This window comes from Streptomyces sp. NPDC043853, from assembly GCF_056436025.1.
Genome location: NZ_JBWKDJ010000014.1, coordinates 10,509 through 210,824, shown reverse-complemented (window position 1 = coordinate 210,824; position 200,316 = coordinate 10,509). Strand labels below are relative to the sequence as shown.

General features: G+C 71.4%; 174 protein-coding genes and 1 pseudogene. 89 read left to right on the top strand and 86 right to left on the bottom strand.

Annotated elements, in window-relative coordinates; genetic code table 11:
* Positions 1-230: 230 nt before the first annotated feature.
* A complete protein-coding gene (locus tag AC067U_RS30400) occupies positions 231-905 on the bottom strand; it encodes a L,D-transpeptidase family protein (RefSeq protein ID WP_478833025.1) in 675 nt (224 codons plus the stop codon).
* Between the two features lie 197 nt (positions 906-1,102).
* Between AC067U_RS30400 and AC067U_RS30395 the strand changes: the two genes are divergently transcribed.
* Positions 1,103-2,068, top strand: a complete 966-nt coding sequence (locus AC067U_RS30395; protein ID WP_478833019.1) for a hypothetical protein — start codon at positions 1,103-1,105, stop codon at positions 2,066-2,068.
* 62 nt (positions 2,069-2,130) lie between these two features.
* On the opposite strand, the gene AC067U_RS30390 is transcribed toward AC067U_RS30395, so the two are convergent.
* Positions 2,131-3,396, bottom strand: coding sequence for an MFS transporter (locus AC067U_RS30390; RefSeq protein ID WP_478833018.1), 1,266 nt, complete (start codon positions 3,394-3,396; stop codon positions 2,131-2,133).
* A 98-nt stretch (positions 3,397-3,494) separates the two neighbouring features.
* On the opposite strand from AC067U_RS30390, the gene AC067U_RS30385 reads away from it, so the two are divergent.
* On the top strand, positions 3,495-4,421 hold the full coding sequence (locus AC067U_RS30385) for a LysR family transcriptional regulator (protein WP_478833017.1): 927 nt from the start codon (positions 3,495-3,497) through the stop codon (positions 4,419-4,421).
* Here AC067U_RS30385 and AC067U_RS30380 read toward each other — a convergent pair.
* The 3 genes from AC067U_RS30380 to AC067U_RS30370 form a co-directional block, all read right to left on the bottom strand.
* Positions 4,372-5,439 carry a LuxR C-terminal-related transcriptional regulator gene (locus tag AC067U_RS30380; protein WP_478833016.1) on the bottom strand — a complete coding sequence of 356 codons (1,068 nt, stop codon included), beginning with the start codon at positions 5,437-5,439 and terminating at the stop codon, positions 4,372-4,374. The genes AC067U_RS30385 and AC067U_RS30380 overlap by 50 nt on opposite strands.
* A gap of 336 nt (positions 5,440-5,775) precedes the next feature.
* Complete coding sequence (locus AC067U_RS30375) at positions 5,776-6,141, bottom strand: cupin domain-containing protein (protein ID WP_478833015.1); 366 nt, start codon at positions 6,139-6,141, stop codon at positions 5,776-5,778.
* Positions 6,142-6,215: 74 nt separating this feature from the next.
* Positions 6,216-6,932: an alpha/beta hydrolase gene (locus AC067U_RS30370; protein ID WP_478833014.1), complete on the bottom strand. Its 717-nt coding sequence runs from the start codon at positions 6,930-6,932 to the stop codon at positions 6,216-6,218.
* A 114-nt stretch (positions 6,933-7,046) separates the two neighbouring features.
* Here AC067U_RS30370 and AC067U_RS30365 point away from each other — a divergent pair, with 114 nt between their 5' ends.
* The 3 genes from AC067U_RS30365 (at position 7,047) to AC067U_RS30355 (ending at position 9,477) form a co-directional block, all read left to right on the top strand.
* Positions 7,047-8,195, top strand: a complete 1,149-nt coding sequence (locus tag AC067U_RS30365; RefSeq protein WP_478833013.1) for an adenosine deaminase — start codon at positions 7,047-7,049, stop codon at positions 8,193-8,195.
* A 140-nt stretch (positions 8,196-8,335) separates the two neighbouring features.
* The gene (locus tag AC067U_RS30360; protein WP_478833012.1) at positions 8,336-8,596 is read left to right on the top strand and encodes a hypothetical protein; all 261 of its coding nucleotides are present in this window, start codon (positions 8,336-8,338) and stop codon (positions 8,594-8,596) included.
* A gap of 128 nt (positions 8,597-8,724) precedes the next feature.
* A complete protein-coding gene (locus AC067U_RS30355) occupies positions 8,725-9,477 on the top strand; it encodes a hypothetical protein (protein ID WP_478833011.1) in 753 nt (250 codons plus the stop codon).
* Between the two features lie 61 nt (positions 9,478-9,538).
* Here AC067U_RS30355 and AC067U_RS30350 read toward each other — a convergent pair whose 3' ends face one another.
* The 4 genes from AC067U_RS30350 to AC067U_RS30335 form a co-directional block, all read right to left on the bottom strand.
* Positions 9,539-9,745 (bottom strand): PspC domain-containing protein, encoded by a 207-nt coding sequence (locus tag AC067U_RS30350; RefSeq protein ID WP_478833010.1) that lies wholly within the window; start codon positions 9,743-9,745, stop codon positions 9,539-9,541.
* A gap of 35 nt (positions 9,746-9,780) precedes the next feature.
* Positions 9,781-10,389 (bottom strand): VanZ family protein, encoded by a 609-nt coding sequence (locus AC067U_RS30345; protein WP_478833009.1) that lies wholly within the window; start codon positions 10,387-10,389, stop codon positions 9,781-9,783.
* 44 nt (positions 10,390-10,433) lie between these two features.
* On the bottom strand, positions 10,434-11,063 hold the full coding sequence (locus AC067U_RS30340) for a PH domain-containing protein (protein WP_478833008.1): 630 nt from the start codon (positions 11,061-11,063) through the stop codon (positions 10,434-10,436).
* 218 nt (positions 11,064-11,281) lie between these two features.
* Positions 11,282-12,016, bottom strand: a complete 735-nt coding sequence (locus tag AC067U_RS30335) for a hypothetical protein (RefSeq protein WP_478833007.1) — start codon at positions 12,014-12,016, stop codon at positions 11,282-11,284.
* Between the two features lie 269 nt (positions 12,017-12,285).
* Here AC067U_RS30335 and deoC point away from each other — a divergent pair, with 269 nt between their 5' ends.
* Genes deoC through AC067U_RS30320 form a run of 3 tightly spaced genes read left to right on the top strand, consistent with a single transcriptional unit; the run spans position 12,286 to position 15,606 of the window.
* On the top strand, positions 12,286-13,248 hold the full coding sequence (deoC, locus tag AC067U_RS30330) for a deoxyribose-phosphate aldolase (protein WP_478833024.1): 963 nt from the start codon (positions 12,286-12,288) through the stop codon (positions 13,246-13,248).
* Positions 13,249-13,253: 5 nt separating this feature from the next.
* A complete protein-coding gene (locus tag AC067U_RS30325; RefSeq protein WP_478833006.1) occupies positions 13,254-14,717 on the top strand; it encodes an aldehyde dehydrogenase family protein in 1,464 nt (487 codons plus the stop codon).
* Positions 14,710-15,606: an aldehyde dehydrogenase family protein gene (locus AC067U_RS30320; RefSeq protein WP_478833005.1), complete on the top strand. Its 897-nt coding sequence runs from the start codon at positions 14,710-14,712 to the stop codon at positions 15,604-15,606. Before AC067U_RS30325 ends, AC067U_RS30320 begins: the two co-directional genes overlap by 8 nt.
* 79 nt (positions 15,607-15,685) lie before the next feature.
* Here the strand turns inward: AC067U_RS30320 and AC067U_RS30315 are convergent, their stop codons facing one another.
* Positions 15,686-16,033: a hypothetical protein gene (locus AC067U_RS30315; protein WP_478833004.1), complete on the bottom strand. Its 348-nt coding sequence runs from the start codon at positions 16,031-16,033 to the stop codon at positions 15,686-15,688.
* Between the two features lie 23 nt (positions 16,034-16,056).
* On the opposite strand from AC067U_RS30315, the gene AC067U_RS30310 reads away from it, so the two are divergent.
* Positions 16,057-16,767: a uridine kinase family protein gene (locus AC067U_RS30310; protein WP_478833003.1), complete on the top strand. Its 711-nt coding sequence runs from the start codon at positions 16,057-16,059 to the stop codon at positions 16,765-16,767.
* A gap of 188 nt (positions 16,768-16,955) precedes the next feature.
* On the opposite strand, the gene AC067U_RS30305 is transcribed toward AC067U_RS30310, so the two are convergent.
* Positions 16,956-17,672: a SigE family RNA polymerase sigma factor gene (locus AC067U_RS30305; RefSeq protein ID WP_478833002.1), complete on the bottom strand. Its 717-nt coding sequence runs from the start codon at positions 17,670-17,672 to the stop codon at positions 16,956-16,958.
* A gap of 174 nt (positions 17,673-17,846) precedes the next feature.
* Between AC067U_RS30305 and afsQ1 the strand changes: the two genes are divergently transcribed.
* The 4 genes from afsQ1 to AC067U_RS30285 all read left to right on the top strand — a co-directional run bounded on the left by afsQ1 (position 17,847) and on the right by AC067U_RS30285 (position 21,132).
* Entirely contained in the window at positions 17,847-18,524 is a 678-nt protein-coding gene (gene afsQ1, locus AC067U_RS30300) for a two-component system response regulator AfsQ1 (protein ID WP_478833001.1), read from the top strand.
* Positions 18,521-20,035: a sensor histidine kinase gene (locus tag AC067U_RS30295; RefSeq protein ID WP_478833000.1), complete on the top strand. Its 1,515-nt coding sequence runs from the start codon at positions 18,521-18,523 to the stop codon at positions 20,033-20,035. Before afsQ1 ends, AC067U_RS30295 begins: the two co-directional genes overlap by 4 nt.
* The gene (locus AC067U_RS30290; protein WP_478832999.1) at positions 20,022-20,657 is read left to right on the top strand and encodes a hypothetical protein; all 636 of its coding nucleotides are present in this window, start codon (positions 20,022-20,024) and stop codon (positions 20,655-20,657) included. Before AC067U_RS30295 ends, AC067U_RS30290 begins: the two co-directional genes overlap by 14 nt.
* A gap of 88 nt (positions 20,658-20,745) precedes the next feature.
* Entirely contained in the window at positions 20,746-21,132 is a 387-nt protein-coding gene (locus AC067U_RS30285; RefSeq protein WP_478832998.1) for an antibiotic biosynthesis monooxygenase family protein, read from the top strand.
* 78 nt (positions 21,133-21,210) lie between these two features.
* Here the strand turns inward: AC067U_RS30285 and AC067U_RS30280 are convergent, their stop codons facing one another.
* The 4 genes from AC067U_RS30280 to AC067U_RS30265 all read right to left on the bottom strand — a co-directional run bounded on the left by AC067U_RS30280 (position 21,211) and on the right by AC067U_RS30265 (position 25,033).
* A complete protein-coding gene (locus AC067U_RS30280) occupies positions 21,211-21,645 on the bottom strand; it encodes a CBS domain-containing protein (protein ID WP_478832997.1) in 435 nt (144 codons plus the stop codon).
* A gap of 242 nt (positions 21,646-21,887) precedes the next feature.
* A complete protein-coding gene (locus AC067U_RS30275) occupies positions 21,888-23,546 on the bottom strand; it encodes a phospho-sugar mutase (RefSeq protein ID WP_478832996.1) in 1,659 nt (552 codons plus the stop codon).
* A gap of 95 nt (positions 23,547-23,641) precedes the next feature.
* On the bottom strand, positions 23,642-24,448 hold the full coding sequence (locus tag AC067U_RS30270) for a purine-nucleoside phosphorylase (RefSeq protein WP_478832995.1): 807 nt from the start codon (positions 24,446-24,448) through the stop codon (positions 23,642-23,644).
* A 147-nt stretch (positions 24,449-24,595) separates the two neighbouring features.
* Entirely contained in the window at positions 24,596-25,033 is a 438-nt protein-coding gene (locus AC067U_RS30265) for a gamma-glutamylcyclotransferase family protein (protein WP_365104371.1), read from the bottom strand.
* Between the two features lie 280 nt (positions 25,034-25,313).
* Here AC067U_RS30265 and AC067U_RS30260 point away from each other — a divergent pair, with 280 nt between their 5' ends.
* Both AC067U_RS30260 and AC067U_RS30255 read left to right on the top strand, forming a co-directional pair.
* Entirely contained in the window at positions 25,314-26,753 is a 1,440-nt protein-coding gene (locus AC067U_RS30260; protein ID WP_478832994.1) for an NAD(P)H-quinone dehydrogenase, read from the top strand.
* Positions 26,754-26,939: 186 nt separating this feature from the next.
* Positions 26,940-27,881 (top strand): DeoR/GlpR family DNA-binding transcription regulator, encoded by a 942-nt coding sequence (locus tag AC067U_RS30255; RefSeq protein WP_478832993.1) that lies wholly within the window; start codon positions 26,940-26,942, stop codon positions 27,879-27,881.
* Between the two features lie 168 nt (positions 27,882-28,049).
* On the opposite strand, the gene AC067U_RS30250 is transcribed toward AC067U_RS30255, so the two are convergent.
* On the bottom strand, positions 28,050-28,595 hold the full coding sequence (locus AC067U_RS30250) for a hypothetical protein (RefSeq protein WP_478832992.1): 546 nt from the start codon (positions 28,593-28,595) through the stop codon (positions 28,050-28,052).
* A 9-nt stretch (positions 28,596-28,604) separates the two neighbouring features.
* The gene (locus AC067U_RS30245; protein ID WP_478832991.1) at positions 28,605-35,789 is read right to left on the bottom strand and encodes an RHS repeat-associated core domain-containing protein; all 7,185 of its coding nucleotides are present in this window, start codon (positions 35,787-35,789) and stop codon (positions 28,605-28,607) included.
* Between the two features lie 467 nt (positions 35,790-36,256).
* Between AC067U_RS30245 and AC067U_RS30240 the strand changes: the two genes are divergently transcribed.
* Positions 36,257-41,227 (top strand): FG-GAP-like repeat-containing protein, encoded by a 4,971-nt coding sequence (locus AC067U_RS30240; protein ID WP_478832990.1) that lies wholly within the window; start codon positions 36,257-36,259, stop codon positions 41,225-41,227.
* 122 nt (positions 41,228-41,349) lie between these two features.
* Here AC067U_RS30240 and AC067U_RS30235 read toward each other — a convergent pair whose 3' ends face one another.
* Positions 41,350-41,979 (bottom strand): hypothetical protein, encoded by a 630-nt coding sequence (locus tag AC067U_RS30235; RefSeq protein ID WP_478832989.1) that lies wholly within the window; start codon positions 41,977-41,979, stop codon positions 41,350-41,352.
* Between the two features lie 72 nt (positions 41,980-42,051).
* Complete coding sequence (locus AC067U_RS30230) at positions 42,052-49,278, bottom strand: polymorphic toxin-type HINT domain-containing protein (protein ID WP_478832988.1); 7,227 nt, start codon at positions 49,276-49,278, stop codon at positions 42,052-42,054.
* 405 nt (positions 49,279-49,683) lie between these two features.
* Between AC067U_RS30230 and AC067U_RS30225 the strand changes: the two genes are divergently transcribed.
* Positions 49,684-54,702: an FG-GAP-like repeat-containing protein gene (locus AC067U_RS30225; protein ID WP_478832987.1), complete on the top strand. Its 5,019-nt coding sequence runs from the start codon at positions 49,684-49,686 to the stop codon at positions 54,700-54,702.
* An 89-nt stretch (positions 54,703-54,791) separates the two neighbouring features.
* Here the strand turns inward: AC067U_RS30225 and AC067U_RS30220 are convergent, their stop codons facing one another.
* On the bottom strand, positions 54,792-56,555 hold the full coding sequence (locus tag AC067U_RS30220; protein ID WP_478832986.1) for an acetyl/propionyl/methylcrotonyl-CoA carboxylase subunit alpha: 1,764 nt from the start codon (positions 56,553-56,555) through the stop codon (positions 54,792-54,794).
* Positions 56,556-56,862: 307 nt separating this feature from the next.
* Between AC067U_RS30220 and AC067U_RS30215 the strand changes: the two genes are divergently transcribed.
* Positions 56,863-57,324, top strand: a complete 462-nt coding sequence (locus AC067U_RS30215) for a hypothetical protein (protein ID WP_478832985.1) — start codon at positions 56,863-56,865, stop codon at positions 57,322-57,324.
* Here the strand turns inward: AC067U_RS30215 and AC067U_RS30210 are convergent.
* The 4 genes from AC067U_RS30210 to AC067U_RS30195 form a co-directional block, all read right to left on the bottom strand.
* Positions 57,305-57,913, bottom strand: coding sequence for a nucleoside triphosphate pyrophosphatase (locus AC067U_RS30210; RefSeq protein WP_478832984.1), 609 nt, complete (start codon positions 57,911-57,913; stop codon positions 57,305-57,307). The two genes, AC067U_RS30215 and AC067U_RS30210, sit on opposite strands and share 20 nt — an antisense overlap.
* A gap of 83 nt (positions 57,914-57,996) precedes the next feature.
* A complete protein-coding gene (gene mmpB / locus AC067U_RS30205; protein ID WP_365104402.1) occupies positions 57,997-58,131 on the bottom strand; it encodes a morphogenic membrane protein MmpB in 135 nt (44 codons plus the stop codon).
* 90 nt (positions 58,132-58,221) lie between these two features.
* Positions 58,222-58,428 (bottom strand): acyl-CoA carboxylase epsilon subunit, encoded by a 207-nt coding sequence (locus AC067U_RS30200; protein ID WP_478832983.1) that lies wholly within the window; start codon positions 58,426-58,428, stop codon positions 58,222-58,224.
* A gap of 8 nt (positions 58,429-58,436) precedes the next feature.
* On the bottom strand, positions 58,437-60,032 hold the full coding sequence (locus tag AC067U_RS30195; protein WP_478832982.1) for an acyl-CoA carboxylase subunit beta: 1,596 nt from the start codon (positions 60,030-60,032) through the stop codon (positions 58,437-58,439).
* 144 nt (positions 60,033-60,176) lie between these two features.
* On the opposite strand from AC067U_RS30195, the gene AC067U_RS30190 reads away from it, so the two are divergent.
* From AC067U_RS30190 to AC067U_RS30170, 5 genes are all read left to right on the top strand, one after another.
* Positions 60,177-61,028 carry a biotin--[acetyl-CoA-carboxylase] ligase gene (locus AC067U_RS30190; RefSeq protein ID WP_478832981.1) on the top strand — a complete coding sequence of 284 codons (852 nt, stop codon included), beginning with the start codon at positions 60,177-60,179 and terminating at the stop codon, positions 61,026-61,028.
* Between the two features lie 203 nt (positions 61,029-61,231).
* The gene (locus tag AC067U_RS30185; protein ID WP_478832980.1) at positions 61,232-62,407 is read left to right on the top strand and encodes an adenylate/guanylate cyclase domain-containing protein; all 1,176 of its coding nucleotides are present in this window, start codon (positions 61,232-61,234) and stop codon (positions 62,405-62,407) included.
* 34 nt (positions 62,408-62,441) lie between these two features.
* A complete protein-coding gene (locus AC067U_RS30180; protein WP_478832979.1) occupies positions 62,442-63,302 on the top strand; it encodes an enoyl-CoA hydratase/isomerase family protein in 861 nt (286 codons plus the stop codon).
* A gap of 98 nt (positions 63,303-63,400) precedes the next feature.
* Positions 63,401-64,513 carry a GGDEF domain-containing protein gene (locus AC067U_RS30175; protein WP_478832978.1) on the top strand — a complete coding sequence of 371 codons (1,113 nt, stop codon included), beginning with the start codon at positions 63,401-63,403 and terminating at the stop codon, positions 64,511-64,513.
* A 111-nt stretch (positions 64,514-64,624) separates the two neighbouring features.
* On the top strand, positions 64,625-65,224 hold the full coding sequence (locus tag AC067U_RS30170) for a dihydrofolate reductase family protein (RefSeq protein WP_478832977.1): 600 nt from the start codon (positions 64,625-64,627) through the stop codon (positions 65,222-65,224).
* 33 nt (positions 65,225-65,257) lie between these two features.
* Here the strand turns inward: AC067U_RS30170 and AC067U_RS30165 are convergent, their stop codons facing one another.
* The gene (locus AC067U_RS30165) at positions 65,258-65,908 is read right to left on the bottom strand and encodes a TetR/AcrR family transcriptional regulator (RefSeq protein ID WP_478832976.1); all 651 of its coding nucleotides are present in this window, start codon (positions 65,906-65,908) and stop codon (positions 65,258-65,260) included.
* Positions 65,909-66,026: 118 nt separating this feature from the next.
* On the opposite strand from AC067U_RS30165, the gene AC067U_RS30160 reads away from it, so the two are divergent.
* Positions 66,027-66,836 carry an alpha/beta fold hydrolase gene (locus tag AC067U_RS30160; protein WP_478832975.1) on the top strand — a complete coding sequence of 270 codons (810 nt, stop codon included), beginning with the start codon at positions 66,027-66,029 and terminating at the stop codon, positions 66,834-66,836.
* A gap of 231 nt (positions 66,837-67,067) precedes the next feature.
* Positions 67,068-68,609, top strand: coding sequence for a histidine ammonia-lyase (gene hutH / locus AC067U_RS30155; RefSeq protein WP_478833023.1), 1,542 nt, complete (start codon positions 67,068-67,070; stop codon positions 68,607-68,609).
* A 101-nt stretch (positions 68,610-68,710) separates the two neighbouring features.
* Here hutH and AC067U_RS30150 read toward each other — a convergent pair whose 3' ends face one another.
* Positions 68,711-69,013, bottom strand: coding sequence for a hypothetical protein (locus tag AC067U_RS30150; RefSeq protein WP_478832974.1), 303 nt, complete (start codon positions 69,011-69,013; stop codon positions 68,711-68,713).
* Positions 69,014-69,121: 108 nt separating this feature from the next.
* On the opposite strand from AC067U_RS30150, the gene AC067U_RS30145 reads away from it, so the two are divergent.
* The 3 genes from AC067U_RS30145 to AC067U_RS30135 all read left to right on the top strand — a co-directional run bounded on the left by AC067U_RS30145 (position 69,122) and on the right by AC067U_RS30135 (position 71,617).
* Positions 69,122-69,463 (top strand): hypothetical protein, encoded by a 342-nt coding sequence (locus AC067U_RS30145; protein ID WP_478832973.1) that lies wholly within the window; start codon positions 69,122-69,124, stop codon positions 69,461-69,463.
* A 144-nt stretch (positions 69,464-69,607) separates the two neighbouring features.
* Positions 69,608-70,867 (top strand): L,D-transpeptidase, encoded by a 1,260-nt coding sequence (locus tag AC067U_RS30140; protein ID WP_478832972.1) that lies wholly within the window; start codon positions 69,608-69,610, stop codon positions 70,865-70,867.
* A 330-nt stretch (positions 70,868-71,197) separates the two neighbouring features.
* Complete coding sequence (locus AC067U_RS30135) at positions 71,198-71,617, top strand: Ig domain-containing protein (protein ID WP_478832971.1); 420 nt, start codon at positions 71,198-71,200, stop codon at positions 71,615-71,617.
* A 27-nt stretch (positions 71,618-71,644) separates the two neighbouring features.
* Here AC067U_RS30135 and AC067U_RS30130 read toward each other — a convergent pair whose 3' ends face one another.
* Entirely contained in the window at positions 71,645-72,604 is a 960-nt protein-coding gene (locus AC067U_RS30130; protein ID WP_478832970.1) for a helix-turn-helix domain-containing protein, read from the bottom strand.
* Positions 72,605-72,783: 179 nt separating this feature from the next.
* Here AC067U_RS30130 and AC067U_RS30125 point away from each other — a divergent pair, with 179 nt between their 5' ends.
* From AC067U_RS30125 to AC067U_RS30110, 4 genes are all read left to right on the top strand, one after another.
* Complete coding sequence (locus AC067U_RS30125) at positions 72,784-73,839, top strand: NAD(P)-dependent alcohol dehydrogenase (RefSeq protein ID WP_478832969.1); 1,056 nt, start codon at positions 72,784-72,786, stop codon at positions 73,837-73,839.
* 107 nt (positions 73,840-73,946) lie between these two features.
* Positions 73,947-76,184 (top strand): MMPL family transporter, encoded by a 2,238-nt coding sequence (locus tag AC067U_RS30120; RefSeq protein ID WP_478832968.1) that lies wholly within the window; start codon positions 73,947-73,949, stop codon positions 76,182-76,184.
* A 32-nt stretch (positions 76,185-76,216) separates the two neighbouring features.
* The gene (locus AC067U_RS30115; RefSeq protein WP_478832967.1) at positions 76,217-77,353 is read left to right on the top strand and encodes a sensor histidine kinase; all 1,137 of its coding nucleotides are present in this window, start codon (positions 76,217-76,219) and stop codon (positions 77,351-77,353) included.
* Position 77,354: 1 nt separating this feature from the next.
* The gene (locus tag AC067U_RS30110) at positions 77,355-78,011 is read left to right on the top strand and encodes a response regulator (RefSeq protein WP_478832966.1); all 657 of its coding nucleotides are present in this window, start codon (positions 77,355-77,357) and stop codon (positions 78,009-78,011) included.
* A 49-nt stretch (positions 78,012-78,060) separates the two neighbouring features.
* Here AC067U_RS30110 and msrA read toward each other — a convergent pair whose 3' ends face one another.
* From msrA to AC067U_RS30090, 4 genes are all read right to left on the bottom strand, one after another.
* Positions 78,061-78,723, bottom strand: coding sequence for a peptide-methionine (S)-S-oxide reductase MsrA (msrA, locus tag AC067U_RS30105; protein ID WP_478832965.1), 663 nt, complete (start codon positions 78,721-78,723; stop codon positions 78,061-78,063).
* Positions 78,724-78,820: 97 nt separating this feature from the next.
* On the bottom strand, positions 78,821-79,948 hold the full coding sequence (locus AC067U_RS30100) for a hypothetical protein (protein ID WP_478832964.1): 1,128 nt from the start codon (positions 79,946-79,948) through the stop codon (positions 78,821-78,823).
* The gene (locus AC067U_RS30095) at positions 79,945-81,549 is read right to left on the bottom strand and encodes a M48 family metallopeptidase (protein WP_478832963.1); all 1,605 of its coding nucleotides are present in this window, start codon (positions 81,547-81,549) and stop codon (positions 79,945-79,947) included. The genes AC067U_RS30100 and AC067U_RS30095 overlap by 4 nt, the downstream gene beginning before the upstream one ends.
* Positions 81,550-81,726: 177 nt before the next feature.
* The gene (locus AC067U_RS30090; RefSeq protein WP_478832962.1) at positions 81,727-82,839 is read right to left on the bottom strand and encodes a hypothetical protein; all 1,113 of its coding nucleotides are present in this window, start codon (positions 82,837-82,839) and stop codon (positions 81,727-81,729) included.
* A gap of 51 nt (positions 82,840-82,890) precedes the next feature.
* Here AC067U_RS30090 and AC067U_RS30085 point away from each other — a divergent pair, with 51 nt between their 5' ends.
* Together AC067U_RS30085 and AC067U_RS30080 are read left to right on the top strand one after the other, a co-directional pair.
* Positions 82,891-84,048, top strand: coding sequence for a cystathionine gamma-synthase (locus AC067U_RS30085; protein ID WP_478832961.1), 1,158 nt, complete (start codon positions 82,891-82,893; stop codon positions 84,046-84,048).
* Between the two features lie 197 nt (positions 84,049-84,245).
* On the top strand, positions 84,246-85,316 hold the full coding sequence (locus tag AC067U_RS30080; RefSeq protein WP_478832960.1) for a S1C family serine protease: 1,071 nt from the start codon (positions 84,246-84,248) through the stop codon (positions 85,314-85,316).
* A 24-nt stretch (positions 85,317-85,340) separates the two neighbouring features.
* Here AC067U_RS30080 and AC067U_RS30075 read toward each other — a convergent pair whose 3' ends face one another.
* From AC067U_RS30075 to AC067U_RS30065, 3 genes are all read right to left on the bottom strand, one after another.
* Positions 85,341-85,589 carry a hypothetical protein gene (locus tag AC067U_RS30075; RefSeq protein WP_478832959.1) on the bottom strand — a complete coding sequence of 83 codons (249 nt, stop codon included), beginning with the start codon at positions 85,587-85,589 and terminating at the stop codon, positions 85,341-85,343.
* Positions 85,586-86,062, bottom strand: a complete 477-nt coding sequence (locus AC067U_RS30070) for a sigma factor-like helix-turn-helix DNA-binding protein (RefSeq protein ID WP_478832958.1) — start codon at positions 86,060-86,062, stop codon at positions 85,586-85,588. The genes AC067U_RS30075 and AC067U_RS30070 overlap by 4 nt, the downstream gene beginning before the upstream one ends.
* A 77-nt stretch (positions 86,063-86,139) precedes the next feature.
* Positions 86,140-86,670 carry a MarR family winged helix-turn-helix transcriptional regulator gene (locus tag AC067U_RS30065; RefSeq protein ID WP_478832957.1) on the bottom strand — a complete coding sequence of 177 codons (531 nt, stop codon included), beginning with the start codon at positions 86,668-86,670 and terminating at the stop codon, positions 86,140-86,142.
* A 265-nt stretch (positions 86,671-86,935) separates the two neighbouring features.
* On the opposite strand from AC067U_RS30065, the gene ilvA reads away from it, so the two are divergent.
* The 3 genes from ilvA to AC067U_RS30050 all read left to right on the top strand — a co-directional run bounded on the left by ilvA (position 86,936) and on the right by AC067U_RS30050 (position 90,237).
* Positions 86,936-88,168 (top strand): threonine ammonia-lyase, encoded by a 1,233-nt coding sequence (ilvA, locus tag AC067U_RS30060; RefSeq protein WP_478832956.1) that lies wholly within the window; start codon positions 86,936-86,938, stop codon positions 88,166-88,168.
* A gap of 246 nt (positions 88,169-88,414) precedes the next feature.
* Positions 88,415-89,446: an ATP-binding cassette domain-containing protein gene (locus AC067U_RS30055; RefSeq protein WP_478832955.1), complete on the top strand. Its 1,032-nt coding sequence runs from the start codon at positions 88,415-88,417 to the stop codon at positions 89,444-89,446.
* A 5-nt stretch (positions 89,447-89,451) separates the two neighbouring features.
* Positions 89,452-90,237 carry an ABC transporter permease gene (locus AC067U_RS30050; RefSeq protein WP_478833022.1) on the top strand — a complete coding sequence of 262 codons (786 nt, stop codon included), beginning with the start codon at positions 89,452-89,454 and terminating at the stop codon, positions 90,235-90,237.
* A 135-nt stretch (positions 90,238-90,372) separates the two neighbouring features.
* Here AC067U_RS30050 and greA read toward each other — a convergent pair whose 3' ends face one another.
* Positions 90,373-90,870, bottom strand: a complete 498-nt coding sequence (gene greA, locus AC067U_RS30045; protein WP_478832954.1) for a transcription elongation factor GreA — start codon at positions 90,868-90,870, stop codon at positions 90,373-90,375.
* A gap of 236 nt (positions 90,871-91,106) precedes the next feature.
* Positions 91,107-91,532 (bottom strand): DUF4307 domain-containing protein, encoded by a 426-nt coding sequence (locus AC067U_RS30040; protein ID WP_478832953.1) that lies wholly within the window; start codon positions 91,530-91,532, stop codon positions 91,107-91,109.
* A gap of 120 nt (positions 91,533-91,652) precedes the next feature.
* Here AC067U_RS30040 and mca point away from each other — a divergent pair, with 120 nt between their 5' ends.
* Positions 91,653-92,534, top strand: coding sequence for a mycothiol conjugate amidase Mca (mca, locus tag AC067U_RS30035; protein WP_478832952.1), 882 nt, complete (start codon positions 91,653-91,655; stop codon positions 92,532-92,534).
* Between the two features lie 2 nt (positions 92,535-92,536).
* Positions 92,537-92,794, top strand: coding sequence for a hypothetical protein (locus AC067U_RS30030; RefSeq protein ID WP_478832951.1), 258 nt, complete (start codon positions 92,537-92,539; stop codon positions 92,792-92,794).
* 614 nt (positions 92,795-93,408) lie between these two features.
* Here AC067U_RS30030 and AC067U_RS30025 read toward each other — a convergent pair.
* Positions 93,409-96,819, bottom strand: a complete 3,411-nt coding sequence (locus AC067U_RS30025; RefSeq protein ID WP_478832950.1) for a tetratricopeptide repeat protein — start codon at positions 96,817-96,819, stop codon at positions 93,409-93,411.
* Between the two features lie 116 nt (positions 96,820-96,935).
* On the opposite strand from AC067U_RS30025, the gene AC067U_RS30020 reads away from it, so the two are divergent.
* From AC067U_RS30020 to AC067U_RS29990, 7 genes are all read left to right on the top strand, one after another.
* Entirely contained in the window at positions 96,936-97,625 is a 690-nt protein-coding gene (locus AC067U_RS30020) for a hypothetical protein (RefSeq protein WP_478832949.1), read from the top strand.
* An 83-nt stretch (positions 97,626-97,708) separates the two neighbouring features.
* On the top strand, positions 97,709-98,188 hold the full coding sequence (locus AC067U_RS30015) for a recombinase family protein (protein ID WP_478832948.1): 480 nt from the start codon (positions 97,709-97,711) through the stop codon (positions 98,186-98,188).
* A gap of 51 nt (positions 98,189-98,239) precedes the next feature.
* Entirely contained in the window at positions 98,240-100,303 is a 2,064-nt protein-coding gene (locus AC067U_RS30010) for a thioredoxin domain-containing protein (RefSeq protein WP_478832947.1), read from the top strand.
* Positions 100,304-100,514: 211 nt separating this feature from the next.
* A complete protein-coding gene (locus tag AC067U_RS30005) occupies positions 100,515-101,771 on the top strand; it encodes a glycosyltransferase (RefSeq protein WP_478832946.1) in 1,257 nt (418 codons plus the stop codon).
* Positions 101,768-103,450 carry an ArnT family glycosyltransferase gene (locus AC067U_RS30000; RefSeq protein WP_478832945.1) on the top strand — a complete coding sequence of 561 codons (1,683 nt, stop codon included), beginning with the start codon at positions 101,768-101,770 and terminating at the stop codon, positions 103,448-103,450. The genes AC067U_RS30005 and AC067U_RS30000 overlap by 4 nt, the downstream gene beginning before the upstream one ends.
* Before the next feature lie 8 nt (positions 103,451-103,458).
* On the top strand, positions 103,459-104,640 hold the full coding sequence (locus AC067U_RS29995; RefSeq protein WP_478832944.1) for a glycosyltransferase: 1,182 nt from the start codon (positions 103,459-103,461) through the stop codon (positions 104,638-104,640).
* Positions 104,641-104,712: 72 nt separating this feature from the next.
* Complete coding sequence (locus AC067U_RS29990) at positions 104,713-107,148, top strand: galactose oxidase-like domain-containing protein (RefSeq protein WP_478832943.1); 2,436 nt, start codon at positions 104,713-104,715, stop codon at positions 107,146-107,148.
* On the opposite strand, the gene trhA is transcribed toward AC067U_RS29990, so the two are convergent.
* Positions 107,136-107,795, bottom strand: coding sequence for a PAQR family membrane homeostasis protein TrhA (trhA, locus tag AC067U_RS29985; protein WP_478832942.1), 660 nt, complete (start codon positions 107,793-107,795; stop codon positions 107,136-107,138). The two genes, AC067U_RS29990 and trhA, sit on opposite strands and share 13 nt — an antisense overlap.
* 250 nt (positions 107,796-108,045) lie before the next feature.
* On the opposite strand from trhA, the gene AC067U_RS29980 reads away from it, so the two are divergent.
* Positions 108,046-109,875 (top strand): phosphoenolpyruvate carboxykinase (GTP), encoded by a 1,830-nt coding sequence (locus AC067U_RS29980; protein WP_478832941.1) that lies wholly within the window; start codon positions 108,046-108,048, stop codon positions 109,873-109,875.
* A 138-nt stretch (positions 109,876-110,013) separates the two neighbouring features.
* Here AC067U_RS29980 and AC067U_RS29975 read toward each other — a convergent pair whose 3' ends face one another.
* The 4 genes from AC067U_RS29975 to AC067U_RS29960 are packed head-to-tail and all read right to left on the bottom strand — an operon-like array spanning position 110,014 to position 114,500.
* Positions 110,014-110,640 carry a hypothetical protein gene (locus AC067U_RS29975; RefSeq protein WP_478832940.1) on the bottom strand — a complete coding sequence of 209 codons (627 nt, stop codon included), beginning with the start codon at positions 110,638-110,640 and terminating at the stop codon, positions 110,014-110,016.
* A complete protein-coding gene (locus tag AC067U_RS29970; RefSeq protein WP_478832939.1) occupies positions 110,627-112,228 on the bottom strand; it encodes a substrate-binding domain-containing protein in 1,602 nt (533 codons plus the stop codon). Before AC067U_RS29970 ends, AC067U_RS29975 begins: the two co-directional genes overlap by 14 nt.
* Positions 112,225-113,406, bottom strand: a complete 1,182-nt coding sequence (locus AC067U_RS29965) for a toxic anion resistance protein (protein WP_478832938.1) — start codon at positions 113,404-113,406, stop codon at positions 112,225-112,227. Before AC067U_RS29965 ends, AC067U_RS29970 begins: the two co-directional genes overlap by 4 nt.
* Positions 113,407-113,420: 14 nt before the next feature.
* On the bottom strand, positions 113,421-114,500 hold the full coding sequence (locus AC067U_RS29960; RefSeq protein WP_478832937.1) for a substrate-binding domain-containing protein: 1,080 nt from the start codon (positions 114,498-114,500) through the stop codon (positions 113,421-113,423).
* A 96-nt stretch (positions 114,501-114,596) separates the two neighbouring features.
* On the opposite strand from AC067U_RS29960, the gene AC067U_RS29955 reads away from it, so the two are divergent.
* Positions 114,597-115,076, top strand: coding sequence for a hypothetical protein (locus tag AC067U_RS29955; RefSeq protein WP_478832936.1), 480 nt, complete (start codon positions 114,597-114,599; stop codon positions 115,074-115,076).
* A 114-nt stretch (positions 115,077-115,190) separates the two neighbouring features.
* Here the strand turns inward: AC067U_RS29955 and AC067U_RS29950 are convergent, their stop codons facing one another.
* From AC067U_RS29950 to AC067U_RS29935, 4 genes are all read right to left on the bottom strand, one after another.
* Positions 115,191-115,586, bottom strand: coding sequence for an SCO4983 family protein (locus AC067U_RS29950; protein WP_478832935.1), 396 nt, complete (start codon positions 115,584-115,586; stop codon positions 115,191-115,193).
* Between the two features lie 155 nt (positions 115,587-115,741).
* On the bottom strand, positions 115,742-116,953 hold the full coding sequence (locus AC067U_RS29945; RefSeq protein ID WP_478832934.1) for a pyridoxal phosphate-dependent aminotransferase: 1,212 nt from the start codon (positions 116,951-116,953) through the stop codon (positions 115,742-115,744).
* A 295-nt stretch (positions 116,954-117,248) separates the two neighbouring features.
* Positions 117,249-117,836 carry a dihydrofolate reductase family protein gene (locus AC067U_RS29940; RefSeq protein WP_478832933.1) on the bottom strand — a complete coding sequence of 196 codons (588 nt, stop codon included), beginning with the start codon at positions 117,834-117,836 and terminating at the stop codon, positions 117,249-117,251.
* Positions 117,833-118,435 carry a TetR/AcrR family transcriptional regulator gene (locus tag AC067U_RS29935; RefSeq protein WP_478832932.1) on the bottom strand — a complete coding sequence of 201 codons (603 nt, stop codon included), beginning with the start codon at positions 118,433-118,435 and terminating at the stop codon, positions 117,833-117,835. Before AC067U_RS29935 ends, AC067U_RS29940 begins: the two co-directional genes overlap by 4 nt.
* Before the next feature lie 168 nt (positions 118,436-118,603).
* On the opposite strand from AC067U_RS29935, the gene AC067U_RS29930 reads away from it, so the two are divergent.
* Positions 118,604-119,080 (top strand): macro domain-containing protein, encoded by a 477-nt coding sequence (locus AC067U_RS29930; RefSeq protein ID WP_478832931.1) that lies wholly within the window; start codon positions 118,604-118,606, stop codon positions 119,078-119,080.
* Positions 119,081-119,137: 57 nt separating this feature from the next.
* Here AC067U_RS29930 and AC067U_RS29925 read toward each other — a convergent pair whose 3' ends face one another.
* Together AC067U_RS29925 and AC067U_RS29920 are read right to left on the bottom strand one after the other, a co-directional pair.
* Positions 119,138-119,587, bottom strand: a complete 450-nt coding sequence (locus AC067U_RS29925; RefSeq protein WP_478832930.1) for a nitroreductase family deazaflavin-dependent oxidoreductase — start codon at positions 119,585-119,587, stop codon at positions 119,138-119,140.
* A gap of 132 nt (positions 119,588-119,719) precedes the next feature.
* On the bottom strand, positions 119,720-120,703 hold the full coding sequence (locus AC067U_RS29920; RefSeq protein ID WP_478832929.1) for an NADP-dependent oxidoreductase: 984 nt from the start codon (positions 120,701-120,703) through the stop codon (positions 119,720-119,722).
* A gap of 94 nt (positions 120,704-120,797) precedes the next feature.
* On the opposite strand from AC067U_RS29920, the gene AC067U_RS29915 reads away from it, so the two are divergent.
* Complete coding sequence (locus AC067U_RS29915) at positions 120,798-121,769, top strand: GlxA family transcriptional regulator (protein ID WP_478833021.1); 972 nt, start codon at positions 120,798-120,800, stop codon at positions 121,767-121,769.
* Positions 121,770-122,263: 494 nt separating this feature from the next.
* Here AC067U_RS29915 and AC067U_RS29910 read toward each other — a convergent pair whose 3' ends face one another.
* The 4 genes from AC067U_RS29910 to AC067U_RS29895 all read right to left on the bottom strand — a co-directional run bounded on the left by AC067U_RS29910 (position 122,264) and on the right by AC067U_RS29895 (position 126,554).
* Positions 122,264-122,464, bottom strand: a complete 201-nt coding sequence (locus tag AC067U_RS29910) for a hypothetical protein (RefSeq protein ID WP_478832928.1) — start codon at positions 122,462-122,464, stop codon at positions 122,264-122,266.
* Positions 122,465-122,572: 108 nt separating this feature from the next.
* Positions 122,573-123,580 carry a YdcF family protein gene (locus tag AC067U_RS29905; protein ID WP_478832927.1) on the bottom strand — a complete coding sequence of 336 codons (1,008 nt, stop codon included), beginning with the start codon at positions 123,578-123,580 and terminating at the stop codon, positions 122,573-122,575.
* Positions 123,581-123,602: 22 nt separating this feature from the next.
* Positions 123,603-125,228, bottom strand: coding sequence for an N-acyl-D-amino-acid deacylase family protein (locus AC067U_RS29900; RefSeq protein ID WP_478832926.1), 1,626 nt, complete (start codon positions 125,226-125,228; stop codon positions 123,603-123,605).
* A 42-nt stretch (positions 125,229-125,270) separates the two neighbouring features.
* Positions 125,271-126,554, bottom strand: coding sequence for an alanine racemase (locus AC067U_RS29895; protein WP_478832925.1), 1,284 nt, complete (start codon positions 126,552-126,554; stop codon positions 125,271-125,273).
* A gap of 237 nt (positions 126,555-126,791) precedes the next feature.
* Between AC067U_RS29895 and AC067U_RS29890 the strand changes: the two genes are divergently transcribed.
* Positions 126,792-127,208 (top strand): RidA family protein, encoded by a 417-nt coding sequence (locus AC067U_RS29890; protein ID WP_478832924.1) that lies wholly within the window; start codon positions 126,792-126,794, stop codon positions 127,206-127,208.
* Positions 127,209-127,361: 153 nt separating this feature from the next.
* Here the strand turns inward: AC067U_RS29890 and AC067U_RS29885 are convergent, their stop codons facing one another.
* Both AC067U_RS29885 and AC067U_RS29880 read right to left on the bottom strand, forming a co-directional pair.
* Positions 127,362-128,693 carry a M14 family metallopeptidase gene (locus AC067U_RS29885; RefSeq protein WP_478832923.1) on the bottom strand — a complete coding sequence of 444 codons (1,332 nt, stop codon included), beginning with the start codon at positions 128,691-128,693 and terminating at the stop codon, positions 127,362-127,364.
* 354 nt (positions 128,694-129,047) lie between these two features.
* Positions 129,048-130,745 (bottom strand): chitinase, encoded by a 1,698-nt coding sequence (locus tag AC067U_RS29880; protein WP_478832922.1) that lies wholly within the window; start codon positions 130,743-130,745, stop codon positions 129,048-129,050.
* Between the two features lie 442 nt (positions 130,746-131,187).
* Between AC067U_RS29880 and AC067U_RS29875 the strand changes: the two are divergent.
* The 13 genes and pseudogenes from AC067U_RS29875 to AC067U_RS29815 form a co-directional block, all read left to right on the top strand.
* A pseudogene (locus AC067U_RS29875) lies at positions 131,188-132,027 on the top strand (hypothetical protein); the annotation flags it as partial.
* A 76-nt stretch (positions 132,028-132,103) separates the two neighbouring features.
* Positions 132,104-132,811: a Flp pilus assembly protein CpaB gene (cpaB, locus tag AC067U_RS29870; RefSeq protein ID WP_478832921.1), complete on the top strand. Its 708-nt coding sequence runs from the start codon at positions 132,104-132,106 to the stop codon at positions 132,809-132,811.
* 7 nt (positions 132,812-132,818) lie between these two features.
* The gene (locus AC067U_RS29865) at positions 132,819-134,117 is read left to right on the top strand and encodes a CpaE/TadZ family protein (protein WP_478832920.1); all 1,299 of its coding nucleotides are present in this window, start codon (positions 132,819-132,821) and stop codon (positions 134,115-134,117) included.
* Between the two features lie 3 nt (positions 134,118-134,120).
* Complete coding sequence (locus AC067U_RS29860) at positions 134,121-134,483, top strand: TadE/TadG family type IV pilus assembly protein (protein WP_478832919.1); 363 nt, start codon at positions 134,121-134,123, stop codon at positions 134,481-134,483.
* Positions 134,484-134,827: 344 nt separating this feature from the next.
* A complete protein-coding gene (locus AC067U_RS29855) occupies positions 134,828-135,181 on the top strand; it encodes a TadE/TadG family type IV pilus assembly protein (RefSeq protein ID WP_478832918.1) in 354 nt (117 codons plus the stop codon).
* A gap of 104 nt (positions 135,182-135,285) precedes the next feature.
* Positions 135,286-136,629 carry a CpaF family protein gene (locus AC067U_RS29850; protein ID WP_478832917.1) on the top strand — a complete coding sequence of 448 codons (1,344 nt, stop codon included), beginning with the start codon at positions 135,286-135,288 and terminating at the stop codon, positions 136,627-136,629.
* Positions 136,626-137,564 carry a type II secretion system F family protein gene (locus AC067U_RS29845; RefSeq protein WP_478832916.1) on the top strand — a complete coding sequence of 313 codons (939 nt, stop codon included), beginning with the start codon at positions 136,626-136,628 and terminating at the stop codon, positions 137,562-137,564. Before AC067U_RS29850 ends, AC067U_RS29845 begins: the two co-directional genes overlap by 4 nt.
* Positions 137,565-137,568: 4 nt before the next feature.
* Positions 137,569-138,462 carry a DUF5936 domain-containing protein gene (locus tag AC067U_RS29840; protein ID WP_478832915.1) on the top strand — a complete coding sequence of 298 codons (894 nt, stop codon included), beginning with the start codon at positions 137,569-137,571 and terminating at the stop codon, positions 138,460-138,462.
* Positions 138,462-139,148 carry a response regulator gene (locus tag AC067U_RS29835; RefSeq protein WP_478832914.1) on the top strand — a complete coding sequence of 229 codons (687 nt, stop codon included), beginning with the start codon at positions 138,462-138,464 and terminating at the stop codon, positions 139,146-139,148. Before AC067U_RS29840 ends, AC067U_RS29835 begins: the two co-directional genes overlap by 1 nt.
* A gap of 110 nt (positions 139,149-139,258) precedes the next feature.
* Complete coding sequence (locus AC067U_RS29830) at positions 139,259-139,435, top strand: hypothetical protein (protein WP_478832913.1); 177 nt, start codon at positions 139,259-139,261, stop codon at positions 139,433-139,435.
* 35 nt (positions 139,436-139,470) lie between these two features.
* The gene (locus AC067U_RS29825; RefSeq protein WP_478832912.1) at positions 139,471-140,061 is read left to right on the top strand and encodes a pilus assembly protein TadG-related protein; all 591 of its coding nucleotides are present in this window, start codon (positions 139,471-139,473) and stop codon (positions 140,059-140,061) included.
* Positions 140,062-140,068: 7 nt separating this feature from the next.
* A complete protein-coding gene (locus tag AC067U_RS29820) occupies positions 140,069-140,683 on the top strand; it encodes a hypothetical protein (protein ID WP_478832911.1) in 615 nt (204 codons plus the stop codon).
* Between the two features lie 4 nt (positions 140,684-140,687).
* A complete protein-coding gene (locus AC067U_RS29815; RefSeq protein ID WP_478832910.1) occupies positions 140,688-141,326 on the top strand; it encodes an OmpA family protein in 639 nt (212 codons plus the stop codon).
* A gap of 109 nt (positions 141,327-141,435) precedes the next feature.
* Here the strand turns inward: AC067U_RS29815 and AC067U_RS29810 are convergent, their stop codons facing one another.
* The 4 genes from AC067U_RS29810 to AC067U_RS29795 form a co-directional block, all read right to left on the bottom strand.
* Positions 141,436-141,984 (bottom strand): EF-hand domain-containing protein, encoded by a 549-nt coding sequence (locus AC067U_RS29810; RefSeq protein WP_478832909.1) that lies wholly within the window; start codon positions 141,982-141,984, stop codon positions 141,436-141,438.
* A gap of 162 nt (positions 141,985-142,146) precedes the next feature.
* A complete protein-coding gene (locus AC067U_RS29805) occupies positions 142,147-143,190 on the bottom strand; it encodes a hypothetical protein (protein ID WP_478832908.1) in 1,044 nt (347 codons plus the stop codon).
* A 111-nt stretch (positions 143,191-143,301) separates the two neighbouring features.
* Positions 143,302-143,493: a hypothetical protein gene (locus AC067U_RS29800; protein ID WP_478832907.1), complete on the bottom strand. Its 192-nt coding sequence runs from the start codon at positions 143,491-143,493 to the stop codon at positions 143,302-143,304.
* Positions 143,494-143,503: 10 nt separating this feature from the next.
* Complete coding sequence (locus AC067U_RS29795; protein ID WP_478832906.1) at positions 143,504-144,355, bottom strand: helix-turn-helix domain-containing protein; 852 nt, start codon at positions 144,353-144,355, stop codon at positions 143,504-143,506.
* 307 nt (positions 144,356-144,662) lie between these two features.
* Here AC067U_RS29795 and AC067U_RS29790 point away from each other — a divergent pair, with 307 nt between their 5' ends.
* On the top strand, positions 144,663-145,145 hold the full coding sequence (locus AC067U_RS29790; protein WP_478832905.1) for an ATP-binding protein: 483 nt from the start codon (positions 144,663-144,665) through the stop codon (positions 145,143-145,145).
* A gap of 108 nt (positions 145,146-145,253) precedes the next feature.
* Here the strand turns inward: AC067U_RS29790 and AC067U_RS29785 are convergent, their stop codons facing one another.
* Positions 145,254-145,628 carry a hypothetical protein gene (locus tag AC067U_RS29785; protein ID WP_478832904.1) on the bottom strand — a complete coding sequence of 125 codons (375 nt, stop codon included), beginning with the start codon at positions 145,626-145,628 and terminating at the stop codon, positions 145,254-145,256.
* Between the two features lie 166 nt (positions 145,629-145,794).
* On the opposite strand from AC067U_RS29785, the gene AC067U_RS29780 reads away from it, so the two are divergent.
* Positions 145,795-147,081 (top strand): MFS transporter, encoded by a 1,287-nt coding sequence (locus AC067U_RS29780; protein ID WP_478832903.1) that lies wholly within the window; start codon positions 145,795-145,797, stop codon positions 147,079-147,081.
* A gap of 270 nt (positions 147,082-147,351) precedes the next feature.
* Entirely contained in the window at positions 147,352-148,269 is a 918-nt protein-coding gene (locus AC067U_RS29775) for a S1 family peptidase (protein WP_478832902.1), read from the top strand.
* Positions 148,270-148,446: 177 nt separating this feature from the next.
* On the opposite strand, the gene AC067U_RS29770 is transcribed toward AC067U_RS29775, so the two are convergent.
* A complete protein-coding gene (locus AC067U_RS29770; RefSeq protein ID WP_478832901.1) occupies positions 148,447-149,151 on the bottom strand; it encodes a LamG domain-containing protein in 705 nt (234 codons plus the stop codon).
* Between the two features lie 262 nt (positions 149,152-149,413).
* On the opposite strand from AC067U_RS29770, the gene AC067U_RS29765 reads away from it, so the two are divergent.
* Entirely contained in the window at positions 149,414-152,770 is a 3,357-nt protein-coding gene (locus AC067U_RS29765) for an Ig-like domain-containing protein (protein ID WP_478832900.1), read from the top strand.
* Positions 152,771-152,833: 63 nt separating this feature from the next.
* On the opposite strand, the gene AC067U_RS29760 is transcribed toward AC067U_RS29765, so the two are convergent.
* On the bottom strand, positions 152,834-153,373 hold the full coding sequence (locus AC067U_RS29760) for a TetR/AcrR family transcriptional regulator (protein WP_478832899.1): 540 nt from the start codon (positions 153,371-153,373) through the stop codon (positions 152,834-152,836).
* 126 nt (positions 153,374-153,499) lie between these two features.
* On the opposite strand from AC067U_RS29760, the gene AC067U_RS29755 reads away from it, so the two are divergent.
* A complete protein-coding gene (locus AC067U_RS29755) occupies positions 153,500-153,922 on the top strand; it encodes a nuclear transport factor 2 family protein (RefSeq protein WP_478832898.1) in 423 nt (140 codons plus the stop codon).
* Between the two features lie 79 nt (positions 153,923-154,001).
* On the opposite strand, the gene AC067U_RS29750 is transcribed toward AC067U_RS29755, so the two are convergent.
* Both AC067U_RS29750 and AC067U_RS29745 read right to left on the bottom strand, forming a co-directional pair.
* The gene (locus AC067U_RS29750) at positions 154,002-154,712 is read right to left on the bottom strand and encodes a hypothetical protein (protein ID WP_478832897.1); all 711 of its coding nucleotides are present in this window, start codon (positions 154,710-154,712) and stop codon (positions 154,002-154,004) included.
* A gap of 65 nt (positions 154,713-154,777) precedes the next feature.
* The gene (locus AC067U_RS29745; RefSeq protein ID WP_478832896.1) at positions 154,778-155,161 is read right to left on the bottom strand and encodes an ArsR/SmtB family transcription factor; all 384 of its coding nucleotides are present in this window, start codon (positions 155,159-155,161) and stop codon (positions 154,778-154,780) included.
* A 101-nt stretch (positions 155,162-155,262) separates the two neighbouring features.
* On the opposite strand from AC067U_RS29745, the gene AC067U_RS29740 reads away from it, so the two are divergent.
* Entirely contained in the window at positions 155,263-155,604 is a 342-nt protein-coding gene (locus AC067U_RS29740; RefSeq protein ID WP_478832895.1) for a putative quinol monooxygenase, read from the top strand.
* On the opposite strand, the gene AC067U_RS29735 is transcribed toward AC067U_RS29740, so the two are convergent.
* Positions 155,552-156,145, bottom strand: a complete 594-nt coding sequence (locus tag AC067U_RS29735) for a TetR/AcrR family transcriptional regulator (protein WP_478832894.1) — start codon at positions 156,143-156,145, stop codon at positions 155,552-155,554. The two genes, AC067U_RS29740 and AC067U_RS29735, sit on opposite strands and share 53 nt — an antisense overlap.
* Before the next feature lie 124 nt (positions 156,146-156,269).
* Between AC067U_RS29735 and AC067U_RS29730 the strand changes: the two genes are divergently transcribed.
* The 3 genes from AC067U_RS29730 to AC067U_RS29720 all read left to right on the top strand — a co-directional run bounded on the left by AC067U_RS29730 (position 156,270) and on the right by AC067U_RS29720 (position 159,140).
* Positions 156,270-157,865 (top strand): MDR family MFS transporter, encoded by a 1,596-nt coding sequence (locus AC067U_RS29730; protein WP_478832893.1) that lies wholly within the window; start codon positions 156,270-156,272, stop codon positions 157,863-157,865.
* A 179-nt stretch (positions 157,866-158,044) separates the two neighbouring features.
* The gene (locus AC067U_RS29725; protein ID WP_478832892.1) at positions 158,045-158,374 is read left to right on the top strand and encodes a nuclear transport factor 2 family protein; all 330 of its coding nucleotides are present in this window, start codon (positions 158,045-158,047) and stop codon (positions 158,372-158,374) included.
* Between the two features lie 136 nt (positions 158,375-158,510).
* The gene (locus AC067U_RS29720; RefSeq protein ID WP_478832891.1) at positions 158,511-159,140 is read left to right on the top strand and encodes a hypothetical protein; all 630 of its coding nucleotides are present in this window, start codon (positions 158,511-158,513) and stop codon (positions 159,138-159,140) included.
* Positions 159,141-159,394: 254 nt separating this feature from the next.
* On the opposite strand, the gene AC067U_RS29715 is transcribed toward AC067U_RS29720, so the two are convergent.
* The 3 genes from AC067U_RS29715 to AC067U_RS29705 form a co-directional block, all read right to left on the bottom strand.
* Complete coding sequence (locus AC067U_RS29715) at positions 159,395-160,684, bottom strand: extracellular solute-binding protein (protein ID WP_478832890.1); 1,290 nt, start codon at positions 160,682-160,684, stop codon at positions 159,395-159,397.
* Between the two features lie 266 nt (positions 160,685-160,950).
* Complete coding sequence (locus AC067U_RS29710) at positions 160,951-161,571, bottom strand: SMI1/KNR4 family protein (protein WP_478832889.1); 621 nt, start codon at positions 161,569-161,571, stop codon at positions 160,951-160,953.
* Positions 161,572-161,707: 136 nt separating this feature from the next.
* Entirely contained in the window at positions 161,708-162,070 is a 363-nt protein-coding gene (locus AC067U_RS29705) for a DUF192 domain-containing protein (RefSeq protein ID WP_478832888.1), read from the bottom strand.
* A gap of 407 nt (positions 162,071-162,477) precedes the next feature.
* On the opposite strand from AC067U_RS29705, the gene AC067U_RS29700 reads away from it, so the two are divergent.
* A complete protein-coding gene (locus AC067U_RS29700; RefSeq protein WP_478832887.1) occupies positions 162,478-162,990 on the top strand; it encodes a prepilin peptidase in 513 nt (170 codons plus the stop codon).
* Positions 162,991-163,175: 185 nt separating this feature from the next.
* Here the strand turns inward: AC067U_RS29700 and mgrA are convergent, their stop codons facing one another.
* Positions 163,176-164,216: an L-glyceraldehyde 3-phosphate reductase gene (mgrA, locus tag AC067U_RS29695; RefSeq protein WP_478832886.1), complete on the bottom strand. Its 1,041-nt coding sequence runs from the start codon at positions 164,214-164,216 to the stop codon at positions 163,176-163,178.
* A gap of 132 nt (positions 164,217-164,348) precedes the next feature.
* Between mgrA and AC067U_RS29690 the strand changes: the two genes are divergently transcribed.
* The 6 genes from AC067U_RS29690 (at position 164,349) to AC067U_RS29665 (ending at position 170,395) form a co-directional block, all read left to right on the top strand.
* Positions 164,349-165,110 carry an isoprenyl transferase gene (locus AC067U_RS29690; protein ID WP_478832885.1) on the top strand — a complete coding sequence of 254 codons (762 nt, stop codon included), beginning with the start codon at positions 164,349-164,351 and terminating at the stop codon, positions 165,108-165,110.
* Between the two features lie 417 nt (positions 165,111-165,527).
* Entirely contained in the window at positions 165,528-166,844 is a 1,317-nt protein-coding gene (locus tag AC067U_RS29685; RefSeq protein WP_478832884.1) for a PhoH family protein, read from the top strand.
* Positions 166,845-167,230: 386 nt separating this feature from the next.
* Positions 167,231-167,929 (top strand): aggregation-promoting factor C-terminal-like domain-containing protein, encoded by a 699-nt coding sequence (locus AC067U_RS29680; protein WP_478832883.1) that lies wholly within the window; start codon positions 167,231-167,233, stop codon positions 167,927-167,929.
* A 133-nt stretch (positions 167,930-168,062) separates the two neighbouring features.
* Positions 168,063-169,490, top strand: a complete 1,428-nt coding sequence (locus tag AC067U_RS29675; protein ID WP_478832882.1) for an AI-2E family transporter — start codon at positions 168,063-168,065, stop codon at positions 169,488-169,490.
* A complete protein-coding gene (locus tag AC067U_RS29670; RefSeq protein ID WP_478832881.1) occupies positions 169,487-170,209 on the top strand; it encodes a hypothetical protein in 723 nt (240 codons plus the stop codon). Before AC067U_RS29675 ends, AC067U_RS29670 begins: the two co-directional genes overlap by 4 nt.
* 12 nt (positions 170,210-170,221) lie before the next feature.
* A complete protein-coding gene (locus AC067U_RS29665; RefSeq protein WP_478832880.1) occupies positions 170,222-170,395 on the top strand; it encodes a hypothetical protein in 174 nt (57 codons plus the stop codon).
* Positions 170,396-170,510: 115 nt separating this feature from the next.
* On the opposite strand, the gene AC067U_RS29660 is transcribed toward AC067U_RS29665, so the two are convergent.
* Positions 170,511-171,050, bottom strand: coding sequence for an alkyl hydroperoxide reductase (locus AC067U_RS29660; RefSeq protein WP_478832879.1), 540 nt, complete (start codon positions 171,048-171,050; stop codon positions 170,511-170,513).
* A gap of 3 nt (positions 171,051-171,053) precedes the next feature.
* Positions 171,054-171,608, bottom strand: coding sequence for a peroxiredoxin (locus tag AC067U_RS29655; protein ID WP_478832878.1), 555 nt, complete (start codon positions 171,606-171,608; stop codon positions 171,054-171,056).
* A gap of 137 nt (positions 171,609-171,745) precedes the next feature.
* Between AC067U_RS29655 and AC067U_RS29650 the strand changes: the two genes are divergently transcribed.
* Positions 171,746-172,702, top strand: coding sequence for a hydrogen peroxide-inducible genes activator (locus tag AC067U_RS29650; RefSeq protein ID WP_478832877.1), 957 nt, complete (start codon positions 171,746-171,748; stop codon positions 172,700-172,702).
* An 87-nt stretch (positions 172,703-172,789) separates the two neighbouring features.
* Here the strand turns inward: AC067U_RS29650 and AC067U_RS29645 are convergent, their stop codons facing one another.
* From AC067U_RS29645 to AC067U_RS29625, 5 genes are all read right to left on the bottom strand, one after another.
* Entirely contained in the window at positions 172,790-175,120 is a 2,331-nt protein-coding gene (locus AC067U_RS29645; protein ID WP_478832876.1) for an FtsX-like permease family protein, read from the bottom strand.
* On the bottom strand, positions 175,117-175,803 hold the full coding sequence (locus AC067U_RS29640; RefSeq protein ID WP_478832875.1) for an ABC transporter ATP-binding protein: 687 nt from the start codon (positions 175,801-175,803) through the stop codon (positions 175,117-175,119). Before AC067U_RS29640 ends, AC067U_RS29645 begins: the two co-directional genes overlap by 4 nt.
* On the bottom strand, positions 175,800-176,324 hold the full coding sequence (locus AC067U_RS29635; RefSeq protein WP_478832874.1) for a PadR family transcriptional regulator: 525 nt from the start codon (positions 176,322-176,324) through the stop codon (positions 175,800-175,802). The genes AC067U_RS29640 and AC067U_RS29635 overlap by 4 nt, the downstream gene beginning before the upstream one ends.
* Positions 176,325-176,415: 91 nt before the next feature.
* Positions 176,416-176,643 (bottom strand): type II toxin-antitoxin system antitoxin, encoded by a 228-nt coding sequence (locus AC067U_RS29630; protein WP_478832873.1) that lies wholly within the window; start codon positions 176,641-176,643, stop codon positions 176,416-176,418.
* Positions 176,640-177,575, bottom strand: coding sequence for an SPFH domain-containing protein (locus tag AC067U_RS29625; RefSeq protein WP_478832872.1), 936 nt, complete (start codon positions 177,573-177,575; stop codon positions 176,640-176,642). Before AC067U_RS29625 ends, AC067U_RS29630 begins: the two co-directional genes overlap by 4 nt.
* 232 nt (positions 177,576-177,807) lie before the next feature.
* Here AC067U_RS29625 and AC067U_RS29620 point away from each other — a divergent pair, with 232 nt between their 5' ends.
* Entirely contained in the window at positions 177,808-180,084 is a 2,277-nt protein-coding gene (locus tag AC067U_RS29620) for a transglycosylase domain-containing protein (RefSeq protein WP_478832871.1), read from the top strand.
* 92 nt (positions 180,085-180,176) lie between these two features.
* On the opposite strand, the gene AC067U_RS29615 is transcribed toward AC067U_RS29620, so the two are convergent.
* The 3 genes from AC067U_RS29615 to AC067U_RS29605 form a co-directional block, all read right to left on the bottom strand.
* Complete coding sequence (locus AC067U_RS29615; RefSeq protein WP_478832870.1) at positions 180,177-182,723, bottom strand: SpoIIE family protein phosphatase; 2,547 nt, start codon at positions 182,721-182,723, stop codon at positions 180,177-180,179.
* A gap of 199 nt (positions 182,724-182,922) precedes the next feature.
* Positions 182,923-183,621, bottom strand: a complete 699-nt coding sequence (gene fomD / locus AC067U_RS29610) for a cytidylyl-2-hydroxypropylphosphonate hydrolase (RefSeq protein WP_478832869.1) — start codon at positions 183,619-183,621, stop codon at positions 182,923-182,925.
* Positions 183,622-183,788: 167 nt separating this feature from the next.
* Complete coding sequence (locus AC067U_RS29605) at positions 183,789-185,180, bottom strand: class II fumarate hydratase (protein WP_478832868.1); 1,392 nt, start codon at positions 185,178-185,180, stop codon at positions 183,789-183,791.
* A gap of 106 nt (positions 185,181-185,286) precedes the next feature.
* On the opposite strand from AC067U_RS29605, the gene AC067U_RS29600 reads away from it, so the two are divergent.
* Positions 185,287-186,840: a ricin-type beta-trefoil lectin domain protein gene (locus tag AC067U_RS29600; protein WP_478832867.1), complete on the top strand. Its 1,554-nt coding sequence runs from the start codon at positions 185,287-185,289 to the stop codon at positions 186,838-186,840.
* Positions 186,841-186,924: 84 nt separating this feature from the next.
* On the opposite strand, the gene AC067U_RS29595 is transcribed toward AC067U_RS29600, so the two are convergent.
* A complete protein-coding gene (locus AC067U_RS29595; protein ID WP_478832866.1) occupies positions 186,925-187,524 on the bottom strand; it encodes a hypothetical protein in 600 nt (199 codons plus the stop codon).
* A 135-nt stretch (positions 187,525-187,659) separates the two neighbouring features.
* Entirely contained in the window at positions 187,660-188,457 is a 798-nt protein-coding gene (locus AC067U_RS29590; RefSeq protein WP_478832865.1) for a glycerophosphodiester phosphodiesterase, read from the bottom strand.
* A gap of 53 nt (positions 188,458-188,510) precedes the next feature.
* Between AC067U_RS29590 and AC067U_RS29585 the strand changes: the two genes are divergently transcribed.
* Positions 188,511-188,870: a hypothetical protein gene (locus AC067U_RS29585; RefSeq protein ID WP_478832864.1), complete on the top strand. Its 360-nt coding sequence runs from the start codon at positions 188,511-188,513 to the stop codon at positions 188,868-188,870.
* Between the two features lie 47 nt (positions 188,871-188,917).
* Here AC067U_RS29585 and AC067U_RS29580 read toward each other — a convergent pair whose 3' ends face one another.
* Positions 188,918-190,585: a fumarate hydratase gene (locus AC067U_RS29580; protein ID WP_478832863.1), complete on the bottom strand. Its 1,668-nt coding sequence runs from the start codon at positions 190,583-190,585 to the stop codon at positions 188,918-188,920.
* Between the two features lie 170 nt (positions 190,586-190,755).
* On the opposite strand from AC067U_RS29580, the gene AC067U_RS29575 reads away from it, so the two are divergent.
* Entirely contained in the window at positions 190,756-191,439 is a 684-nt protein-coding gene (locus AC067U_RS29575) for a DUF1707 SHOCT-like domain-containing protein (protein WP_478832862.1), read from the top strand.
* 156 nt (positions 191,440-191,595) lie between these two features.
* Entirely contained in the window at positions 191,596-191,973 is a 378-nt protein-coding gene (locus tag AC067U_RS29570) for a WhiB family transcriptional regulator (protein WP_478832861.1), read from the top strand.
* 165 nt (positions 191,974-192,138) lie between these two features.
* Here the strand turns inward: AC067U_RS29570 and glpX are convergent, their stop codons facing one another.
* A complete protein-coding gene (gene glpX, locus AC067U_RS29565; RefSeq protein WP_478832860.1) occupies positions 192,139-193,173 on the bottom strand; it encodes a class II fructose-bisphosphatase in 1,035 nt (344 codons plus the stop codon).
* Positions 193,174-193,446: 273 nt separating this feature from the next.
* Between glpX and AC067U_RS29560 the strand changes: the two genes are divergently transcribed.
* Complete coding sequence (locus tag AC067U_RS29560; protein ID WP_478833020.1) at positions 193,447-193,962, top strand: DUF4245 domain-containing protein; 516 nt, start codon at positions 193,447-193,449, stop codon at positions 193,960-193,962.
* A 151-nt stretch (positions 193,963-194,113) separates the two neighbouring features.
* On the opposite strand, the gene AC067U_RS29555 is transcribed toward AC067U_RS29560, so the two are convergent.
* The 4 genes from AC067U_RS29555 to AC067U_RS29540 all read right to left on the bottom strand — a co-directional run bounded on the left by AC067U_RS29555 (position 194,114) and on the right by AC067U_RS29540 (position 197,898).
* Positions 194,114-194,707: a malonic semialdehyde reductase gene (locus AC067U_RS29555; RefSeq protein WP_478832859.1), complete on the bottom strand. Its 594-nt coding sequence runs from the start codon at positions 194,705-194,707 to the stop codon at positions 194,114-194,116.
* A gap of 135 nt (positions 194,708-194,842) precedes the next feature.
* The gene (locus AC067U_RS29550) at positions 194,843-195,070 is read right to left on the bottom strand and encodes an exodeoxyribonuclease VII small subunit (RefSeq protein WP_478832858.1); all 228 of its coding nucleotides are present in this window, start codon (positions 195,068-195,070) and stop codon (positions 194,843-194,845) included.
* Between the two features lie 51 nt (positions 195,071-195,121).
* Positions 195,122-196,342 carry an exodeoxyribonuclease VII large subunit gene (xseA, locus tag AC067U_RS29545; RefSeq protein WP_478832857.1) on the bottom strand — a complete coding sequence of 407 codons (1,221 nt, stop codon included), beginning with the start codon at positions 196,340-196,342 and terminating at the stop codon, positions 195,122-195,124.
* A gap of 161 nt (positions 196,343-196,503) precedes the next feature.
* Positions 196,504-197,898, bottom strand: coding sequence for an APC family permease (locus AC067U_RS29540; RefSeq protein WP_478832856.1), 1,395 nt, complete (start codon positions 197,896-197,898; stop codon positions 196,504-196,506).
* Between the two features lie 86 nt (positions 197,899-197,984).
* On the opposite strand from AC067U_RS29540, the gene AC067U_RS29535 reads away from it, so the two are divergent.
* A complete protein-coding gene (locus tag AC067U_RS29535) occupies positions 197,985-198,989 on the top strand; it encodes a 4-hydroxy-3-methylbut-2-enyl diphosphate reductase (protein ID WP_478832855.1) in 1,005 nt (334 codons plus the stop codon).
* A 21-nt stretch (positions 198,990-199,010) separates the two neighbouring features.
* The gene (gene ppgK, locus AC067U_RS29530; protein WP_478832854.1) at positions 199,011-199,763 is read left to right on the top strand and encodes a polyphosphate--glucose phosphotransferase; all 753 of its coding nucleotides are present in this window, start codon (positions 199,011-199,013) and stop codon (positions 199,761-199,763) included.
* The last annotated feature ends 553 nt before the right edge of the window (positions 199,764-200,316 follow it).

The window sequence follows — 200,316 nt, the reverse complement described above, 5'->3', positions numbered from 1 at the left end:
CACCGGCGAGAACACCATCTCCTGGCGCGACCCGAAGAAGGCCACCAAACAACCCATCCCGGGATGAAACATCGGACGAAAACGACCTCTAAGGCCGTGGCTGAAGGCATCAGATGGGGCGTACCCGCTGTGTGCTCGTGCCGCAACCGATGGCGACCCCGCTTCGCGATGGGTGCACCCCGGCGGATCGAGGTCGCGTCCCTTCGGTCGCGGTCAGGTGGACCGGCCCGTCACGTGCCCGGCTTGCGGCCCCAGACGTAGACGTCTTCGCCCTTGGTGAGGAGGTTCCAGTAGGCCTTGGCGTCCGTTGAGGTCATGTTGACGCAGCCGCCGGAGCCCGGGGGGTTCCACATGCTCTTCGTGGTGGAGTGGAAGGCTATGCCGCCGTCGAAGAACTGGGAGTACGGCATGGAGACGTTGTAGATCGTCGACCAGTGGTTGATGCTGCGGTAGTAGATCTTCTTCAGGCCGGTGCGGGTCTCCGTGCCGTCCTTGCCGGTGCGGACCGGGACGGGGCCGTAGACCAGCTTGCTGCCGTCCTGGATCCAGCTCAGCTGGCGGGTCAGGTCCACGCAGGCGATCCGGCCCCGGTTGACCGGGCAGGTGCCCGCCTTGTTCGGGGTCTTTCCCGCCGCCCGCTGGGCCAGCATCGTGTTCATCGTCTGCCAGGTCAGCGGGCCGGCGTAGCCCATGGTGGGCGTGATGCCGTGCTTGGCCTGGAAGGCCTTGATGGCCTGGCAGTCCGCGGCGGACTGCTTGCCGTCCACCGGGCGGCCGAGGAACTGTTCCACCTGTCGCTGGTACGGCCCGGTGCTCAGATTGCACGAGGCGGCGGAGGCCGTGCCCGCCGTCCCGACGACCACCACCGGCGCGGCCAGCGCCGCCAGTCCGGCCGTCACCGCCATCCGCCTGCCGATTCCGCCCGCCCAGCCGGTCCCGCGCCTCGCGTTCATTGCGGACCTCCCCGCCTCGCCGTCTGCTTCGGCGGGAAGACGCGTCCCGGGCGTGCGGGGTTGCGGGCCGGGCTGCGTAAATCGGCTCGTGCGACCGTCGTACGGCACCCGGTGCGATGGCGTAGACATGACCCGCCTAGCCTGCACGGATGAGCACACCGACCGTTTCCGAACTGCTCGCCGAGTTCCCCGCTTTCGCCCCGTACGCGCGCACCGCGACCCTGCTCCGGCCCTCCGCCGGGACGCCCGGCCCGTACGAGAGCTCGGTCGGCGGGCCGCTGCTCTGGCCCGCGGACGAGCCCTGGCCGCGCTGCCGGCAACCGCACCTGGTGTACGTGCGGGAGAAACTGACCGACGTCGAGCGGGAGTTGTGGCAGCGCATCGAGCGCGATGTGCGGGAGCGGCGGCGGCCGGGTCAGGCGTACGTGCTGACGGCGGAGGAGGCGGAGGCGCAGTCGCGGATCATGGCCGGCGCGTCTTCGCTGGACCTGGTGAGGTGGGAACGGGTCCGGCTGGTGCCGGAGCCGGTGGCAGGGGAGGGGCCGCCGATGGTTCCCGTGCTCCAGCTCCGCGCCGAGGACGTGCCCGCCCTGGAGTGGCCGCCCGGAGCCGATCTGCTCCAGCTGCTCTGGTGCCCGCAGGACCACGAGGAACCGGAAGGGCAACCCCGTTACTGGGGTCCGGTGGTGGAGCTGCGCTACCGGGCCGCGGCGGAGATCGGCGCCCCGGCCGAGGTGCCGCCCCCGCCCGGCGGCGCCAAGGACGTGTACCTGGCCGCGCCGTGCAGGCTCGACCCCGTCGAGGTGATCGATCTGCCGGAGCAGGACGAGTTGCCCGAGGAGCTGTACGAGGCCGTCGAGGAATGGGCCGAGGAGCGGGGGCTGGAGTACAACCGGGTGTTCGGCTGCCTGCCCGGCTGGAAGGCCGACGGCTGGCCCAGCTGGCACCTCACCGACTTCACGGCGATCGACTGCCGGTGCGGGGCCCGGATGCGGCTGCTGCTCACCCTGGACAGCGGCGGGGACCCGGGGCTCAACGTGGGACGGTACGGCGAACTCCGGGTGTTCCGCTGCCCCGAGGACCCGGACCACCCCGTGCGCCTCAACATCCAGTAGGTGCAGGGAGAGAAGCGGGCCGGGGCGCGACCGCTGCCCCGGCCCGCACCCCGGCCCCCGGTCTACGCGGTCACGCCCAGCCGCCGCTCCGCCCGAGCCACCCGCGACCCGTACACGGTGATCGACACGACCCCGAGCACCGCCGCCAGGGCCAGCGCGGCCGTCGCCGGCCAGCCGCCGGAGTGGTACGCCAGCGCGCCGAGGGTGCCGCCCGCGCTGGAGCCCAGGTAGTACGCGGACTGGTAGAGCGCCGAGGCCTGCGCGCGGCCCGTCCTCGCGGTGCGGCTCACCGAGGAGGAGGCCACCGCGTGCCCCGCGAAGAATCCGGCGGTGATCAGGACCAGGCCGAGCAGGATCAGCCCCAGGGACTCGGAGAGCGAGGCGAGCAGGCCCAGCGCGGTGGTGGTGACCGCCAGGTAGAGGGCGCCGCGCCGGCCCAGCCGGGCCACCAGCTGCCCGGCCGCCGCCGAGGCCGCCGTACCCACCAGGTAGATCAGGAACACCGAGCCGACCAGGCCCTGGCCGAGCGAGAACGGCTCCTCGGTCAGCCGGTAGCCGATCACCGTGTAGACCGCGCCGAAGACAGTCATGAACAGCGCGCCGATCCCGTACAGCCGCAGCAGCAGCGGGTCCCGCAGGTGCCCGCCGACCGTACGGCCCACCGCCCGCGGGTCCAGGGAGGCGGAGCGGAAGAACCGGGCCCGGGGCAGCAGGGCGGCGAACACCGCCGCGCAGCCCAGTGCCAGCAGGCCGACGGTCAGCAGCGCCGCGCGCCAGCCCCACAGCTGGGCCGCCCACCCGGTGACCAGCCGCCCGCTCATCCCGCCGATGGAGTTGCCCGCCACGAACAGCCCGATCGCCGCGACCAGTGCCTTGGGCCGGACCTCCTCCGCCAGGTACGCCATCGCGGACGCCGGGACACCGGCGATCGCCGCGCCCTGCACCGCGCGCAGCGCGACCATCCACTCCAGGTTCGGCGCGAACGGCACCAGCAGGCCGACCGCCACGGCCACCGCCATCGAGCAGAGCATCATCCGGGTGCGTCCGAACCGCTCGGACAGGGCGCTCAGCGGGAGCACGCACAGGGCGAGCGCGCCGGTCGCGGCCGACACCGTCCAGCTGGCCTGGCCGGCCGTCACGCCGAAGTCGGCGGAGATGGCGGGCAGCAGCGCCTGGGTGGAGTAGAGGAGGACGAAGACGGCGAGTCCGGCGGCGAAGAGCGCGAGGCTCATGCGGCGGTAGCCGCGGGTGCCGGGGGTGAGGGGCTCAGGGGACGACGGGGTGGAGGCGGCCACGGTGGTGGCCGCCCCGGTATGAGCGGGAGACATACCTCGACGGTAGGACCCCTTTATTCATGCGTCCAATGCGTAGAATCGCGGAAATCAATCCACTGCTGCATCACCACAGCTCACAGGGGTGCGTGTCGATGAGCCGTTACGAAGAAGACATCACGATGACAAGCCTGCTGGCCCCCAGGCTGACGTACTTCGTCACCGTCGCCCGCCACGAGCACGTCACCCGCGCCGCCCATGAGCTGGGGATTCCGCAGTCCACCCTGTCCCGGGCCGTCGTGCGGCTCGAACAGGACCTGGGCGTCGCGCTGTTCGCCCGTACCGGCCGCACCGTCTCGCTCACCACGGCCGGCCGCGCCTTCCTCGCCTCCGCCGAGCGCGCGCTCGCCGAGATCGGCCGGGCCGCCGAATCCGTCCAGCGGGACGCCGATCCGCACGCCGGCAAGGTGGCGTTCGGCTTCCTGCACACCCTCGGCCCCGAGACGGTCCCCGGGCTGATCCGCGCCTTCCGGGCCGACCACCCGGGGGTCCGCTTCTCCCTGGTCCAGAACTACGGCGAGGCCATGCTGGAGCGGCTCCGGGCCGGCGAGCTCGACCTGTGCCTGACCTCCCCGGTGCCGGACGCCCCCGACCTGGCGACCCGCCGCCTCGACGAGCAGCGGCTCCGGCTGGTGGTCCCCGACGACCACCGGCTCGCCTCCCGCAAGCGGGTCCGGCTGGCCGAGGCGGCCGACGAAACCTTCGTCACCCTCGAACCCGGCTACGGGCTCCGCCGGATCACCGACGACCTGTGCGCCGAGGCCGGGTTCATCCCCAGGGTGGCCTTCGAGGGAGAGGAGGCCGAGACCCTGCGCGGTCTGGTCGCCGCCGGACTGGGCGTGGCCCTGCTGCCGCCGCCCGCGGTGCCGCGCCCCGGTGTGGTCGAGCTGACCGTGACCGCGCCGCGCGCCGTCCGCGAGATCGGGGTCGCCTGGCTGGAGGGCCACCCCGACACCCCGCCGGTGGCCGCCTTCAAGCGGTTCCTGCTGTCCCGCCGGGGCCGGCTGATCCCTGAGTCGTGAGCGGCCCACCGGCCCCGCTCCGGGCCACCGCGTACCCCGCCTGGAAACGGGACTTGGCGCCCACCGCGCGCATGATCTCCGCGATGTGCCGCTGACAGGTCCGCTCCGACATGCCCAGTCTGCGGGCGATGACCTTGTCCTCCAGGCCCTCCGCGAGCATCCGTACGATCGCCCGCCGCAGCTCGTCGGAGAGCGAGCGGGCCTGCTCCGGGCTGACGGTCGTGGGGAACGGCTCCGCCGCCAGCCAGGACCGTTCGAAGACCTCCACCATGAAGTGCACGACGTTCGGCTCGCGCACCACCAGCGCGGCACCGGGCAGGTCGTGCACCGCCATCAGGCCGGTGCTCCGGTCGTAGACGAGCATCCGCGGCAGGCCGTCCCCGAGCGTGCGGACCTGCGCGCCCAGGGCGGTCACCCGTTCCACGTAGGCCGCGGTCGGGCGCGAGTACCGGCCGGTGTGCTGGTAGATCGTCCGCATCCGGATCCCGCGCGCCAGCATCGACTCGTCGCGTCCGATCGCGTCCTCCAGCACGTCCTGGGGGCGGCCCCCGCCCGGCTGGCAGATCAGCAGCTCCTCCTCGCAGCCCGCCGACAGCTGCGCGATCAGCGCCCGGACCGAACCCAGGTCGGTCACCACCTCCAGCCCGCCCGAACCGGTCCGGTCCCGCTGCGCGGCGCCCGCCTCGTAGGCCGGGACCAGGGCCTCCAGCCGCTCCCGGAGCCGGTCCATCTCGTCGTGGGTCTCCCGGACCCGCAGGGCCAGCGGCGCCAGCGCCCGGGCGGCGGCCGCGCGCGGGGGTACCGCGGTCCAACGGTCCGGGCCGCCGTCCGGGGCGCGCTGGAGGAGGTGCGCGGCGGCCAGCTCGGTGATCGCGGCGGCGGCCCGGGCGCCGAGGGCGCGGGTCGCCTCGCAGGCGGCGAAGGAGTGCCGCTCGACGGCAAACGCGTACAGCCGCAGGGCGGCGGGGCTGAGATCGGCGGCGCCGCCGTCGCCGTTCACGTGATCCTCGGCCGGCATGTGCCTATTCGTCCCTTGATGGGGTGCTTGGTAAACCCCTCGGGTTCCCGCAAGGCGGCAATACGAGCCCCGTGGCCGGGCCGGCGGCGCCCCCGGGACCGGCACAGTGGACGGACGGCGTCACGCGGGGGGCATGCCGGCCCGCCGGTGCCGTCCGACCGTGAGGGGGCGGTACGGGCGGCCCGGCGGAGGCGCCGCGGGCGAGGCCGGGGACGCCGGAGACGAGGCCGGAGACGAGACCGGGGACGCCGGGGATGCAGGGGACGAGGCCGGGGCGCCGGGGATGACGCCGGGGGCCACGCGCCCGGGGGAAGGGCGGCCCCGTCCGGACCGGCCTCAGGCGGGCTTGGCGTAGTCGCCGTAGCCGGTCCAGTCCAGGGCCACGCACGGCTCGTCGCCGAGGACCCACGCGTCGTGTCCGGGGGCGATCTCGATGAAGTCGCCCGGGCCCATCTCGGCGGTCTCGCCGTCGTCCATCACGATCTTCATCCGGCCGCTGACCACGTAGCCGGTGTGGGCCGCCTGGCAGCTGTCGGTGCCCGCGATCGGCTTCACGTGCTCCGACCAGCGCCAGCCCGGTTCGAAGACGCCGCGGCCGACGGGGCCGCCGTCCGTCTGGAACAGGTCCAGCCGCCCCTTGCCGCCCTCGAACGGGCGGGTCTCGTCCGGCTTGTCGAAGTTTCTGAGCTGGATTCCGGCCATCCGGACCGCCTCCCAGGCAGATCCCCGAGCAGACCCCGAGTCCGTTTCCACTGTACGTGTCCGGCCGGTGCCCGTCAGCCGCGCAGCGACCGGCCGAAACCCGAGGCCAGCGGCATGCGCAGGCCGAGCGGCGGGGGAGCCGCCAGGGCGTCGGTGACCGGGCGGGACCAGCGGCCGCCCATCACCGCGCCGAGGACGAAATCCACGGCGAGCGCGACCACTTCGGCGCGGTGCTCGCGCAGCCGGTGCCCGTCGGAATGGACCTCGAACCGGCAGGTCGAACGATTCGCCTTCTTCGCCCGCGCGGCCAGCCGGAACGACGACTCCGGGTCGGCACTGAGGTCGTTGGTGCCGTGCACGATCAACACCTGCCGTCCGGCCAGGTGCTTCACCGGTTCCGGGTGGGTGTCGGCGGACTCGTCGGTCAGGCAAGGGGCGAGGGCCAGCACCGAGTTGACCGCGGAGTGGCCGCCGCCCCGCAGGGCCGCCAGGCCGCCGGTCCCGTACCCGGCGAGGCAGACGGGGACGTCGCCGTAGCGCCGTACCACCTCGTCCGCCGCCTGTTCGGGGCGGCCGTCCGGGCCGTGCACGACATGGACGGCCAGTCCGTCCGGGCCACCGGCCCGGGCCAGTTCCCGCACCAGCGCCCGCACCGGACCGGGGGACAGGAAGGGCGAGCCGGGGCGTCCCGGTAAGAGGATCACCGCTCCGCCGACCGCTGTGCCGGATCCGTCCGCGCCGCAGGCCCGCCCCAGGCGGGCCCCGCGCTCCGGCGTCTCATGCTGAGTCACCCGGGAACACTGTCAGAGCGCCGCCCCGCACGCCACCCGTCTGCACGGTCACTGTTACGTATCGACCCCTCTGAGCGGTCGGGAACTCTACGCGCGTAGGAGTAGAGTGCGCAGATGACGAGCGAGACCCCCACCCTGCCGACCCCGGACCAGATCCGCCGCTCCCCGAAGGTGCTGCTGCACGACCACCTCGACGGCGGCCTGCGTCCCGGGACCATTCTCGACCTGGCCCGCCAGGTCGGCTACGACAAGCTTCCCGAGTCCGACGCCGACAAGCTGGGCGTCTGGTTCCGCGACGCCGCCGACTCGGGCTCCCTCCCGCGCTACCTGGAGACGTTCGCGCACACCTGCGCCGTCATGCAGACCAAGGAGGCCCTGTTCCGGGTCGCCGCCGAGTGTGCCGAGGACCTGGCCGAGGACGGCGTGGTCTACGCCGAGATCCGCTACGCCCCCGAGCAGCACCTCGAAGCCGGCCTGACCCTCGAAGAGGTCGTCGAGGCGGTCAACGAGGGCTTCCGCGAGGGCGAGCGCCGCGCCAGGGCCAACGGCCACCGCATCCGCGTCGGCGCCCTGCTGACCGCCATGCGGCACGCGGCCCGCGCGCTGGAGATCGCGGAGCTGGCCAACCGCTACCGGGACAACGGCGTGGTCGGCTTCGACATCGCCGGCGCCGAGGCCGGGTTCCCTCCCACCCGCCACCTGGACGCCTTCGAGTACCTCAAGCGCGAGAACAACCACTTCACCATCCACGCGGGCGAGGCCTTCGGCCTGCCGTCGATCTGGCAGGCCCTGCAGTGGTGCGGCGCCGACCGCCTCGGCCACGGCGTGAAGATCATCGATGACATCGAGGTCGCCGAGGACGGCAGCGTGACCCTGGGCCGCCTGGCCTCGTACGTCCGGGACAAGCGCGTCCCGCTGGAGATGTGCCCCACCTCGAACCTGCAGACCGGCGCGGCCGCCTCCTACGCGGAGCACCCCATCGGCCTGCTGCGCAAGCTGCATTTCCGCCTCACGGTGAACACCGACAACCGGCTGATGAGCGGCACCAGCATGACCCGGGAGTTCGAGCACCTGGTCGACACCTTCGGTTACACGCTCGACGACATGCAGTGGTTCACCGTCAATGCGATGAAGTCCGCGTTCATTCCTTTCGATGAACGACTGGCGATGATCAACGACGTGATCAAGCCCGGCTACGCCGAGCTGAAGTCGGAGTGGCTGTTCAAGCAGACCGTTTCGACCAGCGGTTCTGTCGCCGTCTAGGCGGGAAAATCGCAGCGGGAGAGCGCCCGGGCCGGCCACGGCCCGGGCGCTTTCTCATATCGGATGATGTTTGCGGGGGCGGGTTTGGACTGGCTAGTTTGCGGAGCCGCTCAAGTCCCCGTCGCAAGGACCTAATTCTCATGAAGCAGTCTGCTGCCAAGACCCTCGGTGTCGCCGTCCTCGGTGTGGCCGCCGCCGCTGCCGCCGCCGGGAGCGCCTCCGCCTCCACCCTTCCGGCGCTCAACCCGACCGACACGCTGGGCATGGTCGCCGGCGCCACCGAGTCCCTGACGCACCAGCAGGGGGCCCAGGCGGACGGGGCGACCGACGCGGCTGCACCGGTGGGCCAGCTCACCAGCATGCTCGGCGGCCTGCCCCTCCCCGGCGGCATCGGCGGCTGATCCCCCCGGAATTCGTACGCGCGCACGGCGCGGTGCACGCCCGTTCGACCGGGTGTGCGCCCCGCCGTGCGGTGTGCCACGATCGCCCCCCAACTGCCTGTCACCACAAGGGGTATGAGGTCTCGGTCATGCGCGTGAAGTCATCCGCGGCGATCGCCGCCCTGCTGCCCGCCCTGCTGTTCGGCACGGTCGGCTGCGGCGGTCCGGACAGCGGGGCGAAGAGCGGCCCTGCGGGCCGCGACCCCGACCCCAAGGGCTCCGCCGCCTCAGGCGCCCCTGCCGCCCCGGGTGCCCCGTCCACGCCCCGCACCCCGCTGGAGAAGGCGGCACTGGCCCAGGGCGACCTGCCCGGCTACCAGATCTCCGCGCAGGGCAAGAACCCGAACGCCCCCGACGGACAGCCACAGGCCGACCGGAAGCCCTGCCAGCCGCTCGCCGACGTCATGGGCGACGAGCCCGACCCGAAGGCCGGGGAAACGGTGAACCGGGGCGTCGGTTCCCAGAAGCGGCTCGGTCTGGCCGTGTCCGCCTCGATCAGCTCCTACGGCGAGGCCGACGCCAAGCAGCTCATGAGCCGGCTCCGGGAGGCCGTCGCCGCCTGCGGCAGCGGCTTCTCCGCGACGGTCGAGAAGCAGACCGGCCGCTACACCGAGGTCAAGCCCGCCGCGTACAAGGCGGGCGGGGACGAGAGCGTCAGCTGGACCACCGTCGCCGCGGCCGAGGGCGTCTCCGCCCGGGTGCACCTGGTCGTGGTGCGCGAGGGCGCGACGGTCGTCCGCCTGATGGCCCTCGACGTGGCCGGCGGCGGGAAGTCCCCTGCCGAGGTCCCGCACGAGGTCACCGACAAGCAGCTGGCGAAGGTCGGCGAGAACATCCGCTGATCCGGTGCGGAACTCACCGGCCGCCGCGGTTCGGCAATGACCGGCCGGCCCCGCCCGGTATTCACCAGGCGGCGGCGGACGAGGCGCTCTTCTCGCTCGGCAGTAGCGCCCACAGCGCCAGGTACAGCAGGAACTGGGGCCCGGGCAGCAGGCACGAGACGGCGAATATCAGCCGCATGGTGTTGGCGGAAATACCGAAGCGTCGTGCGAGGCCGGCGCAGACTCCGCCGATCCACCGTCCCTCACGCGGGCGAACAAGGGCGCTCATGGGTTTCTCCTTTTCGATTCATCTCCTGCGATGAATCAATATTCCCGCGGCACCGCGGAAAGGACCTCGGTCCACGGATCGAGCCTGACCCTGGGAATCCTCGGGGTCGATCCCTGAGAGGTCTCCCGCGCCCCTTCCCGCGCCCCTTCCCGATTCCCCGCCCTTTCCGCCCGCCGCCGCAGCCGGGCCCGCATCGCCGGTACGACGGCCACATGGGCCAGCGCCACGCCGACCGTGTTCAACAGCACCGAGTCCACGTCCACGACCTGCCCCGGCACGGCGGTCTGCAGCAGCTCGATCACCAGCGAGGCCAGCGTCCCGGCGGCGGTGGTCCGGGCCAGCGAGGACCAGGCGGCCAGCGGGGAGGGCGCGAGGCGCCCGCTCACCAGCGGCAGCAGCACCCCGAGCGGCGCCAGCAGAGCCGTCGCCGAACTGATCCGCCAGGCCGCCTCCAGCGGTCCGTATACGAGATCGGCCCGGATCCCGGCCAGCGGGGTCAGATTGGGCGCGGCGGTCCACGGCACGTCGAGCGGCCGCAGGGTCAGCCAGCCGACGATCAGCAGATGGGCGGCGAGCAGTACGCCGCCCAGGACCCGGAGCCGGAGTGGAATGGCCGCGTTCCCGCCGGCCTGATGACGCTGCACACCTGCGATGACGCGGTCCTCCGCGGATCCGGTTCCGGTGCGGCCTAACGCGTGGCGAGCAGCACAGTCATCAGCACCGCTCCGGCCACCGCGGGGGCGATGATCTCGTACGCCCACCGCACGGCGACCGGCCCCTGGGCGCCTTCGCGCTTGGCCCCGTTCTCGGCGAGCTCGCGGAGCTCGTCCACGTGCTTGTCGGCCTGCGCCCGCGGATTGTCCGTGCCGAGCAGTTGCGGATCGGTCTCGCCCTTGCGGGCGAGTGCCTCGCGCCGCGCGATCTGCCGGTTCGCCTTCTTCCGGTCCCGCAGCGAGACCGGGATCGCCCACAGCTGGTACGTGGCGTTCTCCGTGTGCACCTCGGCCGAGTACCCCGAGCGCAGCGACTCCACGGAGCCCCAGGGCAGCTCGATGGTGCGGAACGGGTTCCGCACCCGCATCCGGTCGAGGTTCGCGAAGACGGCCGGCCGCAGGGTGAAGGCCACGGCCAGTGGCACCACCAGGAGCGCCGCCGCCACACCGAACCAGGGCTCGTTCCCCGTTCCGCGCACCACGGCGTCCCCGCACAGCCAGACGACCAGTGCGAGCAGCAGCACGCCGCCGACCATGGCCATGGGAGAGCGGTAGACCCGGTCCTGGTTGACCGGCTCGTCGGCGGAGGGGGCGGGGCTCGTCATGCCGCCGATTGTGCCTCACGCCGTCTCACTCCACGAGATCGGGCGGCCCCGGGCGCTGCCGGGCCGGGATGCGGTGCGGCCGCACGGCTGCGGGGACCGCGAAAGGGATCCGGCGGGCCGCCGTCGGTGGCGGCCCGCCGGATCCGCGGACTGAGGGGGAGCGGACCGGGTGAATGCGGACCGGGTGAATGCGGGCGGGTGAATGCGGCGGGGCTCGGTCAGGCCGCGGTGCAGCCCCTCGGGAGCGCCGGGAACGCCCGGTGGCCGTACGGCGTCCCGCCGCCCTGGGTCTTCCACTCCAGGACCGGCCCCGCGGTGTCCGCCTTGAGGATGCGGACGGTGATCCCCGCCGAGGCCGGCAGGGACGGCTCGGTGCGGGTGAGGGTCGCGAACGCCTTGTCCTCGCCCCACCCGCGCAGCACCGCCTGCGGGCCCTTCGGGGAGGTGGTCAGGTCGGCGTACATGCCGGCGCCGAGGTCCTGCCGGGTCGGCTGCGAGACGCAGCCGCGGCCCAGGTCGGAGTTCCGGACCGGCAGCTTGTGGGACCGGGTGGTGCCCGCCCGGGTGACCTTCAGGACCGGACGGGCCGATCCCGGCTGGGTGAGCTCCAGCCCGAGCCCGCCGATCCGCGCCGTCAGGTGGCGGGAGTCGAGCAGGCCCACCACCCGCACCATGTAGGTGTCGCCCGGCTTCCAGTTGCGGCCCACCGTGCGGATCCAGACCTCCGGACCCGTCTTGTCGTCGTTGCGCAGCACGGCCAGCTGCCCCTCGCCGAGGTAGACGGCCTCGCCCAGGTAGCGGCTGTCGTCCGCGGGCGTGGCGGCGGCGCCCGCCCCGATCGCGGCGGTCGCGGCGGTCTGCGGCGCGGCCGCGAAAGCGGTGCCGGCCGCCGGGGCCAGCAGGGCGCCGGCGACGGCGGTGGCGAGGAGGGCGGAACGGAGGGCGGTACGCATGACGACTCCTTGGAGCATTGTCTCGGGAAGGAAGGAGAGCCGCATGCCGCTTGGTCTCTGTCGGGCTTCATCCGGTGAGGTCTGGCGGGCTGCAGGAACGAATTTAGTGATCTTGTACGTACGGACCGACCGGCTCCTGTCCCGGCGCCGTCACAGAGCGCTCAGTGGCCGTCACGCACCTCGCGCCATTACAGATGTGTCACACCCGGCTCGAAGGAGCGCCGGGGGATGACAGTCGCTACGCGCGTAGATATGCTCGTGTGGTGACCATGCCCATCACCCTCACCGCATTCGCTGACGTGACGACGTCCGACAGCGCGCTGCGCCGGTTCCTGCACGGGCTGCCCGGCGTCGACGCCGTCGGCCTGGAGGCCCGCGCGGCCGCCCTCGGCACGCGTTCGATCAAGACCACGGCCAAGGCGTACGCCATCGACCTGGCCATCTCGATGATCGACCTGACGACGCTGGAAGGCGCGGACACCCCGGGCAAGGTCCGGGCGCTCGCCACCAAGGCCGTCAACCCCGATCCCACCGACCGTACGACCCCGATGACCGCGGCGGTCTGCGTCTACCCCGACATGGTGGCCACCGCCAAGGCCGCCCTGAACGGCGCCGACGTCAAGGTCGCCTCCGTGGCCACCGCCTTCCCGGCCGGCCGCGCCGCGCTCCCGGTCAAGCTGGCCGACACCCGTGACGCCGTCGCCGCCGGCGCCGACGAGATCGACATGGTCATCGACCGTGGCGCCTTCCTCGCCGGCCGCTACCTGGAGACGTACGAGCTGATCAAGGCGGTCAAGGAGGCCTGCGTCCGGGAGGACGGCACCGCCGCCCGCCTCAAGGTCATCTTCGAGACCGGTGAGCTGTCGACGTACGACAACATCCGCCGCGCCTCCTGGATCGGCATGCTCGCCGGCGCCGACTTCATCAAGACCTCCACCGGCAAGGTCGGCGTCAACGCCACCCCCGCCAACACCCTGCTCATGCTCGAGGCCGTACGCGACTTCAGGGCGCAGACTGGAATCCAGATCGGTGTGAAGCCGGCCGGCGGCATCCGCACCACCAAGGACGCCATCAAGTTCCTGGTCCTGGTCAACGAGACCGCGGGCGAGGACTGGCTGACCAACGAGTGGTTCCGGTTCGGCGCCTCCAGCCTGCTGAACGACCTGCTCATGCAGCGCCAGAAGCTGAGCACCGGGCGTTACTCCGGTCCCGACTACGTGACGGTGGACTGATCACCATGGCATCCGTATTTGACTACGCACCGGCTCCCGAGTCCCGCTCGGTCGTCGACATCGCGCCCTCCTACGGTCTCTTCATCGACGGGGAGTTCACCGACGCCGCCGACGGCAAGGTCTTCAAGACCATCAGCCCGTCTTCCGAGGAGGTCCTCTCCGAGGTCGCGCAGGCCGGTGCCGCCGATGTCGACCGCGCGGTGAAGGCCGCCCGCAAGGCCTTCGAGAAGTGGTCCGCGCTGCCCGGCTCCGAGCGCGCCAAGTACCTCTTCCGCATCGCCCGGATCATCCAGGAGCGCAGCCGCGAGCTGGCCGTCCTGGAGACCCTGGACAACGGCAAGCCGATCAAGGAGACCCGCGACGCGGACCTCCCGCTGGTCGCCGCGCACTTCTTCTACTACGCGGGCTGGGCCGACAAGCTCGACCACGCCGGGTTCGGCCGGAGGACGACGAACGGGCACAGCGGCGCGAACCCGCGCCCGCTCGGCGTGGCCGGCCAGGTCATCCCGTGGAACTTCCCGCTGCTGATGCTGGCGTGGAAGATCGCCCCGGCGCTGGCCACCGGCAACACGGTCGTGCTCAAGCCGGCCGAGACCACCCCGCTCTCCGCGCTGTTCTTCGCGGACATCTGCCGCCAGGCGGGCCTGCCCAAGGGCGTCGTCAACATCATCCCCGGCTACGGGGACGCCGGCGCCGAGCTCGTCGCGCACCCGGACGTCAACAAGGTCGCCTTCACCGGCTCCACCGCGGTCGGCAAGGCCATCGCCCGCCAGGTCGCCGGCACCGACAAGAAGGTCACCCTGGAGCTGGGCGGCAAGGGCGCCAACATCGTCTTCGACGACGCCCCCATCGACCAGGCCGTCGAGGGCATCGTCGGCGGCATCTTCTTCAACCAGGGCCAGGTCTGCTGCGCGGGCTCCCGCCTGCTGGTCCAGGAGTCGATCCACGACGAGCTGCTGGACTCCCTCAAGCGCCGCCTGTCCACGCTGCGCCTGGGCGACCCGCTCGACAAGAACACCGACATCGGCGCCATCAACTCCGCGGAGCAGCTGGCCCGGATCACCGCGCTCGCCGAGACCGGCGAGGCCGAGGGCGCCGAGCGCTGGTCCCCGGCGTGCGAGCTGCCGTCCGCCGGCTACTGGTTCGCCCCGACGCTGTTCACGGGCGTCACCCAGGCGCACACCGTCGCCCGCGACGAGATCTTCGGCCCGGTGCTGTCGGTGCTGACCTTCCGTACGCCCGACGAGGCCGTGGCCAAGGCCAACAACAGCCAGTACGGGCTGTCCGCGGGCATCTGGACGGAGAAGGGCTCGCGCATCCTCGCGGTCGCGAACAAGCTCCGGGCCGGCGTCGTCTGGGCCAACACGTTCAACAAGTTCGACCCGACCTCGCCCTTCGGCGGCTACAAGGAGTCGGGCTTCGGCCGCGAGGGCGGTCGCCACGGTCTGGAGGCCTACCTCGATGTCTGAGTCCGCTGTGCGTCTCAACGTCTTCAAGACCTACAAGCTGTACGTCGGGGGCAAGTTCCCCCGTTCCGAGAGCGGCCGGGTGTACGAGGTGACCGACTCGAAGGGGAAGTGGCTGGCCAACGCCCCGCTGTCGTCCCGCAAGGACGCCCGTGACGCGGTCGTGGCCGCGCGCAAGGCGTTCGGCGGTTGGGCGGGCGCGACCGCGTACAACCGCGGCCAGATCCTCTACCGCATCGCCGAGATGCTGGAGGGCCGCCGCGAGCAGTTCGTGCGCGAGGTCGGCGAGGCCGAGGGCCTGTCCAAGTCGAAGGCCGCCGCGGTCGTCGACGCGGCCATCGACCGCTGGGTCTGGTACGCGGGCTGGACCGACAAGATCGGCCAGGTCGTGGGCGGGGCCAACCCGGTCGCGGGCCCGTTCTTCAACCTCTCCACCCCGGAGCCGACCGGCGTCGTCACCGTGATCGCCCCGCAGGATTCGTCCTTCCTGGGCCTGGTCTCGGTGATCGCCCCGGTGATCGCCACCGGCAACACGGCGGTCGTCATCGCCTCGGAGAAGGCGCCGTTGCCGGCCCTCTCCCTGGGCGAGGTGCTCGCCACCTCCGACCTGCCCGGCGGCGTGGTCAACATCCTGTCCGGCAAGGCCGGCGAGATGGGCCCGCACCTGGCGGCGCACATGGACGTCAACGCCATCGACCTGGCGGGCGCCGACGAGGCCCTCGCCAAGGAGCTGGAGGTCGCGGCGGCGGAGAACCTCAAGCGCGTCCTGCGTCCACAGCCTGTGGACGACTGGACCGCCGACCCGGGCACGGCCCGTATGACGGCCTTCCTGGAGACCAAGACCGTCTGGCACCCCACGGGTTCGCTCGGCGCGTCCGGCTCGTCGTACTAGTACCGGTACGACGACGCCGCGAAGACCGGCCCCGGCAGCATTCCCCCGTCTGCCGGGGCCTTCGCGTACCCGCTGCGGCCTACGCCCCGCCGCCCAGCGGGGCCAGCAGGGAGGACGCGGCGGCCGTGGGGAGTTCGCGGACCGAGGGGCCCTGGGTGAGGGTGCCGGTGACCATCGTCGTGCCCACCGCGGGGAAGTCGGCGACCTTGGTGCCGATGCCGTTGTTCAGCGGGTCCACCGGCGTGTTGGCGAGCGGGTGCACCTTCAGATTGGTGACCTCGGCCACTCCGGCGAGCGCGTCCGGTACGGAGACCTCGCCCGCCTGGGCCGAGCCGGCGGCCATCGCGAGGGCCGCGCCCGCCATGGAAACGGTGAGGCCGGCGGTACGGAGAGCGGTACGGGGTGCGGAGGCTGCGTGACGTCCCATGCACGCAGCGTAGTTGACGTGTGATGCTGAATACCAACGGCTGTCAACAGGGGTCCCCCACCGGAGGGAATGCCCCACACTGGTGTTCCGTGAGCTGTTCATCTCCCCTTCCCACGCGCGTGGTCCTGCTGACCGGTCCTTCGGGGTCCGGCAAGTCCTCGCTGGCCGCCCGGTCCGGGCTGCCGGTGCTCCGGCTCGACGACTTCTACAAGGAGCACGACGATCCCACCCTCCCCCTGGTGGAGGGCAGCTCCGACATCGACTGGGATTCCCCGCTCTCCTGGGACGCGGACGCGGCGGTGGCCGCCGTCGCGGAGCTGTGCGCGGCCGGACGCACTCAGGTGCCGGTGTACGACATCGCGAGCAGCTCCCGGACCGGCACCGAGGCCCTGGACATCGCCCGTACCCCGCTGTTCATCGCCGAGGGCATCTTCGCCGCCGACATCGCGGCCCGCTGCCAGGAGCTCGGGCTGCTCGCGGACGCCCTCTGCCTGCGCGGCCGCCCCTCCACCACGTTCCGCCGCCGCCTGGCCCGCGATCTGCGCGAGGGCCGCAAGTCCCTGCCGTTCCTGCTGCGCCGCGGCTGGCGGCTGATGCGCGCCGAGCGGGGCATCGTGGCCCGGCACGCCGCGCTGGGCGCGCACCCGTGCGGCCGCGACGAGGCGCTGGGCCGCCTCGCGGCGGCGGCCGCGGGCCGCCACCGCTCGGCGCGTACGAGCACCACCGCGGCGTAGCCCGGGACGCCGGGCGGCCGGCATCGGGCGTCCGGCGTCAGTTGACGCAGCCGGGGACGGCGACCGTCCCGTCACAGTTCACGGGTGCGCGGTACCAGTCGGACCCCCGGCCGACTGATACCGCGCTTCCCCCCCCATGGCCGCCGTCCCACCCCCGCAGGACGGTCCCCCAGGCCAGTGGCTCCCTGTCAGGCGACGAGCTCCTCGAAGGACTCCGCCTCGTCACGGCCGAAGCTCAGCACCTCGTCCTCGCGCAGCCGGCGCAGCGAGCGCCAGATGCTCGACTTCACCGTGCCGACGCTGATGTCCAGGATCTCCGCGATCTCCGGGTCCGTACGGCCCTCGTAGTAGCGCAGCACCAGCATCGTGCGCTGCGGTTCGGGCAGCCGCGCCAGCGCCTGCCAGAGCACCGCGCGGAGTTCCGTGCCGCGCATCGCGTCGCAGTCGCCCACCGTCTCCGGCAGCTCCTCCGTCGGGTACTCGTTCAGCTTGCGCCGGCGCCAGGCGCTGATGTGCAGGTTCGTCATGGTGCGGCGCAGGTAGCCGCCGACGGCCGCCTTGTCGGTGATCCGGTCCCAGGCCCGGTACGTGGAGAACAGCGCGCTCTGCAGCAGGTCCTCGGCCTCGTACCGGTCGCCGGTCAGGTGGAAGGCCGTCGCGTAGAGCGCGGCCCGGCGCTCCTGCACGTAGGCGGTGAACTCGGCCTCCGAGGCCGACGAGGGGGAGGAGACGGGAGCCGCGGAAGAATCCGTGCGCTGGGCGGGAACCGCCTGGTACTCGTTCGCGTCAATGGCTGTGAGATGCACCGGCCGCGGCCGGGAGACCGTACGGACAGCCGCCCGGCGGTTCACATCGTGCAGCCGCGTGACGACCGCGCCGGTCGTGGTGCTGTGCAGCGTGTTCATCTCGCGCCTCCCCGTCGTGGAGTCTGCTGTGGTCTTCGTCCGACACGAAAAGACTGCCCGCCGGACATGACTGGGCTGTCCGCCGACTGTCACAGGGCTGTCACAGCCGACCCCGGACGCACGGCGGGTGCACGACGGTCGAACTCCGAACGGGGCATGGGCCAGAATGTGCGGGTGCCTTTCCTGTTGCTGATCGAGGACGACGACGCCATCCGCACGGCCCTCGAACTCTCCCTGTCCCGCCAGGGCCACCGTGTGGCCACCGCGGCGACGGGCGAGGACGGCCTGCGACTGCTGCGCGAGCAGCGGCCGGACCTGATCGTGCTGGACGTGATGCTGCCCGGGATCGACGGCTTCGAGGTTTGCCGGCGGATCCGGCGCACCGACCAGCTGCCGATCATCCTGCTGACCGCCCGCAGCGATGACATCGACGTGGTCGTCGGCCTGGAGTCCGGTGCCGACGACTACGTGGTCAAGCCGGTCCAGGGCCGAGTGCTGGACGCCCGCATCCGGGCCGTGCTGCGCCGCGGCGAGCGGGAGGCCAGCGACTCGGCGTCGTTCGGCTCCCTGGTCATCGACCGGGCGGCGATGACCGTCACCAAGAACGGCGAGGACCTCCAGCTGACCCCGACCGAGCTGCGGCTGCTCCTGGAGCTCAGCCGGCGGCCCGGCCAGGCGCTGTCCCGGCAGCAGCTGCTGCGGCTGGTCTGGGAGCACGACTACCTCGGTGACTCGCGGCTGGTCGACGCCTGTGTGCAGCGGCTGCGCGCCAAGGTGGAGGACGTGCCGTCCTCGCCGACCCTGATCCGGACCGTGCGCGGGGTCGGCTACCGGCTGGACAGTCCGCAGTGATCCGTGCCCTGATCGCGGGCCGGCTCTGGACCAGCCTGCGGCTGCGGCTCCTCATCGTGTTCGCGCTGGTCGCGCTGACCGCCGCGGTGTCCGCGTCCGGAATCGCGTACTGGCTCAACCGGGAAGCGGTGCTCACCCGCACCCAGGACGCCGCCCTCGGCGACTTCCGGCAGGAGATGCAGCTCCGGGCCGCCGCACTGCCCGCCGACCCGACCCCGCAGGAGCTCCAGCGCACCGCCGAACTGATGGCGGGCAGCTCCCCGGGCTACAGCGTGCTGCTGGTGGACGAGCGCAAGGACGGCCGCGGCCGCATGGTCACCGGCTCGGCCGGGCCGGACGACTTCGGCCTGGCCGACGTACCGCGCTCGCTCCAGCTGGCGGTCAACGACAAGAAGAAGGTCACGGCGGCCAACGACGCCGAGTACCACGTCTACTGGCAGCGGACGAAGCCCGGCGGCAACCCCTACCTGGTGGGCGGCACCCGTATCGCGGGCGGCGGCCCCACCGGCTACATGTACAAGTCGCTGGCCACCGAGCGGGACGACCTCAACGCGCTGGCCTGGTCCCTGTGCATCGCGACGGCGCTGGCGCTGCTCGGTTCGGCGCTGCTGGCGCAGGCCGCGGCCCGCACCGTGCTCAAGCCGGTGCAGCGGCTCGGCGACGCGGCGCGCCGGCTGGGCGAGGGCGAGCTGGACACCCGGCTGGACGTGTCCGGCACGGACGAACTCGCCGACCTGTCCCGCACGTTCAACAAGACGGCGGAGGCGCTGGAGAAGAAGGTCGCCGACATGAGCGCCCGCGAGGAGTCCAGCCGGCGGTTCGTGGCGGACATGTCGCACGAGCTGCGGACCCCGCTGACCGCGCTGACGGCGGTCACCGAGGTGCTGGAGGAGGAGGTCGAGGACCTCGATCCGATGATCGCCCCGGCGGTGGCCCTGGTGGTCAGCGAGACCCGGCGGCTCAACGACCTGGTCGAGAACCTGATGGAGGTCACCCGGTTCGACGCGGGCACCGCCCGGCTGGTCCTCGACGACGTGGACGTCGCCGACCAGGTGACGGCCTGCATCGACGCGCGGGCCTGGCTGGACGCCGTCGAACTGGACGCGGACCGCGGCATCATGGTGCGACTGGACCCGCGCCGGCTGGACGTGATCCTGGCCAACCTGATCGGCAACGCCCTCAAGCACGGCGGCTCGCCGGTCCGGGTGTCCGTACGGGTTTCCGGGGACTGGCTGGTCATCGAGGTCAAGGACAACGGTCCGGGCATCCCGGCGGAGGTGCTGCCGCACGTCTTCGACCGGTTCTACAAGGCGAGCGCGTCGCGGCCGCGTTCGGACGGCAGCGGACTGGGACTGTCCATCGCGCTGGAGAACGCGCACATCCACGGCGGTGAGATCACGGCGGCCAACTCAACCGAGGGCGGCGCGCTGTTCACGCTGAAGCTGCCGCTGGACGTCGGAAAGGTGAGCGCCGGTGGCGACTGTGGCGAGGACACGGATGCGGATGCGTAGCAGAGCCACGCGGCTGGGAGTGCTCTTCTCCGTGCCGCTGTCGGCGGCCGTGGCCGGGGTGATGCTGCTGAGCGGCTGCGGGATCCGGGCGACGACCGTCCCGGTCGACGTGGGCGCGGCGCCCTCCCGGGTGTCCTGCGACACCCCGGCGCAGCCCGGGCAGACCTCCGTGCAGGGCATCCGGGCCACCGTGGAACTGGTCTGCGGATCGCAGCTGGTGGGGGTGGAGCGGGTGGTGCCGGCTCCGGAGAAGCGCCCCTCGAAGGATCCGCTGGTGCTGGTCGCGCAGGCCCTGCTGGAGTCGCTGGAGCGGGACCCGTCGGCGGAGGAGCGGGACGCCGGTTTCACCACCGTGGTACCGGACGGCCTGTCCGCGGCCCCCTCGCGGCCCGGCGACCCGGCCGGCACGCTGCGGCTGAGCCGCAAGCCGGAGGACCTGCAGCCGGTGGCACTGGCCCAGGTCGTGTGCACGCTGGCGGGCAGCGAGGCGGTGTCGGCCGGTCCCGGGCCGGTGATCCTGGGCGGTCCGGACGCCGATCCGCCGCGCAAGTGGGAGTGCACGGACGCGATGCGCGCCCGGCCGGAGTCGGTGGCGACGCTGGGCGAGATCGTCCGGGGCTGAGTTCGGGCCGGTCCGGGGCTTGACCTCAAGAGCGGTCGAGGTTCCATGATCGTCGTACCGCGTCCGCGTACAGCGAGAGGAGCACACCGTGAGCGGCAACGAGTTCGCCCCGATCAACGAGTTCGCCCCGATCAACGAGTTCGCCTCGATCATCGAGTACACCGTCGACGGCCCGGAGACCCAGCGTGAGCTGGTGGAGGCCTTCGTGCCCCTGCTGGAGCGGTGGGTGGCCTGGTACCCGGGCTACGTGTCGGCCCGCTTCCACGTGAGCACCGACGGGACCCGCGTGCACAACGTGGTGACCTGGGCGAGCGAGGCCGACTACCGGAACTTCGTCGGCACCTCGGACACCGACGGACGGCTGGCCGCCATCGAGGCCGCGGTGGCCGGGCTGTCCGGAACCGCCGCCTTCAGCGGGGCCGGCGCGCCGACGTACGCGGTGGTCCGAGAGGTCGGGCCGCGCGCACGGGCCTGAGACGGCGCCGGGCCGGCGCGCGCGGGCCCGGTGGCGGGGCCGCTCAGGTCCGCCACCGGGCGTCTGGGAGCCCCGCCGTCAATTGGCCGCGTAGACGCGGACCGCGAATTCGGCGATCTGCTCGTCGGAGAGGTTCTTCGCCAGGTTGGCCTCGGTGATCATGCCGATCAGCTTGTGGCCGTTCTTGACGTCGATCACCGGCAGCCGCTTGATCTGGTGCATCTCCATCGTGTCGACGGCGCTCATCGCGTCGTCCTCGGCACCGATCCAGTGCAGCTGGCCGCCGAGCTCGCCGGCGCTCATCGTCGCCGGGTCCTTGCCCTCGGCACAGCACTTCACCACGATGTCCCGGTCGGTGATGAGGCCCTGGAGGCGCTGGTCGTCGCCGCAGATGGGCAGACAGCCGACGTTCAGGTCGCGCATCATCCGCGAGGCTTCGAGCAGGCTCTGGTGCTCGCCGACGCACTGCACGCCGGCTGTCATGATGTCCCTGGCCTTGAGGTTCTTGGCCATGACTCGTCCTCCGTTTCCTGCCTCGTGCTTCCACGTCCTTCCCCGCCCCCCTACGAGCACAGCACGAAAGGCGGCACCCGGCGCGTCGGGGGGGCGCGGGGTACGCGAAGGCCCCCGGACCCTGGGGGAGGGTCCGGGGGCCTGTCAGGCGTGGCCGGGCACCGCCGGACGGAGTCCGGCCCAGCGCTCCGAAGCCGGTGAGGCCCGCCAGGGCCGAGCCGTGCGAGGAGCGCGTCGAAAACTCAGATGCCGGCGGCGGCCGCCAGGTCCTTCTTGATCGCCGCCAGCACGTCCGCGCCGCGGGCGCGGGCCGAGGCCAGGTCGGAGGCGTCCGCCACCGGGACCACGACCTCCAGGTAGCACTTCAGCTTGGGCTCGGTGCCGGAGGGGCGGACGATGACGCGCGCCTTGTAGTCGCCCTCCAGGTAGTACCGCAGGCCGTCGGTCGGCGGCAGCTTGTCCGTGCCCCGGGTCAGGTCCTCGGCCGAGACCACCCGCAGGCCCGCCAGCTCCGTCGGCGGCTGCGCGCGCAGCGCGCGCATCGCGTCCGCGATCACCGACAGGTCCGACACCCGCACCGACAGCTGGTCGGTGGCGTGCAGGCCGTGCGCCATGGCCAGGTCGTCCAGCAGGTCGGTCAGGGTCCGGCCCCGCTCCTTGAGCTCCGAGGCCAGCTCCGCGACCAGCAGCGCGGCGGTGATGCCGTCCTTGTCGCGAACGCCTTCGGGGTCCACGCAGTAACCGAGCGCCTCCTCGTACCCGAAGCGCAGGCCCTCCACGCGGGAGATCCACTTGAAGCCGGTCAGGGTCTCCTCGTACGGCAGGCCGGCCGCCTCGGCGATCCGCCCCAGCAGGGAGGAGGACACGATCGACTCGGCGAAGGTGCCCCGCGCCCCCTTGTGCACCAGGTGCTCGGCCAGCAGCGCGCCGACCTCGTCGCCGCGCAGCATCCGCCAGCCGCCCTCAGCGGAGTCGTCGGGCACCGCCACCGCGCACCGGTCCGCGTCCGGGTCGTTGGCGATCACGATGTCCGGGACCACCGCGCGCGCCGCCTCGAAGGCGAGGTCCATCGCGCCCGGCTCCTCCGGGTTGGGGAAGGAGACCGTGGGGAACGCGGGGTCCGGGTCGGCCTGCTCGGCGACCAGCGCCGGCGGCGGGAAGCCGGCCCGGGCGAAGGCCGCCGTCAGGACGTCCTTCCCGACGCCGTGCATGGCCGTGTAGACGGTCCGCACGGTCCGGGGGGAGCCGGGGCTCAGCACCTGGTCGGTGCGCGCCAGGTAGGCCTCCAGGACCTCCTCGTCGAGCTGCAGCCAGCCGTCGGCGGGACGCGGGACGGTGTCCAGCGCGCCGACCGCCGCGATCCGCTCCGCGATCTCGGCGTCGACGGGGGAGACGATCTGCGAGCCGTCGCCCATGTAGACCTTGTAGCCGTTGTCCCGGGGCGGGTTGTGGCTGGCGGTCACCTCGACGCCGGCGACGGCACCCAGATGCCTTATCGAGTAGGCGAGCACGGGAGTGGGCAGCGGCCGGGGCAGGACGGCCGCGCGCAGTCCGGCGCCCGTCATCACGGCCGCGGTGTCGCGCGCGAAGTCGGCGGACTTGTAGCGCGCGTCGTAGCCGATGACGACCAGGCCGCCGTCGTGTCCCCGGTCCTTGAGGTACGCGGCGAGGCCCGCCGCGGCCCGGATGACCACGGAGCGGTTCATCCGCATCGGACCCGCCCCGATCTCCCCGCGCAGTCCGGCGGTGCCGAACTGCAGGGTGCCGGAGAAGCGGTCGGCGAGCCCGTCGAGGTCGCCTTCCTCGATGAGCCGGCCGAGCTCCGCCGCGGTCTCGGGGTCGGGGTCCTCGGCCTGCCAGGCCCGGGCCCGTGCGATCAGGTCGTCCTGCGCGTCCTGCACCACTCTTTGTGCCTCACTCTCGACTTGTGGGTCTCGCGTCGCGTCGCGTTGCCTGCGTGCGAGCGCGCTGCGCGAAAGCCTCGTACCGCTACGTATCAGATCCGGGCCAGGACCTGGGTGAGCAGCTCGCCCATGCGCGCGGCCGAGTCGCGGCCGGCCTGGAGGACCTCTTCGTGGTTGAGCGGCTCGCCGGACAGGCCCGCCGCCAGGTTGGTGACCAGGGAGATGCCCAGGACCTCGGCGCCCGCCTCGCGGGCCGCGATGGCCTCCAGCACGGTGGACATGCCGACCAGGTCGGCGCCCATGACGCGGATCATGTTGATCTCGGCCGGGGTCTCGTAGTGCGGGCCGGGGAACTGCACGTAGACGCCCTCTTCGAGGGTCTCGTCGATCTCCTTGCACAGCGCGCGCAGGCGCGGCGAGTAGAGGTCGGTGAGGTCCACGAAATTGGCGCCGACGATCGGCGAGGTCGCGGTGAGGTTGATGTGGTCGCTGATCAGGACCGGCTGGCCGGGGCGCATGCCCTCGCGGAGGCCACCGCACCCGTTGGTCAGGACGATGGTCTTGCAGCCCGCGGCCACCGCGGTGCGGACGCCGTGGGCGACGGCGGCGACGCCGCGGCCCTCGTAGTAGTGGGTCCGGCCGAGGAAGACCAGGGCGCGCTTGTCGCCGATCTTGTACGAGCGGACCTTGCCGCCGTGGCCCTCGACGGCGGCCGGCGGGAATCCGGGCAGCTCGGTGACGAGGAACTCGGCCTCGGGGGCGCCGAGCGCCTCGGCGGCGGGCGCCCAGCCGGAGCCCATCACGAGGGCGACATCGTGGGTCTCGGCGCCGGTCAGCTCGCGCAGACGGGCGGCAGCGGCGGAGGCTGCGGCGTGGGGGTCGGTAACAGATGCGTTCACGCGGACGAGCGTAGCTCCTTTCGGCCTACGCGCGTAGATGGCACAGCTCACGGTGTTCGGATCGTTGCCTTGTCGTTTCCCACGATTTGCGACCGCAGGCCCCTTTACGCCCGGGGCGGGCGAGTCGCACACGGGACCGGTGAGCGGTCAGCAGGGGCGCTTGCGGAGTTCCATCACATAGTCGTGGGGGGCGCCGGCCATCTCCGCGGCGTCGGCGATCTCGCCCAGGTAGCGGGCCGAGGGGAGTCCGCCCTCGTACCCGTTCAGTACGTAGACCCAGGCCGCTTCCTCGCCGTCCAGCGTGTGCACCCGCACCCGCATCCGGCGGTAGATGTCGAGCCCCACGCCCTCCCAGCGGTCCATCGAGTCCTCGTCCAGGGGGGCGATGTCGTAGAGCGCGACGAAGACCTGCTGGCGCGGCGCCTCCACGATCGTGGCCAGGGCGCCCTCCCAGCCCATCTGCTCGCCGCCGAAGGTGAGCCGCCATCCGTTGATCCAGCCCGTGCCGCGCAGCGGCGAATGCGGAGCGCGGCGCGTCATCAGCCGCGGGTCGAGGTTGCCGGCGTACGCGGCGTAGAGCGACATGAGGTCGAGGGTACGGGAGGGTCGGCGCCGGGCGCGCTCCCCGGGGCCTACCCGGGAGTTCGGCCCGAGGCCCGGGCGGCCGAGCGGACCGACCCCTCCGGAGGGAGCCGTCCGGAGGGAGCCGTCCGGCCCGATCGGACGGCGGCGCGGCGGGCCGCCCCGGGCGGAAGCACGTTGAAGCGTGCGGGACAATGGGGCACGGAATGCATCCCCCGGGGACACCCCCCGGACACACCGGCCGGGGCGGCTGCCGGCCGGGCAGACGTGAGGCGGACTTTTCGTGACCCGGATCGTGATCATCGGCGGCGGACCCGGCGGCTATGAGGCGGCGCTCGTGGGCGCTCAGCTCGGCGCGGAGGTGACCGTCGTCGACTGCGACGGTCTGGGCGGGGCGTCGGTGCTCACCGACTGCGTCCCCTCGAAGACCCTCATCGCGACCGCCGAGGTGATGACCACCTTCGACTCCTCCTACGAGGAGCTCGGGATCATCGTCGCGGACGACACCCCCCACATCGAGCAGGCCGCCCGCGTCGTCGGCGTGGACCTCGGCAAGGTCAACCGGCGCGTCAAGCGCCTGGCGCTGGCCCAGTCGCACGACATCACCGCCTCGGTCACCCGGGCCGGCGCCAAGGTCATGCGCGGCCGCGGCAAGCTGGGCGGCCCGCAGGGCATCGACGGCACCCGCGACGTCATCGTGACGGCCGCCGACGGCACCGAGACGATCCTGACCGCGGACGCCGTGCTCATCGCCACCGGCGGCACCCCGCGCGAGATCCCCGACGCCAAGCCGGACGGCGAGCGCATCCTGAACTGGACCCAGGTCTACGACCTGGAGGAGCTCCCCGAGGAGCTCATCGTGGTCGGCTCCGGCGTCACCGGCGCCGAGTTCGCCGGCGCCTACCAGGCCCTCGGCTCGCGGGTCACCCTGGTCTCCTCCCGGGACCGGGTCCTGCCCGGCGAGGACCCCGACGCCGCCGCCGTCCTGGAGGACGTCTTCCGCCGCCGCGGCATGAACGTCATCGGCCGGTCCCGCGCCGAGTCCGCCAAGCGCGTGGGCGACCGGGTGGAGGTCACCCTCTCCGACGGCCGGGTCATCTCCGGCACCCACTGCCTGATGGCGGTCGGCGCGATCCCCAACACCAGGGACATGAACCTGGAGGAGTCCGGGGTCCGGCTGAAGGACTCCGGCCACATCTGGACCGACAAGGTCTCCCGCACCTCCTCGCCCGGCGTGTACGCGGCCGGCGACGTGACCGGCGTCTTCGCGCTGGCCTCGGTGGCCGCCATGCAGGGCCGGATCGCCATGTACCACTTCCTCGGCGACGCGGTGGCCCCGCTGAACCTCAAGACGGTCTCCTCCAACGTCTTCACCGACCCGGAGATCGCCACCGTCGGCTACACCCAGGCCGACGTGGACGCCGGCAAGATCGACGCCCGTGTGGTGAAGCTGCCGCTGCTGCGCAACCCGCGCGCCAAGATGCAGGGCATCCGGGACGGCTTCGTGAAGCTGTTCTGCCGCCCGGGCACCGGCATCGTGGTCGGCGGCGTGGTGGTCTCCCCGCGCGCGAGCGAGCTGATCCACCCGATCTCGATCGCGGTCGACAACAACCTGACGGTCGAGCAGATCGCAAACGCGTTCACGGTGTACCCCTCGCTGTCGGGTTCGATCGCCGAGGTCGCCCGCCAGCTGCACACCCGCAAGGCGACCGGCGAGGCGTGACCCCGCCGAACCCCCGCGGTCCGTACGGCTGTTGGGGGTGGGCACCGGGGTGGCGCCGGGGCGGCGCGAGGAGTTCACCGGACCCTCGCGCCGCGTATACCACTAGTCACCCCACCCTGCGAACAACTTCGGTATTCCGGCGCAAAGAGCTGAAAGCAGACGGTCGCCCGCGTTACCGTCTGTTCCGTGTTCGCTGCAGAACGTCGCCAGTTGATCCTCGAAATGGTGCGCGCCAACGGGGCCGTGTCGCTCCGTGAGCTCGCCCGCGTCGTCCAGACCTCCGAAGTGACCGTACGGCGGGACGTGCGGGCGCTGGAGGCCGAAGGACTCCTCGACCGCCGGCACGGCGGTGCGGTCTTGCCGGGCGGTTTCACGCGGGAGTCCGGCTTTCCGCAAAAGTCCCATCTCGCGACGGCGGAGAAGACCGCCATCGCCGACGTCGCGGCCGGCCTCGTCGAGGAAGGCGAGGCGGTCGTCGTCGGCGCGGGCACCACCACCCAGGAGCTGGCCCGCCGGCTCGCCCGGGTGCCCGGCCTGACCGTGGTCACCAACTCCCTCCTGGTCGCCCAGGCGTTGGCCCATGCCAACCGGGTCGAGGTCGTGATGACCGGCGGCACCCTGCGCGGCTCCAACTACGCCTTGGTCGGCAGCGGGGCGGAGCAGTCCCTCCAGGGCCTCCGGGTCTCCCGGGCCTTCCTCTCGGGCAGCGGCCTGACGGCGGAACGCGGCCTGTCCACCTCCAACATGCTCAGCGCGAGCGTGGACCGGGCGCTGGTGCAGGCGGCGGCGGAGGTGGTCGTCCTCGCGGACCACACGAAACTCGGCACCGACACCATGTTCCAGACGGTGCCGACGGACGTGATCACCCGTCTGGTCACGGACGAGCCCCCGCCCCACGACGACCGCGCCGCGGCGGAGCTCCAGGCCCTCGCGGACCAGGGCGTCCAGGTCACCATCGCCGGCCCGGGCCCGTCGACGGCCGTCGACGGCCTCCCGGGCCGCCGCCCGGCACGCCGCGAGGCCCCGCTCCCGGTCCAGCGCCGCACGGGCGCAACCTCCCCGCTCCGCAGCGCGGCCCCACTGGGCGAACAGGCGGCGGCGAGGGTGGCGGACATGCGGCGGCGGTAGCGCCTGCTGGAAATGCAGATGCCCCACCGGGCGGACCCGGTGGGGCATCTGTCGGTCGGAGCCCGGCCCCGCAGGACTCCTGCGGGGCCAGACTCCTCTCCACTGCGCTTCGGACCCTCCGTCAGCCGCTCGCGCGTTTCCGACGGATTACCTGCGCGTGCCCTTCGCTCAGTCGTCCCACCAGCTTTCCAATTCCTCGTCCCACCAGCTCTCGAACTCCGGAATCCGGCTCGTGGATTCCGCCGGGAAGAAAGGACATCCGAGTCTCCCTTCGAGGAACCTCAGGACGACCTCCGGTGACGATGACTCGACCACCATGTAATCCAGCTGTCCCGCCTCGACGATCAAGGTCGGCCAGGATCCTGCCTGGCCTGCGGGGATCCAGAAGAGGCAGTCGGCATTGTCGGTCGCCCCCCATTCGATCAGCTCGCTCGGACTGATGCCGAACTTGGTCAATGTTGACCGGATTCCCGGGATCTTCTTGTGTGCGAGGATCTCGGATGATGCTCGGGTCCGTACTTCGATATCCGGCCAGATCTCCGGGTCTGTATTCCCGTAGATCCAGAGGAAATCGTTGAATCTGCCGGGCCCGTAGACATCCAGCATGGCCGAGTGGCTGGGCGGGACGGTTACGGTTCCCGTTCCAGCCGGCCCCAGGGGGCTGCCCGTCAGGGGTGGCGGGCAGAGCCGGATCAGTGCATCGAGTGCGTTCATGGCGTGACCCTAGAAGTTCGGGAAGGTCTGATCAAAGGACCATCCGAAGTCATCCACTGCTTCGATGCGCACACCCACTGCACGATACTTTGCGTCACCGTAAATGGGAGTGACGCTCAGGATGACGGTTCGCCCGGTGTCTCGCACGTATTCGGCAATCATGTCCTCGGCATCCGAGATGGCGCCGCTGTTTACATCCTTACCCTGCGCGATGATGTTCCGCATGTCGGTGCCGCTGCCACCGAACTGCTTCCCGATCAGGTGTCCTCGCGAATCGCCCTTTCGGAACCCGTGAGGCTTCCTGCTGTTGGTACCCGTGCCGGTTTTGGCGGCCAGGCTCTCCCGGGTGACCTCCACGTAGGCGGAACCCCGTCGTCCGTCCTTGATCTCGGAGTAGATCGGCCCGCAGTTGTGGACGAGGACCGGCGTGGAACCAGCCAGTACGTAGTACGTGTGCTCGTTCGCGACGGTGAGGTTGCGTACCGTCTCCTGCTGGGTCCACCGCTTGACCGCCGTGACCTGCACCCAGGTACCGGCCGAGGTGCGAAGCCACTCACCGGCGGTCAGGTCGGTCGCGTTCAACCACTTCCCGAGGGCCGGGGCCCAGAACGGGTGGTTACCCGTCGCGGTCAGGGAATCGGAGGCATCGCCCGCAGAACCGTCGGTGTCGATCGTGATCTCGACCAGTTCCTTCTGGCCCACACCGATGATCTGTCCGACGACCGTCTGCGCCTGGGTGGTGCCGGTCTCGGCGTTGGTGGCCGCCACCTCGTCGCCGATCTCGACTTCTTCGATCGGCTTGGAGGATCCGTCGGCCAACAGGACCTCGGTTCCGGGGACAAAGCTGTTCTTGCACCCCGGTGCTTCGGTGCTACCGCTGTCGTCGTCCTTGGCGGCGGTCTTCTTCGGTCCGTCGGACTTCTGCGTCTCGGAGGACTTGGAGGCCTTGCCGTCGCCGTCGGCCTTCTTGGCCTTCTGGGTGGATGCCTTGCCCTGCTTGGCTGCGGTGGCCTTGGCTTCGTCGGCCTTCTTGGCTGCAGCTTGGGCTGCTTCCTGTGCTGCTCTTCGGGCTGCTGCTGCTTCTTCCTCGAGTTTTCTGGCGCGTTCTGCTGCTTCTTCGAGTTGGCGTTTCCATTCCGCCAGGTCTTCGGCGTACTTGGCCATGGCCTGTTGGTAGCGCTCGACCCGGCGGAGGATGTCGCGGGCGAGCGAGATCTTCTGGGTCCAGCTGTTGAAGGCTTCCCAGGCGCGGTCGAGTGCCTTGAGGATGCGCTTGGCGCGGCCTGCGAAGGGCAGGGCGGCGTCGAGTGCGAGTCCTGCGCAGGCGCCCCAGTCGCCGCCGAGGCAGTCGCGGATGTCGTTGTAGCCGGAGGCGTCCTTGAGGATGCCCATGGCGACTTCGAGGGCGATGTCCAGGGCACTCTTGCCCTGGATCATGCGGGCCCAGGCGGCTTCGGCGTCCGTGAAGTCCTTGATCGGCATCACGGGCGGAGCGATCGAGAGACCGGTCGGGTCGCTGTACGTCACCGGCGAGTTGTTCGCGTAGACGTACGGGTTGACCTGTTTGGCATCGTTGAGGTCGATGACCGGGTCGACCGAGAGGAACCGGCCCGTTGCGGGATCGTATTCGCGGGCGCCGAGGTGGACGGTGCCGATGGACTGGTCCAGTTCGCCGCCGACGAAGCCCTTCTTGCCCGGCCACGCGGTCGGTGCCGTGCCGCGGACCTCGCCGTAGGGGGTGAACTTGCGGCGGGTGACCGCCGAGGTCTTGGCGTCCACCGCGGTGGTCGCCGTGCCGTTGTGGTCCCCCATCAGGTACGACGTGGTGATCACGCCGTCCTTGGCGGTCTTGACCATGACCGGGCCGGCCGGGTGGGCGTAGTAGCGCGTGCCCTCCAGCTTGCCCGCCTTGGTCAGTTTGACCTCGGTGCCCGGCAGGTACAGCGTCGTACCGGTGTTGTCCCGCTTGATCAGGCGGTTGCCTGCGGCGTCGTAGACGAATCCGGTTTCGTCCGTGCCCCTGGTGACCTTCTCCAGCTGATTGGAGGAGTCCCACACCAGCGTCTGGGTGTCGCCCTGGATGGTGCGGGTTTCGGTGTTGCCTGCGGCGTCGTAGGTGTAGGACTCGGTGCGGGATCCATCCGGTCCGGTGGTGTCGACCTTCTTGAGCCGGTTGGCGGCGGTCTGGCCGGGGGTGCCGTAGGTGTAGGTGCGGGTGACGTCCTTGGTGAGGTCACCGGTGGGGGAGTGCTGGACTTCCTTGGTGCGGTTGCCGGCCGCGTCGAAGCTGTAGGAGCTCCAGTACGGGTTCGGGCCGCCGACCTGCGGCTTGGCGCCGGGGCCAGAGGCGTTCGGCTTGGCGGCGCAGTCGTCCGTGGCCGTCCAGGCCTCGTTCATGCGGCGCAGGTAGTCGTAGGCGAAGCACTGCACGTCGGCAGTGGCGGTGGGGCCTTCCTTGTCGGTGACCTTGAGGATGTTGCCGACGGCGTCGTAGCCGAACGACGTGTCGTTGATGCGCCCGGGCGCCTTCTCGGTGTCGTTGACGGTGCGGGTGACACGGCGGGTCTGCTCGTCGTAGAACTTCGTCGTGTAGACCTGCGAGCCGGCGGGGCCGGAGTGGGTGCGCAGGACGTCGCCCATGGGCGAGTAGTCGACCTTGTCGACGAAGGTCTTCCCCTCGATGCCCATGACCGTGGGCAGTTCGAAGTGGTTGTACTTCGTGGTGATGAGCTCGATGGGCAGACCGGCGACGGCAGGCTGTTCCACCCACTCCGCCAGACCGGTGTTCTCCCGGTAGCCGGTCGTGAAGGCGTAGGTGCCGCCGAGCGCGCCCTCCGAAGACGGGATCGTGATCTTGCTGCCGGTCGGACGGTATTCCTTGTCGTACCCGGTGATCTCCTGGGTGTACGCCTTCCCGTCGACGTACCGGGTCGCGGCAACGGGCAGGCCGACGGCACCCGGCAGGGTGTCGAACGTGGTCGAGGTCAGCTTCGGACCGGTCGGCGATCCTTCATGGGTCGCGATGACACGGCCGAGGGAGTCGTACTCGGGGGCCATGACCTTGCCGCGGGCGTCGGTGACGCTCTTCAGCCGGTCGCCCTGGCCGTACTCCATCGTGGACGTGCCCTTGTCGGGGTCCGTCTGCTTGGTCTGGCGGCCGCGGAGGTCGTACTCGAAGGTCCACTTGTCGCCGGCCTGGTTGACGACCGACTCCAGCGAGCCGTGCCGGCTGTAGCTGTAGGTCGTCTTGTCGTAGGCGCCGGTCGGGCTGTCCGAGCGGAAGACCCGGAGTTCCGTCTTGCGGCCGGTGCCGTCGAGGAAGGCCCGGGTCGGGGCCTCACCCGTCGGAGGGTCGACGGTGAGGTTGTCGCCGCCGTAGGCGGTGGTGGTCCGGGAGGTTTCCTCGCCGAACTTCCGCGAGATCTGGGCAGTGGAACGGCCCGTGCCGTCGTACTGGGTCACCGTCGAGGACGGGACCTCGTTGTCCTTCGGGCCGAACTGGACGCCGGAGGCTTCGCCCGCGGTGTAGTAGGCGCCGTTGGACTTCCAGACCTGGCCGAGGCTGTTGTAGAAGGTGTCGGTGATGACGCGGCCGCCTGCGAGTGCCTCCATCTGGGTCTGGCGGATGCGCAGGCTGCTGTCGTAGATGTCGTAGCTGGTGCGGTAGGTGCCGTCGTCCAGCAGGGCTTTGTTGGTGATGACGACCGGACCGTCGGTGCGGACGTCGTAGGAGAAGATGCCGTTCGGCGACTTGGTGGTGGGGTTCCGCGAGGGGGACCACACCTTCGTCAGGCGGCCGAGGGCGTCGTACTCCATGACCTGGCGGCGGTTGTTGGTGTCCTGCTTGGCCAACACCGAACCGCGGCCCAGGTCGGTTTCCGTTGTTTCGGTGTGACCGGCGTGGTTGGTGGAGACGACCTTGGTGACGATCTGGCCGGAAGCCGGGGTGTAGTCCAGCTTCGTGACCTTGCCGAAGACGTCGGTGGTGGTCTTCGGGCGGCCGTAGGCGTCGAAGGTCGCGCTGCCGTCCACCTGGTACTGCGGAGTGCTGCCGGAGTAACCGGTCAGCGACTCGGTCGACTTCAGGTTGCCCGCCGCGTCGTAGGACATGCGGACGTCCTTGGTCACGTCGTCCGGGCGCTGAACCGTTGCGTCACATGCCTTGGCGACGGTCTCCATGCGCTTCTGACGGGCGATGATCCAGCGGGCCTCGTCCGACTCGTACTCGAAGCGCGTGCAGCTGTCGTCGTTCGGGTCGGCGACGTCGCCCTTGTTCGACGCCCATTCGGCGATGCCGCGGTCGTCGAACTTGGTCTCCATGGCGGTGCGGCGCCAGCCCCGGTTCTCCGAGAGGAGGATGCGCGAGTTGACGTGCGTGGTCTGCTGGACGAAGGACTGGAGGGGCTCGATGTCCTCGGCCGGGACCTCACCCTTGCGGACGCGGGTGGCCGTCGGGCCGTGCAGCCACGGGGTGTACGTCGTCGCTGCTTCGAGGGCGCCGCCTTCGCCGTTGTAGGCCAGGACCTCGCGGGTCTGGCCGGCGTAGAGGCGGTGGTCGGCGATCTCGATGCCCTCGGAGTCCTTGACCTTGACGGACTTCTTGCCGCCGTCGGGGGTGGCTCGGTCGCCGTCCAGGCCGCGGAAGAAGAGGGTCTCGGTCATGGAGCGCTTGTCGGGCGCGGCACCGATGTAGGTCTTGACGCGCTCGTAGCCGCGCCACTGCGACCAGGTGCGCGTCTTGGGGCGCATCATCTCCGTTTCGTCGTCGAAGGCCCAGGCGGGCTTTCCGAGGAACTGGTAGGAGGTGACGCGGGTGGGCGAGTTGCCGTTGCGGTCCTCTTCACGGACGGAGTCCACGATGTGCTTGTGGAACCAGTCGGTGGAGTAGATCTTCCGCTCGCGCTGGGGGTCGGTCGGGTCCGGGAGTTCGGAGATGACCGGGTAGCAGCGGAGGGTGTTGGTCTCCGGGGAGGCCGGCATGACGCGGGGGTCGGCGACGCGGCACTCGGGTTCGGCGTAGTTGACCGCGATGGTCGAGCCGGTCTCGGTGTCGATCGCTTCGACGCGGTAGCGCTTGAAGGGGACCTTGCCGTCGCCGTTGGCGTCGACGCGGTTGTCGAGCTGCTTGCCGCGGAACTTCACCGCGGGGAGCTCGATCTCCGTGTTCGCCGTGCCGGTGACGGTCGTGCCGTTCTTGCCGACGTGGCGGATCTCGGAGAGCCACAGGGGGTAGTCGGAGCCGTCACCGGTCTGGGGGAAGTCCTGGACGAGCTTCCAGGTGTCGACCGGCTTGTGGGTGGTGCCGTTCCAGACGAAGGTGTTGACCTCGGTCAGGCGCTTGCGGGAGAAGAAGGTCGGGGTGAACCGGGCCTTGCACTCCTCGCCCTTGGCGCACAGCTGGTCACCGGGGGTGTCCGGCCACTGCTTGGCGATGTTCCAGTCGACCTCCGGCTTGAGCTTCGCCGGGTCACAGTCGAACGTGGTCGTCTTCAGGCAGCGCTCTTCGACCTTGAAGCGGGCTTCTGCGGGGGCGGAGGCGAAGAGGTTGTCCTCGCGCAGGCCCCAGGAGATGTGGTCCAGCCAGCCGGAGCGGGTGTATTCACGGGCGGTGGAACCACCGGCGATCTTGTAGTTGGAGCCGTAGAAGTTCTGCTCCTTCTGGTACCAGTACGTCATCGCGTTGCCGCGCGGGTCCACGACGTAGTCCAGGTTCCAGCGGTACGCCTGGTCGCAGACGGCGTCGGCGAACGTGGCGTTGTAGCAGGGCTCGCCGGGGTGGTTGCCGTAGACCGGGACGGTCCAGGTGGAGTTGGTCACCGGCTTGCCCGCGGCCCAGTTCTTCAGCTTGTTCAGGCCGAAGTAGAACTGGATGCCCTGGGGGTTGGTGAACCGCCAGTGCTCGCCTTCCTTGTCGCCGTTGTCGGCGCCGGGGAGGAGCTCCAGGCGGGAACCGTCGTCCTTGGCCGGACGCCACTTCTTCGTGGCGTCGTCCAGGACGAGGGGGGTCGAGCCGCCGTTGAGGGACATGGTGACCATCGGTGCGCCGTGGCACAGGTCGCCCGTGTCGTCCTTGGGGTTGTTGTAGCCCGAGTCCTTGCGCTTGTCCTGGCTGCACGGGGTGAAGGAACGCTCGATGTAGTTCGAGGCCAGGTCCCAGCCGTCACCGACCCAGGAGGTCTGCTGCTGAGAGGCGTTGGTACGGCCGTCGATCGTCGCGCTGGAGTAGCCCAGCGACAGCGACGGGCTCGGACCACCCAGCGAGGCCGGGATGTCCAGCGGGTAGGACCAGGAGAAGTCACCCGCCGAGCCACCCGCCTGCCATGAACCCGAGGCGCTGAGCGAGGTGGCCTTGTAGGTGCCGTTCGCACCCTCCGCGCCGGCCGTGGCGGACAGCATCATCGCGCCGCCCGCCGCAGCAGCGGCCGGGGCGGACATGAACGCACTGCCGGCGAGCTTGGCGGCGGGCGCCCGGTTGGCCGGGGCGTCGAAGGTCGCGATGAGCTTGCCCGTCACCGGGTCGTTCTTCGTGACGACGTCCTGGGTGACCCGGCACTCGGGGCGCTGCGGAGTCGTCAGGAAGCACGCGGGGACGGCCTTGAAGCGGAGGCGGGAGCCCCAGCCGCCGCCGTAGGCGTTCTTGAACGCGTTGTAGTCCAGCTCCACCGAGACCGGGGCGGGCGTGGTGCCCGCGTCGGTCCGCTGCACGGTCAGCAGCAGGCCGTTCCCGGCACCGGCGCGCTTGGCGGCGGCGCGGTCGTGGAGATCGACCTTGACCTTGACGCCGGTCGGAGCGGCGGCAGCCGGAGCCCCCGCGGCCCCGGCCGAACGGCGGTCCGCCGAGGCCTGGTTCTTCGCCGGCAGGGCCGATACGGAGACGGGCAGCGCGCCCGCCTTCACCGCCTTGCCGGGCTTCGCCGCACCGGCTGCCGCGGGCGCGGAAGCGGAACCGGTGGCTGATTTCATAGCCGCCGCAGCCGGGACCGGCGCGTCGGGCAGGCTGATTTCAGCCGAACCCGGCGCGGGCCAGGCGACGTTCGGCGCGGACTTCCACGCCTTCTTCTGCGACTCCGCGGGGCCGGGGGCGGGCTTGCCCTTGACGTCGGTACCGGTGACCTTGGTCAGCTTCTGGTTGCCGGGCAGCTTGGGTTTGGAGGCGGCTGAGGCCTCCACCACGGTCAGGCCCGTGGCCAGCAAGCTGGCGGCAATGAGCGGTATCGGCCACCGCCAGGCACGCCTCAGAGGCGCACGCATTGCATGCGCCTGGGATCTTCTCAAAATTCGAACGCTCCAGATTCTTGCACGCGGATCCCTGTGATTCCGCGCGGTTTACCAGACGCGCAGAACCTAACAGCGCCGGGGCTTCCCGGTCGAGAAATATCCGGAGCGGGCAAGTCCACATATGTGCAGGTGGGGCGCCGCTTCAACGGAATGTTTAATTCGGAATTTGGGGTTCCTTTAGTGTTCGTGCTAAAGGGCCCAGTGTGTTCCATGCGGCGGGATCCGGGTCGATCGAGAGCCCCGTCTGCTGCTACAAATCAATCGAACACAGCGGGCCGAAAACGGAATGGCCGAATACCGCTTTCCCGTCGGAGGCTCAGCCGACTTCTTTCGGTCGCTGCCCATCAGGGGAGCTGCCGGAACCGACACCGAGGACCCACTCAGTGAGACCCTTCCCGACGCGGTCCCGCGTCACCGGGCCGCTCTCCCGCAGGGCGCCCGTACTCACCGTGGCGACCGCGCTGGTCGCCACCCTGCTCGGCGCCGTGCCCATCGCCGCCGCGGCCGGACCGGCCCTGGCGCCGGCCGCCGCCAAGCCGAAGCCCAACACCCCTGCCGCCACCGAAGCCGAGCAGAACGCCAAGGCCAGCGCGGAGGCGAAGCGCACCGGCAAGCGCGTCGAGGTCGTCTCCCAGCGCACCGAGAACGAGGAGGTCTGGGCCAACCCGGACGGGACCTTCACGTCCGAGCAGGCGCTGATGCCGATCCGCGTCCACCGTGGCGGCAAACTCGTCCCGGTGGACACCGGCCTGGCCAAGCAGAAGGACGGCCGGCTCGCCACCAAGGCGACCCGTACCGCCCTGACCTTCTCCGGCGGCGGCAAGGCCCCGCTGGCGACCATGCGCAGGGACGGCCGGGACATCACCCTGACCTGGCCCAAGCCGCTTCCCACCCCGACGGTGGAGGGCAACAGCGCTACCTACGCCGAGGTCATGAAGGGCGTCGACCTGCGGGTCAGCGCGGACGCCACCGGCTTCTCGCACCAGTTCATCGTGAAGAACCGGGAGGCCGCCGCCAACCCGGAGCTCGCCTCCCTCACCTTCGGCCTCAAGGGCAACGGCGTCCGCCTGAGCAAGGAGCCGACCGGCGAGCTGCGGGCCGTCGACCCCGCCGGGCGGACCGTGTTCAGCTCCGCCAGGCCGCAGATGTGGGACTCGGGCGCGGAGAAGAAGACGGCGCAAGCGGCCGCTTCCGGCGCCAAGGCGACTGCGGGCGCCAAGGCCACTTCCGGCGCCAAGTCCGCCTCCGGTGCCAAGGCGGCCGCCGCCGGTGCACCAGCCGGCTCCACGACGGCGCAGGACGACGTCACGCCCGCCACCGAGGGCATCGACATCGGCAGCAAGCAGGCCGACCTGGGCGTCTCGCTGAAGGGCGACACGCTCACCCTCGTCCCGGACCGCAACCTGCTGATGGCGGCGGACACCACTTACCCCGTCGTCATCGACCCGAAGACGAGGGACGACTGGAAATCCGCCTGGACGGTGGCGTACAAGCACAACGGCATCGACGGCACCGCCGACACCAACTACTGGAACGGCGGCACCCTCAGCGACGACGCCCGCGTCGGCTGCGCCAAGGACGCCGCCAGAAACAACGCCGTGGTCTGCGCCAAGACCTTCTTCCAGGTCCCCGTGGGCAGCCTCAAGGGCAAGCGGATCATGGACTCCGTGCTGCGGATCCAGCAGAAGTCGGCGGGTTCCTGGAGCTGCAACTCCGGCGACATCCAGGTCTGGGACACCGATCCCATCAGCAAGAGCACCACCTGGAACCACCAGCCCGACTGGAACCGGATGGTGGACGCCTCCGGCCAGTCCTACGGCGGCCGCAACTGCCCGGGTGACAGCGACACCATCGAGATGAACGTGACCTCCGGGGTGGCCGGCGCCGTGAAGAGCGGCCTGTCACTGTGGACCCTCGGCCTGAAGGCCGCGAAGGACACGGTCGACGTCTCCTGGCGGAAGATGAACCCGGACAGCCTCCGCATCTCCACCAAGTACAACACCGCCCCGACGGTCACGAGCCCGTCCATGGACCCGTACGTGCCCTGCACGGGCGGCACCATCGGCCGGACGGACGAGGTCGTCCTGCGCGCCACCGTGAAGGACGCCGAGGACACCGCCCTCACCGCGGAGTTCAACTACTGGAAGGCCGACGACTACAGCGGCACCCTGAAGAAGCTCTACGACAAGAAGAGCTCGGGCAGCGTCGCGACGGCGCGGATCCTCGCGCCCACCGACGGTGTCTACAAATGGGACGTCCGGGTCTCCGACGGCACCGACACCAGCCCCTGGCGGGGCCAGTGCTCGTTCACCGTCGACCTGAAGGGCCCGACCACCAAGCCCAAGGTGTCCTCCGTCCAGTTCCCCGAGGACGACCAGACGGGCAACGGCTACGCCCGTACCGAGGGCACCTTCAAGTTCGAGTCGGGCGGCGCGACCGACGTCGCCAAGTACCAGTGGTACACCTCGGACAACCCGACCGTCCGCACCGCCACCCCGGCCGTCAAGGGCGGACCGGTGGACGTCAAGTACACCCCGGTGGCGGCCGGTCCGCACAGCCTCTACGTGTGGAGCCTGGACGCGGCGGGCAACCCGTCGAACAAGACCTACTTCCAGTACTACGCCAAGCGCCCGCTGGAGCGGGACAAGCACGGCGACGTCAACGGTGACGGCCAGACCGACATCTGGAGCGTCGACCCGGGTGACGGCAAGCTGTGGATGGTCCCCGGCACGGCCGGCGGCGCCTTCGGCGTCCCCCGGAAGGCCGAGCACGGCAACTTCGCCTCCTCCCGCTCCCTGACGCAGTGGGGCAGTTGGAACGAGGGCGACTACTACGAGGACCTCATCGCCCTGGAGCCCTCGGCCGACGACACCCGGCAGAACCTGTACGTCTACCGGGGCGCGGGCGACGGTGAGCTCGAGGACCCCGAGGCCAGCCGGATCGAGCTGGACACCCGCTACGAGGACAACGACCACTGGTCCAACGCCGACCAGGTGCTGGCCATCGGCAGCGTCAACGACGACCCGGTCGACGAGACCGGCGGTGACGGCAAGATCGACGAGGCGGACCAGGCCGACCTGCTGGTCAAGACCGGCGGGGAGCTGTGGCTCTACTTCGGCCAGTCCGACGGCGTCCTGGACCGGCGTAACTACGACCCGATCCCGCTCGGCAACGCCGACTGGCAGAACATGACCCTGATCGCGCCCGGCGACCTCAACAAGGACGGCCTGCCGGAGCTCTGGGCCCGCGACAAGACCACCGGAAAGATCCACCAGTACACCAGCCGCCCCTCCACCGATCCCGCCTCCAAGGCAGGCATCGACCTGGCCGTCTACGGCGACCCGGCCGTACGCACCCAGTCCATCGGCACCGACTTCACGCACGCCGCCCGGCCCCACCTGGCCAGCCTCGGCGACTTCGAGAAGGACGGCTTCCCCGACCTGTGGTCGCGTGACAACAACGGCGTGCTCTGGGAGTTCCAGGGCCGTCAGCCGGTCAACGGGTCCGCCTTCGGCGCGGCCCGCCAGATCGCGGTCGGCGGCACCCCGTGGACCACGTGCGAGAACGTGGCTGCGGTGACCGCCGGGACGACCCAGCAGCTGTGCGGTCCGATCCTGGCGAAGTTCAAGGCCAAGGGCGGGGTCACCGGCTTCGGCAAGCCCTCTGGCAAGGTCACGGACCTGCCCGACGGCGGCAAGTACGTGCACCTGCGCGGGAACGGCCTCACCGCCGACAACGCGTCCATCTACTGGCACCCGAGCACCGGTGCCTGGATGGTCATGAACGGCATCCGCTCGAAGTGGATCAGCCTCGGCGCCGAGAAGGGCGTCATGGGCTACCCCACCTCCGACGAGGGCAGGACCTTCGACGAGGTCGGCGCGTTCGGCACCTTCTCCGGTTCCGGCGGCGCGGGCGCGATCTACTGGTCTCCGGAGACCGGCGCCTTCTCGGTGCACGGCGGCATCTACGCCCGCTACGTCCAGATGGGCGGCCCGAGCCGGCTCGGCTACCCGACGACCGACGAGACCAACCACACCGACGGCAAGGGCCGCTACAACCACTTCCGTAGGCGCGGCCAGACCTCGGACACCGCCTCCGTTTACTGGACCTCCGCCACGGGCGCGCACCCGGTCTACGGCTCCATCCGCGCCAAGTGGATCGCCCTCGGCGCGGAGAAGAGCTTCCTGGGGTACCCCAAGTCCGACGAGTACGAGGTCGCGGCCGGTCCCCGCGAGGACTTCCAGGGCGGCTACATCCGCTACAACCGGACCACCGGGGTGGCGCTCGAGCACCAGCCCGCCGACCGCACCGCGCACCTGCGGACCGACCTGTCCGGCGACTTCAACGGCGACGGCCGCAGCGACATGGCGACCGTCTACGACTACGACGCCAACACCACCGCCCTGTGGGTGCTCGACGCCCGCGGCGACGGCGGCTACGAGGAGCCGACGGTCCGCTGGACCAGCAACAAGGGCAGCTTCGACTACAACCGGGCCAAGTGGCTGTCCGGTGACTTCAACGGTGACGGCCGCACCGACATCGCGGCGGTGTACGGCTACGCCGACGGCAGCAACGCGCTGTGGAACTTCCTGTCCAACGCCGACGGCACCTTCACGCCGGTCAAGGGCCTGACGGCCGCCGTGGGCAACTTCGACTGGACCAAGGGCATCTACGTCGCCGGCGACTACAACGGCGACGGGCGGTCCGACATCGCCATGGTCTACGACTACGGCGACGGCGCGGCCGGCCTGCACACCTGGACCGGCAACGCCAACGGCACCTTCAACTCGGGCATCGCCAGCTGGCGGGTGCCCACCGGGAACTGGTGGATCTTCCACGCCTCGTTCCGGGCCGGTGACGTCAACGGCGACGGCCGCGACGACATCATGGCGCTGTACGGCTACACGGCCGGCGGCGTGGCGATGTTCACCTTCACGGCCGCGCCCAACGGCGGCTTCGCCGCCCCGGTCAAGTCGTGGACCAAGACCAAGGAGGAGTGGGAGTACGCGCGCACCAAGTTCACGGTCGGCGACTACAACGGGGACGGCCGTGCGGACGCGGCCCTGATGTACGACCACGCTGAAGGCAACGACACGCTGAACACCCTGCTCGGGCAGGCGGACGGCAAGCTCGGCGCCGAGCTGCGCAGCTGGGACACCCCCGACGGCAACTGGTACGCCTCCAGCGCGGGCCTCCCGGTCTCGGGCGACGCCGACGGGGACGGCCGCGAGGACGTGTCCATCATGTACAACTACGCCACCGGCGCCACCAGCGCCTTCACGTTCAAGGGCCGCCCCGACGGCGGCTTCGAGAGCGCCTTCCGCAGCTGGCAGGCCCTCCCGGGCACCTGGTGACCGTGTGACCGCGTGACCGCATGAGAGAGACGAAGCCCCCGCCCGGAAATCCCGGGCGGGGGCTTCGTCCTTTTAGGTCCTGGCAGCCCAGGGCTTCTGGGCCACCAGGGTCTGAGCCGACATCAGCGCGGGAATTCACTCTCGAAACCGGAGAGGAACCGCAGGTATCGCGGAGTGAGGTACGAGCCTTCGTCGATCCGCGTCTTCATTCGGTCAAGGGCCGTGTATGCCTGGTCGATCTCTCCCTGAAGCGCCAAAGCCAGTGGCATTCTTTCAAGGACGCGGTCCGCCAGTTGTCCCTCGCCGAGCCCGAGGGCGGTTGTCAGGCCGGCATAGGAAGCCGCGTCCTGAATGAACCGGAGCCCTGCGCCGGACACATCGGCGATATTGGGTCCGATGGCGTCCGCCGCACGTTCCTCCGAGAGGTCGATCCGATGCTCCAGCCATCGGGGTGTCGCCAAGGTGTATCCGATGTTCATCGAAGTGGTGGCGACGTAGAATTTCCCGTCCCAACCCGGCACGACGTCACCACACCACTGTTGGATGCGGCTTTCGATATCCGCGCACCGGACTCCCGCGAACCCGGCGACCCAGATGACAGTCTTCTCGCCCTTGGCTGCGTCTGCGAAGGAACACCAGCCCTCGAAGCCATTGCCGAGGTCGAGCACGTACTCGTAGTTCGATCTCCTCCTCTTGAAACCGAGATTCTTCATCTCGCCGGCAATGGCCGAGAAAACGTCCGACTTCTTCACGGGGATCCCCTTCCGGGCAGGATGGGCGGCACGCCCCGACCTCTGTGGTCGAGGCTGGGGCGTGCCGTTTCGTCACACGTCCTGATGGACGATGTTGATGACGAATTTTGATGGGTCATGGTATCCGGCGATACCGGCGGCCCTGGTTTTCCGGCCGTAGAGGATGAGCCCCACCTCGGTGAACAGGTTGTCCATCGCCTTCTGGGATGGCTCGTACGTGGCGCCGGGTCCGTTCTTGGACTCGTGAAGGAAGATAACCCCGTCCTTCTGGGTCACAAGATCGTACTTCCGGTAGTTGCCCTTGGAGTGTTTCGTGCCGGGAATACGGGCGTGGATCTCACGTCCGACGACCGTGTGCCCGGCGCTCTCCAGGTCTGTCTGCAGCTGGTCCACGCCACGGTCCCCCTTCTGGCTGGGGCCGGCTCCGCCCTTGGTGGGGGCTGCGGCAGCGCAGTTGTGGACGAGGACCGGGGTGGCACCGGCCAGCACGAAATAGGTGTGCTTGTCGGCGACCGTGAGGTTGTGGACGCGCATCTGCTGCGTCCACTGTTTGACTTCGCTGACCTGTACCCACGTGCCGGCGGAGGTGCGGAGCCACTGCCCGGCCTTGAGATCGGTTGCGTTCAACCACTCGCCGACGGAGGGGACCCAGAAGGGGTGCCCGTCGGTGGCAGTCAGCTTCTCGGTGGCGGCGCCGTTTTCACCATCGGTGTCGATCGTGATCTCGACCAGGTTCTTCCGCCCCTCGCCGTTGATCAGCGCTGCGACGGGCTCGGCTGAAGTGGCTCCGGTCTCGGCCTCGGTCGCCAGAACCTCGTCCTCGAGCTGCACCTCCTCGATGGGCTTCGAGGAGCCGTCGGCCATCAGGACCTGTGTGCCCGGGGTGAAGCTGTTCTGGACGCCTTCGCCCTCACAGCCGGGACTGCCGCTGTCGTTGTCCTTGCCCGCCGACTTCTTCGGACCATCGGACTTCTTCGTCTCCGAGGACTTCGACGCCTTTCCGTCGCCGTCAGCCTTCTTGGCCTTCGTGGCAGAGGACTTGCCCTGCTTCGCTGCGGTTGCCTTGGCCTCGTCGGCTCGCTTGGCGGCTGCGGCGGCTGCTTCCTGGGCGGCTCTTCGCGCTGCTGCTGCTTCCTCCTCCAGTTTTCTCGCTCGTTCGGCGGCTTCCTCCAGTTGGCGTTTCCACTCCGCCAGGTCCTCCGCGTACTTGGCCATCGCCTGCTGGTAGCGCTCGACTCGTGCCAGGATGTCGCGCGCCAACGAGAGCTTCTGTGACCAGCTGTTGAATGCTTCCCAGGCCCGGTCCAGCGCCTTCAGGATGCGCTTTGCCCGGCCCGCGAACGGCAGTGCCGCGTCCAGGGCAAGACCTGCACACGCGCCCCACGAGCCGCTCAGGCAGTCACGGATGTCGTTGTAGCCCGAGACGTCCTTGAGGATGCCCATGGCGACTTCGAGTGCGATGTCCAGGGCACTCTTGCCCTGGATCATGCGGGCCCAGGCAGCTTCCGCGTCGGTGAAGTCCTTGACGGGCATCACGGGCGGTGCGATGGACAGGCCGCTGGGGTCGCTGTACGTGATCGGCGAGTTGTTCGCGTACACGTAGGGGTTCTGCTGCTTGGGCTCGTTGAAGTCGACGATGGGGTCGACCGACAGGAACCGACCTGTTGCCGGGTCGTACTCGCGTGCGCCGAGGTGGACGGTGCCGATGGACTCGTCGAGCTCGCCGCCGACGAAGCCCTTCTTGCCCGGCCAGACGGACGGGGCGGTGCCGCGGACCTCGCCGTAGGGTGTGAATTTGCGGCGGGTGACGGCGGAGGTCTTGGCGTCCACCGCGGTGGTAGCCGTGCCGTTCTTGTCGCCCATCAGGTAGGACGTGGCGATCACGCCGTCCTTGGCCGTCTTGACCATCACCGGTCCGGCCGGGTGGGCGTAGTAGCGGGTGCCCTCCAGCTTGCCGGCCTTGGTCAGTTTGACCTCGGTGCCCGGCAGGTACAGCGTGGTGCCGGTGTTGTCCCGCTTGATCAGGCGGTTGCCGCCGGCGTCGTAGACGAAGGACGTGGACTCCGTGCCCTTCGTCACCTTCTCCAGCTGGCCCGCGGAGTTCCAGTCCCAGGTCTGGGTGTCGCCCTGGATGGTGCGGGTCTTGGTGCTGCCTGCAGCGTCATAGGTGTACGACTCCGTGCGGGAGCCGCCGGGGCCGGTGGTGTCGACCTTCTTGAGCCCGTTGGCGGCGGGCTGGCCGGGGGTGCCGTAGGTGTAGGTGCGGGTGACGTCCTGGGTGAGGTCGCCGGTGGGGGAGTGCTGGATGTCCTTGGTGCGGTTGCCCGCGGCGTCGAAGCTGTAGGAGGTCCAGTAGGGGTTGGGTCCGCCGACCTGGGGCTTGGAGCCGGGGCCTGCGGCGCCCGGCTTGGCGGCGCAGTCGTCGGTGGCGGTCCAGGCCTCGTTCATGCGGCGCATGTAGTCGTAGGCGAAGCACTGGACGTCGGGGGTTGCGGTGGGGCCTTCCTTGTCGGTGATCTTGAGGATGTTGCCGACCGCGTCGTAGTCGTACGACGTGTCGTTGATCCGGCCAGGAGCCTTCTCGGTGTCGTTGATGGTCCGGGTGAGGCGGCGGGTCTGCTCGTCGTAGAAGTTCGACGTGTAGACCTGGGATCCGGCGGGGCCGGAGTGGGTGCGCAGGACGTCGCCCATGGGCGAGTAGTCGACCTTGTCGACGAACGTCTTGCCCTCGATGCCCATGACGGTGGGCAGCTCGAAGTGGTTGTACTTCATCGTGGTGAGCTCGATGGGCAGACCGGCCACGGCCGGCTGCTCCGTCCACTCGGTCAGGCCGGTGTTCGGCCGGTACCCGGTGGTGAACTCGTATGTACCGCCGAGAGCCCCCTCCGAAGACGGGATGGTGACCTTGGTTCCCGTCGGGCGGTACTCGGTGTCGTAGCCCGTGACCTCCTGGGTGTATGCCTTGCCGTCCACGTAGCGGGTGGACGCGACCGGGAGGCCGATGGCGCCCGGCAGGGTGTCGTACGTGGTGGAGGTCAGCTTCGGGCCGGTGATCGAGCCTTCGTGCGCGGCGACGGCTCGGCCCAGGGCGTCGTACTCAGGGGCGATGGTCTTGCCGCGGGCGTCGGTCACCGTGGCCAGGCGGTCGCCCTGGCCGTAGGTCATCGTCGTCGTGCCCTTGTCGGGGTCCGACTGCTTGGTCTGACGGCCGCGGATGTCGTACTCGAAGGTCCACTTGTCGCCGGCCTGGTTGACGACCGACTCCAGTCCGCCACGCTGGTTGTACGCGTACGTCGTCGTGTCGTACGTACCCGTCGGCGAGTCCGCGTGGAAGAAGCGGAGTTCGGTCTTGCGGCCGGCTCCGTCGAGGAAGGCCCGGGTGGGGGTCTCGCCGGTGGGCGGGTCGACGGTGATGTTGTCGCCGCCGTACGAGGTCGTCGTACGGGAGGTCTCCTCGCCGAGCTTGCGGGAGATCTGGGCGACGGAGCGGCCGGAGCCGTCGTACTGGGTCACCGTGGAGGACGGGACCTCGTTGTCCTTGGGTGCGAACTGGACGCCGGAGGCTTCGCCTGCGGTGTAGTAGGCGCCGTTGGACTTCCAGACCTGGCCGAGGCTGTTGTAGAAGGTGTCGGTGATGACGCGGCCGCCTGCGAGGGCCTCCATCTGGGTCTGGCGGATGCGCAGGCTGCTGTCGTAGATGTCGTAGCTGGTGCGGTACGTACCGTCGTCCAGCAGGGCCTTGTTGGTGATGACGACCGGACCGTCGGTGCGGACGTCGTAGGAGAACATGCCGTTCGGCGACTTGGTGGTGGGGTTCCGCGAGGGGGACCACACCTTGCCCAGGCGGCCGAGGGCGTCGTACTCCATCACCTGACGGCGGCCGTTGGTGTCCTGCTTCGCGAGGACGGAGCCACGGCCCTGATCGGTCTCCGTGGTTTGCGTGTGACCGGCGTGGTTGGTGGTGACCGTCTTGGTGACGATCTGGCCGGAGGCCGGGGTGTAGTCGAGCTTGGTGATCTTGCCGAAGACGTCGGTGGTGGTCTTCGGGCGGCCGTAGGCGTCGAACGTTGCGCTGCCGTCCACCTGGTACTGCGGAGTGGTGCCGCTGTAACCAGTGAGGGATTCCGTCGACTTGACGTTGCCGGCCGCGTCGTAGGACATCTTGATGTCCGAGGTGACGTCCGCCGGACGCTGGACCGCCGCGTCACACGCCTTCGCGACCGTCTCCACCCGCTTCTGGCGGGCGATGATCCAGCGGGTCTCGTCCGAGTCGTACTCGTAGCGGGTGCAGCTGTCGTCCGAGGGGTCCGCGATGTCGCCCTTGTTCGAAACCGACTGGGCGAAGCCCCGGTTGTCGTACGCGGTCTCCATCGCCGTGCGGCGCCAGCCGCGGTTCTCGGACAACAGGATCCGGGACTGGACGCCCGTGGTCTGCTGGACGTACGCCTGCTGCGGCTCGATGTCCTCCTCCGGGACCTCGCCCTTGCGGACGCGGGTCGCGGTGGGGCCGTGGAGCCAGGGGGTGTACGTGGTGGCCGCCTCCAGGGCGCCGCCTTCGCCGTTGTAGGCCAGGACCTCGCGGGTCTGGCCGGCGTAGAGGCGGTGGTCGGCGATCTCGTTGCCCTCGGAGTCCTTGACCTTGACCGACCGCTTGCCGCCCGAGGGCGTCGCCCGGTCACCGTCGAGGCCGCGGAAGAACAGCGTCTCCGTCTTCGAGCGCTTGTCGGGGGCTGCGCCGATGTACGTCCGGACCCGCTCGTAGCCGCGCCACTGCGACCACGTGCGCGTCTTCGGGCGCATCATCTCGGTCTCGTCGTCGAAGGCCCATGCGGGGTTGCCGACGAACTCGTACTCGGTGCGCCGCGTCGGCGAGTTGCCGTTGCGGTCCTCCTCCTGGACGGAGTCCACGACGTACTTGTGGAACCAGTCGGTGGAGTAGATCTTCCGCTCGCGCGTGGGGTCCGTCGGATCCGGCAGCTCGGAGACCACCGGGTAGCACCGCAGCGTGTTCGTCTCCGGGGAGGACGGCATCCTCCTCGGCTCGGTCACCTGGCACTCGGGGTCCTTGTAGTGCGCCGAGATCGTCGAGCCGGTCTCGGTGTCGATGGCCTCGATGCGGTAGCGCTTGAAGGGGACCTTGCCGTCGCCGTTGCTGTCGACGCGGTTGTCGAGCTGCTTGCCGCGGAACTTCACGGCGGGAAGCTCGATCTCCGTGTTGGCCGTGCCGGTGACGGTCGTGCCGTTCTTGCCCGTGTGGCGGATCTCCGACAGCCACAGCGGGTAGTCGGAGCCGTCACCCGTCATCGGGAAGTCCTGGACGAGCTTCCAGGTGTCGACCGGCTTGTGAGTCGTGCCGTTCCAGACGAAGGTGTTGACCTCGGTCAGGCGCTTGCGCGTGAAGAAGGTCGGGGTGAACCGGCCCTTGCACTCCTCGCCCGCGGCGCACAGCTGGTCGCCGGGGGTGTCCGGCCACTGCTTGGCGATGTTCCAGTCGACCTCCGGCTTCAGCTTCGCCGGGTCGCAGTCGAAGGTCTCCGACTTCAGACAGCGCTCTTCGACCTTGAACCGCGCCTCGGCCGGAGCCGCGGCGAACAGGTTGTTGCTGCGCAGACCCCAGGAGATGTGGTCGAGCCAGCCGGAGCGGTCGTACGCGCGGGCGGTCGAACCACCGGCGATCTTGTAGTTGGAGCCGTAGTGGTTCTGCTCCTTCTGGTACCAGTACGTCATCGCGTTGCCGCGCGGGTCGACCACGTAGTCGAGGTTCCAGCGGTAGGTCTGGTTGCAGACGGCGTCGGCGAAGGTGGCGTTGTAGCAGGGCTCACCGGGGTGGTTGCCGTAGACCGGGACGTTCCACGCCGAGTTGGTGAGGGGCTTGCCGTCCGTCCAGCCGGGGACCTTGTTGAGGCCGAAGTAGAACTGGATGCCCTGGGGGTTGGTGAACCGCCAGTGCTCGCCTTCCTTGTCGCCGTTGTCGGCGCCGGGGAGGAGTTCCAGGCGGGAGCCGTCGTCCTTGGCCGGACGCCACTTCTTGGTGGTGTCGTCCAGGACGAGGGGGGTCGAGCCGCCGTTGAGGGACATGGTGACCATGGGTGCGCCGTGGCACAGGTCGCCGGTGTCGTCCTTGGGGTTGTTGTAGCCCGAGTCCTTGCGCTTGTCCTGGCTGCAGGGGACGAATCCGCGCTCGATGTAGTTCGAGGCCAGGTCCCAGCCGTCACCGACCCAGGAGGTCTGCTGCTGGGAGGCGTTGGTACGGCCGTCGATGTTGGCGCTGGAGTAGCCCAGCGACAGCGACGGGCTCGGACCACCCAGCGAGGCTGGGATATCGAGCGGGTAGGACCAGGAGAAGTCACCCGCCGAGCCACCCGCCTGCCACGAGCCGGAGGCGCTGAGCGAGGTGGCCTTGTAGGTGCCGTTCGCACCGTCGGCACCGGCGGTGGCGGACAGCATCACCGCACCGCTCGCGGCCGCCGCGGCAGGAGCACTCAAGTACGCCGCGCCCGCCGGCTTCACGGCCGGGGCCGATTTGGCCGGAGCCTCGAAGGTGGCGACCAGCTTGCCGGTTTCGGGGTTGTTCCTGGTGGTGACCGGGACGCTTCCCCGGCACTCCGGCCGGTTCGGGGTGGTCAGCGCACACGCCGGGACCGCGGTGAACCGGAGCCGGGAGCCCCAGCCGCCGCCGTACGCGTTCTTGAACGAGGCGTAGTCCAGCTCCACGGAAACCGGAGCGGAGGTACGGCCCGCGTCGGCGCGGTCGACGTTCAGGACCAGGCCGCCCGCGCGGCCGACGCGCTTGGCGGCGGCCTGGTCGAGCAGGTCGACCTTCAGCTTGACGCCGGTCGGAGCGGCAGCCGGAGCCCCGGACGCCATGGACTGCTTCGCGGGGTTGCCGGACGCCGCGCTCGGCGCGACGGCGGCGACCGAGACGGGCAGGTTGCCCGCCTTGACCGGCTTGCCGGCCACACCGGTGTCCTTGGCCGGGAGGCCGAAGGCCCCGCCGGTGGCCGACTTCAGCGTGTTCTTTTCGGCCCTGGGCGCGTCGGGCAGCGCAATTTCGGCCGAACCGGCCGCCGGCCAGGCGACCTTTGGCGCGGTCTTCCACGCCTTCTTCTGCGACTCCGCCGGGCCGGCGGCGGGCTTGCCCTTGACGTTCTCGCCGTTGACCTTGGTCAGCTTCTGGAGGCCCGGGAGCTTGGCGCGGGAGTCGGCGGACGCCTCCACCACGGTCATGCCGCTGGCCAGCAGTGTGGTGGCCAGCAGTGGTATCGGCCACCGCCAGACACGCCTCAAAGGCGCACGCATGGCGCGCGCCTGGGATCGTCTCAAAATCGAACACTCCCCCTTGGATCGCGCAGATCACGGTGATTCTGCGCTGCTGATAATCGCGCCGAATTTAACAGCGCCGGGTCGGGACCGTCGATGTCGAGAGAGGGTGACGGGGTTCGGTTCGGGGCGCATCGGGGCTGGTCCGGCCGGTTAAGCGGAATGATTTATTCGGAATTCCGCATTCCGGTGAACGTCTGATAAAGGCCGCCGGCTCGGTGGGGGATCGCCTCGAAATTCAGGGGGTCAGGCTGCTACAAATCAATCGAACACATGTGACCTGTCGGCGGATGGCTGGATTCCGGCCCCGGCGAGAGGTTCAACCCGATGATTTTCGGCCGACCCGAGAAGGGATGCCGGAAACCGACCCCGAGGACTCAGTCAGTGAGACCCTTCCCGACGCGGTCACGCGTCACCGGGCCGCCCTCGCGCAGGGCGCCCGTACTCACCCTGGCGACCGCACTCGTCGCCACCCTGGTCGGCGCGTTGCCCGCGGCCGCCGCGGGGGCCCCCGCGCTCACCTCCGCCGCGCAGGCGGCGAAGAACGCGAAGGCCGACCAGGAGAACATGTCCGTCGAGGCGAAGGCCTCGTCCAAGGCCCGTTCCGAGGCCAAGCGCACCGGCAAGCGCGTCGAGATCGGCGCGCTGCGTTCGGAGACCGACGAGGTCTGGGCGAACCCGGACGGGTCGTTCACCTCGGAGCAGTCGCTGGTGCCCACCCGGGTCCGTCGTGGCGGCGCCTACGTCCCGGTGGACACCGGACTGGTGAAGCAGAAGGACGGCCGGATCGCCCCCAAGGCGACCGTCGCCGGGATCAGCTTCTCCGGCGGCGGCAAGGCCCCGCTGGTCACCATGCGCAAGGACGGCCGGGACATCACCCTGACCTGGCCCAAGCCGCTGCCCGCCCCGACCGTGGAGGGCAACAGCGCCACGTACGCCGAGGTCATGAAGGGCGTCGACCTGCGGGTCAGCGCGGACGTGACGGGCTTCTCGCACCAGCTGGTGGTCAAGAACCGCGAGGCCGCGGCCAACCCCGAGCTGGCCTCCGTCGACTTCGGCCTCAAGGGCAACGGCGTGACCGTCCGCAAGGAGGTCAACGGTGAGCTGCGGGCCGTCGACCCCTCCGGGCAGACGCTGTTCAGCTCCGCCAAGCCGCAGATGTGGGACTCGGGCGCCGACCAGCCGCAGACGGCGACCGCCCCGACGCCCGCCCCGCTCGCCAAGTCCGCTGCCGGCTCATCGGCCAGGTCCGCAGCCGAGGCCGGAGCCGCCGCCGCTGCGGCCGCGCAGGGCACCACGGCCGCCAAGACCCCCAAGCCTCCCGTGGCCGACCGGGTGCGCGCCGTCGACGGCATCTCCCTCGGCAGCAAGCAGGCCGACCTCGGCGTCGCGCTGAAGGCCGACAAGCTGACGCTCACCACGGACCGCAAGCTGCTCACCGCGCCCGACACGGCGTTCCCGGTCGTCATCGACCCGGTGTGGCGGGACGACTGGAAGTCGGCCTGGGCCGTCGCCTACAAGCACAACGGCATCTCCGGTTCGGCGAACACCAACTACTGGAACGGCGGCACCCTCAGCAACGACGCCCGCGTCGGCTGCGCCAAGGACGCCCAGAAGGGCAACGCCGTCGTCTGCGCCAAGACCTTCTTCCAGGTGCCGATGGGCGGCCTGGGCGGCAAGCAGATCCTGGAATCCACCCTGCGCATCCAGCAGAAGTACGCGGGCTCCTGGGGCTGCAACTCCGGTGACATCCAGGTCTGGGACACCGACGCCATCTCCGGCTCCACCACCTGGAACAACCAGCCCGCCTGGAAGCGCCTCGTCGACGCCTCCGGCCAGTCCTTCGGCGGTCGCAACTGCCCCGGCGACGGCGACACCGTCGAGCTGAACGTGACCTCCGCGGTCATGGACGCCGCCCGCTGGAGCTGGCCGGCCTGGACCTTCGGCCTGAAGTCCGCCAACGACACGGTCGACGTCTCCTGGCGCAAGCTGAACCCGGACAGCGCCCGCATCTCCACCAAGTTCAACACGCTGCCCAACGCCCCGTCCGAGCGCTCGATGGACCCGTCCCCGTCCGTCCCCTGTGAGGGCGGCCCGATCGGCACCACCGACGAGGTGGTGCTGCGCGCCCGCATCAGCGACGCCGAGGACAACAAGGTCTGGGCCGAGTTCCACTACTGGCAGGAGCAGGACTACTGGGGCACCATCCAGAGGCCCCGGGTCGAAATCACCAACGGTAACGTCGCCCTCCTCAGGATCCCGAAGGCGAACCTTCCGGGCACCACCTACCGGTGGGACGTACGCGGTCTCGACGGTACCGGCGAGGGCCCCTGGGCCGGTCAGTGCGCGTTCAGCATCGACCGGGACCGTCCCGGATCCCAGCCGCTCGTGAGTTCGCCGCAGTTCCCCAAGGACGATCAGACGAACAACGGCTACGCGCGGACCGAGGGCACGTTCAACCTGACCGCCAACGGGGTCTCCGACATCACCAAGTACCAGTGGTACACGGCCGACGACCCGACCGTCCGCACGGTCAACGCAACCTCCACCGGCGGTCCGGGGCAGTTCAAGTACACCCCGACCGCGGCCGGCCCGCACAGTCTCTTCGTCTGGAGCCTCGACGCCTCGGGCAACCGGTCCGACGTCACCTCGTACACCTACTACGCCAAGCGCCAGGCCAACCGGGACAAGCACGGCGACCTCGACGGCAACGGCACCGTCGACATCTGGAGCGTCGACCCCGGCTCCGGCCAGCTGTGGATGCACCCGGGCAACGGCGACGGCTCGTTCCAGCCGTCCAAGAAGCTCGACAAGGGCTCGTTCGCCAATGCGGCCTCGCTGACCCAGTGGGGCAGCTGGAACGGCGGCGACTACTACGAGGACCTGATCACCCTGCGGCCGAATTCCGAGAGCGGCCGCAAGGACCCGTTCCTCTTCCGGGGCGCCGGTGACGGCGACCTCGAGGCCGGCAGCCAGGTCCCCATGTCGGTGATGGGTCCCTCGGTGCCCCTCTGGGGCCAGGCCGATCAGGTACTGGCGATCGGCAGCGTCAATGACGACCTCACCAACGAGGACGGCACCGCTGACGGCAAGATCGATGACAACGACTACCCCGACCTGCTGGTCAAGGAGGGTGCCAACCTCTGGCTCTATGCCGGAAACCCGTCGGGTGACCTCGGTGGGCGGCGAACCTTCACCCAGGTCACGCTCGGCAACTCCGACTGGCAGGACATGACCCTGATCGCCCCCGGCGACCTCAACAAGGACGGTCTGCCGGAGATCTGGGCCCGTAACACGAAGACCGGCAAGATCCACCAGTACACCAGCCGCAAGAACACGGACCCGGCCGTGACGGTGGGGCTGGACCTGACCGTGTACAGGGACCCGGCCGTCCGGACCACCTCCATCGGTACCGGGTTCACCGGCGCCGCGTACCCGCACCTGGCCAGCAACGGCGACTTCGAGAACGACGGCTTCGTCGACCTGTGGTCGCGCAACGGCGACGGGGCGATCACCGAGTTCCCCGGTCGCGCCCTGAGCGGCGGTTCCGCCTTCGGTCCCGGCAAGGCGCTCGTCCTGGGCGGTACGCCCTGGAACGAGTGTGAGACCGTGCCGTCGTCCGCCGACGCCAATGTCAAGCACTCCCTGTGCGGTCCGCTGCTGGCCAAGTTCAAGGCGGCCGGAGGCCTCGCCGGCTTCGGCAAGCCGACGGGCCCCGTCGGGGTGTCCGGCGACGACGGCCGGTTCATGAACTTCCGCATGAACGGCTACAACTGGGACAACGCCTCCATCTACTGGCACCGCACCACCGGCGCCTGGATCGTCATGAACGGCAACCGGGAAAAGTGGTACAGCCTCGGGGCGGAGAACGGCTTCCTCGGCTACCCGACCTCGGACGAGATCCGCAACCCCGACGGCGCCGGCGTCGTGTCCACGTTCAGGGGATCGGGCGGTGACGGCGCGATCTACTGGTCGGAGCAGACCGGCTCCTGGTCGATCCACGGCACCATCTACAAGAAGTACCTGGCGACCGGCGGCCCCAGCGGCTTCGGCTACCCGACCACCGACGAGGTCGGCAACCCCGACGGTGTGGGCCGCTACAACCACTTCCGCCACCGGAACCAGACCTCCGACACCTCCTCCATCTACTGGACCACGACCACCGGCAAGGCCTTGGCGATCTGGGGCGGGATCCGCAACAAGTGGGTTTCGCTCGGGGCCGAGAAGAGCTTCCTCGGCTACCCGAAGTCGGAGGAGTACGCGGTCTACGGCGGCCCCCGCACGGACTTCGACGGCGGCTACATCCGGCACAACGACACCACCGGTGTGAGCGTCGAGCACAAGCCGAACGACCGCACCGCCCACCTGCGCACCGACCTGTCGGGTGACTTCAACGGCGACGGCTGGTCCGACATGGCCACCGTCTACGACTACGGCAGCGACGCCACGGCGCTCTACACGCTGGCCGGCAAGACGGACGGCGGATTCGCCGCGCCCGTGCTCGCCTACGACACCGGCAGCGGCAACTGGCGCTACGGCCAGTCGCAGTGGGTGGCCGGCGACTTCAACAACGACGGCCGCGACGACCTGGCCGCGCTGTACGGGTACGGGGACGGCTCCAACGGCATGTTCACCTTCCTCGGCCAGGCCGACGGAACGTTCATCCAGGTGCCGCGCAGCGCCCACACCGGGCCGGGCAACTGGGACGCCACCAAGGCCAAGCTCGTCGCCGGCGACTTCAACGGCGACAAGCGCGACGACGTGGCGTTCTTCTACGACCACGGCGGCTCGACCGGTGCCCACACCTTCCTGTCGAAGGCGGACGGCTCGTTCAACTACTCCTTCCCGAGCTGGCGCTCCGCCCAGGGCGGCTGGTACTGGAACGAGTCCAAGCAGGTCGCCGGTGACTTCAACGGCGACGGCCGGGACGACATCCTCGCCGTCTACGGCTTCGGCAACGGCACCGTGACCGCCTACACCCTGCTCGGCAAGCCCGACGGCGGCTTCGCCGACCCGGTGGCCTCGTGGACCCGCTCCCCGGGCAACTGGGAGTTCAACAAGAGCCGGATCACCGCGGGCGACTACAACGGTGACGGCCGCGCCGACCTCGGCATCCTGTACGACTACACCGGCGGCAAGGCTGCGCTGTTCACGCTGACCGGCCGGCCCGACGGCGGGATCAACGAGGACTTCAAGAGCTGGGAGAGTCCCGTGGACTCCTGGTACGCCGGGTCGTACGGCATGCCGGTCTCCGGCGACGTCAACAAGGACGGCCGCAAGGACATATCGATCATGTACAACTACGCCACCGGAGCCACGGCGGCGTTCACCTTCAAGGCCCGCACCGACGGCGGATTCGAGAACCCGCTGAAGAGCTGGCAGGCGAGCCCGGGCACCTGGTAGTCCGGTAGCGCCACAGCACCACAGCACGAAGCCCCCGCCCGGGTGAACCGGGCGGGGGCTTCTTCGTGCTGTGCGCTGCGTGCCGGACGTCAGTCCTTGATCTCGCAGATGGTGGCGCCCGAGGTGACGGAGGCGCCGACCTCGGCGTTCAGGCCGACGATGGTGCCGGAGCGGTGCGCGTTGAGCGGCTGCTCCATCTTCATGGCCTCCAGGACGACCACGAGCTCGCCCTCGGCGACCTGCTGGCCCTCCTCGACGGCGACCTTGACGATGGTGCCCTGCATCGGAGAGGCGAGGGTGTCGCCGGAGGCGGCCGGGCCGGACTTCTTCGCGGCGCGGCGCTTGGGCTTGGCACCGCCGGCGGCAGCCGTACGGGCCAGGGTCATGCCCAGCGAGGAGGGCAGCGAGACCTCCAGGCGCTTGCCGCCGACCTCGACCACGACGGTCTCGCGGCCGGGCTCGTCCTCGGTCTCCTCGGCGGCCGGAGCGGCGAAGGCCGGGATCTCGTTGACGAACTCGGTCTCGATCCAGCGGGTGTGGACCTTGAACGGGGTGCCGTCGGTGGGCGCGAAGGCCGGGTCGACGACGACCGCGCGGTGGAACGGGATGGCGGTGGCCATGCCCTCCACCTGGAACTCGGCCAGCGCACGGGCGGCACGCTGCAGGGCCTGCTCGCGGGTGGCACCGGTGACGATCAGCTTGGCCAGCAGGGAGTCCCAGGCCGGGCCGATCACGCTGCCGGACTCCACGCCGGCGTCCAGGCGGACACCGGGGCCGGTCGGCGCGTTGAAGACGGTGACGGTGCCGGGGGCGGGGAGGAAGTTGCGGCCCGGGTCCTCGCCGTTGATGCGGAACTCGAAGGAGTGGCCGCGCAGCACCGGGTCGCCGTAACCGAGCTCCTCGCCGTCGGCGATGCGGAACATCTCGCGGACCAGGTCGATGCCGGTGACCTCTTCGGTGACCGGGTGCTCGACCTGGAGGCGGGTGTTGACCTCCAGGAAGGAGATCGTCCCGTCGAGGCCGACGAGGAACTCGACGGTGCCGGCGCCGACGTAGCCGGCCTCCTTGAGGATGGCCTTGGAGGCGGCGTACAGCTCGGCGTTCTGCTCCTCGGAGAGGAACGGGGCCGGGGCCTCCTCCACCAGCTTCTGGTGGCGGCGCTGGAGCGAGCAGTCACGCGTGGAGACGACGACCACGTTGCCGTGGGAGTCGGCCAGGCACTGGGTCTCGACGTGGCGGGGCTTGTCGAGGTAGCGCTCGACGAAGCACTCGCCGCGGCCGAAGGCGGCCACGGCCTCGCGCACGGCGGAGTCGTAGAGCTCGGGGACCTCTTCGAGGGTGCGGGCGACCTTCAGGCCGCGGCCGCCGCCGCCGAAGGCGGCCTTGATGGCGATCGGCAGGCCGTGCTGCTCGGCGAACGCGACGACCTCGTCGGCACCCGAGACCGGGTCCGGGGTGCCGGCCACCAGCGGCGCGCCGGCGCGCTGGGCGATGTGCCGGGCGGCGACCTTGTCGCCGAGGTCGCGGATGGCCTGCGGCGGCGGGCCGATCCAGGTCAGACCCGCGTCGATGACGGCCTGCGCGAACTCGGCGTTCTCGGACAGGAACCCGTAACCGGGGTGGATGGCGTCGGCGCCGGAGTCGGCGGCGGCCTGCAGGACCTTGGAGATGTCCAAGTAGCTGGCGGCGGGGGTGTCACCGCCCAACGCGAAGGCTTCGTCGGCCGCGCGGACGTGCAGAGCGTCCCGGTCCGGATCGGCGTACACAGCTACGCTGGCGATCCCGGCGTCCCGGCAGGCCCGGGCGACGCGGACAGCGATTTCGCCACGGTTGGCGATGAGCACCTTGCGCACGATGGCTCCCTCCTGAGAATCAAGCTGAGTTTAGGGACAGCCGACACGGGCTTTCGACCCGTCTCCAGAGGTGAGCTTGCCCACACAGAGCGTGATTCGAGGCCGGGTCGAGTGAAAGAACCCTTGTGGCGCCCCAGGTCGGAGGCATCCCCAACGGCACAGTAACCCCCACATGTGGCCAAGGTCTCTGTGCGCACGCGCAGCGGCCTCCGACGATTCTTTGTGGGATCCCTACCAAGCGACTGATCTTTCTTTGCCCGTGTCCGGACTCTTGTCCCCTGGTTTACCCATTAGTAGCCTCCGGGGCATGCTGCGGAGACTGGTGGCCGGGACGGCCGCGCTCGTGCTCGTCGCGGAGGCGGCGGTCGTCGTTCTGGTGCACGTCGTGCTGGGTCGCACGACGGAGAGCCAGTCCATGTCGATCGCGGGCAGCGACCCGGATGTCATGTCTATGGCAACGTATCTGCTGGGTGCGGGCATGGGCGGCTTCCTGCTGCTGTGCGCCGCGCTGCTCGGCTTCGCCGCCCTGCGCGACCGACCGCCCGCCCGGTTCGCCCGCGGGATCCTCCTCGGCGCCGCCGTCACCCACGGACTGCTCGGCGCGCTGGTCGTCGGCCTGGTGGGCTGGCACGCCTTCGCGGCGCTGATGCTGACGCTCTGCCTGATCGTCCTGGCCCTGATGCTCCACCCGGCCGCCCCCGGCCCGGACGCACGGCCGGGGGAGCCCGGAAGCGGCGAACTCTCCGAGGTCAGGCCCACAAGTCCGTGATGGACAGACCCAGTTCGCCGAGCAGCGAGCGCAGCAGCGGCAGCGACAGCCCGATGACGTTCCCGTGGTCGCCCTCGATCCCCTCGATGAACGGCCCGGACAGCCCGTCCAGGGTGAACGCGCCGGCCACGTGCAGCGGCTCCCCGCTCGCCACGTACGCCGCCACCTCCGCGTCCGTCGGCTCGCCGAACCGGACCGTCGTGGAGGCCGTCGCCGACACCTGACGCCCGGTCGCCGTGTCGATCACGCAGTGCCCGGTGCGCAGCACCCCCGCCCGCCCGCGCATGGCCTTCCAGCGGGCCGTGGCCTCCTCGGCGTCCGCGGGCTTCCCCAGCGCCTCGCCGTCCAGTTCCAGGACCGAGTCGCAGCCGATCACCAGTGCCCCCGCGGCCTCCGGCAGGCCCGCCACCACGCCCGCCTTGGCCTCCGCCAGGGCCAGGGCGAGCTCGGCCGGCGTGTCCGCGTCCAGCGAGTCCTCGTCGAAGTTGCTGACGATCACGTGCGGGGCGAGCCCGGCCTGCCGCAGCAGGTTCAGCCGTGCGGGGGACGCGGAAGCGAGGACCAGGGTGCGCGGTTCAGCAGCAGTCATGGGCCTCATCGTAGGGCGGGGGCCGGAGCGGGGTCAGGGGCCCTCCAGGGGCGGGGGCACGGGCCGTCCCGCGGCCCGGGGCCTCAGAGCCCGCCCACGCCCAGGACGTAGACCAGGACCAGCATGGCCACGGCCAGGACCACGGTCAGCCGGCGGATCATCGCCTGTGCCTCACGCATGTCCTTGGGCGGCTCGTCTTTCGGGTCGGACCAGAGCATGACCCGATCCTCCGCCCCGGAACGGCAGTGGCGCCTGAGTACGGGTACTCAGGCGCCACCTTCCGTTCCCCTAGGGGACGTCTTCCGCCGCTACGCGGGCCAGTACGTACGGCCCCACGCGCGCGGGCCCGGCTGCGGCATCCGCCGCCGCGCCACCTGGGCCGGATCGGCCCACCGGTCGGCCACGCCCGGTGCGCCCGGCGGCACGGCTGCCAGCGCCGCCGCGCGCGCTTGGACCACCGCCAGTGCGGCGGCCAGCTCCTCGGGGGTCGGGTTCCCCTTGACGACCTTGATCACCGGACCTCCTAGAGGGGGATGTTCCCGTGCTTCTTGGGGGGCAGCGACTCCCGCTTCGTGCGCAGGGCGCGCAGCCCCTTCACGATGTGTGCCCGCGTCTCGGACGGGAGTACCACCGCGTCCACGTAACCGCGGTTGGCGGCCGTGTAGGGGTTCAGCAGGGTGTCCTCGTACTCGGCGATCAGCTGCGCCCGCGTGGCCTCTTCGTTTCCGGAGGCCTTCGCCTCCTCGATCGCGCGCCGGTGCAGGATGTTGACCGCGCCCTGCGCGCCCATCACGGCGATCTGCGCGGTGGGCCAGGCCAGGTTCAGGTCGGCGCCCAGGTGCTTGGAGCCCATGACGTCGTACGCGCCGCCGAAGGCCTTGCGGGTGATGACCGTGATCAGCGGGACGGTGGCCTCGGCGTAGGCGTAGATCAGCTTGGCGCCGCGCCGGATGATGCCGCCGTACTCCTGGTCCACGCCGGGCAGGAAGCCGGGCACGTCCACGAACGTCAGCACCGGGATGTTGAAGGCGTCGCAGGTCCGGACGAACCGCGCGGCCTTCTCCGAGGCGTTGATGTCCAGGCAGCCGGCGAACTGCATCGGCTGGTTGGCGACGATGCCCACCGGGTGGCCCTCGACCCGGCCGAAGCCGGTGAGGATGTTCGGCGCGAACATCGCCTGGGTCTCCAGGAACTCGCCCTCGTCCAGCACGTGCTCCAGCACCGCGTGCATGTCGTACGGCTGGTTGGCGGAGTCCGGGATCAGGACGTCCAGTTCGAGGTCGGTGCCCGAGACCTCGGTGTCGGCCTCCTCCGGGAACGCCGGCGGCTCCGAGAGGTTGTTCGAGGGGAGGAAGGAGAGTAGCGACTTGACGTACTCGATGGCGTCCTTCTCGTCGCCCGCCATGTGGTGCGCCACGCCGGAGGTGGTGTTGTGGGTCCGGGCGCCGCCCAGCTCCTCGAAGCCCACGTCCTCGCCGGTGACCGTCTTGATCACGTCCGGGCCGGTGATGAACATGTGCGAGGTCTGGTCGACCATCACGGTGAAGTCGGTGATGGCCGGGGAGTAGACGGCGCCGCCCGCACACGGTCCGACGACCAGGCTGATCTGCGGGATCACCCCGGAGGCGAGGGTGTTCCGGCGGAAGATCTCGCCGTACATGCCGAGGGCCATGACGCCCTCCTGGATCCGGGCGCCGCCGGAGTCGTTGATGCCGACGACCGGGCAGCCGGTCTTCAGCGCGAAGTCCATGACCTTCATGATCTTCTGGCCGTAGACCTCGCCGAGGGCCCCGCCGAAGACGGTGAAGTCCTGCGAGAACACGGCCACCGGACGGCCGTCCACGGTGCCGTAGCCCGTGACGACGCCGTCGCCGTAGGGGCGGGTCTTCTCCAGCCCGAAATTGGTCGAACGGTGCCGGGCGAGCTCGTCGAGCTCGACGAAGGAGCCTTCGTCCAGAAGCAGCGCGATCCGCTCACGGGCCGTCAGCTTGCCCTTGGCGTGCTGCTTCTCCACCGCCCGCGCGGATCCGGCGTGCGTGGCCTCGTCGATACGGCGCTGCAGATCCGCGATCTTCCCCGCGGTGGTGTGGATGTCGATGGGCTCTGAGGGTTGAGACATCGGGGTCGCGGCTCCCTGAGTGGTGAACTTCAGTGGTGTCCACTGCCTGGTCAAGTGATTGACAGCTGCTGGCTACTGGTGCGTAGCGTATCGGCGGGCATGGCGCACGGCAGTGCGGCGTTTGACACACCTAATGTGGCTTGCATGACGCCATCTGATGCCTCAGCCGGACGCTGGTCGAGCCTCGACCGGCCGCCCCTCTCCGCCGCCGCGCTGCGCCGCTCCCTCCTCACCGAAGGCAGTCTGTGGACCTCCGTGGAGGTCGTGGACTCCACCGGCTCGACCAACTCCGATCTCGCGGCGCGGGCCGGAGCCCTGCCCGAGGGGGCCGTGCTGGTCGCCGAGGAGCAGACCGCCGGCCGCGGGCGGCTGGACCGCAGCTGGGTCGCCCCCGCCCGGTCCGGGCTGTTCTTCTCGGTCCTGCTCAAGCCCGGCGCGCGGGTGCCGGCCGGGCAGTGGGGCTGGCTGACGCTGCTGGCCGGGGTCGCGACCGCGGCCGGGGTGGCCCAGGCGTCCGGGGTGGACACGGCGCTCAAGTGGCCCAACGACCTGCTCGTCACCGTGCAGGGGGAGGAGCGGAAGGCGGGCGGCATCCTCGCCGAGCGCGTGGACGACGGACTCGTCATCGGCATCGGCCTGAACGTCACGCTGACGGAGGACGAGCTGCCGGTGCCCGGCGCCGGCTCGCTGGTACTGGCCAAGGCCGCCGTCACCGACCGCGAACCGGTGCTGAAGGCGGTCCTGCGGTCCATGGAGGACTGGTACGGGCGGTGGATCGCGGCGGGCGGCGACGCGGCCGAGTGCGGCCTGCAGGAGACGTACGCGGCGGGCTGCGCCACGCTGGCCCGGCACGTACGGGCGGAGCTGCCGGGCGGCCGCGAGCTCACCGGTACGGCGGAGGCGGTGGACGCCGACGGCCGCCTGGTCGTCCGTACGGCCGAGGGCGCGCGCGAGGCGGTGTCCGCGGGCGACGTCATCCACCTCCGCGGTCACTGAGCGCGGCGCCGGCGGGGCCGGAAGCGGTCCGGGGCCGGGCCTGGGCCGGTCCGGAGCCGGTCCGGAGCCGGTCCGGGGGAAACCGGCTCCCAGGTGGACGAGTGAGCTACGGCACACCTGCCGTATGGTTTAGGCGATCCCGGTGCTCACGGTGATCAACCGGTTCGCAGGGCAGTGCGCACGGAATGGACAGGAGGCGGCCCTTGACCGTCGACGACGCTGGTTCCGGCGCACCGTCCCCGAGCGGCACGGGCTCCCCGAGCGGTACGGGCCACGTGACGCCCATCGGGCGCGACCAGCACCACCCGCACCACGAGGTGGACCACACCGCCCAGCCGACCGCCGACCCGCTCGCGATCCGGCTGGAGCAGCTGATCCTGGGTGCGGAGCGCCGCTACACGCCGTTCCAGGCGGCGCGCAGCGCGGGTGTGTCGATGGAGCTGGCGTCCCGGTTCTGGCGGGCGATGGGTTTCGCGGACATCGGCCAGGCGAGGGCGCTGACCGAGGCGGACGTGCTGGCGCTGCGCCGGCTGGCGGGTCTGGTCGAGGCGGGGCTGCTGAGCGAGCCGATGGCGGTGCAGGTGGCCCGGTCCACCGGGCAGACCACCGCCCGTCTGGCCGAATGGCAGATCGATTCCTTCCTGGAGGGGCTGACGGAGCCGCCGGAGCCGGGGATGACCCGGACGGAGGTCACGTACCCGCTGGTCGAGCTGCTGCTGCCGGAGCTGGAGGAGTTCCTCGTCTACGTCTGGCGGCGGCAGCTGGCCGCCGCCACCGGCCGCGTGGTGCAGGCCGCGGACGACGAGGAGATGGTGGACCGGCGGCTCGCCGTGGGCTTCGCCGACCTGGTCGGATTCACCCGTTTGACGCGGCGTCTGGAGGAAGAGGAGCTCGGCGAGCTGGTCGAGGCCTTCGAGACCACCTGCGCGGACCTGGTGGCCGCGCACGGGGGCCGGCTGATCAAGACCCTGGGTGACGAGGTGCTGTACTGCGCCGACGAGCCGGGAACGGCGGCGGAGATCGCCCTGCGGCTGATCGAGACGATGGAGGCCGACCCGATGATGCCGGAGCTGCGGGTGGGCATCGCCTTCGGCACCGTGACGACCCGGATGGGCGACGTCTTCGGCACCACCGTGAACCTGGCGAGCCGGCTGACCTCGATAGCGCCCAAGGACGCGGTCCTGGTGGACGGGGCGCTGGCGGAGGAGCTGGGCCGGACGGGGGACGCGCCGGTCTCGGAGAAGGAGGCCGAGGCGGCGCCGCCGGCGGAGAAGCCGTACCGGTTCGCCCTGCAGCCGATGTGGCAGCGGCCGGTCCGCGGCCTCGGGGTCGTGGAGCCCTGGTTGCTGACCCGGCGGACGCCTAAGATCCCCGGTTGACAGGGCGATAACGCTCGTTAACCGGGAGGGTCTCATGGGTCAGGATCAGGATCGGGATCAGCGGCAGGAGCGCGGGCAGGCGCAGGGGCAGGGCCGGCGTTTCGGCGAGTTCGTCGAGGTGCGCCGGCACGGCGGCGGCGATCCGACCGGGGTCGTGGAGCTGGTCCTGGACCGGCCCAAGGCGATGAACGCGGTGTCCACCGAGATGGCCCGGTCCATCGGTGCCGCGTGCGCGGCGCTGGCCGCGGATCCGCAGGCCCGGGTGGTGGTCCTGACCTCGACGCACGAGCGGGCGTTCTGCGTGGGCGCGGACCTCAAGGAGCGGAACTCGCTCTCGGACGCGGAGCTGGTCGCGCAGCGGCCCACCACGCGCGGCGCGTACGGCGGCGTGCTGGAGCTGCCGATGCCGACGATCGCGGCGGTGCACGGGTTCGCCCTGGGCGGCGGCTTCGAGCTGGCGCTGGCCTGCGACCTGATCGTGGCGGACGAGACCGCGGTGGTGGGCCTCCCGGAGGTCTCCGTCGGGGTGATCCCCGGCGGCGGCGGTACGCAGCTGCTGCCGCGCCGGGTGGGCGCGGCCCGGGCCGCCGAGCTGATCTTCACGGCCCGGCGGGTGGAGGGCCCGGACGCCCTCGCGCTGGGCCTGGTGGACGAGCTGGTCGGCGCGGGCCGGGACCGGGAGCGGGCGCTGGAGCTGGCCGGGACCATCGCGGCGAACTCGCCGGTGGGGCTGCGGGCGGCCAAGCGGGCGCTGCGGCTGGGGCACGGTATGGACCTGACGGCCGGCCTGGAGATCGAGGACGCCGCCTGGCGCACGGTGGCCTTCTCCGGGGACCGCGCGGAGGGCGTGGCGGCCTTCAACGAGAAGCGGAAGCCGAACTGGCCGGGGCGCTGATCCGCCCCCGCCGCCGGTGATGGCTCTGCGTGACCGTACGGCGATCGAATGCCGCATCGGGCATCACTGAATCGGACATAACTCCCTACGCTGGGGTGATGGGAGTGGACGGGCGGCTGCGGGCCGTGGTGAGCCTGGCGCAGGCCATGGCGGCGGCGCACGCGCCGAGGGATGCGGTACGGGCGGCCGCGCACGGCGCGCGCACCGCGATGGACGGGTCGTTCGCCGCGATCTCCGCGTGGGAGCGCGAGCGGGGCCGGCTGCGGGTTCTGGTGAACGAAGGGGCGCGGCGGCCCGGCGAGGAGGAGTTCCCCGAGGACGAGTCCTATCCCGTGCACGACTTCCCGGAGATCACCGAGTTCCTGCACGAGCGCTGGGCCGGGGGCGGCGGCCCGCACGCCTGGGTGGAGGGCGCCGGGAGCGGCCGCCCCGGGCGGCGCGGGGAGGCGCTGCGCCGGCGCCGCCGGGGGTCCTGCGTGGTGGCGCCGCTCGTGCTGAGCGGGCGGGCCTGGGGGGAGCTGTACGTGGCCCGGGACGAGGGGCTGCCGGAGTTCGGTGCGGACGACGCGGAGTTCGCGGCGGTGCTGGCGGCCGTGGTGGCCGCCGGGCTGGCGCAGAACGAGCGGCTGGAGGAGGCGCGGCGGCTCGCCTTCACCGATCCGCTCACCGGGCTCGCGAACCGGCGGGCGGTGGACATGCGGCTGGACGAGGCCCTCGAACGGCACCGGGCGGCCGGGGCGGTGGTGAGCCTGGTGGTCTGTGACCTGAACGGCCTGAAGCGGGTCAACGACACCCTCGGGCACGCGACGGGGGACCGGCTGCTGGAACGGTTCGGGTCGGTGCTCAGCCTGTGCGGGGCGATGCTGCCGGGTGCGCTGGTCGCCCGGCTGGGCGGGGACGAGTTCTGCGTGGTCTCGGTCGGCCCCTCGGCGGACGAGGTCGTACGGGTGGCGGAGCTCGTGTGCGAGCGCGCCGGGGAGCTGGAGCTGGGCGAGGGCGTGGCCTGCGGGGTGGCCTCCACGGGGGACGACATCGGGCCGGTGAAGTCCTCGCGGCGGCTGTTCCGGCTGGCGGACGCGGCGCAGTACAAGGCGAAGGCGGCGCGCTCGGCCAAGCCGGTGGTGGCCGGGCGGGACACCGCCGTGGTCCGGCTCGCGGACGCGGCCCGCCCCGCCGCGGCCGAGCGCCGGAGGTTCCGCGGGCGCAGCTGAGCGGACCGCTCCGGGCGTGTGGCGCAGGTCACATCCCGGGTGCGATGAGTCTCGCGCCCGGCAGCGGTCTGTATTGCGTAACCACACCGGTACGGAAGAGGAGTTACCGCCATGCGGATCGTCATCAGCGAGTTCATCAGCCTCGACGGCGTCGTTCAGGCCCCGGGCGGCCCGGACGAGGACACCGACGGCGGCTTCGCGCACGGCGGCTGGTCGCACCCGTTCTTCGACCCGGAGGTCGTGGGCGGCTTCATCCAGGAGAGCTCGGACCGGGCCGGGGCGCTGCTGTTCGGCCGCCGGACCTGGCAGGTCATGGCCGGGGCGTGGCCGGGGCGGGCGGGTGACCCGTTCGCCGACCGGATGAACGCCTTCCGCAAGTACGTGGTGTCCTCCACGCTCGGCGAGGCCGATCTGACCTGGAACAACACCACCCTGATCACCGCCGACAAGGCCCTCGACGCGATCCGCGACCTGCGCGCGGCCGAGGGCGGGGACCTGGTGGTGATGGGCAGCGCGACCCTCGCGCAGACCCTGATCGGCGAGGGCCTGGCCGACGAGCTCCGCCTGATCACCATGCCGGTGGTCCTGGGCGGGGGGAAGTCCGTCTTCCCGACGGCCGGCGCCAAGCACGCCTACGAGCTGGTCTCCACGGCGAGCAGCCCCGTCGGTGCGATCGTCAGCACCTACCGGGCCGTCGCCCCCGCCGCCTGACCGGGGCGACCGGCTGCCGGAGACCCCGCTCGACTAGAGACCCCGCTCGACCATCGAGACGAGGTCCTGGCCGGCCGCGCGGGCCTGCTCCGGGGTGACGCCCCGGAGCGGCCCGTCGATCATCAGGACCGCCAGTCCGTGCACCGCGGACCAGGCGAGGAACTCGGCGCCGGGGCGCCGCTCCGCCGGGAGCACGCCCGCCTCGACCAGGTCGTCCAGTGCGGCGCCGAGGATTTCGAACGGGGTCAGCCCCTGTTCTCCCGCGGCCGTGTCGTCGGCCGCGTGGGTCATGTCGGCCGGGGTGTGGAACGCGGCGCGGAACAGCCCGGGTTCGGCGATCGCGTAGGCGAGGTAGCCGGTGCCGACGGCGCGGAACCGGGCCCGCGCGCGGGCGGCCGGGTCCGCCCGGGCGGGCACGGCCGCCTGCTCGGCCTCCATCCGGCCGGCGACCCTCGCCATGGCCGCCATCGACACGGCGTGCACCAGCGCGTCTCGGTCGGCGAAGTGCCGGTAGGCGGCGTTGGGGGCCACCCCGGCCCGCCGGGTCACCTCGCGCAGGGAGACGGCCGCGGGCCCGCCCTCGGCCGCGAGTTCCACAGCCGCGTCCAGGAGTGCCCGGCGCAGGTTCCCGTGGCGGTAGGTGCTGCGCCTCGGCGGCGGGGTCGGATCGGACTCGGCTGTCATCTGGCCTGCTCCTTCGGTGAGTTGCGCCCATCAGATGTGGACAGCGTCCACTTTTGCTGGTTAGTCTGTGTCCAACGGATGTGAACAGCGTACACATTGGCGTATTGAGGGGGATCCCATGGCTTTCGAAACCGCGGTCTCTGAGGACGGCACCGCCATCGCCTACGAGCGGACGGGCGCCGGCCCCGCCCTGGTGCTGGTCGCTGGAGCGTTCGGTACCCGGGTGCACTGGCGCGAGCTCGCCGCCCGGCTCGCCGACCGGTTCACCGTGGTCGCGTACGACCGCCGGGGCCGCGGCGACAGCGGGGACACCGCTCCGTACGACGTGCAGCGCGAGGTGGAGGACCTGTCCGCGGTCATCGACGCCGTCGGCGGCTCGGCCTTCGTGATGGGGCTCTCCTCCGGAGCGGTGCTCGCGCTGGAGGCCACGGCCCGCGGGGCGGCCGTCACCCGCCTGGCCCTGTACGAGCCGCCGTTCGTGGTGGACGGCAGCCGGCCCCCGGTGCCCGCGGAATACGTCGCCCACCTGTCCGGCCTGCTGGCGGAGGACCGCCGCGGGGACATGGTGGAGTACTTCATGACGGCCGCGGTCGGTGTGCCCGCGGAGTTCGTGGCAGGGATGCGCCAGGACCCGATGTGGGCCCACTTCACGGGGGTCGCCCACACCCTCCCGTACGACGGGCGGGTCATGGGCGACACCATGCTCGGCCTCCCGCTGCCGGCCGACCGCTGGGCCCCGCTGTCCGTCCCGGTGCTGGTCGCCGACGGCGGCGCGAGCGAGTCCTGGATGCGCAACGCCGCCGATGCCGCCGCCGGGCTGCTGCCGGGCGCCGTCCGCCGCACCCTGGAGGGGCAGGACCACGCGGTGGCGCCGGAGGCGCTGGCCCCTGTACTGGCGGAGTTCTTCGGCGCGGAGGAAGCGCACTGATGAGCGGCAGGGTGTTCGTGTCGGTCGGGAGATCACCCTCATCCCGGACCGGACCGTGGGGACCCGCGAGGTCACCCACATCCGCTACCGGGTGACCGGCGGGTGACCCGCCTGCGCCCGGGGGAGCGCCCCCGGGGGAGCGCCTCGGGGCGTGTCCGGGTCGTGTCCGGGACGTGCCCCCGGCCCCTAGTGACATATTGAGATTCAGTCCGTAGGGTGCTGAATATGGATATGCACACTGTCGTGGTGGGGACGTCCGGCACCACTGCCGAGGACGTCATCGCCGTGGCCCGCGGGAACGCGCGGGTCGAGTTGTCCGCAGAGGCCCTCGACGCGCTCGGGCGAGCCCGCGCGATCGTGGACGCGCTGGCCGCCAAGCCCGAGCCCGTCTACGGGGTGTCCACCGGGTTCGGCGCCCTCGCCACCCGGCACATCTCGCACGAGCTGCGGGCCCAGCTCCAGCGCAACATCGTCCGCTCGCACGCGGCCGGCATGGGGCCGCGGGTCGAGCGCGAGGTGGTCCGCGCCCTGATGTTCCTGCGCCTGAAGACCGTGGCCTCCGGCCACACCGGCGTCCGCCCCGAGGTCGCCCGGACCATGGCCGACGTGCTCAACGCCGGCATCACCCCGGTCGTCCACGAGTACGGCTCCCTCGGCTGCTCCGGCGACCTCGCCCCCCTCTCCCACTGCGCGCTCGCGCTCATGGGCGAGGGTGACGCCGAGGGCCCCGACGGCACCGTCCGTCCGGCCGGCGAGCTGCTCGCCGAAGCCGGCATCGCCCCCGTCGAACTCCGCGAGAAGGAGGGCCTGGCCCTCCTCAACGGCACCGACGGCATGCTCGGCATGCTCTGCATGGCCCTGGCCGACCTCCGCCGGCTCTACACCTCCGCCGACATCACCGCCGCGCTCTCCCTGGAGGCGCTGCTCGGCACCGACAAGGTGCTCGCCCCCGAGCTGCACGCCATCCGCCCGCACCCCGGGCAGGGCGACTCCGCCGCCAACATGGCCGCCGTCCTCAAGGGCTCCGGCCTCACCGGGCACTTCCAGCACGACGAGGCCCCGCGCGTACAGGACGCCTACTCGGTGCGCTGCGCGCCCCAGGTGGCCGGCGCCGGCCGCGACACCATCGCGCACGCCGCCCTGGTGGCCTCCCGCGAGCTGGCCTCCTCCGTCGACAACCCGGTCGTCCTCCCCGACGGCCGCGTCGAGTCCAACGGCAACTTCCACGGCGCGCCCGTCGCGTACGTGCTGGACTTCCTGGCCATCGCCGCGGCCGACCTCGGCTCCATCGCCGAGCGCCGCACCGACCGGCTGCTGGACAAGAACCGCAGCCACGGCCTGCCGCCCTTCCTGGCCGACGACGCCGGCGTGGACTCCGGTCTGATGATCGCCCAGTACACGCAGGCCGCGCTGGTCAGCGAGATGAAGCGGCTGGCCGTTCCGGCCTCCGCCGACTCGATCCCGTCCTCCGCGATGCAGGAGGACCACGTCTCGATGGGCTGGTCCGCCGCCCGCAAGCTGCGTACCGCGATCGACAACCTGACCCGGATCGTCGCCGTGGAGTTCTACGCCGCCTCGCGCGCCGTCGAACTGCGCACCGGGCTGGTCCCGGCGCCCGCCTCGCAGGCGGCCGTGGCCGCCGCGCGGGCGGCCGGTGTGGGCGGCCCCGGGCCGGACCGTTTCCTCGCCCCCGACCTGGCCGCCGCCGAGGAGTTCGTCCGTACGGGCGCGCTCGTCGCGGCGGTGGAGACCGTCACCGGGCCGCTCGCCTGAGCACGCCTCGGGGCGGCGCCTGACGCCGCCCCGCAACGGCCGAGGGCCGCCCCACCGGAGTGGGGCGGCCCTCGGCCCGTTCCCGGGCGCCGGCAGGCGCGCTAGCGGGCGCGCGTACGGCTCGCCGAGAAGACCACGAAGGACGCGCCGAGGCCCAGGCAGGCCACGCCCCCGAAGACGTACGGGGTGGTGTCCACGCCGCCGGTGTCGGCGAGCGCGAGCTGCGGCTCCGCGTTCCGCGGGGACCCGGTCACCCGCGTCGTGCCGGCGTTCACCGGCGCGCTCCCGGCGGCAGGCGTGCCGGAGTGCTCCGGAGGGGTGGCGTTGGCCGAAGGGACGAACCAGAAGGCGCCGAGGAGGGTGGTCGCCCCGAGGGCGGTGAGCAGCGGTCGACGTGCGGACACGGTTCGATCCCCCTTGTGGCAGCAGCGAATTGGCCGTGTGGGCCGATGCTAAGCAAAGGGGCGGGTCGTGGGAAAGTCAGGGCGGCCCGCAGGCTTACTCTCCGTCTCATGGAGACATCAGAGACCACGAGATTCATCCGGCTTCGTGTCGATTTGGTACTGGAAGTACCGGATCCGGATGCACTCACCGGAGCGGCGCTGGACCACATCAAGGACGACGAGTACATGCCCGACGACGAGCGCTCGCACGCCGAGGCGACCGTCCGGGAGGACGAGGCCGAGGCCCTGGCCTACCTCATCGACCCCACTGACCTGGTCGCGGAGGTCCCCGGGGTGGAGCTCGCCCAGGCCTCCTGGAGCACCGAGCCGGTCGATTACGACCCCGACTCCCTGGAGTGGGACATCGACGAGGAAGATGGGGTCTTCAACGAGGAGGACGACCGCGCCTGACAGTGGGGTGGACCACATCCGAACGGGATGTGGAACCGAACCCCCCGCCGCTCGCGTTGTCCGTCCAAGGCAGGGGCTCTGTCCCCTGCCTTGGGACCGAAGCTCAGGTTCCATCCTCGGGGTTCCGGCAACGATGGAGTGAGTGTGAGGACGAACAGCAAGCGGCGGAGAGGCCTGGCGGCCGTATCCGCCCTGCTCGGCGGGGTGCTGGTGCTCGCGGGCTGCAACGACGGCGGCAGCGACGAGAAGCCCGCGGGCAACGGCGCGGCGAGCGGCAACTCCCAGGCGGATGTCGACGCCGCCGCGGCCAAGGACGCCTCCAAGGCCCGAATAGCCATCACCCCCAAGGACGGCGCCACCAACGTCGGTCTGAACTCCACCTCCGTGACGGTCGGTGACGGCACTCTCACCCGGGTGGAGCTGAAGTCCTCCGAGGGTGCTGTCGTTGCCGGCAAGATCTCCGGGGACGGCAAGAGCTGGAAGCCGGACGCCGCCCTCAAGCGCTCCACCAAGTACTCGCTCTCGGCGACCGCGAAGGACGCCGGTGGCCGTGAGGCGCACGAGAACGCCTCCTTCACCACCGTCTCCCCGGAGAACAGCTTCGTCGGCTCGTTCACCCCGGAGGACGGCTCCAAGGTCGGCGTCGGCATGCCGGTGTCGATCACCTTCAACAAGCCGATCAAGGACAAGAAGGCCGTCCAGTCGGCGATCACCGTCACCTCCAGCAGCGGTCAGGAGGTCGTCGGCCACTGGTTCAGCCCCCAGCGGCTGGACTTCCGCCCCGAGCAGTACTGGAAGGCGAACTCCACCGTCACGCTGAAGATGAAGCTGGAAGGCGTCCAGAGCGCGCCCGGCGTCGTCGGCGTGCAGGACCGCACCGCCACCTTCAAGATCGACCGCAGCCAGGTCTCCGTCGTGGACGCCAAGACCAAGAAGATGACGGTCACCCGGGACGGACAGGTCATCAAGACCATCCCGATCTCGGCGGGCGCCCCGGCGAACCCGACGTACAACGGCCAGATGGTGATCTCCGAGAAGTTCAAGGAGACCCGGATGAACGGTGCCACCGTCGGCTTCACGGACGACGACGGCAAGGGCGAGTACGACATCAAGGACGTCCCGCACGCCATGCGGCTGTCCACCTCGGGCACCTTCATCCACGGCAACTACTGGGGCTCCGACTCGGTCTTCGGCAGCGTCAACACCAGCCACGGCTGTGTCGGCCTGAACGACGTCAAGGGCGCCGGCGACCCGAACCAGCCCGCCGCCTGGTTCTTCGACAACTCGCTGATCGGCGACGTCGTCACGGTCACCAACTCCCCGGACAAGACCATCAAGCCGGACAACGGCCTGAACGGCTGGAACATGGACTGGGCCGCGTGGAAGGCCGGTTCCGCGGTCTGATCCACCGCGCGCCTCCATTCACCGGAACCCGCCTGCGGCGGGGAGTTCCCGGGCCCACCGCCCGGAACTCCCCGCCGTACGCGTTCCCGGGCGTACGCGTTCCCGGGCGTACGCGCTCCCCGGACGTACGCGCCCCCGGGGCACCTGCGTTTCCGGGTGGTCCCGGCGGGCGTACTGGCGCCCCCTCCCCGCCACGCCTATGCTGCCGGGGCTCCACGCACTTCGAACACGCGCGACCGCACTTCGAACGCGCACGCCGCCGGCGTGCGCCCGCTCATGTTCCGGGCCGTCCGCCGTTCCGGGCGGCCCCCGCCGAGCTCGGAGGGTCCCATGAAGCGCTCTTCCCGCCGCGGCCGACCGGCCGCCCTCGTCGCCGTCCTGTTCGCCGTGGCCGCCGCGACCGCCAGCCCCGCGCACGCCGCCGCCCCGCCCGCCGAGGTCCCGGCGGCCCACTCCGCCCCCACCGCCCTCGCCGCGATCGCCGTCGCCGACCCCGGCCCGCAGACCGGCTTCCAGTACGACGGCGTCAGCCTGCAGATGACCGCCTCCGGGGGCACCGCGCCCTACACCTGGTCGGCCGTCAACCTGCCCCTGGGAACCCGGATCGACGCCTCGACGGGCCGGATCTCCGGCATCCTCCGCGGGGCCGGGACCCGTACGGTCACCGTGACCGCTGCCGACCCGGCCGGCAACTCGGGGAGCACGTCGTTCACCTGGCGCGTGATCCGCGACGCCTGCCCGCGCTGCTGACCGTCCGGCGGACCGGGCGCCGCAGCCCTAAGGCGCCCGGTCGGCCCGGTCGGCCCGGTCGGCCCGGTCCGCCCGCTGGGCCGCTCTCCGGTCCGGCTCCCCGCGCTCCGGCTCCCCGCGGTCCGGCCGCGCCGGGTCGGCGACGCCCCAGGAGCCCAGCAGTGCCAGCGCCTCCGCCGAGGCGGAACCGGGCTCCGCGTGGAAGGTCACCAGCGCCTGCTCCGGGTTGTCCGTCACCCGGAACGTCTCGAACGACAGCGACATGGGCCCCACCAGCGGATGCCGCAGCCGCTTGACCCCGTGCGCCTTGTCCGCGACCGTGTGCGCCGCCCACAGGCGCCGGAACTCCTCGTTCCGCACCGACAGTTCGCCCACCAGCGGGGCCAGCTGCGGGTCCTCCGGGTGCAGGCCCGCGTACAACCGCAGATTGCTGACCACCTCGCAGGCCCGGCAGTCCCAGTCCTGGTACAGCGCCGCCGTGGCCTCGTCCAGGAACACCAGCCGGACCAGGTTCCGCTCCGCCGCCGGCATCGCCTCGAAGTCCCCGAACACCGCCCGCGCCAGCCGGTTCCAGCCGATCAGGTCCTGCCGCCGGCCCACGATGTACGCCGGTACGCCTTCCATGGCGTCGAGCAGCGTCATCAGCTCCGGCCGCACCCGCTCGGGCCGGTAGCTCTGCCGGCACATCCGCCCGCGCCCCTTCGGGCGGGCCAGGTGCACCAGGTGCTCCCGCTCCACCTCGTCCAGCCGCAGCGCCCGCGCGATCGAGTCCAGCACCTTCACCGAGACGTTCTGCCCGTGGCCCTGCTCCAGCCGCGTGTAGTACGCCACCGACACCCCGGCCAGCTGGGCCAGTTCCTCACGGCGCAGGCCCGGTACCCGCCGGTGCCGCCCGTACGCGGGCAGGCCCACGTCCTGCGGCTGCAGCCGGGCCCGCCGGGAACGCAGGAACTCGCTCAGTTCGGCTCGCTGATCAAGCTGGTCCATGGCGTCAGTATCCCCGGCGGGCGGCCCCCGGCCCGGAGCCGATCCTGACCCTGCCGGTGGTAGGTTCCCCGGTCCTAGGCAGGACAGGGGACTGGGTGGCCGCTCCCCGCCCCGGCATCGTCGGTTCCGTCAACGAACGCCCCAGCACCACCGACGGACACGATCCGAGGAGCCACCGCATGTCCCAGGCCACCGTCACCGAGGCCGCCGCCTACGCCGTCCCCGCCGCCAAGGCCCCGCTGGAGCGGACCACCGTCCCGCTCCGCGCCGTCGGCCCGCAGGACGTCCTCATCGAGATCAAGTACGCCGGCATCTGTCACTCCGACATCCACCAGGCCCGCGACGGCTGGGGCGAGGGCATCTACCCGATGGTGCCCGGCCACGAGATCGCCGGAGTGGTCGCCGCGGTCGGCGGGCAGGTCACGAAGTTCGCCGTCGGCGACCGCGTCGGCGTCGGCTGCCTCGTCGACTCCTGCCGTACGTGCGAGCACTGCCTGCGCGGCGAGGAGCAGTTCTGCGCCGAGGGCCCCGTCTTCACGTACAACGCCCTCGACCGGAACGGCGACCCCACCTACGGCGGCTACGCGAGCCACCTCGTCGTCGACGAGAACTACACCCTCCGCATCCCCGACTCCCTCCCGCTGGACGCCGCCGCCCCGCTGCTCTGCGCCGGCATCACCCTCTACTCCCCGCTGAAGCACCGGCAGGCAGGCCCCGGCAAGAAGGTCGCGATCGTCGGCCTGGGCGGCCTCGGCCACATGGGCGTCAAGATCGCCAAGGCGATGGGTGCCGAGGTGACCGTGCTCTCCCGGTCCCTGCGCAAGAAGGACGACGGACTGGCCCTCGGCGCGACCCACTACCACGAGACCGGCGACCCGGCGACCTTCGAGGAACTGGCCGGCCGCTTCGACCTGGTCGTCTCCACCGTGTCCGACCCGCTCGACCTCACCGCCTACCTGGACCTGGTGAAGGTCGGCGGAGCCCTGGTGAACGTCGGCGTCCCCGAGGAGCCGGTCTCCCTCAACCTGCTCTCCGTCATCAACGGCAACAAGTCCCTCACCGGCTCCATGATCGGCGGCATCGCCGAGACCCAGGAGATGCTGGACTTCTGCGCCGAGCACGGGCTCGGCGCGGAGATCGAGCTGATCCGCGCCGACGAGATCAACGAGGCCTACGAGCGGGTCGTCGTCGGCGACGTCCGCTACCGCTTCGTCATCGACAACGCCACCCTCTGAGCCGGATCGGCCCTCCGCCCTGGACCTGTTGTCCACCGACCGGTGGACGACAGGTCCAACCGGCCGGTCCTGTCGGCGACATGCCCCGGGCGGCGAGGCTGAACGCCATGAAGAACCTCACCGTACGCATGGCCCGGCACAGCGCCCGGCACCCCTGGCAGGCCATCACCGGATGGCTCCTCTTCGTCGTCCTCTGCCTCGGCGCCGGCATCGCCCTCGGCTCCAACCCCGCGGCCTCCGAGGACTTCCGCATCGGCGAAGCCGGCCGGGCCGAGGCCCTCGCCGCCGAGGGCGGCCTCCAGCAGAAGCCCCTCGAACGGGTCGTCATCCAGGCCGCGCCCGGCACCGGCCGCCTCGACCCGGCCGAGGCCGAGGCCGCCGCACGCGACATCGGCACCCGCATGCGGCGGTTACCCGAAGTGCTGTCCGTGGCCGAACCCGTCGCCAACGCCGACCGCACCGCCCTGCGCGTCGACGTCACCATGAAGGGCGCCGAACTCGACGGCAAGAAGCACGTCGACGCCCTCCTCGCACAGACCGCCGAGGTCCGGGCCGCCCACCCGCGGCTGACCGTCGAGGAGGTCGGCAGCCCCTCCATCGGCAAGGGCGTCGACAAGCTCCGCGGCGAGGACCTCTCCCGCACCGAGGTCATCGCCCTGCCCGTCACCCTGATCACCCTGCTGCTGGTCTTCGGCTCCCTGCTGATGGCCGTCGTACCGCTGCTGCTGGCGATCTCCTCGATCGTGGCCGCCGTCGGCCTGTCGATGCTCGCCTCGCACGTCTTCCCCGACGCCGGCGTCGGCACCAACGTCATCCTGCTGATCGGCCTGGCCGTAGGCGTCGACTACACCCTCTTCTACCTCAAGCGGGAACGCGAGGAACGGGCCCGGTCCGGCGGCCGCCTCGGCACCCAGGCCATCGTGGAGCTGGCCGCGGCCACCTCCGGCCGGGCCGTGGTCGTCTCCGGCCTCGCCGTGGCCGTCTCCAGCGCCACCCTCTACCTCGCCGACGACGTCATCTTCTCCTCCATCGCCACCGGAGCGGTCCTCGTCACCCTGGTCGCCGTCCTCAGCTCGCTGACCGTGCTGCCCGCCGTCCTCGCCAAGCTGGGCGAGCGCGCCGAACGCCGCCGGGCCCGCACGGAGGCCCGTACCGCGGCCCGGGCAGCGGCCGGCAAGCCCGTCCGCCGCACCCTGCGGACCCGGCGCGCCCCGCGTTCCGGCGGCGGCCGGATCACCGCCGCGGTGCTCCGCCCGGTCGCCAGGCACCCCGCGCTCACCCTGGCCGTCTCCGGCCTCGCCCTCGTCGCCCTCGCCCTGCCCGTCCTGAACATCAACATCACCGAGATGAGCCGGGAGACGCACTCCCGCGCCATCCCCGCCATGAAGACCTACGACCGCCTGATGGCCGCCTACCCCGACCTGAAGGCCATGCACCAGGTCGTCGTGCGCGCCGACGCCGACCGCGCCGAGGACGTCGCCGGCGCCCTGCGCACCCTCGCCGACCGGGCCGCCGCAGAGGACCCGGCGATCGGCGGCACGCCCGTCCTGCGCGTCTCCGAAGACCGCCGCGTCACCCTCCTGGAGATGGCCGTACCGCACTCGGTGAGCAGCCCCGAGGCCCGTGACTCCCTGGAGCGCCTCCGCACCGAATACGTCCCCGGCACCGTCGGCGCGCTCGCCGGGACCGAGACCGCCGTCACCGGCGAGATCGCCCGGTACGCCGACTACCCCGCCCACCAGAAGCGGAAGCTGCCGCTCATCGTCGGCGCACTGCTGCTGGTCACCTTCGCCATGACCGTGTGGGCCTTCCGCTCCGTGGTCCTCGGCCTCGTCGGCATCGTGCTGAACCTGCTCTCCGCCTTCGCCTCGCTGGGCCTGCTCGTCCTGGTCTTCCAGAACGAATGGGCCGAGGGACTCCTCGGCTTCGACTCCACCGGCTCCATCGGCTCCCGCGTCCCGCTCTTCCTCTTCGTGATCCTCTTCGGGCTCTCCATGGACTACCAGGTGTTCGTGATCAGCCGGATCCGTGAGGCCCGGCTGAACGGAACCCCCACCCGGCAGGCCGTCGTCGAGGGCCTGTCCTCCTCCGCCGGGGTGGTCACCAGTGCGGCCCTGGTCATGGTGACGGTCTTCGCGAGCTTCGCCGCCCTGCACCTGATCGAGATGAAGCAGATCGGCTTCAGCCTCGCCGTCGCGGTCCTGCTGGACGCCTTCGTCATCCGCGTCCTGGTGCTGCCCTCCCTGATGCTGCTGCTCGGCGAGGCCAACTGGTGGCCGGTACGCGGAATGCGCCCTACCGCCGGGTCCGGGCAGACGGACCGTCAGCCGGTGTCCGTAGGCTGATCGCATGAGGCTGATCGAATGAGGCTGATCACATGACCGACCGACCGGGCCGCAGGGACGTCCACCGCTGGTACACCGCCGTCTGGCTCCTCCTGGGCCTGGTCCCCTCGGCCATCGCCACCGGAGACGACTCGGGGCCGGCGAAGGCGGCCTCCCTGGTCCTGGTGGGCGCCGCCTTCGCCTACGCGGCCGTCCACCGCTCCCGGGACCACACCCCGCTCTACTTATGGGCGCTGGCCCTCGGGCTCGGGGTGATGGCGGCCCTCCCCGGGGGCGGCGCGGCCCTCTTCGTCGCCGCCCTCCCGCAGTTCTGGTTCCAGCCCCGCGGCCCCCGGGCCGCCCTGCTGCTCAGCGGCTGCGCCGCGGTGGCCACCGCGGCCGGCAGCCTCTGGATCGACTCGCCGGGGAACGCGGCCGTGGCCCTCGCCGGCTACCTCGTCTCCGTCGCGGCCGGCCTCCTGCTGCACCGCCTGCTCGCCGACACCGAAGCCCGCGCCACCGCGCTGGCCGCCGAACTCTCCCTCACCCAGGAGCAGTTGGCGGAAGCGCACCGCCGCCAGGGCGCCACGGACGAAAGGGAACGGATGGCCCGCGAAATCCACGACACCCTCGCCCAGGGCTTCGCCTCCATCATCGTCCTGGCCGAAGCGGCCCGGGCCGGCCTCGGAGACGACCCGGAACGCACCGAACGGCAGCTGCGTTCCATCGAGCAGACCGCCCGCGAGAACTTCGCCGAGGCCCGGGTCCTGGTGGGCGCCGCCCCGCACAGCGGCCTGACCCCCGGCTCGGTGGTCCCCACCCTGCGCCGCACCCTGGAACGCTTCGCCCAGGACACCGGGATCACGGTGGAGGCGGACCTCCCCGAGGACATCGACTGCGACCAGCAGACCCGGATCGCGCTGCTCCGCTGCACCCAGGAATCCCTGGCCAACGTACGCAAACACGCCGACGCGAGCACGGTCTTCGTGGTCCTCGCCCAGCACCCGGACGCCATCGAGCTGGAGATCACCGACGACGGGCGGGGCTTCGTGGTCGCCGAATCCCTCGGCTTCGGCCTGGACGGCATGCGCAAACGCCTCGCCGAACTCGACGGCGACCTGACGGTGACCAGCTCGGTCGGCGACGGCACCCGCATCCTGGCCACCCTCCACACGAACGGAGCCCACTGACGTGACGACGGCGAATCAACCACTGCGGGTGGTGGTCGTGGACGACCACACCGTGATGCGCGCGGGGGTCATCTCCCTCCTCGCCCCCGTCCCGGACATCGAGGTGGTCGGCGAGGCGGGCGACGGCCGCGAGGCCGTCGAGCTCGTCGAGGCCACGTCCCCGGACGTGGCCCTGGTGGACCTGCGGATGCCGGTCATGGACGGGGTCGCGGCCACCGCCGCGATCGCCGCCGGCCCGTCCCGGACCCGGGTGCTCATCCTCACCACCTACGACACCGACGTGGAGATCGAGCGGGCCGTCGAGGCGGGCGCGATCGGCTACCTCCTCAAGGACACCACCGCCGAGCAGCTGGCCGAGGCCGTCCGCTCCGCCGCCCGCGGCGAGACCGTCCTCGCACCCCGCGTCGCCGAACGCCTGGTCGCCCGCATGCGCCGCCCCGCCCAGGTCACCCTGACCGCCCGCGAACAGGACGTCCTGAACGCCGTAGCCGACGGCCTCTCCAACGCCGAGATCGGCGCACGCCTGGTCATCGCCGAAGCCACGGTGAAGACCCACCTCCTCCGCGTCTTCGCCAAACTCGACGTCAGCGACCGCACCCGAGCGGTGGTGGTAGCCCTGGACCAGGGCCTCCTGCCGGACCGTGGGCTCCCGCGCTAGTGGTATGGCCCGGTGATCTCGGGGACGCGGGAGCCGCGCCGGGGGCGGGTCACTCGGCCGGGGCGATGCCGATCGGGCAGGAGACGCCCGTGCCGCCGATGCCGCAGTAGCCCGCGGGGTTCTTGTCCAGGTACTGCTGGTGGTATTCCTCGGCGTTCCAGAAGGGGCGGTCGGCGGCGGGGAGGACCGCGGTGGTGATCTGGCCGTAGCCGGAGGAGGTCAGGACCTGCTGGTAGGCGGCGCGGGACGCTTCGGCCGTCTTCTGGTGGGCCTCGGAGTGGGTGTAGACCGCCGAGCGGTACTGGGTGCCGACGTCGTTGCCCTGGCGGAAGCCCTGGGTGGGGTCGTGGGCCTCCCAGAAGACCTTGAGCAGGGTCTCGTAGGAGACCTCGGCCGGGTCGAAGACCACCCGGACGACCTCGGTGTGGCCGGTCCGGCCCGAGCAGACCTCTTCGTACGTCGGGTTCTCCGTGAAGCCGCCCTGGTAGCCGACCAGCGTGGTCCACACGCCGGGGGTCTGCCAGAACTTGCGCTCCGCGCCCCAGAAACAGCCCAGGCCGAAGTCCGCGACCTCCAGGCCCTCCGGGTAGGGGCCGTCGAGGGGGTTGCCGAGGACCGTGTGGCGGCCGGGCAGCGTGAAGAGCGGCTCCGGGCGGCCCTTGAGGGCCTCCTCGGGGGTGGGGAGCTCGGGCGTACGGCGGTACGTGAACATGCGTCCTCCTGGTGTGTACCCAGGAGAACGGGGGAGGGGGGCCGGTGATTCCCCCTCCCCCGGCGGGCCCGGTTACCGAAGTCTTACGGGCCGGGCCTCACTCGTCCGGTGTCACCTGGCGCACGCTGTAGTCGCGGGCCTCCAGGTAGCGCCTCTTCGGGTCGCCCGCGTAGGTCCACGGTGCGCTGCCGATGTGCCCGTCGATCGCCCGGAACTGCTCCACGGCCTCCTCGTAGCGGTCCTGCCAGTAGAGGATCCAGGCCAGCATGTGGCGCAGCCGGACCGTGCGCGGGTCGGCCGGGTCGGCCGCCGCCAGGTCGGCGAGGGCGGCCGTGGCCGCCGCCACGATCTCCGGTGCCTTGTAGTACTCGTCCGGGTCGAGTTCGTTCTCGTACGTCTCGTGCTCGAAGTACGCGTAGAGGGGGAGGAGGGAGAGGAGGTCCCCCGGGGCTCCCTGGGCCGCGGAGGCCCGGGCGAAGGACTCCGCCAGCTCGTGCGAGCCGCGCCACTTGGCGCACCAGTACTGCAGCGCGCTGGTGCGCGCGGAGAGGACGAGCGGACCGCGCTTGGTGATCTCCGCCCACAGGGCCTCGTACCGCTCGTGCGGGTAACCCAGCGCCATGGCGATCGGCTGCTCCAGCATGTACGGCACCGGGTCCGCCGGGTCCGCGATCCGCTGGGCCTCGTGCACCAGCTCCTGGGCCCTGCCCAGCAGCTGGTGGAAGACCCGGAACTGCTCCTGCGTGGTGTGCTTGGCGCCCTTGGAGCCGCGCACGTTCCACGCCAGCTGGACGGCCGTGTCCGCGTCGACGGCCGCGGCCGTGGGGTCCTCGGGCCGTGCGGCGCGCCAGGCCAGCAGCCAGGCGTCGTCCTCGGCGGCCGTCACCGACAGCTGCTGGATGCGCCAATACCGTTCGTCCCCGTCGGGGCCGGCCGCCTCGATCCAGGCCGCGCCCGTCTCCCAGTCCCCGGCCCGGACGGCGGCCAGCGCGGCCGCCTCCGCGGCCGGGACCGGCGCCCGGTTCTCGGTGTCCAGCCGCTCGCCCGGTACGAAGCCCAGCCCGACGATCCGGGCGGCCGCGACGGCCTTGTCCTCCGCGGTCCCGGCCTGGAGGGTGGCGACCTCGGCCTCCAGTCGCTTCGCCTTGCGGATGTGGTACATGCCGCGCAGGGCCTTGTACGCGGCACCGAGCAGCAGCAGACCCAGGATGTACAGACCGATCACGAGGCGAGCACCAGCTTCCGGAGCAGGGCGGTGTCGGGGCGGTCGGCGACCGCCGCGTCCAGCGCCAGGGTGAGCTGGTCGGCGAAGCCGTCCGCCGGGTAGCGGACCGAGGCGGAGTCGGACCAGGAGAGCTGCCAGCGGGCGGTGCCGCGGGCCGTCAGTTCGATGGTGACCAGCTGGTTCAGGGCCCGGCGGACGGCCGGGCGGGCGAACTCGCGGGCGGCGCGGCCGGTGGCCGCCGCGGCCTCCTCCGACCTCGGGAAGTGCTCGGCGATCCGCCACAGCACGGCCGGGTCGGTGTCGATCGCGTCGAGCAGGGAGGGCAGGGTGCCGTCGGTGCCCTCGGCGGTGAGGGCGCCGCGGATGTCCTCCGCGCCCTGGGCGACGTACTGGCTCATGCTGCTGTGGACCAGGTCCTCCCAGTCCATCCGGGGCATCGCCAGGGCCTCGGGGGTGAGCATCTCCTGCTCCAGCGCGGTGAACGCGGCGGCCGGGTCGGAGAGCAGCTCCAGTGAGGGGCGGGCGGAGCCGGCGGCGGGGTGGCCGTCGTCGGGGAGGGCCTCGATGCGGGCGACGCGCTCGGCGAGCGGCGGGTGCGTGTCGTACGGGGAGGCCTGCTCGGTCGGGAGGTCGCGGCGCAGGTCGTCGAGCTCGGCGGTGCGGGCGGCGAGGAGCTCGGCGAAGCCGCCGAAGAACTGGCCGGGGCGGGGGAGCAGGCCGGCGCCCACGCCGAGGGTGGCGTAGGAGCCCATGTAGAAGTCGTGGGCGGGGGAGAGCGCGTTGATCTCGCGCAGGGCGGAGGCGTAGGCGTCGCGGCCGCAGATGCGGGCGGCGGCGAGGTCGGCGGCGAACTCCTGGCGGCGGGAGGTGGACCGGGTGGCGCGCAGGTAGAAGTTGCCGTACGCGGTGTAGATCCGGGCCATGGTGCGGTAGGTGACGCCGGCCCCGGTGGTGTCGACGGCCTTGGCCTTCTTGCCCTTGGCGAGCCGCTTGTCGGCGGCCTTCTCCTGCTTGGCGGCTTCCTTGGCGACCTTGTGGTCGGCGCGCTCGTGGAAGTGGGAGATGGTGCGGACCAGCTGGGTCCGGCCGCGCACGATCAGCGGCATCATGCGGGTGTCGGAGTTGCTGTAGTGGCCGAGCTCGTGGGCGAGGACCGCGCGCAGCCGGTTCTCGTCGAGGCCGGTCATGAGCGGGAGGCCGAGGAAGAGGGTGCGCTTGCCGCCGAGCAGGCCGAGCAGCCGGGCCTCCTCGCGGACGGCCGCGTTGACCTCGTCGACGAGCACGATCTCGTCGGGGGCGCGGGTGCCGACCTCCTCGGCGAGTTCGCGGACGGCGGCCCAGAGCTCGGGTTCCTGGGTGTCGGTGACGCGGAGGCCGGGGGCCGGCTCGGGCTTGGGGGTGCGCAGCATGGTCATGCCGCGGAGGATCGGGAGCGCGAGGACCACCGACACGATGACGATCTTCGCGGTCAGCGGGCCGGCGTCGGTCTTCGCGATCATGAGCCAGTCGAGGCCGGCCAGGGCGGCGATCAGGACGAGGCCGAGCAGATAGAAGCCGGCGAGCAGTACGAGAGCGCGCAAGGCGCGCAGATATGCGCCCATTAGGACGGATCCCCCCACGGGATTGTGCTGGTGCGAAAACCTGATGAGTATGCAGGGTTTGACCGGCGGGGGAGGCCGAGGTTGTAGGGCGTTGTGAGGGTGTTGCACAGGCGTTATACGGGCCCTGCGGGGCGTGCGGGGCCCGCGTGCCCCGTGGGGCGCCGGGGCCCGTCGGCCTCAGTGGGGCAGGGTGGCCGGGGAGCCGCCGTTGGCCTCGTAGCCGCCGACCGCCAGGGCGCGGAACACCGCGTACATCTCGGCCGGGTCGGGGTTGTGGGACCAGGGCAGCGCGCCCACGAACCCGTCCACGTGCCGGAGCTGTTCCATCGCCTCGCTCCAGCGCTGCCCGTTGACGAGGAAGAACACCAGCAGGTGCCGGACGTGCGGCAGCATCGGGTCGTCGGCCCGGCCGTTCTGCGCCGCGTACAGGGCGCCCTCCACGGCGCGGGTGACCACCGCGGTCCCGAAGAAGTCCTGCACCAGGGCGATCTCGGGCAGGTGCTCGTACACCGCGAACAGGGGCAGCGCCGAGAGCAGGGAGCCCTGCGGGGCGCGGGCGGCCGCCGCGTGCGTGAAGGCGTCGGCCTGCTCGCGGGAGCCGTGCCACTTCGCGCACAGGTAGTGCAGCGCCGCGATGTGCGCGCCCATGTGCGCCGGAGCACAGTCGATGATCTTCGCCCACAGTACGTCGAACTCGGCGGGCCGGTACGCCAGTCCGCGCGCGACCGCCAGCTCCGTGATGTACGGGACGGGGTCGCCGGGGGTCAGCGCCGCGGCCCTGGCGCAGGCCTCGCGGGCCTCCTCCAGGATGATCCGGTGGTCGGTGGTGCCGACGCCGCCGGACTGCCGCCAGGCCTGCTGCACCAGGAACTCGGCGTGCACTTGGGCGCCGCCCGGGTCCTCCTCCGCCTCCAGCCGCCACGCCTTCAGCCAGCCCGCCCCGGTGCCGGGCTGCTGCGCCAGTTCCAGGGCGGCCGCGCCCGCGAACGCCTGTACCCGCTGCCAGCGCAGCTCGCCCTCCGCCGGGGTGCCGGCCAGCAGCCGGGAGGCGGCCTTCCACTGCTGCGTGCCCTGGACCACGGCGAGGGTGTCCATCAGGTCCGCGTCGGGTCCGGGCACCCGGATGTCGAGCTGTTCCTGCCGTACGAAGCCGTAGTTCGCGGGGTCCGCCGCGTCCGGGCTGTCGGGCGCGACCAGCTGCGGTCCGACACCGCCGCGGCGGCGCCGTATCCACGCCCTCAGGACGACCACCAGCAGGGTGGCCATCATCAGGAACCAGAGAATCTCCATGCCTCCAAGCGAACCAGACGGACCGGCCCGGAGGCGAATAGGCTCTGCTGCATGAGCCACGACAGCCACGAGCACCAGAGCTTCGAGACCCGCGCCATCCATGCGGGCAACACGGCCGACCCGCTGACCGGCGCGGTCGTGCCCCCCATCTACCAGGTGTCGACGTACAAGCAGGACGGCGTCGGCGGCCTCCGCGGCGGCTACGAGTACAGCCGCAGCGCCAACCCGACCCGGACCGCGCTGGAGGAGAACCTTGCCGCGCTCGAAGGCGGCCGCCGCGGCCTGGCCTTCGCTTCCGGGCTGGCGGCCGAGGACTGCCTGCTGCGCACCCTGCTCTCCCCGGGCGACCACGTGGTCATCCCGAACGACGCCTACGGCGGTACGTTCCGCCTCTTCGCGAAGGTCGTCTCGCGGTGGGGCGTGGAGTGGTCGGTGGCCGACACCTCCGACCCGGCGTCGGTGCGGGCCGCCCTGACCGACAAGACCAAGGTCATCTGGGTGGAGACCCCCTCCAACCCGCTGCTCGGCATCACCGACATCGCGGTGGTCGCCGACATCGCGCGGAGCGCGGGCGCCAAGCTGGTCGTGGACAACACCTTCGCCTCGCCCTACCTGCAGCAGCCCCTCGCGCTCGGCGCGGACGTGGTCGTGCACTCCCTGACCAAGTACATGGGCGGCCACTCGGACGTGGTGGGCGGCGCCCTCGTCACCGCCGACGCGGCGCTCGGCGAGGAGCTCGCGTACCACCAGAACGCGATGGGCGCGGTGGCCGGTCCGTTCGACTCGTGGATCGTGCTGCGCGGCATCAAGACGCTGGCCGTCCGCATGGACCGGCACAGCGAGAACGCCACCCGCGTCGCCGAGATGCTCACCAAGCACCCGAAGGTCACCAAGGTCCTCTACCCGGGCCTGCCCGAGCACCCGGGCCACGAGATCGCCGCCAAGCAGATGCGTTCCTTCGGCGGCATGATCTCCTTCCAGGTCGTGGGCGGCGAGGAGGCGGCGGTCGAGGTCTGCAACCGCGCGCAGCTGTTCACCCTGGGCGAGTCCCTGGGCGGCGTCGAGTCGCTGATCGAGCACCCGGGCCGCATGACGCACGCCTCGGCGGCCGGCTCGGCACTGGAGGTCCCGGCCGACCTGGTCCGCCTCTCGGTGGGCATCGAGAACGTGGACGACCTCCTCGCGGACCTCTCCCAGGCCCTGGGCTAGGCATCCGGGCCACCGGAACGGTCCGGCCCTGCCTCTGACCGGCCCCGCCGCGGCGACAGCCCGGCGGGGCCTTGGCCTTTTCGGTCCGAAGCTTGTTCGGGTTCAAAGCTTGCCGGGTGCACAGGACGGCCCGTCCGGGCGGGCCTAGCCTGAATGAGGGGTTCCCTTGTTCTCTTCTTGCGAAGGGCAGCGAACTCATGAAGGTACGGGCCAGAAGTGCCGTGGTGTCGGCCACGGCGTTGCTGCTCGGGCTGACGGGTGGCGGCGGATCGGCGTACGCCGAGGAGCTCGATCCCCGGGAGATCTACGACCAAGCGGCCCCGGGCACCGTTCAGGTGCTGGGGAAGGAGTACGCGGGGAGCGGTTTCATCTACAACCCCGATCAGGGGCTCATCGCCACCGCCGCCCATGTGGTCGAGGGCGAGTCGTCGTTGAAGGTGGTGGTTGAGGACCGCCCGCCGGCACCCGCCCGGGTGGTCGGGATCGACCCCTGTGAGGATCTGGCCGTGCTGACATTCACCTCGCCGCAGTCGGACCTGAAGGGGCTCAAGTTCGGCCCCAGCAAGGACCTGGAGACGGCCGACCAGGTCGTCTCGCTCGGGTACCCCCAGGCACTCGGCGACAATCCGACGTCCCAGAAGGCCGCGTTCACGAGCGGCTCGGTGCAGAACCCCAACGTGGTCAACGGCGAGCCGTCGATGTCGATGCCGCGCTATCCCGTCACCATCCAGCACTCCGCCACGGTGAACCCGGGCAACTCCGGTGGCCCGCTGCTCAACGACAAGGGCGAGGTCGTCGGCATCAACACGCTGAGTGCGCTCGAGGCACAGGGACAGTTCTACGCGATCACCGCCGACCACGCCCGGCCGGTGCTCGACGTGCTGGCCGGCGGGGACATGAAGAACGCCCCGGGCTGGGACCTCGCCGCGGCGGCTGATCCCGACCTGAAGACGGATTACGTTCCCGAGGACCAGGCCCTCATCGAGAAGACGCAGAAGCAGCTGGCGGACGCCGGTGTGGACGGGGTGCTGGTGCAGTCCACCAAGACCAACTCCCCTGCGGAAAAGGCCAAACTGGGCGAGGGCGATGTGGTGACCGCCATCAAGGACACCCCCGTGACGACCGTGGCGGAGGTGTGCGACATCCTCCAGTCCGCCGAGCCGGGCGCCACCCTGCCGCTGGAGGGCGTGTACTCCTACACCGCCGACGGCAAGGAGACCAAGTTCGGCGAGGCGTGGAGCACCGACCTCGTCCTGAGCAAGAAGTAGAACACCGGCTGACGGGGCCGCCGGTCACCAGCCCTCCAGCGGCGGGGCGACCGATTCCGACGGGACCACCCAGGGGCGGGTGAGCGCGGCCCACACCGTGAAGGCGATGGCCGCGGTGAGCAGCAGCCACCAGCCCACGCGGCGCAGTGCGCGGCGGCGCCGCCGCAGCACCCCGCCGCGCGCGGCCGCGCGGGAGGCCAGGTCGGCCGGGACGGCCGGGTGCGGCCCGTCCAGCATCCGCCGTACGTCGAGCTCCTTGCGGTCGGGAGTCATGCGGCCGCCCCCCGCTCCGGGCGCCGCAGCACCGAGATCGCGCGCCCGCGCAGCGACCGGACCCGCTCCACCGGCAGCCCCAGCTGGGCGGCGGCCTGCGGTTCGGCCACGCCCTCGTACACGAGCAGCACGATCACCAGGCGCGCCTGCGGCCGCAGCCGGGAGAGCGGGCCGCCGCGGCCGCGGTGGTGCCGCCAGGCCGAGCGGGCGAAGGCCGCGCAGAGTTCCTGCCGGGTGTGGTCGTACGGGTCGTCGCCGCGCAGCCGGGGCCAGGCGGCGAACGTACGGGCCAGGGCGCCGGCGAGCAGGGACCGGGCGGCGGTGTTCGCGTCCTCCGGCTCGGTGGTCAGCAGGGTGGCGACATGGAGCAGCCGGCCCGCCGCCCCCGCGACGAACGCCTTGAACTCCTCGGACTCCGCGAGGTCCGCGCCCCCGTCGAAGTGCCCGAACCCGCCGAACCCCCGGACGTCCACCTGCTTATGGTGCGGGCAGCCCGGAGGGGTTGGTCAAGAGTCGGGACACGGCGGCTCACGCCGCCGCACCGGCCGGGTCAGGAAGTCGGGCCGCCCTCGGACGCCGCGCCCATCAGCTCCGACAGCGACAGGTTGAAGCGGGTGAGCAGGGTCGCGAAGGACTCCCGCTCCCCCTCCGTCCAGCCGTCCGTCACCCGGGCCATCAGCTCGCGCCGCGAGGACCGCACCTCCTCCAGCCGCGCCAGTCCGCGCGGGGACAGGGCCAGCACCACGGCGCGGCCGTCCTCGGGGTGCGAGGTCCGCTTGACCAGCCCGGTCTCCACCAGCGGGGCGACCTGCCGGGTCACGGTGGAGGAGTCGATGCCCATGCCGCAGGCCAGCGCCTTGACGCCCATCGGGCCTTCCAGGTCGAGCCGGTTCAGCAGCAGGTACGCGGCGCGGTCCATCGAGTTGCGGGCCTGGCCGACGCCGCCGAGGCGGGTCTGCTCCGCCCGGCGGGCGAACAGCGCGACCTGGTGCTGCAGCGCGTCGAGCAGGCCGGCTCCGGCGGGAACGCGCTCGTGCGCGGCCTGGGCCGGCAGGTCGGGATTGGCCGGGATGGAGGGCATGGCCGTGGGCTCTCTTCGCGTGGGGCCGACAAGGATGGGGGACAGCGTACGCGGATGGACTGTGGCCCGTATGCGTCGTGCGGGAACTGGGTCGCCGGATCCGGCGACGGCGGCAGGCTCGCCGTGTCCGGGGCCGTACCGGGGGCAAGTCTGCGGCAGACGGCTCGTGCCGCGTACGCCGTTCCGCATGGCGAGATCCGTCCCCGCCGCCCTCCCGCGAAATCTCCTGGCGCCGCGCGAGCCCCGGGCTGCAAGACTTGCGGACATGAGCTACCTCGTGCCGCAGCCCGTACCCCAGGTGATCCTCGACGACGTGCGGGGGGCACAGAAGATGCTCTCCGGGGTGTCGCGGGTGACTCCGATGGAGGGCAGCAGGCACCTCTCCGCGCTCACCGGGTCCCCGGTCCACTTCAAGTGCGAGAACCTGCAGCGCACCGGCTCCTTCAAGCTGCGCGGCGCGTACGTGCGGATCGCCGGCCTGCGCCCGGAGCAGCGCGCGGCGGGGGTGGTCGCGGCCAGCGCCGGGAACCACGCGCAGGGCGTCGCCCTCGCCTCCTCCCTGCTGGGGGTGCGCGCCACCGTGTTCATGCCGGTCGGGGCCCCGCTCCCCAAGGTGGCCGCCACCCGCGACTACGGGGCCGACGTGCGGCTGCACGGCCAGGTGGTGGACGAGACCCTCGCCGCCGCGCAGGACTACGCGGACCGGACCGGAGCGGTGTTCATCCACCCCTTCGACCACCGCGACATCATCGCGGGCCAGGGCACCGTCGGCCTGGAGATCCTGGAGCAGTGCCCGGAGGTGCGGACCATCATCGTGGGCATCGGCGGCGGCGGGCTGGCGGCGGGGGTCGCGGTCGCGGTGAAGGCGCTGCGGCCGGACGTGCGGATCGTGGGCGTGCAGGCCTCGGGAGCGGCGGCCTACCCGCCCTCGCTGGCGGTCGGGCACCCGATCTCCATCGACAACCCGAGCACGATGGCCGACGGCATCCGGGTGGGCCGCCCCGGCGACGTGCCGTTCCGCATCATCGGGGAGCTGCTGGACGACGTCCGCACGGTCTCCGAGGACGAGCTCTCCAGTGCGCTGCTGCTGTGCCTGGAGCGGGCGAAGCTGGTGGTCGAGCCGGCCGGGTGCAGCCCGGTGGCGGCGCTGCTGAGCGAGCCGGAGCTGTACGGGAACGGGCCGGTGGTGGCGGTGCTCTCCGGCGGGAACGTCGATCCGCTGCTGCTCCAGCGGATCCTGCGGCACGGCATGGCGGCGGCGGGTCGCTACCTCTCGCTGCGGTTGCAGGTGGCGGACCGGCCGGGGGCGCTGGCCGGTCTGCTGGGGGTGCTGTCCGTGGCCGACGCGAACGTGCTGGACGTGAGCCACGTACGGACCGACCCGCGGCTCGGGCTCACGGAGGTGGAGGTGGAGCTCCACCTGGAGACCAAGGGGCCGGAGCACTGCGCGGAGGTGGCGCGGGCCCTGCACAACGCGGGCTACCGGGTCATGGGCTGAGCCGGGCCGAGGGCTGAGCAGGGCCGGGCCGAGGGCTGAGCAGGGCCGGGCCGAGGGCTGAGCAGGGCCGGGGGCAGGGCCGGATCCGATCCGGGGAGCCGGGCTGCGGAAACTCCCGGGCGGGACGCGATATAGCGCGATAGCGTGTGGTTCCTCGTGTCGCCCGTTTGGGCGTGCCGGTCGGCCCGCCCATACGATTTGCGTGCGAAACATGGGAAAAACCCGATTCATACTGGGAGACTCCATATGCCAGGCGCGATCTACGCCGAAGGTCTGGTGAAGACCTTCGGCGACGTACGAGCCCTGGACGGCGTGGACCTCGATGTGCCCGAGGGCACCGTGCTGGGCCTGCTCGGCCCCAACGGTGCGGGAAAGACCACGACCGTGCGTGTCCTGACCACCCTCCTGCAGCCCGACAGCGGCAAGGCCGAGGTCGCGGGAATCGACGTACTCAAACACCCCAACGAGGTCCGCAAGGCGATCGGCCTGTCCGGGCAGTTCGCGGCCGTCGACGAATACCTGACCGGCCGGGAGAACCTCGAAATGGTCGCCCGGCTCTACCAGATGCGCCCCAAGGCGGCGAAGGCCCGCGCGGCCGAGCTCCTGGAGCGGTTCAACCTCGCGGACGCCGCCGAGCGCACCGCCAAGACCTACTCCGGGGGCATGCGCCGCCGCCTCGACCTCGCGGCGGCGCTCGTGGTCAGGCCGCCCGTGATGTTCATGGACGAGCCGACCACGGGCCTGGACCCGCGCAACCGGCAGGCCCTGTGGGAGGTGATCCAGGAGCTGGTGGCGGGCGGCACCACCCTGCTGCTCACCACGCAGTACCTGGAGGAGGCCGACCACCTCGCGCACGACATCTGCGTGGTCGACCAGGGCCGGGTGATCGCCCGCGGCACCTCCGACCAGCTCAAGGCGCAGACCGGCGGCGAGCGGGTCGAGGTCGTGGTCCACGACCCGGCGCACATATCCGCCGCCCGCGAGGTGCTGGCCGTCTTCGGCAAGGGCGAGACATCGGTCGAGGAGCACACCCGCAAGCTCACCGTCCCGGTGACCGGCGGCGCCAGGCTGCTCGCCGAGGTCATCCGCGAGCTGGACGGGCGCGGCATCGAGATCGACGACATCGGGCTGCGCCGTCCGACCCTCGACGACGTCTTCATCTCCCTCACCGGCCACGCGGCGGCGCTGGCGGACGAGGAGAACGGCGCGGCCGGCGCCGCCGCCGCGGACCGGGGCAAGGACGGCCGCAAGGCCCGGAAGGAGGAGGCGGCGAAGTGAGCATCATGAGCGATTCACTCGTCATCGCCCGCCGGAACGTGATCCGCCTGACCCGCATCCCCGAAATGATCGTGTTCGGCCTGATCCAGCCGATCATGTTCGTGGTGCTGTTCAGCTACGTGTTCGGCGGATCGATGATGATCGGCGGCACGACCAGCGCGAGCGACTACCGGAACTTCCTGATGGCCGGCATCTTCGCGCAGACGGTCACCTTCGCGACGGCCGGGGCGGGCGCCGGCATCGCGGACGACATGCACAAGGGCCTGATCGACCGCTTCCGGTCGCTCCCGATGGCCCGGGGCGCGGTGCTCACCGGCCGCACCCTCGCCGACCTGGTGCAGACCGCGCTGACCCTGGTCGTCCTGGCGGTCGTGGCCCTCCTCGTCGGCTGGCGCATCAACGAGGGCGTGCCCAAGGCGCTCGGCGGATTCGCCCTGCTCCTCCTGTTGGGGTACGCGTTCTCGTGGATCGGGGCGCTGATCGGGCTGTCCGTCCGTACCCCGGAGGCGGCGACCTCGGGCGGGCTGATCTGGCTGTTCCCCGTCACGTTCATCTCCAACGCGTTCGTGCCCACCGAGAACATGGCCGGCTGGCTCCAGCCCATCGCGGAGTGGAATCCCTTCAGCGCCACCGTGCAGGCCTGCCGCGAGCTGTTCGGCAACCCCGGGGTCTCACCGTCGGACGCCTGGCCGATGCAGCACCCCGTCTGGGCCTCGCTGATCTGGTCGGCCGTGATCATCACGGTGTTCCGCACCCTCGCCGTCCGCAAGTACCGCTCGGCCTCCGTCTGAGCCGCCCCGCACACACCCGCGCACACCCGTGCACACCCGCGCACACCCGTGCACACCTGCGAAAACGTGCGGGAACGCGCGGAAGCCCCCACCGGCCGGTGGGGGCTTCCGCGCGTTCGTGTGCGGTGCGGACGGTCAGCCGGTGTAGGGCTTCACGCCGAGGATGCGGACCGACGCCCGCTTGCCGTTCGGCAGCTCGTACTCGGCGTCCTCACCGATCTTCTTGCCCATCACGCCGGCGCCCAGGGGGGACTGCGGCGAGTACGTCTCGAAGGCCGAGGACGCGTACTCGCGCGAGGCCAGCAGGAACTCCATCGTGTCGTCCGGGTCGCCGTCGAAGGCGATGGTCACCAAGGTGCCGGGCGCCACGACGCCGTCGGACGCGGGGGCGGTGCCGACCTTCGCGCTCTCCAGCAGCTGGGTCAGCTGGCGCACGCGCAGTTCCTGCTTGCCCTGCTCCTCCTTGGCCGCGTGGTAGCCGCCGTTCTCACGGAGGTCACCCTCCTCGCGGGCGGCCGCGATCTTGGCGGCGATCTCCGTGCGGGCGGGACCAGACAGGTAATCCAGCTCGGCCTTGAGCTGGTCGTACGCCTCCTGGGTCAGCCAGGTGACGCTCTCGCTCGTCTGGGTCACAGGTGCTCCTCGTCGGTACAGGGGACTTCATGGCCGCACACCCCGTGCAGCGGTGCGGGCGAAACCACGAGCCTAACAATTCGGGAAGAAAAGGGGGAGGAGACCGTGCGTATGAAGTGTGTCATTGCAGCTCCGCGGCAGCCGTGCAGACGGCCGGCCCCGCACCCGCCTGAGCCGCCACGGGCCCTGTCCCCGCCCCGTCCCGGACCCGCCCCGTCCGGCTGCCGGGCGTGTCGTCAGCCGGCTCGGCCGGCCGGCTGGCAGCCCACCAGCTCGATCATCGTCGCCCGGCCGGTCGTCTTCAGCGTGACCATCTCGTCGACCCGCTCCTCCGGCTGCGCGAAGGTGAAATCGGCCCGGCCGACCTCGCCGTGCTCCTTGTCCTGCGAGCTCAGCGTGCACACCCCGGTGACGCCGGCCTCCTTGCGGACCTCCAGGTGCACCCGCACCTCGGAGTCGGACACCACGTCGTACTTGATCACTTCGGCGCTGACGCTCTGGCCGGCCACGTAGTCCCAGCCGATCCAGCCGACCACGCCCAGCAGCGCGACCCCCAGCACCGATCCGACGATCTTGAGCTTGCGGTCGGCGCGTTCGTCGGCGGAGCGGCCGTAGCGCCCCTCGGGCAGCCCGCCGGGCAGCCCCTCGCGCACCGAGCCCATGATCGATCCTCTCTCCGGGGGCCAGGAATTTTCCGTCCCCCGATTCGGTCACTATAGAAGCCGCCCGAACGCCCGCCGACCGCCGCCCCTCGACGGTGCCGAAACGCAGAGGATCCTGTCTTGACCGAGCAGCTTCGACTGATGGCCGTCCATGCCCACCCCGACGACGAGTCGAGCAAGGGCGCGGCCACCATGGCCAAGTACGTCTCCGAGGGAGTGCCGGTCCTCGTCGTGACCTGCACCGGTGGCGAGCGCGGCTCGATCCTCAACCCCAAGCTCCAGGGCGACAAGTACATCGAGGAGAACATCCACGAGGTCCGCCGGAAGGAGATGGACGAGGCCCGCGAGATCCTCGGCGTCGAGCAGGAATGGCTCGGCTACGTCGACTCCGGCCTGCCCGAGGGCGACCCGCTGCCGCCGCTGCCCGAGGGCTGCTTCGCCCTGGAGGACGTGGACGAGGCGGCCGGCCGTCTGGTCAAGAAGATCCGCGCGTTCAAGCCGCAGGTCATCACGACGTACGACGAGAACGGCGGCTACCCGCACCCCGACCACATCATGACCCACAAGATCACGATGGTGGCCTTCGACGGCGCGGCGGACACCGAGAAGTACCCCGAGGCCGAGTTCGGCCCGGCCCACCAGCCGCAGAAGCTCTACTACAACCAGGGCTTCAACAAGCCGCGCACCCTGGCCCTGCACCACGCACTGCTCGACCGCGGCATGGAGTCCCCCTACGGCGAGTGGCTGGAGCGCTGGAAGGAGTTCGAGCGCAAGGAGCGGACCCTGACCACGCACGTGCCGTGCGCGGACTTCTTCGAGATCCGCGACAAGGCCCTGATCGCCCACGCCACCCAGATCGACCCGGACGGCGGCTGGTTCCGCGTTCCGCTGGAGATCCAGCGGGAGGTCTGGCCGACGGAGGAGTACGAGCTGGCGAAGTCGCTCGTCGACACCGCCATCCCCGAGGGCGACCTCTTCGCGGGCATCCGGGAGAATGCGTGAGCATGAGCGCTCCCCAGGCAGCTGTGACCCAGTTCCTTCCGCTGGCCGCCGACACCTTCGACAAGAACAAGGTGACGCCGGGCATCCTCGGCTTCATCGTCTTCGCGGCCCTCGCCGTCGGCGTGTGGGCCCTGATGAAGTCGATGAACCGCCACATGGGCCGGGTGAACTTCGAGGAGGCCCCGGCCACCCCGGCCCCGGCCACCCCGGCCCCGGCCGCCGGGGGGACCGGCACCGACCGGGACACCGACCGGCAGTAGCGGCCGGGGCCGGACGCCGGTCCGCGGCCCTGCTCCCCGGCCATGCTCCCCGGCCCCGCTCCCCGGAAAAAACCCGGTGGGGCGGGCCGGCCCTTGCGTGCATGATCACCGGGTGACAGCGAACCGCCCCTTCGACGCCGACACGGTCTTCGCGCCCCTGCGCGGCGCCCGGGTCTGGGACGTCCTGCTGCCCGGCTTCATCGACCGCGACCTGCCGCTGCCCTTCTTCCGGCCCATGCCGAGCGCGGTCTACTTCGCGCTGCACGAGGACACCGGCCCGGGCACGGGAGGGAGCGCACGAGGCGGCTGGGCCCGCAACGGATTCATCCAGGTGGGCACCGTCGGCTCGACCCGATGTACTTCGACGGCATCCGGATCCAGGGGGCGGGAGCGTACGAGGAGTGCCTCGCCGAACGCCGCTCCCGCACCGACCTCGGTCCGGTGCGGGAACATGTCTGGACCCCCTGACCCGGTCGGGCCTCGGCCCGCCCACCTGCCCGCCCGCGGCGCCGCTCGGCCCGGGCGAGGCCCGAGCCGTGCGGGACGCGGACGGCTGACCGGCACGGCGCGCCACCACCCCGGCCGGCGGCTCAGGCGGAGCCGGACGCCGATCGCTACGGCACCGGGACCCCCATGATCTCGCGCGAGTGCCGGTTCGGGACCATCTGCAGGCGCCACCCCTGCCAGCCCTCCGCCGGTTCCACCCCGCGCGCCAGCACCACCCCGTACGCCTCCGCGCAGTCCTCCAGGCGGGCGTCCCGGGCCGGGTGCGGGGACGCCGCCAGCTCCGCCAGCTCCGCCCCGGCCTCCTCCGCGGCCCCCGCCACCCCGGTGTACGGCAGCATCGTGCAGCGCAGGAACCGCGCCCAGTCCTGACCGCGCAGGTCCCCGTACGAGGCGAACAGCTCCCGGGCCTCCTCGCACAGCGACACCGCCTGCGCCAGCCGGCCGTTCCCCGCGTCCACCACCGCCAGCTCCAGACAGGTCCACGCCTCCCCGTGCGCCAGCCCGATCCGGTGGAAGTCCGCCCGCGCGTCCACCAGCAGCTGCCGGGCGAAGCCCGAGTTCCGCAGGTTGCCGGTCTGCGCCGCCCGCTGGTCGCGGGTCACCCGGCCCGAATGGTGCCGCGCGCACGCCAGCCCGTACACGTCCCGCATCCGCGAGAACATCGTCCGCGCCCGCTCCAGCTCCCGCACCGCCCGGTCCCGCTCGCCCAGCTCCTCCAGCGCCTGCCCCAGGTAGTACAGCGACCACGCCTCACCGCGTACGTCCTCCGCCTCCCGGTGCCGTACGTGCGCCTCCCGCAGCCGGTCCGCCGCGGCCGACGGGTCCCCGCCCACCAGCCGCGACCGGCCCAGCTGGGTCACCGCCCACGCCTCGCCCCGGGCGTCCCGGGTCCGCCCGTACAGCTCCAGCGCCCGGTGGAACTCCTCCTCCGCCGCCCCCACCTCGTCCGTCCGCAGGTACACCTGGCCCCGCTGGAAGTGCGCCCACGCCTCCCCGTGCACGCTCTCGCTCTCCCGGTGCAGGGCGAGGGACGCCTCCAGCAGCGACAGCGCCTCCGGCAGGTGCGCCAGATCCCGCTCCACCGCCGCCAGCGCGTGCAGCGCCCAGGCCCGGTCCCCCGCCAGCTCCGGCGCCTCCTGGAGCGCCACCGCCTCCCGGATCTTCGCCGCCGCCTCCGCCAGATGCCCCTGGTGGTGCAGGGTGATGCCCAGCGACACCAGCGCCCGGGCCGCGCCCGCCTGCTGGTTCGCCTCCTTGAACTGGTCCACCACCGAGCTCAGCGTCATCCGCGCCCGGTCCAGCTCGCCCAGCTGCCGCGCCGCGATGCCCGTACGCCACTGCACCGAGCGGACCATCACCGCCCGGCCGTCGCCGGCGCCGCCGCTCCCGCTGCCGCCACCCCCGCGGGCGCCGCCGTCGCCCTCGCCACCGTCGGCCGTTCCGGCCACCGCCTGCGTCAGCTCGTTGATCTCGCCCAGCCGGTACAGGTCCCCGCGCAGCAGGCAGTGGTCGCACAGCGCACCCAGCAGGTCCAGCACCGCCTGCTGGTCCACCCCCTCGGTGTTGCGCAGCGCCGCCGTGATGAAGCTGGACTCCTCGTCGAGCCAGCCCAGCGCCGCCTCCACGGAGGCGAACCCGTGCCCGCCGAACTGGTTCGCCCGGGTCGAGGTCCGGCCGTCCACCAGCCGGATCACCGAGTCGGCGAGCTGCGCGTGGTTCCGGATCAGCCGCTCGTGCGCGGCCGCCAGCACCTCCCGGCCGACGGTCTCGCCCTGCCGGGCCTCCGCGTAGGAACGCACCGCGTCGTGCATCCGGAAACGGTGCCCCCGCACCCGGTCGACCAGCCCGGCCCGCCACAGCTCCTCCAGCGTGGCCAGCGCCTCCTGCTCCGGTACGTCGAGCAGCGCGGCGGCGGCCGCCGCGCCGAGCGAAGCCCGGCCGGCCAGCGGCAACCGCACCAGCAGCCGCGCGGCCCCTTCCGGCAGCTCCCGCCCGGCCACCCGCAGCGCCCGCCCGAGAGCCCCGCCCGTAACGGCCGGGACGGCGGTACCGTCCGGGACGGCGGCGCCCGGTTCCTCCAGTCCCTCCAACGCCTCCGGCCCCGGACCCCGCATCGCCGCCACGAGCGCCCCGGCTCCCAGCCGCGGCACCAGCGGACCCAGCACCCGCAGCGCCAGCGGCAGCCCCCCGGCCTCCGCGACGACCCCCGAGAGCCCTGCCGACGCGGTCCCCGAACCGTCCGAACCGGCAGCCCCGTCCGAACCGGCAGTCCCGTCCGCACCGTCCGGAGCAGCCGCGCCGTCCGCCGCCGCCCGCAACAGCCGCGTCGCCTCCTCCTCGCCCAGCGGAGCCACCTCCAGCTGGTGAACCCACGCCCGGGTCTCCGCCGGCAGGGCCAGCGGCTCGCGCGTGGTCACCAGCACCAGCGAGTCCGACCGCTCGGGCACCAGCAGCCGCACCTGCTCCGCGTCCACCGCGTCGTCCAGCACCACCGCCACCGGCAGCCCCAGCACGTGCTGGTGGTACAACTCGCCCAGCTTCCGCACCTGCTGCTCCGTCGAGGCCCGCTCCCGGAACAGCAGCTGCTCCCGCGGCGCCCCCAACCGGTTGAGGAGATGCAGCAACGCCTCGCGGGTCGGCAGCGGCGAGCCGCCGCCCGGCGAACCGCCCCGCAGGTCCACCACGCACGCACCCCGGTACTGGTCCCGCAACTGGTGCGCCACCCGGACCGCCAGCGCCGTCCGCCCCACGCCCGGCTCCCCGTGCAGGACCACCACCACCGGCCGCGTCTCCGTACTGGCCCGCGCCGCCTGCACCCACTGCGCGATCCGCGCGACCTCCACCTTCCGACCCTCGAACGCCCCGGCGGGCTCCGGCAGCTGCCCGAAACTCTGCTCCAGCACCCGGCGCCGCCGCGCCTCCGCGCTCCGGTCCGCCCCGCGCAGCTGCGGACCGGCCCCCGGCCCCCGGCGCGGCCCCCGCGCCGCCACCGCCACCTTGCGCTGCTGCTCCAGGAACGGCCGGATCCCACGCACCTCCAGCGCCGACAGCCACTGCAGCCGCAACTGCTCCGGCCCGCCCGGCTGACCCAGCGCACCCGCCCGCCGGTGCGCCGCAGGCAGATGCGTCGCCGTCACCTTCAGCACCGTCGTGACGGCCCCGGCCACCCCCACCACCGCGCCCGCGCCCAGCGCCGTACCGGATTCCACCCCGAGCGCCACGTCCGCCCCGAAGGCCGCGAGCGCCCCGACCGCCGTCACCAGCAGCGCCGTCGCCGCGTTCCCGCGCCGGAACGCCTCCCCGAGCGACTCCTCACCGGCGGCCGCCTCGTCCAGCGCCCGTACGTACGCCCCGTACTCCTCCGCCGCGCTCGCGGCCAGCGCGTCCAGCGCCTCCCGCCCGCGCGCCAGCAGCGCCGCCCCGTCGACGGCCGCCGCACCGGTCCCGGAACGCCGCACTTCCTCATCGACCGCCCGCTCCAGCAACCGTTCGGCCTCGCTCCGATGGCTGTCCCGCATCAGCAATCCCCTCCGAGCGTCCCGACAGGGCTCACCAGTGTCCTGCCCGACCCCCGCATGCGCGAGGGAATCTGAGCTAGATCAGAGGGAAGAACGGTCACCTACACTCAACCCTCGTGATCCAACTCACCTACACGGGGGACAACATGACGGTGCGTGACATCAGGACGGCGGCACGCCTCATAGGCCGCCGCAACGCCCTGCGCTACCTCGCCATCGGCGCCGGCGCCACGCTGCTCGCCGCCTGCTCGGGCAAGGAGAAGCAGGCCGTCCAGGACCGGAACCCGGCCGCCGGAGCGGCCGGCACCACCGCCGCCACACCGCCCCCGGCCACGTCCCCCACGGCGGCCGCCCCCTCCGCGACCGCCCCCGCCCCCACGAAGAAGGGCGTCCTGGAACGCTCTTTCGAGGCCTTCGTGACCGGCACCTGGCAGGTCCGCTCGACGATGCCCGGCGGTGACGTCGGCCAGGGGAAGGCCACCGTCACCCCGTACTCCTGGTCCATCGTCTGGGAAGGCGGCGCCGACACCTGGGAGGGCGGCTACCGCCTGCACGGCAGCGGTGTCCTGGCCATCGTCTTCCAGGCCGGCCCCAAAACCCTGACCCGGGAGAACGACACCCAGGCCCACTCCGTCCCGGTGTCGGTCGGCGACACCTTCAACCTCACCCTCCCGTGGCAGCCGCCGGGCAGCGGCAGCACGGGCGACGGCCAGCGCCTCGCGGTCGACTACGCCAAGAACACCCTCACCATCCGCCACATCGAACGCTCCGGCAGCACCACCACCCATGTCTGCACCCGCGCCTGATCCACACGAGTGACCGATGTTCTGTTCGTGCGTTATGCCGAGCATCGGATGAACACTCGAAGGGGAGGGTGAGCATGGCCTCCGTGTCACGCATCGAAGAACACGGCCTCATCCCGGTCGCCTCGTACGCGCGAACCTCGCAGGACACGCCACAGCGCGATGCGCGGGGCGTTGGACACCAGCACCGCATCAACGAACGCACGGCCCGGGAGCACGGCTGCGTCGTCGTCGCGACGTACACGGACAACGCATGCAGTGCTACCAAGGACGACCGGAAGCGACCCGCCTTCGAGCACCTGCTCGCCGATCTGCACCAGGGGCACGCCCACGCGGACGGCCCGCTGAGGGCAGTCGTCGCCGTCGCCGACGACCGCCTCTACCGCAGACCGGAGGACTTCGTGCGGTTCATGGCGGCACTGACGTCGTCACCGGGCCGTGTGTTCTTCGCCCGAGACGGACTGCATGGCAGCCCATCGTTACCGCTGATCAGTGGACCGCAGTCTGCTCTACCTTCTCGGTGGGTAGCCTCTACATGCATCGCGGCAGCGGTTCTCCCCGGGTGACCGAGGGCGCCGTCATGATGCGGAGCTCCGCGCGTGCGGCAGGATGGAGGCATGCCGAACCGCCTCGCGAACGAGACATCCCCCTACCTCCTGCAACACGCGGATAACCCGGTCGACTGGTGGCCATGGTCGCCTGAGGCGTTCGAAGAGGCCCGGACGCGCGGTGTGCCGGTGCATTTGAGTGTCGGTTACAGCAGCTGCCATTGGTGTCATGTACTCGCCAGCGAAAGCTTCGAGGACGAGCCGACCGCCGCCTTCATGAACGAACACTTCGTCAACATCAAGGTCGACCGCGAGGAGCGGCCCGATGTCGACTCCGTCTACATGGAGGCCGTGCAGGCGGCCACCGGGCAGGGCGGCTGGCCGATGACCGTGTTCATGACCCCGGACGCCGAGCCGTTCTACTTCGGGACCTACTTCCCGCCGGAGCCGCGGCACGGGATGCCTTCGTTCATGCAGGTGCTCGAAGGGGTGCGGACCGCCTGGGTCGGACGACCCGGTGAGGTCGCCGAGGTGGCCCAGCGGATCGTGCGGGACCTGGCCGGGCGGCAGCTGGACTACGGGAAGGCCGGGGTACCCGGTCCGGAGGAGATGGCGCGGGCGCTGCTCGCGCTGACCCGGGAGTACGACGCGACGCACGGCGGGTTCGGCGGGGCACCCAAGTTCCCGCCGTCGATGGTGATCGAGTTCCTGCTGCGGCACCACGCCCGCACGGGCGCCGAGGGCGCCCTGCAGATGGCCGTGGACACCTGTGAGGCCATGGCGCGGGGTGGGATCTACGACCAGCTGGGCGGCGGGTTCGCCCGGTACTCGGTGGACCGGGCCTGGGTGACCCCGCACTTCGAAAAGATGCTCTACGATAACGCCCTGCTTTGTAGGGTTTACGCCCATCTGTGGCGGGCCACCGGGTCGGAGCTCGCGCGGCGGGTGGCGCTGGAGACGGCCGACTTCATGGTGCGGGAGCTGCGGACCTCGGAGGGCGGGTTCGCGTCGGCGCTCGACGCGGACAGCGCGGACCCGGTCAGCGGGAAGCACGAGGAGGGGGCGTACTACGTCTGGACGCCGGCGCAGCTTCGGGAGGTGCTCGGCGAGGAGGACGCGCTGCTGGCGGCGGCGTACTTCGGGGTGACCGAGGAGGGCACCTTCGAGCACGGGACCTCGGTGCTGCAGCTGCCGCAGGGCGGGCCGACGGTGGACGGGGAGCGGATCGGCCGCATCCGGGCGCGGCTGCTGGAGGCCAGGGAGCAGCGTCCGGCGCCGGGCCGGGACGACAAGGTGGTCGCGGCCTGGAACGGGCTGGCGATCGCCGCGCTCGCCGAGTGCGGGGCGTTCTTCGGGCGGGAGGACCTGGTCGAGCGGGCCACGGAGGCGGCGGATCTGCTGGTCCGGGTGCACTTCGACGCGAGCGCCGGGCGGGCCCGGCTGGCCCGGACCAGCAAGGACGGCAGGGCCGGGGCGAACTCCGGGGTGCTGGAGGACTACGGGGACGTCGCCGAGGGGTTTCTGGCGCTGGCCGCGGTCAGTGGTGAGGGCGTGTGGCTGGACTTCGCCGGTCTGCTGGTGGACCTGGTGCTGGACCGGTTCGCCGCGGAGGACGGGAGCCTCTACGACACCGCGCACGACGCGGAGCGGCTGATCCGCAGGCCGCAGGACCCGACCGACAGCGCGGCCCCGTCGGGCTGGACGGCGGCGGCCGGCGCGCTGCTCTCGTACGCGGCGCACACCGGCTCGGAGCCGCACCGGACGGCGGCCGAAAGGGCGCTCGGCGTGGTGCACGCGCTGGGTCCGCGCGCCCCGCGCTTCATCGGGCACGGGCTGGCGGTGGCGGAGGCGCTCCTGGACGGTCCGCGGGAGGTCGCGGTGGTCGGCCACCCGGACGATCCGGCCACGGTCGAGTTGCACCGGGCGGCGTTGCTGGGGACGGCTCCCGGTGCTGTTGTGGCGATGGGTTTGCCTCAGCGTGAGCGCGCGGGCGACGGAGAGTTCCCCCTTCTGGCCGAGCGCACACTCGTACACGACCGGCCCACGGCGTATGTGTGTCGACATTTCGTCTGCGCGCGGCCTACGACAGACCCGGTCGAGTTGGCGGGGCAGTTGGGTGGGATTCGCCCCTGAAGGTCCCATTGTGGCGTCAACTCCGCTTGAACGCGGCGAAGTTCGGCAACGTGGTTTTTATCTGAAGAGCGTCTGGGTTTCATGTCCAGTGCCTAATCTCGTGGCTGCGGGGGCGGCGGGCCGGGGGGCCCGCCCGTAGTGCCCCCAGGGGGGTTTTCAGCTCGCCGCGGTCCGGCACAGGTCGGCCGCGGCCTGCCTGTGGGGGGACTGTTTGTTCACGTCTGTGTTCATTGCTGCCATTTCCCTGGCGCTCTTCTGGATGGCCGCGTTCACGCTGTGGTGGCAGATGCATGCCTGGCGCACGCCCGAGACGCTCGCCGCCACCCGCTTCGACCGGCCCGACGGCGAGGGCGGTCTCGCCTTCTCACTGCTCCTGCCGGCCCGCCACGAGCAGGCCGTGCTGGAGCACACCATCGACCGGCTGCTCGAATCCAGCCACACCGACTACGAGATCATCGTGATCGTCGGCCACGACGACCCGGAGACCGCGGAGGTCGCCGAGCGGGCGGCCGTCCGCGCGCCCGACCGGGTGCGGGTCGTCGTCGACCACCACGAGGCGAAGAACAAGCCCAAGGCCCTGAACACCGCGCTGCCGCACTGCCGCGGCGACATCGTCGGGGTGTTCGACGCCGAGGACCAGGTCCACCCGGAGCTGCTCGCCCACGTGGACCACGCGTTCCGCTCCACCGGCGCCGACGTGGTGCAGGGCGGGGTCCAGCTGATCAACTTCCACTCCAGCTGGTACAGCCTCCGCAACTGCCTGGAGTACTTCTTCTGGTTCCGTTCCCGGCTGCACCTGCACGCGCAGAAGGGGTTCATCCCGCTCGGCGGCAACACCGTGTTCGTCCGCACCGAGGTGCTGCGCGAGGCCGGCGGCTGGGACCAGAACTGCCTGGCCGAGGACTGCGACCTCGGTGTCCGGCTGTCCTCGGTGGGCAAGAAGGTGGTCGTCGCCTACGACTCCGACATGGTCACCCGCGAGGAGACCCCGGGTTCGCTGATCAGCCTGCTCAAGCAGCGCACCCGCTGGAACCAGGGCTTCCTCCAGGTCTACCGGAAGAAGGACTGGCAGCAGCTGCCCGGCCGGGGCCAGCGCTGGCTGGCCCGCTACACCCTGATGACGCCGTTCATGCAGGCGGCCTCCGGGGTGATCATCCCGGTGAACACCGCCGTCGCGCTCTTCCTGGACGTGCCCGTCGGGATCGCCATCATCACCTTCCTCCCGATGATCACCGCGATGGTGACCTTCGTCTTCGAGATCGTCGGACTGCACGACTTCGGCCGCCAGTACGGGCTGCGGGTCCGCTTCGTGCACTACGTCAAGCTCGTCGTGGGCGGCCCCTTCTACCAGGTGATGCTGGCCGGCGCGGCGATCCGCGCGGTCTGGCGCGAGCAGCGCGGCCGCAACGAGTGGGAACTCACCAGCCATACCGGCGCCCATCTCGCCCGAGAGGACAGCCTCCAGTGACCGCCACCCTCCCCCCGGCCTCCGCCACGGCCCCGGCCCCGGCCCCGGCCACTGATTCCCCGGCCGCCACCCCCACCACCCGCCGCGGCCCGGCCGGGTCCGGCCCCGCGCCCGCCTGGGTCCGTCCGCAGGTCCAGTTCCGGCGTTCCCGCCCGGACCTCCTGCTGTGCGGGGCCCTGCTGCTCGCGATCCTGGTCGTGCAGGGCTGGAACATCACCGCCTTCCCGCCGCTCTCCGACGACGAGGGCACGTACCTCGCCCAGGCGTGGGCGGTACAGCAGGGCGAGGGCCTGGCCCACTACACCTACTGGTACGACCACCCGCCGCTCGGCTGGATCCAGGTCGCCGGCCTGACGTACCTCCCGTCCCTCTTCGTGCCCGAGTCGATGACGGTCGCCTCGATGCGCTTCGTGATGCTGCTGGTCTCGGCCACCAGCGCCGTCCTGCTCTACGTGCTCGCCCGCCGGCTGTGGCTGCCGCGCTGGGCGGCCGGCCTGGCGATGGGCCTGTTCGGGCTGTCCCCGCTCTCCGTGGTGCTGCAGCGGGAGATCTTCCTGGACAACCTGGCGGTCATGTGGATGCTGCTGGCCTTCTGCCTGGCCGCCTCCCCCAGCCGCCACCTGTGGCACCACTTCGGCTCCGGTCTGGCGGCCGCCACCGCCGTGCTGACCAAGGAGACGATGCTGGTGGTGCTGCCGGCGCTGCTGGTGACCATGTGGCGGCACAGCCACCGGGACACCCGCAAGTTCGCCGTCACCGGCGCCGTCACCGCCTGCGCCCTGATCGGTCTGTCGTATCCGCTGTACGCGCTGCTCAACCACGAGCTGTTCCCCGGCGAGGGCCATGTCTCGCTGATCGGCGGGATCACGTACCAGATGGGCCGCGAGGGCTCCGGCTTCATCCTCGACGCCGGTTCCGGATCGCACGGCGTCTTCCAGTCCTGGCTGTACTACGACACGGTGCTGCCGCTCGGCGGCCTGGCCGGCGCGGTCCTGCTGCTGCTCACCTTCCGCTGGTCGGTCACCGCCCGCGCCCTGGCCGGACCCGCCCTCGCCGCGGTCATCCTGGCCCTGGTCGCGATGCGCCCGTCCGGCTACCTGCCCGCCATGTACGTGATCCAGGCCCTGCCCTTCCTCGCCCTGGTGCTGGCCGGCGGCGCGGCCAGCGTCACCCACGCCGTGCTCCGCCGCGGCAGGTGGCGGATCGTGTACGGCCGCTGGGCGCTGCTCGCGGTGCTGGTGGCGTCCGCCGCCGTGTACGTCGTCCCGCGCTGGTACGAGGGGAACCGTACGGCACTCACGGTCGACGCCAACGCCCCCTACCGCCAGGCCGCGGCCTGGCTGGGCACCGAGGTCGAGGACCCGGCGCAGACCCGGGTACTGCTCGACGACGCGCTCTGGCTGGACGCGGTGCACGCCGGCTTCGAACCGGGCCTGGGCGCCATCTGGTTCTACAAGGCCGACCTCGACCCCGCGGTCACCAAGACCCTCCCGCGCGGCTGGCAGGACATCGACTACGTGGTGTCCTCGCCCACGGTCCGCCGGGACGCCCGCGACCTGCCCAACGTCAAGGCGGCGCTGGAGCATTCGACGCCCGTGGCCGTCTTCGGCAGCGGCGAGGACCGCATCGAGATCCGCAGGACCGACCGCGACCGGACGACCCCCAAGAGCGGGAGCTGACGCCCACCATGAGTGAAGACCTGTGGACCTCCGCCGTACCGGATCCGATGCTGGAGGCGGTGGAGACCCCGGCGCCCGGCAGTGTCACCGTGATCATTCCGACCTTCAACGAGTCGGGGAACGTGGGGGAGTTGCTGCGGCAGCTGGCCGGCTCGCTCCCGGCCCGGCTGCCGGTCGAGGTGCTGTTCGTGGACGACTCCACCGACGACACCCCCGAGGTGATCGAGAAGGCGGCGCGTGACTGCCCGTTCCCGGTGTCGGTGCTGCACCGCGAGGAGGCCGTGGGCGGACTGGGCGGCGCGGTCGTCGAGGGGATGAAGCGGGCGTCGACCGACTGGATCGTGGTCATGGACGCAGACCTCCAGCACCCGCCGCACCTGGTGCCCGAGCTGGTCGGCGAGGGCGAGCGCACCGGTGCCGAACTCGTCGTCGCCTCCCGCTACATCAGCGGTGGCAGCCGGGCCGGGCTGGCCGGGAACTACCGGATCGCGGTGTCCCGGGGCGCGACCTGGCTCACCAGGGGACTGTTCCCGCGGGCCCTGCGCGGTATCAGCGACCCGATGAGCGGCTTCTTCGCGATGCGCCGCTCGGCGGTGACGGCGGAGGCACTGCGCCCCCTCGGCTACAAGATCCTCCTGGAGCTGGCGGTGCGCTGCCGTCCGGCGAAGGTGGCCGAGGTGCCGTTCGTGTTCCAGGAGCGGTTCGCGGGGGAGTCCAAGTCCACCGCGAAGGAGGGCATGCGCTTCCTGACGCACCTGGCGTCGCTGCGGACGGCGAGCCCGCTCGCCCGGATGATCGGCTTCGGTCTGATCGGGCTGTCCGGTTTCGTACCGAACCTGGCCGCGCTGTGGCTGCTGACCCGGGGCGGGATGCACTACCTGCCGGCGGAGATCGTGGCCAACCAGGCCGGGGTGCTGTGGAACTTCGTGCTGATCGAGGTGCTGCTGTTCCGCGACCGGCGGCGGCACCGCCACTGGGCGGACCGGATCGGCCGGTTCGCGCTGCTGGCCAATGCCGACCTGCTGCTGCGGATCCCGCTGATCGCGCTGTTCGTGGGGAAGGCCGGCCTCGCGGTGCTGCCGGCGACCGCGCTGGCCCTGGTGACCACGTTCGTCCTGCGGTTCGCGGCCACCGAGGCCCTCGTCTACCTGCCGCGCAAGGGCTCCAAGGAGCGCCGCGCGGCGCACTGACCCGAGTCCCACCCGGCCCGCGCCGGTGCTGACGCGGGCCGAGCCGCACGAGAGACAAGGGAGTACGGAACCATGCGCATCCCGAAACGACGGGTGCGGCGGGGCCGGCGCCGAGCCGCCCTGCTCGCCGTCGGGGCGATCACCGGCAGTCTGCTGCTGACCGCACCGCAGCAGGCCTCGGCCGGCCCGCCCAACCTGCTCACCAACCCCGGTTTCGAGACCGCCGGAGCCGCCGGATCCGACATGCCCTCCTGCTGGTCGAAGTCCGGCTGGGGCGACAACGACTTCAGCTTCTCCACCGTCGCCGACGCCCACTCCGGCACCAAGGCGATGCGGGTGGCGCTGACCCGCCGGGTGGACGGCGACCGCAAGGCCCTGGTCACCGAGAACACGGCCTGCGCGCCAGCCGTCGTACCGGGCAAGCAGTACGACCTGTCGGCCTGGTACAAGTCCAGCACCCCGGACGTGTCGGTGACCGTGTTCCGGCGGGAGGCCACGACCGGGTCCTGGCAGTACTGGACCGACCTGCAGAACCCGCCGGTCAGCGCGGCCTGGGCGCGTACGGAGGTCCGTACGCCGGTGGTCCCGCCGAACACGGACAAGATCGCGTGGGGGCTCTCGGTGTACGGGGTGGGCACGCTCACCACGGACGACTACGCGATGGAGGAGGTCGGGGTCACGCCGCCCGCGCCCACCTGCACCGGCACCGCGGAGGAGTGCGCCAAGGGCAAGTGGCAGGTGATCCCGGCGAAGAACCCGACGCGGTCGATGCACGCGGTGGTGCTGAAGAACGGCAAGGTGCTGCTGATCGCCGGTTCGGGCAACGACATCGCCCAGTTCAACGCGGGCACCTTCACCTCGGCCGTGTACGACCCGGCGAACGGCTCGTTCAAGACCGTCCCCACGCCCGTGGACATGTTCTGCGCCGGCCACGTGCAGCTGTCCGACGGCCGGGTGCTGGTGATGAGCGGCAACAAGGGCTATCCGTCGGCCGACGGCAAGATCGGCTACCAGGGCCTGAAGGACTCCTACGTCTTCGACCCGGCGACCGAGAAGTACACGAAGACCAACGACATGAACGGCGGGCACTGGTACCCGTCGGCCACCGTCCTCGGCAACGGCGACGTGATCTCCTTCGGCGGGCTGAAGGAGGACTCCACGGGCAACGTGACCGCGGAGAAGTTCTCGGCGGCGCAGCACAAGTGGCTGCCGATGAACGAGGTCAACCAGACCTGGTCGTACTGGGGCCTGTACCCGTCGATGATCCTCATGCAGGACGGCCGGCTGTTCTACTCGGGCAGTCACACCTTCGGCAACGGCACGCCGGGCACGGGCGCCTCGGTCTACGACTACGCGGCGAACACCATCACGGACGTGCCGGGCCTGCGCAACAAGGACCAGCGGGACGAGTCGGCGAGCGTGCTGCTGCCGCCGGCGCAGGACCAGCGGGTGCTGACCATCGGCGGCGGCAACAACGAGACCAACCCGGCCGCGAACCGGCTCACCGACGTCATCGACCTGAAGAAGCCGAGCCCGGCGTACACGGCGGGCCCGGACCTCCCGCTCGGCCAGGTCGACACGGGTGCCGGCAAGCGCCCGCAGACCGGCGCCGAGGGCAAGATGTACGTGTCGGCGGTGCTGCTGCCCGACGGGAAGGTCTTCGAGACGGGCGGCGGTCTGCACGACCGGGCCGACCCGGTGTACGAGGCCTCGTTCTTCAACCCGGTGACCAACGCCTACGAGCCGGGGCTGGCCACCGACCCGATCCCGCGGACGTACCACTCCTCGGCGTTCCTGATGCCCGACGGGCGGGTCATGTCGGTGGGCGACAACCCGGGCAACGGCACGTACAACCACAACGTGTCGATCTACACCCCGCCGTACCTGTTCAAGGGGCCGCGGCCGCAGATCACCTCGGTGATCGACAACCAGTGGGTGTACGGGGACACGCAGCGGATCACCGTGAACCGGCCGGTCGCCAAGGCGGAGCTGATCCGCCCGGCGGCGGTCACCCACTCCTCGGACCCCAACCAGCGGTTCGTGGACCTGCCGCTGAGCGTGGTGAACGACACCACGGTCGACCTCAACGTCACCAGTAACCCCAACCTGGCCCCGCCCGGCTGGTACATGCTCTTCGCGGTGGACGCGAACGGCGTCCCGTCGATCGCCCAGTGGGTGCACCTGGGCGGCGCGCCCGCCATGGCCGCGCTCTCCGGAGCCGAGGAGCAGCCGTCCGCGCACCAGCACTCCTTCGCGGACAAGCTGGGCCCGGCCAAGAAGAACCCGGCGAAGCGGGACTCCGTCCCGGTCAGCCCGAAGGTGGCGGGCTGCGACCGGCACTACGGCACGGCGACGGTGTGCGTGCCGACGGTCTTCCCGGCGGAGGTCGAGAACACCGGCCCGGCCCGCTGCACGTGGCTGGCCGCGCACAAGTACCCGAAGCGGATGAAGGTCAACGGCAGTGATCCGCTGCGGCTGGACCGGGACGGGGACGGTTACGCGTGCTGATACGCCGCGAGTGAGATGCCCACGTAGTGGGTGACGAAGGCGACCAGGGTCAGTGAGTGGAAGACCTCGTGGAAGCCGAAGAAGCGCGGGGAGGGGTTGGGTCGCTTCATCCCGTAGATGACCCCTCCCGCGCTGTACAGCAGTCCGCCGACGATCACCAGGACGAGGACGGCGATGCCGCCGGTCCGCATGAAGTCCGGCAGGAAGAAGACCGCGGCCCACCCCATGGCGATGTAGCAGGGGGTGTAGAGCCAGCGCGGGGCGCCGACCCAGAACACGCGGAACGCGATGCCGGCGGCGGCCGCGAGCCAGACCGCCCACAGCAGGGCCCGCCCGGTGGAGGGCGGCAGCAGCAGCACGGTCAGCGGTGTGTAGGTGCCCGCGATGATCAGGAAGATGTTGGCGTGGTCGAGGCGCCGCAGCACGGCTTCGCCGCGCGGCCCCCACGTGCCCCTGTGATACAGCGCACTGACACCGAAGAGCAGGCATGCGGTGAGGACGTACACCCCGCAGGCCACCCGGGCGCGGGTGGAGTCGGTGAACGCCATCAGGACCAGGCCGGCGACGACCACGGCGGGGAACATCCCGGCGTGCAGCCAGCCGCGCATCACCGGCTTGGCCAGGGCTTCTGCAGTCATGAACGCCATGCTACCTACGGGTCCGTAGGTTCTTTATGGGGCTGGCCCCCTTGAGCTGCCGTTGAATCTGGCGTAGATCGTCGGCTTTACCGAAGATTGAATCGAGTGGCGATGCTCACGTGAGAGGCCCCCTGGACATATGCGCACGCGCACCGGATGATCAGATGAGTGTTGCCGGCACCGGATGAGCGGAGCGCGAAGCGTCCGGGTCGCAGCCCCCACGGGGCAGACATCAAAAACCCCTCTACAAGGAGCAATCGTGGCGCGCGACAACGCGGCTCCCTCCACCTCCCTTCCCACCAACCACCAGGAACTGATCGCCTGGGTCGATGAGATTGCTGCCCTGACCGAGCCCGACCGAATCGTCTGGTGCGACGGTTCCGAGGCCGAGTACGAGCGCCTGTGCGAGGAGCTCGTCGCCAAGGGCACCTTCAAGAAGCTCGACCCGGCTCTGCGCCCGAACTCCTACTACGCGGCCTCCGACCCTTCCGACGTCGCGCGCGTCGAGGACCGCACCTTCATCTGCTCCGAGAAGGAGGAGGACGCGGGCCCGACCAACCACTGGAAGGCCCCCGCGGAGATGAAGGACATCTTCTCCGGTGAGAAGGGCATCTTCCGCGGTTCGATGAAGGGCCGGACGATGTACGTCGTCCCGTTCTGCATGGGCCCGCTCGGTTCCCCGCTGTCCGCACTGGGCGTCGAGATCACCGACTCCGCCTACGTCGCGGTCGCCATGCGCACCATGACCCGCATGGGACAGGCCGTCCTGGAGGAGCTCGGCACCGACGGCTTCTTCGTCAAGGCCGTGCACACCCTCGGCGCTCCGCTCGCCGAGGGCGAGGCCGACGTCCCGTGGCCGTGCAACACCACCAAGTACATCTCGCACTTCCCCGAGACCCGCGAGATCTGGTCCTTCGGTTCCGGCTACGGCGGCAACGCCCTGCTCGGCAAGAAGTGCTACGCGCTCCGCATCGCCTCCGTCATGGCGCGTGACGAGGGCTGGCTCGCCGAGCACATGCTGATCCTCAAGCTCACCCCGCCGCAGGGCGAGGCCCGCTACGTCGCCGCCGCGTTCCCGTCGGCCTGTGGCAAGACCAACCTGGCCATGCTGGAGCCCACGATCCCCGGCTGGACGGTCGAGACCATCGGCGACGACATCGCCTGGATGCGCTTCGGCGAGGACGGCCGCCTCTACGCGATCAACCCCGAGGCCGGCTTCTTCGGCGTCGCCCCCGGCACCGGCGAGCACACCAACGCCAACGCCATGAAGACGATGTTCGCCAACACCGTCTTCACCAACGTCGCGCTGACCCCGGACGGCGGCGACGTCTGGTGGGAGGGCATGACCGAGGAGGCGCCCGCCCACCTGATCGACTGGAAGGGCAACGCCTGGACCCCGGAGTCGGAGACCCCGGCGGCCCACCCCAACGCCCGCTTCGCCGTCCCGGCCTCGCAGTGCCCGACGATCGCCCCCGAGTGGGAGGACCCCAAGGGCGTCCCGATCTCCGCGATCCTCTTCGGTGGCCGCCGCGCCTCCGCCGTCCCGCTGGTCACCGAGTCCTTCGACTGGAACCACGGCGTCTTCATCGGCTCGAACATCGCCTCCGAGAAGACCGCCGCCGCCGAGGGCAAGGTCGGCGAGCTGCGCCGCGACCCCTTCGCCATGCTGCCGTTCTGCGGCTACAACATGGGTGACTACATGGCCCACTGGGTCAAGGTCGCTGCCGACAAGGACCAGGCGAAGCTCCCGAAGATCTACTACGTGAACTGGTTCCGCAAGAACGACGCGGGCAAGTTCGTGTGGCCGGGCTTCGGCGAGAACAGCCGCGTCCTGAAGTGGATCGTCGGGCGCCTCGACGGCACCGCCGAGGGCGTCGAGACCCCCATCGGCGTCCTGCCGACCAAGGCGGCCCTCGACCTGAACGGCCTCGACATCTCCGACGCCGACCTGGACTTCCTCCTCACCGTCGACAAGGAGGTCTGGCGCGAGGAGGCCGCCCTGGTCCCCGAGCACCTGAACACCTACGGCGACCACACTCCCAAGGAGCTGTGGGACCAGTACCACGCGCTGGTGGAGCGCCTCGGCTGAACGATTCCTCGATCGGTGTTCAGCTGAGACCTCCGCACTGCGCGGATTGAACGTGGGAGCCCCCGACCAAGCGGTTCCCACCGCTGTGGGAACCCCCGACCAAGTGGTTCCTGCCGCAGCACACGGCCTGTCCAACTGTCAGGAGGAGCGTCCGCGCTCTTCCAGATAGGTCGTGTGCGTCTGCTGACGGCGGGCCTCCCTGTCCTGGAGGCCCGCCGTCAGGCGTTCCGCCTCCTCGAACAGCAGACCCAGCTGCCGCTCCAGGTGCCGCTCCGGCGGCACCGAACCCGGCTGCAGCCGGCTCCACCACCGGGCCCGGTTGTACGTGTCCACGCACTCCGGCACGTCCTGCCGGACCGCCCGGGACAGCGCGTGCACCGCCTCCGGCTCGGCCTGCAGCACGTCCGCGACCCAGCCCGGGTCGAGCAGCGCCTCGTACAGCCCCAGCAGCTCGGTCAGCTTCCCGCCGGCCGCCGGCGGCAGCTCCACCTCGGTCAGGTAGACCCGCAGCCGCCCGAAGTCCTCGCGCAGCACGCCGAGCTGCTCGCTCGGGTCGAAGTCCGGCACGGGGGGCCGCTCGGGCGGGGCGATCAGCGCCCCCGCCGCGTACAGCCCAGCCACCATCGCCGGCCAGTACGTGCCGGCCGCCCCGGTGAGGGCCAGCCCCACCCCGAGCAGCCCGCCGCCGCTGCCGGCCAGGTTCTTCTTCGATTCGAGGTAGGCGACGGCCCGGCCGACCCCGCCCCTCGCTCTACTGGTAGCCACGGATCTCCTCGAAGGCCCCGTTCAGGGAACCGTTCCCGTCGGTGGCGTCGAACAACCGGCCCCCGGTGATCTCCGCGATGTGGGACAGCTCCTTGCGGTCCGAGTCCCCGAACAGCACCGCGAACACCGGGGTCTTCCGCTGCGCCTCGGGCAGGTCCGCGAAGAACGAGTCGAAGTGCGCGGCGTCCACGCCCTCGGTGTTCTGCCCGTCCGTCATCAGCACGATCGAGGTGAACCCGTCCGACCCGCTCTTGCCGAGCTGCTCGTAGGCCGCCTCCAGACTGCTGTAGATCGCCGTGCCGCCCTCCGGTTCCAGGGAGCGCACGTCCGCGCGGATCGCGTCCAGGGCGGCGTCCGCCCGGCCCGGCTCGACCACGTGGGTCTTCACCTTCTTCACCTTCGACCCGAACGGCAGCAGGGTGACCTGCTCGCGGTCCCGGAACCGCCGCCCCGTCTGCGAACCGCCCGTCCCGGTCAGCTCGGTCAGCGCCTTCCGCAGCCGCCCGATCCGGTCCCCGTCCTCCATCGATCCGGAGGTGTCCAGCACGTACACGGTCCGCGACGGGCGCCGCAGTTCGTGTTCGTACGAGGCCAGCAGCCCGTCCGCGACCGGCCGGGTGCCGGGGAACGGCAGCTCCCTGCGCGGCTCCGCCGCGAGCCCCGGGGCGAGGGCCACTCCGGCGGTCACCGGACGCCGGAACGTCCGCTCGGTGATCTCCTTCTGGACCGCCGCGCCCCGCAGGTGGTCGGTGAGCGCCCGCCCGGAATCGCGGGCCCCGGCGGGCGCCGAGGTCAGCAGCGTCAGCGGGTAGTCGGCGGTGACCACCCCGTCGCGGGGCCGGATCACGGTCAGCCCCGCCCTGCTGTCCCGGTTCATCGACAGCAGCACGGACTCGTAGTTGACCAGCGCGTCGACGTCCCCGCGCCGGGTGTACGCGGACGCCAGCCAGCCGGAGGACCCGGAGGTGAGCTTCTGCCCGCCGAAGAACTCCTTCAGCCGGGGAGTCACCTTGCCCACGTCCTCCGCGGACAGGGCGGCCTGCGCTCCGGACAGCCCGGAGGCCACGGACACGAGCGCGGAGAACCCGGAGTTGGAGCGCACCGGGTCGGTCATCCCGTAGCCGAGCCGGCCGGCGGCGACCGCCTCGTGCACGGCGGACCAGGTGACCTCCTCGGGCTTCCACCCGAGCCGTGCCACCGCGTCCGCCTTCACCCCGATCGCCACCGGCGAGGACATCACCGAGGTCTCGGAACTCAGCTTCCCGGTCGCCTCGGGCCGCAGCCGCAGATAGTCGTTGGAGGCCAGCCAGATGGCGTCGAACTGCCCGTCGGCCTTCCCCGAGGCGACCGTCTCCACGGCATCGAGCGTCCCGCTCCAGGTCAGCTCCACCTTCACCCCGGTCGCCTTCTCGGCCCCCTTCAGCACCGGCTCCATGTCGGCCAGCTCACTGGAGGCCAGCACCCGCAGCGTGCCCTCCTTGTACACGCTCTTCTCGGGCTCGTCCGGCCCGTCGGAGTCGGAGCTGCACCCGGTGACGCCGACGAGCGTCACCAGTGCCAGGGCCGCGACCAGCCGGGCCGCTCTCACGGCGCACCCCCTTCGAGCGCGCCCGAGGTCCGGGTCCGGGCCAGGTAGGCGGAGGCCGCCTGGAGCTCGCCCGTCAGGGAGTCCACCGTCGCCGCCATCGACTCCGTCGCCTGCACCTTGAACTGGTCGATCGCGTCCAGGGTCTTGTAGATCTCCCCGAACGCCGCCCGCAGGGTCTCCGCTCCCACCGCCGGATCGGCGGCGATCCGCTGGATCTCCCCGCTCTGCGAGCTGAGCATCTCCGCGTTCCCGCGGATCAGGTCCTCCGTCGTCCCCCGCAGCGCGTTCACCTGCTCGACGACCTTCCGCTGGTTGTCCAGCGCCGACGCCAGCATCACCGCGATCCGCAGCGCCGACACCGTCGTGGTCGCCGCCCGGTCCACGCCCTTGATCAGCTCGTCGTTGTTGCGCCGGACCACGTCCATCGCCAGATAGCCCTGCGCGCAGACCGCCAGCTGGGTCAGCAGGTCCTGGTGCTTCTGCCGGACGGGGAACAGCACGTCCGCGCGCATCGCGTCGGCCTGCTGCGGATCGCCCGCCAGCTCGGCCACCCGCTGCTCCACGGCCGCGTCGAGGGCCTCGGTGAGCACCGCGTACTCCTGGAGCTTGCCCATGGTCTCCCACAGCCGGGTCCGCTCCGTGTGCAGCGCCGCGTTGTCCCGGCGCAGCTCGTCCTGGCCGCTGCGCAGCGCGCCGACGATCCGGTTGAGCGTGGCCTGCGAGGAGGCGTACTTCGCGACGTGGTCGCGGAACCGGTTGCCGCCGGGCAGCTTGGCCAGCAGCTTCCGGGCGCCCTTGGCGGGGGTGTCCCGCGGGTCCAGGTCCTCCACGGTCCGGCGCAGCTCGACCAGCGATCCGGCGACCCGGCCCTGCGCGTCGCCGCCGCCGTCGCCCAGTGAGCGCACGGCCCGGTCCAGCATCCGGTTGGACTGCTGGGCGGCACTGCGGACGTCGGCCGCGCCGAGGGCGGTGATCTCGCCGATCCGGCCGGCGAACTCGGGCGAGCGGGTGTCGAGTCCGGCGAGGGAGCCGACGTACTCGGCGGCGCGCCGGGCCATCGTGTCGCGCACCTCGTCCTGGAGCGGGACCAGGCCGGCGGCCTGGTCCCGGCGGACCGGGGCGACGGGTTCGGGCGCCGTGAGGACCAGTGGTGCGTCCTCGGGTGGCGTGAGTGTCATGTGCGTACGTCCCCCTAGCCCTTGGCCCGCTCGGCGAGCTTCTGCAGGATCTTGACGGTGGGTGTGCCGACCTGGTTGATGCCGGTCAGGCTCTGGTTCAGGTAGGCCGTGTGCGGAGCGGTCGCCTTGGTGAACTCCTGGACGCCGTTCTGCGGCCGGAAGCCGTGCTTGACGGCCAGTTCGCGGAGCGCCGGATCGGCGGCGAGCAGTTCCCCGAGTTCCTTCGCCGTGTCGTTCAGCGGGACGAAGCTGTGGTCGCTGTTGACGGTGGTGTCCGGGTAGAGGACGACCATGTCGCCGGCCGGCCGGCCCTGCACCAGCAGCGCCGCGACCTGGGACTCGTACACGAGGACGAGCGGCTGTCCGGCCCCGCTGACGAACTCCCGGAAGGGGGCGTCGGTGCTGGGCGGCTGCTGCCCCTGAGGTGCGGTCAGCTTGTTCAGCAGCGGTGCGGTCGCCTCGATGCCCTGGTCGTCGGAGACGATGGTGTGGCTGTTGGCGACGTTGGAGACCGCGGCGAGGTACAGCGCGCCGGAGTTGGAGGACGCGGGGTCCGTGGACCGGATGAGTACCTTGCCGAGCAGTTCCGGGTGGGCCGCGGAGCCCTTCAGCTGCTGCCAGGTGCGGTCCTCGCGGGCGGCCTTGACGTACTCGCCCATCAGCAGGGTGCCGGTGTTCTTCCCGGTGAGCTTCGCCAGGCCGTTGTCGGCGAGCACCTGTGCGGTACCCGCACGGGCGACCACGACGAGCGGGGAGAAGAACGGCACGGTCTGCGAGCCCTGCGTTCCGGACTTGGCCTTGACCTCCTTGGCCGGTTCGCTGCTGCTCGGGAACGCGAAGTCGTAGTTCTTGAGGGGGAGTTGGTCCATGGCCCAGGAGCCGGACGTCTCCGTCTTGACGGTGTAGCCCTTGGCGGCGAGGGCCTTGACCACGTCGGGATCGGCGAAGAACTCGGCCTTCTCCGAGCCGATCACGCCGTGCACGGTCTTCGTTGCCGTGTGTTCAGGGTCCTGGGGGCCGCCTCCTGCGAGGATGACGGCTACCACGCCGCCGATCAGCAGGACTGCCAGGACGATTCCGAGGATGCGTCTCACGGGGGCAGCGTGCTCGCGGAAACCCACATTCCGCGGCGAGGTGAATGAACGGCAGGTGACGAGGTGGTCCCACTTCTACAGGGGAAGGATCGCGCCATGAGTACGTCGAGTGCGTCGGGCGCGCCGAGTCCGTCGGGTACGCCGGGTCCGTCGAGTACGCCGGGTCCGTCGAGTACGCCGAGATGGCAGGGCTGGTTCACCGGACTGGTCGGGCTGGCGGCGCTGCTGGTCTTCGCGCCGCTGGCCCTGTACGTGTGGGCGGGCGGGTCGGCGCCGCCGGGTGAGGCGTACGAACCGGCAGGTGACGCGGCGGTGTCCGGCTGCCGAATCGATCCGGCAAGCAAACGGCTGCTGGCGGAGGTCGAGGTCACGAGCCGGGCGCCGGGCGCGGGCTCGTACGTGCTGACGGTCGAGTTCCGTCAGGAGCCGCCGTTGGGCACGGTGCAGGCGCTGGTGCGGCTGGACGGGGTCGAGCCGGGCGCGACGGTGCGCGGCGAGGCGGTCGGGCCGGTGTGGCCGGCCGGGGTGGCGCCGTGGTGCGGGGTGGCGGGCGCGAGGTTCACGGCCGCGGGGTGATGTCCGGCCGCGTTCGCGGCCCCCGGCGCGGTCCTCGCGGGCGGCGCGGGAAAAGCCCTCCCGGGAGGGTCATGGCGCCCGGCCCGGGGCCTCCGCGGCCCCGGGCCGGGGCCGTCAGCGGGCCCCGGCGAGGTCGTGCTCGGCGAGGGCTGCGGTGTGGTCGTCCATCTGTTCGGCGGCGAGGATCGCGACGGCGGTGTCGGCGCGCGAGGCGGCCACGAGCAGCACCCGGGCGGCGAGCTCGTGCGCACGGCGGTGCAGGGTGGCGCGGTCCTCGCCGCCGAGGGCGGCGTGCCGGGCCGGCGGGGTGCCGCGGAGGCGGGCCACCTGGGCGGAGATCCGCTCGGCGGCCTCGTCCAGGCCGAGCTCGTCGGTCGCGGCGAGCAGGGCCGTCAGGTGTCCGGCGAGCTGGATGTCCAGCTCCTCGGCACGGCTGCGGTGGGGGATGTCGCTGTGGCCACGGCCCAGGCGGACCGCAGCCGCCGGCTTGGCCCGGTTCGGCTCGTACATGAGGAAGCCTCCTGCGTGGTCAGGAGGCCATCCTACATTGGAATCGGTCTAAAGTTGAGCTCAATCCTGTCGAGGATCTCTGGATTCCGGCTGGAATCCGTGCGGACCCGCCCGGGCCCGTCGGGCCGGCACGGACCCGCCCGGACCCTCCGGGATCAGTGCTGGGAGTACCCGTCGAGGAACTTTCCGATCCGGGTCACCGCGTCGGCGAGGTCCGCGGCCTGGGGCAGGGTCACGATCCGGAAGTGGTCGGGCTCGGGCCAGTTGAAGCCGGTGCCATGCACCACCATGATCTTCTCGGCCCGGAGCAGGTCGAGGACCATCTGCCGGTCGTCCTTGATCTTGTAGACCGAGGGGTCCAGCCTCGGGAAGAGGTACAGCGCGCCCTTGGGTTTCACGCAGCTGATGCCCGGGATCCGGGTGAGCAGCTCGTACGCCGTGTCGCGCTGCTCCAGCAGCCGTCCGCCGGGCAGCACCAGGTCGTCGATCGACTGCCGGCCGCCGAGGGCGGTGGCGACCGCGTGCTGCGAGGGCATGTTCGCGCACAGCCGCATGTTCGCCAGGATGGTGAGGCCCTCGATGTAGGACTCGGCGCCCTTCTTGGGGCCGCAGACGGCCATCCAGCCGGACCGGTAGCCGGCCACGCGGTAGTTCTTCGACAGCCCGTTGAAGGTGAGGCAGAGCAGGTCGGGGGCGAGGGCGGCGGTGTTGGTGTGGGTCGCGCCGTCGTAGAGGATCCGGTCGTAGATCTCGTCCGAGCAGACCACCAGGTTGTGGCGGCGGGCGATGTCCGTCAGCCCGCGCAGCATCTCGTCGTCGTAGACGGCGCCGGTGGGGTTGTTCGGGTTGATGATCACGATCGCCTTGGTGCGGTCGGTGACCTTGCGTTCGATGTCGGCGAGGTCCGGCATCCAGTCGGACTGCTCGTCGCACCGGTAGTGCACGGCGGTGCCGCCGGCCAGGGAGACCGAGGCGGTCCACAGCGGGTAGTCGGGGGCGGGCACGAGCACCTCGTCGCCGTCGTCCAGCAGGGCCTGCATGGCCATCTGGATCAGCTCCGAGACGCCGTTGCCGAGGTAGATGTCCTCGACGTCCAGGTCGATGCCCTTGGTCTGGTAGTGCTGCATCACCGCACGGCGTGCGGACAGCAGCCCCTTCGCGTCCCCGTAGCCGTGGGCGCTGCCCAGGTTGCGGAGCATGTCCTCAAGGATCTCCGGCGGGCACTCGAAGCCGAAGGCCGCGGGGTTGCCGGTGTTGAGCTTGAGGATGCGATGACCTGCCGCTTCGAGTCGCATGGCCTCTTCGAGCACGGGGCCGCGGATCTCGTAGCAGACATTGGCGAGCTTCGTTGACTGGATCACCTGCATGACGGGAGCTTACGGGTCCGTGGCCGCGCCCGCTCGGGCTTTACGGCCGGGTTCGGTAAGGCGTTATGTCCGGGTTCGGGGGATGGGGAGGCGGTGGCCCCGCCTGCCCTTGGAATGGGTGGCCGGACCGGCGCCCCGGCCTGCGGAACGGGTGCGGGGTCGGCGTGCGGGAGGAAGGGGTGTTGTGCTCGTCACGCCGGGGCGGGCACGGCCGGCGGCGGGGGTGGCCACCGGTGCGGCCTCCCCGCCAGTCCCAGAATGCGCCCCCGCGGGGGACCGCGGCAAAGCTGCCCGGTCAGGCCGCGTGGACCACGTCGTACGTCGTCTGGGTGAAGCCCGCGCCCAGTGTGCGGGTCGAGCGGAGGGCGAGGTCGACGTCCCGGTCCAGCTTCCCGAAGAGCGGCAGGCCCGAGCCGAGGAGGACGGGCGCGGTGGTGATCGTGAGTTCGTCGAGGAGGTCCTCGCGGAGGAAGGTCTGGACGGTGACCCCGCCGTCCACGTAGACGTTCTCCGCGCCCTGCTCCGCGAGCGCGGCCAGCAGCTGGGGGAAGGAACGGTGGACGGTGACGCGCGGGTCGTCGGTCTCCAGCGTGCTGCTGAGGACGGCCACGCGCTTGCCCTCGTACGGCCAGAAGCCGAAGGTCAGCACCTTCTCGTAGGTGTTGCGGCCCATGGCGAGGGTGTCGATCCCGGCCATGAACGCGTCGAAACCGGCGTCGCCGGCCTCCGCGCCGCGCTCGGTGAGCCAGTCGATGTCCCCGTCGGGGCGGGCGATGAACCCGTCCAGGCTGACGCCGATGGTGGTGGCCGTACGGAAGGGGAGGCGGGCGGGAGCGGGGACGGCGGGAGCGGTGTGGGCGGGGCCGGGCGTGGCGCTGCTCATGCGGGCGCGGTGTCCTTTCGGTAAGGGGCGAGGGCGAACCGGAGGGCCTGCTTCTGGCGGTCGGCGAGGCCGGCCTCGCGGTCGACGGCCCACAGCATTCCCGTGCCGCTCACGGCCGCCTGGACGGCGGCCGCCAGGGCCGCGGTATCGGTGCGCGGGAGGAGTTCGGCCGCCTCGACGGCCCGGTCGAGCAGGGCCCGGACGGCCTCCGTCTGCGCCTGCTGCGCGGCGAGCGCGAGCCGGTGGAGCTCCGGGTCGGCGAGGTCGACGCAGAGGAAGGCCAGGTGGTGGGCGAAGGCGGTGGGGGAGGCCAGCGGCTCGTGGGTCGCGGCGACCAGCGCTTCGAGGGCGTCCAGGGGCGAGGCGTGCTCCGCCCCGGCCCGGTCGGCGAAGCCGCGGGCCTGCTCGGCGCTGTGCGCGGCGAGTGCGAGCAGCATGCCGCGCTTGGACCCGAAGCGCTGGACGAGGGTGCCGGGCACGAGCCCGACCTCCCGCGCCACGGCGGCGAGGGTGAGTTTCGCCGGTCCGAGCCGTCCCATCACCTCGACCAGCGCCCGCAGGATGACGGCGTCGTCGATCCCGCGCGGACGTCCTGCCATACCCGTGCACCTCCGGCCTTGCCCGTCGTGTCGTGTCCGGTTCACCGGACGCGGCGGCCATTAATGAATGCCTGTGCATTTATTAATGCACGAACGGCCCGCTCCGGGCAATCGCGATCACCCGGTTCCGGTCGGGGCGATGTCGGACCCCTGCGGCAGGATGGGCGGATGAAGGCGCTGAGGATCGTCAAAGGGGATGCCACCAGTCCGCAGGCCAAGGGGCCGAAGCTCATCGCGCACGTGTGCAACGACCTGGGCGGCTGGGGCAAGGGCTTCGTGCTGGCCGTGTCGCGCCGCTGGCCCGAGCCGGAGGCCGCGTACCGCGCCTGGCACCGGGAGCGCAGTCGCAACGACTTCGGGCTGGGCGCCGTGCAGCTGGTGCAGGTGAAGCCGGACGTCTGGGTGGCCAACATGGTCGGCCAGCGGGGGATACGGACCGGCAGCGGGGGTCCGCCGGTCCGGTACGAGGCGGTGGCCCGCTGCCTGGAGGTGCTGGCCGGTCACGCAGAGGACCTGGGGGCCTCGGTGCACATGCCGCGCATCGGGTGCGGGCTCGCCGGCGGCAAGTGGTCGCGGATCGAGCCGCTCGTCGTGGACGCGCTCTGCGCCCGCGACCTGGACGTCACGGTCTACGACTTCGACTGAGGGCGGCGTCTCGGGCGACTCGGGCGACTTCGGTGACTCGGGCGGCCCCGGCGGTCCTCAGCGGTCGACGAGGACCAGCGGGATCTCGCGGTCCGTCCGCGCCTGGTAGTCGTCGTACGCCGGCCAGAGGCCGGTCATCAGGCCCCAGTACGCCTCCCGCTCCTCCGGGATGGCCGTGCGGGCCTTCGCCTGGAAGACCGCCGGGCCGACCTGGAGGCGGACCTCGGGGTCGGCGCCCAGATTGAGGTACCAGTGCGGGTGCCTGTCGGCGCCGCCGTTGGAGGCGATCAGGACGTAGCGGCCGGCGTCCGCTTCCTCGCCGTAGATCAGCGGGGTGCGGACCGCCCGGCCGGAAACGCGGCCGACGGTGGTGAGCAGGAGGGTGGGGACTCCGTGCCAGAGGTGCCCGGCGGCCCCGTCCGTCTCCACGTACTCGCGTACGTGGTCGAGCTTCCAGCCCGGCTGCGGATCTCTGGGGTGGTCCCAGTCCACGTCGGCCATGTGCATGTGGGGCTGCCTCTCCGCGCGTTGGGCGACTTGCGCGGTTAACGACAGGCAACGTCCGGAGTAACGTCAATCATTCCGTTTTGTGGCGGTGATCGGCTTGTATGCCTGGCTTGTGTGCCCGGCTCTCGCGCGTCACCGGGGGCGGGAGTGGGAGTCGACGGTCAGGACGATCTTCCCGACGGTGCGGCCGGAGGCCGACAGCTCATGGGCCTTGCCCACCTCGGCGAGCGGGAAGGTCTCCGCGATGTGCGGGCGGAGCAGCCCCTCGGCGGCCAGCGCGGCGATCTCCTTCATCCCCGCGTGATCGGCCTCCACCGCCATGAACACCGCCCGGAGGCCGAGCCGTTCCGCCTCCTCCGCCAGCACCGCCTCGGCCGGCGAGGCCAGGGACACCACGATCCCGCCGGGCCGCAGCGTGCGCAGCGACCGGGGGCCGTACGCGCCGCCCACGGTGTCGAGGACGACGTCGATGTCCGTGGCGGCGGTCACGAAGTCGGTGGTGCGGTAGTCGATCACCTCGTCGGCGCCCAGCGACCGGACGAACTCGTGCTTGGCGGCGCTCGCGGTGCCGATCACGTACGCGCCCCGGGCCTTGGCGATCTGGACCGCGAGGTGGCCGACCCCGCCGGCCGCCGCGTGGACCAGGACGCGCTGTCCGGGCCGTACGTCCGCGGTGTCGACCAGGGCCTGCCAGGCCGTCAGGGCGGCCAGCGGCAGGGCGGCGGCCTGAACGTGGTCCAGGCCGGCCGGCTTGTGGGCGAGGTGGCGCGCGGGGGAGGTGGCGTACTCGGCGTAGGTGCCGGCCGGGGAGGGATGGCGCGGCATGCCGAACACCTCGTCGCCGGGCCGGAAGAGGGTCACGCCGATGCCGACGGCCTCGACGGTGCCCGAGAGGTCCCAGCCGAGCGGGACGGGCGGGGCGTCGGTGCCGGCCAGGCCACCGGTGGCGCGGTGCCAGACGTCGGTCGGGTTGACCGCGGCGGCGCGGATCCGCACGAGCACCTCGGCGGGGCCGGGCTCGGGACGGGCGGTCCCGGTGACCCGGAGCACCTCGGATCCGCCGAACCCGTCCTGCGTAACGGCCTGCATGGTCTCGTTGGTGTAAGTCCTCGTCATGTGATCAAGGCTGCCGGGCGCCAACTCGCCCAACCAGTGGCCGGAGTGACACGATGTGAACAGATCTGGCCATGAGTGGGACGGGGGGGTGCCTGTGCACCGGGTCGTGGTGCTGGCGCTGGAAGGGGTCTATCCCTTCGAGATGAGCATTCCGGTACGGATCTTCGGCACGGTGGAGGGCCCGGCCGGCGAACCGCTGTACGAGGTCCTCACCTGTAGCCTCGACGGGCGCCCGGTGCGCACCAGTGCCGACTTCACCGTGGCCGTCGAGCACGGCGGCGAGCTGGTCGGCACCGCCGACACGCTGGTGATCCCGCCTTTCACCTGCGGTGTGGGCCCCGACGCGACCACCCGCGACTGGTTGCCGGACGAGCTCGCGCGGGCCCTGGGCCGGCTGCCGGCCGGAGCGCGGATCGTGTCCATGTGCACCGCCTCGTACGTCCTGGCCCGGGCGGGCCTGCTGGACGGGCGGCGGGCCGCCACCCACTGGAACGAGGCGGAGGCCTTCCAGCGGGCGTTCCCGCAGGTGGACGTGGACGCGGACGTGCTCTTCGTGGACGGCGGGAACGTGCTGACGGCGGCAGGGGTCGCCGCCGGGGTGGACCTCTGCCTGCACCTGGTGCGCCGCGACCACGGGAGCGCGGTGGCCAACCGGGTGGCCCGGCTGTGCGTGGTCCCGCCGTGGCGGGAGGGCGGGCAGGCGCAGTTCATCGAGCGGCCGGTGCCGGAGCCGTCGGAGGCGAGTACGGCGGCCGCCCGCGCCTGGGCACTGGACCGGCTCGCCGAGCCGATCGCGCTCGCGGAGCTGGCCCGGCACGCGGGAATGAGCGTACGGACCTTCTCGCGCCGCTTCCGGGACGAGACCGGCATGACGCCGGGGCAGTGGCTGACCCGGCAGCGCGTCGAGCACGCGCGGCGGCTGCTGGAGGTCACGGACCTGCCGGTGGACCGGATCGCGGCGGATGCGGGGCTGGGGACGGGGGCGTCCCTGCGACGGCATCTGGCCGCGGCGATCGGCGTGGCGCCACTGGCTTACCGCCAGACCTTCCGAACAAAGCTCACCTGACCGTGCCGCTCAGCCCTCCCGCTCCGCTGCCGTGGGGCGTGCGTGCCGGCCCCGTCCGGCCGGCCGTGTGGGCAGGCGTGCCGCAGGGCGGCACGGGTGGGCACACGGCACCCCGGTCCCGCGAGGGCTCGCGCAGCCACCCCGCGCCCCGGTCCGGCTGCGGTCCGGGCCCCGTCCGGGCGGAGCTCCGCTCATGGCTGTGCCGGGGCCGGCGAAGCCACCGCCCTGGCCGGGCGGCGCTGCGGCGAAGCGCGCCATGGCTTCGGTGGGGCGGGAGCGAGCCCGTTGGGCGGCGTTCCGGTGTGCCCACCCGTTCCGCCCTGCGGAACGCCTGCCCACACCTCCGGCGGAGGTGCCTGCCCGCACCTCGGCGGAGGTGCCTGCCCGCACCTCGGCGGAGCTTGGCGCGGGCCGCCAGGCCTTGGCGGAGCCGAAAGGCCCGGGAGCGGGGAGGCGCAGGGCCCCGCTCCCGGGCCTGGAGGGCGCTCGGGCGATTACGGAAGGAATCGCTCGATGACGCTCATGCCCTCCTTCTCCATCAGCTTCCGGGCCTTTTCGACCCGCTCCGGAGTCGGGTCGGCACCCGTCGCCATGACGAGGTCTTCCGGGTCGTAAGCGCGGTCCCGCTCGCCCCCGCTGTTCAGCCGGGCCGGGCGGCTTTCGCTCTTGGGCTGCTTGTCCGCTTCACTTGCCATCTCGTACCTCCATCGGATCCCCGGAACCCCATCCTCCGGCCAGCCGTGCATGAACGCACGTCGAACGCACGTCGGACGCACGTCGGACACGCAGCGGACCCGCCCCGCTCAGATGCCCAGGCCCACCAGCACCCCGAAGGCCGCCAGTACCGCGCAGATGCCCAGGTTGACCACCCGGTGCTCCCAGAACACCGCCACGAACTCCCGGATCGTCGCGCTCGGCCAGAAGTACCGGGCCGTCGGCGAGCCCAGCACCTGCCCGTTCACCCCCGCCTTGCGGGCGGTCATCGCCGCCCGGAAGGCGTGGAAGTTGTTGGTGACCACCACGCACCGGTAGTCCGGCCGGTCCGCCTCCATCAGCTCCCGGCTGAAGGCCATGTTCTCCGTGGTCGTCCGTGACCGGTCCTCCACCCGCACGTGCTCCGCCGGCACCCCCCGCTCGATCAGCCAGTCCGCCATCGCCCGGGCCTCCGCGACCTTCTCGTCGGGCCCCCGCCCGCCCGAGGTGAGCAGCAGCGGGACCCGCCCGCCCCGCTCCAGCTGGGCGGCGTGGATCCGCCGGCCCTTCTCCAGCCGGGAGGCCAGCAGCGGCGGCACGCGCTCGCCACCGATCAGGCCCGAGCCCAGCATCACCACGTAGTCCACGTCCCCGCGCACCCGGATCCGCCCGTAGAGGAAGGCGTACCCGAGGAAGCACACGAAGATGAAGGACACGTACAGCGAGAGCAGCAGCAGGGCCAGCACCACCCCGTCGAGCACCGGCGAACCCCGGGTGCCGACCACCACCAGCAGTGCGACCATTCCGTAGATCGCGAGCCCCACCAGCCCGGAGAGGAGGTTCGCGGGCCGCCGGCCCTCCTTGCGGACCATGGTGAGGCCGTTGGCGATCAGCAGTCCGCCGAGCACCAGGATCCCGACGGCCGGTGCGAGGAACAGCAGCACCACCACCGTGACGGCCACCGGACCCGGCAGGTGCCGCAACTGGAACAGCAGGGCCGGGAGCAGGCTCAGGAAGGTCAGCCCGAGCAGCACCGCGTTGCGGAAGCGGCGCCGGTCCTCCCGCACGCTCACGCAGAAGACGAGGAACAGGACCACGGCCGGGGCGAATGCGAGCATGTGCCCATCGTACGAAGGGGGATCAACACCGTTTCGGGCCAAGGCCGGTGGCGGTACGGCCGAAGGGCGTCCGGCGCACCGAACGCCCCGCCAGCACGTCCGTCCGCCGCCCGTCCCGTACGACGAACCGCCCGTCGATCAGCACGTGCGGGATCCCGCGCGGCAGCCGTCTCGGCTGCTCGTACGTCGAGCCCGCCGCGACCGTCCCGGGATCGAACAGCACCAGGTCGGCCCGGTACCCCTCGCGCACCAGGCCCCGGTCGGGCAGCCGCAGCCGGGCCGCCGGACGGCCCGACAGGTGGGCCACGCACTCCTCCAGGCCCAGCACCCCCAGCTCGCGCACGTAGCGCCCCAGGTAGTGCGGGAAGGTCCCGTACGCCCTCGGGTGCGGCTTGGCGCCCTGCAGGATGCCATCCGAGCCCCCGGTGTGCGCCGGGTGCCGCATGATCGTCCGCACGTTCTCCTCGTGGCCCACGTGCTGGAGCACCGCCGTCCCCAGCCGGTCCGCCAGCAGCAGCCGCCGTGCCGTCTCCCAGCCGTCCAGCCGCCGCCCCACGTACGCGCCGGCCAGCGCGGGGTCCCGTACGCCCGACACCTCGACCGTCGACCAGTCCACCGGCACCCCGTGGCAGCCGTCCGAGCCCGTCACCTCCAGCGCGTGCCGGATCCGCCCGGCGGCGGCCGGGTCGGCCAGCCGCGCCAGCAGCGCCTCCGGGCCGCCCTCGTGCGCCCAGCCCGGCAGCAGCGCGGCCAGCGTCGTGCAGCCGGGGGTGTACGGGTACGTGTCCAGGGTGATGTCCGCCCCCTCCGCCAGGGCCGCGTCCAGCAGGGAGAGGAGGTCCCCGGCCCGGCCCGCGTTCTCCGGGAAGTTCATGGTGGCGTGCGCCAGGTGCAGTGCGCAGCCGGCCCGCCGCGCCAGCTCGACCATCTCGGCGTAGGCGGCGAGCGCGCCGCGCCCGTACGAGCGGTGGTGCGGGCAGTAGTAGCCGCCGTAGGCGGCCACCACCCGGCACAGTTCGGTCAGTTCGGCGTCGTCCGCGTACATGCCGGGGGTGTAGGTGAGCCCGGAGGACATGCCGACGGCGCCGTCGGCCAGGCCCTCCGCGACCAGTGCGCGCATCCGGTCCAGTTCGGTGTCGGTGGCGGGCCGGTCGGCCCAGCCGAGCGCCTGCGCCCGTACGGTGCCCTGGGGGACCAGATAGGCGGCGTTGACGGCGATGCCCTGTCCGCCGAAACCCCGGTCGAGCCGGTCGAGGTACTCGCCGACGGTCCGCCAGTCCGGGTCGACGCCGACCTCGTCGGGGTCGCCGTTCCAGCCGGCGATGGCGGTGCGCACCCCCTCCAGGGTCCGGTCGTCGACGGGGGCGTACGACAGCCCGTCCTGGCCGAGCACTTCGAGGGTGACGCCCTGCGCGGCCTTGGCGCTGTGGTCCGGATCGCGGAGCAGCGCCAGGTCGCTGTGCGCGTGCATGTCGACGAACCCGGGCGCGAGGGCGAGCCCGTGCGCGTCGACGGTGACCCGCCCGGCCGGGACCCGGTGGTCCCGCCCGATGACGGCGATCCGCCCCTCGTGCACGCCGACGTCGGCACGGTAGGAGGGCCCGCCCGTGCCGTCGACGACGCGGGCCCCGCGCAGGACCAGATCCATCGGCCGGAAGCCCCCCTCGGCTCGCGGTCCTCCGGCTGGAGGCTAGAAGAACGTCCGGACGCAGTCGGTGACCGTCCCGTCGGGTTCGACGACGGGGATCAGCGGCCACTTCTCGAAGATGGTGCACGGGTGGGCCATGCCGAGCGCCACCCAGTCGCCGACCTGGAGGCCGGTTCCCTCCTCCGTCTCCAGCCAGGCGTGCTGGTCGGACAGCTTGGCCACGGTGATCCCGGTGCCGGGCCGCTCCCGGCCGTCCGCCCCGCGCACGGCCAGCACCTGCGGCAGGCCCAGGTCGTAGGCGATGTCCCGCTTGCCGGCGTTGACGAAGGCCTGGCCGGGGGTGGGGCGGGAGACGACCTGGGTCCACAGCCGGAAGGCGGGCCGCAGGCCGCCCTCCTCGGGGATCCGGTTGAAGGGGGTCAGGCCGGAGTACCAGCCGTGGTCGTGCGAGAGGTACGCGCCGGAGCGCAGCAGCTTCAGGACCGGCAGGGAGAGCTCGGGGACGGCCGAGAACACGTCGGCGACGACGTCGAACCACTCGCTGCCGCCCGCGCTCACGATGATCTCCGTCAGGTCCCGCCCGGCGAACAGGCCGGCCTTGTCGAAGTCGGCTGCGAGTGCCACCAGCCGCTCCAGCCAGGCCCGGACCGTCGTCGCGTCGGCCCCCGGCATGGTCGCCTCGTAGCCGGCCACCCCGCACAGCCGGAGGGTGTCCGCCGCGGCGACCGCGGCGGCGATCGCGTGGCATTCGGCCTCGCTCCGCACCCCGGTGCGCCCCTCAGCGCCGGCGCCGAGCTCGACCACCACGTCGACCGGGCGCTCGGTGTGTCCGCGCAGGGCGGCGTCCATCAGCTCGACCCCGCGCACGGAGTCGACGTAGCAGACGAAGCGGAAGCCGGGGTCGGCGGCGAGTTCCGCGGCGACCCAGCGCAGGGCGGGCGCGTCGACGAGTTCGTTGGCGAGGAAGACCGTCCCGATGCCGAAGGCGCGGCAGACCCGGGCCTGGTGGGGCATGGCGACGGTGATGCCCATGGCCCCGAGCTCGATCTGCCGGTCGAACAGCTGCGGGGCCATGCAGGTCTTGCCGTGCGGCGCGAAATCGAGTCCGTGGCGCTCGCAGAAGGCGGCGAGGGCGCCCAGGTTGTGCTCCAGGGCCTCGGCGTCGAGGGTGAGGACGGGGGTGGTGAACCCTCCGGTGTAGAGGCTGCGCCGCTGCGCGGCCAGCTGCCCGACGGTGAGCCCGGCGGCCTCGGCGTCCGGGGGGAGGCCCTTGAACCGGTGGTCGAGGGGCTCTTCGGCAAGCCGCCGGGTCGCTTCGCTGGCCATTCGGTACGTACCTCCGGGGTGTTGCAGGCGTGGGACGGGCGGACCGTGGTGCGGACGCCGTCACCTGCTGTCTAACACTCCGCCGCCCCCCGGGCAACGTCCCCCGTCCCCCTTCCGGCCCGGCGGCCCCGGCCCGCCACCGCCGAGCTCCACGCGCGCCCCAGGGGGCCTCGTCACCCGCCGGGTAAGGATGGGGCCGAGATCAGTTCAGTCGGGAGACAGGAGAAAGAGAACAAGATGAGCGACAAGACCGCCGTCACGCCCGCCGGCCACCCCGCCCCGCCCGCCCGGTTCTCGCACGGCGTGCGCAAGGGGAACCTCCTCCAGGTCGCCGGCCAGGTCGGCTACCTGCCCGCCGTCCCGGGACAGCCGCCCGCCGTCGCCGGCCCCACCCTGCGCGAGCAGACCCTCCAGACCCTGGAGAACGTCCGCTCGGTGCTGGAGGCCGGCGGCGCGAGCTGGGACGACGTCGTGATGATCCGCGTCTACCTGACGGACACCGCGCACTTCGCCGAGATGAACGAGGTCTACGACGCGTACTTCGCGGAGCACCTCAAGGAGTTCCCGGACGTGCCCTCCGCCCGCACCACCGTCTACGTCGGCCTGCCCGCCGGCCTGCTGGTCGAGATCGACGCCCTGGCCGTCCTCGGCTGAGTCCGGCCGGACGGCCGGCCACCGGACGCGGCGCCCGGCCGGAAAGGGCGCCGGCCGGAAACGGCGCCGGCCGGGGACCGCCCGGAGGGCGCCCCTCCCAAGGCGGGGCGCCCTCCGGCCTGCCGGTGGTGTCGGCCGCGCGTCAGGCACGGCTCACGTGCAGTACTGCGCTTCCTTGCCGATCGACCGGTACATGCAGTCCGCGTTCTCCAGCAGCTGGAGCACCGCGTCCCGGTTCCGGCTGGTCTCGCGCTCGATCACCTCGTCGGGCGGGTAGAACCCGCCGCCACCGCTGCGCGGGTACATCTCGAAGGTGTAGCCGAAGATCTTCTGGTTGCCCCACAGCCAGTCGTCGATCGTCCCGTCCGTGATGTACAGGTCGCTCGACTGCTCGGGGGTGTAGCCGTTGCTGGCGGCCATCTTCTGGCCGACCGCCTTGAAGGCCCCCAGGTCGTCGGCGGTCAGGCCCGGCGCGGTGTCGTTGTACGTCCAGCCGAACGGCCACAGCACGAGCTCGCTGTAGGTGTGGAAGTCGACGGCGGCCTTGATCTGCTGCTTGCCGCCGACCACCCGGCCGCGGACGAAGTCGGAGACCACCTTCACCTCGGGCGCCGACTCGGCGGCCGCCCCGCGGTAGGTCTCGGAGCTCCTGCTGCCGCTGGAGCCGCCGCAGCAGCCCCACTTGTAGTCCCAGTTGCGGTTCTCGTCGGTGCCGACGTACGAGGAGCCGGAGTTCGGCTGCCGGTTCTTGCGCCAGGACCGGTAGGAGCCGGTGGCGATGTCGTACTCGCCGCCGTCCGGGTTGAGGTCCGGGATGATCCAGATCTCCCGGCCGTTGACCATGTTGGTGATGCGGGAGTCGGTGCCGTAGTCCTCGCCGAACTCGCGCAGCAGGTACAGGGCCATCTCGACGGTCAGGTGCTCGCGGGCGTGCTGGTGGTGGGTGAAGAGGACCTCGGGCTCGTTCTCGTCGGTCCCCACGTTGTCGCTGATCTTGATCGCGACGAGGTCGCGGCCCTGGTACGACTTGCCGATCACGCGCTTGCTCATGATGTTCGGGTACTGCGCGATCCGCTGGTCGATCTCGGCGCTCATCTCCGCGTAGTTGTGGTAGCGGGAGTCGGCCGAGGGGAAGTCCATGGGGCTGGCCGCGATGCCGGGGATCGAGCGGTCCGGCGGGCCGGCCAGGGCCTCCAGCTTGTACCCGAGTGAGCGCAGCTTCCTGGCCTGCATGGTGTCGGCGCTGACGACCACCGTGTGGTCGTCGACCTCGTCGATCGAGACGCCGTGGCGGAGGAGCGCGGTCCGGTCGGCCGGGGTGGACGGGCCGTGGATCCGGTACTGGACGATGGCCTCGTCCTGGGTGGCGGTGGACGGTGTCGGGGGTGCCGAGGCCGTCGCGCTCATGCCGTAGGCGGGTGCGCCGAGCGCGAGCGCCAGCAGGGCCGCCGTGACGGCGGACCTCCGGCGGGTGTGTAGCCGCATGCGATCTCCTGGGTCGGGAGTGTGGGGGGTAGGCCGTGTCTTTCGGGATCAGGCCGGGCCCGCGGCGTGCTGATCCGGCCTGATCCGAAAGACACGGCCTGGCCGTGCGGACGCGCACAGCGTGCGCTCCTGACATGGCCCGGTCAAGTACGCCAACCGGCCATCCCCACACATGCCCGCTATCCGGAAACCGCAGCACGCTCCCGGCGCACTACGCCCGTGCGGACGAGGCGGCCTGACGGGGCGACAGCCGACGGGGCCGGCGGGGCCCGCCGGATCTGGCGACGGCCGCCCCGTCTGCCCCGGGGCGGCCGTCCCACTGCAGCGGACCCGGCCCGTGCGGCCGGAAGGCCGCTACGGCAGCCCGTGCACCTTCGGCCCCACCGCGTTCGACCAGGCGTTCCCCGCCTTCGCGTCCCAGTTCGTCGACCAGGTCATCGCCCCGCGCAGCGCCGGGTAAGTCTTCGAGGGCTTGAAGGTGCCGCAGTTCGTCCCCCGGGCCAGGCAGTCCAGGGCGTTGTTCACCACGCCCGGGGCGACGTAGCCGCTGCCCGCACCGCTCGGCGAGGCCGGCAGGCCCAGGCCCACCTGGGAGGCGTCGAGCCCGCCCTCCAGCTGGATGCACGCGAGCGCGGTCAGGAAGTCCACCGAGCCCTGGGAGTACACCTTGCCGTCGCAGCCCAGCATGGAGCCGCTGTTGTAGTACTGCATGTTCACGACGGTCAGGATGTCCTTGACGTTCAGCGCCGTCCGGAAGTACGCGTTCGAGGTCGACTGCATGTCGATGGTCTGCGGGGCCATCGTGAGGACCAGCGAGGGCCCGGCCTTCTGCGACAGCGACCGCAGGGCCTGCGTCATGTAGGTGGAGTTGAGCCCGTTCTCCAGGTCGATGTCGATCCCGTTGAAGCCGTACTCCCGCATCAGCGCGTACGCCGAGTTCGCCAGGTTCTCCGCGGAGGCGGAGTCGTTGACCGAGATGGTCCCCTTCTCCCCGCCGATCGAGAGGATGACCGACTTCCCGGCCGCCTTCTTCGCCGCGACGTCCGCCTTGAACTGCGCGACCGTGTAGCCGCCGAGACCGGCCGAGTCCAGGTTGAAGGTGATCGCGCCCGGCGTGGCCGTGGCGTCGGCGAAGGACACCGCGATGATGTCGTACGCGCCGGGCACGTCCGAGATCCGCTGGACGGTCGCGCCGTTGTTGAAGTTCTGCCAGTAGCCGGTGACCGCGTGCCGCGGCACGGACGGGTTGCCCGGGTCCGTGCCGCCGCCGCCCGTGGTGGTGCCGCTGACCGGCGCCGACTTCGGCCCTTCACCCGCCTGGTTGAAGGCGCTCACCTGGAAGGAGTACGTGGTGGCCCGGGTGAGCCCGGTGATCTGCGCGGTGGTCCCGGTGACCGTGGCCACCCGGGTGCCGTCCTTGTACACGTGGTAGCCGTCGGCCCCGCCCGCCGCGTTCCACGAAAGGGTGAGCGCGGTCTCCGACTGGCCGGAAACGGTGAGCCCGGCGGGTGCGCCCGGCACGGAGGGGCCGGGACCGGTGCCCCCGCCGCCGTCCGGCCCGAACACGCTGAACTCGTCCACGTGGAAGGCCGGCTGCCCGTACCAGCCGTGCGTGTAGACGGTCACCTCGGTGGTGTTCGCCCCGGTGGTGAAGGTGGTGGACAGCTTCTGCCAGCCGCCGCCCGAGCCGGGGGTCCAGGTGGAGACGTCCTGGGTGCCGGTGCCGGTCGCGCCGAGGTACACGTACGAGCCCTGGACCTGCGCGCTCAGCGTGTACGTGGAGTTCGGCTTGACCTTGACGGTCTGGCTGCAGCGGGCGTTGTCCTGGCCGGCCGGAGTGGCCTTGAGGGCGCCGGCCCCGGCGTACACGGGGGAGGCGACGGCGGCGCCGGTGCCGCCGGAGCAGCTCCAGTCGGCGAGGCCCGATTCGAAGCCGCCGTTGCGGACGTTGTTCACGTCGGCGGCCTGTGCGGTGCCGGTCGCCAGGGCGGTCAGACCGGTCACGGCGAGCGTGGCGGCGACGGGCAGGGCGAGGCAGCGTATGCGGTTCACATGGGCTCCGTGGGGGGAGGGGAGGAGGCGGCGCGGGGAACAAGTGGGGGATCCCACGGCCGAGTTGCTCCAGGGTTGGTCCAGACCAATCCTCGTGTCAAGAGTCTGCGCAAAGTGGCCGGAAACGATCGGAGACGGCTTCCCGGTTGTCCGGGTTTCCAGCCACCTGTGACATGTGCTCCCGGCATGGGAATCGGCAAGGCCCTGCCTGACCGGCGACGACGCGGTTATGGTGCTGCGCAGGAGGGATGGGGGCATCGCCGGCGGCACCGGCGGAGCGTCGGCCGCTCACGGTCGCGCAGCGCGTGCGACCTGCGTGACGTACGTACCGGGCGCGTGGGGAGCGCCCACAGGAACGTGCGGTGCACCAGGGGAACGTGCGCTGCGCCTACGGGGACGCCCGCCGGACACGCCCGCGGGCCAGGGGAACAGGGGGATTCGCGTGCCGACCGCCATCGCCGTCACCAGCGCCGACCTGGTGCTGCCCGCCCCCGACCGGCACACCACGCCGGCCGCCGTCCTGCACCCGCCCGACCGGCAGGACCTCGAAGGCGCCCTCACCGACACCACCGCCCTGCTCGACCGGCACGGCCATCTGCTGGTCCTCGTCCCGGACTGGCTGCCCGCCCCGGCCGCCCGCCGGCTGCACACCGTACGCGCCATCCTGGAATCCGACCGGATCGCGCTCCTCCCGGTCGATCTCCCGCCGCTCGGCACCGCCCTGCTGGCCCGTCAGCTCAGCCAGCTCACCGTCTGCGACTTCAGCCCCGGAGTCATCGCCTCCGCCGCCCGGCTGCTCTCCCACTACATCTACGCGGGCGCCGTGCTCGGCACCGTCGCCCGGCTCGACCGGATCCCCGTCGACCTCAAGGCCCACGCCCGCTCCTGGTCGCCGAGCGCCCAGTTCTCCGTACTGGCCAATCCGGGGCCCCACCTGGCCCGGCTCGGCCCCGGGGCGGAACTGCCGCCCGGCCCGCCCTTCGGCACCCACCTCGCCTTCGCCTGCGGCAAACTCGCCGGGGACTGGCCCGCCGCCGAACTCGGGCCCGCCTGGCAGGTCCAGGGGGTCATGGAACACCCGCTGCCCCAGGACTCACCCGCCTGGTGGGGCACACCCAAGCTGATCGAGTTCGCCGCGGCCATCCCCGACATCGGAGTCCTCTACCAGCTCGTCGCCTCCGTCCGCCGCGAGGAATGCCGCTGGTGCGGCCTCGAACTCATCGGCGACCGCTGCGGCTTCTGCGCCACCCCGCTCCAGGCGGCACCGGCGGCGGCCCGCCCCTGACCGCCGCACCCCGCCGGCCCCGCTCCACCCCTCCAGACCCCTGATCCGTTCCGAACGACGAGGTCCACGGCTCATGAACTCACGCCAGCGCCGCGGCGTCATCCTGCTGCTCCTCTCCGTCCTCTGCGCGATCGGCGCGTTCGCCGGAGTGGCCGCGGTGATCGGCGACGTCAACTCCAAGGTCGGCCCCGAGGTGGAGGCGTACCGGGTGAAGAGCGACATAGCGCCGCACACCGCACTGGACGCCGCGAAGTTCGAGAAGGTCACCATCCCCGAGCGCTGGCGCCCCGCGACCGCCGTCACCGACCTCGGCACGGTCAACGGCAAGATCACCCTCACCACCCTGAAGAAGGGCTCGCTGCTCCAGGCGGACATGTTCGTCGACCGCCCGCGGCTGCAGCCCGGCGAGCAGGAGATCGCCATCATGATCGATGCGTCCACCGGTGTCGCGGGCAAGGTCCGCTCCGGGGACAAGGTGAACATCCTCGGCACCTTCAAGGGCAAGCGGACCACCGACCCCGACCGCTCCGTGATCATGGTGTCGAACGCCAGGGTCATCGACGTGGGCCGGCTCACCCCGGTGGAGAAGTCCGGCGACCGCAAGGGCACCGGCACCGTCGACGCCGTCCCGATCACCTTCGCCGTGAACGCCAAGGACGCCCAGCGGGTCGCGTTCTCCGAATCCTTCGCCGAACACGTCCGCCTCGCCCTCGTGGCCCCCGGCTCCGAATCGGCACCCCCGGGCGCCGACCGCTGGTACACCCTCGACGGGGACAAGTGAGGCCGGCATGACCACGACCCGAATCCTCCCCGCGACGGGAGACCCCGAGGCGGCCCGGACCGCCGTCACCCTGCTCAGTCAGCTCCCCTCCGTGGAGCCGGCCCACCCGGTGGCCGACTCCTCCACCCTCCTGGACGTCCTCTCCCGGCTGGCCGCCGAATCGGTGGACCACCTCCCCGAGGTCGTCCTCGTCCACGAACGCATCGGCCCCCTCCCCGCCCTGGACCTCGTCCGGGAGATCGCCCTCCGCTTCCCGGCGGTGGGCGTCGTCCTGGTCACCTCCGACACCGGCCCCGCCCTCTTCTCGGCCGCCATGGACGCGGGCGCCCGCGGCCTGGTCGGACTCCCCCTCTCCTACGACGAACTGGCCGCGCGGGTCCAGGCCGCGGCCCAGTGGGCCACCGGCGTACGCCGCCACCTCGGCGGGGGCGGCCCGGCCGGGAGCGGCGCCGCGGACCGCTTCACCGGCCCCGGCAGCGGCCGGGTCGCCACCGTCACCGGCGCCAAGGGCGGGGTCGGCACCACCTTCTGCGCGGTCCAGTTCGCCCTGGCGGCGGCCGCGGCGGGCCGCCGCACGGCCCTGCTCGACCTGGACCTCCAGGCCGGGGACGTCGGTTCCTACCTGGACGTCCAGTTCCGGCGCTCGGTCGTGGACCTGGCCGGCATCCAGGACATCTCCCCGCGGGTCCTCGGGGACGCGGTGTACGAACACCCGACGGGCCTGGCCCTGCTGCTCGCCCCGGCGGACGGCGAACGCGGCGAGGAGGTCGACGACCGCACCACCCGCCTGGTCCTCTCGGCCCTCCGCCACCGCTACGAACTCGTGGTCGTGGACTGCGGCACCCAGATGACCGGCGCCAACGCCACGGCGGTGGAACTGGCGGACGTGGCCGTCCTGGTCACCACCCCCGACGTGGTCTCCGTCCGCGCCGCCAAACGCATGGTCCGGATGTGGGAACGCCTCCAGGTCCGCAAGCCGGAGGACACCACGATGGTGGTCAACCGCTGGACCCGCAGCACCGAGATAAACCCCTCCCTCATCGAGAAGATCACCCGCACCCGCCCGACCCGCACCCCGGTCCCGGCGAACTACAAGGAACTGGCCCCGGTCCTGGACGCGGGCCGGGTCCAGGACCTGGACGCGAAGTCCCCCGTGAAACAAGCCCTGTGGAAACTGGCCGCCGAACTGGACCTCCTCCGCCCGGCAACGGACGAGCAGCCCGAGCCGGCCGGCACCCTGGCCCTCCGCACCCCGGGCAAGGTGGCCCGCCTCCGCGCGCCCCGCCGCGGCACCCGGGAGGGCTGACCCATGCGACGGGCGCCCGCACTCCGCCGAGACCAGGGCCAGGTGGCGATCGAGTTCGCCGGCATGCTCCCGCTGATCCTGCTCCTGATCGCAGCGGTCTGGGAGTGCGTCCTGATCGGCTACGCCTTCTCCCTGGCGGGCAACGCCGCGGACGAGGGCGCACGTGCGGGCGCGGTGGACGGCGACTGCCCGGCAGCCGTGCTGAGGCACGTGGGCGCCTGGGAGGCGGTGCCGACCTGCGGCCCGGAGGGAAACCTCTACCGCGCCAGGGTCACCCTCAGGATCCCGGTCCTGGTCCCCGGCCTCGACACGGGCCTCACCGTCACCGGCGAGGCCGGCGCAGCCATCGAAAGGGAGAGGGACTGATGCCCGCCTACCCGGAACACACTGCCGCGCCCGGCCCCGAGGCGCCCGGGGCGCAGCCCCGGCGGGTTTCAGGGCGGAGCCCTGTGGGGTCCGGGGCGGAGCCCCGAGGGGGTCCGGGGCGGAGCCCCGAGCAGGGGGCACAGCCCCAGGGGGTTTCGGGGCGGAGCCCCGAGGGGTGTGGGGCGGAGCCCCGGCGGGGTCCGGGGCGGAGCCGTGCGGGGTCTGGGGCGGAGCCCCAAGGGGGTCCGGGGCGGAGCCCCGGTTTCGGGAAGGGGCGGGGAGGGGAAATCGCCCCGCAGGGCCCCACCCCGGCCATCACCCGCCACACCCGCGACCGCGGCCAAGTGGCCCTGGAGTACCTCGGCTTCCTGCCGATCCTCCTCCTCGTAGGCCTCGCCGGCATCCAGCTCGGCTGGACCGCGTACTGCGAGCAGCAGGCCGAGACCGCCGCCCGCACCGCCGCGCGCGTTGCCGCCCGTACGGACACGGACGAAAACCCCGTAGCCGCAGGCATCGCAGCCGGCACGGCAGCCGTCCGCCCGAGCATCCGCGGCGCCACCGAGGTCCGGGTCACCGCCGGCGAAGACGTCACCACGGCCACCGTCCGCATCACGGTGAACTCCATCATCCCCGGCCTCGACATCGACGCACGCGAACGCACAGCCAGCATGCCCAGCGACCGCAAGAAGGGGACCTGACCCATGACCCGCGTACCGGGGCACCGCACCGCCCCAGCACACCGCCGCGGGTCCGGGCAGCGGCCCGCACCCACCCGCCGCCGCCGAAGGGAGGGCCGCCGCCCATGAGCCTCCGCTCCAGGGTCAACACCCCCGACGACCGCCCGTCCCACCGCCCCGGCGAGGACGGCCGCCTCGTCTCCTCCTACCGCGCCAAGCTCCTCGAAGAGATCGACCTCGCCGAGATGTCGGCGCTCGCGCCGACCGAACGCCGCGCCCGCCTCGAACGCGTCCTCGGCCACCTCATCAGCCGCGAGGGCCCGGTCCTCTCCACCACCGAACGCGCCGCGCTCATCCGCCGCGTCGTCGACGAAGCCCTCGGCCTCGGCGTGCTCGAACCCCTCCTCGAAGACCCCACCGTCTCCGAGATCATGGTCAACGGCCCCGACCACATCTACGTCGAGCGCGCCGGCCGCGTGGAACAGCTCCCGCTCCGCTTCGCCAGCCACGAGCAGCTGATGCAGACCATCGAACGCATCGTCTCCGCCGTCAACCGCCGCGTGGACGAGGCCAACCCCATGGTCGACGCCCGCCTCCCCACCGGCGAACGCGTCAACGTCATCATCCCGCCGCTCTCCCTCACCGGCGCCACCCTCACCATCCGCCGGTTCCCGCGCGCCTTCACGCTCACCGAGCTGATCTCCCTCGGCTCGCTCGACGAGCAGATGCTCATGCTGCTCTCCGGGCTCGTACAGGCCAAGATGAACGTGATCGTCTCCGGCGCCACCGGCACCGGCAAGACCACCCTCCTCAACGCCCTCTCCGCCCTCATCCCGGACGGCGAGCGCATCATCACCATCGAGGACTCCGCCGAGCTCCAGCTCCAGCAGCCGCACGTCATCCGCCTGGAATCCCGCCCCGCCAACGTCGAGGGCAAGGGCCGCATCACCATCCGCGACCTCGTCCGCAACAGCCTCCGCATGCGCCCCGACCGCATCATCGTCGGCGAGGTCCGCGGCGGCGAGACCCTCGACATGCTCCAGGCCATGTCCACCGGCCACGACGGCTCGCTCGCCACCGTGCACGCCAACAGCGCCGAGGACGCCCTGATGCGGCTCCAGACCCTCGCCTCCATGTCGGAGGTGGAGGTCCCCTTCGAGGCCCTCCAGGACCAGATCAACAGCGCGGTGAACGTCGTCGTCCAGCTCACCCGGTTCGCCGACGGCACCCGCCGCATCACCGAGGTGTCCATCCTCGACTCGCACGGCCGCGAACCGTTCCGGATCACCACCGTCTGCCGGTTCGCCGCCCAGCCGATCGCCGCCGACGGCCGCGTCCACGGCTGGTTCCAGTACTTCCCGCTGCCGCGCCGCGTCGCCGAACGCCTCTACATGAACAACCAGCCGATTCCGCCGGCCTTCGGAGTCGCCGGCAACGACGACCAGCTCACCACCCGGACCGCCCTGTGACCCTTCCCGTCGCCCTCACCCTCGCCGCCGCCCTGCTGGCCGCCGTCCTGCTCGTCTACGGGCTGCACGCGTACGTCAAGGGCCGCGCCGAACGCACCGCGCTCATCCACCGCCTCTCCGACTCCGGCGAACCCGAGCCGGTCGGCCGCCGGCGCCGCTTCCGCACCGTGGACCGGCGGCTCCGCCGCACTGCGCTGGGCCGCCGCATCGAACTCAAGCTCGCCGCGACCGGCCTGGACCTCACCCCCGGCGAGTTCTTCGTCTACATGGCCGCCTCGGTGGCCGGCGTGTGGATCGTGGCGGCCTCCCTCCTCGCACCGTTCTTCGGCCCGGTGGCCGGCCTGATCGGCCTCTGGTCGGCGAACGCCTTCCTCAACTGGCAGCGGGCCCGCCGTACGGAGCGCTTCATCAACCAGCTCCCCGAACTGGCCCGCATCCTGGCCAACGCCACCCAGGCCGGCCTGGCCCTCCGCACGGCCATCGGCATAGCCGCGGAAGAGCTCGAAGCCCCGGCGGGGGAGGAACTGGGCCGGGTCGCCAACCGCCTGGCCGTCGGCCACTCCATCGAGGAATCACTCGGCGAACTGGCCGACCGCCTCCCCTCCCGCGAGCTCTCGGTCCTCGTCTCCACCCTGGTCCTGTCGGCCCGGGCCGGCGGCGCGATCGTGGGCAGCCTCCGCAACCTCACGATCACGCTCGAACAGCGCAAGGAAACCCGCCGCGAGGTCCGCACCCAACTCTCCCAGGTGACGGTGACGGCCTACCTGATGCCCTTCATCGGCCTGGGCTCGCTCCTCCTGGTCGACGCGATGATGCCCGGCGCGCTGGAACGCATGACCGGAGCCATCCCCGGCCAGATCGCCGTCCTGGTGGCACTGGGCCTCTTCGCCCTCGGCTTCGTCTCCATCCGCCGCCTGTCGAAGATCGAGGTGTGAGCCGGTGGTCGCCCTGCTCCTCGCCCTGGCCCTGGCCCTGTCGGTCCTGGGCATCTTCCACGGCATCCGCCTCTACCGCTCCGAGGTCGCCCTACCCCCCGACCTGGCCCTCGCCCTGGAAGTCGGCTCCACCCGCACCAGCGCCGTCGGCTCGGTGGTCGACCGGATGGGCATCCGCTACGCGCCCCTGGTCCTGCGCCTGATGGGCCCCAAGCGGGTCGCGGCCAAACGCCGCCAGATCGACCGCGCGGGAAACCCGTCGGGCCTCACCATCGACCGTTACGCGGCCCGCCGCGCGGTCTACGGCGCCCTGGGCGCGGTCGGCGCCTTCGCGATGCTCCTCAACGGCCGGCTCTTGCTCGCCCTGGTCATGATCGCCTTCGGCCTGTTCTGGATCGAAGCGGGCCTCTGGTCGGCGATCCGGGTCCGCCGCGACCACATCGAACGCACCCTGCCGGACTTCCTGGACGTCCTGGCCGTCGTCGTCAGCGCGGGCCTGGGCTTCCGCCAGGCCCTGGAGCGGGTCGCGGAACGCTACAAGGGCCCCTGGCCGGACGAGATCCGCATCACCCTGCAACAGATGGACATGGGCGTGAGCCGCCGCGAGGCCTTCGACGAACTGCGTCGCCGCAACGACAGCGAACAGGTCGCCCAGTTCGTCACGGCACTCCAGCAGGGCGAGGAACTCGGCTCCCCGATCGTGGAGACCCTCATCGCGATCGCGGAGGACATGCGCCGTACGGACGCCCAGAACGCGCGCCGGCGGGCCGCCAGGGCGGTCCCCAAAGCCACCTTCGTGGTCACGACGTTCATGCTCCCGGGCACGATGATCCTGCTGCTCGGCGGCTTCGTCTACGGAGCGGACATCGACTTCGGCGCACTGCTCGGAGGCGGCTGATGGCCCGGGTACTCATCGCCGACGACAACCCGGTGATCCGAGCCGGCCTGGCAGCCCTCCTCTCCCGCTACGACGACCTCCAGGTCATCGCCCAGGCCACGAACGGCGGCGACGCCCTGGCCCTCACCCGTCGGCACCGCCCCGACGTGGTCCTGCTGGACGTCCGCCTGCCCGGCGTGGACGGCATGTCCGCCCTGCCGCACCTGGCGCAGCTGGCGTCCGTCCTGATGCTGACGTACAGCCGAGAGCCGGATGTCGTGCGGGAGGCATTACTCCTGGGCGCGAACGGCTACCTGATCCACGGCGAATTCACGCCGGATGACCTGGCCCGCGCGGTCCGCGACGTCCCGACCGGCCTCGCCCACTTCACCCCGACGGCGGCGAGCGCGGTCCTGGCGGACCTCCGGGCACGCGGGTCTTCGCATCCGCAACGAATTGTGGCACAGTCGACGGAGCGAGTCCCCAACCATGCTGTGTTCGGCCTGAGTTCGCGGGAGATGGAGGTAATGGATCTGATCGCGTCCGGGATGTCGAACCAGCAGATCGCCGCCACCTGCTTCATCAGCGAGAAGACGGTGAAGAACCACATCAACCGCATCTTCGCCAAGCTGCAGAGCGGGAGCCGCAGCGAGGCCATAGCCAGGTGGCTGGGAACGATCCGTTCGGGGGTGCCGGGTCATGGGTAGGGGCTGTGCGCACTGGGTCCGCAGATGGGTCCCTGGACCCTTTGCACCCGTGGGTGGCGTTCCGTACCGTCCGCGAGTCGACAGCGGGACCGAACCGGGAGGGGACCCCTATGAGGAACCTCAAGTGGCGACGGCGAGTGGGAAGAGACGAGGGCCAGACGGCCTTCGAGTACCTCGGAATCGTTGTGATCATCGTGCTGATCATCGGCGCGATCGTTGGTACAGGATTGGCCAACGACATCGCCAACGCGATTCAAGATGCGTTGACGGAGATCACAAGCAACTGATTCAGGACCAGGGGCAGGCTTTTCCTGCCTACGTCGTGCTGGTAGCCGGACTGCTGTTCGCTGCCTTCGCCTTCTTCGTGGTGGGCATGGCTGGCGTGACGCGCAATCAGGGGCAGGGGGCTGCCGATGCTGCGGCATTGGCAGCTGCCACGGCGTCGAGAGACGACATGTTTGTCGGCCTGCACCTCGATGATCTCGAACGTGAGGACTGGGAAGACATCCTGACGGGCAATCGCCTGGAGGCGGAGGGCGCCTGCGCAGCGGCCGAGGCCATGGCTGGGCTGAACGACGCCGCAGCCGAATGTGTGGCCCGTCCACCTCGGTTCACAGTGACCGTGGAGACGGACGACGCGGTCGGTAAATCGGTCATCCCAGGGTCTGAGACCACTCACGCCACAGCCAAGGCCACCGCCATCATCGAGCCACGTCGCTGCTCGCTGGAGGCGGATTCCGGTCCGTCGCCTAGCGCCACGCCCACACCTACGCCGACTGACCCGCCTGAAAAGCCGACGCCTGCTCGGATCACCTTCAACTGTGATGGCGAGAAGTTCGATGTGGATCCGCTGGACCCAGGTGATCTGTCCGAGGTGGCAAGAAAGCTGTTCAGCGTCAGGCTGGACGGATGACAGTGCGATGAGAGACAAGGAAGCAGCATCGATGAGTGTTCGGCAGACGGCGAAGGTCCGCATAGGGACGGCTGCGGCTGTAGCGGGCGTCTTGGCCCTGGCGTTGGCCGGATGCGGGATGGGCAATGAGGAAAAGTCGAAAGGAGACCAGAAGCCGTCGGCGGCCCAGAGCCAGCCATCTGCCACACAGAAGCAGGCTCCCACGAGCAATGGCTCCCAATCCGCGGCTCCCGTAATCGCAACCTCGAACGGGCCTTCCGGCATCGTCCTGCAGATCAACTCTGTGGTCCGCGATCAGGGCGGATTCCTCACGATCACCGGGCAGGCCAAGAACACGGGAACCAAGGCGTTTGCGCGGACCTCCGAATGGAGGGGCGCTGAGAAGACGGCCAGCCCCGACTCGATCGCCGGCGCCACCGTCGTCGATCGTGCGGGTAAGAAGCGGTACTACGTGCTTCGCGACACCGAAGGCAGGTGCCTGTGCACTACGGGGATCCCGCGTATCGATCCCGGGGAGTCGGTCGAACTGTTCGCTCAGTTCCCTGCCCCGCCCGCCACCACAACTGAGGTCGACTTCGCGATCCCCACCTTCGCCGCAGCGACCGTGAAGATCTCGGGGTGACCCCATGACCACACGCCATCGCGCAGCCGCCGTCACCGCCATAGCCGGCATGGTCATTGCCGGGGCGCATCTGGTCGGCGCGACCAGCGCGTACGCCGATGATCCGGCGCCAAGCGTGCCGCCAGGGACAGAGCCGATCTCCGCCGCGCCGGTGAAGATCGACTCCAACGCGCCGGGCCTCAAGATGCCCCAGGGCGGCATCCTCGCGGCGCCGAAAGTTCTGGACATCGCCGAAGTGGTCGAAGACCTCGGCGGCGAGGAGCGGCGCCAGGAGACCAACCAGACCGTCATGATGGCGCTGCAAGCCGAGGTCCTCTTCCCCGAGGACAGCGACGTCCTCAACGCCCAGGCCGCCGCCCGCATCCAGGCCATCGGCCAGGAGATCAACCAGCAGAAGGCTGTCCAGGTCCGAGTCTTCGGTTTCACCGACGACCAGGGCAGCTACGAGCACGGCAAGGTGCTCTCCAAGAAGCGCGCCGACGCCGTGCAGCGCGAGCTGGCCAAGACCGTCACCAACCCCGCCGTCACCTTCGACATCCGCGGCTACAGCGAGGACTACCCGATCGCGGACAACAAAACAGAAGAAGGCCGCAAGAAGAACCGCCGCGTCGAGATCACCTTCCCCCGCGGCGCGACCAACTAGGGCGAGCGGCGGGCGCTCCGCCCGCCTGACCTACGCGGGGCGTGGTGCCGAGGGCCCCACGGTGTTCGACAGGGGTCCTTCCGGCACTGCACCACGCCCCGGGGGTACGTCAGAACGCGCCGAAGAGGTAGGCGGAGTCCCTCCGCTCGTCGCTGGCGTAGTACCGCTGCGCCTTCGCGATCACCTCTTCGTGGGTGACGGAGCCGCCGGAGTCGTCCAGTCCGGCGGTCGCGTTCTTGATCGCCTGCTCGGTGGCGCCCAGCGCGCGCAGGATCTGCCCGAACTCTTCGCTGCTGAGCCGGCGGTCGCCGTCCTTGTCGGCGGCGACGACGATGGCCTCGACCCATGGCTGCGCGGTCTTCCGGAAGCCGTCAGGCGTTGAGAGCATCGACTTGGACGTCGCGCGCTTGAACTCCTGCGGGGTGATACGGCCGTCCATGTCGGAGTCCGCCGCATCGGCGAGGTTGTTCCAGAACCGGTCGGCTCCGGCGAGTACGGCCCGGCCTTGGCTGGAGTCCCGGGTGTGGCCGAAGGTCACCAGCACCCTTTCGCTCACCTTGTCGAAGTCGGCCTTGGTGATGACGCCGTCCCGATCTTCGTCAAGGCTGTTGAAGTACGTGTCCATCTTGCGGTGGTAGAAGTCCTTGTCCATGGCCATGCCGACCTTCCGCTCGAAGTGATCTTGCGGGCGAAGCTAGTGGGTGGCCACACCGTCGGTGTTCGAGGCGCGCCACGAGTCCACCCCCAGGTGTGACCGCTCGCCCTTCCCGTGGGTGCCGTGCGACCGCGCTCCGCTGGCCGCCACCCATGGAACAGGTGGTCACCCTTGCCGGCCTTTCGCCACGGTGCTGGATGGGCAGGCGGGACGGGTCCGAAGCCAGTACGAGCGGGCCGACATCGTCAGCGCGACGCCGTAAACGGCGAAGGCGAGCATCCCGATCCAACCGACCAACAGCGCATCGCCCGTGGAGTGGAAGTCGCCGCGCCGCATCGTCACCACGCCGGACGTGGCCAGGGCCAGGTATCCGATCCCCACAACGCCGTACGGGGCGAGCGTGGCAGCGCCGAGCAGAGCCGGGGCGAGCGGGAGCCAGCGCGGTACCCGGCGCCCGCGCAGGAACAGCGTCCAGCGCGGGAAGACCTGCCCCCACGGGCGGACCAGGCCCCACAGCAGGAAAACACCGAGCACGGCCAACAGCGCGGTGGGGTCCTGCCCCCAGGACTCCAGGGTGAGGAAGATCCCCGAGGCGCCGTTGCGCTCCGAGACCGCGAGCATCTCCTCACCGGTGATCCCCGCGAACGTTCCGCCGGACGCCCAGACCAGCTTCATCGCCGCGTACGGGAAAAAGGCCAGCGTCCCCGCCCAGGCGACGCGTTGTACGCGCTGTGGCGCAGCGGACGGAACGTGTACAGCGGTACCGGCGGGCAGGCGATCGGACCGGGCCGTGGCCGCGAGCAGGAGTGCCCCGACCGCCGCGAGGGCCTTGTTCGCAGCGGAGGCGCGGCTGTCCACTCCCTGGCCGAGCATCAGTGTGATCACATCCATCAGCAGGCTGAACGCGGTGATCCCTGCCAGCCCGCAAACCACCCAGAGCAGCACGCGCAACGGTGGCCGCAACCCGTACAGCACCACCGCTCCGCTGACCAACGTCCCCAGCACACCCACCGCCACGACCGCCCAGCCCAGCCCGGAGGTCCCTGAGCCACCGGCGTGGTAGGGCAAGGGGGTCCCGCTCAGCGCGCACGCCAGGCCGAAGCCGGCATACAGCACCGCCCACAGCATCGTTCCCCAGGCCACCCAGCGCGGCCATCGCTGCCACCAGGCGCTCCAGAGCGCCCTTATGGTCCGTTCAGCACTGGTCATGTTCCGAAAGTCGCATCGACCGTGAAGGGTGGCGTCGGCCGCCGGAACGATCTCCCTCCCCCAGCCGGGTGAGTGACCTCTGAGACCAAGGTCTGAAACGGCCTCCAGCCGCTAGAGCAGGTGGTCCGCCTTGCCGGCCTTGATGTCGCGGATCAGCGTCTGGAGGGCGGCAAGGCTGTCCGTCAGCGGGCGGTCCTCCTGCCCGGCGACGGCGATGTAGCTGTTGCCGTCCCCGTCCACACCTATCCGGTAGCAGGCGTTGCCTTCGCCGCAGTACGGCGCTTCCCAACGTACGTCCGGCATCCTGGCCCCTTCAGAGTTCTCTGCTGATCGCGTGGATGAGATCACGCGAAGCTGCTTCATCGAGCGCGTGGTCGTGCATCCAGCCCAAATGGGCCCGGTACTTGGCCAACTGCTCCTCGCCGTGCAGGAACTCGGGCCCGTGTGCGGAGTCGAGCTGTGCGGTGTCGAGCTGCGCGACGGACTCCTCCGTGTAGAGCAGGGGGTGTCCCGCTCCCGGGAACGCGCCCAGTGCGGTGGGGATTACCCGGATGGTGATGTGGTACTCGGAACTCCGGTCGCAGAGTTGGGCGAGCTGCGCCTTGGTGGCCTGTCGTCCGCCGAACTGCATGCGCAGTGCGGCTTCATGGACGTACCCGGTGTACTGAACTGGGTCCTTCCGGTTCAGTACCACCTGCCGCTCCTGGCGGAGAGCGACTCGCAACTCGACTTCCAGCCTGTGCAGTTCCGGCAGAACGGCGTTGAAGATCGCCCGTGCGTAGTCCTCGGTCTGAAGCAGGCCCGGAACGTGGATTGCCTGCACGGTCCACATGTGCGAGGCGTGCCACTCCAGTTCGGCAATGTCGAGAAAGCCCGCCGAGAGCCTGTCGCGGTACTGGTCCCACCAATGGCGCCTGCGCCGGAGGGCCATCCCGATCAGTGCCTCGATGTACGGCTCGTCCGTGCAGCCGTAGTTGGCGGCCAGAGTGCGGAGGCGCTCGGGGCTGAGAGTCCGTACACCGGTCTCGATGCTGGGGATCTTTCCTCGGTCCATCCCGATGAGGGAGGCCGCCGCTTCGGCTGAAACTCCGGCGTTGAGGCGCATCTTGCGCAGTTCTGCACCCAGCCGGACTCGGCGGTACGACGGCAACGTCCTCGGTGACATGGGGGCAGTGTGCACGGTTGCTTTCGCCCGGTCCATTCCTGGGGCAGGCCTCACGGAGTTTGTGGTGGAGGCACCACTTGATGTCCTACAGTCGGTAGCGCACTGCTTACGCACGGCGAGTTGAAGTGCATCGCGTGGTCCTGCCCGCACGCTCCCTCCCCCGGAGGGGCGGGGCCGCGCAAGGGGAGACAGGCCACACACTCGCCGCCATGCCGCACACGAACGGTCCGCGTAGGCCCCTGTGCGCGTCGAGCTTCCGAATCGAACCGTCAACGCCGTCACAGCAGACGTCCCCTGGGAGCCGAAGATGATCCTGCCCTTCACCCACCCCGCCTCCGCCCTGTGCCCGATCGCCCCGGACACGGGAGCCGTCCCGCCGGCCGCATCGCCCGACCAGCTCACGTGCAGCGTGACCCTGCCCGCCGGGCCCCGCGCCGCGGCCGTCGCGCGGCAGACCGTACGGGCCGCGCTGCACGCCTACGCCCTCACCCCGCTCGAACCCGCCGCCGTGCAGGCCGCCTCCGAACTCGTCGGCTCCGCCTGGCGGATGGACCCCGAAGGGGAGCTGTACCTGTCCGTCCGTTACCGCGACGGCTCGCTCCGCCTGATCTCCTACGACGGGCACCCCGAACACGCCCACCCACGCCTCGCCGCGCACTGCGAAGCCCGCCGCCGGGCCACGCTCCGGGTGCTGGCCGCCGTCGTGCGCGACCACGGCGGCGACTGGGGGTTCGGGCCCGCCCGGGAACCCGGTGGCGGGAACCGGAGCTGGGTGAGCCTCCCCGGGTGAAGTGGCACTTCGGTACGGCGCGCGGTGCGGCCGAGGCCCGGCACCTCGCCGCCCTGCCGGCCGTCGGTGATCCGCGCCGCGGTCACCGGTAGCGGGAGACGATCCCGATCACGCCCAGCCAGAGGCACCCGCCGGCGAGCAGCCCGAGGCTTTGGTGGTGACCAGGGTGCTGCCCGCCGGACTGCGCTCCGCCGGGAGGGCCGAATCCAGGGCGGTTCGGAACGTGCCGGTGGTGGTCGGGTTGCCGCCCTCGACGCGGTGGACGACGCCGTCGGTCAGGACAACGTCGAGGGCGTTGTCGCCGTCGGGGCGGACTTCGCGCACGGCCGCGAGGAGGATCTTCGTACGCTCTCCGGACCGCTCGATGGTCAGCAGGTCGGAGCTGAGTATCGCGGAATCGGAGCCATGGGCGAGGACTTGGGCAGAGGTCACGGTCAGTTCGACCGCCACTCCCGTCAGGCGGTTGTACGCGTACGGGATCACGAACGGGCGGTCCGCCCGTGGCGGTTGCCGGGCCGGGTCAGGCCGGGCGTGGCCGGTCGCGCGCGGTCGGCCGATGCGGGCGGACCGCCCCTGAGGGGTCGCCCCGCCCGGCGGATAGGGCAGCTGCCCGATTCGGGACGGGGGCCTTACTCCGCATCGTGAGACGGTGACTGAACGCAAGACGGAAGCCGGGCTCGCGGGCGGCGGCGGTGACGGTGGCGGCGGTGGTGGCCGGCGGCGGGCGGTGCTGCGCGACCGCAACGCGCGGCTCTGCCTGACCGCCGCCCTCATCTCCGGCTTCGGCACATCGGCCCTCTGGCTCGCCGCGGGCGTCTGGGTGAAGACGCTCACCGATTCCGACAGCCTCGCCGCGCTCACCTTCCTCGCCATGTGGCTGGCTACCCCCTTCGGCCCGCTGCTCGGCACCCTCGCCGACCGGGTCCGCCGCAAGCCCCTCCTCATCGGGCTCAACCTCGCCCTCGCCGTCACCCTCACAGCCCTGCTCGCCGTCGACTCGGCCGACAGCCTCTGGGTGCTCTTCCTCGTGCTCTTCGTCTACGGCGCCGCCGGGGTCGTCCAGGACGCCGCCGAGGTCGCTCTCGTCTCCGCCGCCATCGACCGGCGCCTGCTGGGCGACTTCAACGGCCTGCGGATGGCCGCGAACGAGGGGATGAAGCTCGTCGCCCCGCTCGCCGGAGCCGCGCTCTGCGTCCGCTTCGGCGGGGAGTGGGTGGCGATGCTGGACGCGGTCACCTTCCTCCTCGCCGCCTGGATCCTCACCCGGATCCGGGTGAGCGAGCCCCGACCCCGCCCCGCACCCGGTCCGCGCGGCCTACGGGCCGAGACCGCCGCCGGAGTCCGCGCCCTCTGGGGCCGCCCCCACCTCCGGGCCCTCGCCCTCGCCGCCGGAGCCGTCATGGCCGGCGCCGGGCTCGGCAGCTCCTTCCTCTACGCCCTCGTCGACGACGGCCTGCACCACACCCCCGGCTTCCTCGGCCTCCTCTACACCGCCCAGGGCGTCGGATCCATCGCCGCCGGCCTGCTCGCCGGCCCGCTCATGCGCAGGTACCCGCTCCGCACCTACGCCGCCGCCGGAGCCGCCCTCTTCGGTGTCGCGGTCGGCCTGCGCGCCCTCCCCTACGACGCCACCGCCCTCGCCTGCAGCCTGGTCATCGGCGCGGGCCTGCCCTGCGTGATCATCGCCGCGCTGACCGCCGTACAGCGGGACGTGCCCACCGAACTCGTCGGCAGGGCCGCCGCCGGGGCCCACACCCTCCTCTACGCCCCCAACGCCCTGGCCCTCGCCACCGGTCCGGCCCTGGTCGCCTTCGTCGACCACCGCCTGGCCCTCCCGCTCATCGGCGCGGCGGTCATCGCCGTGGGCCTGGCCCTGGCCCCGGCCCGGGACGAGGCGCCGTCAGCCTCGGTCGCGTCCTCCACCCCGACGTCGTAACCGCTCAACTGCCGCCCCGACCTGCGGTGATGCAGCCCAGACCCCAATGGGTTGACCGGGCTCTGTAACAAGTTGTCGATAACGGGCCTGATTCCGGTCGGCGTTGTCAGACCCCTGTCATAAGATCTTTACATCGCACACACCGGGGGACCGCAGCCGGCATCTGATGCCGGCCGTGCTGCTGTGCAGTGACTGTTTCCGCGCAATTCCGCGTTTCCACAGCCTTCCCCTGCGCGTGTCCGATCCGACTTCTCTACGGGGAGAGACTGAATGCAGTTCAAGAAGTTCCTGGGTAGCCGCACGGCCGCCGTCGCCGGTGCCGCCCTGTCCGCGGCCATGCTCGCCGCCGTGTCCGCTCCGGCCAACGCGGCCACGGCCGCCGATGGCATGTCGGACGCCGAGATGATGAGCGTCATCAAGGCCTACTCGGACGCCAACCCGACCGGCCCGGAGAAGGACACGCTGGTCATCGGCGGTTCCCAGGCCAGCATCAAGCAGTACCCGTACATGGCCCAGATCTTCACCCAGGACAGCCAGGGCCGCGGTTACTTCTGCAGCGGTTCCGTTGTCGGCCCGAAGAAGATCCTGACGGCCGCCCACTGCCTCGCCGGCCGCAACGCCAAGAAGACCGTGGTCGTCACCGGCGCCACCCACCGCGCCGACTCGGGCGGTCTCTACGGCGGCAAGATGTACGCCGCCAGCAAGCACTGGATCCACGGCGCGTACAACGCCAAGAAGCTCGACAACGACGTGGCCGTCGTCACCCTCGCGAAGGCCACCGCCGCCAAGCCGGTCAAGACCACCTGGTCCGGCGACACGGCCTCCTACAAGCCGGGCACCAAGGCCACCGCCCTCGGCTGGGGCCGCACCAGCAACAACAGCAACAACCTGTCGCCCAACCTGAAGAAGGTCGACCTCCCGATCCAGTCGAACTACACCTGCGGCAAGTTCTGGGGTTCGACCTTCATCAAGAACCACATGGTCTGCGCGGGCAAGCCGGCCACCGGCCGCGACGCGGGCACCAACACCATCTGCAACGGTGACTCCGGCGGTCCGCTGATCGTCAACGGTCGTGTCGTCGGCATCAACTCCTTCGTCGTCGCGGGCAACTGCGTCTACAAGGGCTCCTACGCCGGCTTCGTGAAGTACAGCTGGTACTCCAAGACCGTCGCGCCGCAGATCCGCTAGTCAGCCCCGCTGATCGGCTCCGCCGATCAACACGGCTCGTCCGGCACATGATCGGCCCTGCCCGCCCTGATCTCTCCGATCAGGGCGGTCAGGGCCGTTCTGCTGTCCGGGAGCGGACGGCGCTCCTGCCCGGCGACCGCGATACGGCTGTGCCCGGCGGGACCGACCCCGCCCGGGTCACCCTGCCGGCGTCCGGTACACCCGCAGCGAGGACACCTCGTACGACATCTCCTCGCAGTCGGGCTCCGGGGCGGGGTGGTAGCGGCCCGCGCTGACCGACAGGTTCACGATCAGGTAGGCCCGCCAGCGGCGGCCGACTCCCGTGCGGTCGTCGAAGACCCGCTTGCCGTTCACCCACCAGGTCACCGACCGCGCCCCGAACTGCACCTTGAAATCGAGCCAGCCGCCGGGAGACACGGTGGTTGCGTCGCGGTGGTAGCGGCCGGCCTGGCGGACGTGGTTGGAGAGTTCCAGGAGGTCGGGGTTGTCGGGGTGGTACTCGAACACGTCGATCTCCTGGTCCCCGTCGCGCCAGGTCCAGATGGCCGGCCAGGCGCCGATCTCCTCGGGCAGCCGGACCCGGGCCTCCAGTACGTCCTCGGTCCGCACCATGAAGGCTTCCTCGCTGCCCTCGGTAGTGAGGAGGCCCGCGTTCCACTTGCCGTCGGGGCGGCGGGTGGCGCGGAAGACGCCGCTGCGGCTGTAGGAGGGGTCGGCGACCAGATAATCCAACTTGTTGTCGCCCGGGTTGACCGGGCCGCCGTTCGGATAGGCCCAGGAGCGGCCGGCGACCCACTGGCTCTCGGAGCCGAAGTCGGCGGTGAAGACCAGGTCTTTGGAGGAGTTGCGGGGGCGGAACCTCTGCACTATTCGCTGGAGCACATCGCAGGTGTGCCCCGAACCGGAACCACCCATACCGGCGCCTGAGGGGCGCAGGGACGGCACCGGCGGGGCGCACGGGGTGTCCTTGACCACCTGCGCCGTACGGGTGTTTCTGCAGGGGATCTTGGTGAATTTCCGTGACCCGGGTGTCAGCGCCGGGCGGTTCGTCCCGCGGTCCTGTCATTGTCACCGGCGAACAGCACACCCCGCCGGTCTCCGGGACCGGAAGGAGAGGGATGAGCAGAGCCAGAGAGGGGGGCGCATGCTGAACGGCCGCAGGCAGCAAAGGCGTGCCCTCACCATTGTCAGCAGCATTCTCCTCGTACTGCAGGCGCTGGTCTTCACCGGACCGGCCCCTGCGTGGGCGGGCCAGGACCAGTCGATCCCGACCGGCAACTACGAGCCGCACAACGCCACGGTGAACCCCCGCAAGCCGTCGCAGGTGGCGGTCATGCAGGGATGCACGGTCTACATCGACAACAACTACGGCAAGGACAGCTTCCCGATCAGGAGGACGTCCACCCTCGCGCCGTGCAACGGTGACCCGTCCCTCGCCTTCGACTCGACGGGGCGGCTGTTCGTCACGCACCTGTCGAGGTCGACGGTCCTGAACAACACCGGCAACCTCGGCGTGGGCGTCGCCGAGATCGCCGACCTCACCACCACCGGGACCCAGACGTACACCCCGGTCCGGGTCAGCCAGGACAGCGCCATCAACCACGACAAGCAGTGGCTGGTGGCAGACGCCAACCCCACCAGTCCTTTCCGGGACAACCTCTACATCGTCTGGACGCACCTGACGAACCCCAGCCGGATCCTCTTCTCCCGCTCCGAGGACCACGGCGTGAACTGGTCGACGCCGCGGGTCATCTCCGCCAACGGCGAAGGGTTCGTCTGGCCCTCGCATGCGGCCGTCGCGGCGAACGGCGACCTCTACGTCGCCTACCACACCCACACCTGCGGCGCCGCGGACACGGGCACGGTGCAGCTCCTGCGGGACGGCACCGGCGGCGACGATTTCGCGGCGGGCGACGTCCTCCAGAAGCACGCCGCGTTCGACGCCGGCGATGCCACCGTGACCTGCAACCGGCAGGACAACTCCGGTGACGAGATCCCCGGGACCGACTTCTGGCTCCAGGGGTCTGTGCAGCCGTGGATCCTTCCCGACCCCGTCCGGCCCGGCCACGTCTACGTCGTCGCCAACGACGACCCCGACGATGACTTCGCGCACGAGGACGACGCCGACGTCGTCATCGCGCGTTCCACCGACCACGGCGTGAACTTCGCCCACAGCCGGGTGGACCACACCCCCGGGCAGAGGTTCTCGGTGATGCCCACGGCCCACATCGACCAGGACGGCAACATCGCCGTCCAGTGGTACGACAACCGCAGCGGTGAGACGAACGGCGGCACCGGGCCGAACGGGAACGACAACTTCCTGCTGGAGGTCTACGGCACGGCCAGCCGCGACGGCGGGCAGACCTGGTCCCCGGACTTCCGGATCAGCGACGCCCCGTTCGACCCCGACACGGGCGCCCCGTGCCGGTTCGGATCTCCCGTCCCGCCGTGCCAGGAAGCGCCCGGCGACGCCGAACAGACCCTCCGCATCGGTGAGTACAACGGGATCTGGACGGCCGACGGGATCGGCTATGTGACCTGGACCGGCAACACCACCCCGCCGGTTCCCGGCACCAGCCCTGCCGCAGGCGCCCAGACCACCTACTTCGACACTTTCTCCCTCCTCGGAGCCTTCCCCGACACGTTCGAGCCGAACGAGTCCATCGACACGGCCGTGGCCGCCGCCCTCGGCTCGGACGACCGGTTCAACCAGGGCCGGCTCAGCCTGCACAGCGCGACCGACGTCGACTTCTTCCGGGTCGTGCCCCGGCACACCGGGCACCTGACCGCCGAGATCGCCTTCAACGAGGTCATCTCCGAGCTGTGGGTCCACATCTACGACAAGAACGGCAACCGGGTCGGCGCCGGCACCACGAACCGCATCCGCAAGGGCAGCTCGACCAACCGGTTCGCCATCCCGGTCGTCAAGGACCAGCCGTACTTCGTCGTGGTCAGCGACGTGGGCGTCACCGACCCGACCAAGCCGGGCGACGCCTCGCCCACCGACCCGCCGCAGGCGACCTACGACCTGAGCATCGTCAACCGCGAGGCCCCCGAACCCTTCGGCCTCGACCTCAAGCGGGAGTCCGACTCCGGCCGCTTCGACAACGACGACGTCACCCGCATCACCGGACCGGAGCTCTTCCTCCGGGTGAACGACGCCGACCTGCGGGCCGACGGCATCCAGCTGTCCCCGGAGAACAGCACGAGCACCCTCACCGACGACGCCCCCGGCTACAAGGTGGCGGTGGAGGTGGACGGCGAGCGCGTCGGCTTCGCCCAGCCCGTGAGCCCGGCCCTCAAGCCCGGCCTGTACGAGATCGACCTGGACCCGGTGCTGGAGCAAGGCGAAAACCTGATCACCGCCGAGGTGATCATCGTCGACCCGTCCGACGACCCGGCCCCCGGTACCGGCCACGTCGTCGGCTCGGGCCCGGAGAGCGCGCACCGTCTGTCGGTCACCCTCGACACCATCGCCCCGTCCGCCCCGGCCGCGGCCCCCGACCTGCTGTCCTCCAGCGACACCGGTGGCAACAGCATCGACAACATCACCACCCTCACCACCCCCGCCTTCCAGGGCTCTTCCGTCGAGCCGAACGCGCTGGTACGGCTCACCGCCGACCCGCCCGGCGCCGTCGGACCCACCGTGGTCGGCAAGGACACCGCCACCTCGGCCGGCGAGTACGAGGTCGTCAGTGACGCCCTCGACGACGGCACGTACGGCTTCGCCGTGCGCCTGGAGGACCTCGCGGGCAACGTGAGCTCCCCGTCCCCCACCCTCCCGGTGACCATCGCCAACCAGTCGCTCACCCTCACCGGCGCCACCGCCGACCTGGTCGTCAACGTCGACCAGAACAGCGTGACCGGCTACCCGGGCATCCCCGGCGGCTTCGTCGGCATCCGCGGCATTCCCGTGGTCAACCTCGACGCGGCCAACCGCCGGGTCACCATCCAGGGCGGAGCCGGAGACGAGTCACTGGCCTTCACCCCGCTCACCGCCACCAGCGGCCGGCTGGTCCGCTCCAACTCGGCCCAGGTCATCAACCTCACCAACGTCACGGGCCCCGTGGCGGTCAACCCCAACGGCGGTGACGACGAGGTCACCATCATCGGCACCACCGGCGCCGACTCGGTCTTCGCCACCGTGGACACGCTGACCGCGCTCCGGGTCCAGGGCCTGCTGGCCCTGCAGATCAACACCCCGCAGACCGAGCGGATCGGTGTCGACGCCCGCGGCGGCAAGGACATCATCGACATCAGCGCCCGGAACACGCTGAGCGCACTGCTCACCGTGAACGGCGGCCCGCCGGCCACCGCATCACCGCCGCAGGGCGACACCCTGGTCGTCCGCGGCACTTCGCCGCAGGACCAGCTGCAGAACGCCCCCGGCGGCCCCAACTCCGGCGAGGGCTCGGCCTTCATCCGCTACCCGCAGACGACCGGAACCGAGACCCGCGTCGACTACACCGGGATCGAGCGCGTGACCCTCGACAACCCGTAACCCGAGAAGCATCCACCACGGCGCCTCGCCCCGGCACCCCCGGGGCGGGGCGCCGTCGCGTGCTCAGAACCCCGAGGCGTCGAGCAGCAGCGCGGCCGTCTCCCCGGCCCGGAGGGCGGGCTCGCGGCCCGGGGAGAAGGCGGCCACCACCGTCGCGCCCTCGACCAGGATCAGGAGCTGATCCGCCAGCTCCGCCCTCCCCTCCGTCAGATCCAGGAGCAGGGAACGGAGTTCCGCCTTGTGGGTGCGGACCACCTCCGGCGCCGCCGCGCCCAGCTCGCCGTAGGCGTTGAGGAAGGCGCAGCCGCGGAAGCCGGGCTCGGTGAACCAGTCCGCCAGCCAGTCGAAGACGGCGAGCACCCGCTCGCGGGAGTCCGCGGGGCGGGTCGCCGCGGCCCGCAGGGAGTCCGTCCAACGCCGGTCCCGGCGCTCCAGATACGCCGTGACCAGGGACTCCTTGGCGGGGAAGAGCCGGTACAGCCGCTTCAGTGGCAGCCCCGAGGCGGTGCGGATGCGGTCCATGCCGACGGCCTGGACCCCGTGCGCGTAGAACAGCTCCTCCGCCGTGTCGAGCAGTCGGGTCCTCGCCTCGTCGTCGTCCATGAAGGCAGCCTAGCCCGAATCCCCTTGCGGGGAGAACGCCCGTTCTCATATCGTCACCCCCAGTGCGAGAACGGCCGTTCTCGCATCGTGAATCGTGTACCCCTCGTGCCCGAAGGGACGGAAACCATGACCGCGACCCGCCCGCCGCTGCCCCCGTTCACCGAAGAGACCGCCCGGGCCAAGGTCCAGGCCGCCGAGGACGCCTGGAACACCCGAGACCCGGACCGGGTCGCCCTCGCCTACACCGAGGACTCCCGGTGGCGGAACCGGGACCGCTTCCTCCAGGGCCGCGAGGAGATCCGCGCCTTCCTCGCCGAGAAGTGGGCGCGCGAACTGGACTACCGCCTGCGCAAGGAGCTCTGGTCCTACACCGGCAACCGCATCTCGGTGCGGTTCGAGTACGAGTGGCACGACGCCGCGGGCCAGTGGTGGCGCAGCCACGGCAACGAGCAGTGGGAGTTCGCGGACGACGGCCTGATGCGCCGCCGCGAGGCCAGCATCAACGACATCCCCATCGCCGAATCCGACCGCCGTCTCGGCGGCCGGTAGCCCCCACCGGTGCTCACCGACCCGCTGCCGGCTGCGGCCGGTAGCCCTCCGCTCGCTACGGGTTGCGGGCCCGATGGTGTCACCCGATAGTGGGAATGGCCGCCGCACCCGCACCGGCGAACAGCGCCGGACCCGGCCCCTCCACCCGCGACTCGCATCCGTCGCGCGACGGGAACCCCGGCGAGAGCGGCCGCACCCCATGGTCACCGCCCGGCACGGTGAAGTCCGCCCCGTGCCGGGCGGTTTGATCCCGGATCAGGTCGTTCAGCCGTCTCCGCACCGAATCCAGCCACGGCAGGTCCGCTCTGGCCACCGGGCCGTACACCCGTGCCGGGCAGCCGTCGGGCATGGGGGTCCTCCCCCTGGCTTCGCCGGGGGTACCCCCACCTGCTCGAGCGAAGTCGAGAGCCTGGGGGAGTGTCACGGCCGGATAGCCGGACAGCGCCGGCCTCTCCCCGGGGCGGAGCCGCCGGAGTCCGTCCAGCAGCGCGGCGTACTCGGCGTCCAGATCGGCGAACCGCTGGGACAGCCAGACCGCCCCCTCGCCCTCCGTGAAGTACTCCGTGCAGGGCGCTCCCAGCCCCAGCGCGACCCTGCCGCGCTCCCGGCACTCGCCGACGATCTCCTCGAACCCGGACGGCGCCTGCGGCGGCGGCCCGGCCGAGGCGGGCGTGCCGGCCGCGACGAGCGCCGCCGTCAGCGCAAAGGTGATCAGGGCGGATGCGATCGCGGCAGGTGCGCTCAGGGCAGGTGCGCTCAGGGCTGCAGGTGTGTTCAGGGCTTTCCGCATGGCTGTCCCCTTGGGTGAGCGGCCGGGACCTCCCCGGCTCACGTCACCAAAGGTAGCCAATTCGACTACGGAGCGTAATCACCCGAACGGGTGCTACCGGTTCCCGACCGCGGTCGCCCCGCTCCGTCACCTCGCTCCTCCGGCTCGGCCGCCACCAGCGCCAGCAGCCCGGGGAAGCGCCGCTCGATCTCCTCCCACCGCAGGCTCGCCATCCGGCTGTTGCCCCGGTTGACCTGCCGGATCAGGCCGGCTTCGCGGAGCACCCGGAAGTGGTGCGTGGTCGTCGCCTTCGAGACCGGGAGTGCGAAGGAGCTGCAGGTTCGCGCCGTATCGCGCGGTGCGGCCGCCAGTGCCCGCACCACGCCGCGGCGCAGCGGGTCGGCGAGCGCGGTCAGCACCGCACCGAGCGCGATCTCCTCAAGGGCCGGGTGGCCCTCCTCGTCGGGCATCTGACATCTCCTCAAGGTATGGCTTGCATCGTACCTGGGGGGCTTGTAGCGTCCGGCAGGTACGAAAGCGATCGTACCTGTGGAGAAGGGGGACCACACCCATGGACCAGCCGTTCACCCTGGTCGGCTTCGCCCGGCCCAAGCCCGAGCGCGTCGACGAACTGCGCGCCGTACTGGCCTCGTTCGTCGAGCCGACCCGCCAGGAGCCGGGCTGCCTGGAGTACCACTTCCACGAGGACCGCGCCGAGCCCGGCGTCTTCGTCTTCTACGAGGCCTGGCGCTCCGAGGCCGATCTGGAGGCCCATCTGGCGCTGCCGCGCATGCAGGAGTTCTGGGAGCGGCGGATGGACTACCTGCAGACCGACTTCGACATCCGCTTCCTCGACATGATCAGCCCCTATCTCCGGGACCGGGTGCCCGCTCCGGGTGGTGCGCCTGAGTGATCAGGTCGATCGCGACGGACAGCGTGGCCTGCCGCTTCTCCTCCGGGTCGCCCTCCACGTGCTGGAGGAAGATCATCCCGGCGTGCATGGTGAACAGCGCGCTTATGCATCGCACCTGATCGGTCAACGGGGCGTCGGCCGCGCGCAGCAGGTCCACCATCGCGAACATCCGCTGCTTGAAGGTCTCGCCGATACTCAGCTCGCGCAGCGTCGCCTGGTTCTCCTGCATGAACCGGTACAGCGGGGAGGCGAACGACAGCGCCTCGCTGTAGCGGCGGAGTATCTCCTCCTTGGTCTCCAGGGTCCGGGGCTGCTCCTCGGCCCAGGCGATCAGCTCGTCGATGGGCCTGGTCAGGTCCTCGAAGAGACTGATGATGATCTCTTCCTTGGTCTTGAAGTGGTAGTAGAGCGCTGCCTTCGTGACCTCCAGGCGCTCCGCGATCTCGCGCAGCGAGGTCTTCTCGTACCCCTGCTCGGCGAACAGCTCCAGCGCGACGTCCTGGATGCGCTGGCGCGTATTGCCTCTGCGCGTGCTGGACATGGCTCTCCCCACTTACTTACTTGACGCCCGGCTAGTTACGGGTCTACCTTCCCCAGTGTAGTGAACTAGCCGGGCGGCAAGTAAGGGTCCGGCGGGCGGATGCGGCGGGGACAGGGGAGTGGACATGAGCGACACCGTGATCAAGGGGGCCTCGGCGGAGGAGGTGAAGCCGCGCAGCGTCCGCGTCGTCCTGCTCGCACTCATGATCGCGATGCTGCTCGCGATGCTCGACAACATGATCATCGGTACGGCGATGCCGACGATCGTCGGCGAGCTCGGCGGCCTGGAACACCTTTCCTGGGTGGTCACCGCCTACACCCTCGCCACCGCCGCCTCCACCCCCATCTGGGGCAAGCTCGGCGACATGTACGGCCGGAAGGGCTCCTTCCTCACCTCCATCGTCATCTTCCTGATCGGCTCCGCGCTCAGCGGCATGGCCCAGGACATGGGCCAGCTCATCGGCTTCCGCGCGATCCAGGGCCTGGGCGCCGGCGGTCTGATGGTCGGTGTCATGGCGATCATCGGCGACCTCATCCCGCCCCGTGAGCGCGGCAAGTACCAGGGCATGATGGCCGGCGTGATGGCCCTGGCCATGATCGGCGGACCGCTGGTCGGCGGCACCATCACCGACCACATGGGCTGGCGCTGGTCCTTCTACATCAACCTGCCGCTCGGCGCCGTCGCGCTCGCCATGGTCACGGCGGTGCTGCACCTGCCGAAGAAGGACACCGCCAAGCCGCGGATCGACTACCTCGGCGCCGCCCTCCTCACCGTCGCGATCACCTCCACCGTGCTCGTCACCACCTGGGGCGGTATCGAGTACGCCTGGGGCTCGGCCGAGATCATCGGCCTCACCGTCCTCGGCATCGCCGCCACCCTGGCCTTCCTCTACGCCGAGACCCGCGCGGCCGAGCCGGTCATGCCGCTGCACATCTTCCGCAGCCGCAACTTCACCCTGATGTCCGTGATCGGCTTCCTGACCGGCTTCGCGATGTTCGGCGGCGTGCTCTACCTGCCGCTGTTCCAGCAGTCCGTGCAGGGCGCCTCCGCCACCAACTCCGGCCTGCTGCTCCTGCCGATGCTGCTGTCCATGATGGCCGTGTCCCTGATCGCGGGCCGGATCACCACCAGCAGCGGCAAGTACAAGCTGTTCCCGATCATCGGCGGCGCGCTGATGGTGCTCGGCCTCTACCTCCTGGCCACCATGGACACCGGCACCTCCCGGCTGGTCTCCGGCGTCTACATGGCCTTCCTCGGCGCCGGCCTCGGCTTCCTGATGCAGATCACCATGCTGGTGGCGCAGAACAGCGTCGAGATGAAGGACATGGGCGTGGCCTCCTCCACGGCCACCCTCTTCCGCACGCTCGGCGGCTCGTTCGGCGTCGCCCTGATGGGCTCGCTGTTCACCAGCCGGGTGCAGGACACCATGACCGACCGGCTCGGCGAGGCGGGCGCCAACGCCACCGGCGCCTCCGCCCAGCTGGACGCGGCCAGCCTGGCCAAGCTGCCCGAGGCGGTGCGCGAGGCCTACCAGCACGCGGTGGCCGCCGGCACCCACTCGGCCTTCCTGCTCGGCGCCGCCGTCGCCGTACTCGGCTTCCTCGCCGCCTGGTTCGTCAAGGAGGTCCCGCTGCGCGGGGCCGGCCCGGCCGCCGCCCCCGAGGACAAGGCCCCCGCGGATTCCTCCGGCGCACCGCTCCAGGAGCCGGTCGCGCACTGAGCCCGCCCGCACCCCACGCCCGGGCCCCCGGTGGATGGATCCACCGGGGGCCCTCGCGTTCCCGCCGGAGTGTCCCCGCCGCCGGTACGCGGCACCGGGTGTTTCCTGGTCGGACGTACGCACGTACGCCCCCGCGCCCGCACGCCGACGGAGGGCGCCGACCAGGAGGGCACCGCACCGTGACCATCGCCCCGGCCAACCTGTCCGACCCGACCGTGGCGGCCTTCGTCAAGGCCGTCAACGCGCACGACAAGGAGGCCTTCCTCAAGGTCATCACCGCCGACGCGACCATGTCCGACGACGGCTCGGACCGTGAGCTCCAGGAGTGGATCGACAAGGAGATCTTCGACACCGGGGGCCACATGGACGTCCAGAAGGAGTCCAACGGCGGGCACACCCTCGTCGTCAACTACCGCAACGACACCTGGGGCGAGATGCGGACCCGCTGGCACTTCGTCATCGCCCCGGGCGGCGAACGGATCAGCCGCTTCGAGACCGGCCAGGCCTGAGCCGCCGGACGTCCTGCCGGCTGCCCCGCCCGATGTCCTGCCGGGCAGGACCTGGCGGTCAACCCGGCGGCTCCCGTACGGGTGAATGCGGGTCCGGTGTCGTTCCGGGCCCGCGGAACGTCCCGTTGGTCCGGGCATGAAGCGCACCCGGATCGCCGCTCTCGCCCTCGTCACGACGGCCGGGGCACTCGCCCCCGCCCTCGCCTCGGCCGCCGACCAAGCCTCGTACCTCCAGGACCCGGCGGGCGACGGCAAGGCCATGAAGAAGCTGTGGACCAAGGACAAGGAAGGCAACGAACACAAGGTCGAGGGACAGGCCCGGTTCCACCCCGGGGTCGTCTACACGATGACCGAACGCAAGGGCGGCGGCGGTGACCACCAGGGCGACTGGGGCACCAAGACCCCGGACCCGGAGTCGCTGGCCTGGGAGCCGAAGTTCGAGTTCGGGTGGGCGGTCTCGGACGCCAAGCTGGTGAAGGGGGGAGCCATCACGACGAAGGGCGGGAAGCACCCCGTCGAACTGCGCGGGGTCCTGCGGAGGGCGGACGGCACCACGGTGGCGGAGGTGCGCAGCAGCGACGCGAAGCGGCCGGCCACGGGCCGGGCCACGCTGCCGGGCGGGAAGCGGATCGCCTGTGACACCGGGGAGTACACGGTGGAGTGGTCGGTCACCCGGACGCACTACGGCACGGTGGGCGGAAGCATGAAGTGGAACGCGGACTGCACCAACCACCGGACGGCCTTCCGCCAGGCGGGCGCCGGCTGAGTCCGGCGCGAAGGGCCCGTCGCCCCGCGCACCTTGTGGGTGCTGTGGCGGGCGACCGGGCCGCGGCTCCGGGTCGGGAGTCGTGCCAGCCGTGCTGCCGCACGGGATGAGGCGCGGCGGCGGGTACTGCGGGTACTGCCGGTGCTGCGGGTATTACGGGTACTGCGGGTACTGCGGGTATTACGGGTACTGCTTCGTGCTCGGTGGTCCAGGCGGGCCCTACAGGGGGGCGGGTCCGGGGACCTCCGTCCTGCTCAGGGCTTCTTGGCCTGCTGGCGCGACTTGTTCGCGATGTCCTCCAGGACCGCCTTGGGGTCGGCGGCGGGTTCCACCGCACGCCCGATGTTGCGCTTGATGGTGTCGCTGACCGTGACCCAGTTCGGGTTGTTGACCGGGTACAGCTGCGCACCGCGCAGGGCGGCGAGGAAGGCATTGTCGTTCGCGTCGATGGCGCTGCCGCTGCCCGAGGCGGAGCGGGTCGCGGTGACCGTGGACGGCAGCAGGTGGTACTGCCCGGCGAATTCGGTCAGGTTCTTGTCCTGGTAGATGTAGTCCAGGAACTTGCCGATCTGCTGCTTGTGTTCGTTCTGGTTGAACGCCACCATCCAGTCGGCCACGCCGATCGTCGGCGGGGTCTCCGCCGGGCCGGTGAGCGTGTCGTTGACCGGCATCGCGACGGTGCCGACCGAAATGCCCTTGGCCTTCGCCTCGTGGTAGAGCGAGGGGTAGCCGTTGAGCATGCCGACCTCACCGCGCAGGAACGCGGCGAACGCGTCCGCACGGTTGAGCTTGCCCGGCGCGACCGGACCGACCAGGCCGGGGCCGACCAGGTTGTCCTTGATCCACTGGAAGGCGGCGACGTTCTGCTCCGAGGCGAGCGCGTAGTTGCCGCTCGTGTCCACGTAGCCGCCGCCGTTGCTGAGCTCCCAGATCAGCGCCTCGGCGTGCGCCTCCTCGGGACCGAGCGGAAGGGCGTAGGGATACCGCACGCCCTTGGCCTTCAGCTTTTCGGCGGCCTGCCGCAGTTCCTTCCAGGTCTTGGGCTTGTTCACCTTGGCCGCCGTGAACAGGCCCTCGTTGTAGAAGAGGAGACGGCTGCTCGCCACGAACGGCAGGCCGTAGAGGGTGTTGCCGATCGACCCCGCCTCGGCGAGCGGCTGCAGGAAGTTGGCCTCGGCACGGACCGAGAGCAGTTCGTCCGCCGGATAGAGCTTGCCCTCGGCCGCGAAGTCCGAGTACGAGCCCATGAGCGCCATGTCGGGGGCCTTGCCGTCGTTGACCATACGGCTGACCTCGCGGTCGATGTCCGCCCACGGCAGCAGCTTCACCTCGACCTTGATGCCGGGGTGTTGAGCGGTGAACTCGTCGGTCACCTTGTCCCAGTAGGTCTTGGAACTGGTCTGGGGTGTGGTGCCGTATTCGGCGGCGACCAGCTTGAGGGTGGCGTCGTCGCCATCGCCGGAAGTGGAGCCGCAGCCGGAGAGCGTGAACAGGAGGCCGAGTGCGGCCGAGGTCGCCGCCGCCCCGAAGAGTCTTCGTCGCACGGGTGAATTCCCCTGGTTTTCTTTTGGTTACTTATGAGTTACTCCGGGGCCCGGTGTCCTGGCGTGACCCGAGGTGGCCCGATGGCCGGAATTCTCTCGCGACAGGGGGGTCGTTGATTCCAGCGCCCCCGCACTTATGGGCAATGCTCCAACTGCCGCTATTCCGGCTGGTGTTTTCTTATATGGGGCGGGGAATGTGGACGCGCGTAGACATGCTGAATGCCCGTTTCCGGCGGGGCCGGCACGGGTGGTGTTTTGCGAGAGCTTTATGAGGCGGGGAACTCTCCGGCATACGGATCCGGGTCACCGGTTTCCGGATTGCGGCCCTCCTGCCAGCGGCGCTGGGCCTTGCGCCAGTGAACGAAGCCGATCGGGCCGCCGTCCCAGAAGGTGATCCCGACCGGGCTCACGTCGAACTCGTCGGAGAACAGGCGGAGCAGAAATTCGGCCATGCCGTAGGGGTGGACGGCAAAGGCGTCGGTGGTGTGCCGGCCGCAGACGAGGACCGGCCACCGGTCCGGGTCGGGGTCGGTGGTGAGCCAGCAGAGGATGTCGTCGGCGGCGGTGACGCCCCAGGCGAGGATCGACTCGGGGTCGATGTCGAAGGCGGCACGGCCGCCGTCCGCGACCCAGGCGGCGCGGGCGTTCGCGGTCGCCTCGCCCATCTCGGCGGGGTCCCACTGGAGGCCGGGCTTGGGGAGGGGGAGCAGGATGCTCGCCTCGCCGTTGACGGTGCCGGCGCCGTAGCGGCCCATGAAGGCGACGAAGTCGGCGGGGAACCGGGTGCCCCAGGCGGCTTCGGCGGCCTGCCAGTCGACGTCCTCGTCGGCTCCGTGGGTGGCGGGCATGAGCCGCTCCAGCGCCATCAGCTGCGCGTTCTCCGTCATCGCCGCCCGCTCCCCGCCCGCCGTTGCCCAACCGTCCCAACTTACCGTGCCCCGCCGGAGCCAGGCCCTGCCGGTACGTGCGGTCCCGGGGCGGGGGCGGGGGCGAGGGCAGGGGCAGGGGCTGGGGCGGGGGCGGTCAGGTGATGGTGAGGACGCTGCCGGGGTGGAGGTGCCAGGCGGTGAACCTGCCGGCTTCGGCTTCCAGGACGTACCGGGAGCGGAGGAGGGGGAGGCCGAGGCGGTTCGGGGGCATCGTGCGGACCGCGAGGACGCGGAGGTCGCGGTCGAGGTGGGCCACGTCGATGGGGAAGCGCATACGGAAGGTGTGCACGCTCGCGGCGGGGGTCAGGAGCATGGCGCCCTCGATGCGCGTGCGGCCCAGGAGGCCGCGGGTGCGGGCGCGGTAGGAGGCGGCGACTTCCAGTTCGATCGGGGGGCCGTCCGGGGTGATGCGGAGCTCCGCTTCGCCGTCCGTCCACCTTCGCCCGCGGCGTGCCATGGCGTGCCCTCCCCCGTCGCCCCTGGTGTGTCGGCGCTCAGGGTAGACCCGTTCGCCCGGGGGTCCCTAGGGTCGCCCGCATGGGCGTGATGGTGATCGTTCTTGCGGTGGGGTACGGGGTGGCGGCCGGGTCGTTACTGCCGCGGGCGGCGTACCGGCTGTCCGTGCCGGCGGGGGAGCCTTGGCGGGAGCGGTGCCCTGCGGGGCACGCCGTGCGCGGGTGGCTCGGGCCCGGGCGGTGCCGTGGGCTGGGCGGGGCCGGGGGTGCGCGCGGCTCCGGCCGGGCGGGGGCGGGAAGTGAGCGGCGTTGCGGCGTGCCCGCCCTCCCCCGGGCTCTCGGCTTCCTCCGGGCAGGCCGGCCGGAGCCCGGGTGCGCCCATGGACCCGGTGGGCCGGGGGTCGCCGGGGTGAGCGGGACGGTGTGCGGGGTGGTGGCCGCGGCCATCGGAGTGCGGACCGAAGGGGTGGTGTTCGTGGCGGTCGTGCCCGTGCTCGTGTTGCTCGTCGCGGTCGATCTCGCCGTGCACCGGCTGCCCGATGTGCTGACCCTGCCGCTGGCCGGGGCGCTCGGGGCCGCTCTGGGGGTGGTCGCGCTCGTGCCCGGGGCCGGGGGCTCCTGGCGGGGGGCACTGCTCGGCGGGGCCGGGCTGGGGGCGGGGTACCTCGTACTCCATTTGATCAACCCCGGCGGGCTCGGGCTCGGCGACGTCAAGCTGGCGCTCGCGCTGGGGGTCGCTCTTGGGTGGTACGGGTGGGGGGTATGGGCCCTCGGGGCCTTCCTCGGCTTCCTCTACGGCGCGCTGCACGGCCTCGCCCTGGTCCTGGCCCGGCGCGCCGGGGCCCGTACGGGATTCCCCTTCGGGCCGGCCATGACCGCCGGCGCGCTCACCGGAGTGCTCATGGGTGGACTCGGAGCGTAATCGTGTCCCGGCAATGCACGCAGCACGCTTTACGAAGGGTTATGGTGGAACCCCCCCCTCGGGCCGGTCCGTATCCCCCCCACGGACCGGCCCGTTTTTTGTTCTCCGCCCGACGCGGCGAAACCCGCAGGTCAGCCCGATGGGCCCACGGCCCCGCCGACCCGCGGCCCCGCCGGGGCCGGTCCTCAGCCCCGCTGGGCCCAGATGTTCGTGCCGGGCGTGGAGACCGCGAAGGAATCGATCTCCTTCAGCTCCTCCTCGGTGAGCGGGGCCCCGGCCAGCGCGGCGACGTTCTCCTCCAGCTGCGACACGTTCGAGGCGCCGATCAGGGCGGAGGTCATCCGGTCGTCCCGCAGCACCCACTTCAGGGCGAGCTGCGCGAGCGACTGGCCGCGGCGGGCGGCGATCTCGTTCAGCCCGTTCAGCCGCCGGACCACCTCCTCCGAGAGCAGCTTGGGGCTCAGGGACTTGCCCTGGGTGGCCCGCGAGCCCTCCGGGAGGTTCCCGCCGAGGTACTTCCCGGTGAGCAGCCCCTGCGCCAGCGGCACGAAGGAGATGCAGCCCATGCCGGCCTCCTCCAGCGTGTCCAGCAGGCCGTCCTCCTCCGTCCAGCGGTTGATCATGGAGTAGGAGGGCTGGTGGATCAGCGGGCGCACGCCCATGTCGCGCAGGATCCGCACCGCCTCGGCCGTCTGCTCCGCGGTGTAGGAGGACACGCCGACGTACAGCGCCTTGCCCTGCTGGACCGCGGACGCGAGCGCGCCCATGGTCTCCTCCAGCGGGGTCTCCGGGTCGAACCGGTGCGAGTAGAAGATGTCGACGTATTCCAGGCCCATCCGCTCCAGCGAGCGGTCGAGCGAGCCCAGGAGGTACTTCCGGCTGCCCCACTCGCCGTACGGACCGGGGTGCATCAGGTAGCCGGCCTTGGTGGAGACCACCAGCTCCTCGCGGTACCGCGCGAAGTCCTGCGCGAAGATCTTGCCGAAGTTCAGCTCGGCGGAGCCGGGCGGCGGCCCGTAGTTGTTGGCCAGGTCGAAGTGGGTCACACCCAGGTCGAAGGCGCGGTGCAGGATGGAGCGCTGGGACTCCAGGGACTTGTCATCACCGAAGTTGTGCCAGAGGCCCAGGGAGATCGCGGGGAGCTTGAGGCCGCTGTGGCCCGTGCGCCGGTACTCCATGGAGTCGTAGCGCGAGCCGGCTGCCCGATAGGGATTGGTATCAGTCACGTTGTCCTCCCTATCACGGACTTGTGACATCCCGAGTTGGGACGGCCCTCCCCGCGCGCAGTAATGTGGCGGCCTCGGGGGACTGAAGGACCGCAATTCGCACGGGGGCATGCACGGAGGGGCTGGAGGATCGTGAAGCTGCGCGATCTGGTGTACAGGCTGTACGCACGCCGGGTGGAAGGCCGACTCGACCATGCCGCGGTGCCCAAGCACATCGGCGTCATCCTGGACGGCAACCGGCGCTGGGCGAAGGCGTCCGGCGGTACCACCGAGCAGGGCCATCAGGCCGGCGCCGACAAGATCTCGGAACTGCTCGGCTGGTGTGAGGAGACCGACGTCGAGGTCGTCACGCTGTGGATGCTCTCCACCGACAACCTGGACCGGTCCGAGGAAGAGCTGCGGCCGCTCCTGGCGATCATCGAGAACACGGTGCGGAACCTCGCGTCCGACGGACGCTGGCGGGTCCACCACGTCGGGAACCTGGACATCCTGCCCGCCCGCACGCAGGCCGTGCTCAAGGAGGCCGAGCAGGACACCCTGAACCGCACGGGGATACTCGTCAACGTCGCCGTCGGCTACGGCGGCCGGCAGGAGATCGCCGACGCGGTGCGCTCGCTGCTCCTGGAGCACCACGAGAAGGGCACCTCGATCGAGGAGCTCGCCGAGATCCTGGACATCGACCACATCTCGGAGCACCTCTACACGCGCGGCCAGCCCGACCCGGACCTGGTGATCCGCACCAGCGGCGAGCAGCGGCTGTCGGGGTTCATGCTCTGGCAGAGCGCCCACTCCGAGTACTACTTCTGCGAGGTCTTCTGGCCGGCCTTCCGCAAGGTCGACTTCCTCCGGGCGCTGCGCGACTACGCGGCCCGGCACCGGCGCTACGGCACCTGACGGACGGCACGCCGACGAGAAGGCGGCGGCACGGCGACGGCACGGCGACGGCACGGCGACGGCACCACGGACGCCGCCGCCGTCGGCCCGGCCGGTATCCGGCCGGGCACCTGACGCCCCCTCGGCCCCTCCCGCCACCCTCGCAAGGCCTTCACCTGGGATTCACCGATCGTCCGTCATATGCCATGGCATGGCGGTGCACGTTCGAGGGAATATCCCTGGCAGGTCGACGCCCGATCCACGGGTGTCGAGTCTCAGCGGACGGCATGGGGCCGTCCGCCCGGGAGGCCCTTTGCACCAGGACGCTCGTGCGGCTCGCACGGACTTCAGGGGAGGGCCGGAAATCGGCCCTGGCATTGCGGCCGATGACCGGTCCGGTCTACATGGCCCGACCTCTTACGAGGGGGTAGTCCTTCCGTGGTGACCAGCACAAAGCGCCGCCTGCCCGACAGGCGGACCTACGTCCTCGACACCAGCGTGCTGCTGGCAGACCCCAAAGCCTTCTCCCGGTTCGACGAGCACGAGGTCGTGCTCCCGATCGTGGTGATCACCGAGCTGGAGGCCAAGAGGCACCATCCCGAACTCGGATACTTCGCCCGGCAGGCCCTCCGCCTGCTCGACGACTTCCGGGTGCGGTACGGCCGCCTCGACGCCCCCATCCCGCTGGGGGACCTGGGCGGCAGCCTCCGTGTCGAGCTCAACCACTCCGACCCCGGGGTCCTCCCGGCCGGCTTCAGGCTGGGGGACAACGACTCGCGGATCCTCGCGGTCGCCCGCAATCTGCAGGCCGAGGGATACGACGTCACGGTCGTGTCGAAGGACCTTCCGCTGCGCATCAAGGCGTCCTCGGTGGGCCTGCTCGCCGAGGAGTACCGGGCGGAGCTGGCCATCACCGACGCCGGCTGGACGGGGATGAGCGAGCTCTCCCTCTCCGGGGAGCAGGTCGACCTCCTCTACTCCGAGGAGCGGCTGTACGTGCCGGAGGCCGCGGAGATGCCCGTGCACACCGGGCTGATCCTGCAGTCGGAGCGGGGCAAGGCCCTGGGCCGCGTCACCCCCGACGGCAACGTCCGGCTGGTCCGCGGCGACCGGGAGGCGTTCGGCCTGCACGGCCGCAGCGCGGAACAGCGCATCGCGCTGGACCTGCTGCTGGACAGCGAGGTCGGCATCGTCTCCATGGGCGGCCGGGCCGGCACGGGCAAGTCGGCACTGGCGCTGTGCGCGGGCCTGGAAGCCGTGCTGGAGCGCAGGCAGCACCAGAAGGTGATGGTCTTCCGGCCGTTGTACGCGGTGGGCGGGCAGGAGCTGGGCTACCTGCCGGGCACCGAGGCCGAGAAGATGAGCCCCTGGGCGCAGGCGGTCTTCGACACCCTGTCCGCGGTGGCCGGGCGCGAGGTGATCGAGGAGGTGCTGGGCCGCGGGATGCTGGAGGTGCTGCCGCTCACGCACATCCGGGGCCGTTCGCTGCACGACGCGTTCGTCATCGTGGACGAGGCCCAGTCGCTGGAGCGGAACGTCCTGCTGACCGTTCTGTCCAGGATCGGGGCCAATTCCCGGGTCGTTCTGACGCATGACGTGGCGCAGCGGGACAACCTCCGGGTCGGCCGATATGACGGAGTCGTCGCCGTGGTCGAGAAGTTGAAGGGCCATCCGCTCTTCGCCCACGTCACGCTGACCCGCTCCGAGCGTTCGCAGATCGCCGCGTTGGTGACGGAGATGCTCGAAACCATCTGAATCCGGCAGACCGGACACGGCACCGGATGGTCAAACCGCCCATAGCGGGAAGCGAGTTGGCGCCGCCCGGCAAAGGCCCAGGAGCCTAGCCGGGCGGCGCTCCGCTGCACAGGGGTTTCCAAGAACCGGGCGGGGCCTGGCCGGTGTGACCTTTCCCACGCAACGGGGAATTGCCTAGCGGCATCGGCGTCCGGCAGAGTCTGTTCTCCGTCAGGCCCCGCATGCGGCACAGCTGTACCCGCAGTACCCACAACTCCAGAAACGACCGCCGTATGCCGCCCGTAACGGGCCAGCGCCTCCAGTGACCGCGTTACCCGGAGGCCAGTGCAGGGGGCGCTCTTGCGATCGCTGCGGTCACGTTGCGGACGCTGCTGGAAGGACATCGTGTGAGCCGGATCTCGGTTCGCGGATTCGCCGTGGCTTCGGCCACTGCGGTCACCACCGTCGGCGCGGTCGTGGGTGTTGCCACGGGCGACGCCTCCAACGACCTTGAGACGACCGCTTCGGGCGCCACGCTCCTGGCGGACATCCCGGTGGGCGAGCAGGCCCAGGTCCAGACCGCTGCCCTGGCGCAGCAGGCGGACGCCATCGCCCTCTCCGCCGACGCGGACGCGAAGAAGGCGAACGAGGAGTCGGCCCGCATCCAGGCCGCTCAGCTGGCCAAGGAGAAGAAGGCCGCCGCCGAGAAGGCGGAGGCCGAGGCCAAGGCCAAGAAGGAGCGCGAGGAGAAGGAGAAGGTCGCCAGCCGGTCGACCACCCGCGACTCCGACGCCTTCCAGGTGCAGAGCTCCTACACCGTCGCCGAGGTCAAGGCGATAGCCCGGCAGATGGTGCCGGCGAGCCAGTTCCAGTGCTTCTCGAACATCGTGAACCACGAGTCCACCTGGAACTACCGCGCGCAGAACCCGTCCTCGGGTGCGTACGGCCTCGTCCAGGCGCTGCCCGGCTCGAAGATGTCCTCGGCCGGTGCCGACTGGCGCACCAACCCCGCCACCCAGATCGAGTGGGGCCTGAACTACATGAAGAGCCGCTACGGCAGCCCCTGTGGCGCGTGGTCCTTCTGGCAGGCCAACAACTGGTACTAGGCGTTCCTCAACCTCCGGGGAGCCCCGCACCGTCCTATCCGGTGCGGGGCTCCTCGCGTGTACGGTCGACCAGGCGCTGACGACCGGACGGGTGGGGGTTCTCCCGACGCAGTCTGGGGGAGAGAGGGACGAGATGGGGAAGAGAAGGGGCTGGCTGGGCCGGCTCGGCAACAAGCTGACCCGGCTGGAGGAGCGGCTGTCCGAGCGGCGGGCCGAAGTCGAGTCGGAGTCGCGCGGGGAGCAGGCCGCCGAGGCGGGTGCGGCCGCCGGCCGGCCCGGTGTGCCTCCGGCAGGGGCGCCCGCCGCTGCCCCGGTCCCCTCCGCCACGGCTCCCGCGGGGCACGCGGAGCACGCCGTGCACGCCGGGCCCGGTGTGCACGAGGTGCCCGGCGAACTGCCCGCCCCGGTCCACCCGGGCACGCTCATGACCCGCCCCGACCCGGCCGCCATGATCCCGTGGGGGGTCCGGGTCGCGGCCGAGGCGAGCTGGCGACTGCTGCTGCTCGCGGGCATGCTCTGGGTGCTGATGAAGGTGATCAGCGAAGTCCGGCTGGTGGTCCTCGCCTTCGCCGCCGCCCTGCTGGTCACCGCACTGCTGCAGCCCTTCGTGGTGCGGCTGCGCCGGCTCGGCCTGCCGCGCGGGCTGGCCACCGCGGTCACCGCGGTCCTCGGCTTCGTGGTGATCGGCCTGGTCGGCTGGTTCGTGGTGTGGCAGGTGATGGAGAACCTGGACGACCTCTCCGAACGGGTCCGGGACGGCATCAACGACCTCAAGACCTGGGCGCTGGACAGTCCGTTCCACGTCACCGAGAAGCAGATCAACGACATCGCGAAGAACCTGACGGACACCATCGGCACCAACACCGAGGAGATCACCTCCGCGGGCCTGCAGGGCGCCACGGTGATGGTCGAGGTGCTGACCGGCATGCTGCTGGCCATGTTCTCCACCCTCTTCCTGCTCTACGACGGGAAGCGGATCTGGGGCTGGGTGCTGGGCCTGGTCCCGGCGGCCGCCCGCCCTGGCGTGGCCGGCGCCGGACCGCGCGCCTGGCGGACCCTGACCGCGTACGTCCGCGGCACGGTGATCGTCGCGCTGATCGATGCGATCTTCATCGGTCTCGGCCTCTGGTTCCTGCACGTGCCGATGGCGGTGCCGCTGGCCGTCTTCATCTTCCTGTTCGCCTTCATCCCGCTGGTCGGTGCCGTGGTCTCGGGCGCGCTCGCGGTCGTGGTGGCCCTGGTGACCCAGGGCGTGTGGACGGCCCTGATGGTGCTGCTGGTCGTCCTCGCCGTGCAGCAGATCGAGGGGCACGTGCTGCAGCCCTTCATCCTGGGCCGCGCGGTCCGGGTCCACCCGCTCGCCGTGGTCCTGTCGGTGGCGGCCGGCGGAATGATCGCCGGGATCGGCGGCGCGGTGGTCGCGGTCCCACTGGTCGCGGTCACCAACACGGTCGTCGGCTACCTGCGGGCCCACTCCCGGGAACTCCCGGGCCGGATCGGCCCGGGCCCGCACGGCGCGACCGCGCTGGCCGTGCAACTGCCGCCGGACGACCGGACATGATCAGCGAGCCGGAGCTGGACGGGGAGTGGGACGACGCCCGGCGCCCGACGGGGCCGGCCGGTGCGGCTCCCGGCGGCGACGCCGGGGACGGCCCGGCGGGGGCGCCGGCGCGGTCGCCGGTGCGGCCGTGGGTGTGGGGCGCCCTGGGCGGCGCGGCCGTCGCGTCGGCGCTGTGGGCGGGCGGACTGTACGCCCTGGGGGACCGGCCCGACGCGCCGCCGGAGATGGCGTACGCGCTCCCGGAGAACCTGTGCAGGGTGATGGAGGTGCCGGCGCTCACCCGGATCGCGGGCAACCTGCACGGCAACGGGCCGGAGCACCGGCAGTCCCCGGACCCCGTGATGGACCAGGCGGTCTGCAGCCTGTCCGGGGACAGGTCGGAGGGCCTGGGCTACTTCGTGACGGCATCGGTGCGGCTGCACAAGAAGACCGACCCGGAGGCCGAGTTCGAGGTCGAGCCGCTGATGTACCCGGACACGGCGGAGCAGTCGCAGGTCCCCGGCCTCGGTGAGCGCGCGCTGATGCTCGTCGGGGACGACGGCAACAGCGCCGAGCTGAAGGTGCTGGACGGCGGCGCGGTGATCAGGCTCTCCGTCTTCGCGACCTCCTACGGGGACGGGCTACCTGACGGATCCGCCGAGAAGATGGACTCGACCGCGGTCCAGGCGGCTTTGATCGAGGACATGGGAGAACTCCTCAAGCCGTTGCGGAAGAAGTAGGGGGACCGGGCCGTGATCACGGAGCCCGAGATGGAGCGAGCGGGGCCGTCGGCGTCCGGACCGGACGCCGTCCCGGACGTCGCCTACGAGGCGTCGAAGGCGGTGTGCGAGGCGTTCAAGGCGCCGGAGCTGACCGCGGCCTTGCCGGGGCTGCAGGAGGGCCCGAAGCCGTCAAGTACGCCGTGATCGAGGACATGCGGAAGCTCATGGACGCCGCCCGCAAGTGAGCCGCGCGCTGACGACGAAGGGGCCCCGCCGGATGGCGGGGCCCCTTCGTCGCGTACGTCGTACGGCGGGCGGACTACTCGGCGGCGAGTGCCGCTTCCGCGTCCAGGGTGACCGCGACGGCCTGGATCACCGAGGCGATCTTGAAGGCCTCCTGGACCGTCTCCCGGTCCACGCCGGCCTTGCGGAGCACCTGCTCGTGCGAGTCCAGGCACTGGCCGCAGCCGTTGATCGCGGAGACCGCGAGCGACCACAGCTCGAAGTCGACCTTCTCCACGCCCGGGTTGCCGATGACGTTCATCCGCAGACCGGCCCGCAGGGTGCCGTACTCCGGGTCGGAGAGCAGGTGGCGGGTGCGGTAGAAGACGTTGTTCATCGCCATGACCGCGGCGGCGGACTTGGCGGCGGTGTACGCCTCCGGGGAGAGGGCGGCCTTCGCCTCCGGCTCCAGCTCACGCAGGACGAGCGGGGAGCGCGCGGCGATCGCGCAGGACAGCACGGTGCCCCACAGCTGCTGCTCCGTCAGCGTGTTCTGGTTGCCGATGACCGAGCCGAGGTTCAGCTTCAGGTCCTTGGCGAAGTCCGGTACGGCGGACTTCAGGGAGTCGAGGGACATCCGTCACTCACCGGCCAGCAGCGCGCCGGCGTCGAGGGTGTCCTCGCCCTTGGTCCAGTTGCACGGGCACAGCTCGTCGGTCTGCAGGGCGTCCAGGACCCGCAGGACCTCCTTCGGGTTCCGGCCCACGGAACCGGCGGTCACCATGGCGAACTGGATCTCGTTGTTCGGGTCGACGATGAAGACGGCGCGCTTGGCGAAGCCGTCCTCGCCCTCGACGCCGCAGGCCTGCATCAGGTCGTGCTTGACGTCGGCCAGCATCGGGAAGGGCAGGTCACGCAGGTCGGCGTGGTCCTTGCGCCAGGCGTGGTGCACGTACTCGGAGTCGCCGGAAACGCCCAGGATCTGCGCGTCGCGGTCGGCGAACTCCTCGTTCAGCTTGCCGAACGCGGCGATCTCGGTCGGGCACACGAAAGTAAAGTCGGCCGGCCAGAAAAACACCACGCGCCACTTGCCCTCGTAGGACTTGTGGTCGATCTGCTGGAACTGCTCGCCGGCCTCCAGGGAGACGCAGGCGGTCAGATCGTAGGTGGGGAACTTGTCACCGACAGTGAGCACGAACTCTCCTTGCGGACAGGGAAAGAGGCCCTTGTGGGGCGTTTCCCCTAGGGGTTGGACGGATCTCACATGCTGACACAGCAGCATTGATTGCGGAAATCGCTAGAGTGGAACGAGGTGATCGGAGGTGCCTATCAGTGGCTGTCGGTAATGCGGGCAACAGGGGAGCGAAACAGCCGACCCTCGCCCAGCTCCGCGCTTTCGCCGCCGTCGCGGAGCACCTGCACTTCCGGGACGCGGCCGCGGCGATCGGCATGAGCCAGCCGGCGCTGTCCGGCGCGGTGTCCGCCCTGGAGGAGGCCCTCGGCGTCCGGCTGCTGGAGCGCACCACCCGCAAGGTCCTGCTCTCCCCGGCCGGCGAGCGGATCGCCGGCCGGGCGCGGCTCGTGCTCGACGCGATGGGCGGGCTGCTGGAGGAGGCCGAGGCCGTACGGGCGCCCTTCACGGGGGTGCTGCGCCTGGGGGTGATCCCGACCGTGGCGCCCTACCTGCTGCCCACCGTGCTGGGGCTGTTCCACCGGCGCTGGCCGGGCCTGGACCTCCAGGTGCACGAGGAGCAGACCGCCTCCCTGCTCGACGGACTGGCGGCCGGCCGGCTGGACCTGCTGCTGCTCGCCGTCCCGCTCGGGGTCCCCGGCGTCACGGAACTCCCGCTGTTCGACGAGGACTTCGTGCTGCTCGTCCCCCGCGAGCACCCGCTGGCCGGCCGCAGGGACGTACCCCGCGAGGAACTGCGCGGGCTTCAACTGCTGCTGCTCGACGAGGGGCACTGCCTGCGCGACCAGGCCCTGGACATCTGCCGGGAGGCCGGCCGGGGCGGCGGCGCCGACGTCACCACCACCGCAGCCGGACTCTCGACCCTCGTCCAGCTGGTCGCCGGGGGGCTGGGGGTGACCCTGTTGCCGCGCACCGCGCTGCGGCTGGAGACCACCCGCAACGAGTACCTGGCCACCGGGTACTTCGCCGAGCCCGCGCCCTCCCGGCGGATCGCCCTGGCCATGCGGACCGGCACCGCCCGGCAGGAGGAGTTCCGGGCGGTGGCGGCGGCCCTGCGGGAGGCGGTCCGGCCGCTCCCGGTGTGGCCCACGGACTGACCGCCCCGCTGACCGCACCACTGACCGCCCCCCGCCCGGTGGTACGCCCCCGCCCGGTGGTACGCCACCGCCCGGTGGTGCGCGTGCCTACTCGGTGCGCAGGCCGTCCGGCCGCATCACCCGCAGCAGCGGCGGCAGGCTGAGCAGCGTCACCGCGGTCACCACCGCGGCGCCGATGCCGGTCATGGTGAACACCGGGGCCCAGTCGACCCGGACCGGATAGCCGGTCATGCCGAGCAGCAGGAGGCCCAGCCCGGTGCCGGCCGCGACGGCCAGGAGCAGGCCCACGACGATCGGCAGGACCGACTGCCACAGCTCCGACAGGGTGAGCGTGGAGCGCCGGGCGCCGAAGGCGACCAGCGCCGCCAGCAGCTTCCGCCGTTCCCGCAGCTGCTCCAGCCGGGAGACCAGCAGGCTGGTGCCGATCAGCGCAAGCACCCCGGCCGCGCCGAAGTAGAGGCCGGTCTGCACGGACGCGTAGCTGCTGTCCGTCCGGGTTTCCCGCAGGCTCATCGCGTGGGCGAACGGGTCGGCCCTGAACACCGCCGTACGGACGTGCTCCATCGCGTCCGGGTCGGCGGGGTCGGCGAGGACGTCGATGGAGGCGTGCTCGTAGCCGTTGAAGCTGCTCGGGGCGGCCGACGGGGTCAGCAGCAGCCCGGAGGCCGCGCCGCCGGTCGGGGTGGTGCCGCCCTGGACCGTGCGGAGGTTCGCCGGGACGGTCAGCCCGACCGGCGGGGGCCCGCCCGGCTCGCGCTGCAGGACGTTGCCGGCGAACAGCTTCTCGCCCGCCCGGGCCCGTGGCATGTCGCTCCCGCCGGCCACCATGAAGGCGTCGCCGTCCGTGCAGGAGCCGATCGCGGCGATCTCCTTCAGGGCCGCGCAGCTGCCGATGGTGAGGTTCAGCAGGTCGTCACCGGCGTTCGCCCGGTGGGAGGCCTGGGTGCCGCGCAGCGCGACGGCCCGGGTGACGCCCGGGGACTGCTCCAGCTTCCGGGCCAGGTCCTCCGCCAGCGCGCCCTTCTCCGTGAGGACCACGGCGGTGGCACGGGTCAGGTCGTAGCCGGTCTCCTCCACGAAGTCGCCGCGGGAGCCGACGAACAGCATCTGCAGGGCGATGGCCCCGGCCACCGCCACCGCGACCCCGCTGACCAGGCGGGCCGCCGTACCGGAGTCGACCTGGAGCCGGCGGACGGCCAGCTGCCAGGAGACCGGGCCGCCGGACAGCCCGCGCACCAGCCGCTCCAGCAGCCAGGGCAGCAGGGCGGTCGTCCCGACCAGCAGCAGCACCACACCGGCGGACACCTGCCACTGGTTGAACGTGCCGTTCTCCCTGCCCCGTCCGAGCATCGGGAGGAGCAGGCCGATCCCGGTGACCGGCATCAGCAGCCGCCACCACACCCGCCGCCGGGACGGCTTGGCGGTCCGGACGACGCCCAGCGGCTCGATGACCACCCCGCGCAGCGCGAACAGGGTCACCAGCACGGCCGCGGCGGGCACCAGCGCCGCGACCAGTGCGGCCAGCGCCGCGTTCGGGGTGAGGTCGTGCGGGAAGAAGCTGCGCTGGCGCAGGTCCATGTTCCCGACGACCTCGCGGCCGAGGAAGAACAGCCCCACGCCCATGGCCAGTCCGGTCAGGGCACCGGCCAGGGCCTCCCCGGCGGCGATCCGTCGGACCATCCGGCCGTCGGCGCCCACCAGGCGCAGCGCGGCCAGCCGGCGGTCGCGCCGTTCGCCGCCGAAGCGGACGGCGGCGGCGATGAACACCGCGACCGGCAGCAGCAGTGCCAGCAGGGTCATCAGGACGAGCAGCAGCAGGACGGGGTCGGACGAGGGTTCCTCGAGCTCGATGGCGTAGTGGTCGATCCGTTTGATCCGGTACTGGTCGAACTGGCCGCCACTGTCCTTCCTCAGGTCGCGGCCGGTGTAGAAGTACAGCTCGTGCGGGCCGATCAGGCCCGCGTCACCGATGATCTGGGTGATCTTCCCGTCCAGCCGGTCGCGGAGCAGCCTGCCCTCCGCGGACTTCAGCAGCCGCTCCAGGGCGGGGGAGACGGCCAGTTCACCCGGGGCGGGGAGCGTCTTCAGGCCCGGCGGGACGGGGGCCTGCGGGCCCTCCGCCCTGACCAGTACGCCGCCGATGTCCTTGCCGTGGTACGTCTGGTTGGCCGAGGCGACCAGCAGGGTGCCGGGGCCGGGCCGCGGCAGGTTCTGCGCGTTGTACAGGCCGCGGGCGTCGCCGCGGGCGTCGCGGGCCGCGAAGGCGTTGGGCAGCGAGGTGGTGATCAGGAGCAGGGCCACGCCGATGCCGACGCCCAGGCCGGTGAGCAGCGTACGGGTCCAGCCCTCGCGGCCGCCGCCGAAGGCGAACCGGGTGCCCATGGCGAGGTCCCGGCCCCAGGTGCCGAGCTTGCTCATACGATCCGCTCCATGTCGCGGGACCTGCCGTCGCGGACCACGATCTCGCGGTCGGAGTACGCGGCCACCCGGGCCTCGTGGGTGACCAGGACGACGGCGGCGTTGGCGGACCGGGCGGCCTCGGTGAGCAGCTGCATCACCAGTTCGCCGTTGAGCGAGTCCAGGGCGCCGGTGGGTTCGTCGGCGAAGACCACGCGCGGGCCGGTCACCAGGGCGCGCGCCACGGCGACCCGCTGGCCCTGCCCGCCGGACACCTCGCCGGGCCGCTTGCCCTTCAGCTCGGCGACCTGGAGCCGCTCCATCCACTCCAGGGCGGCGGCCTCGGCCTGTCGGCGTCTGGTGCCGGCGAGACGGAGCGGGAGGGCCACGTTCTCCAGACAGGTCAGCTCGGGGACGAGCTGTCCGAACTGGAAGACGAAGCCGAACTCCGAGCGGCGCAGGGCACTGCGCTCGGCGTCGCTCATCGTGGTCAGCTCGCGGCCCGCGTAGGTGATCGAGCCGGAGTCGGGCGTCAGGATGCCGGCCAGGCAGTGCAGCAGGGTGGACTTGCCGGAGCCGGAGGGGCCCATGACGGCGACGACCTCGCCGGGGTGGATGGAGAACTCGGCGTCGTCCAGGGCGTGCGTGGCCCCGTACGTCTTGCGGAGGCCGGTGGCGGCGAGCAGGGAGCCTGCGGGGGTCATCCGTTCACCTCCTGCCGGAGCTGTCCGAGCCGGGCGGCGGCGAGCTCCAGCCAGCGGAGGTCGGCCTCCAGGTGGAACAGGGCGTGGTCGCAGACGAGCTGGTCGGCGAGGTCGCCCTTGCGCTTGCGGGTGGTGAGGATGCGCATCAGGCGGAGGTGCTCGGCGCGCTGGGTGTCGAGCAGGTCGGCCGCGGGGCGGCCGGTGAGCAGGGCCAGGACGACCTTGGTGTAGAGGGTCGACTGGAGGTAGGGCTCGGGCTTCTCCGGCTGGGACAGCCAGTGTTCGACGTCGGTGACGCCGGCGTCGGTGATGGCGTACCGCTTGCGGTCGGGGCCGTCGCCCGCCTCGATGCCGTCGACCTCGACGAGGCCGTTCTTCAGGAGGCGGGACATGGTCGAGTAGACCTGCCCGTACGCGAGGGGCCTGTCGTGGCCGAACTTCTCGTCGTAGGCGCGCTTGAGGTCGTAGCCGTGCCGGGGGCCGGCCTCCAGGAGGCCGAGGAGGGTGTGACCTATGGACATGGGCACGACTCTACACCCGATGTATACACACGGTGTATACATCGGGTGTAGAGCTGTTCCGGGCGCTGTTCCGGGTGTCGTTCCGGGTGCCTCAGGTGTCGCTCTTGGGCGGGCGGCCGCGGCGGGGGATCGGGCCCGGAGAGCTGGGCAGGCGCCCGGCCTCCGCCAGGGCCCGCCGCAGCAGGAACTCGATCTGCGCGTTCGCGCTGCGCAGTTCCTCGCCCGCCCACCGGGCCAGCGCCTCGTACACCTGGGGGTCCAGCCGCAGCAGCACCTGCTTGCGGGCGGCGCGGCCGGACGGTTCGGGAGGCGGGGTCACTGGTACAGGGTGCCCGTGTTGACCACCGGCTGGGCGGCGCGGTCACCGCACAGCACCACCATCAGGTTGGAGACCATCGCGGCCTTCCGCTCCGGGTCGAGGTCCACGATGTCCTCCTCGGTCAGCCGGTTCAGCGCCAGTTCGACCATGCCCACCGCGCCCTCCACGATCTGCTTGCGGGCCGCCACCACCGCTCCGGCCTGCTGCCGCTGCAGCATCGCGGAGGCGATCTCCGGAGCGTACGCGAGGTGCGTGAACCGGGACTCGATGATCTCGACACCGGCCGCGTCGACCCGCACCTGGAGCTCCGCGGCCAGCTTCTCGGTGATCTCCTCGGAGTTCTCGCGGAGCGAGAGGCCGGCCTCGTCGTGCGAGTCGTAGGGGTACTCGATGGCGATGTGTCGGACCGCCGCCTCCGCCTGCGTCTCCACGAACTCGGTGAACTGCTCCACCTCGAAGACGGCCCGCGCGGTGTCCTCGACCCGCCACACCACGACCGCCGCCAGCTCGATCGGGTTGCCGTAGGCGTCGTTGACCTTCAGTACGGCGGTCTCGTGGTTCCGGACCCGGGTCGAGATCGTGGCCCGAGAGGTCAGCGGGTTGACCCAGCGCAGGCCGTCGGTGCGGATGGTGCCCCGGTAGCGGCCGAACAGCTGGACCACCCGGGCCTGGCCGGGATTCACCACGTTGAGGCCGGCCATCGCGATGATCGAGCCCAGGAAGAGGAGGACGCCCAGCACGATCAGGGTGATCTTGAGGGGCGCGAGTCCGGTGACCGCCCCGGCGGCCACCAGGCCCGCCCCGCCCAGCACCCCGGCCAGGCCGAGCAGCAGGGCCGGCCCGCCGCCGATGCTGTGCGCGGGGTACTCCCGCACCTTCGGCTTCGCCCCGTCGCCCGCCGGATCCGTCGTCCTGCTCGCAACTTCGGTCATGGTTCGCCCCGTTCGCGTTGTCTCCGGCCGTCACCGGCTCCTAGCAAAGTGATATCACTTTTTTGCTCGGTCGCAACCCGCACGGCATCATGTGCGTCGGTTCCGGTGAAGTGGGTGCTGATTCTCACGTCCGAATTAGCCGGTATTGGTCGAAATTCGACGACCTTTGGCCATTCCTGCGGTGTTAGTTTTCGGAGCTGACGTCGGGGGGTTATCGAGCGGAGCGGGAGCGATGGGCCGAGCAGAGGCGCGGAGAGCGCAAGGCGGGCGCGGTGCACGACGCGCATCGAACGGCGCCCGTGCGGGCGGTGGGGGCAAGAAGAGCTTCATACGCCGCCTCTTCACCTGGAAGAAGATCCTCGGCACGTTCTTCGGGGTGATCCTGCTCGGCATGGCGGCGCTGGTCATCGCGTACTTCTCGGTCGAGCCGCCGAACCCGAACGAGCAAGCGACCCTGCAGAGCAACGTCTACAAGTACGCCGACGGCTCCGTGATGGCCCGCCGGGGCGAGATCAACCGCGAGATCGTGCCGATCGACCGGGTCCCCAAGGACGTCAAGATGGGCTTCATCGCCATCGAGAACAAGTCCTTCTACAAGGACCAGGGCGTCGACATCTTCGGCGTGGCCCGGGGTGGCGTCAACACGCTCCTCGGCCGGGGCACGGCCGGCGGCTCCACCATCACCCAGCAGTACGTCAAGAACTATTACCTGAACCAGGAGCAGACGGCCACCCGCAAGCTCAAGGAACTCATCATCTCGCTCAAGGTCGACAACGAGATGGAGAAGGACGAGATCCTCGCGGGGTACCTGAACACCAGCTACTTCGGCCGCGGTGCCTACGGCATCCAGGCCGCGGCCCAGGCCTACTACGGCGTGGACGTCGACAAGCTGACGCTGGAACAGGGCGCCTACCTGGCCGCCGTCCTCCAGGCCCCCAGCCAGTACGACGTGGCCACCGCCGGCCCCAACGGCAAGCGGCTGGCGATGATCCGCTTCAACGGTGTGCTCGACAACATGGTCGAGATGGGCGAGCTGGACGCCGCCAAGCGCAAGACCCTGCAGTTCAAGGACCCGATCAAGCCCAAGCCCGCCCCCGGCCTCGAAGGCCAGAAGGGCTACCTGGTCCAGGCCGCCAACGCCGAACTCCGCAAGCAGGGCATCCTCCCCGACCAGATCGAGGCGGGCGGCTGGAACATCACGCTCAACATCGACCCGAAGAAGCAGAAGGCGCTGGAGGCGGCCGTCCAGGAGGAGCTGGAGTCCAAGCTCGACCGCAAGGACACCAAGAACCGTCCCGTCGACCAGTACGTCCAGGCCGGCGCCACCTCCGTGGACCCCAAGACCGGCGCCATCGTCGCCATGTACGGCGGAACGGGCCTCCAGGACAAGTACGCCAGCAACGCGCTGCGCACCGACTACCAGCCCGGCTCCACCTTCAAGCCGGTCGTGCTGGCCTCCGCCCTGGAGAACGGAGCGGAGACCCAGGACGGTGCGGAGATCACCCCGAACACGATCTACGACGGCACCAGCAAGCGGAAGGTCGTCGGCGCCTCGGAGCCGTTCGCCCCGCAGAACCAGGAGAACATCAGCTACGGCGACGTCACCGTGCAGGAGGCCACCAACCGCTCCATGAACTCGGTGTACGCGCAGATGTTCGTGGACGCGGGCCCGCCGAAGGTGAAGAAGACCGGCCTGGCCCTGGGCATGGGGAACCGTGACGGCTGGCCGGAGAACAGCCCGGCCCTCTCGCTGGGCACCATGAGCGCCAACACCGTGGAGATGGCCGGCGTCTACGCCACCTTCGACCACCACGGCAAGAAGGTCACGCCGACCATCATCAAGTCCGCCACCCACGCCGAGCGCTCCTTCAAGCCGCAGCAGGCCATCGGCGGCCAGGCGATCAGCAGTCGCACCGCCGACACCGTCACCAAGGTGCTCATCGGCGTGGTCGAGGACGAGTCCGGCTCCGGCAAGAAGGTCCGCAGCAGCGCCTACCAGGCCGCCGCCAAGACCGGTACGACCGAGAACAACAAGTCCGCCTGGTTCGCCGCGTACACCCCGGAGCTGGTCACCGTCGTCGCCATGTTCGGTGAGGAGCCCGGCACCGGCGCCCAGATGACGCTGACCGGCACCGCCGGCGGTGGCCGGGCGGGCGGCTCCAGCTTCCCGGCCGACATCTGGCGGGCGTACACGCTGGCCGTGCTCCAGAACGCGGACACCGACAAGTTCGACCTCGAGGACGCCGACATGGGCGCCCCGGCCAAGCTGCCGAGCCGCAGCACCAGCCCGTCGAGCTCGGCGAGCACCTCGCCCAGCACCTCGGCCAGCACCTCGCCGAGCAGCAAGCCCTCGGGGTCGCACAGCCCGAACCCGAGCGGCAGCCAGTCGAGCAAGCCGAACCCGAGCACCAGCGGATCCGGCAAGCCATCGTCCAGCCCGCCGACGAAGCCGACGCCGCCGACCAAGCCGCCGACGGGCAGCGCCGACATCAAGCCGCCCCAGCAGTAGCCGGAAACGGACGAGGCCGCCGCCCCGCAGCACGTGCGCTGCGGGGCGGCGGCCTTTCCCGTCGTCCTCCGGCCGGCGGCGGCCCGTCTCGCTCAGCCGCGCCCGCCCCCGGGCAGCGTCAGCTCGAACCAGACCACCTTGCCGCTGCTCAGCCGGGTCGCGCCCCAGCGCCGGGCCAGCCGGTTGACCAGGAACAGGCCGCGCCCGCCCTCGTCGGTCTCCCGGGCCCGGCGCTGCCGCGGCAGCTGCGGGGAGTCGTCCCCGACCTCGCAGCGCAGCACGTCCGTACGCAGCAGACGCAGCGTCACCGGCCGTTCCGCGTACCGGACGGCGTTCGTGACCACCTCGCTGACCAGCAGCTCCACCGAGTCCTCCAGCTCCTCCAGGCCCCACCGCGACAGCGCGCGGCGGGCGAACCGGCGGGCCCGGCCCGGAGCGGTCTCCTCCGGGTCCAGGAACCAGTAGGCGACGTCGCTGGGCGCGATCCCGTCGAAACGGGCCGCGAGCAGCGCGATGTCGTCGTCCCGGTCACCCGGCCCCAGCATGTCGAGGATGTCGTCGCAGAGCGCCTCCAGCGGCGGCGGATGGTCCAGCCCGGTCAGCTGGGCCGTGGTGGCCAGCCGCTCGCGGAGCTGCTCGATGCCCGTCCACACGTCACGCAGCCGGGACTCCACCAGGCCGTCGGTGTACAGCAGCAGGGTGGCCCCGGCCGGGGCGTCCAGCTCCACCGCCTCGAAGTCCACACCGCCCACGCCGATCGGGGCGCCCGGCGGCACCCGGAGCACCTCGGCCCGCCCGCCCAGGTGCAGCAGCACCGGCGGCGGGTGGCCCGCGTTGGCGATGGTGATCCGGTGCGACACCGGGTCGTAGACGGCGTACAGGCAGGTGGCCATCCGGTCCGAGCCGAGCCGCTGGGCCTGCTCGTCGAGGTGGTGCAGCACCTCGCCCGGCGGCAGGTCGAGCTGGGCCAGGGTCTGCGCGGTGGTGCGCAGCTGGCCCATGATCGCGGCGGAGGTCATGGAGTGCCCCATGACGTCGCCGACGACGAGCGCGACTCGGCTCCCGGGAAGCGGTATGGCGTCGTACCAGTCGCCGCCCACCCGGGCGGTCTCGGCCGCGGGCAGGTAGCGCGAGGCCAGCCGCACCCCGGTGGGCTGGGGCAGGCTGTCCGGCAGCATGGTGCGCTGCAGCTCGTCGGCGATGTACGCCTCGCGGCCGTAGAGCACCGCCTTGTCGATGCCGAGCGCGGTGTGCGTGGCCAGCTGCGCCGCGACGAGCAGGTCGTTCGCCTCGAACGCGGGCCGCTCGGGGCTGCGCAGGAACACGGCCGCGCCGATCACCCGGCGGCGGCCGCGCAGCGGCGCCAGCACCGCCCGCTGGCCGCTCGGCAGCGGGTGCTCCGCGCCGAGCAGCTCCGGCAGTGCGGCCCGGGCCGCGGCGGAGTCGCCGAACACCGGCCGGACCCCGCGCAGCACCTCGGCGAGCGCGCCGCCCGGCCGGATCTCGCAGAGTTCGGCCGCGGGCAGGTCGCCCTGCGGGCCGACGAGCGGAAGCTGGCTGAAGTCGAGCTCTCCGGCGCCCCCCGCGGCCCCGGCGAGTTCGAGCCCGGTCCCGAGCTCGTCGATCGGCCTCAGCCGGTCGGTACGGCGAAGCCTTAAGACGACCGGACCGACCGGGCGTTCGTCGCCGACCGGGAGCGGGTCGCGCAGGTAGACCAGGATCGCGTCGGAGAAGGTCGGCACGGTGGCCCGGCACAGGCCGAGCACGATCTCGTCGAGGTCGATGCCGCGGGCGATGCGGCGGGTGGCCGCCCCCACGAACCGCAGCCGGTCGCCTTCCCGGCGGGCCGCGGTGATCTCCGCGCCGACCGGTGTCCCGGGCCTTCCGGAGCCGGAGCCGTTGGCGCCGTGGGCGTCGGCCGTGCCGAGCACGGGCGCGTGGGGCGCGTCCAGGCCGTCGTGGCCCTCCGTCGCTGCGTGGCCGTCCGGCAGCGCCGTGGCCTCGCCGCGCGGCGCCGGTACGCCGCCGTGTCCGCCCGGTCCGGCGGGGTCACCGGGCGCGGTGGCCGCGTTCCGCGCGGCGGCGGCGTCACGGGTGCGCGCTCCGTCCGCGCAGTCGCTGCCGCTGGTGCCGTCCGTGCCGCTGGTGCCGTCCGTGCCTTCGCCGTCGGCCGTGCCGCCCGCGCCGTGCGAGCCGGATCCGGTCTCCCCGGCCCCGGCCCCGGCGTTCCGCGCGGCCGCGGCGTCGCGGGACTCCGGCTCCGGCGACGCCGCGCCGGGCGGGCCGCCGGCGGCGTGCCGGGCGGGCGGGATCGAGCCGGGCAGGGCGATGGGGACGGCTCCGGCGGGCCTGCCGCCCGGCACGCCGGTGTCCGGTCCGTCGAGGCCGTCGGGGCCTGCCGTGAGCCCCTCGCGCGAGCGGGCGCCGGCGGGCCCGTCGCCCGGGGCGGGCGCCTTGCCGTGTCCGAGGTCGTCCCGGTCGGCCGGGGGCAGCGGCGCGGCGGCGCTCTGCGCGCCCGCCGCGGACGCGGGCACGGCCTGCGTGCCCGGACCCCGCCGCGTCCTGCGCGGCCCCGGCACGTCGGAGCTGCCCGCCGCGGCAGACTGCGGGCCCTCGTGGGAGGTGGGGTACTCCGTCACGCGTGGAATTCCGTCCGTTCGCGCTCGATGTGCGCTGCACTCAACTCGGTCAGTCGCGGTATACCCGCTCAGCGGCGGGGGCACCGTCACCCCCGGGTACCGCTTCCCGCTCGTTACCAAGTCCCGCGCGCAGCATGCCAATTACGCAGCCTTGCGGAGGACGATCCTACGTTTGAACCCCGGGGGCGCATCAAGGGTCTCATGAGGTCATATGCGCCGGAGTTTGATCCCAGTCCTCGGGCAGAACCGGAACCTGCCAGCTCGGATCCGGTCTCCAGTCCTGCCATCCGGAGGAGAAGGGAGCCCCCCAGGAGTCGATCAGCTCGGCCGCCGCGGCGCCCGCCGCGCGCACCCGGCCGGCCTCCTCGAGGCTCATCAGACCGGCCAGCTGGGCCTGCGCGAACTCGTCCTCGTCCAGCCACTGCCAGCTGCGGTCGGGATAGACCGCGATGTCGAGGAAGTGGTCCTCGGAGTCGACCCCGCCGTCCCACCGGACGCGCGGCGACTCCAGGTTCACGTACCAGTTCCTGAACTCCCAGCCGGGCCCCCAGAACAGCCACACCGACCACGGGTCGCCGGGCCGGGCCAGCTTGAGCACGCCCTCGCCGGACCAATGCGCGCGCGCCGTGGTCCGCTTGGCCGTGTAGCGGGTGGCGAGCGGCTCCCGGCTCACCGCACCCCCGTCGGCCAGCACCGGCTTGACGCACTCGGTGCCGGGGGCCATCCACACGGCCAGCAGGTCCTCGGTGTCCTCGACCACCGTCACCGGCCGGCAGATGTGCACCTGGCCGTCCACGCCCGGGGAGTGGTCGCGGTAGCGCCAGAGGATGTGCTCTCCCGGCGCCCAGTGCGCGTAACGGGTCCCCCGCGTGCTCCGCGCCTCGTCGGTACCTTCCATGCGCAGATAGTAGGCGCGGGCCTCCCCGGGCCGCTGCGGTGCAGGTCACTGGGGGTCACCCGGGGGGAGTCAGGGGGAGCGGGCGGGGGTGCCGGACCGGCCGGAAACGAGTGCTCCCGGAGCTGTTCCGGGAACCGCCCGGGCCGGCCGGCGGCGCCGGCGACAGCTCAGGGCCGGGTCATCCGGAGCACGTCCAGTGCCCGGTCGAGCTCCTCCAGGGTGAGGTCGCCGCGGTCGACGTAGCCCTCCTCCAGCACGACCTCCCGGATCGTCTTCCGTTCCGCGAGGGACTTCTTGGCGACCTTGGCCGCCTCCTCGTAGCCGATGTACCGGTTCAGCGGGGTCACCACGGAGGGTGAGGATTCCGCGTACTCCCTGGCCCGCTCGGTGTTGACGGTGATCCCGGCGACCGTGCGGTCGGCGAGCAGGCGGCTCGCCGCGCCGAGGAGCCGGACGGATTCGAGGAGGTTACGGGCCATCACGGGGAGCATCACATTGAGTTCGAAGTTCCCGGCCGCGCCCGCCACGGCGACGGTGGTGTCGTTCCCGGTCACCTGGGCGGCCACCATCAACACCGCCTCGGGGACCACCGGATTGACCTTCCCCGGCATGATCGAGGATCCGGGCTGGAGGTCCGGCAGATTGATTTCGGCCAATCCTGTGCGCGGGCCGGAGGCCATCCAGCGCAGATCGTTGGCGATCTTGGTGAGTGAGACCGCGATCGTACGGAGCATCCCGGAGGTCTCCACCAGGGCGTCCCGCGCGCCCTGGGCCTCGAAGTGGTTGCGGGCCTCGGTCAGCGGCAGCCCGGTGTCCCCGGCCACCTCGGCGATCACTTCCTCCGAGAAGCCCATCGGGGTGTTGATGCCGGTGCCCACGGCGGTGCCGCCCAGGGGCAGTTCGGCGAGCCGCGGCAGGGCCGCCTCCAGGCGCTCGATGCCGTAGTGGATCTGGGCGGCGTACCCGCCGAACTCCTGGCCCACGGTGACCGGGGTGGCGTCCATCAGGTGGGTGCGGCCCGCCTTGACCACCTCGGCGAACTCGGCGGACTTGTGGGACAGCGCCGTCGCCAGGTGCCGCAGGGCCGGGATCAGCTCCTGGGTGACGGCGGCGGTGGCGGCGATGTGGATGGACGAGGGGAACACGTCGTTGGAGCTCTGCGAGGCGTTGACGTGGTCGTTGGGGTGGACCTCCCGGCCCAGCCGCTCGGTCGCCAGGGTCGCGATCACCTCGTTCATGTTCATGTTGGACGAGGTGCCGGAGCCGGTCTGGAAGACGTCGACCGGGAAGTGGTCGTCCCAGCGCCCCTCCGCGACCTCGCCGGCCGCCGCCTCCACGGCCGCGCCGACGGCCGGATCCAGTACGCCCAGCCGGACGTTGACCCGGGCCGCCGCGGCCTTGATTCGGGCCAGCGCGGCGATGTGGGCGCGTTCCAGGCGCTGGCCGGAGATGGGGAAGTTCTCCACGGCGCGCTGGGTCTGGGCCCGCCACTTGGCGTGTGCGGGGACCTTCACCTCGCCCATGGAGTCGTGCTCGATCCGGAACTGCTCTTCGGTCATCTTCGTAGCCTCCTCTAAAAGTTGAGCAATTGTCTTGTTCGAAGTGTTCCCATCTCCCCTACCCGCCAGTAGATACCGGGGGTAACACCTATTTGGGGAGGCGTTCATGGCGCGAACCAGACCCAGACTCAGATGTACCTTCGCCACCGTCGCGGCGTTCGCGGCCGCCCTCGGGGGCGTCACCGCCATCACCCCCATGGCTCAGGCGGCCACCCCCACGGCCACCATGATCACCATGGTCAACGCGTCCGGCTCGGCGATCACTCCACTCCCGCCGGAGCTGGAGGCCGTACGGGCCGCCGAAGCCGTGAAGATCTACGGCGACTCCGCGATCCGCCCGATGGGCGAGCGCAAGACCGGGCTCATCTCGCTCGGCGACAGCGAGATATCGGGCGAGGGCATCGGCAGCTACGACCCGGCGACCAACACGCCGGACAACCAGTGCCACCGCTCGCCGGACACCGCCATCCACCGCACCGGCATCCAGGCCGACCTCACCTTCAACGTGGCCTGCTCCGGCGCGTACACCGGCAACATCCGGATCGGCGGCAACAAGCAGTACGCCGACGAGCTCGTGCAGAGCGACAGCCTGGCGGTCAAGGCCCGCAACACCCGCATCAAGATGGTCCTGCTGGTCGCCGGAGCCAACGACGACCTCCAGTTCGGCCCGGTCATGACCGACTGCGTGACCCGATGGGTGCTCAGCCAGGGCGTCTGCGAACCCAAGTACGCCCCCGGCTGGCAGGCCCGGGTCGACGGACTGCGACCCAAGGTCGAGGCCACGGTCGCCGACCTCAAGACCGTCATGCGGAACGCCGGCTACGCCGACTCCGACTACAAGCTCGTCGTCATGGGCTACCCCAGCCCCATCGGCCCCGACTTCAACGACAACCCCAACTTCCCCGGCAAGCTGCCCGGCGGCTGCGCCGGCTACGACTCGGACGCCACCTGGGGCCGCAACCACGCCGTCCCGGCCTTCGAGAAGGGCATGCGCGAGGCGGCCCGCAACTCGGGCGCGGTCTACCTCGACAACTCCCGCCTCTTCCACGGACACGAGGTGTGCATGGAGGACACCTGGGCCCGCGGCCTCTACCTGGACCTCGGCGACCACTTCCCGTGGGACGAGAACACCACCCGCCAGTCCTTCCACCCCAACACACGGGGCCACGGCGCGTTCGCGTCCTGCCTGACCCAGCTCTACGCCTCCGGCCTGCGCGAAGCCTCCTGCGCCGACCCGGCCTCCACCGGCAACCCGGTACTGGTGCCCGGCGCCTGGGACGACCTGTACGCACCGCTGCGGAACGAGGCGACCGGCAACTGCCTCGACGCCAAGGGGGGAGCCAGCGCCAACGGCACCCAGGTCCTCGGCTGGGACTGCCACGGCGGCCGCAACCAGGGCTGGTGGTACGACCGGGCCAAGGGGTCCGTGCACCTCGAACTCACCCACGACCGCTGCCTGGACGCCCCCGGCGGCAACTACGGCGCGGGCACCGGCCTGATCCTCTGGAACTGCCACGGCGGCACCAACCAGACCTTCGTCCGTGACGGCGCCACCCTCCGCCCGGCCGCCGCGACCGGCATGTGCCTGACCCTCACCGCGGCGAAGGACCCCCTCCGCCTCCAGCCCTGCAACGGCTCCGCGAACCAGCGCTTCGCATAACCGCCGCCCACCCTTACGACCCCCCACACCCGGCCGGACCGTTCGGCCGGGTGTTTCCCCTTCCTGCCACGGCTACTGCCACGGCTACTGCCACGGGTCCTGCCACTGCGGCAGCGGGGCGGAGGCCACCTTGAACCCGCCCTCGGTCACCTTCGTGAAGGGCGCCGGGGCCATGCAGGTGCCCGCCCGGGCGAGGACCGGGTCGTGGCCCGGGTCGGCGTTGGCGATACCCCACGAGAAGCCCAGCCGGTCCGGAGCTCCGTATCGGCCGTCCTGCACGCTGATGCCGATCCGGGTGCCCTTCGAGTCGATGTTCGACTTCGTCACGACCGCCGTGAGGGTGGCCACCCCGTCACCGGTGACCAGGCAGTCCACCTCGGCCTCCGACGTGCCCACTTCGCCCGTCGCCGCCACCCGGTGGTAGACGGTGACCTTGCCCTTCGCATCCAGCGGCGACCCCTTCAGCTGCCTTCCCTCGACGCTGAAGGGACGGGTGTACGGCGCCGCCTGCGCGTCCACGCTGAACCGGATGTCATCGCCCTTCCCCGCGTACGGGAACAGCACCCGGGCGGCGCCGTGCACGGCGGCGGTACGCGGTGCGGAGGCCGGTGCGGGCGCGGCGGCCATCAGCGCCGTGACGGCGGCCAGCGCGGCGGCGGGCACGGCAAGGCTGCGGATCTTCATGCGAACTCCCCGGGTCAGGTGCCCCGTTCGGGCACAGGACAACCCTCGCCCGGGGGCATGGGGGGCAGCCATCTGCCGATCGGCCCGACCTGTGGGGCCGCGCTCTGCCGATCGGCAGAGGAGCGCATCGTCACCTCATCGGGCGTCGACGTACTCCCGCACCTCACGCGGCCGGTTGGTGATGATCGTCTCCACACCGAGGCGCAGGCACAGGTCGACGTCCTCGGGCTCGTCCACCGTCCACACCCGCACCCGCAGCCCCTTGGCCTTCAGCCGCCCCACCAGCCCCGGATCGCGCCGTACGAGGTCGATCCCCGGACCGGCGTGCCCGGCGAACGGCGGCCGCGGCGGCCGCACGGTCCGCTCGATCAGGTACACGGACGGCAGTCCGGGCGCGAGTCGGTTCAGCCGCTGCAGCGCGTTCCGCGAGAAGCTCATCACCTCGATGCGCCCCGAAGCCCCGTCGGCCAGCCCGTACGCCCGCAGCACGCGCACCAGCTCGGCTTCCAGCCGGCCGCCGGCCCGGCTCGGATGCTTGGTCTCCACCGCCAGCCCCACCGGGTACGGCGCCCCGAGCGCCAGCTCCAGCAGCTCCTCGAAGCGCAGCACCCGCGCCCCGCCGTGCCCGGGTCCCTTCCAGGCGCCGAAGTCCAGCGCGGCCAGCTCGTCGTAGGTCATCGCGGACACCACCCCGCGCCCGTCGGAGGTCCGCCCGACGCTCCGGTCGTGCACGCACACCAGCTGCCCGTCGCGGCTGAGCCGCACGTCGCACTCCAGCGCGTCGGCCCCGTCGGCGATGGCCTGCCGATAGGCGGCGAGGGTGTGCTCGGGGTGCTCGTGGGAGGCCCCCCGGTGCGCGACGACACGGACCGCGGATCGCGCGGCCGGCCCGCCCCGACCGGCCCGGGCGTAAAGGCTGGACAGCTGAGTCATGCACCCGACGTTATCGGGATGCGCCCCCGCCCCCGCTACCGCATGCTGCACGGATGGCCGAACAGTTCGTGACCTTTCACTGCGAGCCCTGCGAGGAATGCGTCCGGCAGGAGTGGCAGACCGTCGAGGACGGCCGCCTCCGCTGGTACTCCGAGGAATACTGCCCGCGCTACGTCGTCCAGGCGTGCGGTCGCGAATGGGGTGTGCCGCCGGACTTCGTCCGTGAGCGGATCATCGCCCGCGAGGGCACCGTCCGGGTCCGCATCGGAGGCCCGGACGGCGTCCCGCTCAAAGCGGCCCGCGAAATCCTCGGCCTGACCATCGCCGAGCTGAACCGGCTGCGCGTCCACGGCTACGACGCCACCCCGGTGGAGGCAGCCCTCCTGGAGTCGCACCGCACGACCGGCGCGTGAAGCGGCGGGGCGGGAGCCCCCGAGGGGCCCCGCCCCGCCGGCGGACGTTACGCCAGGCCCGGGCCGCGGACCGGGATGTGGGTGAAGGTCGGCTCCGGGGCGGGATTCTGGAAGAAGTCGTTTCCCTTGTCGTCGACGACGATGAACGCCGGGAAGTCCTCGACCTCGATCTTCCAGACGGCCTCCATGCCGAGCTCCTCGTACTCGACGACCTCGACCTTCTTGATGCAGTCCTGGGCCAGCCGGGCCGCCGGGCCGCCGATCGAGCCGAGGTAGAAGCCGCCGTGCGCGCCGCAGGCGTCGGTGACCTGCTGCGAGCGGTTGCCCTTGGCCAGCATGACCTTGGAGCCGCCCGCCGCCTGGAACTGCTCGACGTAGGAGTCCATGCGGCCGGCCGTGGTCGGGCCGAAGGAGCCGGACGCGTAGCCCTCGGGGGTCTTCGCCGGGCCCGCGTAGTAGACCGGGTGGTCCTTCAGGTACTGCGGCATGTCCTCGCCCGCGTCCAGCCGCTCCTTGATCTTGGCGTGCGCGATGTCGCGCGCCACGACCAGCGGGCCGGTCAGGGAGAGCCGCGTCTTCACCGGGTGCCGGGTGAGCGTCGCGAGGATCTCGTCCATCGGCTGGTTGAGGTCGATCTCCACCACGTCCGACGCGGCGTCCAGGTGCTCGTCCGTGGTGTCCGGCAGGAAGCGGGCCGGGTCGCGCTCCAGCTGCTCCAGGAAGACGCCCTCGGCGGTGATCTTCGCGACCGCCTGGCGGTCGGCCGAGCAGGAGACGGCGATCGCGACCGGCAGGGACGCGCCGTGGCGCGGCAGGCGGACGACGCGGACGTCGTGGCAGAAGTACTTGCCGCCGAACTGCGCGCCGATGCCGATCTTCTGCGTGAGCTCGAAGACCTGCTGCTCCAGGGCCTCGTCGCGGAAGCCGTTGCCCAGGGCGGAGCCCTCGCGGGGCAGCTCGTCGAGGTAGTGCGCGGAGGCCAGCTTCGCGGTCTTCAGCGCGTGCTCGGCCGAGGTGCCGCCGACGACGATCGCCAGGTGGTACGGCGGGCAGGCGGCCGTGCCCAGCGAACGGATCTTCTCCTCCAGGAACTTCATCATGGAGGCCTCGTTCAGGACGGCCTTGGTCTCCTGGTAGAGGAAGGACTTGTTGGCCGAGCCGCCGCCCTTGGCCATGAAGAGGAACTTGTACGCGCCGCCGTCGGTCGCGTACAGCTCGATCTGCGCGGGCAGGTTCGAGCCGGTGTTCTTCTCCTCCCACATGGTCAGCGGGGCCATCTGCGAGTAGCGCAGGTTCAGCTTCGTGTACGCGTCGTAGATCCCGCGCGAGAGGGCTTCCTCGTCACCGCCCCGGGTGAGCACGTTCTGGCCGCGCTTGCCCATCACGATGGCGGTGCCGGTGTCCTGGCACATCGGCAGCACGCCGGCCGCCGCGATGTTCGCGTTCTTCAGCAGGTCGAGGGCGACGAACTTGTCGTTCGAGGAGGCCTCGGGGTCGTCGATGATCCGGCGCAGCTGCGCGAGGTGCGCGGGCCGCAGGAAGTGCTGGATGTCGTGGATGGCCTCTTCGGCCAGCTTGCGCAGCGCCTCCGGCTCGACCTTGAGGAACGTGCGTCCGTCCGCCTCGACGGTGGACACGCCCTCGGCCGTCACCAGTCGGTAGGGGGTGGTGTCCTCGCCCAGGGGCAGCAGGTCGGTGTACGCGAACTCCGGCATTCTGTGGCCATTCCTCACTCGGCAGACAGCGCTGACGACCTATTGGCAGCGCAGCACACCAGCCTAGGACGTCGGCCTCGAAGGTCGGTATGTGAGGTAAGGCTCAGTCGGGCCCGACTCGGCTCCACTCTGTAGTATCGCGATCTATCGTGTTTGGCTATGCTGCTTCCGTGGACCTGGAAAAGCACCCCGCTGCCCCCGCCGCCGCACCCGCCGAGCTGCGCGCCTCGGACGCCGACCGCGACCGGATCTCCCGGATCCTGGGCGACGCCTTCGCGGAGGGCAGGCTCAGCGCGGAGGAACACTCCGAGCGCCTGGACACGATGTACGCGGTGAAGACCGTCGGCGAGCTGGCGGAGCTGGTGCGGGACCTGCCCGCGGACCAGGGCGGCCTCCGTCCCGGCGCCGCCGCGGGCCCGGCCGGGCAGCCGTCCCCGTACGCACCCGCCGGCGCGGGGTACTCGGAGTCCGTGGTCGCCGTCTGCAGCAGCTCCGCCCGGCGCGGCCGCTGGCGCCCCGGCCCCCGCACCCGCGCGGTGGCCGTCATGGGCGACATCACCATCGACCTCACCCAGGCCGTGTTCGAGCAGCAGCTCACCGAGATCAACGTGACCGTGGTGATGGGCAACGTGGAGATCCTGGTCCCGGAGAACGTCACCCTGCGCGGGTTCGGCAACGGGGTGCTCGGCAGCTTCGACATCCGCGGGGAGAGCCGCGGCGAAACGGATCCGCAGGCGCCGGTCGTGGTCGTCCGCGGGTTCGCCCTGCTCGGCAACATCGAGGCCCGCCCCAGACTGGGGGCCCGCCTGGTGGACCTGGCGAACCGGCTGCGCAACAAGCCCAAGGACGGCTGAGCCCGGGCGGCGTACGGCGGAGGGCGGGCGGCCGGTTCCCGGCCAGTTCACGGCCGGATCACCCCACACGGCGCATATGGGCGCGTACAGCGGGTAGGGACAGGTGCATCGTCTCGGCTCGTGAATGGCTCGTGAATACGTCGTCAGGAGTAGACCGTGCAGCATCCGCCGCATCAGTCCCTGCAGGTAGCCGCCGTCGCAGCTCTGCCCAGTCCGCGGGTGCCGTCGCGGGAAGAGGCCGGCCCATGGCACGCGGAGGCGGTGTGCAAGCGGGACGAGGCGGGACTGTTCTTCGCGCCGTCCAAGGAGCCGACCGCGGCCCGGCTGTCACGCGAGGAGGCCGCCAAGCGCGTGTGCGCCCGCTGCCCCGTCATGATCGCCTGCCGGCAGCACGCACTGCTGCAGCCCGAGCCGTACGGGGTGTGGGGCGGGCTCACCGCCGCCGAGCGCCGCGTGGTGCTGGCGCGGATGCGCCGCCGGGCCGGGGAGCTGCGGCAGCAGCCCGGCAGCGAGCCGATCGCCGCCGCTGGCTGACCGGTCCGGCGTACGCCGTGCCTGCCGTACGCCCTGCCTGCCGTGCGCCGTGCCTGCCGTACGCGGCGTGGGCCGTACGGCACGCGAAGGGGCGGCCCCCGGCGGGGGCCGCCCCTTCGCGTCGTCGCCACGGCCGACAGGCCGGTAGTCCCGGGTCTGGTGGTACTACTGCGCCTTGTCGAAGTCGATCGCGCTGTACGCGCGCAGCTTCGAGAGCCGGTGGGTGGAGTCGATCTTCCGGATCGTGCCCGACTTGGAGCGCATGACCAGCGAGGACGTGGACGCCGTCGCCGCGCGGTAGTGCACGCCGCGCAGCAGCTCGCCGTCGGTGATGCCGGTGGCGACGAAGAAGACGTTCTCGCCGGAGACCAGGTCGTTGGTGGTCAGGACGCGGTCCAGGTCGTGGCCGGCGTCGAGGGCCTTCTGGCGCTCGGCGTCGTCCTTGGGCCACAGCTTGCCCTGGATCACACCGCCGAGGCACTTTATGGCGCAGGCGGAGATGATGCCCTCGGGCGTGCCGCCGATGCCGAGCAGCAGGTCCACGCCGGTGCCCTCGCGGGCGGCCATGATGGAGCCGGCCACGTCGCCGTCCGAGATGAACTTGATGCGCGCGCCGGTCTCGCGGATCTCCTTGACGATGCCCTCGTGGCGGGGGCGGTCGAGGATCACCACGGTGACGTCCTCGACGGCCATGCCCTTGGCCTTGGCGACCCGGCGGATGTTGACCGACACGGGGGCGTTGATGTCGACGAAGTCAGCGGCCTCGGGGCCGGTGACCAGCTTGTCCATGTAGAAGACCGCGGACGGGTCGAACATGGTGCCGCGGTCGGCGGCGGCCAGCACGGCGATGGCGTTCGGCATGCCCTTGGCGTTGAGGGTGGTGCCGTCGATCGGGTCCACCGCGATGTCGACCTCGGCGCCGGTGCCGTCGCCGACCCGCTCGCCGTTGAAGAGCATCGGGGCTTCGTCCTTCTCGCCCTCGCCGATGACGACGACGCCGTTCATCGAGACGGTGGAGATCAGGGTGCGCATGGCGTTGACCGCGGCACCGTCGGCGCCGATCTTGTCGCCGCGCCCGACCCACCGGCCGGCGGCCAGGGCGGCGGCCTCGGTGACCCGGACCAGTTCCAGGGCGAGGTTGCGGTCGGGGGCCTCGGGAGAGACTTCGAGCTGGGGCGGCAGGTTGTGGTGCTCGGTCATCGGAGCGCACCTTTCTGTACGACGACGGCCGTGATGTGAGGGTGCTGGAACTCTATCGGTACGTCGACAAATTGAGCAGAGGGGGTCACGTATGAGCGGCATATCGGGCACCCGGCGGTCTCTGCGCGGCGCCCGGGGCAGTCTGCGGGGCGGCGCACGGGTCGCGCCAGAGGCGCACCGGAGGCGCATCGGAGGTCCGCCGGAGACACGCTCGAAGAGGACCCCCCGTCCGTGATCGTTCCGGCGGTACGGGACGATAGGGGCGTGGCAGGTATGAAAGGCAAGCAGACGGTCTGGGACATGGTCCGGTCGCTGGCGGTGCTCGGGGTCATCGTCGCCGGGATCTACATCTTCATCCCGCATGACGAAAAGGCCGATCCGACGCGCGTGGTCGACTACCGGGTCGAGACCATCACCGCCCGGAGGGCGGCGCCCTACCCGCTGGCCGCGCCGGTGGGCCTGCCGCAGGAGTGGCGGGCGACCTCGGTCACGTACGAGCGGAGGAACGCCGACGCCTGGCACCTGGGCTTCCTGGACCCCGAGAACCAGTACGTGGCCGTGGAGCAGTCCAGCGACCCCTCGCCGAAGTACCTTGCGGGGGTGACCCAGCAGGCGACGGCCACGGGCGGGACGCAGCAGGTCGGCGGTACGGCGTGGGAGCGCTGGGACGGCCCGAAGTACGACGCGCTGGTCCTCAAGGGTGACGGGCACGTGACGGTGGTGACCGGCACGGCCTCCTTCGAGCAGCTCGGCAAGATGGCCGCGGCGCTGGAGTTCAAGAAGGGCTGAGCGCGCCGGCGCGCGGGACCGCGGGAGCGCGGGACCGCGCACGGCGCGAGAACGAGAAGAGGCCGCCCGCCCCGGGAGAACCGGGGTGGGCGGCCTCTTGCCGCTCGGGGCCTGCCGCCGGCGTGGCTCGGGGCATGGCTCTGGGCGTGGCTCAGACGGTGGTGACGACCTCGTCGAAGCCCAGGCGCGGGGAGCGCGGGAACGGGGCGGCGTCCTCGGCCGGCTTGCCGATGTTGACGACCATCAGCGGGGTGTGGTCGTCGTCCAGGAACTCCTTCTGCAGGCCGGCGAAGTCCAGGCCGGTCATCGGGCCGGCGGCCAGGCCGGCGGCGCGCACGCCCACGATGAAGTAGGCGGCCTGCAGGGCGGCGTTCAGCAGCGCGGACTGCTCGCGGGCCGGGCGCTCGGCGAAGAAGAGGTCCTTGGCCTGCGGGAAGTGCGGGAGCAGCTGCGGGAGCTCCTCGTGGAACTCGTTGTCCGCGGCGAGTATCGCGACCAGCGGGGCGGCGGCCGTCTTGGCCTGGTTGCCCTCGGCCATGTGCTTCACCAGGCGCTCACGGGCCTCGGGGGAGCGGACCAGGGTGATCCGCAGCGGGGTCTGGTTGAAGGCGGTCGGACCGAACTTGACCAGGTCGTAGATCGCCTGGACCTGCTCCTCGGTCACCGGCTCGTCGGTGAACGAGTTGGCGGTGCGGGCCTCACGGAACAGGAGGTCCTGGGCGGCGGCGTCAAGGGCGAGGGACATCGGAAAAGCCTTCTTCCATGCGGTGGTGAAGCGATGGCACGACCTTACGCCGCGATAGATGAATTTTCAACTATCGGGGGGTGGTCCCGCTCACCACTGCCCTCGCGGCCCCCGGGGGAGCCGCACCCGCCCGCCTCAGCCCTCCTCGGAGTCCGCGGCGACCTCGCGGGCCGCCAGGGCGGAGTCCAGCCGCGCCCTGGCTCCCTCCAGCCAGTGCCGGCAGACCTTGGCGAGCTCCTCGCCGCGCTCCCAGAGCGCGAGGGACTCCTCCAGCGAGGTGCCGCCCGCCTCCAGCTTGCGGACCACCTCGATGAGCTCGTCCCGGGCCTGCTCGTACCCCAGCGCCGTCTCTGCCTCGGCCATTCCTGCCACCTTAGATGTGTTGTGCAACGAAAATATTGCCGGAGCGTGTCGTCACTCGCCGTGCCCGTCGGCCACCGACACCGGGAACTCGCCCGCCGCGACCCGCGCCCGCAGCACCTCGCCCGCGGAAACCTCCTCGGGCGACCGCACCACGTGCCCGTCCGAGCGCTGCAGCACCGCGTAGCCGCGCTCCAGCGTCGCCGCCGGCGACAGCGCCACCACCCGGGCGCGGGTGTGCGCGAGCTCCGACTCCGCCCGGTCCAGGAGGTGCCCCAGGGTCCGCCGACTGCGCCCCAGCAGCGCCTCCAGCTCGTCCTCCCGGGTCTCCACCATCCGCTGCGGATGCACGAACACCGGCCGGGCCAGCGCGTGCGCCAGGCCCCGCTCCTCCCGGTCCAGCAGACCCCGCACGGCGCGCAGGGCGCGGTCGCGCAGCTGCCGGACCCGCTCCAGCTCCTCCCCGACGTCCGGGACCACCTTCTTCGCGGCGTCGGTCGGCGTGGACGCCCGCAGATCGGCCACCAGGTCGAGCAGCGGGGAGTCCGGCTCGTGCCCGATCGCGGAGACCACCGGGGTGCGGGCCGCGGCGACCGCCCGTACGACCTGCTCGTCGGAGAACGGCAGCAGATCCTCCACGCTGCCGCCGCCGCGCGCCACGATGATCACGTCGACCTCGTCGAGGGCGTCCAGCTCCTTGACCGCCTGCACCACCTGGGGCACCGCGTGGACCCCCTGGACCGCCACGTTGCGGACCTCGAAGCGGACCGCGGGCCAGCGGCGCCGGGCGTTCTCCAGCACGTCCCGCTCGGCCGCCGAGGCCCGCCCCACCACCAGGCCGACCAGCTGCGGCAGGAACGGCAGCGGCTTCTTCCGCTCCAGGGCGAACAGACCCTCGGCGGCGAGCGAGCGCTTGAGCCGCTCCAGCCGGGCCAGCAGCTCCCCGATGCCCACCGGCCGTATCTCGAAGGCGCGCAGACTGAGCTGGCCGCGCGGCGCGTACCACTCAGGCTTGGCCAGGACGACCACCCGTGCGCCCTCCGACACCGCGTCCGCGACCTCGTCGAACACCTGCCGGTAGCAGGTCACGCTCACCGAGATGTCGTGCGACGGATCGCGCAGGGTCAGGAAGACCACCCCCGCACCCGGACGGCGCGACAGCTGGGTGATCTGCCCCTCCACCCACACCTGGCCGAGCCGCTCGATCCAGCCCCCGATGAGCCGGGACACCTGGCCGACGGGCAGCGGCGCCTCGGCCGACGTATTCAGACCCATGCACGAAGGCTAACGGGCGCCGCCGACAAGCCCCCTTGATTGAGGCCCGGTTCGCCTCCGGGGCGCCGGGAGCCGCTGCCGACGGCCGACCGTGCTCAGCCCACTCGTTCCTCACGGGCTTCCGCGCGCTCTCCCTTTCGGCGGCGGCGCGCCCCTTCGGCTCACTCGCCGGGGGATCCGCCGGGGGATCCGCCGGGGGAACCGGCCGGGCGTCGCCCGCGCTGCAGGAACAGCACCGCCAGCCCCACCGCCAGCCAGGCCCCGCCCACCACCTGGGCCGCCCCGGAGGCCTCGACGACCACCGCCAGCGTCACCGCCGCACCCAGCACCGGCACCAGCAGGTGCCGCCACCAGCTGGGCGGCCCGTCGCCCCGCTTCACCCAGAACCAGCCCACCACCGAGGCGTGCAGCAGGGTGAAGGCCACCAGCGCCCCGATGTCGACCACCGAGACCAGGTGGTCCAGCCCGTCGTCCCGGCGGGCCGCCCACACCGCGGCGACCAGCGTGATCACCGCCGCCACCAGCAGCGCCGGCCGCGGGGTGCCGCCCGAGGTGCGGGCCAGCGCGTGCGGCAGCCGTCGCTCCCGGGCCATGGCGAACAGCAGCCGCCCGGCCGCCGCCTGCCCCGCCAGCGCCGCGAAGGCCGCCCCGATCGCCTTGCTCAGCGCCACCAGGTCGCGCAGCCAGGTCCCGACGCCCGCGTCCACGGCCTCGTAGAAGGCCGGCCCCTGCAGCCCCGGGTCCGCCGTGAGCTCCGCCGCGGTGGACGGGGTGAGCAGCGCCGCCAGATAGGTCTGCGCGAAGAACAGCACGCCGGTGAGCGCCAGGCAGGACAGCAGCGCCCGCGCCACCCGCTCCGATCCTCCGGTGACCTCCTCCGCGAAGGAGGCGATCGCGTCGAACCCCAGGTACGAGAGCACGGCCACCGAGACCGCGCCGAGGACCGCCGCCGGGCTGAACCCGAGCGAGCCGTCGCCGGTCACCGGCGACAGCCAGCCGCGCCGGGCCCCGTCCTGCGCCAGCACGGTCACCGCGGCCACCAGGAACACCAGCAGGACCACGACCTCCATGGCCAGCACGACGAAGCCCACGCGCGCCGCCGCCCGTACGCCCCACAGGTTCAGCAGCGTGGTCACCACCACCGCCAGGGTCGTCCACACCCACCGGGAGACCTCCGGCACCAGCGCGTTCATCGCGATCCCGGAGAAGAGGTAGGCCACCGCCGGGATCAGCAGGTAGTCCAGCATCGCCATCCAGCCGGCGACCAGCCCCGCGCCCTCACCCAGCCCCTTTCGGGCGTACGTGAAGACCGACCCGGCCTGCGGCGCCACCCGCACCATCTGCGCGTAGGAGAACGCGGTGAAGCCCATCGCGACGGTCGCGCACACGTAGACCAGCGCGACCGCTCCGTGCGACTTGGCGTCGAGGGTGCCGAAGATGCCGACCGGGGCCATGGGGGCGATGAACAGCAGCCCGTAGACCACCAGGTCGCGGAACCCGAGGTTCCGCCGCAGCCGGTCCTGGCCGTCACGGACCTCCGCCCTGACCTCCGCCATGCTTCCTCCGGGCGACGGGGTGAACAGGATTCCGGCCCAGTCTCTGTCGGCGGACCGATCTTCGGGCTCAGCGACGCGGCCGTACGATGGTCCGTATGACTGCTCCTGCTTCGCCCGCCTCCCGTCGCCGTGTGCTGCTCGCCGCCCCCCGCGGTTACTGCGCGGGCGTCGACCGAGCCGTGATCGCCGTCGAGAAGGCCCTCGAGCAGTACGGCGCTCCGGTCTACGTCCGCCACGAGATCGTGCACAACAAGTACGTCGTCCAGACGCTGGAGAAGAAGGGCGCCATCTTCGTCGAGCGGACCGAGGAGGTCCCGCCCGGCAACATCGTGATGTTCTCCGCCCACGGCGTGGCCCCCGTGGTGCACGAGGAGGCCGCCCGCGGCAAGCTCGCGACCATCGACGCGACCTGCCCGCTGGTCACCAAGGTGCACAAGGAGGCCATCCGCTACGCGAACGAGGACTTCGACATCCTCCTGATCGGCCACGAGGGCCACGAGGAGGTCATCGGCACCTCCGGCGAGGCCCCCGACCACATCACGATCGTCGACGGCCCGCACGACGTGGACAAGGTCACCGTCCGGGACGAGTCCAAGGTCGTCTGGCTCTCCCAGACCACCCTGTCGGTCGACGAGACCATGGAGACCGTCGACGCGCTGAAGACGAAGTTCCCGCTCCTCGTCTCCCCGCCGAGCGACGACATCTGCTACGCCACCTCGAACCGCCAGGCAGCCGTCAAGGTGATGGGCGCGGACTCCGACCTGGTCATCGTGGTCGGCTCCAAGAACTCCTCGAACTCCATCCGGCTCGTCGAGGTCGCCAAGGACGCCGGCGCCAAGGCCGCCCACCTGGTCGACTTCGCGAGCGAGATCGACGAGGCATGGCTGGAAGGCGTCACCACGATCGGCCTCACCTCCGGCGCCTCGGTTCCCGAGGTCCTGGTCGAAGAGGTCCTCGAATGGCTGGCCGAGCGCGGCTACGCCGACGTCGAGATCGTCAAGACGGCGGAGGAGTCGATCACCTTCTCCCTGCCCAAGGAGCTGCGCCGCGACCTGCGCGCCGAGGCGGCGGAACTGGTCGCCGACGAGTAACTCCTTTCGTACGGTATGTCCATGCAGATGACGCAGATCATGGGCGTGGACATCGGCGGGTCCGGCATCAAGGGCGCGCCCGTGGACCTGGCGCACGGCGAACTGGTGGCAGAGCGCCACAAAGTACTGACACCGCACCCGGCCACCCCCGAGGGGGTGGCCGGATGCGTCGCAGAGGTGGTCCGGGCCTTCGACTGGTCAGGCCCGGTCGGAATCACCTTCCCGGGGGTGGTCACGGGCGGGATCACCCGTTCCGCGGCCAACGTGGACAAGTCCTGGATCGACCTGGACGCGCGGGCGCTGCTCTCCCGGCAGCTCGACGGGCTGCCGGTGACGGTCCTCAACGACGCGGACGCGGCGGGCGTCGCCGAGATGACGTACGGCGCGGGCCGCGGCCGCCAGGGCACGGTCATCCTGCTCACCCTGGGCACGGGCATCGGCAGCGCCCTCTTCACCAACGGCCACCTGGTCCCCAACACCGAGCTCGGCCACCTGGAACTGCACGGGCACGACGCGGAGACGCGGGCCTCGGTGAAGGCCAAGGAAGACGGCGAGCTGAGCTGGGAACGCTGGGCCAAGCGGCTGCACAAGTACCTGGCCCACGTGGAGATGCTCTTCTCCCCGGACCTCTTCATCCTGGGCGGCGGCGTCAGCCGCAAACCCGAGAAGTTCCTCCCCCTGATCACCGGCATCCGCGCCGAAATCCTCCCGGCCCAGCTGCAGAACAACGCGGGCATCGTAGGCGCGGCGATGGCCGCCCGAGACGGCCAATAGCCCCCGCCGAGGCCCGGGCGGCCTCCGCCGAGGTGCGGGCAGGCAGCTCCGCTGAGGTGTGGGCAGGCGTTCCGCAGGGCGGAACGGGTGGGCACACCGGAACGCCGCCCAGCGGGCTCGCTCCGGCCCCACCGAAGCGTTGCCTCGGCTCCGGCCGCAGCGCCGCCCGGCCAGCTCGGTGGCTTTGCCGGACCCGGCACCGCCCGGAGCGGAGCTCCACCCGGACGGGGTCCGGACCGCAGCCGGACCGGGGTGCGGGGTGGCTGCGCGAGCCCTCGCGGGACCGGGGTGCCGTGTGCCCACCCTCCCGCAAGCTCTCGACTTCGCTCGAGCAGGGGGGACCCCCATCGCCCTGCGGCACGACTGCCCGCACGGCCGGCGGGACGGGGCCGCCCGTCCTACCCCCCACGGCCGTGGAACGGCCGGCACCCACACGGCCAGCGGCGAGCGGCCGACGCGACTGCCCGCACGGCCGGCGGGACGGGGCCGCCCGTCCTACCCCCCACGGCCGTGGAACGGCCGGCACCCACACGGCCAGCGGCGAGCGGCCGAC

Coding starts and splice junctions, on each gene's coding strand:
- AC067U_RS30400 (WP_478833025.1), bottom strand. CDS start 905: ATGGCGGTGACGGCCGGACTGGCGGCGCTGGCCGCGCCGGTGGTGGTC.
- AC067U_RS30395 (WP_478833019.1), top strand. CDS start 1,103: ATGAGCACACCGACCGTTTCCGAACTGCTCGCCGAGTTCCCCGCTTTC.
- AC067U_RS30390 (WP_478833018.1), bottom strand. CDS start 3,396: ATGTCTCCCGCTCATACCGGGGCGGCCACCACCGTGGCCGCCTCCACC.
- AC067U_RS30385 (WP_478833017.1), top strand. CDS start 3,495: ATGAGCCGTTACGAAGAAGACATCACGATGACAAGCCTGCTGGCCCCC.
- AC067U_RS30380 (WP_478833016.1), bottom strand. CDS start 5,439: ATGCCGGCCGAGGATCACGTGAACGGCGACGGCGGCGCCGCCGATCTC.
- AC067U_RS30375 (WP_478833015.1), bottom strand. CDS start 6,141: ATGGCCGGAATCCAGCTCAGAAACTTCGACAAGCCGGACGAGACCCGC.
- AC067U_RS30365 (WP_478833013.1), top strand. CDS start 7,047: ATGACGAGCGAGACCCCCACCCTGCCGACCCCGGACCAGATCCGCCGC.
- AC067U_RS30360 (WP_478833012.1), top strand. CDS start 8,336: ATGAAGCAGTCTGCTGCCAAGACCCTCGGTGTCGCCGTCCTCGGTGTG.
- AC067U_RS30355 (WP_478833011.1), top strand. CDS start 8,725: ATGCGCGTGAAGTCATCCGCGGCGATCGCCGCCCTGCTGCCCGCCCTG.
- AC067U_RS30350 (WP_478833010.1), bottom strand. CDS start 9,745: ATGAGCGCCCTTGTTCGCCCGCGTGAGGGACGGTGGATCGGCGGAGTC.
- AC067U_RS30340 (WP_478833008.1), bottom strand. CDS start 11,063: ATGACGAGCCCCGCCCCCTCCGCCGACGAGCCGGTCAACCAGGACCGG.
- AC067U_RS30335 (WP_478833007.1), bottom strand. CDS start 12,016: ATGCGTACCGCCCTCCGTTCCGCCCTCCTCGCCACCGCCGTCGCCGGC.
- deoC (WP_478833024.1), top strand. CDS start 12,286: ATGCCCATCACCCTCACCGCATTCGCTGACGTGACGACGTCCGACAGC.
- AC067U_RS30325 (WP_478833006.1), top strand. CDS start 13,254: ATGGCATCCGTATTTGACTACGCACCGGCTCCCGAGTCCCGCTCGGTC.
- AC067U_RS30320 (WP_478833005.1), top strand. CDS start 14,710: ATGTCTGAGTCCGCTGTGCGTCTCAACGTCTTCAAGACCTACAAGCTG.
- AC067U_RS30315 (WP_478833004.1), bottom strand. CDS start 16,033: ATGGGACGTCACGCAGCCTCCGCACCCCGTACCGCTCTCCGTACCGCC.
- AC067U_RS30310 (WP_478833003.1), top strand. CDS start 16,057: ATGCTGAATACCAACGGCTGTCAACAGGGGTCCCCCACCGGAGGGAAT.
- AC067U_RS30305 (WP_478833002.1), bottom strand. CDS start 17,672: ATGAACACGCTGCACAGCACCACGACCGGCGCGGTCGTCACGCGGCTG.
- AC067U_RS30290 (WP_478832999.1), top strand. CDS start 20,022: ATGCGGATGCGTAGCAGAGCCACGCGGCTGGGAGTGCTCTTCTCCGTG.
- AC067U_RS30280 (WP_478832997.1), bottom strand. CDS start 21,645: ATGGCCAAGAACCTCAAGGCCAGGGACATCATGACAGCCGGCGTGCAG.
- AC067U_RS30265 (WP_365104371.1), bottom strand. CDS start 25,033: ATGTCGCTCTACGCCGCGTACGCCGGCAACCTCGACCCGCGGCTGATG.
- AC067U_RS30250 (WP_478832992.1), bottom strand. CDS start 28,595: ATGAACGCACTCGATGCACTGATCCGGCTCTGCCCGCCACCCCTGACG.
- AC067U_RS30230 (WP_478832988.1), bottom strand. CDS start 49,278: ATGCGTGCGCCTTTGAGGCGTGTCTGGCGGTGGCCGATACCACTGCTG.
- AC067U_RS30215 (WP_478832985.1), top strand. CDS start 56,863: ATGCTGCGGAGACTGGTGGCCGGGACGGCCGCGCTCGTGCTCGTCGCG.
- AC067U_RS30210 (WP_478832984.1), bottom strand. CDS start 57,913: ATGACTGCTGCTGAACCGCGCACCCTGGTCCTCGCTTCCGCGTCCCCC.
- mmpB (WP_365104402.1), bottom strand. CDS start 58,131: ATGCTCTGGTCCGACCCGAAAGACGAGCCGCCCAAGGACATGCGTGAG.
- AC067U_RS30195 (WP_478832982.1), bottom strand. CDS start 60,032: ATGTCTCAACCCTCAGAGCCCATCGACATCCACACCACCGCGGGGAAG.
- AC067U_RS30190 (WP_478832981.1), top strand. CDS start 60,177: ATGACGCCATCTGATGCCTCAGCCGGACGCTGGTCGAGCCTCGACCGG.
- AC067U_RS30180 (WP_478832979.1), top strand. CDS start 62,442: ATGGGTCAGGATCAGGATCGGGATCAGCGGCAGGAGCGCGGGCAGGCG.
- AC067U_RS30175 (WP_478832978.1), top strand. CDS start 63,401: ATGGGAGTGGACGGGCGGCTGCGGGCCGTGGTGAGCCTGGCGCAGGCC.
- AC067U_RS30170 (WP_478832977.1), top strand. CDS start 64,625: ATGCGGATCGTCATCAGCGAGTTCATCAGCCTCGACGGCGTCGTTCAG.
- AC067U_RS30165 (WP_478832976.1), bottom strand. CDS start 65,908: ATGACAGCCGAGTCCGATCCGACCCCGCCGCCGAGGCGCAGCACCTAC.
- AC067U_RS30160 (WP_478832975.1), top strand. CDS start 66,027: ATGGCTTTCGAAACCGCGGTCTCTGAGGACGGCACCGCCATCGCCTAC.
- hutH (WP_478833023.1), top strand. CDS start 67,068: ATGCACACTGTCGTGGTGGGGACGTCCGGCACCACTGCCGAGGACGTC.
- AC067U_RS30145 (WP_478832973.1), top strand. CDS start 69,122: ATGGAGACATCAGAGACCACGAGATTCATCCGGCTTCGTGTCGATTTG.
- AC067U_RS30135 (WP_478832971.1), top strand. CDS start 71,198: ATGAAGCGCTCTTCCCGCCGCGGCCGACCGGCCGCCCTCGTCGCCGTC.
- AC067U_RS30130 (WP_478832970.1), bottom strand. CDS start 72,604: ATGGACCAGCTTGATCAGCGAGCCGAACTGAGCGAGTTCCTGCGTTCC.
- AC067U_RS30125 (WP_478832969.1), top strand. CDS start 72,784: ATGTCCCAGGCCACCGTCACCGAGGCCGCCGCCTACGCCGTCCCCGCC.
- AC067U_RS30120 (WP_478832968.1), top strand. CDS start 73,947: ATGAAGAACCTCACCGTACGCATGGCCCGGCACAGCGCCCGGCACCCC.
- AC067U_RS30115 (WP_478832967.1), top strand. CDS start 76,217: ATGACCGACCGACCGGGCCGCAGGGACGTCCACCGCTGGTACACCGCC.
- msrA (WP_478832965.1), bottom strand. CDS start 78,723: ATGTTCACGTACCGCCGTACGCCCGAGCTCCCCACCCCCGAGGAGGCC.
- AC067U_RS30095 (WP_478832963.1), bottom strand. CDS start 81,549: ATGGGCGCATATCTGCGCGCCTTGCGCGCTCTCGTACTGCTCGCCGGC.
- AC067U_RS30090 (WP_478832962.1), bottom strand. CDS start 82,839: ATGGAGATTCTCTGGTTCCTGATGATGGCCACCCTGCTGGTGGTCGTC.
- AC067U_RS30085 (WP_478832961.1), top strand. CDS start 82,891: ATGAGCCACGACAGCCACGAGCACCAGAGCTTCGAGACCCGCGCCATC.
- AC067U_RS30080 (WP_478832960.1), top strand. CDS start 84,246: ATGAAGGTACGGGCCAGAAGTGCCGTGGTGTCGGCCACGGCGTTGCTG.
- AC067U_RS30075 (WP_478832959.1), bottom strand. CDS start 85,589: ATGACTCCCGACCGCAAGGAGCTCGACGTACGGCGGATGCTGGACGGG.
- AC067U_RS30065 (WP_478832957.1), bottom strand. CDS start 86,670: ATGCCCTCCATCCCGGCCAATCCCGACCTGCCGGCCCAGGCCGCGCAC.
- ilvA (WP_478832956.1), top strand. CDS start 86,936: ATGAGCTACCTCGTGCCGCAGCCCGTACCCCAGGTGATCCTCGACGAC.
- AC067U_RS30055 (WP_478832955.1), top strand. CDS start 88,415: ATGCCAGGCGCGATCTACGCCGAAGGTCTGGTGAAGACCTTCGGCGAC.
- AC067U_RS30050 (WP_478833022.1), top strand. CDS start 89,452: ATGAGCGATTCACTCGTCATCGCCCGCCGGAACGTGATCCGCCTGACC.
- AC067U_RS30040 (WP_478832953.1), bottom strand. CDS start 91,532: ATGGGCTCGGTGCGCGAGGGGCTGCCCGGCGGGCTGCCCGAGGGGCGC.
- AC067U_RS30030 (WP_478832951.1), top strand. CDS start 92,537: ATGAGCGCTCCCCAGGCAGCTGTGACCCAGTTCCTTCCGCTGGCCGCC.
- AC067U_RS30025 (WP_478832950.1), bottom strand. CDS start 96,819: ATGCGGGACAGCCATCGGAGCGAGGCCGAACGGTTGCTGGAGCGGGCG.
- AC067U_RS30010 (WP_478832947.1), top strand. CDS start 98,240: ATGCCGAACCGCCTCGCGAACGAGACATCCCCCTACCTCCTGCAACAC.
- AC067U_RS29995 (WP_478832944.1), top strand. CDS start 103,459: ATGAGTGAAGACCTGTGGACCTCCGCCGTACCGGATCCGATGCTGGAG.
- AC067U_RS29990 (WP_478832943.1), top strand. CDS start 104,713: ATGCGCATCCCGAAACGACGGGTGCGGCGGGGCCGGCGCCGAGCCGCC.
- trhA (WP_478832942.1), bottom strand. CDS start 107,795: ATGGCGTTCATGACTGCAGAAGCCCTGGCCAAGCCGGTGATGCGCGGC.
- AC067U_RS29965 (WP_478832938.1), bottom strand. CDS start 113,406: ATGACACTCACGCCACCCGAGGACGCACCACTGGTCCTCACGGCGCCC.
- AC067U_RS29955 (WP_478832936.1), top strand. CDS start 114,597: ATGAGTACGTCGAGTGCGTCGGGCGCGCCGAGTCCGTCGGGTACGCCG.
- AC067U_RS29950 (WP_478832935.1), bottom strand. CDS start 115,586: ATGTACGAGCCGAACCGGGCCAAGCCGGCGGCTGCGGTCCGCCTGGGC.
- AC067U_RS29945 (WP_478832934.1), bottom strand. CDS start 116,953: ATGCAGGTGATCCAGTCAACGAAGCTCGCCAATGTCTGCTACGAGATC.
- AC067U_RS29940 (WP_478832933.1), bottom strand. CDS start 117,836: ATGAGCAGCGCCACGCCCGGCCCCGCCCACACCGCTCCCGCCGTCCCC.
- AC067U_RS29935 (WP_478832932.1), bottom strand. CDS start 118,435: ATGGCAGGACGTCCGCGCGGGATCGACGACGCCGTCATCCTGCGGGCG.
- AC067U_RS29930 (WP_478832931.1), top strand. CDS start 118,604: ATGAAGGCGCTGAGGATCGTCAAAGGGGATGCCACCAGTCCGCAGGCC.
- AC067U_RS29925 (WP_478832930.1), bottom strand. CDS start 119,587: ATGCACATGGCCGACGTGGACTGGGACCACCCCAGAGATCCGCAGCCG.
- AC067U_RS29920 (WP_478832929.1), bottom strand. CDS start 120,703: ATGACGAGGACTTACACCAACGAGACCATGCAGGCCGTTACGCAGGAC.
- AC067U_RS29910 (WP_478832928.1), bottom strand. CDS start 122,464: ATGGCAAGTGAAGCGGACAAGCAGCCCAAGAGCGAAAGCCGCCCGGCC.
- AC067U_RS29905 (WP_478832927.1), bottom strand. CDS start 123,580: ATGCTCGCATTCGCCCCGGCCGTGGTCCTGTTCCTCGTCTTCTGCGTG.
- AC067U_RS29900 (WP_478832926.1), bottom strand. CDS start 125,228: ATGGATCTGGTCCTGCGCGGGGCCCGCGTCGTCGACGGCACGGGCGGG.
- AC067U_RS29895 (WP_478832925.1), bottom strand. CDS start 126,554: ATGGCCAGCGAAGCGACCCGGCGGCTTGCCGAAGAGCCCCTCGACCAC.
- AC067U_RS29890 (WP_478832924.1), top strand. CDS start 126,792: ATGAGCGACAAGACCGCCGTCACGCCCGCCGGCCACCCCGCCCCGCCC.
- AC067U_RS29885 (WP_478832923.1), bottom strand. CDS start 128,693: ATGCGGCTACACACCCGCCGGAGGTCCGCCGTCACGGCGGCCCTGCTG.
- cpaB (WP_478832921.1), top strand. CDS start 132,104: ATGAACTCACGCCAGCGCCGCGGCGTCATCCTGCTGCTCCTCTCCGTC.
- AC067U_RS29865 (WP_478832920.1), top strand. CDS start 132,819: ATGACCACGACCCGAATCCTCCCCGCGACGGGAGACCCCGAGGCGGCC.
- AC067U_RS29860 (WP_478832919.1), top strand. CDS start 134,121: ATGCGACGGGCGCCCGCACTCCGCCGAGACCAGGGCCAGGTGGCGATC.
- AC067U_RS29850 (WP_478832917.1), top strand. CDS start 135,286: ATGAGCCTCCGCTCCAGGGTCAACACCCCCGACGACCGCCCGTCCCAC.
- AC067U_RS29835 (WP_478832914.1), top strand. CDS start 138,462: ATGGCCCGGGTACTCATCGCCGACGACAACCCGGTGATCCGAGCCGGC.
- AC067U_RS29830 (WP_478832913.1), top strand. CDS start 139,259: ATGAGGAACCTCAAGTGGCGACGGCGAGTGGGAAGAGACGAGGGCCAG.
- AC067U_RS29820 (WP_478832911.1), top strand. CDS start 140,069: ATGAGAGACAAGGAAGCAGCATCGATGAGTGTTCGGCAGACGGCGAAG.
- AC067U_RS29815 (WP_478832910.1), top strand. CDS start 140,688: ATGACCACACGCCATCGCGCAGCCGCCGTCACCGCCATAGCCGGCATG.
- AC067U_RS29810 (WP_478832909.1), bottom strand. CDS start 141,984: ATGGCCATGGACAAGGACTTCTACCACCGCAAGATGGACACGTACTTC.
- AC067U_RS29805 (WP_478832908.1), bottom strand. CDS start 143,190: ATGACCAGTGCTGAACGGACCATAAGGGCGCTCTGGAGCGCCTGGTGG.
- AC067U_RS29800 (WP_478832907.1), bottom strand. CDS start 143,493: ATGCCGGACGTACGTTGGGAAGCGCCGTACTGCGGCGAAGGCAACGCC.
- AC067U_RS29795 (WP_478832906.1), bottom strand. CDS start 144,355: ATGTCACCGAGGACGTTGCCGTCGTACCGCCGAGTCCGGCTGGGTGCA.
- AC067U_RS29790 (WP_478832905.1), top strand. CDS start 144,663: ATGATCCTGCCCTTCACCCACCCCGCCTCCGCCCTGTGCCCGATCGCC.
- AC067U_RS29775 (WP_478832902.1), top strand. CDS start 147,352: ATGCAGTTCAAGAAGTTCCTGGGTAGCCGCACGGCCGCCGTCGCCGGT.
- AC067U_RS29765 (WP_478832900.1), top strand. CDS start 149,414: ATGCTGAACGGCCGCAGGCAGCAAAGGCGTGCCCTCACCATTGTCAGC.
- AC067U_RS29760 (WP_478832899.1), bottom strand. CDS start 153,373: ATGGACGACGACGAGGCGAGGACCCGACTGCTCGACACGGCGGAGGAG.
- AC067U_RS29755 (WP_478832898.1), top strand. CDS start 153,500: ATGACCGCGACCCGCCCGCCGCTGCCCCCGTTCACCGAAGAGACCGCC.
- AC067U_RS29750 (WP_478832897.1), bottom strand. CDS start 154,712: ATGCGGAAAGCCCTGAACACACCTGCAGCCCTGAGCGCACCTGCCCTG.
- AC067U_RS29745 (WP_478832896.1), bottom strand. CDS start 155,161: ATGCCCGACGAGGAGGGCCACCCGGCCCTTGAGGAGATCGCGCTCGGT.
- AC067U_RS29740 (WP_478832895.1), top strand. CDS start 155,263: ATGGACCAGCCGTTCACCCTGGTCGGCTTCGCCCGGCCCAAGCCCGAG.
- AC067U_RS29735 (WP_478832894.1), bottom strand. CDS start 156,145: ATGTCCAGCACGCGCAGAGGCAATACGCGCCAGCGCATCCAGGACGTC.
- AC067U_RS29730 (WP_478832893.1), top strand. CDS start 156,270: ATGAGCGACACCGTGATCAAGGGGGCCTCGGCGGAGGAGGTGAAGCCG.
- AC067U_RS29720 (WP_478832891.1), top strand. CDS start 158,511: ATGAAGCGCACCCGGATCGCCGCTCTCGCCCTCGTCACGACGGCCGGG.
- AC067U_RS29710 (WP_478832889.1), bottom strand. CDS start 161,571: ATGACGGAGAACGCGCAGCTGATGGCGCTGGAGCGGCTCATGCCCGCC.
- AC067U_RS29705 (WP_478832888.1), bottom strand. CDS start 162,070: ATGGCACGCCGCGGGCGAAGGTGGACGGACGGCGAAGCGGAGCTCCGC.
- AC067U_RS29675 (WP_478832882.1), top strand. CDS start 168,063: ATGGGGAAGAGAAGGGGCTGGCTGGGCCGGCTCGGCAACAAGCTGACC.
- AC067U_RS29670 (WP_478832881.1), top strand. CDS start 169,487: ATGATCAGCGAGCCGGAGCTGGACGGGGAGTGGGACGACGCCCGGCGC.
- AC067U_RS29660 (WP_478832879.1), bottom strand. CDS start 171,050: ATGTCCCTCGACTCCCTGAAGTCCGCCGTACCGGACTTCGCCAAGGAC.
- AC067U_RS29645 (WP_478832876.1), bottom strand. CDS start 175,120: ATGAGCAAGCTCGGCACCTGGGGCCGGGACCTCGCCATGGGCACCCGG.
- AC067U_RS29640 (WP_478832875.1), bottom strand. CDS start 175,803: ATGACCCCCGCAGGCTCCCTGCTCGCCGCCACCGGCCTCCGCAAGACG.
- AC067U_RS29635 (WP_478832874.1), bottom strand. CDS start 176,324: ATGTCCATAGGTCACACCCTCCTCGGCCTCCTGGAGGCCGGCCCCCGG.
- AC067U_RS29625 (WP_478832872.1), bottom strand. CDS start 177,575: ATGACCGAAGTTGCGAGCAGGACGACGGATCCGGCGGGCGACGGGGCG.
- AC067U_RS29620 (WP_478832871.1), top strand. CDS start 177,808: ATGGGCCGAGCAGAGGCGCGGAGAGCGCAAGGCGGGCGCGGTGCACGA.
- fomD (WP_478832869.1), bottom strand. CDS start 183,621: ATGGAAGGTACCGACGAGGCGCGGAGCACGCGGGGGACCCGTTACGCG.
- AC067U_RS29605 (WP_478832868.1), bottom strand. CDS start 185,180: ATGACCGAAGAGCAGTTCCGGATCGAGCACGACTCCATGGGCGAGGTG.
- AC067U_RS29600 (WP_478832867.1), top strand. CDS start 185,287: ATGGCGCGAACCAGACCCAGACTCAGATGTACCTTCGCCACCGTCGCG.
- AC067U_RS29595 (WP_478832866.1), bottom strand. CDS start 187,524: ATGAAGATCCGCAGCCTTGCCGTGCCCGCCGCCGCGCTGGCCGCCGTC.
- AC067U_RS29590 (WP_478832865.1), bottom strand. CDS start 188,457: ATGACTCAGCTGTCCAGCCTTTACGCCCGGGCCGGTCGGGGCGGGCCG.
- AC067U_RS29585 (WP_478832864.1), top strand. CDS start 188,511: ATGGCCGAACAGTTCGTGACCTTTCACTGCGAGCCCTGCGAGGAATGC.
- AC067U_RS29580 (WP_478832863.1), bottom strand. CDS start 190,585: ATGCCGGAGTTCGCGTACACCGACCTGCTGCCCCTGGGCGAGGACACC.
- glpX (WP_478832860.1), bottom strand. CDS start 193,173: ATGACCGAGCACCACAACCTGCCGCCCCAGCTCGAAGTCTCTCCCGAG.
- AC067U_RS29560 (WP_478833020.1), top strand. CDS start 193,447: ATGAAAGGCAAGCAGACGGTCTGGGACATGGTCCGGTCGCTGGCGGTG.
- AC067U_RS29555 (WP_478832859.1), bottom strand. CDS start 194,707: ATGTCCCTCGCCCTTGACGCCGCCGCCCAGGACCTCCTGTTCCGTGAG.
- AC067U_RS29550 (WP_478832858.1), bottom strand. CDS start 195,070: ATGGCCGAGGCAGAGACGGCGCTGGGGTACGAGCAGGCCCGGGACGAG.
- xseA (WP_478832857.1), bottom strand. CDS start 196,342: ATGGGTCTGAATACGTCGGCCGAGGCGCCGCTGCCCGTCGGCCAGGTG.
- AC067U_RS29540 (WP_478832856.1), bottom strand. CDS start 197,898: ATGGCGGAGGTCAGGGCGGAGGTCCGTGACGGCCAGGACCGGCTGCGG.
- AC067U_RS29535 (WP_478832855.1), top strand. CDS start 197,985: ATGGTCCGTATGACTGCTCCTGCTTCGCCCGCCTCCCGTCGCCGTGTG.
- ppgK (WP_478832854.1), top strand. CDS start 199,011: ATGCAGATGACGCAGATCATGGGCGTGGACATCGGCGGGTCCGGCATC.